Here is a 187545-nt window from a genome sequence, read left to right as displayed (position 1 = left end):
GTGCCTGCACTCGTCAACCGCGCACGGGCGGCGGAGCCGCCTGCTACTTGGCGTAGATGGCCTCGATGTCGTTCGCGAAGCTCTTGTGGATGACGTTCCGCTTGAGCTTGAGCGTCGGCGTGAGCTCGCCGGTCTCCTCGGTGAAGTCCACCGGCAGGATCCGGTATTTCTTGATCGACTCCGCGTGCGAGACCAACTTGTTGGCCTCCGCGATGGCCGCATCGACCTCTGCGATCAGGTCGGCATCGGCGATCAGATCCGCGACGGTGGCCTCGGCCGGCTTGCTGTTGCGCTGCTTCCAGCCCGTCCACGCGTCGGGGTCGACCGTGATCAGGGCGCCGATGAAGGGCTTCTGGTCGCCCACCACGAGCGCCTGGCTGATCAGCGGGTGCGCGCGGAGCTGGTCCTCGAGCTGCGCGGGGGCGACGTTCTTGCCGCCTGCGGTGACGATGATCTCCTTCTTGCGCCCGGTGATCGTGATGTAGCCCTCGGCGTCGACCGAGCCGAGATCGCCGGTGTGGAACCAGCCGTCCTCGAGCGCCTCGGCGCTGGCCGCCTCGTTGCGCCAGTAGCCGCCGAAGACCACCGGGCCGGAGAGCAGGATCTCGCCGTCCTCGGCGATGCGAACCGCGTTGCCCGCCAACGGCCTTCCGACGCTTCCCACCTTCTGGCCACCCGGCGTGTTGACCGCCACGGCCGCGGTCGTCTCGGTCAGGCCGTAGCCCTCGAAGATGGTCACGCCGATGCCACGGAAAAAGTGGCCGAGGCGGGCACCGAGCGGGGCGCCGCCGGAGATCGCGAGCTGGCACTGACCGCCGAGCGCGGCACGCAGCTTCGAGTACACCAGCTTGTCGAACACCGCGTGCTTGACCTTGAGGCCGAAGCCGGCGCCGCCGGTGTCCTGGGCCTCGCTCCACTCGACCGCGACCTCGGCGGCCTTGTCGAAGATCTTGCCCTTGCCCTCGGCGTGTGCCTTCTGGCGGGCGGTGTTGAAGACCTTCTCGAACACCCGGGGCACCGACAGGATGAAGTCGGGCTTGAAGGTGCCGAAGGTGGGGACCAGATTCGGGATGTCGGAGGTGTGGCCGACGGTGGCGCCCGCGTCGAAGGCCGCAAGGGAGACCGCGCGGGCGAGCACGTGCGCCAGCGGCAGGAACATCAGGGTGCGACGGCCCGGGCGCAGCAGCTCGCCGAATCCGGAGGTGCTGATGCCACGCGACTCCGCGATGAGGTTGGAGTGGGTGAGCTGGCAGCCCTTGGGGCGACCGGTGGTGCCGGAGGTGTAGATCAGTGTCGCGGGGTCGCTCGCCTTGAGCGCGTCGGCGCGGGACCGGACCTCGTCGTCGCTGACGTCGGCGCCGAGCGCGACCAGCTCGGCCACCGCTCCGGGAGTGCCCTCGATCTGCAGCACCTTGCGCAGGGCCGGGGACTCGGCCGCGACCTGCTCGAGTGCCTTCGAATGGCCCTCGTTCTCGACGAACAGTGCGACGGCGGCGGAATCCTCGAGGATCCACCGGACCTGCTCGGGGGCGGAGGTCTCGTAGACCGGCACGGTGACGCCGCCCGAGGCCCAGATCGCGAAGTCGATCAGCTGCCACTCGTACCGGGTGGAGGACATCAGGGCGACCCGATCGCCTGGCTGGACGCCGAATGCGATCAGGCCCTTGGCGACGGCGGCGACCTGGTCGGCGAACTCGGCCGCGGACACATCGGTCCACGTGCCGTCGGTCAGGCGAGTGAAGACGGTCAGGCTGGGTGTGTTCGCCGCATGGGTGAACACCGAGTCGACGGCGGACGCGTCCTCAGGGATGGTGAAAGTTGACGGAACGCTGAATTCACGCACGAAGACCTCCGGCACTGCGGTGTACTGACGAGTAGGTTTTGCTGCGGTTCCACTTTAACCCGTGCTGATCGGCCCTGGCCCGCACCCGCCGCGCGGAGTGTGTGAAGCTAATCCGGTGAGCAGCATTCAGGTCTCGGACCAGACCTTCATCGCGGCGCCGCCGGCATCGGTCGCGGAGTCGATCGGCGTGGTGTCGAAATGGCGCCGCTGGTGGCCGGATCTCCAGATCAGCGTGCGGGAGGACCGAGGCGAGAAGGGGATTCGCTGGACGGTCACGGGCGCGTTGACCGGAACCATGGAGGTCTGGCTGGAGCCGGAGCTCGACGGCACGATCGTGCACTACTTTCTGCACGCCGAGCCGACCGGCGCAGGCCCAGCGGAACTGGCCCAGCTCGATCTCGGGGCCCTCACCCGGGCGCGTCGCGTTGCGGGCAAGGTGATGGCCTTCGGCACCAAGCGTGAGCTCGAGGCAGGCCGTCCTGCGGGAGAGTCGCCGACCCCCAGGTGATCGCCCGCCCGACGGGTCGCGCGGTGCGGCCGGTCGTTGTGCGCGCGCATCTGTTTCGTGTGTGATGGGTTCGAGTGCCTTCGTGGCTGTCCTGGAGTGAAAGGAAGCGTTGGTCGCATGGCCGACAAGACCAAGAGGTCGATCAGCATCGCCGCTCCTTCGGGTCGGGTGATGGACGTGATCGCCGATTACGACGCGTACCCCGAGTGGGTGGCCGCGGCGAAGTCAGTCGAGGTGCTCGCCCGCGGGTCGAACGGTCGCGCGCGTCGGGTGCGGTTCGTGCTGGATGCCGGGATGGTCAAGGACACCTACGAACTCGACTTCGACTGGGCGCAGGACGGAAAGTCCGTGCGCTGGTCGCTGGCCTCAGCCGAGATCCAGAAGTCGCAGGACGGCTCGTACACCCTCGAGGACCAGCCGGACGGGACCACCACGGTCACCTACGAGCTGACCGTCGACCTGAACATCCCGATGATCGGGCTGTTCAAGCGCAAGGCCGAGAAGGCGATCACCGACACCGCCCTCAAGGAATTGAAGAAGAGGGTCGAAGGCTGACCGGGCGCGGCTCCGACGCGAACACCCAGATCCGGTTCTTCATCGGAAAGGGCGGCGTCGGGAAGACGACACTGGCGGCGGCGACCGCGATTGCCCTGGCGCGCACCGGAGACCGCGTCCTGCTCATCTCGCTCGACCGGGCGCACTCGCTGACCGAGGTCCTCGCGCTGGAGAATACGGCCGCAGCATCCGGCACCGGCGTCCTCGCCGTGGCCGAGGGGCTCGATGCGCTCGAACTCGACACCCTGGCCCTGCTCGAGGACCGACTGGTCGCGCTGTCGGCGCTGATCCCCAGTGGCGCCGATCACGAGCACGGATCTGCGCTGTCGTTGCCCGACCCGCAGGAACTGACGGGACTGCCCGGTGCCGAGGAGTTGCTCGGGCTGGCCGAGGTCGCCCGGCTCGCGCACGGAGGGGAGTGGGACGCCGTGCTGGTCGACTGCCCGCCGACCGGTGACCTGCTGCGTCTGCTGACGGTTCCGGACATGGTGCACGACTATCTCGAACGGATCTGGCCCCGATACCTCAGGGCCACGGTGCCGGGTGCGCAGCGCTGGCAGGCGATCGCCGCGCTGCTGGTCGACCGTCTCAGTGACTTCACCCTGCCGGTCAGGGCGATGCTCACGGACCGGCAGAACACCTGCGCGCGAATGGTGCTCACCGCGGATGCGGTCGGCGTGGCCGAGGCGCGGCGAACCGCGGCAGCGATGTCCGTGCTCGGCCTACGAGTCGATGGCGTGATCGTGAACAAGATTCTGCCGCAACATGATCCGGTTCCGGACAACGGCGTGGACCATCCGGCGCTTCGCTGGTTTGCGGAGCGTGCCGAGCGCGAGCGTGTGCAGCTGGATTCGCTGGCGGCCGCGCTCGACGGGCTGCCGGTCCGCACGGCCGACGAGAACGTCCTCGAGCCGGTAGGGTTTGACTCTCTCGCCGCGCTCGCCGACGCGCTGTATCCGGCCGGGGTCGATCCGCTGACCGCCGCGGACGACGATTCGACGGTGGCGAGGGTGGAACTGGAGTCAGGGTCGGGGGTGGAATCGGTGTACGCGCTGCGACTGCGCATGCCCCTGGTCGACCCGTCCACGCTGACCCTCGGCCGGGTCGAGGACGACCTGGTGGTCGGCGCGGCAGGGGTCAGGCGCAGGGTCAGGCTGGCGTCCGTGCTCCGTCGCTGCACCACGGTCGGCGCCCAGTTCGAGGACGGCGACCTCGTCGTCCGGTTCCGGCCCGATCCGCAGGTCTGGCCGCTGTGAGCGACGATCACGCGGACCTGGTCGCCGAGCTGCGGGCGCTCACGCACGCGGCATTCGATCGGCTGGAACCGCTGCTGCAGAAGGCGTCCGAGGCCGCCGCTGCCGCCGCGAACCCCGACGGCGGCGAGCCGGGGCCGTACGGGTGCAGTTGGTGCCCGGTGTGTGCGCTTGCGGCGCTGGCCAGGGGTGAGCAGCACGACCTGATCACCCTGCTCGGCTCGCAGGCCGCGGTGCTGCTCGCCCTGCTCCGGCAGATCCTGGAGGAGCACGGGGCGCATCCCGACCCCGACGGCGGGCCGGACGGGCCGGCGGCCGGCCCCGGCGCGGAGGAGCAGGGGGCTCGCCCGAAGTTCGTCCCGATCTCGGTTCAGGTCGAGCACAATCGGTGACCATGGGCACGCGCATCGGCGGTCGGACCGCACTCACGATCGGTATCGACGTCGGCGGAACCAGCATCAGGGCGGCGGTCGTCGATGCCGACGGTCAGGTCCTCGACTCGACGTTCGCGCCGACCCCTCTGTCGGCGCAGGCGCTGGAGGACGGGCTCGACCGCGCGGTCCGGGAGCTCTGCGGGCGGCACGAGATCGTCGGGGTCGGCCTCGCGGTGGCGGGCTTCATCACCCCGGACCGGTCCACGGTGCGTTTCGCGCCGCACCTGCCGTGGGTTGACGCCCCGGTCGCCCACGACCTCAGTGATCGCCTCGGCATGCCGGTGATCCTCGAGCACGACGCCAATGCGGCGGCATGGGCGGAATACCGGTTCGGCGCCGCGGCAGGCGGGCACAACGTGTTGATGATGTCGATCGGGACCGGGATCGGTGCGGGCCTGCTGATCGGCGGCGAGCTCTACCGCGGTAGCCACGGGGTGGCACCCGAGCTCGGGCACGTCCAGGTGATGTCAGGAGGACGCCCCTGCGCCTGCGGCAAGCGCGGCTGTTGGGAGCGGTATTGCAGCGGTACCGCGCTCGTGGACACCGCGATCGAGTTGCTGGCGGCCAATCCCGCCGAGTCGACGATCCTGGCGCGCGAGGTGGCGAGGAACCCGGGCGGCCTCACCGGTCGCCGGGTGGCGGGCGCGGCGCAGGACGGCGACAAGGTGGCGATGGCGACGATGGCGGAGTTCGCGCGCTGGTTGGGTGTCGGGCTCGCGATGGCGAGCGATGTCTACGACCCCGACCTCGTGGTGATCGCGGGCGGTGTCGCCAGTTCGGCTCCGCTCTTCCTCGACGACGCGCGCGATCACTACGCCACGCTCATCACCGGATCCGGGCATCGCCCGTTGGCCCGGATCCGGCGGACCCAGCTCGGCGAGGCAGCGGGCATGATCGGCGTGGCCGAACTCGCTCGCGCGGAACTGGCATCCTGACCCCGCTCGCGCGGGCATCGGTGGCCGGTGTGCCCCTCCGGTGGTCACATCCACCGGCCGTGAGTACAGTCATCACACAAGAAACATAGCGTGAGCACTGATGATCTCGGGAAGGGCGCCATGTGGTACTGGCTGGTCAAATACATTCTTCTCGGACCGATTCTGTTGGTGCTCGGCCGCCCGACTATCGAAGGCGCCGAGCACATTCCGACCAAGGGTCCGGCTATCCTCGCCAGCAACCACCAGGCCGTGATGGACTCGTTCTACCTGCCGCTCAAGTCGCCGCGCCGGATCACCTTCCTGGCCAAGAGCGAGTACTTCACCGGCACCGGTCTGAAGGGCCGATTCCAGCGGTGGTTCTTCTCCGCGGTCGGCCAGGTGCCGATCGACCGGACCGGGGCCGACGCGGCCCAGGACGCACTCAACGCGGGTATGACGGTGCTCGGCGGCGGCAAGCTGCTGGGGATCTACCCCGAGGGCACCCGTTCCCCTGACGGCCGGTTGTACAAGGGCAAGACGGGCATGGCGCGGATGGCGCTGCAGTCCGGCGTGCCGGTCATCCCGGTCGCGATGATCGGCACCGACAAGCTCAACCCGATCGGTTCGCGCTTCCCGCGTTTCGCGAAGATCGTGATCAAGGTCGGCGAGCCGATCGACTTCTCGCGCTTCAACGGCATGGGTGGCAACCGCTTCGTCGAGCGCGCGGTCACCGACGAGGTCATGTACAAGCTGATGGCGCTCTCCGGTCAGGAGTACGTCGACATCTACGCGGCCACGCTCAAGAACAAGCCCGCAGAGACGGCGACGGCCGCACCCGCGCCCGCCGCCGACCGGATCCCCGACACCCGGGCGAGCTAGGCCACCGGGCCGGCTAGGCCACCGGGGCGGGCACCCGCGACCGCTCGTCGTCGGCGTTCCGCTTCGCCCCGCCCGTGACGCCCACCGCGGCGACCAGCACCAGCGTCACCAGGCCCCACCACACGTACGACGACGCCAGGAACTGATCCCACAGCGGCCAGCCGAGGCCGCTGGTCCGGCCGGGGGCCAGTCGCCAGTGCGGGGCCACCACGAACAGCGCCACTCCCGCCGCGACCCACAGCGCCCAGCCGACGCTGCGGCGCGTGTAGGCGAGGTGCCCGAGGATCAGCAGGGTCGGGACCACCCACACCCAATGGTGTGACCACGACACCGGGGAGACCAGGAGTCCGAACAGCGCCGTCATGGTGAGCGCGAGGGCGGGCATGCCCGCCGCCAGCGCCCGGCGTGCGGCAAGCACGGTGACGATCAGAACCGCCGCGCTCGCCAGGATCCACAGCGGGGTCCGCATCGAGGGGTCGAGGCCGAGGCGGGCCAGCATGCCGGTGATCGACTGGTTGGCGGGGTAGGCGGGCCTGCCGATCCGGTTGGAGTCGATGAGGGTGTCGGTCCAGTACTGCTTGGAATCGGTGAACGAGACCGCGAAGCCGATGGCTGTGCCCGCGAGGAAGCTCACCGCGGTGACCGCGGTGGCTCGGAAGTCCTTGCGCAGCAGGAAGTAGAGCACGAACACCGCGGGCGTGAGTTTGACCGCGGCGACGAGCCCGACCAGCGCGCCGCGCGGCCACGGTGTCTTCTTGAGCAGGCAATCGGCGGCGACGAGGGCCATCAGCACGATGTTGATCTGGCCGTAGTCGAGGGTGGAGTACACCGGCTCGAGCGCCAGCGCCCCGGCGAACGCCGCGCCCGCCGTCCACAGCAGGGTGCGTTCCGGCAGCACTCCGATGGAGGTGAGGGTAACGATCGCGGTCGCGAAGAGCAGCACCAGCGAGAGCACTGTCAACGCGGTGCTGGCCTCGCCGAGGCTGATCGCGGACATCGGACTGAACACGATCGCGGCGAGCGGGGGATAGGTGAACGGCAGCGATTTGCCGAGCTCGGTCGGCGGCATCGGACCGTAGAGCGCGACGCCGTTCGCCAGCGCGGTGCCGCCGATGCGGTACACGTCGAGATCGATCCGGTAGTAGCTGCCGAGATGTCGCAGGCCGGGGAAGCCGACGAGGTTGTAGATCACGCCGATCGCCGCGGCGATCAGGATGCAGACGCGGGCCGCGGGCGCGGCGAGGAGGCGCCGGATTCCCGTACCAGCACCTGCCGGCTCTCGATCGGCGTCGTCCGCCGCCGGTGCCGCCGCGGTGTCTGTCGCCGGTGTGTCGGTGCTCACGTGGTCGCTGGGAGCGGTCTGATCCTGGCCAGGCACCAATTGTCCTTCGGTCGGGGGCGGTGGTCGTGGGGCAGTGCCGGGCGGCATAGTCTGCCCGGGTGCGCTACTTCTACGACTGCGAGTTCATCGAGGATGGTCGCACAATCGACCTGGTTTCGATCGGCGTGGCCGCCGAGGACGGCAGAGAGTTCTATGCCGTCTCCACCGAGTTCGACCCCACCAAGGCGGGGAAGTGGGTGCGAGCCAACGTCCTGCCGAAGCTCCCGCAGCCGTCCTCGCCGTTGTGGCGCTCGCGCGCCCAGATCCGCGACGACCTGCTCAAGTTCCTCGTTCCTCGCCCCGGTGTCACGCCGGAGCTGTGGGCCTGGATCGCGGCATACGACCACGTCGCGCTCTGCCAGTTATGGGGGGACATGACCGCGCTGCCGCGCTCGCTGCCGCGGTTCACCCGCGAGTTGCGGCAGTACTGGGAGGACAGCGGGTCGCCCGCGTTGCCGTCGGCTCCGGCCGACGCGCACGACGCGCTGGCCGATGCCAGGCACAACCTGGTCAAGTACGAGGCGATCCGGGCAGCACTCGCGATTCGCTGAATTGATGGCCCCTTTGCGTGTCGCGTTCGACAGAGCGAATATCCTGTATTGGTGAACTGGACTGTCGACGTTCCGATCGACCGCTTGCCCGAACTTCCGCCGCTGCCCGCTGCGATGCGCCAGAAGCTCGATGAGGCGCTGAGCAAGCCCGCCGCCCAGCAGCCGAACTGGCCCGAGGACCGGGCGGCCGCGATGCGCACCGTGCTCGAGAGCGTGCCGCCGATCACGGTCGCGAGCGAGGTGGAGGCGCTGCAGGACAACCTCGCCGAGGTCGCCCGCGGCGAGGCGTTCCTGCTCCAGGGCGGTGACTGCGCTGAGACGTTCGCGGACAACACCGAACCGCACATCAAGGGCAACATCCGCACCCTGCTCCAGATGGCCGTCGTGCTCACCTACGGGGCGAGTCTGCCGGTCGTCAAGGTCGCGCGGATCGCCGGCCAGTACGCCAAGCCGCGCTCGTCGAACATCGACTCGCTCGGGCTGCAGTCGTACCGGGGCGACATGGTGAACTCGCTCGTCGCCGAGGAGTCGGTGCGGGTCCACGATCCGTCCCGCCTGGTCCGCGCGTATGCGAACGCGAGCGCCGCGATGAACCTGGTCCGCGCGCTCACCGGCGCGGGTATGGCCGATCTGCACAAGGTGCACGACTGGAACCGGGAGTTCGTCGCCTCGTCCCCCGCTGGTGCCCGGTACGAGGCGCTCGCCGCCGAGATCGACCGCGGCCTGCAGTTCATGAACGCGTGCCGGGTCACGGACCCGAGCCTGCACCAGGCGCAGATCTTCGCCAGCCACGAGGCGCTCGTCCTCGACTACGAGCGGGCGATGCTGCGGCTCGACAACGACGACGACCACCCGAAGCTGTACGACCTGTCGGCGCACTTCCTGTGGATCGGCGACCGGACTCGGCAGCTCGACGGCGCGCACATCGCGTTCGCCGAGATGCTTGCGAACCCGATCGGTCTCAAGATCGGCCCGAGCACCACCCCGGAGATGGCGGTCGAGTACGTCGAGCGGCTCGACCCGACCAACAAGCCCGGCCGGCTCACCCTGATCTCGCGGATGGGCAACGGCAAGGTACGCGACCTGCTGCCCGCGATCATCGAGAAGGTGCAGGCCACCGGCCACCAGGTGATCTGGCAGTGCGACCCGATGCACGGCAACACCCACGAGGCGTCCACCGGCTACAAGACCCGGCACTTCGACCGGATCGTCGACGAGGTGCAGGGTTTCTTCGAGGTGCACAACGGGCTGGGCACCCACCCGGGCGGCATCCACGTCGAACTGACCGGCGAGAACGTCACCGAGTGCCTCGGCGGCGCGCAGGACATTTCCGACCTGGACCTGTCGGGCCGCTACGAGACCGCGTGTGACCCGCGGCTCAACACCCAGCAGTCCCTCGAACTGGCCTTCCTCGTGGCGGAGATGCTGCGCGGCTGAGCCATCGGATCCCGCACAGCGGCCCGTACCCTGCCCGGGTGCGGGCCGCCTACGTTGACGCGACGGTGTCGGTGGTCGGCGTTACGGTCGGGGCGATCGAATCGCGTACCCAACCATCGCAGTGAGGGACACACCATGAAGATCACCGAACCGACGCTGGGTAGCCCGTGTTGGGCCGAGCTCGGCACGACCGATGTCGCGGCGGCCGGACAGTTCTACGGCGCGCTGCTCGGCTGGAAGCCGGAAACGGATCCGAACCCGGAAGCGGGTGGCTACACGATGATGCTGCTCGACCAGGACCCGGTGGCCGCCGCCAGCCCGCTCTATCAGGAGGGCCAGCCCGTGGCGTGGACGGCCTCGATCGCGGTGGCCGACGTGGATGCGACCGCGCGGGCGGCCGCGGAGGCAGGCGGTTCGGTCATCGCCGAGCCGATGGACGTGTTCGACCTGGGCCGGTTCGCTGTGCTCGCCGACCCGGCGGGGGCGGTCATCTCGATCTGGCAGGGCCGTGAGTTCCACGGCGCAGCCCGGCTGAACGAGACCGGGGCGCTGTGCTGGATCGAGCTGCGTACCCGCGACACCGCGGGGGCGATCGAGTTCTACCGCACCGTGTTCGGCTGGACGGTCACCGCCGGTGACGGCTACACCCAGTGGGGCCTCGGCGGCACCGACTTCGGCGGCATGATGGCGATGGGCGAGGACTTCCCGGAGGGCATTCCGCCGCACTGGGCGCTGTACTTCGGCGTGGACGACGTCGACGCCGCGGTCGAGAATGCGACGGGTCTCGGCGGGACCGTGCACGTGCCGGGCACCGACATCCCCGAGACCGGTCGGTTCGCGGTCCTGACGGACCCGCAGGGCGGCGCGTTCGCGGTCTTCCGCCCGCAGGACTGAGCCGGGCGCCGCAAGCCCGGATGGGCGGGCCTGCGGCGCCTGGCGGCGGCTGGCATCATGTCGGAAGTGACTCGTATTCGAATCGTCGCCACCGATCTCGACGGCACCCTGCTGCGGTCGGACCGCACGATCTCACGCCGGACCGCCGCGGCGATGGCGGCGGCGACGGAGTCCGGGATCGAGATCGTGTGGGCGACCGCGCGAGCGCGCCATTCCGTCCACGAACTCGCGCTCGAGTGCGGCTTTCGCGGCAGGGCGATCTGTGCCAACGGTGCGGTCGTTCTCGATCTCGCAGACGGCAGCGCGCTCGTCACCGCGACGACCTCGATCACGACGGCCGCCGCGACGACGGCGATGGGCCGGGTGCGGACGCTCATGCCGGGGGTGGTGTTCGCGAATGTCGGCCCGACGAGTTTCGTCGCCGAACCCGAGTACGCCGCGCTGTGCGAGTTCGCCGATCACCACAGGCACCCCCACGAGATGGCCCTCTCGGAGCGGCTGCCCGCCCTGGATGAGCCGATGGTGAAGATCGTGGTGCGGCACCCCGAGGTGTCCAGCACGGAGCTGTACCGCGCCGCCGTCGTGGCGGGGGTCGACGGCGTCGAACTGACCCATTCGGGCGCGCCCTACGTCGAGATGGCCCCGTCGGGGGTGTCGAAGGCCAGTGCTCTCGCGGAGCTGTGCGCGGTCGACGGGATCGGGGCGCACGAGGTCGCCGTCGCGGGCGACGGGATCAACGACGTCCCGATGCTGGCGTGGGCGGGGACCGCCCTGTGCCCGTCGAACGCGCTGCCGGAGGTGCGGGCGCTTGCCGACCGCATCCTGGCAGGCAACGACGAAGACGGAGTCGCCTGCTACCTCGAGGAGCTCGTGGGGGCGGCCGTCCGGTGAGTGGTCCCGGTCCCGGTCGCGGGCGGACCGGATCACCGGCATCGTGCCTTCACAGGGCGTTCGACGGGGTGTGGCGTCAGAAGGAGTGCGCACCCGTGCGGGCGGTGCGGCGATTCACTCTCCTCCGCACGGCACCTCACGCGGATTGGCCGGATCGAGGGCATTGAGCACCATGTAGGCCGCCCGTTTGGTGCCGGTGAGCTCGATGTGATTCGACGTGTCCTGTTCGCAGCCGTCCTGGACGACGATGTTGGTGACGTCGTAGCCGGGCAGGCCGGGGACCATACCCTGGGTGTACGGCACCACCTGTTCGTCGTATCGGGTGCCGATGTTGGTGTACGTGATGCCCTTGAGATAGGGGGTCCCGTCGGCATTGACCCTGTTGACCACCTTGGATCCGGCGACGAACTGGCCGCATGCCTGACAGATCGGGAACGCGCTGTCCGGAAGCCCCAATCGTTCGAAGAGCAGGGGTAGCCCGTCGCCGCCGGACACTTTCGTTCCCAGCCAGAGGGGAGCCAGAGACACGTAGTCGGTGATCTTAGAGTGCCCGCCGAGGACCTTCGCGTAGTACGCCGGCACGAGAGTGCCCTGCGAATGACCCACGATGTCCACCGTCGAAGCCCCTGTCGTGGCCAGGATCCGATCGATGAACTCTCCCAGTTGCTGTGCGCTGTTCTCGATCGGCTTCATCGCGCCGATCGCGGAAATCGGCCAAGGTCCGGGAATGGCGCCATAGGTCAGGGCGAATACGCAGTAGCCTGCGTTCTTGAGCATCGGGACATACGCGCCCCAGGTGATCTGTTGTCCGCCGCCCGTTCCGTGCACCAACACCACCGGTCGCGGGTGGGCTTCCGTTGGCTTGCATCCGAAGTCGTTGGATCCGGGCAACGAGCCGCCCGGATTGGTCCGTTCGTTCGCGAAGCCCGCAGAGTAGGTGAAGCTCTCGGGAAGCGGATCGGCATCCGCCACAACGGTTCCGAACCACGACATCAACGCGATCAGCGAGCACGCCAGGACCAAGGCGCGCGGTGTTCGAAACAACTTGCCTCCGACTGTTGTATGAGGCAGGTGACCGTACCGATCGTTCAGTTGTTTGTACGGTCAAGTTTCGAATCGGAGACACGACGGCAGTCGACGAAATGTGGTGGCGTCCGCTGTCGAAGTCGGGCGGAGCCTTCCTCGCTACGGCACCGCGACCAGCGACACGGTGGTGCCCGCTTCGACCCGGGTTCCTGGGCCGGGGCTCTGGGTGAGGACAAGCGACCGGTCGGAGTCGGTGACCTGCCTGACCTGAGGCACCAGGCCGAGGCCGGTGAGCTCGTCGCGCGCCGAGCCCACCGAGCGCCCGAGCATCGACGGCAGCCGGACCGCGGTCGAGACGATCAGGGTGACGCTCGATCCGGCCCCGACCTCCGTGCCGCTCGACGGGTCGGTGCCGATCACGTCGCCGCCGTCGATGCCGCTGTCGAACTCCTCAAAGGTCTCGCCTACGGTGATCCCGACGGCGTCCAGGGCGGCCCGAGCCTCGTCGGCTGACGTGCCGCGGACGTCCGGCATCCGGACCGGTGGCGAACCCTTGCTCCGGATCATCTGGACCTGCGACCCGACATCGAGCAGCGTGCCCGGACCCGGCTTCAGCGCCGCCACACCGCCATTGGGCACCTTGGTGCTGAAGGCCTCACCGCCCTCGACGGGTACAAAGGTGCGCTCGCGCAGCACCCGGTCCACCTGATCCGGGTCGCCGCCCGCGGGGAGCTCGGGGACCGCGGGCCTGCCCAGCGACACCAGCAGGGCCACCACCGACTCCTTCGGCACCCGGGACCCGGCGGCGGGATCGGTGCCGAGCAGGGTGTCGACGGGGGCGCTGTTCGAGTACTCGCCGCGGGTCTCGGTGCTCAGCCCCGCGGCCTCGATCGTCGACGTGGCCGAGGCACGGTCGAGGCCGTCGATGGCGGGCACCGCCGCGTACCGGCCGGACCCCATCCACCAGCCGCCGAATCCGACCGCGACCCCGAGCAGCAGGATCACCAGCAGCCACACCATGATCGTGCGGCGCGAGCGCTGACGCTCGGCCGCGAAATCCGGGAACTCGTACTGGGCCGGGTCACGACGGTGCTGCCGCGTCGCGCCGGGGTCCATCTCCTGCTGCGGGAACTCCGGCGGGCGCGCGGTCAGGTCGGTGACCACCTTGGTCGGCTGCGGGCCCGCGTGCTGGATGCCTGGGTGCACCGCGGTCGGGGCGGCCGATGCCAGTGCCGTCGTCGCGTCGTTCGGTCCGGCCGCGGTCGTCGCGGGCGGCAGCAGCGCGCCCGCGACCTGCATGGCCGCGCTGAGGTGCTGCGCGGATCGTCGCGGTGCGGGTACCCGGTAGGCGGGCAACTGCAGCTGGTGGCTCACCGAACGCAGCGCCGCCGCCATCTCGCCCGCGTTGGTGAACCGCTCCTCGGGGTCGCGGGCGGTCGCCTCGAGCACCAGCTGGTCGAACTCCGGCGGAACCCCGGGGATCTGGGAACCCGGGCTCGGCACGTCGGCGTTGATCCGCTGATAGGCGATCGAGAGCGAGTTGTCGCCGGTGAACGGCGTTCGGCCGGTGAGCATTTCGTACAGCAACACACCGGTCGCGTACACGTCGCTGCGGGCGTCGGCGTTGCCGGTGGTGACCTGCTCGGGGGAGAGGTAGGCGGCGGTCCCGAGGATCACGCTGCTCGAGGTGGCGTTGGATCCCGCGACCGCGCGAACCAGGCCGAAGTCGGCGATCTTGACCTCGCCCGAGTCGGAGATCAGCACGTTCTCCGGCTTGATGTCGCGGTGCACCAGGCCCGCGCGGTGCGCGACCGCGAGCGCATCGAGCACCGGTCCGGTGACGGCGGCAGCGGCGTGCGGCGGCATCGGGCCGCGCTCGCGCAGCAGCTCGCGCAGCGTCCCGCCCGCGACCAGCTCCATCACGAGGAACGCGTGTTCGCCGTCGACGCCCTGGTCGTACACGGCGACCAGCCCCGGATGGGTCAGCCGGGCCACCGCGCGGGCCTCGAACTCGAATCGCGCGACGAACTGGGGGTCGTGCGCGAACTTCGGGTCCATGACCTTGATCGCGACCGGCCGGTCGAGCCGCATGTCCAGGCCGCGGTAGACCATCGACATCCCGCCGCGCGCGATCGGGGAGTCCACCCGATAGCGGCGGTCGAGAAGTGTGCCGATCAGCGCCTGATCTCCTGGCCCCACCCGCGCTTACCCCGTTTCTGTTCTGCTCGGTGATCCACCGCAGCAGTTTCGACAATGTCCGCATCGATGGTAGCCAGCGGGGCGCCCGCCCGGTGCCGACGGCGCGGTGGCCGCGATCGCGCGGACCGCCCATGACGTACCGCGCACCGACCCGATACCGTTACCGGTGTGAGTGCAATCCCTTATAGCGACGACGTCCTCGATCCCTCCGTGGAGCTGCTGCAGCTCGCGGATGTGGCCAAACTGCTCGGAATCGTCGTCACCCGGGTGCACCAGATGCTCCGCGACGGCGAGCTGGTCGCCGTGCGCCGCGATGGCGTCATCGGCGTGCCCGCCTCCTTCTTCACCGCGGACGGCGAGGTGGTCCGGCTGCTGTCCGGTCTGCTCGTGGTCCTGCGCGACGGCGGTTACAGCGAGGAGGAGATCCTGCGCTGGCTGTTCACCGAGGACGAGACCCTGCCGGGCGCCCCGGTGGACGCGCTGCACACCGACCTCGCCCGCGAGGTGGTTCGCCGCGCCCAGGCGATGGCCTTCTAGGCGCGTCGATTCGATGAGCCAGTCGCCGGGGCTTCCGGGACTACGCTTTCCGCCATGACATCGATGAACGGCAAGGTTGTCCTCATCACCGGCGGCGCGCGTGGTGTCGGTGCGGAGGTCGCCCGTCGGCTGCACGCCAAGGGCGCGAGGCTCGTGCTGACCGACCTGGATGCTGAGCCGCTGCGCGCACTGGCCGAGGACCTGGGCGGTCCCGACCGCGCGCTGACCGTCATCGCCGACGTGTGCGACCTCCCGTCGATGGAATCGGCTGTCGCGCAAGGTGTCGAGCATTTCGGTGGCATCGACGTCGTGATGGCCAACGCGGGCATCGCGAGTTATGGATCGATCCTGGCGGTCGATCCGGCCACCTTCAGGCGCGTGATCGACGTGAACCTCGTCGGCGTCTTCAACACGGTGCGCGCGGCCCTGCCCTCGATCATCGAGCGCAGGGGATATGTCCTGGTCGTCTCGTCGCTCGCGGCGTACACCGCGTCTCCCGGGCTGGCGGCATACCACGCGTCCAAGGCCGGGTCCGAGTACTTCGCCAACACCCTGCGGCTCGAGGTCGCTCATCTGGGTGTCGACGTCGGATCCGCCCACATGGCGTGGATCGACACCCCGCTTGTGCAGGACGCCAAGGCCGACCTGCCCGCGTTCACCAAGATGCTGGCCGCGCTGCCGGGTCCGCTGGGGAAGACGACGTCGGTGCAGGCGTGTGGCAGTCGCTTCGTGACGGGGATCGAGAAGCGCGCGAAGCGGATCAACGTGCCGGGCTGGGTCGGTGCGCTGCGCTGGCTGCGGCCGCTGGTGCAGACCCCGCTCGCCGAACGCGACATCCGCAAGGTCGCGCCGGTGCTGCTGCCCCAGATGGACGCCGAGGTCGCGGCCCTCGGCCGCTCGGTGAGCGCCCGCACGCAGGGGCTCGAGAAGCCCTAACCGCGGGCCGCCGCGACCGCGGACTCCAGCAGTCGCGGCGCGACGAGCGTCAGCCGCCGCCGCACTGGCACGACCGCCCGCCGGTCGAGCACCCGGTAACCGCTCGCCTCGATCTCGTCGAGGATCGCGGAGTACAGGTCGAACGCGGCCGTGATCGCGGGCCGGGCCCGCGGCCCGAGCAGTGCAAGTCCCGGCCGCGCATCGCGGTAGCCGGACCGGTTCAGTGCGACGAAATGGGCGAGGGCCCGGGTGACCCGGGGGTCCATTGCGCCGGTGCGTTGGCAGTGGCGCAGGAGGTCGTCGTCCACGCCGAACGGGGACAGCTCTTCCGACGGCAGGTAGATGCGTCCGCGCAGGAGATCCTCGCCGACGTCACGGATGAAATTGGTGAGCTGGAAGGCCTCGCCGAGCGCGGCGGCCGCGGGCTCGGCCTCGGCGAGCGGGGTCACCGTGCCCAGGATCGGCAGCATCTGCCTCCCGATCGCCGCGGCTGAGCCGTGCATGTACTCGCGGAGCTCGTCCATCGAGGTGTAGACGGCCCGGAAACCGGGCGCGCCGGGCAGGTCCATCCGCATGGACCCGAGGAACGCGGTGAAGTGATCGAGCGGGATGGAGTACCGGCCGATGGTGTCAGCCACCGCCAGCACGACCGGCCGGAGGTCGTCGGTCGGGGTGCCCGCGACGGCGGCCGTCAGCTCGGATTCGATTCTGTCGAGTTCGGCCAGGCAATCGGAGGCGGGACGGCCTGCAGGCGCGTCGATGTCGACGAGGTCGTCCACGGTGCGGGCGAATCCGTACAGCGCGTACACGGCAGGCCTGCGTTGTTCGGGTAGCAGCCGGGTGGCGAGTGCATAGCTGCGGCCGTGCTCGGCGGCCAGCCGCTCGCAGTGTCGGTAGGCGGTTCCGAGATCGCTCGCCACCGCACGGTCGTCCAGCGTCGTCATCTCAGTCCCGGCCGGTGGCCGCCCCGGCGCCGAAACGGGTGTCCGCGGCGTCGGCGACGGCAGGCGTGGAGCGCAACCGCAGCGGATCGACGGTCACCAGCGACTTGGCCGCGACGATCGCCGCAAAGGTCGCGAGCAGCACGTGCACGAGGGTGTACAGCCCGATCGAGCCGTCCGGCTGGAAGACCAGCATCAGCCAGGTGGACAGGCCGACCAGGATCATCAGGGTGGTTGTGGACATCGCGAAGCCCGCCGCGATCGCCAGCGGCCACGAGTAATACCAGGGCAGTGCGGCGGGGGAGAGCACGACGATCGCGACCAACGCGACCAGGATGCCGAGCACGGCCTGCCTCGGCGTGCTGCGGAACCGCCACCACACCGTTAGCAGGATCGCCACCAGCGCGATCGCGCACAGCATCCGGGTCACCTCGAGCACCGGGCCCAGCCGCAGGTCGGCGAACAGCGACGTACCGACGGTGACGAAGTGCGCAAGCATCGTGGGCAGCGAGAGCCAGTTGATGATCTTCGCCGAACCCTGCAGCGCGGTCAGCCATCCGATGCCGACGCCCGCGACCGCCGAACAGACGGCGAAAACGGCGACGAAGATCGCGAAACCGGCGCCCGCTGTGCGGGCGAACAGGGCGATCGGAGCGGCCGGCTCACGACCTTCGGCCTTGGCCTTCTCGCGCTCGTGGTACATCCAGATCCACACGATGAACGGCAGCGCGATTCCGGCCATCGCCTTGACCGCGACGCCGAGGGTGACGATGGCGATGCCGGCCACGTGCTTGCGGTCGAGCGCCAGCGTCACGCCGGCGACCATCAGACCGACCATCAGCAGCTCGTTGTGCACGCCGCCGATCAGGTGGATCAGCACCAGCGGGTTGAGCACCGCCAGCCACAACGCGATCGACGGGTTGCCGCCCAGCTGACGGGCCAGCCGCGGCAGCGCCCACACCATCAGCGCCAGGCCGGGCAGCATGGTCAGCCGGAGCATCATGGTCCCGGCGATCACGTTGTCCCCGGTGATCGAGGTGATGCCCTGACCGAGTAGCAGCGACACCGGGCCGTAGGGCGCGGTGGTGGTGGTCCAGACGTTGCTCACGTTGTCGAGCAGGATGCCGGGATTGACCACAGGGCCGACCGCGTACGGGTCGAAGCCGTCCCGCAGCAGCGCGCCCTGCGCCAGGTACGAGTAGGCATCCCGGCTGAACATGGGCACCGACAGCAGCAGCGGGGCCGTCCACACCGGGACCACCCAGCGCAGCTCGTGCAGTGTGGTCGTGCCGCGCAGCGTGCAGCGGCCGAGCCGGACCCACGCCGCGATCATCAACAGCACGCCGACCCAGACGAGGATCGTCGACAGGATCAGGCCGTGCCCGAAGCGCAGCCAGGACAGGTGCAGCGCCTCGAGGAGCGGATCCTCACGCCGAACGCTGCCCGAGCCGAAACCGCCGAAGGTGATCATCGACGCGCCGACCAACCCGAGGATCGCGGCATGCCCCGCCTCGCTGCGCGCGAACCCGGCCACCGCCCGGAGCCGCCCGGCGCTCGGGTCCTGGCCGTTGCTGTCGCCGGTTTGCCTGTCAGCAGCGGAAAGTGGGGACGTCATCGGTGCGGATCTTCCCCCATGGCTGTGCGTTGAGCGCGGTCCGGCCGGGCAGGACCCGTCGGCCGAATGCGTGGACAGGTGGTTAGTTTAGTGGCTCGGTGTTCCACAGCGGGAAACGCCTTGATCGCCGGGGTGTGTCTGTGACCTGGCACGCAGTTCGCCCGCGATCCGCTGGGCGGCGAGCTTCCCGGAGACGAGCACGGTCGGCACCCCGACCCCCGGTGTGGTCCCGGACCCGGCGAGCACCACGTTCTCGGCTCCGGTGTCGAGGTTTCCGCGCCGGAACGGTCCGGTCTGCGCGAAGGTGTGCGCGGCGGCGAACGGGGTGCCCGCGGACATCCCGCGGTCGGCCCAGGTCTGCGGGGTGTCGATCAGGTCCACCCGGAACCGCTCGGCGATCCCGGTGTAGCCGCGCCGCTCCAGCTCGATGAGCAGCTCGCGGACGTACGGCCGCCCGAGAGCGGCCCAGTCCAGCGGGGCGCTGTGCAGGTTCGGGCACGGCGCCAGCACCGACAGTGGTTCGTGCGGCACGCCGTCACGGTCGATCAGCAGTCCCGGGTCGGTGACCGCCGGGCGGGTGATCAGCAGGGACGGGTCGCTCATCAGCCTGCCGCGACCGCGGCGCGCGGTGATCTCGGCGAACGTCTGCTCCCAGGCCGCACCGAAGTCGATGGTGTGGTGGCCCGAGTCGGCCCAGCGCGCGGCGACGGAGGCGGGGATGGTGCCGTGCGCGACGACCGCGGAGGGCGAGTGCCGGACCGGCCGTCGCGGCCACGTCCGCCGCGGGAGCAGGGCACTCCCGCCGCCGAGGTCGGCGGTCAGGACCACGGCGTCGACCTCGAACCCCGATCCGTCGGCGGCGATCACCCGGGTCGCCCGACCGTTCCTGTAGTCGATTCGGCTCACCTCGGTCCCGAGTGCGAGCGTGCCGCCCGCGGCGGTGAAGGCGCCTGCCATGGCCTCGGCGATCGCCCGCATGCCGCCGTCGGGGAAGTACACGCCCATCGAGGTGTCCATGTGGGCGATCGCGCCGTAGATGCCGAGCGCCCGCGCCGGGCTCAACCCCGCGTAGAGCGACTGGAAGGTGAAGATGCGCTGCAGCCGCGGGTCGCGGAGGTACTTCTCGACCCGCGGCCCGAGCCTGCCGAAGCCGCCGATCCGGACCAGCGTCGACAGGTCCGCGAGGGCCGCGCGCGAGCCGACCAGATCGAGCGGCGAGTCGAAGTTCGCGTCGATGAACCGGTCGAACTCGGCCGCGAAGATCCGTTCCAGCCAGGAGCGCAGCCGGAGGTAGCGGCCGGCCTCGTCGGGACCGCACGCCCGGGCGACCTCCGCCGCCATCGCGTCGGGGTCCGAGTGCACGGCGATCGGCCCGCCGTCCGCGAATCGGGCGTGATAGGCCGGGTCCAGCCGGTGCAGACGCAGCGGCGGGGACACCGACCCGAAGTCGGCCCCGACCGCGGCGAGCGCCTCGGCGACCAGCTCCGGCATGGTGAGAACGGTTGCGCCGCTGTCGATCTGGTAGCCCGGGCCGTCGTACACGCCGACCCGGCCGCCCACCGACCGGTCACGTTCGAGAAGGGTGACCGCGCGGCCGGTGCCCAGCAGGTGCAGCGCGGCCGACAGTCCGGACAAACCCGCCCCGACGACCACCACGTGATCGGTGCGCCCCGGGACCGTGCGCAGGCCCACGCCGATCAGGCCGTACGACGGGTGGCGGCCAGCGCCATCGCGCGCAGGCTCTGCTTGGCCGGCTCCGTTGCGGTGCTCGTGTCGAGGGCGCGCAGGCCCCTGGCGGTGAGCTCGTCGATGCGGCGCTCGACCTCGTCCACCGCGCCGAGATCGGTGATGATCGCGCGCAGCCGCTGCACCTGCTCTTCGGTGAGATCGGTGCCGATGCTGCGTCGCAGCACGTCCGCCGTGCCCCGGTCGCCTGCGTCGGCACGAAGGAGGGCCTCGGCGAACAGCACGGTCCGCTTGCCCTCGCGCAGGTCGTCGCCGGAGGGCTTCCCGGTGACCTCCGGGTCCCCGAACACCCCGAGCAGGTCGTCGCGGAGCTGGAAGGCGATCCCGATGTCGGTGCCGAACTCCCGATAGGCGGCGATCAGATCCGGATCGGCCGCGGCGAGGGCGGCGCCCAGGTGCAGCGGTCGCTCGATCGTGTACGCCGCCGTCTTGTAGCGATTGATCCGCAACGCCGCGGCCACCGACTCATCTGCGGTCACCTCGGTGCTGACGTCCAGGTACTGGCCCCCGAGGACCTCGGTGCGCATCGCCGACCACACCGGACCGAGCCGGACCTGGGCGGCGGCGTCGACCCCGGACTCGCGGACCATGTCGTCCGCCCAGGCCAGCGCGAGATCGCCGAGCAGGATGGCCACGGATTCACCGAACTTCGCCGGTTCGCCGGACCATCCGCCCGAGCGGTGCCGGTCGCCGAACTCGACGTGCAGGGTGGGAAAGCCCCTGCGGGTGCGGGAGGAGTCGATGATGTCGTCGTGCACGAGGGCGCACGCCTGGACCAGCTCGAGCGCGGCGCAGGCCCGCAGCACCGCGGCGGCGTCGGGGCCGGTCGGGTCGCCACCGGCGCCCAGCCAGCCCGTCCAGGCGAACGCGGGCCGAACCCGCTTGCCGCCGCGCAGGACGAAGGCCTCCAGCGCGGTGGTGGCGTCGGTGAACGTGCCTCCGACGGCATCGGTGATCGGCCTGCGACTGTCGAAGAACTCGCGCAGCGCCGTCTCGACAGCGGCGGGCAGTGACTCGGTGGCCTCGGGGGAGGCGGCGTGGGCGGACAGGGTGTCCTCCTCGGTGATTGCCCCGGGAATTGCCCTGGGAAGGTGATCGACACCCTCACCCTAGTGGTCCGTCGAAGTCGCCCTCGCTGCCCGCCACTATGATTGTCGGGTGACATTCGATGCCGTCAGGGGACGGTCAAGCGAGGGCTGGGTGACCCAGACCCCGTCGATCGTGGACCGGATCGGTTCGAGCGGCGGGCGGATTCCCTTCTCGGTGGAGTTCTCGCCGCCGCGCGATGCCGATGCGGAGGCGCGTCTGTGGCGCGCTGTCCGTGAGTTCGAGCAGATGCAGCCCGCGTTCGTCTCGATGACCTACGGGGCGGGCGGATCGACACGGGACCGGACCGTACGGGTCACCGGTGCCCTCGCCGAGGAGACCACGCTGCTCCCGGTCGCCCACCTGACCGCCGTCGGCCACAGCGTCGACGAACTGCGTGCGATGGTCGGCGCCTATGCGGACCGCGGCATCAGCAACATCCTGGTGCTGCGCGGCGACCCGCCGGGCGATCCGCTCGGTGAGTGGGTCCGGCATCCCGAGGGTGTCGAGTACGCCGAGGAGTTGGTCCGGCTGGTCCGCGACCTCGGCGACTTCCACGTCGGTGTCGCCTCCTTCCCCGAGGGACATTTCCGGGCGCCCGACCTCGACCACGACACCAAACATCTGGTCTCGAAGCTGCGCGCCGGGGCCGAGTACTCGATCACCCAGATGTTCTTCGACGTCGAGGACTATCTGCGGCTGCGCGACCGGGTGTCCCGGTACGACGCCGAACAGGGCGCCAAGCCGATCATCCCGGAGATCATGCCGATCACCTCGCTGCGCTCGGTGAAGCGGATGGTGGAGCTGTCCGGATCGCAGTTGCCGCGCGAGCTCATGGATCGGCTGGACCGCGCCGCGGGCCACGGCCCCGAGGAGAACCGCGCCGCGGTCCGTGAGATCGGCATCGAGCTCGCCACCGCGATGAGCGAGCGGCTGATCTCCGAGGGCGCGCCCTGCCTGCACTTCATCACGCTGAACTTCGCCCGCGCGACCCGCGAGGTGCTCGCGCGCCTCGGATTGGCCAGTTCGGTCAGATAGCGCTTCGCGCCCGTGCGCGGGTTGCACCCCGATCGGGGTGCAACCCGCGCACAGTGCGTCAGCGCCTCGGGTGCCGGTTGAAGTACGCCATCGCCCCGACCACGAGCGCGACGCCGAGCGTGACACCGCCGACGATCCCTGCCCAGCCGGCGAAGCCGCGGGTGCTCGGATCGGCGTATCGGGTCTCGGCGCGGAGCGTGCTCACCTCACCGGGCGGCAGCTTCCAGGTGACGATGGAGTCGGCGTCGCGGGTTCCGTTGGTGGTGTTCACCCGCGCGGGGAAGGCGACGCTGAACTGGACGTCGCTGCCATCGGGCACCGATTTGAGGTCCGCCTTGCCCTCGAGGACCACGACGTCGCCGTTGCGCCGGAAGTCCAGCTGGATGGAGCTGCCGGTCTGGCTGGACATCGCCCCGAGCTGCTGCACCTCGCCGAAGGTCAGGTCGCTGAAGAAGGCCTGACTGCCGACGTAGCCGTCCTGCTTGTACGCCTGCACCCGGACCTTCGACGTCAACGAATCCGGCGGGATCAGCTCCGGGCCCTTGTCGTTGTCGTCCGCGGGCACCGTCGCGGCGACGATCTGTCCCGACACCCTGTCGTCGGGTGAGACGCCGAGTGACGCCTGGACCCGAAGGCACCCGCTGAGCACAGGGATGCAGATCAGGAGGAGCACGGCCAGGGCGAACCGTCGGACGCTGGATCGACTTCGGACATCGGAGGGGGGCTGCTGCACAGCGTTATCGTGCCAGGCAGCCATGCAGGTGTCAGGCGGTAGGGGTGCGCGGCGTGGCGGATCCGGTTGCTCCCGGCCCGCTCACCGGCGCAGTGCCCGGCGCAAGCCTCCGAACCGGGCGTCGGACAACGCGATCCGCGCGGCGCTGCGCCCGCTCGACCCGGACACTCCGCCGCCCGGGTGGGTGGACGCGCCGGTCAGGTACAGCCCCTTCGCGCCCGGCACCCGGTGTCCCGACAGTTCCGGCAGGGGGCGCCACATGAACATCTGGTCCAGCGCCATCTCGACGTGCATCACGTTGCCGCCGATCAACCCCATCTCCGACTCGAGGTCCGCGGGGGTCTGTACCAGCCGGTGGCGCACCGAGTCCGTGAATCCCGGTGCCAGCCGCTCGATCTCGGCGACGATCCGGTCACCCTCGGATTCGGCGAGGTCCGCCCAGTCGCGTCCGCCGGTGAGGGCATAGGGATGCCACTGCGACCACAGCGTCGCCTGGTGTTCGCCCGCGGGGGTCAGGCTCGGGTCGATCCCGCTGAAGCTCATGGCGAGGACCGCGGGGACGGGCGGGAGCTCGCCCGCCAGCGCCGCGCCGTGCGCGAGCCTCAGCTGGGCGCGATCGGAGACCAGTAGCTGCAGCCCGGAGGTGACGGTGTCGCCCTCAGGGGCGCTGGGATAGGAGGGGAGCGAATCGGTTCCGAGGCGGACCACCATGCCGATCCCCGGCCCGACCCTGATCCGGCGGCGCCACCCGTCCAGTTGCGTCCGGTCGTGGCCGCCGCGCTCGAGCAGATCGAGGGTGGTCAGGATGTGGCAGCCGGCCACCACGGTCCTGGCGTTGACCTCCCGGCCCTCGGCGGTGCGTACCGTCCAGCCCTTCGGCGTGCGACGCAGCTCGGTCACGGCGTCGCCCAGTCGCACCGATCCACCGTCCGCGGCCAGCCGCGACGCCAGTGCCCGGGTGAGGGCGCCGCTGCCGCCGACTGCCCGGCCCGGCGGCAGGGTGTGCATAAGCGCCGCGAACCCGACCATCGGGGCGGTGCCCGGCTCGGACATCGGCGGACCCGACTGCGCGCCGAACCAGGCCAGTGCCGCCTTGAGGGGCTCGTCGTCGAAGTAGTTGTCCAGCAAGCTGTCCCCGGATGCGAGGAACTCTCGCGAGAACGCCGCGGCGCCCGCGCCCCGATCCAGGGTGCCGAACGAGCGGGCCAGCCTCCCGCCGGTCGGCGGCCCGGCGAAGGATCGCATCACGCCCGCGGTGCGCGGACCCCAGGTGTCGACGAACTCTCGGTATGCCCTCGCGTCGGCGGTTCCGCAGGACTCGGCGATAGAGGCGCAGGTCCGTTCGAGACTGCGGTGGAAGACGATGCCCGGCCGGCCGGTCTCGGGCGGTGCGGGCGCGAATGCCCAAGGGTCGCAGTCGAGATAGCGCAGCCCGTGCGAGGCGAGGTCGAGGTCCTCGATGATGCCGGTGTGCCGGATCATGATGTGCGCGGACGAACCGCGGTCCACCTGATGGCCGGGGAACCGTTCGACGGTGGACACCGCGCCGCCCAGTACGGTGTCGCGCTCGAGCACCTCGACCGACCAGCCGGACCGGGCGAGATAGCACGCCGACACCAGCGCATTGTGTCCGGATCCCACCACCACCGCGTCGATCATCTGTCCAGGCTATCGGCTGGGGGAGTGCGCGCTCTCGGTCCCTTCGGCGGTGAGTGGAAGCTGTCGCCCCAACACCGCGAACGGCCTGTTGTCCCCGGTGAAGGTGAAATGCCGCACCACATCGGTGAATCCGAGCCTGCGATAGAGGCGCCAGGCGCGGTTGTCCTCGGCGTCGACCTCGGGGGTGGACAGCAGCACGTGACTCTCCGGTCGGTTCTCGAGGAGCCTGCGGAGCATCGCCTCGCCGGTGCGGTGTCCCTGTGCGGCGCGCGCCACATGGAGTTCGGTCAGCTCGAAGTAGTCGCGCAGGACCTCATGGATCCGCCGTTCGTCGGCACCGGAACGGTGCATCCCCTCGCGGACCTGTTGGTGCCACCACTGGTGCGGGGCGCCTCGGTAGCCGTAGGCGATGCCGACCATGGTGCCCTCGTTCGAGGTGGGATCGTCGCCGTCGCCGGGGAGGATCGCGGCGACCGCGCGCCAGCCGGGTCGATGGGTGTGTTCGGTCCACATCGGGGCCCGGTGGAACTCGGTCCCCTTCGGGTAGTCCATGGCCTCGACGTAGATGGCCAGAGCCTCGGCCATGCGGTGCCGTAGTTCCTGCGCGGACAGCTCGACCAGCAGCGGTGTCGTGTTGATACCGACCGGACTCACCCTCTCTCTTGACGACGTGTCGGTGGGGGCAGCTATATTGAATATGTCGAACGAATGTTCGATGTCGGCAATCCGGCGAAGCGCGAGGGAAGCGGGCTTCGCCGGATTCCGACCCTAAGGCCTGACCGGTTGTCGCGGCGGGTGGGCGTGGTTGCGCAGGAGGTGTTCGGAAGATGGCAAGTCAGGCAGTTCAGGCAGCGGCGGCCCTCCGGGTGGGGGCTCCGGCGTCATCGGCACGGCACGTGGTGTCGCGGGTGGAGGCCCCGGTGTCGCGCCGCGCGCGGGCGCTGCTCGATCGCGCGGACGCGCTGCTGGCCGAGGCGGCGGGGGCGCGGGACGCGTCCGACCGGTTCCGCTCCGCGTACCTCGCCGCGCTCCGCGGTGCCGGGGCCGCGCTCGGGGGTGGGCAACGGCCACGCACCGGCTCGCGTAGCGCCTGGGTGCTGCTCGCGCGCGCCGAACCGTCACTCGCGGGGTGGTCGGAGTTCTTCGCCGGGTACTCGGCCACCCGGGCGGCCATCGAGGCCGGCATCTCGCGCACGATCACGCTGGGCGAGGCCGATGATTTCCATCGCGAGGTCTCTCGATTCCTCACCGCGGTGGAGGATCATCTCGGTGGCGGCAATCACCTCGATGGTGCGCCGCACACGTTGGTGGGGAGGTCTGCCTAGCAGGGGATCTGCGGTGCGAGCGAAATAAGTTGGCATCTCGTCGATGGACTAGGTGGTACGCCGCCACGTGTACTCGTATCATTGACGACAGGTAGCCGCCATCGTCGGAAACCCGCCGCTTCGTCCCAACGGATCGGTCGCCACCTTTAGTGCCGGGGGAGGTACCGTGCCACTCTCCGAGCACGAGCAGCGGATGCTCGATCAGATCGAGAGCGCGCTTTACGCCGAAGATCCGAAATTTGCTTCCTCCGTGAGGGGAGGCCGTATGCGTGCGGCTTCGAGCAAGCGTCGACTTCAAGCCGGAGCGCTCTTCTTTCTCGGACTCGTCCTCTTGGTCGCGGGCGTCGCGCTCCCGTTCAAGCCGGGCGGTTTCCCGATCATCAGCCTGCTCGGTTTCGTAGTGATGTTTGGAGCCGGGGTTCTGTTCCTCATGCGGGGATCGAAGAAGGGCCTCTCGGCAGTGCCTGACGAGGCCGGCAGGCCCACCAAGGGCCCGGTCGCAGGCAAGCGTGCTGACGGCCGCAAGGGCGGCAGTGGCGGGGGGTTCTCCTCGCGCATGGAAGACCGCTTCAAGCGGAGATTCGAACAGGAGTAGCCGAAAACGCCGCCGCGGAGGCAAGAGTCCGCGCGGCAGGCAACAGCGGAGCGGCGTGACACCCCAGGTGTCGCGCCGCTTTTGTGTTGGTCGTGTCGGTGGTGTCGCCTCGGATCCCCACCTTCCCCCCACATTCCCCCCCACTCTTCCCCCACATTCCTCCCCGGGCCGTCTGGGCTCGATGTGAGCGTCTCGACGCGTCCCTCTGACCTGGGATTTCAGTGTGGCTTGGTGGCGCACCTCGCCGTGACGCCCCGGCAGTGGGGAAGATCGCACAGTTTTTCCCCACAACGCACCACCGCTGTGAACTGGTCTTTTGATGCAGATTGCGGCCACGGAACCCTAAATTGGCATTGAAAGTGGAGGAAAGTGGGGTAACGTGGTGCGCAGCGGAACGTGCAGACGGACCGCGAGGGCCTAGGACGTTCGAATCGGACGCAGGGTGGAGGTGTCGAGTGTTTCTCGGTACCTACACGCCGAAGCTCGACGACAAGGGGCGACTGACGTTGCCCGCGAAGTTTCGAGATGCACTGGCGGGAGGGTTGATGGTCACGAAAGGGCAGGACCACAGCCTCGCGGTGTATCCCCGAGAAGAGTTTGCCGCTCTCGCGCGCCGAGCCGCCGCAGCATCACGCAGCAACCCCGAGGCCCGCGCCTTTGTGCGCGGCCTGGCGGCAGGCACCGACGAGCAGCATCCCGACGCCCAGGGACGGATCACCCTCTCCGTCGACCACCGCCGTTACGCGGGGTTGTCGAAGGAGTGCGTGGTGATCGGATCGGTCGATTTCCTCGAGATCTGGGACGCGCAGGCGTGGCAGAGCTACCTCGAGGAGCACGAAGAGAGCTACTCACAAGCCAGAGCCGAGTCACTGGGCGAGATCTTCTAGCCCAGCCAGAGCCGTACGGCGAGTGCCGCGAGGCCTCTGCCCGAACGCCGACCCTGACGCACTTCCCCAGCGCCAGGTTCGGTCAATCGGACAGGGACCTCGAGGCATTCGCCACTCTTCCCCCTTCGCGATCGGAAATTCCCGAAGCACTCAAGACCCGGAGGCAGCAATGGTGGACGATGAGGCAAACGGCCCCGCCTCCACCGGCGAGTTCGGGCATGTCCCGGTCCTGCTCGGTCGCGCGGACGAACTGCTCGGACCGGCGCTGACGGCGGTTGCACCGGACGCCGCGGGCGCGGTGATGATCGACGCGACACTCGGCCTCGGCGGCCACTCCGAGCACTTCCTTCGGACCTACCCGGGTCTGCACCTGATCGGACTCGACCGCGATCCCAACGCACTCGAGATCGCAGGCAAGCGGCTGGCGCCGTTCGGTGACCGAGTCACGCTGGTGCACACCAGGTATGACGGAATCGTCGCGGCGCTGGAGCAGGCGGGGCTGCCGCCGGTGGAGTCGGTGCACGCAATCCTCTTCGACCTCGGTGTCTCGTCGATGCAGCTGGACGAGGCTGAGCGAGGCTTCGCCTACTCGGTGGACGCGCCACTCGACATGCGGATGGACCCCACCAAGGGGTTGACCGCGGCCGACGTGCTCAACACCTACAGCCACGGCGATCTCGCCAGGGTGCTCAGCACGTACGGCGAGGAGCGCTTCGCCGGCCGGATCGCATCAGAGATCTTGCGCCGCAGGCAGATCGAGCCGTTCACCACCAGCGCGCAGTTGGTCGAGGTGCTGTACGCCTCGATTCCCGCGGCGACGCGGCGCACCGGCGGCCACCCCGCGAAGCGGACCTTCCAGGCCCTTCGGGTTGAGGTCAACGGAGAGCTCGATTCGCTACGCGCGGCGATTCCGGCCGCGCTCGACGCACTGGCGGTCGGCGGCCGCGTTGTCTTCATGTCCTACCAGTCGCTGGAGGACCGAATCGTCAAGCAGGAACTGACACCCCGCACCAAGTCCCGCAGTCCGGAGGGGCTCCCGATGGAGCTGCCGGGCATGGGTGCGGAGTTCGCATTGCTCACCCGTGGGGCGGAACGGGCGAGCGAGCAGGAGATAGAGGAAAACCCGCGGTCGGCCCCGGTCCGATTGCGTAGTGCCGAGCGGATTTCCAGGAGGGTGACGGCATGACAGTTCCCGTGAGGCCGGGCGGTTCTCGATCCACTGATGCCGGTGTCGTCAGGCCAAGGGGCCGCGGCCGCGTCGCGGCTGCCGCGGGCAAGCGTTCCACCGCCGCGCAGCGCGCATACGAGCGTCGGCAGCAGCGCGCCGCGATCCAGCCGGCCGGTGAGGTCCAGGAGTCGCGCCGCGGCCACTTCACGGCGCGAATCCCGTTCGTCGCCACCATCATCGGGATGCTGTCCGTAGGACTGGCGCTGACCCTGGTGCTGACCACCCGGGCCGCGGAGGACTCCTACGAGCTCAGTGCGGCCAAGGCGCACAACCAGGACCTGATGGAGCAGCGCTCCGCGCTCGAGCGCGATGTCAGGGAGGGCAACTCCGCGCCGGAGCTGGCCCGCAAGGCGACCGAGCTCGGCATGATCCCCGCGAAGGACGTCGCTCGGCTCGTCGTGAACCCGGACGGGTCGGTGGACATCGTCGGCAAGCCGACCCCGGCGCAGGGCGCTCCCGCGGCGCCGCTGAACCCCCAGTCGCCCGCTCAGAGCGTTGCGCCTCGGACCGGCAACACCGCTGCTCCGGTGCCGACCACCCGGCCGGCGGCCCCGACCACGACGGCGCCCCGTCCCGGCGCGCCGTTGGCGGCCAATCAGCCGCAGCTGCAGGCACAGGGTGAACAATTGGTACCCATGAGCAGGCCCACCCCGGACACCGGACAGGCAGGTAACACGGGCGGTCGCGGGTGACGCGAGGTACCGCGCCCGCACCCGCACCGCGTCGTGCGCCGGTTCGACGCGGTGCCCGCCAGGACGACACCTCCTCGTTCCGGTTCCGGTACCGGACGGGCCGGATCACCATGTTCATCGCGCTCGGGGTCGCCTCGGTACAGCTGCTCTGGATCCAGGGCATCGAGGCGCCCAAGCTCTCGGCCGAGGCCGCGAATCAGCGTTCGGTCACCGTGATCGACCCTGCGACCAGGGGCTCGATCACCGATCGCCGCGGCAACCCCATCTCCTTCACGATGGAGGCGAAGGCGCTGACCTTCCAGCCGACCAAGGTGCGCAAGGAGCTCGAGGCCGCGCGCGCGAAGAGTGAGAAGGCGCCGAAGGTCGACGAGCGGCTCGAGGCCATCGCCAAGGGCGTCAACGCCAAGCTCGGCGACTCCGCGCCGAAGAAGGACCTGCTCGCACAGCTCAAGAGCAACGAGACCTTCGTCTACCTGGCCCGCAGTGTCGACCCGGCCGTGGCCGCGAAGCTCAGCGAGGACTTCCCCGAGATCGGCCTCGAGCGCCAGGACATCCGTGAGTACCCCGGTGGCTCACTGGCCGCCAACCTGGTGGGGGCGACCGGTTGGGACGGTCACGGTCTGCTCGGGCTGGAGGATTCGCTCGACTCCACCCTTGCGGGCACCGACGGTTCCCAGACCTACGACCGGGGATCGGACGGCGCCGTCATCCCGGGCAGCTGGCGCGACAAGCAGCCCGCGGTGGACGGCTCGACCGTCGAGCTCACGATCGACTCGGATCTCCAGTACTACGTGCAGCAGCAGGTGCAGCAGGCCAAGAACCTGTCCGGCGCGAAGAACGCCTCCGCGGTGGTTCTCGATGCGCACACCGGCGAGGTTCTCGCGATGTCGAACGACAACACCTTCAACCCGTCGCTTGGCGTCGGCAACACCGGCAAGGCCGAGCTGGGCAACCTGCCGGTGAGCACCCCGTTCGAACCCGGTTCGGTGAACAAGATCGTCACCGCGGCGGCGGCGATCGAGTACGGGCTCACCAAACCCGATGAGGTGCTTCAGGTTCCGGGCTCGATCCAGATGTCCGGCGTGTCGGTGAAGGACGCCTGGTCGCACGGTGTCGCGCCGTACACCTCGACCGGAGTCTTCGGGAAGTCCTCCAACGTTGGCACGCTGATGCTCGCGCAGCGGGTGGGGGAGGACCGCTTCGCGGACATGCTGAGCCGCTTCGGGCTCGGTCAGCGCACCGACGTCGGTCTGCCGGGCGAGAGCGCGGGCGACGTCCCCAGCCGCGACCAGTGGTCGGGCGGCACCTTCGCCAACCTGCCCATCGGCCAGGGCCTGTCGATGACGCTGCTACAGATGACCGGCATGTACCAGGCGATGGCGAACGACGGGGTCCGGATCCCGCCGCGGGTGGTCCGCGCGACGGTCGACGCGGACGGGAACCGGTCCGAGACCGAGCGCCCGGAGGGTGTCCAGGTGGTCAGCGCGCAGACCGCGACGACGGTGCGCGACATGTTCCGGGCGGTCACCCAGCGTGATCCCATGGGATACCAGCAGGGCACCGGGGCGCCCGCAGCAGTCGACGGCTACCAGATCAGCGGCAAGACCGGCACCGCGCAGCAGGTGGATCCCGCGTGCAAGTGCTACTCGAACTCGAATTACTGGATCACCTTCGCGGGGATCGCTCCGTCGGACAACCCACGCTTTGTGGTCGGCATCATGCTCGACGCCCCCGTCCGCAGCGCCGACGGTTCGGGCGGCCAGTCCGCCGCGCCGCTGTTCCACAGCATCGCCTCCTGGATGCTGCAGCGGGACCGGGTCCCGCTGTCCGCCGATCCCGGACGACAATTGGTGCTCCAGGCCGACTGACCGTCGGCGAGCGGGCCGCGGGGCCGACCACACCGCGTTGTCGACAGCGCAGTCGATGACCGAGTCCAGTCTGTGACAGTTCGCCGGTAACCTGACACGTCGGCCAGCAGCCCAGCCACCGATCCGAACCCGAGAGGAGCCACCTGCCCGTGCAAGGGACGAACACTCCGCAGCACTCGACGGGAGAGGTGGCAGGCTCCGCAGGCTCCGTGCCTGGCGACCTGCGCCCCGAACACCCACCGCAGACGCCGGTGACCGCGTTGGCCGAGCTGATCGGCGCCCGGGTCGAGTGGGTCGCGGGCGCCGCTGACGCCGCGGGCGACGCCCCGGTCTCCGTGACGGGGGTCGAGCTACGCGCCCAGAGCATCGAGCCGGGGGACCTGTTCGCCGCACTGCCCGGTGCCCGTGCGCACGGCGCCGAGTTCGCCGCGTCCGCCCTCGAACGCGGTGCCGTCGCCGTGCTGACCGATCCCGCGGGCCTCGCCACGCTGGCGGAGCTCGCCCCGGCGGCCGCGCTGCCGGTGCTGGTGCACCCGGATCCGAGGTCGGTCCTCGGTGAGGTCTCGGCCACCGTCTACGGGCGGCCCGCGGATCGGTTGCAGGTCATCGGGATCACCGGCACCTCGGGCAAGACGACCACCGCGTACCTGATCGAGGCCGGTCTGACCGCGGCCGGTCGCCGGGCCGGGCTGGTCGGGACCATCGAGACCAGGATCGAGGGGCGCCGCGTGCCGAGCGCGCTCACCACCCCCGAGGCGCCGCAGTTGCACGCGCTCTTCGCGGTGATGCTCGAGCGTGGGCTCGACACCGTTGTGATGGAGGTCTCGAGCCACGCGCTCTCGCTCGGCCGGGTGGACGGAACCGATTTCGCGATCGGCGCGTTCACCAACCTCTCCCAGGATCACCTGGACTTCCACGACGGACTCGACGACTACTTCGCGGCCAAGGCCAGGCTGTTCGCCAGGGATTCCACCGTTCGCGCCCGCCGCGCCGTGGTGTGCGTCGACGACGAGTGGGGTAGCCGGATGGCGGAGGTCGCGGCGGCGGTGCCGCCAGAATCCACCGCGGCCGAGGCGCCACCGACGACGGTCTCTACGACCGGAGGAGCGGACTGGACCGCCTCCGAGGTCGTCGCGGCCGACGACGGTTCGCAGCGGTTCGTCGCGCACGGACCGACCGGGTCGCTGCCGGTCGCGCTGCGTCTGCCCGGCCACTACAACGTGGCAAACGCGTTGCTGGCCCTGGCGACACTGGCCGCGGCGGGCGTCGACCCGGAGCGGGCCGCCGCCGGCATCGGGTCGGTGGACGTGCCGGGGCGGGTGCAGCGGGTCGACCGCGGACAGGATTTCCTGGCGGTCGTCGACTACGCGCACAAGCCGGCCGCGCTCGAGGCGGTCATCGCGACACTGCGCGGGCAGTCGGCAGGCCGGCTGGCCGTGGTGGTCGGCGCGGGCGGCGACCGCGACCAGGGCAAGAGGCCGATGATGGGAGAGGTGAGCGCCAGGGGGGCAGACCTGGTGATCATCACAGATGACAACCCGCGAACCGAGGACCCGGCAGCGATCCGCACGGCGGTCCGCGAGGGCGCGCTCGGCGTGCCCGACGCGGCGCGCGCGGAAGTCCGCGAGTTCGCGGACCGTGCGGAGGCCATCGCCGACGCCGTCCGCTGGGCCGAGCCGGGGGACGTGGTTCTCGTCGCGGGCAAGGGACACGAGATCGGACAGGAGATCAACGGGGTGAAGCACCCATTCGACGACCGCGAGGTCCTCGCCGCTGCGATAGACGCGGTCGGCCGTAGCGACGGAGGGCAGGTCCGATGATCCCGATGAGCCTGGCCCGGATCGCCGAGATCGTCGGCGGCACCCTGCACGACGTGCCCGATCCCGACACCATGGTGACCGGCACGGTCGAGTTCGACTCCCGCAAGGTCACCGCGGGAGGCCTGTTCCTCGCGCTGCCCGGCGCCCGCGTCGACGGGCACGACCACGCGGCCGCGGCCGTCGCCTCGGGGGCCGTGGCGGTGCTCGCCGCCCGCCCGGTCGGCGTCCCCGCGATCGTGGTGGCCCCGTTGCCGCCCGCGCAGACCAACGCGATGGCCCTCGAACACGACACCGACGGCTCCGGGGCAGCGGTGCTCGAGGCACTGGCCGCCCTGGCCAGGGCGAGCACCGATGACCTGGCGGCGCGAGGCCTGACGGTTGTCGGGGTCACCGGGTCGTCGGGCAAGACCTCGACCAAGGACCTGCTGGCGGCGGTGCTCACCCCGCTCGGGTCGGTGGTCGCACCGCCCGGATCGTTCAACAACGAGCTCGGCCATCCCTGGACGGCGCTCCGCGCCGATGCGGACACCGACTTCCTGGTCCTCGAGCTCTCCGCGCGGGGCACCGGACATGTGGCGGCTCTGGCCGAGGCGGTCCCACCGCGGATCGGCGTCATTCTCAACGTCGGCACCGCACACCTCGGCGAGTTCGGCTCCCGGGATGCGATCGCGCAGGCCAAGGGCGAGCTCGCCGAGGCGCTGCCCTCGGCGGAGGACGGCGGGGTCGCGGTGCTCAACGCCGACGACCCGCTCGTCGTGGCGATGGCGGACCGAACCGGGGCGAGGGTGGTGCTGGTCGGGCAGTCCGAGCGTGCGGACGTGCGGGCCGTGGACGTGCGACTCGATGCCGAGGCCCGTCCCGCCTTCACGCTGGAGTGCCGCTACCCGGCGGGTTCCGCCCACGAGGGCGACGTCGCGACGGTGCCGATCCAGCTCGGCGTGCACGGTGAGCACCAGATCGGCAACGCGCTGGCCGCGGCCGCGGTGGCACTGGAATGCGGCGCCACCGTCGCCCAGATCGCCGCCGCACTCGGCGCCGCGACGGCCGCGTCGGTGCGCAGGATGGACGTGCGGCATCGAGCCGACGGCGTCACGGTGATCAACGATTCGTACAACGCCAACCCCGATTCGATGCGCGCGGCGCTCAAGGCCCTGGTGTCGATGGGACGTTCGGGCGAGGGCACGCCGCGCCGTACTTGGGCGGTGCTCGGGGAAATGGCCGAGCTCGGTCCAGAATCAGTGATCGAGCACGACGCGATCGGGCGGCTGGCCGTACGACTGGACGTCAGCCGGCTGATCGTGGTCGGCACCGGCAGGCCGTCCCGCGCGATGCATCAGGGCGCGGTCATGGAGGGTTCCTGGGGCGACGAGTCGATCCTGGTTCCCGACCAGGCGGCCGCGATCTCTGTGCTCGAGGCGGAACTGGCAGGCGATGACATCGTCCTGGTCAAGGCCTCGCAGTCGGTCGGATTGTGGGCGGTGGCGGACACACTGCTGGAGGGCCCGCGTGCCGATCAGCAGGGCGAGCAGCGGACTAACACGGAGGAAGACCAGTGAGACAGATCCTCTTCGCGGGAGGGATCGCGCTCGCCGTGGCGATCCTGCTCACCCCCGTCCTGATCAAGGCGTTTTCGCGCCAGGGCTTCGGTCAGGAGATCCGGGTCGAGGGTCCGGCCAGCCATCAGTCCAAGCGCGGCACCCCCACCATGGGCGGTGTCGCGATCATCGCAGGCCTGTGGGCCGGTTACTGGGGCTCGCACCTGATCGGGATCGGCTACGACGCGGACGGCCCGAGCGCCTCCGCTCTGCTGGTGCTCGGATTGACGACCATGCTCGGTGGCGTCGGCTTCCTCGACGACTTCATCAAGATCCGCAAGCAGCGCAACCTCGGGCTCAACAAGACCGCGAAGCTGGTCGGCCAGCTGATCGCGGCGGTGCTGTTCGGAATCCTGGCGCTGCAGTTCCCCGGTGCGACGGGCCTGACGCCGGGCAGCACCAACCTGTCCTACGTCCGGGACATCGCAACGGTGTCCATGGGCTCGGTTGTGTTCATCCTGTTCTGCTACCTGCTGGTCAGCGCCTGGTCGAACGCCGTGAACCTGACCGACGGTCTCGACGGCCTCGCGGCCGGCTCGATGACCCTGGTGCTCGGCGCGTACACGATCATCACCTTCTGGCAGTACCGCAACTCGTGCGAGCGCGATCCCGTCACGGGCTGCTACGACGTCCGCGACCCGCTGGACCTGGCGCTGATCTGTGCCGCGGCGGCGGGCGCGTGCATCGGCTTCCTGTGGTGGAACGCCGCGCCCGCGAAGATCTTCATGGGCGACACCGGCTCGCTCGCCCTCGGTGGCCTGCTCGCCGGGCTGTCCATCGTCACCCGCACCGAACTGCTGATGGTGGTCGTGGGCGCGCTGTTCGTCGCCGAGGCGGCCTCGGTGGTCGTGCAGGTCGCGGTGTTTCGATCGAGCAGGCGGCGGGTGTTCCGGATGGCACCGTTCCATCATCACTTCGAGCTGGCCGGGTGGGCGGAAACCACGGTGATCATCAGATTCTGGTTGCTCGCCGCGATCGCCTCGGCCATCGGACTCGCGCTGTTCTACAGCGAGTACCTCGCCGACATCGGGGGCTGAGCTTGTCACTCCAAGGCGCTTCCGCCGTTCTCCCGCCCGAGTTCGCACGCCTGCGCGGCAGCCGGGTCCTGGTCGCGGGATCCGGGATCTCCGGCCGGGCCCTGATCGAACCGCTCCGTGAGCTGGGCGCCGACGTCACGGTCACCGACGGCAACCAGGCCTCGCTCGACGCCCTGGCCGCCGCGACCGGGGTCGAGGTCGTGGCGCCGGAACAGGCAGCGGCCGAGATCGGCGGGTTCGCGCTCGTCGTCACGAGCCCCGGCTGGCGCCCCGACGCGCCGGTGCTGTCCGCGGCAGCGGGCGCCGGGGTCGCGATCTGGGGCGATGTGGAGTTCACCTGGCGGCTCGACCAGGCGCAGGTCTACGGACCCACCAGGCGTTGGCTGGTGGTGACCGGCACCAACGGCAAGACGACCACCACCTCGATGCTGGAGTCGATCCTGCGGGCCGCCGGGATCGCGACGGTCGCCTGCGGGAACATCGGCCTGCCCATCGTCGACGCCCTCCGGGTCGACAGCCCCCGCAACGAGGTGCTGGCCGTCGAGCTCTCCTCGTTCCAGCTGCACTGGGCGCCGTCGGTGCGCCCGGCGGCCGGGGTGATCCTCAACATCGCCGAGGACCACCTGGACTGGCACGGCGGCATGAAGGGCTACATCGATGCGAAGGCACAGGTGTTGACCGGGGAGGTCGCGGTGCTCGGTCTCGACGACCCGGTCACGGCCGGACTGTCGCGGGTGTCCAGCGCAGGGCGGACCACCGGGTTCCGGCTGGGTGTACCCGCGCCAGGCGAGCTCGGCGTCGACGGCGATCGTCTCGTCGACCGTGCCTTCGCGGACGACGAGACCCTCGCGCTGGTCGACGAGATCACCCCGCCGGGACCAGCTGGTCAGATGGACGCGCTGGCCGCGGCGGCGTTGGCCAGGTCGATCGGCGTCGGCGCGACCGCGGTCCGGGAGGGTCTGCGCAGCTACCAGGTGGGCCCGCACCGCGCGGCGCTCGTCGCCGAGGCGGACGGCATCACGTACATCGACGACTCGAAGGCGACGAACCCGCACGCCGCACGCTCGTCGCTGCTCGCACACCCACGGGTGGTGTGGGTCGCGGGCGGACTGCTCAAGGGCGCCAGCGTCGACGAACTCGTCACCGAGGTGGCCGATCGGCTCGTCGGCGCCGTCCTGCTCGGCCGCGATGCGATGCAGATCGCACAGGCACTCGCGCGACACGCACCCCAGGTGCCGGTCGTGCGGGTGGATGCGGGAGACGATGCAGGGGTGAGTTCTGCGCCGAGCCCGGAATCGCCCGATGCCGTGATGGCGCGCGCCGTCCGCACCGCCGCGTCGATGGCACGGCCGGGGGATACGGTGCTGCTGGCGCCCGCGGCGGCATCGCTGGACATGTTCACCGACTACGGGCACCGCGGCAGGAGCTTCGCGCAGGCCGTGGCGGAAGTGGCGGGTCGGTCGCGATGAAGCAGGCCGCGGGACCCCGCACCCGCTTCGGCGCCTGGCTGGCGCGCCCGCTGGCCTCCTTCCACCTGATCGTCACGATCACCGGCCTGCTCACCGTGCTCGGGCTCGTGATGGTGCTGTCGTCCTCGAGCGTGGAGGCATACGCCGACACCGGCTCCGCCTACGGCATCTTCACCACGCAGCTCATCTTCGTCGCGCTCGGCGCCGTGCTGTTCTACGTGGCGCTGCTGCTGCCGGTCCGCTTGATGCGAACGCTGGCGTTGCCTGCGTTCGCCGTGTCGGTGGTGCTGTTGGCCCTCGTGCTGATCCCCGGCATCGGCAAGGAGTCCGGTGGCGCCCGGCGCTGGTTCGAGTTCGGCGGGTTGTCCTTCCAGCCGTCCGAGCTGGCGAAGGTGACCCTGGTGGTCTGGGGCGCGCATCTGCTGGCCTCCCGCAGGCAGAACGCCTCCGTCAAGGAGATGGTGGTGCCGCTGGTGCCCGCGGCGCTCCTGGTCTGCGTGCTCATCGTGCTGCAGCCGAACCTGTCGACGACCATCGCGTTCGGCATCATCCTGGCGTCGCTGCTCTGGTTCGCGGGATTGCCCCTGCGCCTGTTCCTCGGCATCGTCGCGGCGGGCGCCGCGGCCGCGATGGTGCTGGCGCTGACCGCCGGCTATCGATCCGACCGCGTCAAGGCCTACCTGAACCCCGGCGTCGACCCGCAGGGCATCGGTTATCAGGGCAGACAAGCCAAATTCTCCCTCGCCGACGGCGGCCTGTTCGGTCGCGGGCTCGGACAGAGTCGGGCCAAGTGGAGCTACCTGCCCAACTCGCACAACGACTTCATCTTCGCGATCATCGGCGAGGAACTGGGCTTTCTCGGCTGCATGCTGGTGATCGGGCTGTTCGCGCTGTTCGTCTACGCGGGGCTCCGGATCGCGATGCGTTCGATCGATCCGTTCCTGCGCCTGCTCACCGCGACCGCGACCACCTGGATCCTGGCCCAGGCGCTGATCAACATCGGCTACGTGATCGGCATGCTCCCGGTCACCGGGCTGCAGTTGCCGCTCGTCTCCGCGGGCGGCAGCTCGATCGCGATCACCCTGTTCATGTTCGGCGTCATCGCCAACGCCGCAAGGCACGAGCCGGAGGCGGTGGCCGCCCTGCACGCCGGGCAGGTCGGACGGTTCGGCAGGATGCTGCGGCTGCCCATGCCGGAGCAGTACTCGCCCGCAAGGGCGGAGGCCGCACGCAAGGCGGCAGCGGCGAAGGCGGCCCAGAAGCGCGCGGCCCAGCAGCGGGCCGCCGCCCAGCAGCGGGCTGCCGCCCCGCCGCCGCGCAGGAGGGCGGTGGCGGGCAGGCCTGCCCCCGACCCGCGGCGCGCGGATCCGCGACGCGGACGGGCACTAGCATCAGACGAGCGGACACGACGGTCGAACGGCCGCGCAGGAGAGCGAGGATTTCGTAGGTGAGCGGCACTTCAGAGACTTCCCCGGTCGCGTCGCGCGCCTCAACAGGTCCGTCCGTCGTCGTCGCGGGCGGGGGTACCGCCGGGCACATCGAACCCGCGATGGCGGTGGCCGACGCGCTGCGCAGGCTCGACCCCTCCGTGACGGTCACCGCGCTCGGCACCGAGCGTGGGCTCGAGACGACCCTCGTTCCCGAGCGTGGCTACCGCCTCGAACTGATCCCGCCGGTGCCGCTGCCGCGCAAGCCGTCCAAGGACCTGCTGCGGCTGCCGGGCCGGGTCGTCCGCTCGGTGCGGCGCACCCGCGAGGTGCTCGAGGAGACGAAGGCCGACGTGGTCGTCGGGTTCGGTGGCTACGTCGCCCTGCCCGCGTACCTGGCGGCAGGCAAGGGGCTCACCCGTCGCAGGCGACGCGTCCCCGTCGTCGTGCACGAGGCCAACGCCAGCGCCGGTATCGCGAACAAGATCGGCGCCAGGGTCGCGGCCCGCGTGCTCGCCGCCGTACCGGGCTCGGGCGTCGCCGCACGAGGCGCCTCGGACGCAGAGGTCGTGGGGATCCCCGTCCGCGCCTCGATCACCGGGCTCGACCGCGCCGCGCTGCGTGCCGAGGCCCGGGCGCATTTCGGTCTGCCCGCGGACGGCCCGGTGCTGCTGGTGTTCGGTGGGTCCCAGGGCGCGCGCTCGCTGAACGAGGCCGTCTCCGGTGCCGCCGAGGCGCTGGCCACGGCCGGGATCTCGGTGCTGCACGCGCACGGCCCGAAGAACACGCTCGAGGTGGACCAGCTGAATCCGGCCGCGCCGTACGTGGCGGTGCCGTATCTGTCCCGGATGGATCTGGCGTACGCGGCCGCCGACGCCGCGATCTGCCGCTCGGGGGCCATGACCGTCGCGGAGGTCTCCGCGGTCGGGATGCCCGCGGTCTACGTGCCGCTGCCGCACGGCAACGGCGAGCAGGAGCTCAACGCCAAGCCGCTGGTGCGGGCGGGCGGTGGCATGATCGTCGCCGACGCCGACCTCACGCCGCAGTTCGTGGCGGATACGGTGGTGCCGTTGCTGGGTGATGCCGCCCGGCTGAGCGAGATGGGCAGGTCCGCCGCCGATGCCGGGCACCGGGATGCGGCGGATGCGGTGGCCCGGATCGTGCTCGACGTGGCGAAGGGACTCGGGGTGTCCAAGCAGTCGGAGAGGTCGGAGGGCGGTCGATGACCGAGGTGCGCGGGGCGCAGTTGCCCCCCGAGTTGCAACGAGTCCACATGGTCGGCATCGGTGGCGCAGGCATGTCGGGCATCGCCCGGATCCTGCTGGCCAGGGGCGGTCAGGTGTCCGGCTCGGATGCCAAGGAGAGCCGCGGAGTGCTCGCGCTGCGGGCTCGCGGCGCCCAGGTCCGGATCGGGCACGACGCGGGCGCGCTCGACCTGCTGCCCGGCGGCCCGACGGTCGTGGTGACCACGCACGCGGCCATTCCGAAGGACAACCCGGAGCTGGTGGCGGCGCGCGAACGCGGCATCCCGGTGCTGCTGCGCCCCGCCGTGCTCGCCTCCCTGATGCACGGCCAGCGCACGTTGCTGGTCGCAGGCACGCACGGCAAGACCTCCACCACCTCCATGCTGGTCGTCTCCCTTCAGCACTGCGGCGTCGACCCGTCGTTCGCGGTCGGCGGCGAGCTCAACGAGGCGGGTACCAACGCCCATCACGGAACCGGCGACGTCTTCGTGGCGGAGGCCGACGAGAGCGACGGCTCGCTGCTGCAGTACGACCCCGATGTGGTCATCGTGACGAATGTCGAGGCCGATCACCTCGACTATTTCGGGACCACCGAGGCCTACGTCCAGGTCTTCGACGATTTCGCGGAGCGGATCGCCCCAGGGGGCCTGCTCGTGGTGTGCCTCGACGACCCGGGCTCGGCCGCACTGGCGCAGCGGGTGGTGGCACGCGGGCTGCCCGGCATCCGGGTCCTCGGCTATGGCAGCGGTGACGTCTCGGTGGAGGGTATCGAGCTCGGCGCCCGCCTACTGAGCTGGCAGGCCCGCGACACCGGTGGCGTCGCAGAGTTCGAACTCTCCGGCGAAAAAGGCGTGCGCACACTTCGATTGGCGGTGCCGGGCAGGCACATGGCGCTCAACGCGATGGGCGCGATCCTCGCGGCCCGCGAGGTGGGTGCGACGGTCGAGGAGGTCATCGAGGGCATCGCCGGGTTCGGCGGCGTGCATCGGCGGTTCCAGTCCACCGGCCGCGAGAATGGCGTGCGGGTGTTCGACGACTACGCCCATCACCCCACCGAGGTCCGCGTCGTGCTCGGGGCGGCCCGCGAATTGGTCCGGCCGGGAACGGAATCGGCGAACGGGCGGGTGATCGTGGTCTTCCAGCCGCACCTGTACTCGCGAACGCTGGCGTTCGCCGAGGAGTTCGGTGCGGCGCTCGACCTCGCGGACGAGGTGGTGGTGCTCGACGTGTACGGCGCGCGGGAGGAGCCCCTGCCAGGGGTCAGCGGCGCGCTTGTCGCGCAGGCGGTCACCAAGCCGGTGCACTACCAGCCGGATCTCTCGCTCGCCCCCCGCCAGATCGCCGCCCTCGCGCGGTCAGGCGACATCGTGATCACCATGGGTGCGGGCGATGTGACGATGCTCGGCAAGGAGATCCTCGGCGCCCTCGGGGCCACACCCGCCGCGGGCCGACCGCGGTGACGACGGACAGCCCGGGTCGCGCCGCGCGCCCCGCTGCCGGAGGCGAGGATCGCGCCGCGGGCCCCGTTGGGACCGAGGGTCGCCCCGCACGCCCCGAGCGCAAGGGGAGCAAGCGAGACCGCCAGGAGAGCAAGCGAGCCGCCAGAAAGTCTCGTCGGGGCAGCCGTCCGCGCAATCGGAAGCGGCCGTTGATCATCGCGCTGTCGGTGATCGCGCTGGTCGGGTTCGTCGCGGCGGCCTGGTTCACCCCGATGCTCTCGGTGCGCAAGGTATCGGTGGTCGGCAACGTCGGCGTTCCCAGCGACGAGGTGCTGACGACCCTTGCCATCCCGACCGGGAAGCCGCTGCTGCAGGTCGACGTCGACGCGGCCGCCAGGAGGGTGGCGGCGATTCCCAAGGTCGATCGTGCGCGGGTCGAACGCCGGTATCCGTCCACGGTGCGGGTCACGGTCGTCGAGCGGGCGCCCGCCGTCTTCTACGACACCCCAGAGGGCACCCACCTGATGGACGCGGGCGCGGTCGCCTACGCGATCGAACCGCCGCCGCCGGGGGTGCCGCGCCTGAAGGTCGAGCGGCCCGGTCTGGAGGACCCGGTGACGGTCGATGCGCTCAAGGTGCTCACCTCGATGCCGCCGCCGCTGCGGGGCCAGGTCGGGGAGATCGCCGCCGGCTCCATCTCCGATATCCGGGTCACCCTGCTCGACGGGCGGCAGCTGGTGTGGGGGAGCGTCGAGAACACCGAACGCAAGTCCGCCATCGCGCTGCCGTTGCTCGGTCAGCCGGGCAAGGTGTACGACATCTCGAGTCCCGATCTGGTCACCGTCAAATGAGCGCGATTGACAAATCGTGTCGCCCGTCGGCGCGCCTGCTGGCGGATCGGACCTGTCGTGCATAGCGTTTCGTTTCAGTCAGCTACTTGACATAACCCTAAGCCTATGGTTGAGGTTGAGGGTTTATCCGAGAAGTACCGCATCACCAGCAACATTGCCCCATCAGCAAGACGCAATTTCAGTAGTTCGAGCATCACCCCGAGCGCGTTCACACACACGGAAGGCGAGAGCCCATGACGCCCCCGCACAACTACCTCGCCGTTATCAAGGTCGTCGGCATCGGCGGCGGCGGCGTAAATGCGGTCAACCGCATGATCGAGCAGGGACTCAAGGGAGTCGAGTTCATCGCCGTCAACACCGACGCGCAGGCGCTGCTGATGAGCGACGCCGACGTCAAGTTGGATGTCGGCCGAGAACTCACCCGCGGTCTCGGCGCAGGCGCCGACCCCGAGGTGGGCCGCAAGGCCGCCGAGGATCACAAGGACGAGATCGAAGAGGTCCTCAAGGGCGCGGACATGGTGTTCGTGACCGCAGGCGAGGGCGGTGGCACCGGTACCGGTGGCGCACCGGTGGTGGCGAGCATCGCCCGCAAGCTGGGCGCGCTGACCGTCGGCGTGGTCACCCGGCCGTTCTCCTTCGAGGGCAAGCGGCGTGGTGGCCAGGCGGACAACGGGATCCAGGCCCTGCGTGAGTCCTGCGACACGCTGATCGTGATCCCCAACGACCGGCTGCTCCAGCTCGGCGACGCCGCCGTGAGCCTGATGGACGCGTTCCGCAGCGCCGACGAGGTCCTCCTCAACGGTGTCCAGGGCATCACCGACCTGATCACCACCCCCGGCCTGATCAACGTGGACTTCGCGGACGTCAAGGGCGTCATGTCCGGAGCTGGCAGCGCACTGATGGGCATCGGATCCTCGCGCGGCGAGGGCCGGGCGATCAAGGCCGCCGAGTCGGCGATCAACTCGCCGCTGCTCGAGGCCTCGATGGAGGGTGCGCGCGGCGTGCTGCTGTCCATCGCGGGCGGCTCCGACCTGGGTCTCTTCGAGATCAACGAGGCGGCCTCGCTGGTGCAGGAAGCCGCCCACATCGACGCGAACATCATCTTCGGCACGGTCATCGACGATTCGCTCGGCGACGAGGTCCGGGTGACGGTCATCGCTGCCGGCTTCGACGGTGGCACGCCGACGCGTCGCCCGGTCGAGCCTGCCGCCGCCGCGACGGGGACGGCAGGCAACGGCGCGATCGGAGCCGGCCGCGCCGGCGAAATCGGTCGGCCGCCGCAGCACCAGGCTCCCGATCCCACTCCCGCACCGAATGCACGCGACGGGCGCGAGCGTCGCGACGGTCGTGAGAACACCGGTTCCGGTCTGCCGCCGGTCGCCGTGAGCGCCCCGAGTCGTGCCGTGCCCGTCACCGATGACGACGTCGACGACGTGGACGTGCCCGACTTCATGCGTCGGTGACGGGCGGCTTCCGGGTTCGTCGGGTAGTCACCTCTCGAACCGGGGGCGTCTCGGCGCCCCCGTACGACTCCTTCAATCTCGGCGATCACGTCGGCGACGACCCGGCCGCGGTGGCGGCGAATCGTCGCAGGCTCGCGGACGGTATCGGATTGCCGTTCGAGCGGTTGGTCTGGATGGAGCAGATCCACAGTCGGAACGTCACCGTGGTGGACGGGCCCGTCGAGGGTGTCGTCGAGGCGACCGACGCGCTGGTCACGGACGTGCCCGACCTGGCATTGGTGACCCTGTCCGCGGACTGCGTGCCGCTGCTGCTCTCCGACGACAAGGCCGGGGTGATCGCCGCGGTGCATGCGGGCCGGGTCGGCGCCCGAATCGGGATCGTGCCGCGGGTGCTGGACGCGATGGTGGCGAAGGGTGCGGCGGTCGAACGGATCGGCGCCTTCCTCGGACCCGCCGCGAGCGGCCGTCAGTACGAGGTGCCCGCGGCGATGCGCGCGGACGTCGAGAAGCACCTGCCGGGCAGCGCGACCACGACGGTGCGGGGCACCCCGGGGATCGACCTGCGGGCGGGACTGCGCCGCCAGTTGCTGCAGGCGGGCGTGTCCGGGGTTGCCGAGGATCCGCGCTGCACGATCGAGGACCGCGCTCTGTTCAGCCATCGTCGGGGCGCGCCGACCGGCCGGCTGGCGGGTGTGATCTGGATGGAGTCGACGCCCGGTGAATGACGCACCGTCGCCGCGCGCAGCCGGGATCGAGGCCGCACTGACCACGGTCGGCGAGCGGCTGACGCGGGCCTGCCTGGATGTGGGCCGCAACCCGGACGACGTCCAGCTGCTGCCGGTGACCAAGTTCTTCCCGGCCTCCGATGTGGCGATCCTGTACGGGCTCGGCTGTCGCGAGTTCGGTGAGTCGCGCGAGCAGGAGGCCTCGTCCAAGGTCGCCGAGCTCGGTGAGCTCGACGCGGCAGGCATCGGCGGTGTCCGGTGGCACATGATCGGCAGCGTGCAGCGGAACAAGGCCCGCTCTATCGCACAGTGGGCGTACGCAATTCACTCCGTGGACAGCCCGAGGCTGGTCGACGCCCTCGCGAAGGCCGCGACCGTCGCGTTGGGGGAGGGCGGCAGGGACCAGCCGCTGCGGGTGCTGCTCCAGGTCAGTCTGGACGGTGACCCGCTCCGAGGCGGCGTTCCGCTCGACGAGCTGCCCGAGCTCGCCGACCGCGCCGAATCGGCGGCCGGGCTTGAGCTTTCGGGGCTGATGGCGGTTCCTCCGTTGGGGGCCGATCCGGAGCAGTCGTTCGCGGCGCTGCAGGCCGCGCACACGGACCTGCTACGCAGCCATCCTGCGGCGACGGCATTGTCGGCTGGGATGACCGGCGACCTGGAGGTCGCCGTACGGTACGGTTCCACCTGCGTGCGTGTCGGAACCGCACTGTTGGGTTCCCGGCCGATAGCCTCGAACTGATCGGCGCACCGCCCGATTGTCCGCCGCGCCAAGGAAGGTCGACGATGAGCACTCTGCACAAGTTCAAGGCTTACTTCGGCATGGTCCCCCTCGAGGATTACGAAGACGACTACCTCGAGGAGCCGCGCCGCGCACCCCGCGGTGGACGCTACGAGGGTGAACTGGACCGCGAGTACGACGATGTCGGCTACGTGCCCCGCGACGAGCTCGACGAGCTCGACCGCCCGGCCGCGCCCCGTCGGATGGAGCCGCTGCCCGCGCGCAGCACCCGTCCCGGTGCTCCCGTCGGTGCCCGCACGCCCGCGACCCGAGGCGCGCTCGCGGTCGACACCCAGCCGCGCGTCGAGAGCCGACGCGCGCCCATCTTCGACGAGGGCGGACCGCTGTCCAAGATCACCACGCTCCGCCCCCGTGACTACGGCGAGGCCCGCATCATCGGCGAGCGCTTCCGCGACGGCACCCCGGTCATCATGGACCTGGTCGAGATGAGCAACGCCGACGCCAAGCGGCTCGTCGACTTCGCGGCCGGCCTGGCGTTCGCGCTGCGCGGCTCCTTCGACAAGGTCGCCACAAAAGTGTTTCTCCTCTCACCTGCCGATATCGATGTCTCCGCCGAGGAGCGGCGTCGGATCGCCGAAACCGGCTTCTACAACCAGAAATAGGCGGTCTGGACGGGCCGGAAGTAGGCTGGCCCGGCCGGATGTCCTGAGGCCGGTGCGGACCGATCTCGTTTTGATTGGTCCGGCCGAGTCAGGCAAAGTGATGGAGTGCCCTTGTTCGCGGTGATCTACTTCCTGCTCTTCGTCTTTTGGTTGTTACTCATCGGACGGATCATCGTCGAGTTCATCCGGACATTTGCTCGCGATTGGCGACCCACCGGCATTGTGGTTGTCATTCTCGAAGCGATATTTACGGTCACAGATCCACCGATCAAGCTGCTCCGGCGGCTAATCCCGTCGATAAATCTCGGCGGGGTTCGGTTGGACCTATCAATCATGGTCTTGCTGTTCATCGTCTTCATCTTGATGTCGGTCGTTCAAGGACTGGCCGCGTGATGTCGATGGTTGAGTCGTGGCGCGACCTACGGGTCTGGTGTGACAGAATGGACGCCAGTTACAGTGGGATTGCTTGGTTCCCCTCTGTATGCGCTATAACTGAATGCTTGCTCGACCGCCAACAGACGCGTGAAGGGATCCTTCCATGCCGCTGACACCAGCTGATGTGCACAATGTCGCGTTCAGCAAGCCGCCTATCGGCAAGCGGGGCTACAACGAAGACGAGGTAGATGCGTTTCTCGACCTCGTCGAGCAGGAGCTCTCGCGACTGATCGAGGAGAACGCGGATCTCCGCCAGCGCGTGGGTGAGCTCGATCAGGAGCTCGCGGATGCGAAGAAGGCTCCTCGGCCGGCAGGTGCCGCGCCGGAGCCCGTTCGGATTGTCGAGCCGCCCAAGCCTGTCGCCCCGGTCGCCCCGGTCGCGGCCCCCGCTCCCGCCGCTCCCGCCGCCCGCCCTGGCAACACCGAAGAGGCGAACTTGCAGGCCGCGAAGATCCTGGGCCTCGCCCAGGAGATGGCGGACCGCCTCACCGGCGATGCGAAGACCGAGTCGGAGCAGCTGGTCACCACGGCGAGGACCAACTCCGAGCAGCTGGTCAGCGATGCGCGGACCCGCTCCGAGGCGATGATCTCCGACGCAAGGCAGAAGTCCGAGGCCCTGCTCTCCGACGCCCAGACGCGCTCCGAGACGCAGCTGCGCCAGGCCAAGGAGAAGGCGGATGCGCTCCAGGCCGACGCCGAGCGCAAGCACACCGAGATCATGGCCACCATCAACCAGCAGCGCAGCGTGCTGGAGGGCCGGATCGAGCAGCTCAAGACGTTCGAGCGTGAGTACCGGGTGCGGCTGAAGTCCTACCTGGAGTCGCAGCTCGAGGAGCTGGAGCAGCGCGGTTCCGCGGTGCCCGTCGACGGCGGCCAGGAGGCCTTCGGTGGCGAGGCTGCCAAGCCGGGCCTGAGCCAGACGTTCGCCAAGGGCAACAACTAACCCGCTATCGCCCGTCGGCCGTCCTGCAAGCTGACCCAGGGGTATGCCGTGCTGGTCCTGACGCTCGTAATGGCAGCGGTTGGGTTCGCGCTGCTGGTGATCGCCCTGATGACCGGATCGGTCGTCTGGGCATGGGGATGCATCGTGGTCTGCGTGATCGGCGCGGTGTTGCTGCTGGTGAGTTCACTACGCGGCAACACCGCGCCGGGCGCGGCCGAACCCGGTGCCCCGCCATCGGGCGGGCAGGCCGACGCGAGCCGGGAGTCGTCGGACAGGCGATTTGACGCCGGCGACTAGAATCGCAGTCAGATTGTGGCGTTGATCCGGCCATCACCGGGGAGCCTTCGGAAGAACGGCACGCGTCCTGACCGGACGGGTCGCCCAGTAGAACCGAACGGGTGGGCCCGTCACAGCCCAGCACGAGAGGTCCGGGCGGCGGCGCCGCCGCGTCCGGGCAAGCGGGGTGGTACCGCGGTCGCAGCGCAGAGGCGCTGCCGTCGTCCCCGTGCCAGACACGGCACGAGGGAGTACTGGGTTGACGAACAACTCGACCGGCAACGGATCCGATCAGACGGGCGCCGGCTATCCGCGAGTTGATCTCGGCGGCGGCAAGGCCAACACGAACGTGCGTTTCCCCGAGCTCGAGCAGCGGGTGCTGGCCGAGTGGGCCTCGGACGACACCTTCCGTGCCTCCATCGCCAACCGGGCCGATGCGCCCGAGTTCGTCTTCTACGACGGCCCGCCCTTCGCAAACGGCCTGCCGCACTACGGTCACCTGCTCACCGGGTACGTCAAGGACCTCATCCCGCGCTTCCAGACGATGCGCGGCAAGAAGGTCGAGCGCCGGTTCGGCTGGGACTGCCACGGGCTGCCCGCCGAGCTCGAGGCCGAGAAGCAGCTCGGCATCAAGGACAAGTCCGAGATCGAGACGATGGGCCTCGCCGAGTTCAACGCCGCCTGCAAGTCCTCGGTGCTGCGCTACACCGACGAGTGGCGTGAGTACGTCACCCGCCAGGCGCGCTGGGTCGACTTCGACAACGACTACAAGACCCTCGACCTGGACTTCATGGAGTCCGTCATGTGGGCGTTCAAGGAGCTCCACGACAAGGGGCTGATCTACCAGGGCTTCCGGGTGCTGCCGTACAGCTGGTACGAGCAGACGCCGCTGTCGAACCAGGAGACCAAGCTCGACGACGCGTACAAGATGCGTCAGGATCCTGCGGTCACGGTCGACATGCCACTGACCGCACCCGGCTCGCCGCTCGACGGCGCGAACGCGCTCATCTGGACCACGACGCCGTGGACGCTGCCGTCCAACCTGGCGATCGCCGTGCATCCCGAGATCGACTACGTCCAGGTCGAGGGCAAGGACGGCAAGCGGTACGTGCTCGCCAAGGATCGGGTGTCCCACTATGCCCGCGAACTCGGCGAGGAGCCCGCCGTGCTCTCCGAGCACAAGGGCGCCGAGCTGGTCGGCCTGTCCTACGAGCCGCCGTTCGACTTCTTCCACGGCCCCGACAAGGGTCACGCCAACGCGCACCGCGCGCTCGCCGCCGACTACGTCACCACGGATTCCGGCACCGGAATCGTCCACCTCGCACCGGCTTTCGGTGAAGAGGATATGGACTGCGCGACGGCCAACGGCATCGAGATCGTGCAGCCGCTCGACGCGGGCGGCAAGTTCACCTCGATGGTGCCGCCGTACGAGGGCCTGCAGGTGTTCGACGCCAACCCCGTCATCGCCAAGGATCTCAAGGCGGCAGGCAAGCTGCTGCGGCACGAGACGATCGAGCACTCGTACCCGCACAGCTGGCGCAGCGGCCAGCCGCTGATCTACATGGCGGTGCCCTCGTGGTTCGTCGCCGTGACCAAGTTCCGTGACCGGATGGTCGAGCTGAACCAGGAGATCACCTGGGTGCCCGAGCACATCCGCGACGGGCAGTTCGGCAAGTGGCTCGAGGGAGCCCGCGACTGGAACATCAGCAGGAACCGGTACTGGGGGAGCCCGATCCCGGTCTGGATCTCGGATGATCCGGCGTACCCGCGGACCGACGTGTACGGCTCGCTCGACCAGCTGGAGGCGGACTTCGGCGTGCGGCCGACCGACCTGCACCGGCCGATGATCGACGACCTGGTCCGTCCGAACCCGGACGACCCGACCGGCAAGTCGATGATGCGCCGCGTCCCCGAGGTGCTGGACTGCTGGTTCGAGTCCGGCTCGATGCCGTACGCGCAGGTGCACTACCCGTTCGAGAACAAGGACTGGTTCGACGGCGGCAACGGGCAAGAAGGCCACAACCCCGGCGACTTCATCGTCGAGTACAACGGCCAGACCCGCGGCTGGTTCTACACGCTGCACGTGCTGGCGACCGCGCTCTTCGACCGCCCGGCGTTCAAGACCGTCGCCGCCCACGGCATCGTGCTCGGCGACGACGGCCTGAAGATGAGCAAGTCCAAGGGCAACTATCCCGATGTCAACGAGGTGTTCGACCGGGACGGCTCGGACGCCATGCGGTGGTTCCTGATGTCCTCGCCGATCCTGCGCGGCGGCAACCTGGTCGTCACCGAGCAGGGCATCCGCGAGGGCTCTCGGCAGGCCCTGATGCCGCTGTGGAACGCGTGGAGCTTCCTGCAGCTGTACGCCGGCAAGCCGGGGCAGTGGCGCACCGATTCGCCGAACGTGCTCGACAAGTACATCCTGGCGAAGCTGGCCGCCACCCGTGACGCGATCACCGAGGCGCTCGAGGTCAACGACATCGCCGGTGCCTGCGACGAGCTGCGGACCTTCTGCGACGCGCTGACCAACTGGTACGTGCGCCGGTCCCGGACGCGGTTCTGGGACGAGGACCGCGATGCCATCGACACCCTGCACACCGTGCTCGAGGTCGTGGCCCGGCTCGCGGCGCCGCTGCTGCCGTTGGTCACCGAGGTCATCTGGCGCGGCCTCACCGGCGGGCGTTCGGTGCACCTGACGGATTGGCCGGAGGCGACGGATCTGCCGTCCGATCCGGAGCTGGTCAGTGCGATGGACGAGGTCCGCTCGGTCTGCTCGACCGTGCTCGGCCTGCGCAAGGCGCAGAACCTGCGGGTGCGGTTGCCGCTGCCCGAGGTGACGGTGGCGGCCGAGGACGCGGAGCGGCTGCGCCCGTTCCTCGGCATCATCGCCGACGAGGTCAACGTCAAGAAGGTGGACCTGACCGAGGACGTCGACGTCCACGGCAAGTTCGAGCTCGTGGTCAACGCGCGGGCCGCTGGCCCCCGTCTCGGCAAGGACGTGCAGACGGTCATCAAGGCGGTCAAGGCCGGGGACTGGTCCGAGGTGGACGGGGTGGTGACGGCAGCGGGCATCGCGCTGCTCCCGTCCGAGTACACCCAGCGCCTGGTCGCCGCCGAGCCCGAGTCCACCGCGGCCCTGCCGGAGAACGCGGGCCTGGTGGTCCTCGATTCGGCGGTCACCGAGGAGCTGGAGGCAGAGGGCTGGGCGAAGGACCGCATCCGCGAGCTGCAGGACGCCCGCCGCGCGGCGGGCCTTGAGGTCTCGGACCGGATCGTCGTCACGCTGCAGGTGCCCGAGGACCGGCTCGACTGGGCGGCCCGGCACCGCGAGCTGATCGCGGGGGAGATCCTCGCGACCAGCCTCGAGCTCGGCGAGGCCAGCGGTCCAGGGGCCGTCGACCTCGGCGAGGGCGCCCGGGTCGTGATCGCCAAGGCGTGAGGCGCGTCGTCGGACGATCTGTCGGTGCTCCGGCGTAGCTTGCCACCCATGAGGCTTGCATCGTGACAACCGGCAAGGAGACGGTCGCGTACGTCCTCGGGCAGCTCGAGCCCCTGGACGTGCGCGCCCGCGCGATGTTCGGCGAGTACGGGTTGTACTGCGACGAGAAGATCGTCGCGCTGATCTGTGACGACACCGTCTTCGTCAAACCGAGCGACGCGGCGCACGAGTACCTCGGTGCGGTGGCGTTGGCCCCGCCGTATCCGGGTGCGAAGGACTACCTGGCGATCCCACAGGAGCGACTGGCCGACACCGACTGGCTGCACGAGTTCATCCAGCGCACCGCCGATGCGCTGCCCCAGCCGAGGAAGAAGAAGCCCCGATCGCGATGACGCTCGCACCACGATGACCGGGCCGACCACCTCGCGCCGCTGGGTGCTGCACCTCGACATGGACGCGTTCTTCGCCTCCGTCGAGCAGCTCACCCGGCCGACGCTGCGTGGCCGGCCGGTGCTCGTCGGCGGGCTGGGCGGGCGCGGGGTGGTCGCGGGTGCCAGCTACGAGGCGCGCGCCTACGGGGCGCGGTCGGCGATGCCGATGCACCAGGCCAGGCGCATGGTCGGCGCGGGCGCGGTGGTGCTGCCGCCGCGCGGCGGCCTCTACTCGATGCTGAGCAAGACGGTCTTCGACGCCCTGCGCACCCGGATGCCGGTGCTCGAGATGATCTCCATGGACGAGGCGTTCGGCGAGCCGCCGGAGCTGGTCGGGGCCGACGCGGAGGCGGTGCGGGTGTTCGCGGAGGAGCTGCGCGCGCTGGTCCGGGACCGGACCGGGCTGGTGGCCTCGATCGGCGCCGGGTCGGGCAAGCAGATCGCCAAGATCGCCTCCGGGCTCGCGAAACCGGACGGGGTCCGGGTGGTCACCCCCGCCGAGCAGCGCGGGCTGTTCGAGGCACTCCCCGTACGGAAGCTGTGGGGGATCGGCCCGGTCGCCGACGAGAAACTGCGCAGGCTCGGGATCGAGACCATCGGTGGGCTGGCCGCCACCTCGTCGACCGAGGTCGTCTCGGTGCTCGGAGCCACGCTGGGGCCGAGCCTGCATCGGCTGGCGCAGGGGATCGACGACCGTCCGGTGGCCGAGCGTGCCGACGCGAAGCAGGTGAGCGCCGAGACCACCTTCGCCGCCGACCTGGTGACACTGGACCAGCTGCGCGCGGCGGTCGAACGCACCGGCGCGGCCGCGCACGCCCGGCTGCTCGGCGACGGCCGGGCGGCCAGGACCGTGGTGTTGAAGCTGAAGAAGTCCGACATGAGCATCGTCACCCGGTCGGCCACCCTGCCGTACGCGACGGCGGACCTGCAGACCCTGGTGGCCACCGCGCAGCGGCAGGTGATCGATCCGCTCGAGCTCGGCCCGGTACGACTGGTCGGGGTCTCGCTCGGGGGGCTCACCTCTGTTCGGCAGGGCTCGCTGTTCCCCGACCTGGACCAGGGCGATGTGATGCTCGTCACAGAAGTGGAGCGACCGGAGGTGGCGCCCGCGCCGGTGGTCGCGGTCGCGGACGCGGCGCGCTGGCGTCCCGGTCAGGATGTCGCGCACCGTGAGTTCGGTCACGGATGGGTGCAGGGCTGCGGACATGGCGTGGTCACGGTTCGTTTCGAGACCCGCTCGACCGGGCCGGGCCTCGCGCGTACCTTTGCCGAAGACGACGACGGACTTGCCCGCGCCGACCCCGAGGCGAGCCTTCATTAAGGATCACCTTATTTTTATGGTGTTGACTACTGTCACAGACAGACTTCGGTGGATGCCATAGTGGACGCAACCGCTGAATCGCTCTGACCACAAACGAGCACCGAGAACATGTTCACCCGAGAAAAGGAAAAGCATTGATGCTCCGCAAGACCCTCATCGCCGGTGTCGCCGTGGCGGCCGCCCTCTCGCTCGCCGCCTGTGGTGACGACACCAAGGAAGCCACGCCCTCCACCACCAAGGCCGCCGCCAGCACCACCGCCGCCACCGGTATCGACTACCCGGCCGCGCCCTCCGCGGTCGAGCTGAACGCGATGCTGGTCAAGGGCCTCGACCCGGCCACCCCGGCCGCCGAGAAGGTCACCCTCGTCCAGGACGGCGAGTCTGACCCGGGCCTGTTCGACGCCGTGGCCGCGGCCGCCAAGCAGTCCAACGCCACCGTCACCGTCGTCGACCCGATCCTCGACAACGGCGACGGCACCCTCACCGCCACCGTCAACATGGACATCGGCGGCCAGGTCAGCGCCGGCACCGCCGGCTTCGTGGTCGAGAACGGCCAGTGGAAGCTGTCGAAGGAGTACGCCTGCAACATCGTCAAGCTGGCGAACCTCACCTCGCCTGCCTGCGTCTGACGCTCAGCTAGAACCGACCGAATGCCGGTGCCCCGCAAGGGGTGCCGGCATTCGGCGTTTACACGGGAGCGGCGGCGACCCGGTCGACGGCGGTACGAGCCAGCCGTGCGAGCAGATCCTGACCGATCGGCTGCTGGCCGGAGGCGACCAGCTGCACGAGGGTCGAGCCGACCTGAGCGATGATCACGTCCGAGGTCATCGTCACCCCGTCGCTGGAGGTCAGCATCCGGATCGCGATCGAGGCGTCGCCAACGGCAGGCTGCTCGAGGCCGCCGACGCGGTACTGCACCTCGAAACCGTCGGCGTCGGTGCCCCGGTACTCGGTACACCCGGAGAGGGTCTCCTGGACGCGGACCAGCGCGCCCGCCGCGCCGCCGTCCGGGTAGCTCGCCGCGTCGATGTCGATGCTGGTGAAGTCGGGACCGCCGAATCGTGCCACCGCGCGCGCCGTCGAACCGGGCGCCTGGTCCGCCACCTCGCGCAGCACGGCCGCGCACGCCTGCGGATCGGTGCTCGACCGGTCGGCGGCGTCGTACTCAGGAGCGGGCGGCAGACCCAGGTCCTGCACGGGATCCGCAAGGGGCGCGAAACCGGCGGGCAGATCGGCGGTGGTGAGCAGGGCCGCCTTGAGCCGGGCCGGGTCGGTGATCGGGCCCGCGCCTGCCGTCGCTGAGGCGGTGACCTGGGCGGGCAGCGGAGGCAACGACGTGGATGCCTCGTCGCCGCCGGACCCCGCGCACCCCGCGAGCAGCGGCAGCGCGGCCGCCGCGCAGGCGAGGGCGCGCGCGGCGCGCATCAACCCGCCCACTGCACGCGGTTGGTGATGGTCTGCCGAAGCGTCGTGGTGCCGTTCGGGTCTCGGTAGCTCTGGTGGCCACCGACGGTGACGTCCCCACCGACGGGCAGCGGCTGATTCAGGTCGACGACCATGGTGCCGGTCCCCGTCATGACGTACGTGTCGATGTTGAGGCTGCTCGACTTGTCCGGCAGGTCCCACACCGGCGACTCGGGCGTCTGCGTCACCGAGACGTCGACGGTGAGCCTGTCCCCGTCCCGCTCGCGCAGGGTCGCGGTCGTCACCTGATCGAGCGCGATCCCGCTCATCACCTGCTGCCGGAGGGTCCAGACCGCCCCGACCCCGATCTCCGCGTCCGGGAACGACACCGTGCGATAGACGGACTGGTAGAAGGCCTGCTCGACGGCGGAGCGGGCGATGTCCCTCGAGTCCGGGTCGGGGGTGATCCGGAGCGAGGTGATGGCCCCGGTCGGCTGAAGGGTGAGGCCCGCGCCCGACCCCTCCGACTCCTTCAGGGCGTCGGACAGCCGGGGGTCCGGGGTGCCGATCGAGCCGAGCGCCAGGTCCACCTGGGCCGCCGGATCGGACTGCTCGCCGCGCACCGTCGCGGTGAGCGGGGTGCGCAGCTCTGGGGTCGAGAAGTCCTGCTGCGGTTGATCGTCGATCTGTTGATAGACCTGCGAACCGGTCGTCAGCGTGGCGTGCTGCTCGGAACCCATCGGCGGGTGCACGGTGACCCGCTGGCGCGGCTCCGCGCCCGGGTCGACGACGGTGGCCGTCACCGCCGAGACCGGGACGGTGACCTCGGTGGCGGACGCGGTGGCGACATCGGTGGGGGCGGCATCACCGCCGGACCCGCACGCGGAGACGAGGGAGGTGAGGGCAAGGGTTGCGGCGACCAGAGCGGTCCGGGCCGTCGCCGTTGCCGGGAGAGCGGACCGAGGAGAGAACACAGGCACCCGACCAGGTTAGCCACGGTTGGGTGTGGTGGGGCCCGACGTGCCGCCGTAAGGGATGATGGCGGGGTGAGTGAAGCGGAAAATGCGGAGAACCCCGACGCCGGGGCCGGCGAGGCAACGGGAGGTGGAACCGCGGTGGTCGCCGCGCAGGCGCCGCTGAGGATGCCGATGCTGGTCGCGATCGCGGCACTGATCCTGGGACTGGACCTCGTCACCAAGATCCTCGCGGTGCGCCACATCAAGCCCGGCGAGCCGATCGAGCTGATCGGTGACGTGGTGACGCTGACCCTGGTCCGCAACCCCGGTGCCGCTTTCTCGATGGCCACCGGGATGACGTGGGTGCTGACCCTGGTCGCCATCGGCGTGGTGATCGGCGTCATCAAGATCGGCCGCACGCTGCGGTCGCCGTGGTGGGCGCTCGGCCTCGGCCTTGTGCTCGGCGGCGCGCTCGGCAACCTGATCGACCGGATCTTCCGGGCCCCCGGCCCGCTGCAGGGCCACGTCGTCGACTTCGTGTCGGTCGGCTGGTGGCCGGTGTTCAACGTCGCCGACTCGGCCATCGTCTGTGGCGCGATCCTGCTGGTCGTGCTCACCCTGTTCGGGTTCGAACCGGACGGCACAAGGGCGGGCGCCGATTCGGACGCCACCGCCGACTCCGACCTCGAGGCCGGCAAGGCGGCGGGCGCATGAGGGAGACACGGTCGATGCCCGTACCGGACGGGCTCGAGGGCATGCGCGTCGATGCGGGCCTGGCCCGGCTGCTCGGACTGTCGCGGACCGCGGTCGCGGCGCTCACCGACGAGGGTGCGGTCCTGCTCGACGGCACCGCGGTCGGCAAGTCGGACCGGCTGCCCGCCGGCGCCTGGCTCGAGGTGGAGCTGCCCGAACCCGCGCGGCCGCTGACGGTGGAGGCGCAGCCGGTCGAGGGCATGGAGATCCTGTACTCCGACGACGACGTCGTGGTGGTGGACAAGCCGGTCGGCGTCGCCGCGCACGCGAGTGTCGGCTGGACCGGACCGACGGTCATCGGCGGGCTCGCCGCGGCGGGCTTCCGCATCTCCACCTCCGGCGCCCACGAGCGGCAGGGCATCGTGCACCGGCTCGACGTCGGTACGTCGGGGGTGATGGTGGTCGCGACGAGTGAGCGCGCGTACACGCTGCTCAAGCGCGCGTTCAAGCAGCGCACCATCGACAAGCGGTACCACGCGCTGGTCCAGGGCCACCCCGACCCGAGCAGCGGCACGATCGACGCGCCGATCGGACGGCACCGCAGCAACGACTGGAAGTTCGCGGTCACCGCGGACGGCAAGCCCAGCGTCACGCATTACGACACGGTGGAGGCGTTCCAGGCCGCCAGCCTGCTCGACATCCACCTGGAGACCGGGCGCACGCACCAGATCCGGGTGCATTTCGCGGCGCTCCGGCACCCGTGCTGCGGCGACCTGACCTACGGCGCCGACCCCCGCCTCGCGGAGCGGCTCGGCCTGGAACGGCAGTGGCTGCACGCCCGCGCGCTCGGGTTCGCGCACCCCGCGGACGGCCGCTGGATGGAGATCACCAGCGACTACCCGAAGGATCTCCAGTACGCCCTCGAGGTCCTCAGGAGTGCGTGACCGGGCCGGGGCGGTCGTGGCGGTCTGCTGCGTTCTCGCCCTGGCGGTGCTGGTCGTGGTGCTCGGCCTCGCCAACCCGCCGCGGCCGACGTCGATCGCGACCGACCGGCTCGGTCCAGACGGCGGCGAGGCGGTCACCGGGTACCTCGATCGAGCGGCCGACTCGGTCGGCGGTTCCGACACCGAGCAGCACTGGGCGTTGGTCTCGCTCGGCCCCGAGGCGACAGTGGATCAGGCGTACCTCCTCGCCGACGGCGTCCGTATCTCCCAGGTCCTGTTCCGGGTGCCGGTCGAACGGGTGCAGACGCCGCTGATCGTCGTTGACGTGCCTGCGGACGAGGCGGCGGTGCGCCGCTCCCCGCTGGTCGCGGCCGGCCGATTGCAGGGTTCGGCGGGGGAGTGGGACCGGCAGGCCCGCATCGATGCCGTGTCGGCCGGGCGCCTCGCGGACGGGTGCGCCTGCGTGGTCGGGATGACCGTGCGCGGCGACCTCGCGCAGCTCCGCGCCCTGGCGGCACGGCCAGCGGTCCGGGCCGTGGAGGCGCTGCCCGCGGACGCCGAGTACGGGCGGTTCGCGGTCACCCCGCTGCTGCCCGAGCACGTCGACGTGGTGCTGCCCGGCCCGGACGACGGTGAGGTCCCGGCGCGGTGAGGTCCTCGCCCAGATCGGACGGCGAACTCGGAGTCGCGGCGGCCGTCGGGGCGCACCTGATGTGGGGGATGTTCCCGATCTTCTTCGGGCTGCTCGCCCCGGCCGGTGCGGTCGAGATCCTCGCGCACCGGATGCTGTGGACGCTGCTGGCGATGTTGATGATCGGCGCGCTGCTGCGGCGGCTGTCGCGGCTGCGCACCCTCACCCCGAAGGCCGCGGTGATCGTGGCGGGGGCCGCGCTGATGATCTCGGTCAACTGGGGCACCTACATCTACGGCGTCCTGTCGGGGAGGGTGGTCGAGACCGCGCTCGGATACTTCGTCAACCCGCTGGTCAGCGTGCTGCTCGGGATGATCGTCTTCCGGGAGCGGGTCAATCGGTGGCAGGCGGCCGCCCTCGCCCTCGCGGCGGTCGCGGTGCTGGTGCTCACCCTCGACTACGGCAGGCCGCCGTGGATCGCCCTCGTCCTGGCCATGAGCTTCGGCGCCTACGGCTTGCTCAAGAAGGTGGTCCCGCTCGACCCGGTGACCAGCCTGACCGCCGAGGGTGTCGTCACGGCGCCGTTCGCGATCGGGTACCTGGTCTTCCTCTCCGTCACCGGCACGGGCACGTTCGTCGGCCACGGCGCGGGCCACACGCTGCTCCTGATGGCCGCGGGCGTGGTGACGGCGGTGCCCCTGCTGCTGTTCGGTGCCGCAGCGAAGCGGGTGCCACTGGTCGCCCTCGGGATCATCCAGTACCTGACCCCGTCGCTGCAGATGCTCTGGGGTGTCGCGGTGCTGCACGAGGACATGCCGGGCTCGCGGTGGGCGGGATTCGCGCTGATCTGGCTGGCACTGTTGATCTTCACCACCGACGCGGTGCGGCGGGTGCGCCGGTCCCGCCGCACGGTCCTGGTCCCGGCGCGCTGATCGTCGGTGCTTCGAGCGCGAGGCACTACGGCGCGGTGTGCGCCTTCAGGAACTCGACGGTCCGCTCCAGCGCCCTCGTGCCGTCCTCGTTGTCCAGATCGAACTGGTACTCGTGCGGCAGCGCGGGCTCGTGGTCCTCGGGATAGAACACCGTGGTGACGTCGACGCCGAGCCCGCCGAGCTCGGCCGCCAACGGCTTGGACTGCTCGTCGGTCAGCGGATCGCCGTTGCCGCCGCTGATGTAGGTGGGCGGGAACCCGTCGGTGACGTGGCGCATCGTCGACATCTGTCCGATCGCCGTCGAATCCTCGAAATCGCGGCTGCCGGTGTACGCCCAGAGCGACTGGTCCGCGCCCCAGCCGACGATGCCGGACCCGCCCGTCATCTTCCCGACGTCGTAGATCCCGCAGTTCAGCACGACACCGCGCAGCTGCTCGGGGCGCAGCGCCGGGGTGATGTCGAGCTCGCGCGCGTACTCGGGGTCGGTGACGAGGGCGGCCAGCTGGCTGGAGAGCTGGGCGCCTGCCGAGTCGCCCGCCAGCACGACGCGGCTCGGATCGATGTGCAGGCGCTCGGCGTTCGCGACGGCGTAAGCGTGCGCGTCGTTGAGCTGGTGCACCGCGGTCGGATAGGTGTGCTCCGGTCCCAGCGAATAGTCGAGGGAGACGACCGTGAACCCCCGCTCCGCGAGCAGTTGGTAGTACGCGGCGTAGTGCGACTTGTCGCCGGAGATCCAGGCGCCGCCGTGGGTCCAGATCACCGTCGGCAGCGGCTCGGTGGTCGTCTCGGGGAAGTAGACGTCGAGCAGGGCGTCGGGGTCGCCGTCCCGGTACTGCTGATCGGTGATCGAGGCGATGCCCTGCGGGGCGTGCTTCTCGAGGGCACTGGTGGTCTTCGCCGCGCCGCGGTCGAACACGAAGCGGACGACCATGCTGCCGGGCCACGGGCTGACCGTGAAGGCGACGACCGCGGCGAGGACGAGCGCGAGCAGCACACCGACGACCCACAGAATCCGCCGTTTCCATCGCGAGCGCGGTCGGGCGCTCGGGGAGGGCGATTCGCTCTGGGTGTCGATGGTCACAGACTCTCCTCGGTGGGTCGGCGCCAGTATCTCCGATCGAGGTGAGGGGCCGTGGCCAACACGCCGCCCGCCGCGCTCCGCCCCGGCGCGGGTGACCGAAGCTGTCGGCCCCAGCGCCTACACTCGGTTCGCTAGTTATGAGGTCGCTGAAATCATCGGGGCACTCCAAGTCCTTCGAGAGCTAGAGAGGCGTTCGTGGCTGACTCGTTCGTTCATCTGCACAACCACACCGAGTACTCGATGCTCGACGGGGCGGCCAAGGTCGGTCCGATGTTCAAAGAGGCTCAGCGGTTGGGCATGACCGCGGTCGGGATGACCGACCACGGCAACATGTTCGGTGCCAGCGAGTTCTACAACGAGGCGAAGAAGCACGACATCACGCCGATCATCGGGATCGAGGCGTACATCGCCCCTGAGTCCCGCTTCAATACCAAGCGCGTCCTCTGGGGCGACCGGAGCCAGAAGTCCGACGACGTGTCCGGTAGCGGCGCGTACACCCACATGACGATGCTCGCGGAGAACGCGACCGGCGTGCGGAACCTGTTCAAGCTGTCCTCGCGGGCCTCGATCGAGGGCCAGCTCGGCAAGTGGGCCCGGATGGACGAGGAGATCATCGCCGAGCATCACGAGGGGATCATCGCGACCACCGGATGCCCTTCCGGTGAGGTGCAGACCCGGCTGCGTCTCGGCCACGACCGCGAGGCCCTCGAGGCCGCCGCGAAGTGGCAGGAGATCTGGGGCAAGGACAACTTCTTCCTCGAGCTGATGGACCACGGCCTGTCCATCGAGCGTCGCGTGCGCGAGGGACTGCTCGACATCGGTCGCCAGCTCGGCATTCCGCCGCTCGCGACCAACGACTGCCACTACGTCACCAAGGACGCGGCCGAGAACCACGAGGCGCTGCTCTGTATCCAGACCGGCAAGACGCTCAGCGACCCCACCCGGTTCAAGTTCGACGGCGACGGCTACTACCTCAAGTCGGCCGAGGAGATGCGCGCGATCTGGGACGACGAGGTGCCAGGCGCCTGCGACTCGACCCTGCTGATCGCCGAGCGCATCCAGCCCTACGACGAGGTCTGGAAGCACCGCGATCGGATGCCGATCTTCCCGGTGCCCGAGGGTGAAACCCAGGCGAGCTGGCTGCGCAAAGAGGTGCTGACCGGACTGGACCGCCGATTCCCGGCCGGCCCGCCGCAGGAGTACCTGGCTCGCGCGGATTATGAGATCGACGTCATCAACGAGATGGGTTTCCCGGCCTACTTCCTGGTGGTCGGCGACCTCATCAACCACGCCAAGGAGGTCGGCATCCGGGTCGGCCCCGGCCGAGGCAGTGCGGCCGGCTCGCTCGTCGCCTACGCGATGGGCATCACCAACATCGACCCGATCCCGTACGGGCTGCTGTTCGAGCGGTTCCTGAACCCCGAGCGCGTCTCGATGCCCGATATCGACATCGACTTCGATGATCGCCGCCGCGGCGAGATGGTCCGCTACGCCACCGAGAAGTGGGGCAGCGACCGGGTCGCCCAGGTGATCACGTTCGGCACCATCAAGACGAAGGCCGCGATCAAGGACTCGGCCCGCGTCCAGTTCGGCCAGCCGGGCTTCGCGATCGCCGACCAGATCACCAAGGCGCTGCCGCCGCCGATCATGGCGAAGGACATCTCGGTCTCGGGAATCACCGACCCGGAACACGAGCGCTACAAGGAGGCCGTCGAGGTCCGGGCGCTGATCGACTCGAACCCGGATGTCGCGAAGATCTATCAGACCGCCAAGGGTCTGGAGGGCCTGATCCGCAACGCGGGCGTGCACGCCTGCGCGGTGATCATGTCGTCCGAGCCGCTCACCGACGCGATCCCGGTGTGGAAACGCGCGCAGGACGGCGCCATCATCACCGGCTGGGACTACCCGTCGTGTGAGGACATCGGTCTGCTCAAGATGGACTTCCTGGGTCTGCGGAACCTGACGGTCATCGGTGACGCGCTCGAGAACATCAAGGCGAACCGGGGCATCGACCTCGACCTCGACACCATCCCGATGGACGATCCGGCGACCTACGAGCTGCTCTCCCGTGGCGACACCCTCGGAGTGTTCCAGCTCGACGGCGGCGGGATGCGCGAGCTGCTGAAGCTGATGCAGCCGACCGGGTTCGGCGACATCGTCGCCGCCCTCGCGCTCTACCGTCCCGGCCCGATGGGCATGAACGCCCACACCTCCTACGCGAAGCGCAAGAATGCGCTGGAGGAGGTCAGCCCGATTCACCCGGAGCTGGAGGAGCCGCTCAAGGACATCCTCTCGGAGACCTACGGGCTGATCATCTACCAGGAGCAGATCATGCACCTGGCGCAGAAGGTGGCGGGGTACTCGCTGGGCCAGGCCGACCTGCTGCGCCGCGCGATGGGCAAGAAGAAGCTCTCGGAACTGGAGAAGGCGTACGCCGGATTCCGTCAGGGCATGCTCGACAACGGTTTCGGTGAGGCCGCCATCAAGGCGCTGTGGGACACGGTGCTGCCGTTCGCAGGCTACGCCTTCAACAAGTCGCACTCCGCCGGCTACGGCCTGGTCTCGTACTGGACGGCGTACCTCAAGGCCAACTATCCGGCCGAGTACATGGCCGGACTGCTCACCTCGGTCGGCGACGACAAGGACAAGTCCGCGATCTATCTGGCGGACTGCCGGAAGATGGGCATCACCGTGCTGCCGCCGGACGTGAACGAATCGGCGGTCAACTTCGCCTCGGTGGGCAGCGACATCCGATTCGGCATGGGCGCCGTGCGCAACGTCGGCGCGAACGTGGTGGCCTCGATCATCAACGCGCGCACCGAGAAGGGGAAGTTCACCGATTTCTCCGACTATCTCAACAAGATCGATGTGATCGCCTGCAACAAGAAGGTCACCGAGTCGCTGATCAAGTCGGGGGCCTTCGATTCGCTCGAGCATCCCCGAAAGGGCCTGTTCCTGATTCACACCGACGCCATCGAGTCGGTGCTCGGCACCAAGAAGGCCGAGGCGGTCGGGCAGTTCGACCTGTTCGGGGACGCGGGCGGTGCCGATGAGTCGCTGTCTTCGGTCTTCGCCATCCGGGTTCCGGAGGAGGAGTGGGAAACCAAGCACCGTCTCGCGCTGGAGCGGGAGATGCTGGGGCTCTATGTCTCCGGGCATCCTCTCAACGGGGTCGAGCACATCCTCCGGCAGCAGTCCGACACGTCGATCGCGTCGATCCTCGAGGGCGAGGTCAAGGACGGCGCCCAGGTGACCCTGGGCGGCATCATCGCCTCCGTGGACCGGCGGGTGAACAAGAACGGTCTGACGTGGGCCATCATCCAGCTCGAGGACCTCGTCGGCGGTATCGAGGTGCTGTTCTTCCCGCAGGCCTACTCGGTCTACGGCATGGACATCTCGGAAGACGCCATCGTGCTGGTGAAGGCGAGGGTCTCGATCCGTGACGACCGGATGTCGCTGATCGGCAACGACCTCGCGGTGCCGGACCTGTCCGCGGTCGGGGTGGCGAAGCCGGTGGCGGTGAGCCTGCCGACGAGGCTGTGCACCGAGGACAAGGTCGGCGCGCTCAAGCAGGTGCTGACCCGGCACCCGGGCACCTCGGACGTGCACCTGCGACTGATCAGCGGCGACCGCATCACCACCCTCAAGCTGGACGACAGCCTGCGAGTGGAGCCGTCCTCCGCGTTGATGGGCGACCTGAAGGCGTTGCTCGGGCCGGGCTGCCTGGCCGGCTGAGCCGGACCGGGGAGCGCCGCATTGCGGCAGATCGACCTGGATACCTTTACGGCGTAAGGCGTTGTTGATCCCGATTGCTTACCCCGTAAGGAGTTGAGTTCGGTGAGTGTAGTTGCAGGTCACGGCGATGCCGCCCGATCGATGGCGCTGCTGTGGCGGGCGCCAGACGTCCCGAGATCCGCGCCGGGTCCGAGGCAGGCACTGACCGTGGACGAGATCGTCGCGGCGGCGATCGAGGTGGCGGACGAGGCCGGGATGGACGGGCTGTCCATGCGCGCGGTCGGCGCGCGGCTCGGGCGCACGGCGATGGCGCTGTACACCTACGTGCCGAGCAAAGCGGAGTTGGTGGACCTTATGTACGACCGGGCGCACGGCGAGCTGCCGACCCACTACGACCTCGCGGATGGGTGGCGTCCGGCAGTCACATCGTGGGCAAGGGACCTGTGGGCCTTCTACATCCGGCATCCGTGGACCCTCACGGTCTCCTATGCGCGCCCGGTGCTCGGGCCCGACGAGCAGGCCGTCCTCGAGGCGCTGGTGCGGATCCTGTTCGAGGCCGGACTGTCCGCCCGGGTCCTGCGCCGCGTCGTCGGCGCGCTGTTCCACTTCGTGCGCGGGGCCGCCGCGGCCGTCGCCGATTCGCGTCGGGCGGCCGTCGCGACCGGAATGTCGGACGATCAGTGGTGGTCGACGCGGTCCGCGCTGCTGCAGCAGGTGGCGCCAGATTTTGCCGAACGCTTTCCGATGCTGGTGCGGCTCGGGGTCGAGGCCGCCGCGGAGGAGCGGGATGCATTCGGGGAAGGCGGTCGGGCGCCGGACCTCGAGGACGAGGCGACGCGAAACTTCGCCGTCGGGCTCGATGTGCTGCTGGACGGCATCGAGCGCAACGGCTCGGCCCAGGTGGCGGTGGTTAGCGGCCGGACCGCGTGACCCGGTCGCCTGCCCCGTACAGGCGGCGCGCCCACCACACGACCACGGTGGCTGCGGCGGCCGCCAGCACGGCGGGCTGCATCGCCTGGGTGATGACGAGCAGGGCGACGAACACCAGCAGGCCCGCGGCCAGCGCCTCGAGCTTGTACAGCGGCCACTCGGTACCCGCCAGATTCACCGAGGCGCCACGGCCGCGCACGCTTCGGTGCGGCGTGGTGGCGAAGTCGGCGGTGGTCATGAGTTCAGGCTACTAGGAGATCGAAGTTCGGTCCAACGAACACTTGAGTTCGCCATGCTGAGTTCGGCCCGTCGGGCTGCACCGCGGTGGCCGGAGGTGTTCACTGGTGGCATGCCGCTGACAGGAGAATACGAGCCCAGTCCGACGAAGTGGTCCGCCGATCAGGCCGCGCTGTACGAGAGCTCCGGTGGGACCAAGGGCACGACCATGCAGGGCAAGCCGGTGGTCTTGCTCACCACCAAGGGCGCCAGATCCGGCAAGCTCCGCAAGGCCCCGCTGATGCGCGTCGAGCACGAGGGGGAGTACGCGATCGTCGCCTCGCTCGGCGGCGCTCCGAAGCATCCGGTCTGGTACCACAACGTCATCGCGGATCCCCACGTCGAACTGCAGGACGGCCCTGACAAGCGGGACATGATCGCCCGCGAGGTGACCGGCGACGAGAAGGCCGTGTGGTGGGAGCGTGCCGTCGCGGTGTGGCCCGACTACGCGGAGTACCAGAAGAAGACCGACCGCCAGATCCCCGTATTCGTGCTCACCCCTCAGTAGCAGGAGGGCCGCCGTGGCCGCGGAGACCGTTGCAGACCAGATCGTGTCCCAGCTCGTCGCCGCGGGTGTCCGCCGGATCTACGGCATCGTGGGTGACAGCCTCAATCCGATCGTCGACGCGGTCCGCCGCACCGGCGGCGCTGGCGCGGGTGGAATCGACTGGATCCACGTCCGGCACGAGGAGGCGGCGGCCTTCGCGGCGTCAGCCGAAGCGCAGATCACGGGCGAGCTGGCCGTCTGCGCGGGATCCTGCGGGCCCGGCAACCTGCACCTGATCAACGGGCTGTACGACGCGAACAGGTCGGGGGCGCCGGTGCTCGCCATCGCCTCGCACATCCCGAGCACTCAGATCGGTACCGGCTACTTCCAGGAGACCCACCCGGACCGGCTCTTCGTCGACTGCTCGCAGTACGCGGAGATGATCAGCACCCCGGCGCAGTCGCCGCGGATCGTGCACACCGCGATGCAGCACGCGCTCGGCCGGTCGGGGGTCGCGGTGATCACGGTGCCCGGCGACATTGCCGACTATCCGGCCGCGGGCATCCCGCCGACGCTGGTCAAGACGCGGCCGCCCGCGGTCGTGCCCGCAGACATCGATGTCCGGGCACTCGCCGACGCGATCAACGACGCCGAGCGGGTCGCGATCTTCGCAGGGGCGGGAGTCCGCGGGGCGAGGGACGAGCTGCTGGCGCTCGCCGACACCGTTGCCGCGCCGATGGGCCACACGCTGCGCGGCAAGGAGTGGATCCAGTACGACAACCCGTTCGACGTCGGCATGACCGGCCTGCTCGGCTACGGCGCCGCGCACGACGGCATGCACGGGGCGGACCTGCTGCTCCTGGTGGGCACCGACTTCCCGTACGACCAGTTCCTGCCCGACGACGTCCGCACCGCGCAGATCGACGTCGCCAGGGAAAGGCTGGGCAGGCGCACGAGCCTCGATCTCGCGGTACACGGCGACACGGTCAGCACGCTGCGGGCGCTGAACCCCCTGGTGCACCGCAAGACCGACCGGGAGTTCCTCGAACGGTCGCTCGATCGGCACCGCACCCTGATGGAAAAGGTGGTCGGGGCGTACACCAGCCCGGTCAAGCAGCGCACGCCGATCCATCCTGAATATGTGGCGTCGATCCTCGACGACCTCGCGGCGGAGGATGCGGTGTTCACCGCCGACACCGGGATGTGCAACGTGTGGACCGCGCGCTACCTGAACCCGAACGGGTCGCGGCGTTTCCTGTCGTCGGCGTTGCACGGCTCGATGGCCAACGCACTCCCGCACGCGATCGGAGCGCAGCTCGCCGCGCCCGACCGGCAGGTGATCTCGGTGTCAGGAGACGGCGGGTTGTCGATGCTGCTCGGCGAGCTCGTCACCGTCGCGTCGTTTCGGATCCCCGTCAAGATCGTGGTGTTCAACAATTCGACCCTTGGGATGGTCAAGCTCGAGATGCTGGTCGACGGGCTGCCCGACTTCGGGGTGGACGTGCCTCCGGTCGACTACGCCGCCGTCGCGAACGCCCTCGGCATCTTCTCCCGGAGGATCGAGGACCCGGAGGAGATCGAGACCGGACTGCGGGAGGCGCTGGCGCACCCGGGGCCCGCGTTGGTCGACCTCGTGACCGATCCGAATGCGCTGTCGCTGCCGCCGACGATCACCGGCGGGCAGGTCAAGGGCTTCGCCCTCGCCATGTCGAAGATGGTGATGAACGGCGGGGTCGGTGAGGCCGTGCAGATGGCGAAATCCAATCTGCGGAACATCCCCAGGCCCTCACAGTTCGACCCCCGGGGCTGAGATGCCGGGTCGGGTCGCCGACCCGCGGGCGCAGGTGGCAGCATATTGAGGTGTCGAAATCCCCGGAACTCGCCGACCTGATGGCCACTCTGCCGCTCGATGCGGATGAGATCGATGCTGCCCAGAGGCGAATTTCCGACGTCGTCGCGGTGACCCCGCTCCAGTTCAGCGAGCGGCTGTCGGCGGCAACGGGCGCCAAGGTGTACCTCAAGCGCGAGGACCTGCAGGTCGTCCGGTCGTTCAAGCTGCGCGGTGCCTACAACCTGATGGTCCAGCTCACGGCGCAGGAGCGGGAGTCGGGCGTGGTGTGTGCCAGCGCAGGCAACCACGCCCAGGGCGTGGCCTACGCGTGCCGGACGATGCAGATCCGCGGTCGGATCTACGTGCCCGCGAACACCCCGCGGCAGAAGCGGGACCGGATCAAGGCGCACGGCGGCTCGTTCGTCGAGTTGATCGCCACCGGCAAGACCTATGACGCGGCCGCGGCAGCGGCCAAGGACGACGTCGCGCGGACCGGCGCGACAATGGTGCCGCCCTTCGACGATCCGCGGACAGCGGCCGGTCAGGGCACCATCGCCGCCGAGATCGTCGAACAGCTCGGCGAGGAGCCGGGCACGGTGATCGTCCCGGTCGGCGGCGGAGGACTGATCGCGGGAATCGCAACGTACCTGCACGAGCGTTCGCCGCACACCGCGATCGTCGGTGTCGAGCCGAGCGGCGCCGCATCGATGACCGCGGCGCTGGTCGCGGGCGGGCCGGTGACGCTGCCCGAGATCGACCCCTTCGTGGACGGAACGGCCGTCCGTCGGATCGGCGACCTGCCGTTCGAGGTGATGGCCGCGCTGGGCGCAGGCATCGTCTCGCACGGTTCGCTGCCGCTGATGGCTCAGCCGCGCTCCGGCATCGCGGGCGAAGGTACCTTCGCGATGATCCACACAGACGAGGGAGCGGTCTGCACTGCGCTGCTTGGCCTCTACCAGAACGAGGGCATCATCGCCGAGCCGTCGGGTGCGCTGTCGGTGGCGGCACTGGAGCTGGTGAAGGTCGAGCCGGGGAGCACGGTGGTCTGCCTGATCTCAGGCGGCAACAACGACGTGTCGCGCTATGGCGAGATCCTCGAGCGTTCGCTGGTCCACCTCGGGCTCAAGCATTATTTTCTTGTTGACTTTCCGCAGGAGCCGGGTTCGCTGCGTCGGTTCCTCGACGAGGTGCTCGGTCCCGAGGACGACATCACCCTCTTCGAATACGTCAAGCGGAACAACCGTGAGACCGGTGAGGCGCTGGTGGGCATCGAGCTCGGCTCGGCCTCGGGCCTGGACTCGCTCCTGGGGCGAATGCACGGCTCCGGCATGCACGTCGAGCAGCTCGAGCCCGGCTCGCCTGCCTACCGCTACCTCACGTAGGCAGGGCGTGAGTCGGGCCGACGGTCGGGTCAGGGGAGGGTTCGCACGAAGTCGAAGAAGGCGGGTGCCAAAGCGGGATTCGCGTTGCTCGACCCGCTGATGGCGCCTGCCGCGCCGCCGATCACGGCCCCGGGGATGCATCCGACGAACAGGAACAGGACGCAGCCGACCACGGCTCCGACGCCGGCCCCGATGTTCGCGTTGATGTTTCCACCACCCATCCAACCGATCTCGAACTGCGTGACCAGGTTGTCGTAGGCCGTCTGGCTGTACACCTCGTGGGGTTCGAGCACCCCGGTCAGCGGATCCGGGCCCTCGGGGGCCTGGTAGGTGATGGTCGTGTCATCCGGGGGTGGCGGTGCGGCGTAGGAAGTACCGGCGCCGATCCCCATCGTCGCGATGACCAATACGGAGAGCGTCGTGCCTTTGTGAAGTTTCACTTGGGGGCTCCTCTCATTCCAAGGAGACGGCCCCGATCTGGTCTAAGACCGTCCGGAACATCGCTTCGAATGATAACCGCCGACCTGCCCGAATGGCCATCCTCCAGATGTCCACGATCGCGATCACGAACGGCGACCAAAGGTGCCGAAACCGCCTCTGAGCAGTGCAATCCCGGCTAATGTGATGGGACGCAGGAGGCGGCATCTGATGCCCGAACGGGCTCCTGTCATAACTGCCGGCGAGGGTGCGCCGCCGGCCCGAAACTCCGCGTGCTGACCGAAGGTGAACTGGCACAGGGCAACCCGCCTCTGCCGACCGGGTGTGCGGGCGTCACCCGGCCTTCCACCGGCTGAACCACGGTTCGACAATCGTTCGGATCGGTCGCGCGATCGTCTGGCCGTAGGTCCCGAACAGCTCGTCCCTGGAGTCGAACGTGCCGAGGTTCGCTGCCACGAACCCGGATAGGTCCAGGCATGACCGCGACGACCGACCGCCCCAGTTGATGGGGGCCCGTGCGAGCGCATCGAACAGTGTCTCCTCACCGCTGTTGGCGAACGGCTCCGCATCGACCGTGCAGTCGCCGCCGTCGAAGACCTCGGATGCGTCGAGCCACCGGCCGTCGACCAGGAACTCCGGCCAGGCGAGCAGGACTCGATCGGGAACGAGGTTGTGCAGGTGTCGGAAACGGGGGTACCAGAACTCGCCGTGCAGGACCAGGCCGCGAACCCTGGTGTGGATCGAATGCCGACGGGCCAGCCCTTCGACGACCGCCAACCGCTGACTGCACGATCCGCGACCACGGCGAATCGTCGTCGACATCGGCTGCTGGTCATCGAGTGCGTAGACGCCACGCACCTCGCGCCGGACGCAGGTGTGCGCGGTTCGGAGAAAGGAAGTCGGCGTCGTCGAAGCCTCCGGCTTGAGGAGGACGCGGCCGTAGAGCAGCTCGGCATCGTGCGAGTGCCAGTTCAGGATCGGGGTCGCGGTCACGGACCCGGATGAGTCGGCGGCCGTGGTGGGCGCCAGAGGCCTACCGCGCCACGTGGTCACCGCGCTGCACGTCATCTCGCGACGATAGCGCTCTGGTCCCCGCCCGCTCGGCCCGGTACGCCTGCGCAGACGCCCTGATGTGGCGCACACTTGTCCCAGATCGTGAACTCGAAGCCGTCCCCGGAGGTGTGGGAATCCATGGCAGTCGAACTACTCGAGAACTACGTCAACGGTCGCTTCGTCGCCTCCACGGCAACGGATTCGATCGAGGTGGTCAATCCGGTGGACGAGACGGTGGTCGCGAGGGCGCCGATCTCCACCAAGGCCGATATCGATGCCGCCGTCGCAGCAGCCAGGACGGCCTTCACGTCGTGGGGGCGGACCACCCCTGGTGTCCGGCAGGCCGCGCTTCTCGCGCTCGCCGATGCGATCGAGGCACACAGCGACGAGCTCGTCGATGCCCAATGCCGCAACACCGGCCAGCCAAGGGCGGTCATCGCCGCCGACGAGGTGAAGGTCGGCGCGGATCAGCTCCGGTTCTTCGCGGGCGCGGCCCGCATGCTCGAGGGCAAGTCCGCGGGCGAGTACATGGACGGGTTCACCTCGTACATCCGGCGCGAGCCGATCGGCGTCGTCGGTCAGGTGACGCCGTGGAACTACCCGTTCCTGATGGCGATCTGGAAGATCGGGCCCGCGGTCGCCGCCGGGAACACGGTGGTGCTCAAGCCGAGCGACACCACCCCCGAGAGCACGCTGGTTCTCGCCCGGCTCTCGAAGGGGATCCTGCCCGACGGCGTGCTGAACGTCGTGCTCGGCAACGGCGGCACCGGCGCGACCCTCGTCGAGCATCCCGACCTCGGTCTGGTCTCGATCACCGGGTCGGTCCGCGCGGGTATCGCGGTGGCGGTGTCGGCGGCGAAGCAGGTCAAGCGCGCGCACCTCGAACTCGGGGGCAAGGCTCCCGCGGTGGTGTTCGCGGACGTCGACGTCGACAAGGCCGCGGGTGGGATCGCGGAGGCGGCGTTCTTCAACGCGGGCCAGGACTGTACGGCCGTGACGAGGGTGCTGGTGCACGAGTCGATCCACGACGAGTTCGTCGATGCGCTGGTGTCCAAGGCGACGGGCATCAAGACCGGGCTGCCCACCGACCCGGACACCTTCTACGGGCCGCTCAACAACGTCAACCACTTCACTGCCGTGACCGGCAAGATCGCCGCGCTGCCCGGCCACGCGAGGATCGTCACCGGGGGAAAGCGGCTGGGGGAGAAGGGTTTCTTCCTCGAGCCGACAGTGGTCACCGGCGTGCGACAGGACGACGACATCGTGCAGGAGGAGACCTTCGGCCCGGTGCTGACCGTGCAGTCCTTCACCGACGAGGAACAGGCCGTCGAACTCGCGAACGATGTCCGGTTCGGTCTCGCCTCGAGCGTGTGGACGAGAGACCACGGGACGGTCCAGCGGATGTCCGCCGCACTCGATTTCGGGGCGGTGTGGATCAACTGCCACATCCAGCTGGTGGCGGAGATGCCGCACGGCGGCTTCAAGTACTCCGGATACGGCAAGGACCTCTCGGCCTACGGGGTCGAGGACTACACGCGCGTCAAGCACGTCATGAGTTCCCACGACTGAGCACGAAGCGACTCCGCTCCGCACACTCGAGGACTGCCACGATGGATGCACTCCGGTACCGATTGCCGCAGGAGCGGACGCTCCGCACGCCACTGCCCGGTCCGAGATCGCAGGCCCTCACCGCGCGCCGCAAGGCCTCCGTGGCGGCGGGGGTCGGGTCGAGCGTTCCCGTCTATGCGGCGGACGCCGACGGCGGCGTGCTCGTCGACGTGGACGGGAACTCGTTCATCGATCTGGGGGCCGGCATCGCGGTCACCAGTGTTGGTGCCTCCAACCCTGCGGTCGCACAGGCGGTCTCCGAGCAGGCAGCGCATTTCGCGCACACCTGTTTCATGGTCACCCCGTACGAGGGATACATCGGGGTCGCGGAGGCATTGGCCGCGCTGACACCCGGCACTCACCAGAAGCGGTCGGTGCTGTTCAATTCCGGCGCGGAAGCGGTGGAGAACGCGGTCAAGGTGGCGAGGCTGGCGACCGGCAGGAACGCCGTCATCGCCTTCGACCATGCCTACCACGGACGCACGAATCTGACGATGGCGTTGACCGCGAAGGCGATGCCCTACAAGGCGAACTTCGGTCCGTTCGCCCCGGAGATCTACCGGATGCCGATGTCGTATCCGTTCCGCGACGAGGCCGGACTCAGTGGCGGCGAGTCGGCGCGCCGGGTCATCAGTCAGATCGAGAAGCAGATCGGTGCCGACACGGTGGCCGCGATCATCATCGAACCGATCCAGGGCGAGGGCGGGTTCATCGTGCCCGCGCCGGGATTCCTACCCGCACTGGTCGAATGGGCACGCTCGAACGGGGTCGTCTTCATCGCCGACGAGGTGCAGACCGGATTCGCCCGCACCGGCGCATGGTTCGCGAGCGAGGACGAGGCCATCGTGCCGGACATCATCACGATGGCCAAGGGCATCGCGGGTGGCTTGCCGCTCGCCGCGATCACCGGCAGGGCCGAGCTGCTCGACGCGGTGCATCCCGGCGGGCTAGGCGGCACCTACGGAGGCAACCCGATCGCATGCGCGGCCGCGCTCGCCTCGATCGAGTCGATGCGCGAGCTGGACCTGGCAGGGCGGGCCCGGCAGATCGGTGAGCTGACGCAGCGCCGGCTGCGGGCGCTTGCGGCCGAGGTCGGGGTGATCGGCGAGGTGCGGGGCCGCGGGGCCATGCAGGCGATGGAGTTGGTCCGGCCGTCCGGCATCGAGCCGGACCCGGATATCACCAAGGCCATTGCGGCACAGGCGCTCGAGCAGGGCGTCATCGTGCTCACCTGCGGCACCTACGGCAACGTGATCCGGCTGCTCCCGCCGCTGGTGATCGGCGAGGAACTGCTCGGCGAGGCCCTTGACGTGCTCGAAACCATCATCCGATCTCTGGCAGGGAGCAACCGTGGCTGACGACACTCATCCGCTCGACCCGCTCGCGTCCCAGGAGTTCGCCGCGGTCGCGGCGGTACTCGCCCGCGAGCACGGGGTCGGACCGGGCTGGCGGTACGCCTCGATCGAGCTCGCCGAGCCGTCGAAGGCCGAGATCGCCGCCTTCGATGCGGATGGGACGGCCCCCGATCGCCGCGCGCACGTGGTGTGTTTCGAGCGGGCCGAGAACAAGACATACAAGGCCCTGGTCTCGCTCACCGCGGACTCGGTGGTGACGTGGCGACATGTTCCCGGGGTGCAGGCGAACTTCACCGTCGATGAGTGGGAAGAGTGCGATGAGGTCCTGCGGAACCACCCGGATGTCGTGGCGGCGCTGGCGAAGCGGGGGATCACGGACATGAGCCTGGTGTTCATGGACACCTGGACCTACGGCGAGGCCGTCATCCCCGACAAGTACAAGGGGCGCAGGCTCGGCTGGTCGGACACCTGGGTCAAGGCCGACGAGGGCGCGAATCCCTATGCGGGGCCGGTCAACGGCTTCCACTGTGTGATCGACGTCAACAGCATGGAGTTGCTGGAGATCGAGGACACATTCTCCGTGGACCGCCCGGAGATCATGGGGGAGTATGTGCCGCGGCACATCCCGGAGCGGATCAGGAACGCCAGTACCCGCGAGCCCCTCCTGCCGCTGGAGATCACCCAGCCGGACGGGCCCTCCTTCACCCTCGAGGGCAACAAACTGACCTGGCAGAACTGGTCGCTGCGGGTGGGTTTCAACTACCGCGAGGGAATGACGCTGCACGCGATCACCTACGACGACAACGGGCGCGAGCGGCCGATCGCAAACCGGCTCTCGTTCGCGGAGATGGTCGTGCCGTATCGCGACCACTGCGATGACCACTACCGCCGCACCGCCTTCGACATCGGTGAGTGGGGAATCGGGTTCATGACAACCTCGCTCGAGCTCGGCTGCGACTGCCTCGGTGAGATCCGGTACCTCGACGCCGTGCTGCACAACAGCAAGGGGGAGCCGTACACGATCAAGAACGCGATCTGTATCCACGAGGAGGACAACGCGGTCCTCTGGAAGCACGTCGACCACGACGGGGCCGAGGTACGCCGGATGCGCAGGCTCACGGTCTCCTTCCACGTCACCGTTGCGAACTACGAGTACCTCACCTACTGGCGCTTCTACCAGGACGGCAACATCGAATGTGAGGTCCGTGCAACGGGGATCATGGTGGTCAGCCACTTCGACCAGGGTGCCGCGCACCCGCACGGCACGCTCGTGGACGAGCGCACGTATGCGCCGTACCACCAGCACTTCCTGGTCGCCCGGATGGACCTCGACGTCGACGGAACCGAGAACACGGTGTACGCCACCGAGACCGAGATGGTCCCGATGGGCCCGGACAATCCGTACGGACTCTCGCTGCGTCAGAAGAACACTCCGCTGCGGACCGAGGACGAGGGCAAACAGGACTTCGACTGGCAGACCCAGCGGGCCTGGAAGGTGGCCAACGACAACACCACCAATGGACTCGGCACCGCACCCTCGTACAAGCTGGTCCCCGGCGGGGCGTTCCCCTCGATGTTCGATCCGGCCTCGCCGATCTTCCAGCGCAGCCAGGTGATCGGGCACACCCTCTGGGTGACCCCCAACGACCCGGACGAGCGTTGGCCCTCGGGTGAATTCGTCAACCAGAGCGGCGTCGACCACGGACTGCCCGAGTGGACCAGGGCGAACCGATCCATCGAGAACACCGATGTCGTGCTCTGGTACGTCTTCGGGATCCACCACATCACCCGGCCCGAGGACTGGCCGGTGATGCCGGTGGACACGGTGAGCTTCTGGCTCAAGCCGGTCGGCTTCTTCGACCGCAACCCGGCGCTGGACGTGGCGCCGACGCCTGCGAAGTCCTGCCACGCCGACGCGGATGATCACTGCGGCCATCTCGAGGGGGAGGCGTGATCGTGCACCGCTGAAGTTCCTGACCGCTCACCGACGATTGGTGGCCGACATGCGATTGGTAGTGGGATATCTCGCGACTCCGAGCGGTGCCGACGGCCTCGCGCTCGGCGTTCTGCTGGCCCGCAGTCTCGGCGCCGAGATCGACATCTGCCTGGTGTTGCCCGACGAGGAGCCGGTGCCCACCAGGATCCCCGTCGACTCGGCCTATGAGGAGCTGCTCTCCGATCAGGCGGTGGACTGGCTGGTAGAGGCACGCGCGACCGTTCCCGATGACATCACCGTTCGGACCCACCTGCGTTCCAACGAGTCCTTCGCCCAGGGCCTGCTCGACATCGCCGACGAGCTCGAGGCGGAGATGATCGTCATCGGGGCCTCAGGGGACGGACTGCTGGGGCGGCACTCGATCGGGTCGGTCACCGGCGAACTGTTGCACTGCGCGCACCTGTCGATGGCGCTCGCGCCGCGGGGCATGAGGCATTCGACCGCGAGGGAGATCCGCAGCGTCACCTGCGCGCTGGGTACCCGCGCGGGGGCCGGGCTGCTGTTGCGGGAGGCGGTGGGGGTGAGCAGGCGGGCGATGGCCCCGCTGCGGCTGGTGTCCCTGGTGCCCCTCGACATGTCCCGTCGCAGGCGCTCGGACACACCGGAATCGGCTCGCCAACGGGCCATCGCGCACGCGGCCGAGGTCCTCGAGTCCGCGAGATCCGTTCTGCCCGAGGACATCGCGGTCGAGTCGGAGATCGCGGACGGTGCGAATGTCGAGTCCGCGGTGAGCAAGCTGGAGTGGAGCGATGGGGACCTGATCATGGTCGGTTCCAGCCGCCTCGCCCGTCCGCGTCACCTGTTCCTCGGGTCGACGGTGTCAAAGATGCTCCGGGTCGTGCCGGTTCCGATGATCGTCGTGCCGAAAGAGGAGGTCTGACGACCATGGCCGATCAAGTGGAGCGGCCCGCGTCGGGTGGTCTGGTCGCCAAGGGTCTGGCGCCGGGGAAGATCGGCACCCTCTCGGGGGCGGTCATCGGGATCTCCTGCGTGGCACCCGGATACACCCTCACCGCGAGCATCGGCCTGATCGTGGCCGCGGTGGGCCTGAAGATGCCCGCCATCTTCATCGCCGGCTTCATCCCGATGTTCCTCACCGCGTACGCGTACCGCGAGCTGAATGCGGAATCGCCCGATTGCGGCGCGTCGTTCACCTGGTCCACCAAGGCATTCGGTCCGTACGTCGGCTGGATGTGCGGGTGGGGCATGGTGATGGCGACCATCATCGTGCTGTCCAACCTGGCCGCGATCGCGGTGGAGTTCTTCTATCTGTTCCTGGCCCGGGTCTTCGACTCACCGGCGATCGGGGACCTGGCGGACCACAAGGCCGTGAACATCGCGACCACCCTCGTGTTCCTCGCGCTGGCGACCTGGATCTCGGGCAGGGGCATCACCACGAGCCAGCGAATCCAGTTCGTGCTGGTCGGCTTTCAGATGGTGGTGCTCCTGGTCTTCGTCGTCGCCGCGTTCGTGCACGTGGCCTCGGGTTCGGCGCCCGCGGGTCTGGCGTTCGACCCGTCCTGGTTCAACCCGTTCAGCGGGCTCGCCCTCGGGGCCTTCGTGGTGGGGGTGACCGGCTCGATCTTCGCCTTCTGGGGCTGGGACACCTGCCTCACCCTCGGCGAGGAGTCGAAGGATCCGAAGAAGACCCCCGGCCGGGCGGGATTGCTGTGCGTCGTCTCGATCCTGGTGACCTACCTGCTGGTCGCCGTCGCGGTGATGATGTACGCCGGGGTGGGCGAGGAGGGGCTCGGCCTCGGCAATCCGGACAATTCCGAGAACGTGTTCGGGGCGCTGGCCGAACCGGTGCTCGGCCACTGGGCGGGCCTGCTGCTGTTCCTGGCCGTGTTCGCGTCCTCGGTCGCGAGCCTGCAGACGACATTCCTGCCTGCCGCGCGGACGATGCTGGCAATGGGCGCGTACAAGGCGTTTCCGCGCAAGCTCGCCGAGGTGAACCCGCGCTTCCTGGTGCCCACCTATGCGACGGTGGTGGCAGGCGTGGTGACCGGGGTGTTCTACACCGTCGTCTCGTTGTTGTCGGAGCGGGCGTTGCTGGACACCATTGCCGCGCTTGGGATCATGATCTGCTGGTACTACGGGATCACGGCGTTCGCGTGCGTCTGGTATTTCCGGCACGAACTCTTCACCAGCGCAAGGAACATCGTGTTCAAGTTCCTGTTCCCGCTCCTCGGCGGCATCATGCTGGCGACCGTGTTCGTGATCTCGGTGGGGGAGAGCATGGACCCGGAGAACGGCAGCGGTGCATCGATCGGCGGCATCGGGCTGGTGTTCTTCATGGGCTTCGGTGTGCTGCTGCTGGGCGCGGTGCTGATGCTGGTCATGCGGCTGCGCCAGCCGGACTACTTCCTCGGCCGAACCCTGACCCGGGACACCCCGGCGCTCTCGGGTGAGGCGGACGTCGCGGCGCGGAGTTGAGCGAGAGTCCCGCTCGCGTCAGCACAGTGAGCCAGAGCAGGTGGGGTTCTCGGGTGGCGCGGTGCTATCGCTGTCCACCGGCGTGAAGCCGCTGCCGGTGATGTTCCGCGAGTTCAGGTCGGCCAGGATGTTCTTGGCCGAGGTGATGACGAACGGGGCATTGTTCAGGTCGGTTCGGGTGATGATCCCGACCCACCTGCCGGTGCCGCGAATGACGGCGGGTCCGCCGGAATCGCCCTTGCGGAAGCCCGCGTAGGACCGGATGAGACCGTCGTCGACCCCCGTGACCATCCCGTAGCTGGGTGCCTGCGCGAAGGTTTCCTCGGGCGGGAAGAGGGTCCCAGGCTTACGGTCGGACATCGCGCCGAAGGTCTCGACGTAGTCGAGAATGGGCGACGGCAGTGCCGGCCTCCCTTCCGGGTCGCGATGGACCGAGTTGATCGTGAACGGCCGCCCGCCGAGGGTGCTGCGAACCCCGTTGCCGAACTTGTCCGTCACCCTGCTGGTGAGCTGGACGTGCGGCGCGAACTCGATGACCATGTAGTCGGCTGTGGTGGTGAGGCTGCAGTCGTTGCTGCCCTTGTTCACCCAGCGGATCCAGCCGATCGGGGCGGCCTCCATGCGGCCAGGAAGCAGTCCGAAGTTGTCTGCGGACGCGTCCCAGGTGGTGTCCAGGATGTCGCGCCAGTCCCAGACCGGGTACTCGTTGCCGAGGACGTGAACGCCCTCGGCGGGTCCCCAGAACTTGGGCTGATACCAGGGTTCCTTTTCGGGGTCGGACTCGATCGCCTTGCAGATGTCCTGCGGGTCGAACTTCTCCTCGATCCGGCAGTGGCCAGCGGTGATGCCCACCTTGCGCCCGGCGGCATCGGTGCCGGCTGCGCCGAGAGTGCATTTCCCTCTGCCGTATTCGTTGACGAAGATCAGGCCCGCCCCCGGCCCGATCGTCTTGGGGCTCGGTGGCGGCTCGGCCGCCGCCGCGATACCCGGCGTCAATCCCGAGATCAGTGCCACCGCTGCGACCAGGCCGGTGAGGTACCGGGTAGTACGCCTCATGCGCGCAATTCTCTTGCCGCGGACGGCTCGCGTCAGCACAGCGAGCTCGCACAGGCGGGGTCCGCGGTCGGTGCGGTGCTCTCGTTGTCCACCGGCGTGAATCCGCTTCCGGTGACGTTGCGGGGATTGAGGTTGTCGAGGATGTTCTTGGCCGAGGTGTTGACCCACTGTCCGAGAGCGAAGTTCAAGTCGGATCCGCTGACGATCCCCACCCACTCACCAGTGCCTCGCATGACCACCGGGCCGCCGGAGTCGCCGATGATGAACTGGGCGGTCGAGCGGATCATGCCGTCCTTGACCTCGGTGACCGTTCCGTTGTTCGGCGCCTTCGTCAGGGCGAAGATGTCGTCCAGGCGGATGGTGCCGCCGTTGCGGTCCGAGCTGGCGCCGAAGTTCTCGATGCTCTCGCCCGTCTCGGGCAGGGCCACCGCACCGCTCGAGTCGCGATGAATCGAGTTGACCTTGAACAGATCCCGTCCGTTCGTGCTGCGGACGGTCTTGCCGTCCTTGTCCAGGGTCGTGCTCCACAGCACGACGTGCGGGGCGAACTCGATGACCATGTAGTCGGTCTTCGTGGTGGTGCTCTCGCTGCCGGGTGCGACGAAGCGGATCCAGCCGATCGGCGGAGCGTCGGCGCGCTCCACCTGGTCGCGGCTCCACACCTCGTATTCGTTGCCGGCGATGTTCTGCCCGTGTAGTGCCTCTGGCACGCCCTGGAACTGGGGCAGGTTGAACGGCTTGTTCTCCTCGCCCGGCTTGATCGGGCCGGGATTGCAGTGCCCGGCTGTGATGCCGACCTTTCGTCCCGCCGAGTCGGTGCCGACCACGCCGAGTGTGCAGGTTTCGCCCGGTGTCTTCTTGCCCTGGGCATCCCGGTGGTTGTCGAAGATGAGATAGGTACCGGGGGTGACGTCCACGGTCGCGGGCTCCGCGGCCGCGACACCGGTCGTCACACCAGCCGCCAGCACCGCCGTCGCGATCAGGCCGACAACGAGCTTGACAGTTCTGCCCATCCGGAATTTCCCCCTCGAAACCCACCTGCGCGACCACCGCGCCGCGTGGAGGGTACCGGAAGGTCTGTTCTGTTCGTCGCGGAATCTGGGAAGCGATTCTGGGTTGGACGCCACACCGGACGTCCTGGCCGAACCTAGTCGGGGGTACCGCTCTCGCCTGCGGTTTCGTGGCCGAGGAGGCGGTCCACGACCTGGCGATACAGCTCGGGGTCGGGCTGCGGCAGGCCGAGGAGCGCCGCGAGGTAGATGCCGTCGCCGACGAGGCGCACGATCTCGGCCTGGATCGGGTCGTCGAACTCGGCGCGCAGGCCCTCGTCCCAGGACCTCATCATGTCGATGACGGCCTGCTGGATCTCGCCCGGCTTGCCGTCCACCGACCGCAGCGCGGCGATCGTGGACTGGAAGAGCGCGAGTTCGTTGGTGGTGTTGGCATCCACCGTCTGCAGGTACCACTCGGAGACCGAGGTGCCCGCCTGCGCGAGCTGCTGGTCGGAGCGCTCGCCGAGGCGACGGACCATGCCCGCGAGCAGGGCGTCCTTACTGCGGAAATGGTAGAGCAGTCCGCCCTTGGAGACGCTTGCCTCGGCGGCGACCGCCTCGAGGGTGATCTGGGAGAGCCCGCTTTCGAGCAGTAGTCGTTCCAGCGCGTCGAGGATGCGGTCGCGGGTTCCTGTTGCCGACTTGTCTGTCACGGGGATCACTGTACCGGCTGGACGGTTGGCTGCTAACCTGAGTGAGCGACTGTACCGGCTGGACGGTTCAGTCGAATTTTCATTTTCAACTCATTGGGAGTCAATCGTGTCTGTCATCGCGGGCAAGGACCTGACGATCGATCCGACCGAGGTGCGGGCGAGCGCCCGTGACTGGGTCGGTCTTGTCGTGCTCGCCCTCTCCGTTCTGCTGATCTCGGTCGACGCGACGGTCCTGGACCTGGCGATGCCGTCCATCAGCGCGCACCTCGAACCGAGCAGCACGCAGCTTCTGTGGATCATCGACGTCTACTCGTTCGTGCTCGCCGGACTGCTCGTCACCATGGGCACCCTCGGCGACCGGATCGGCAGGCGTCGGCTGCTTCTCATCGGCGCCGCCGGCTTCGGTATCGCGTCGATGATCGCCGCCTGGTCGGTGAGCCCGGAGATGCTGATCGCGGCCCGCGTGCTGCAGGGCATCTCGGGTGCCACGCTGATGCCCGCGACGCTTGGCCTGATCCGCACCATCTTCGTCAACCCGCATCAGCGGACCACCGCGATCGGTGTGTGGGGTGCGATGGCAGGTGGTGGCGCCGCGGCAGGCCCGCTGGTGGGCGGCTGGCTGCTCGAACACTTCTGGTGGGGCTCGGTCTTCCTCATCAACATCCCGGTGATGGCGGTGCTCATCATCGTCGGTCCGATGGTGATCGCGGAGGCGAAGGACCCCAACCCGGGCCGCTTCGACCTGGTGAGTGCGGGCCTGTCCATGCTGGCGATGATTCCGCTGGTGTACGCAGTCAAGGAGTCGGTGGTGCACGGTCCGACCGTGGCCCTCGCGGCCATCGGCGCGGTGGGAGCTGCCGCCGGATGGGCCTTCATCCACCGGCAGCGCACCCGCCCGAATCCGATGCTCGACCTGAGCCTGTTCGCGCGGCCCGCGTTCTCGACCGCGGTGATGACGAATCTGCTCTCGGTGTTCGCGCTGTCCGGAGTGCTGTTCTTCGGTTCGCAGTACCTGCAATTGGTGTTGGGCAAGACGCCGCTGCAGGCCGGCCTGCTGATGCTGCCGGGCACGGCCATGAGCGTGCTCTTCTCGCTGACGGCCGCCTGGTTGGTCCGTCGTTGGCAGCCGGGCGTGGTGCTCAGCATCGGCCTGGCGGTCTCGTCGATCGGTGCGGCGGCGATGCTGTGGCTGCACGCCGACGGTGGCGCGGGACTGTTCATCGCCGCGTTCATGTTGATCGGCTCGGGTGTCGGCATCGCGCTCACGCTGACCTCCGACCTGGTGGTCGGCTCGGTGGAGTCGGAGCGCGCGGGTGCGGCTTCGGCGGTGTCCGAGACGGCGTACGAGCTCGGTGTCGCGTTGGGTGTCGCGGTCCTGGGCAGCGTGGTGCTGGCCATCTTCCGCAAGGGGCTCGACGTGTCGGCCCTCGGCGCGGACGACGCTCACTCCGCTCAGGAAACCCTCGGCGGCGCGGTGGGTGTGGCCAAGTCCGCCCCGGACATGGTGGGAGCGCAGCTGCTCGATTCCGCGCACCTGTCCTTCGTCAGCGGCATGCACGTGGCGGCGGCCGCCACCGCGATCATCCTGTTGGCCAACGCGGTGCTGGTGTACCGGATGATGCGCTCGCGCTAGTCGGTGCTGCCAGCGTCGAGGATCGCGAAGGAATGTCCTGGGACGACGGTCGCCGACCCGGTGGCGTCCTGGGTCGGCGGCTCCCACCACAACAGTGGGTGGCCGCCGACCGGGACCGTCACCGGGTCCGGACCGAGGTTGCAGGCAACCCGAATGCTGCCGCGGTGCAGCACGATCCACCGCGCGTCCTCGTCGTAGTCCACGACCAGGTGCTCGAGCCACGGATCGGTCAGGTCGGATCGTGCGGCCCGCAGCGCGATCAGGGCGCGATAGCACTCCAGAAGGCGTCGGTGCCCGGGCGTCGCGATCTCGCCCCAGTTCAGCTTCGACCGCAGGAACGTCTGCGGGTCCTGCGGGTCCGGGATGGCGCCGACCTCCCAGCCGTGCTCGGCGAACTCACGCCTGCGGCCGGACGCGGTGGCCTCGGCGAGCTCCGGTTCCGGGTGCGAGGTGAAGTACTGGAACGGCGTCCCCGCGCCCCATTCCTCGCCCATGAACAGCATCGGCGTGTACGGCGAGCCGAGCACCAGTGCCGCCCTGACGGCCAGCTGGCCCGGGTTCAGGTAGTGCCCCGGACGATCGCCTGTCGCGCGGTTGCCCACCTGGTCGTGCGTGCACGTGTACGCGAGCAGCGAGCTGGCGGGAGTGAGCCGCACGTCGAGCGGCATGCCGTGGGTGCGGCCCCGGAAACTGGAATAGGTCCCCGCGTGGAAGAACCCTTGACGCAGGGTGGTGGCGAGGCACTGGATCGAGCCGAAATCGCCGTAGTACCCCTGCCGTTCGCCGGACACCGCGGCGTGCACGGCGTGGTGGATGTCGTCGTTCCACTGCGCGTCGAGGCCGTGGCCGCCCGCGGACCGCGGCGCGATGAGAGCGGGATCGTTGAGGTCGCTCTCGGCGATCAGGGTCAGCGGCCTGCGTAGATGCGTTGACAGCGTCTCGGTTTCGACGGCCAGGTCTTCGAGCAGATGCGAGGCGGTCAGATCGACCAGCGCGTGCACGGCGTCGAGGCGCAGTCCGTCGATGTGGAACTCGCGCAGCCAGCGCAGTGCGTTGTCGATGATGTAGCGGCGCACCTCGCCCGAGAACGCGCCCGCGATGTTGATCGCTGCGCCCCACGGGTTCTCGGTGTCCGCGAGGTACGGCCCGTATCGGTCGAGGTAGTTGCCGGATGGGCCGAGGTGGTTGTAGACCACGTCGAGGATCACCCCGAGTCCGCGGCGGTGGCAGGCGTCGACGAACCGCTGCAGCCCGTCGGGCCCGCCGTAGGGCTCGTGCGTGGTGTACCAGAGAACGCCGTCATAGCCCCAGTTGTGGTCGCCGTTGAACCCGTTCACCGGCATCAGTTCGACGAACCCGACACCGAGGTCGACGAGGTGGTCGAGGTGGGCGATGGCGGCGTCGAAGGTGCCCTCGGGGGTGAAGGTTCCGACGTGCAGTTCGTAGACCGCGCTGCCCGCGAGCCTGCGTCCGGTCCAGTCGCGATCAGTCCAGGCGTCCGGATTCAGCTCGTGCAGCTGCGAGGGCGCGTGTACGCCCTCGGGCTGGCGCGGCGAGCGCGGGTCGGGCAACACGGTGGGATCGTCGTCCAGGACGAAGCCGTAGCGGCTGTCCGGGCTCGCAGGAATCGTCGCGCGCCACCAGCCGTCTTCGTCCCGCGACATCGGATGCAGCTCCCCGTCGAGATGCAGCTGCACTTTCTGCGGGATCGGTGCCCAGACCTCGAAACGATGCGCGGAAGTCATTGCCCCAGCATGCCGCACGGGGCGGCGTGGTGCAGTCGGTGAGGGCGCGTTTCGGTCTCAGAACGGTGGCGGGTCCGGTGGTGTCGCCGGTAGCGGTGGTGGGGTGTGGCCGCGGCGGCCAGTGATCCGCGGTGCCGGAGTCGCGAGGGTGTGGCTGCCGTGGGCGCCCGCGGGGAGGGTGAGCGCGGTGGTGCCGGTGCGGGAGGTCCAGAGCATGGCATGGCCGGGTAGTGCGGCCACTGTCCAGAGACCGAGGGTTTTGAGTTGATGGTGGAACTGGCAGAGGCATTGCAGGTTGGTGGCGATGGTCCAGCCGCCGGCGATCGGGTCGTGAGCCCGGTATTCGATGATGTGGTCGAGTTGGCATCCGGCGGCCGGTCGGGTGCAGCCGGGGAATCGGCAGTGCCCGTCTCGGGCGTGGACGAGTGCGGTGGTGGCGGCGTCGGGGCGGTAGGTGAGGGCACCGTCGGGTGGGATGGTGAGGCCGCCGTGTCCGTCGGGGTGTTCCGGGCGCGCAAGGGTCGGGCGGCTGGGGGCACCCCCTGCACGAAGTGCTTGGGGGACGATGGCGGCGAGGATCGCTTCGGCGATGGTGCCGATGCTGATCGGAGCCGGTGGGTTGGGAGCGCTTTGTGCGGACGCAGCATCGCCGCCTGGCCGGGGTGGGTGGTGGTCTGGGGTCCGCGGCGGTGATGCGGTGCAGGGTCGCGGGACGGGGAGTGTCCCGAACTCGGGGATGTAGCCGGCTTTTCGGCGACTGCCGCGGGCAAGGTACGACCGCAGGCAGAACCGCAGCGGCAGTGGCTGAGTAACGGCTTCCGGCGGGTCGGCCTCGGTCCGAGCCGGCCGGCCGCTGGCTTCGACTCCGGCGAGATCCCATTGGCTGCTTCTGTTGCGTCAACCGTTTCCGCCGGGTCGTCGACGTGTTGGGCTGTTGGCCGGTCGTGGGTGCCGTCGCCGTCGGCGGCGCCCTCGTTGCCTGTGCTGTGGGTGCCCTCGTCGTCCTCCCGATGCGCGACCAGCCCCAGCTCCTCCGCCAGGTTGAGAGCCTCGGTGAGCAGCGCCTGCCACGTCCCGTCCGCTGCCAGCGTGCGTGCCAGCTCCGGGTCGATCAGCCCGTGGCCATGCAGGTACGCCGGCTCCGACAACAACCCCAACAGCGTCGCGACATCGATGGTGACCTGCGTCAACGGCGCCCGCCGACCCGGCAACGCCGTCCGGCCAGCCTGGGTGCAGTCGGCACGCCCGCAGCTGCACCGCAGATACGGCTCGCCGTGCATGATCGCCATCACCGAATCCACCAGCCGGCACTGCTTGCCGCGCTTGTCGCGGGGGCACACCGTGGCCGCGAACTCGGCGACCAGCTGCATCACCTGCTCGGCCTCCTCAGGCGACACGTTCACCTCGATGGTGGAGGAATTCCCGCGGGAACGCTTGATGATCCGGCGCCCCAACTCCTGCGCGGTGTTTCGCTGCGCGGCCGCCTCCTGCGCCGAGAACTCCGAGACCAGTCGACCGATTTCCCCAGCCAACGGTCCCGGCGTCAGCTGCCGTGCCGCCGCCACGATCCCCGGCTCCAACGCGGCCACCGTCTCCGGCTTCAAGCCCGTCGTCTCGCGGGCAATCGCCCGCGCCCGGGGCAGGTCCAGCTCACCGGACTCGAAAGCCTCCCGCGCCAGCGGGAGCCGCAGCCGCAGGTCCATGCCCAACGCCGCGTACGACTCGGCGACGGTCTTCGAGCAGCCCATCCGCACCGACAGCTCGGCGATCGCACCGTTGCCGCAGTCGACGATGTCACCCGACCCCAACCGCACGTCACGTTCGATCCACGACTCCCAGAACCGGCCCGCCGCCAACACCTTCCGCGCCGCGAACCGATTCTCCGCCTGGCAGGACCATGCGACCTCGTCGAGGGCGGCGACGTCGGCCAGCAGCGAGGCGACCTCCGCCTCGACCGCGGACCTCACCTCACCGATCCCGCCACCGTTCTCGAACATACATTCGATACTACGCCGTGGGTCCGACACGAAACCGGACGTCGTTTCAGCGGCAGCGGCCGCAACGACAAACCGCCGGCCGAGTGATCTCGGCCGGCGGTTGCGTGGAACGGGTCAGCGCGCGGCGTTGCCCAGGTCGATCGGCATGTTGATGCCGGTGATGTGATGCGCTTCGTCGGAGGACAGGAACGCCACCACGTTGGCCACGTCCTCGGCCGTGCTGAACCCGTCCGGGATCGAGGCCATGAAGGCGGGCGCCAGGGTGTCGGCGAAGCGCTCCATCAGCGGCAGGACATCGCTCATCACCATGCCGGTGGCGACGCCGTAGGGGTGCACGCTGTTGACCCGGATCCGGTGCATGCCCAGCTCGTTGGCCATGGTCCGGGTCAGCCCAGCCATGCCGGCCTTGCTGGCGACATAGTGGCCGAAGAACGGTGCGCCCTTGAGGCTCGAGACCGAGCTGGTGAGGATGATGGAGCCGCCCTCGCCCTGCTCGATCAGCTTCGGGATCGCGGCCTTGCACGTGTAGAACGCGCCGGTGAGGTTGACGTCGATGGTCTCCTGCCACTGCTCGGGGGTGATCTCCCAGGACAGCGCCGCCGAACAGATGCCTGCGTTCGCGACCACGGCGTCGAGGCGGCCGAACGCCTCGATGCCCGCGTCGAGCGCCGCGGTGACCGCGGCGAAGTCACGCACGTCGGCCTTGGTGGCGACGATCTTGCGGCCCTGCTCCTCGACGAGGCGGACGGTCTCCGCCAGGTCCTCCTCGGTTGCACCCTCGTACGGGGTGGAGTCGAACTTCTTGCACGCGTCGAGGGCGATGATGTCCGCACCCTCCGAGGCGAACTTCACGGCCTCCGCCCGGCCCTGACCGCGCGCTGCGCCGGTGATGAATGCGACCTTGCCCTCGAACCGATTCGCCATGCTTGTTAGCCTCCCGCGTGCGTGTGAACGTGTTACAGATCACGGTAGGCGAAATTTCGTCATCGTGTGCCGGATCGTCTCGGCCAGTGGACAGAGTGCTGGTCAGGCGCGGGCGAGCAGTGAGACCGGGAGCCGGCCGAGTAGCTCCTCGGCGGGAACCGTGCCGGTGAACACGTGACCGTTCAGTCGGTCGGTCCAGGTGCCGGGCGGCAGCGTCACCGAGGTTCCGCGCCATCCGCGCTCGGACAGTGCGAGGCTGTGCCGGGTGGCCACCGCGATCACGTCGTCGCCGCGCAGGAACCCGACCAGATGGGCGGCCGCCACACCGTCGGCGGTGACCGGCGAGTAGGTGCCACCGACAAAGCTCCACGGTCGTTCGCGCCGCAGTCGCAGCGCCGCCCGGGTCACCGTCAGCTTCGCGACCGCGTCGACGGCCGACACCGGCCGCAGGTCGGCCGCCAGCCGCCGCCGCACGCCGAAGTCCACCGGCCGCCTGTTGTCCGGGTCGACCAGCGAGTCCTCCCACAATTCGGTGCCCTGATACACATCCGGGATGCCCGGCCCGGCCAACTGCAGCAGCTTCTGCCCGAGCGAGTCGATCCGGCCGTGCGGCGCGAGGATGCGGACGAGATCCGACATCGACGCCGAGACCGGACCGTCGATCACCTCGTCGATCCACGCGTGCACCCGCGACTCGAAGTCCGCGTCCACACGTTCCCAGGACGTCCGGAGACCGGACTCCCGCACGGCCTTCGTCGCGTAGGCCCGCAGCCGCTCGCGCACCGTGGCGTCCGGGCTCCCGACGACGGGCCACACCCCGAACATCGACTGCCACAGGAACAGTCCGGTCGCGGGGTCCGGGCTGGGGGCGAGTTCCTCCCACGCGCTCACCGAGCGGGACCACAGGCCTGCGGCCTGCGACAGCACCCCGATCCTGGCCCGTACGTCCTCGCCGCGCTTGGTGTCGTGGGTGGAGAGAGTGGTCATCGCGGCCGGCCAGTCCGTTGCCCGCCGGGCCTGCGCGAGGTGGAACTGCGCGACCGGCACACCGAACCGGCCCGGGTCGCCGCCCACCTCCTGCAGGGAGATCAACCGCGCGGTCCGGTAGAACAGGCGGTCCTCGACGGCCTTGGCCATCGCGGCGCCGCACACCTGATGCAGCCGCGCCGCCGCCTCGCCCTCCGCGCGAACCGCCACGGACAGCGCTGACAACGCCCCGGCTAGCTCCGGATGTTCCTCGGACACGATGCCGATCGCCTCGCCGAGAGCGCCGGACGTCGGGCCGTAGTCGGTGCGGTAGTAGGGGACCAGCGCGAGGGTCTCCACCGCGGCCGAGGTCAGGGACTCGGGATCGACGTCGGTGCCGGAATCACGCAGGACCGCGCCGACCATGCGGCGGACCTCAGGAGTGAGAGCGCCGCGCAGCACCTCGCGCTTGAGTTCGTGCTCGGACCGCCGCAGCGATTCGGCGTCGCCGCGGTCGCCGGTGCGCTGCAGGTGTAGCTCCGTCAGCTCCCGTTCGCCCGCCTGGTCGAGAAACACCCCGGTCAGCTCGCCGAGCGCGTCGTAGCCGGTGGTGCCGTCCACCGGGAGTGCAGGGTCGAGGGGTTCGCCGGGGGCCAGGATCTTCTCGATGACCAGCCAACGGTCCGCTCCGAGCAGCTCCCGTAGGCCGCGCAGGTAGCCGGCCGGGTCCGTGAGCCCGTCGGGGTGATCGATCCTGACCCCGTCGACGAGGTCGTCCGACACCCAGGTCCGGGGCTCGCGGTGGCTCTCCTCGAATACCGCCGGGTCCTCCTGGCGCAACGCGGCCAGCTCGTTGACGGTGAAGAACCGCCGGTAGCCGACACGGCCGCTGCGCCAGTCGACCAGCTCGTACCTCTGGCACGAGTGCACCGCCGTCGCGTCGGCGCCGTCGGTTCCCGGCGAGATCGGGAAGCGGTGGTCGTAGTAGGCGAGCATGGGTTCCGGACCGGTGCGGTCGACGGTGAGTGGTCCGTCGTCACCCAGCGCAGGAACCGCGAATCGTCCCTGGGCCCAGTCGATATCGAAGAACGACGCGTACGAGGACTCGGGGCCTCGCTTCAGTACGTCCCACCACCAGTGGTTCTGCCGGGGATCGGCCACCCCGACGTGGTTGGGCACCAGGTCCACGATCAGCCCCATGCCCCGGCCGCGCAGCTCGGACGCCAACGCCACCAGGGATTCCCGGCCACCGAGCGCGGGCGACACCGAGGTGGGGTCGGTCACGTCGTAGCCGTGGGTCGAGCCCGCGGCCGCGGTCAGGACGGGGGACAGGTACAGGTGGGAGACGCCGAGATCGTCGAGGTAGTCCGCCAACTGCCTGGCGTCGTCGAGGGTGAACGCGTCCCCGCGCAGCTGCAGCCGGTACGTCCCGGTGATCGCCGGCACGGTCACGGAACCGAGCGCAGCACGACCACCGACCGCGGCGCCACCTTCATCGTCCCGCCGCCGCCGACCACCGCGTCCACGAGTCCGGTGCCGGTGGCGGTGTCGAGCGCGACCGCCCAGTGCGCTCCGCCGCTGTCGTCGGGGACGGTGAACTCGAGCACCTCGTCATGGGCGTTGAAACACAACAGGAACGAGTCGTCGACCACGCGCCTGCCGCGCTGATCGGGCTCCTGGATGCCCTCGCCGTCGAGGTACACAGCGAGCGACCGGCCGAAGCCGCTGCCCCAATCCTCCGCGCTCATCTCCTGGCCCGCCGGTGTCAGCCAGGCGATGTCGCGGATCTGCTCGCCGGACCGGATCGGTCCGCCCTCGAGGAACCGCCTGCGGCGGAACACCGGATGCGCGGCCCGCAGGGCGATCACGTTGCGGGTGAACTCGACGAGGTCCGCGTTCGTCTCGGCCAGGGACCAGTCCATCCAGGCGAGCGGTGAATCCTGGCAGTACACATTGTTGTTGCCGTGCTGGGTGCGGCCCATCTCGTCGCCGTGCGCCAGCATCGGGGTGCCCTGGCTGAGCATCAGGGTGGCCAGCAGGTTGCGCTGCTGGCGGGCCCGCAGCGAGCGGATCTCCGGGTCGTCGGTCGGGCCCTCCACCCCGCAGTTCCAGGATCGGTTGTGGCTCTCACCGTCCTTGTTGTCCTCGCCGTTCGCCTGGTTGTGCTTCTCGTTGTAGGACACCAGGTCGGCGAGGGTGAATCCGTCGTGCGCGGTGACGAAGTTGATGCTGGCGCTCGGCCTGCGGCCGGTGGCCTCGTACAGATCCGACGAGCCGGTCAGGCGGGAGGCGAACTCGCCGAGGGTGGACGGTTCGCCCCGCCAGTAGTCGCGGACGGTGTCGCGGTACTTGCCGTTCCACTCGGTCCACAGTCCCGGGAAGTTGCCGACCTGGTAGCCGCCCTCGCCGACGTCCCACGGCTCGGCGATCAGCTTGACCTGGCTGACGATCGGATCCTGTTGCACCAGGTCGAAGAACGCGGACAGCCGGTCCACGTCGTGTAGTTCGCGGGCGAGGGTGGACGCCAAATCGAAGCGGAATCCGTCCACGTGCATCTCGGTCACCCAGTACCGCAACGAATCCATGATCAGCTGCAGGGTGTGCGGGTGCCGGGCATTGAGGCTGTTGCCGGTGCCCGTGTAGTCCATGTAGTGCGCGAGATCGCCCTCGACGAGGCGGTAGTACGCGGCGTTGTCGATACCGCGGAAGTTGATCGTCGGGCCCAGGTGGTTGCCCTCGGCGGTGTGGTTGTAGACCACGTCCAGGATCACCTCGATGCCCGCCTCGTGGTACGCCCGCACCATGGCCTTGAATTCGGTGACCGCGCCGCCCGCCTTGGTTGATGCGGCGTAGTCGGCGTGCGGCGCCAGGAACCCGAAGGTGTTGTAGCCCCAGTAGTTCCGCAGTCCGAGGTCGAGCAGGGTCTGGTCGTGCATGAACTGGTGCACGGGCATCAACTCGATCGCGGTGACCCCGAGGCCGTGCAGGTGGTCGATGATCGCGGGATGCGCGAGGCCGGCGTATGTGCCCCGAAGCTCCTCCGGCACAGCGGGATGGGTGGCCGTCATCCCCTTGACGTGCGCCTCGTAGATCAGCGTGTCGTGGTACGGCCGACGGGGCGCACGATCGGACGCCCAGTCGAAGAAGGGGTTGATCACCACGGTGGTCATGGTGTGTCCGAGCGAGTCCGAGCCGAAGGTGTGGACCGCGGGATCGGCATCGAATCCGCCGTAGAAGGCCTTGCCGTACGGGTCCAGCAGCAACTTGCTCGGGTCGCAGCGCTGCCCGGCGTCGGGGTCGTGCGGGCCGTGTACGCGAAAGCCGTAGCGCTGTCCGGGCGCGATCGCGGGCAGGTAGGCGTGCCAGACGAAGCCGTCGACCTCCTCGAGCTGCACCCGGGTCTCGGTGCCGTCCTTGGCGATCAGGCAGAGCTCGACCGCGTCGGCCACCTCGGAGAACAGCGAGAAGTTGGTCCCCGCGCCGTCGTAGGTCGCGCCGAGCGGATAGGCGCTGCCCGGCCACACCGCGATGGCCGGGCTCTCCATGTCTGCCATTACTCGACCCTAGCCCGCGCCGGGCGACCCCTCCTGTCGACGTCGCGGTCCCATGACAATGGGCCGCCCTCCATCGATATGTGTGATTCGCACAAATCATCCGTGCCTGTTTGGACATTCATGCCATACGGCGTCGCTTGATTGTGCGATCTGCACACAATGTCCTCATGGGGTCGACTATCAGTCCTGGGTCCGCGGCGCGGTGGATGCGGGAGTACGTGAGCTCGACGTTCAGTCGCGCCGATTTCGAGGGGTTCATCGACCGGCTCGACTCGTCGATCTGCGCGGACGTTCCCGAGCTCGCGGCGGACACGGAGTTGCAGCGCGACCTCAAGGTCGCGATCCGGAGCCAGTTCCGGGCGTTCCTCGGCGCGGAGATCCCGGTCGACGGCGCCCGCGCGACGCCGACCGTCTCCGGTGAGTGCCACGCGCTCGCCCGGACCATCGCCCGCCGCGGCCTCGACCTCAGGGTGCTTTCCCAGTTCGACCATGCCTGCCATCGCGCCGTGCTCGGGTTCGCCACCGAGTTCGTCGCCAAGCAGGATCTCCCGAGCGACTTCGCGGTGGCTCTGATGACGATGATGTGGGAGCAGACCAGTGAGCTGATGAACACGATGCTCGAGGAGCTCAACACGACGTACACCCGCGAGCGGGAGAGCCTGCTGCGAGGTGCGTTCTCGCAGCGCATCGGCACGGTCCGGGAGATCCTGGACGGCACCACCGTCGACGTCGCCCAGGCATCCGCGCGGATGGCGTACCCGCTACACAGGTCGCATTCTGCCCTGATCGTGTGGGCAGAGGACGCCGCGCCGGGATTCGACCCCGTCCCCGATCTGGAGCCGATCGTCATGCGGCTGGCCAGGGCGGTGTCCGCCACCGACCTGCTCTGCGTACCGTCTGGCGCCAGGGGGCTGTGGGCCTGGATGGTCGACGGGGATCGGCTCGCCACCGATCCGCAGCACGCCGCGCTGGTCCCGGCAGGGGTCCGGATCGCGGTCGGTGGGCAGGGTGCAGGCATCGACGGGTTCCGGAGCAGTCACCGCGAGGCGCAGGCCGCCCGGTCGATCGCCGAGAACGGCAGGCAACGCCGCACGTTCACCCGCTACCGCGACGTCGAGGTCGTGTCCCTTGTCTCCCAGGATCCCGCCGCCAGGTCCGCGCTCGTCGAACGTGAACTGCGGGGAATGCTGGGCGACGACGCTGCCTCCGAGCGCCTGCGCGACACCGTCCGCGCCGTCTTGTCCTGCTGGGGAAACCACGAGGCCGCGGCGCGACGGCTTGGCGTGCACAAGAACACCGTTCGATACCGGATCCAGCGGGTGGAGGAGGTCCTCGGCCGGGACCTGGCGACGAACCGCCTGCCTCTGGAGCTGGCGTTGGAGTGCTTCGACACCTTCGGTAGGTGATCGGGGCTGTGCGGGTCACACAAATCACGGTGGTGACCTTGGCGAAATCTGCCAAGCACGAGCACTTTTCGCCGTGTGACGCTCGTCATGACACTCACCTGAGGACGAGGAGATTGCAGTGCGCACACCGAACATCCCCGACGGTTTCGACCTCACCGATCCCGCCGTGTACGCAGACCGGCTGCCCGCCGAGGAGTTCGCGGACCTGCGCCGGACCGCGCCGGTCTGGTGGAACCCCCAGTCCCCGGACAAGGGCGGGTTCGGCGACGGCGGCTACTGGGCAGTGACCAAACACGCTGATGTCAAGGAGGTCTCGCGCAACGGCGACGTGTACTCCACCTGGCAGAACACGGCGATCCCCAGGTTCGCCGACGACACCCCGCGCGAGACGATCGACATGCTGCGGCACCTGCTGCTCAACATGGATGCGCCGGAGCACACCAAGCTCAGGAAGCTGATCTCGCGGGCGTTCACCCCACGGTCGATCGCGGACCTGCGCCCGGCGTTGAAGGCGCGCGCCGAGACGATCGTCAAGCAGGCTGCGGCGGGCGGCACCGGCGATTTCGTGACGCAGGTCGCCGCCGAGCTCCCACTGCAGGCGATCGCCGAGCTGATCGGCGTCCCGCAGGACGATCGCGGCAAGATCTTCGACTGGTCGAATCAGATGATGGGTTACGACGATCCGGAGTTCGCTGAGGCCTCGGTCACCGCATCGACGGAGTTGCTGGGCTACTCGTATGAGATGGCGGAGCAGCGCAAGCGGTGCCCGGCCGACGACATTCTGACCACTCTCGTCGAGGCGAACGTGGACGGTGAGGCGCTGACCTCCGAGGAGTTCGGCTTCTTCGTGCTGATCCTCGCCGTCGCGGGCAACGAGACGACCCGCAACGCGATCACGCACGGGATCATGGCCTTCCTCGACCACCCGGATCAGTGGGAGTTGTACAAGCGGGAGCGACCCGCGACCGCGGTCGACGAGATCATCCGCTGGGCGACACCGGTGGTCGGCTTCCAGCGGACCGCGCTCAGCGACACCGTGCTCGGCGGCCAGGAGATCGCCGCGGGGGACCGGGTGGTGATGTTCTACGCATCGGCGAACTTCGACGAGGACGTCTTCGACAACCCGATGGACTTCGACATCACCCGGTCCGAGAACCCGCACCTGAGCTTCGGGGGCACCGGCGCCCACTACTGCATCGGGGCGAACCTCGCTCGGATGGAGGTGGGGCTCATGTTCGATGCGATCGCGGACCACATGCCGGACCTGACCAGGCTCGCCGACCCGCGACGCCTGCGGTCCGGGTGGATCAACGGGATCAAGGAGCTCCAGGTCGACTATCGGGGCGGGTGCCCGGTCCGGCACGGGTAGCTCGCGGCGGCTCGCTAGGGTCCTGTTGTGTCCCGAGCCGCGCTGACCGCAGATCAGATTTCCCGTATCGACGCCGAGCACCTCTGGCATCCGTATGGCGCATTTCCGTCCTCCACCAGCGCGTTGGTGGTCGACAGCGCGAGCGGGGTCCGGCTGACGCTTGCCGACGGCAGGGAGCTGATCGACGGGATGAGCTCGTGGTGGGCGGCCGTGCACGGGTATCGCAACCCGGTGCTCGACGCCGCCGCCACCGCCCAGCTGGGGCGGATGAGTCACGTCATGTTCGGCGGGCTCACCCACGAGCCGGCCGCCCGACTGGCCGAGTTGCTCGTCGAGATCACCCCGGACGGTTTGGACAAGGTGTTCCTCGCCGACTCGGGTTCGGTGTCGGTGGAGGTCGCCGTCAAGATGTGCATCCAATACTGGCGCAGCCTCGGCAGGCCGGACAAGAAGCACCTGCTGACCTGGCGCGGTGGGTACCACGGCGACACGTTCGCACCGATGAGCGTCTGCGACCCGGACGGCGGCATGCACTCGTTGTGGACGGACGTGCTGGCCCGGCAGGTGTTCGCGCCGATCCCGCCGAGCGAGTTCGACCCGGCGTACGTCGCCGAGTTCGAGCGGATCCTGCTCGAGCACCGGGACGAGCTCGCCGCGATCATCGTCGAACCGGTGGTGCAGGGCGCCGGCGGCATGCGTTTCCACGATCCGCGCTACCTGGCCGAGCTGCGTCGCCTCGCGGACGAGCACGAGTTGCTGCTGGTGTTCGACGAGATCGCCACCGGGTTCGGGCGCACAGGGGAGCTGTTCGCGGCCGACCACGCCGGGGTCGCCCCCGACATCATGTGCGTCGGCAAGGCGCTGACCGGTGGGTACATGACGCTCGCCGCCACGCTGTGCAGCACCGCGGTCGCGGCGGCGATCAGCGCTGGGGAGGCCGGCGGGCTGATGCACGGCCCGACGTTCATGGCGAACCCGCTCGCCTGCGCGGTCGCCGTGGCGGCGGTGGAACTGCTGCTCTCGCGGGACTGGCGCGGTGAGGTGGCGGCGCTGGGCGCCGGTCTTGCGGCAGGGCTGGCGCCGGCCCGGGACCTGCCAGGGGTGGCGGACGTGCGGGTGCTCGGCGGGATCGGCGTGATCGAGATGGAGCGGCCGGTGGACATGCGGCTGACCACCGACGCGGCGGTGGCGGCGGGTGTGTGGCTGCGGCCGTTCGGCAAGCTGATCTACGCGATGCCGCCGTACATCTGCACCCCCGAGGAGGTCGCGGCGATCGCGGCGGGGATGGTGGCGGCGGCGCGGGCGACCGCCCAGGCGGCCGCGCCGGGGAATTGAACACCACGGCGGTGCCGAGACTTGAACACCGTTCAAGTCCTCGCGTATGGTGCTTCCCGTGGGAAACGATCGCACCCCTCTGAGCTGGCTGGACGACGTCGCGCAGCAGCGCCGCGACGCCGGGCTGCGGCGTGAGCTGCGGCCGCGCACGCCTGCCCCGGCGACGATCGATCTGGCCTCCAATGACTATCTCGGTCTGGTCCGGCACCAGGAGGTGGTCGACGGCGCGATGGCAGCGCTGCGCCGCTGGGGTACGGGCGCGACCGGATCGCGCCTGGTCACCGGGACCACCACCGAACACGAACTGCTCGAGCGGGAACTGGCCGAGTTCGTCGGCGCCGAGGCTGGGCTGGTGTTCTCCTCGGGGTACACCGCGAACCTCGGTGTCGTCACCGCGCTGGCAGGCAAGGGTTCCGTGGTCATCTCCGACGCGGGCAGCCACGCCTCCCTCGTCGACGCCTGCCGGCTCTCACGGGCCCGGGTCGAGGTGGCCCCGCACGGCGACCTGGACCGGCTGCGCGACGCCCTCGCGACCAGGACCGAGGAGCGCGCGCTTGTGCTCACCGACTCGGTGTTCAGTGCCGACGGCGACCTGGCCCCGCTGCGGGAGATGCACCGGCTGTGCCGCGAGCACGGCGCGGTCCTGATCGTCGACGAGGCGCACGCCATCGGGGTGCGCGGGAACGGCGGCCGCGGCCTGGTCCACGAACTCGGGTTGGCGGGGGAGCCGGACCTGGTGGTCACCGCGACGCTGTCGAAGTCGCTGGCCAGCCAGGGCGGGGTGGTGCTCGGCGCCGAGAAGGTGCGCGCCCATCTCATCGACGCTGCCAGGGCGTTCATCTTCGACACCGGGCTCGCGCCCGCCGCGGTCGGTGCCGCGCGGGCCGCGCTCGGGGTGCTGCGTCGGGAGCCCGAACGGGCGACCGCGGTGCTCGATCGGGCCCGCGACCTGGCCCGGATTGCCGGTGTTGGCGAGCCCGAGTCCGCGGTGGTCTCGGTGGTGCTCGGCGACGCTCAACGAGCCTTCGATGCTGCCCAGGCCTGCCGCGAACGCGGTCTGCACGTGGGCTGCTTCCGCCCGCCGTCGGTGCCGGAGGGCACCTCCCGGCTGCGCCTGACCGCGCGCGCAACCATCACGCCCGACGAGCTCGCCACCATCGAGACCGTTCTCGCCGAGATCCTCGCCGGGGCGCCCGCGTGAGCGTGCTGCTCATCAGCGGGACCTCGACGGACGTCGGCAAGACCGTGGTGACCGCCGCGCTCGCCTCGGTCGCGCTGTCCGCCGGTCGCACGGTTGCCGTCTGCAAGCCGGCGCAGACCGGCGTCGGCGTCGGCGAGCCGGGGGATCTGGCCGAGGTGCAGCGGCTTTCGGGCGTCGGCGAGGTGGTCGAGCTGGCCCGGTACCCGGAGCCGCTCGCCCCCGACACGGCCGCTCGCCGCGCGGGGATGCCCCAGCTCGAGTGTGCCGATGTGGTCGCCGCGACCCGTGCGCTCGACGCCACCCACGACCTGACACTCGTCGAGGGCGCGGGCGGGCTGCTGGTCCGTCTCGGGGCGAACGGCTTCACGCTCGTCGACGTGGCGCGGGAGCTCGGCGCCCCGGTCGTCGTGGTCGCCGCGGCTGGTCTCGGCACCCTGAACCACAGCGCCCTGACGGTGCGCGCGCTCGAATCCGCCGGGGTGCCCTGCGTGGGTCTGGTCATCGGCTCCTGGCCATCGGAGCCGGATCTCGCCGCGCGGTGCAACCTCGAGGAGCTCGCCGAGGTGACCGGCGTGCCGCTGCTCGGGTCCGTCCCGGCCGGCTCGGCCGTGCTCGACCGCGAGGCGTTCGCGGCCGCGGCGCCAGGATGGTTCGATCCGGCACTCGCTCAGTGCTTGACGGGGCAACCGCTGCCGTAATCGACGTCGAACCGCTTGATCCCGTTCAGCCAGCCGGAGCGCAGGTGTTGCGGGTCGCCGAGGCGGGAGATGTCCGGCATGCGGTCGGCCAGTGCGTTGAAGATCAGGTCGATCTCGAGCAGGGCGAGGTTCGCGCCGAGGCAGAAGTGTGCACCCGAGCCGCCGAAACCCAGGTGCGGGTTGGGATCCCGGGAGATGTCGAACCTCGTCGGATCCTCGAACACGTCCTCGTCGAAGTTCGCGGAGGCGTAGAACATCGCAACCCGATCGCCCTTGCGGATCTGCTGCCCGCCGAGCACCGTGTCGGCGGTCGCGGTCCGCTGGAACGCGGTCACCGGGGTCGCCCAGCGGACGATCTCGTCGGCGGTCGTGGTCGGCCGCTCGCGCTTGAACAACTCCCACTGGTCCGGGTTCTCGAGGAAGGCGATCATCCCGTGGGTGATGGCGTTGCGGGTGGTCTCGTTCCCCGCCACCGTCAGCACGATCACGAAGAACCCGAACTCCTCTGGGGTGAGCTCGTCGCCGTCGATGTCGGCCTGGATCAGGGTCGTCACGATGTCCTCGGCCGGGCACGTGCGGCGGGCGTCGGCCAATTGGTAGGCGTACCCGAGGATCTCCGCGGAGGCGGTCATCGGGTCGGTGTCGTAGTCGGGGTCGTCGCCGCCGGTCATCTCGTTGGACCAGTCGAAGAGTTTGCGGCGGTCTTCCTGCGGCACGCCGATGAGCTCGGCGATGGCCTGCAGCGGCAGTTCGCAGGCGACCTGCGAGACGAAGTCGCCGCTGCCCGCCGTCGCGGCCGCCGCGACGATCTTCTCGGCGCGTTCCGCGAGGGTCGCGCGCAGGTTCGCGATCGCTCGCGGCGTGAACCCGCGGGCGACGAGTTTGCGCAGCGTGGTGTGCTCCGGTGCGTCCTTGTTCAGCATGATGAGCCGCTGCATCTCGACGTTCTCCGGCGTGATGTCGTCGTCGACCCGGACCATGGCTGTCTTCTCCCAGCTCGAGTAGAGCTCGGAGTTCCTGGAGATCTCCCGGATGTCGGCGTGCTTGGTCACCACCCAGTAGCCCTCGTCGCTGTAGCCACCGACACCGGGCGGCTGCGGATTCCACCACACCGGGCAGTGCGCGCGGAGCGCCGCCAGCTGCGCGTGCGGCACACCCGTCACATACAGGTCGGGATCGGTGAAATCGAATCCCGCGGGCAGGTCGAGTCCGGGAGTCGAAGGCCGCGGAGCGACTCGATCACCACGATGCGACACCATGCGAACGCCCTTCTCTCGGTGCGGCACGGCGCCCGATTCCGGAGCGGATCCGACGAATTGCCCAGTCGGATGCGGGGGTCGTGGTCATGCGCTTACCGTAGTGTGATAGCAATCACATCATCGGGTCTCGGAGGTTCGAATGTCCACCACCGAAATGATGGAGCTGCAACGCACGATCGGGCACCTGCGGCAGTGCGTCGGCTCGCTACGCACGGTTTACGGCGACGCGGCGGCGGTCCGCAGGCTCGCCAACGATGTGGAGCGACTGGATATCGACGCGGGTGACCTCGACGAGTCGCCTCCACGGATGGCGCACGGCGGGCAGCACGAGCGGGTGGCAGTGCCGGACACCCCATACGACCAGGCGCTGTGGCTGGGCGCCGATGACGAGGGCGTAGGCGGTCATCCCCACGAGCGCCGGTGAGCGCGCCCGCCAGGGAATCCGGTGGCGTCACCGGGCCCTCGCGCGCGCGGATCTCCGCGCGCACCCTGCGGACAGACCGATGGTGGCTTGCCCCCCTGCTGACGACTCTGGGGCTGGCCACCTTTGTCGTGTACGCGAGCATCCGGTCCTGGGTCCGCACCGCCTACTGGGTCGACCAGTACCACTACCTGACGCCGTTCTACTCGCCGTGCCTGAGCGAATCGTGCGTCCCCGGGTCCAGCCATTTCGGCACGCCCATCGGAGAGCTCCCGATGTGGATACCGCTCGGCTTCCTGGTGCTGCCGTTCCTGCTCGGCTTCCGGATCACCTGCTACTACTACCGCAAGGCCTATTACCGCTCCGTCTGGTTGGCCCCCGCGGCGTGCGCGGTCGCCGAGCCACACGCGCGGTACACCGGCGAGACGCGGCTGCCACTGATCCTGCAGAACTCGCACCGCTACTTCTTCTATGCGGCGCTGATCGTCTCGCTGATCAACACCTACGACGCGATCGCCGCCTTCCACGGCGAGAGCGGTGGGTTCGGCTTCGGCCTCGGCAACGTCATCCTGCTCGTGAACGTCATCCTGCTGTGGGCGTACACGCTGTCCTGCCACTCGTGCAGGCACATCACCGGTGGCCGGCTCAAGCACTTCTCGGCGCACCCGGTCCGGTATCGGCTCTGGACCCTGGTCGGCCGGCTCAACACCCGGCACATGCAGCTCGCCTGGACGACGCTCGCGACGCTGATGCTCACGGACTTCTACATCATGCTCGTCGCCAGCGGCACCATCTCCGACCTGCGGTTTATTGATTGAACTCGAGCACTGATCGATCCGAGCACCAACCGAGATCAAAGGGGGAGCGCCCGTGGCCGAGGTCGAACGGCACACCTACGACGTCGTCGTGATCGGCGCGGGAGGCGCAGGGCTGCGCGCGGTCATCGAGGCCCGCGAACGCGGTCATTCGGTCGCGGTGGTCTGCAAGTCGCTGTTCGGCAAGGCGCACACCGTGATGGCGGAGGGCGGCTGCGCGGCCGCCATGGGCAACGCCAACTCCAAGGACTCCTGGCAGGCGCACTACCGGGACACCATGCGCGGCGGCAAGTTCCTCAACAACTGGCGGATGGCCGAGCTGCACGCGCGCGAGGCACCCGACCGGGTGTGGGAGCTGGAAAGCTATGGCGCGCTGTTCGATCGGACCGAGGACGGTCGGATCAGCCAGCGCAATTTCGGCGGCCACACCTATCCGCGGCTGGCGCACGTGGGGGATCGGACCGGCCTGGAGATCATCCGCACCATGCAACAGAAGATCGTCGCCCTGCAGCAGGAGGACTTCGCCGAGACCGGCGACTACGAGGCCAGGATCAAGGTGTTCGCCGAATGCACGATCACCGAGCTTCTACTGGAGGAAGGCCGGATCGCGGGCGCATTCGGCTACTGGCGCGAATCCGGGCGGTTCATCCTGTTCGACGCGCCCGCGATCGTCATGGCGACCGGCGGGATCGGCAAGTCCTTCAAGGTCACCTCGAACTCGTGGGAGTACACCGGCGACGGGCACGCCCTTGCCCTGCGCGCGGGAGCGAACCTGATCAACATGGAGTTCGTGCAGTTCCACCCGACGGGGATGGTGTGGCCGCCGAGCGTGAAGGGGATCCTGGTCACCGAGGGGGTCCGCGGCGACGGCGGGGTGCTCAAGAACTCCGAGGGCGAGCGGTTCATGTTCTCCTACATCCCGCCGGTGTTCAAAGGCCAGTACGCCGAGACCGAGCAGGAGGCGGACGGCTGGCTCACCGATCCCGACAACAACCGCCGCACGCCCGACCTGCTGCCGCGCGACGAGGTCGCCAGGGCGATCAACTCGGAGGTCAAGGCGGGGCGGTCGACGCCGCACGGGGGCGTCTACCTCGACATCGCATCCCGGATGCCCGCCGACGAGATCGTGCGTCGGCTGCCGTCCATGCACCACCAGTTCAAGGAGCTCGCCGACGTCGACATCACCAAGGAGGCGATGGAGGTCGGGCCGACCTGTCACTACGTGATGGGTGGCATCGAGGTGGACCCCGACAGCGGATCGTCCAGCCTCCCCGGCCTGTTCGCGGCGGGGGAGTGCTCGGGCGGCATGCACGGGTCGAACCGGCTCGGCGGGAACTCGCTGTCGGACCTGTTGGTCTTCGGTCGTCGCGCCGGTCTCGGGGCGTCGGACTACCTGGAGTCGCTCGAGCGCAGGCCGATGATCGACGACGCCGACGTGACCGCGGCGGCGGCGATGGCGCTGGCGCCGTTCGATCCGCCGGGTGAGGGCGAGGCCACGGAGAACCCGTACACGTTGCACACCGAGCTCCAGCAGACGATGAACGATCTCGTCGGCATCATCCGGACGGACGGCGAGATCCGTGAGGCGCTGGCGAAGCTGGAGGAGATCAGGCGGCGGATCCCCGGTGTCACGGTGGAGGGACACCGGCAGTTCAACCCCGGATGGCACCTCGCGGTGGACCTGCGGAACATGCTGCTGGTCAGCGAGTGCGTCGCGAAGGCGGCGTTGATGCGGACCGAGAGCAGGGGCGGACACACCAGGGACGACCACCCGGCGATGGACTCCGGGTGGCGGGGCACGTTGTTGGTGTGCAGCGTGGTCGGCGGCGCCGACACCGCGGCAGGCACCGTCGTGCCCGATGTCACGGTCGCGCCGGTGCCCCAGCAGCCGATGCGCGCGGACCTGTTGGCGCTCTTCGATCTCGGCGAACTGGCCAAGTACTACACGGACGCCGAACTCGCCGATCATCCGGACTCGGCCCGAACAGGAAGTGAGGGCCCGTCATGACCTACGACGCGAGCTTCAGGGTGTGGCGCGGAGACGTGGACGGCGGTGACCTGCAGGACTATTCGGTGCCGGTCAACGAGGGTGAGGTGGTCCTCGACATCATCCACCGCTTGCAGGCCACCCAAACGCCGGACCTGGCGGTGCGCTGGAACTGTAAGGCGGGCAAGTGTGGATCGTGCTCGGCCGAGGTCAACGGCAGGCCCCGGCTGTTGTGCATGACCAGGATGTCCACGTTCACCGAGGACGAAATCATCACCGTCACGCCGATGCGGACCTTCCCGGTGATCCGGGACCTCGTCACCGACGTGTCCTTCAACTACCAGAAGGCCAGGGAGATACCGTCTTTCACGCCGCCTCCGGGGCTGAAGCCGGGGGAGTACCGGATGAAACAGGTGGATGTGGAGCGATCGCAGGAGTTCCGCAAGTGCATCGAGTGTTTCCTGTGCCAGAACACCTGTCACGTGGTGCGCGACCACGAGGAGAACAAGCAGGCCTTCGCCGGACCGCGGTTCCTGATGCGGGTCGCCGAGTTGGAGATGCACCCGCTCGATGTCGCCGACCGGCGCGACGCCGCACAGGACGAGCACGGACTGGGCCTGTGCAACATCACCAAGTGCTGTACCGAGGTGTGCCCGGAGAACATCCGCATCACCGACAACGCACTGATCCCGATGAAGGAACGCGTCGTCGACCGGCGCTATGACCCGATCGTCTGGCTGGGCAACAAACTGTTCCGGCGCGGCGACGGCTGAACCCAGCAGGCGGACAACATGTTCGACGAGGGAAGGAAGCTCCGATGCCCAACAAACCGGTTCTCGAGCGCGCCGCCCAGGAGTTCGCCGACGCGACGGCGAAGCCGCCGTTCATCTACGAGCTGCCCGTGGCGGAGGGCCGCGCGACATTCGACGAGGTGCAGGCGGGTGACACGGTGGCCCCGCCGGTCGATGTCGAGGACCGGGTGATCCCTGTCGGGCCGTCGGGGGAGGTGCCGGTCCGCATCGTTCGGCCCAAGGGTGCGAGCGGGACCCTGCCCGTCATCCAGTACAACCACGGCGCGGGATGGGTCTTCGGCAACACGCACATCTACGACCGGCTGGTCCGTGAGCTGTCGGTGGGCGCGAATGCTGCCCTGGTGTTCCCGAGCTACAGCCTCTCACCGGAGGCGAAGTATCCGACGGCCATCGAGGAGATCTACGGCACCGCCAGTTGGATCACCGAACACGGCGCCGACGAGGGTTTCGATACGACCCGCTTCGCGGTGGCCGGCGACAGCGTGGGCGGCAACATGACCATCGCCCTCACCCTGATGGCTAAGGAACGCGGCGGCCCCGACTTCCTCCAGCAGGTGCTCTTCTATCCGGTGACCGACGCGGGCCAGGACACGGAGTCGTATCGGCAGTTCGCGGACGGCTACTTCCTCACCGCGGGCGCGATGGCGTGGTTCTGGGACCAGTACACGACCGATCCGGCCGAGCGCGCGCAGGTGCTGGCCTCGCCGCTTCGCGCCACCGAGGAGATGGTGGCGGGCCTGCCGCCTGCGTTGGTCATCAACGGGGAGGCCGACGTCCTGCGCGACGAGGGCGAGGCCTACGCCAACAAGCTGCGCGCCGCCGGTGTGGCGGTGACCGCGGTGCGGTTCCAGGGCATGATCCACGACTTCGTCATGCTCAACGCGCTGGCCGACACGCACGCCGCCCGCGCCGCGATGCTGCTCGCGACGACGACGCTGCACCGGGCGTTGCACGGGGACTGACGGCCCGGCGCCCGCGGGCTCATGGAGCCAGGAAGGCGTCGCGGACGAAGTCCGTCGCGTCGGGTAGCGACAACCGCATCGTCCCGAGATGTCCTGCCGGGTAGGGCCGGAAGGTGAACTGCTCCCCGTTGCCGGTCAGGTCCGCGACCAGTTTGAGGGTCAGCGGCGCGGGGACGACCTCGTCCAGCATGCCCTGCCCGATGAAGAACGGGCGGTCGTATCCGCGGGTGGGGATCTCCAGCATCTCGCGCAGCGCGGCCAGGATGACCGGGTCGTCCAGTTGCCGGGAGAGCAGCTCGCCGATCGAGATCCCCGCGAACGCCTCCGCTGCCTCGGGGTAGCAGAGCGATTCGGCGCGGTCGAGTACCTCGCGGCCGAGCGGGCTGAGGTAGCCGTCGACGTCGACATCGGGGCGGGTCGCCCGCAGCCCGGCCAGCAAGTACGAGATGAACACGGTGGTGCCGGTCAGCGGGAGCTCGGGAAAGCCCGGGCCGCCGAGGGGGGCGAGGTTCTCGATGTTCGACGGCACCCCGAGGCCGACGGCGCCCCGGTAGTCGAGTTCCGGGGCGTACGAGGTGGCGAGCGAGGCGGCGACCATCGCGGCCTGGCCGCCCTGGGACTGGCCGAGCGCCACCCACTTCCGGGAGAGGGACGGGACGATCGCACGGGCGGCGCGGACCATGTCCACGATGCTGTGCGCCTGCGATCGGCCGTCGAGATACGGATGGATCCCGGGGGTGCCGAGCCCCACGTAGTCGGTGGCGACCACGGCGTACCCCTGCGTTAGCCAGCGCGTCAGGTAGCCGCCGCCGAGCACCCCGGTGGCCGTTGGCGCGCACTCGTCGGCGAGCCCGATCGCGCCGTGCCCCCAGGACACCACCGGCCAGCCGCCGGGCGGGGCCTGGCCCGGCGGGATGAAGACCGCGCCGGTGCTCAGTGCAGGCTCGCCGCCAGGACCGGTGGACCGGTAGGTCACCAGGTGGGCTTCCGCTGCATCGGGAATCCAGTACTCACGCACGAGTGGCCCAGACGTGACGACGGTGCCGGGTGGGCCTGCGGGTTCTGCGTGTGCGGGGACCGTCACGGCTCCCGCTGCAGCGATGAACACCGCGGCAACTGCCGCAACCGCGCGTGAGCCGAACCGGCCGACCATTCACCCATTGTGGGCGCAATGGAAGCCGGGTGGGGGAGAGGCGGGAAACAAGCAGGCGTGCTTGCTTAGTTCGTTAGGTCCGCTTACAGTGACGCAAGCTTGCCGGATGTGATCGCCGTCACGCCACCCGACTCCGGGTGGGCGTGACGGCGGCGGTACCGGCATCCTCCTGGCGACTGATCGGAGTTCTTGATGGACAACGGAATTGGCGACTTTCCGACGATTTCCGCCCTGCTCGCGGCCCGGGTCGCGGCAGCACCAGGGGCGACTTTCGTCCATTTCGGTGGTGAGGCGATCAGCTATGCCGAGATCGACGTGCGGTCGGACAGCGTGGCCACCGGTTGGCTGCGTCTCGGGATCGGCCACGGCGACCGAATCGCCATCGCGGCGACGAACTCGCCCGACTGGATCGTTGCGCACCTCGCCGCGGCGAAAATCGGGGCCGTGCTGGTCACCCTCAACGTCGTCTACCGCGAGCGCGAGTTCACCCACATGCTCACGCAGTCGGGGGCTCGTGCCCTGATCTGCGACGCGGAGTCGAACGGATTCGAGTTCGGACCCTTTCTCGATCAGCTCCGCCCCGACATCCCGACGGTCGAGCACCTGGTGTTCCTCGGTGGTGACGAGATCCCGGGCGGACGACGGTGGGCGGACCTCGCGGCCACCGAGCCCGATCCGGCGCTGCTCGCTCGCGCCGCCGAAGCCGTCCGCCCCGCGGACCCGGCGGTGATCCTCTACACCTCGGGAACGACCGGAACGCCCAAGGGTGCCACCATCACTCACGCCAGCCTGCTCGCTTCGGCCGCCGCGCAGGTGGAGCGGTTCGAGCAGACGGCCGCGGACGTGATTCTCGGCGTCATGCCGTTCAATCACGTCGGCGGGCTGACCTGCACGTTGGGCTCGACCCTTGTTGCAGGCGGCGCCATCGCGCTGTTGCCGAGGTTCCACCCGGACCTGGTTGTCGACGTGATGGCCGGTATCGGGGTGACGATGTTCGTCGGCGTCCCGACCATGTACAAGATGGTGCTCGGTGCGGACTCCGTTGCTGGCGTGGACATGTCGAGCGTGCGGTTGTGTGTGGTCGGCGGGTCGAACCTCGAGCCGGTCCTGGCCGAGCAGGTGGCGACGCGATTCGACGGTGTCCGGATCGCGAACCTGTACGGCATGTCCGAGACATCCGGTGCCTGCGTGATCTCGCCGCCGGGTGACTCGCTGGAAATGGTCGGCCGCAGCATCGGGACCATGACCGGCGACTTCGAGGGTCGCGTCGTCGATGGCCTGAACACCCCGCTCGCCCCGGGCGAGGCCGGTGGGCTGCAGGTCCGGGGCGGGTGCGTGGCGGCGGGCTACTGGCAGTTGCCGGACGAGTCGGCCGCGACGTTCCTTGCCGATGGCTGGTTGGCGACCGGCGATATCGCGTCGATATCGGAGGACGGGCACGTCACCCTGCTCGGCCGACAGAAGGAGATGTACGTGCGGGGCGGATACAACGTCTACCCGGCCGAGGTCGAGAACGTGCTGGCCGCGGACCCAGCGGTGGCGATGTGCGCGGTGATCGGGGTGCCCGACGAGACCTTCGGCGAGAGCGGTTACGCCTTCGTGGTGCCCGCGCCCGGCGCTGAGGTGGACGCCGAGTCGCTGCTCGAGCGGTGCAGGCGCGCACTGGCCAAGTACAAGGTGCCCGACCGGGTCGAGGTGGTCGACGGCCTGCCGATGACGCCCGCCGGCAAGATCCGCAAGGTCGCGCTGACGCCGCGGATCTGACCGGGGGTTGCTGCTCCTATTTCACGCCTGCCTTGATGGCGGCGTCCTGTAGCTTCGCGATTTCGATTGCCACGTCGGCCGGGACACGTTCACCGGTTTTGCTGTTGAATTCGAGGAACGCAAAGGCTCTGCCCTCACCGAAGACTATGACGGTCGTCCCACCAGGGGCATCCAGTATGCCGCCGCCAACGCCGACGTCGATCGGAGAAAAGGTCGCGCCCCCGGCTTCCTGGGAGACGGACTCCTTTGCTGCAGCGACTGCTGCAGCGGCGGTCGCCGAATTCTCGCGCACGATGACAGACGTACTGATCACCTCAGTGTCCTCATCGATGCCGAAACTGCCGGTGATGCCGTCCTGCTCCGGCTTGGTGGTGACCAATTTCCAGTCGGCGTCGATGTCGGTCGGCTCGATGAGCAGCCTCGCGTAGTCGATCGATGCGGGCGACGAGACCGCGACGCTGGTCGACGCGGCCACGGAGGCGGCGGACGCTGATTCCTCGCCGGAACCGCAGCCGGCGATTCCGACGGACGACGCCGCAGCGGCACCGAGCACCGCAACTCTCGAAATCTTCATCCGAGGATGATGGCAGCTGCGAAAACCCCGTGCAAACCGGTTATTCCGTTGGTAGTGAAGGGTGTTCGAGCGCGCACTCGACCTGCGAGACGCAGCCTAGTTCCGGGCCGCGGAGTGCAGCCGGCTGCGCACGCCGTCCACGAACAGGCTCAGCCCGTAGTCGAAACGCGCTGTGCCGCTGGTGCTGTCGTACAGCGGGGACGCGTCCTCGACCAGGGCGCCGTGCGAGTCCATCTGCATGCGGGACTGCTCGTCCATCGTCTGGCCGAGGATGTAGTACAGCAGCGTGTCGGCCGCGAGCTCGGATTCGTCGTCGGGCAGGCCTGCCTCGACGCAGGCGCGGGCGAGGGTGTCCCTGGCGTCGTTGGTGGCCAGCCGCGCCGAGTACGACGCGGCGGCCAGCTCGGCGCCGTCGCGGTGCGCGAGCAGCGCGTCACGCATCCGGTGCGCCACCGTTCGCAGCCGGGTATCCCAGTCCTTGGCCTCGATCGGCGCCGAGACGCGCGCGAGCATCTCGTCGGTGATCGCCGCGAGCAGGGTCTGCTTGTTGGGGAAGTGCCAGTACAGCGCCCCCGGCTGTACGCCGAGCGAGGTGGCCAGCCTGCGCATGGTGAGGTCTCCGAGGCCGTACTCGTCGAGGATGGCGATCGCCCCGTCGAGGACGTCACCGCGTCGCAGCTGCACTGTTCGTCATCCCCCGGGTGGTCGTGTGGCGTTTGACACCATTCCACCACGACCCTAACCTGAACGCCGTTCAACTTGCACGGTGTTCAAGTTGCGGCACCGCCGCAGCGTTCGAGTTGCGGAACGGCCGCAACATTCAGTCTGCGGCACCGTGTCCAGCCCCCGAGGAGTTGCAGTGACCCAGGCCCCCGCCCGCACAGACATTCTCGCCGTCGCCAGGGAACAGGTCCTCGAGCGCGGTGAGGGACTGACCCAGGAGCAGACGCTCGCAGTCTTGCAGCTGCCGGACGAGAGCCTCGAGGACCTGCTCGGCCTCGCCCACGACGTGCGGATGAAGTGGTGCGGCCCCGAGGTCGAGGTCGAGGGCATCATCAGCCTCAAGACCGGCGGCTGCCCCGAGGACTGCCACTTCTGCTCGCAGTCCGGGTTGTTCGCCTCCCCGGTCCGCGCCGCGTGGCTCGACATCCCGAGTTTGGTCGAGGCCGCCAAGCAGACCGCGAAGTCCGGTGCCACCGAGTTCTGCATCGTCGCCGCCGTCCGCGGGCCCGACGAGAAGCTGCTCGCGCAGGTAGCGGCAGGCATCGAGGCCATTCGCAACGAGGTCGACATCCAGATCGCCTGCTCGCTCGGCATGCTCACCCAGGAGCAGGTCGACCAGCTCGCCGCGATGGGTGTGCACCGCTACAACCACAACCTCGAGACCTCCAAGTCGCACTTCCCGAACGTGGTCACCACCCACACCTGGGAGGAGCGCTGGGGCACCCTGAAGATGGTCCGCGAGGCGGGCATGGAGGTCTGCTGCGGTGGCATCCTCGGCATGGGCGAGACCCTCGAACAGCGCGCGGAGTTCGCCGCCAACCTGGCCGAGCTCGACCCCGACGAGGTGCCGCTGAACTTCCTGAACCCGCGCCCCGGCACCCCCTTCGGTGACCTCGAGGTGCTGCCTGCCAGCGACGCGCTGCGTGCCGTCGCCGCCTTCCGGCTGGCGTTGCCGCGCACCATCCTGCGGTTCGCGGGCGGCCGGGAGATCACCCTCGGTGACCTGGGCGCCAAGCAGGGCATCCTGGGCGGAATCAACGCCGTCATCGTCGGCAACTACCTGACCACGCTGGGTCGCCCGGCGGAACAGGACCTCGACCTGCTCGGCGAGTTGCAGATGCCGATCAAGGTTCTCAACGACACCATCTAGGGTTGGATTCGTGACGTTCCCTCAAGAGCTGAGCAATGCCGCGCCCGTCGACGAGATCGTCGAGCGCTATAACCCGTTCACCGGCCGACGGGTGGTGCCGGGCTTCGACGACACCATCCCGGCCGCGGCTCAGCTCGGCCTGGAGCCGCCGCGCTTCTGCGAGGACTGTGGCAGGCGGATGATCGTGCAGATCAGTCCCGACGGTTGGTGGGCCAAGTGCTCCCGGCACGGCGTCCTCGACTCCAGCTACCTGGGCCAGCGCTGACCGTGGCCGTCGACAGGTCGGAGATCCGTGCCGCCGCGCGCATCGTGGTGGCGGTGGTCGCGGCCAGTGCGCTCGCGGGGATTGGGTGGGGGCTGCTCGTGCCCGCACAGCATTTCCTGGTGGTCGCAGGCGGTCGCGCGGCGTCGCTGACCTCCGAGAGCGGGCACCAGTTCGACGCGGTCGCGTTGTTCCTGTGCGCCGGTCTGACCGTGGGCGTGCTGAGCGCGTCGGCGGCCTGGCTGTGGCGTTCGGTGCGCGGTCCCGTCGTGCTCGTCGGCCTGCTGATCGGATCGGCGGTCGGTGCCGCCACCACCGCGGTGGTCGGCCTCGGGATCGCGGGGCTCCGGTTCCCCGATCTGCCCGACGCCGTCGCCGGGCAGATCGTCCCGGTGTCGCCCGGGCTCGGCACCGCGATGGTGCTCATCCTGCAGCCGCTGGTGGCGGCCTTCGTGTATCTGGTGCTCGCCTCGATGAGCCCGCGCGACGACCTCGGTGTCGCCGCGCCTTCCGACGAGAGTGCACCTGCAGGCGACCTTCCGGGGTCGATGCCCCAGCAGGTGCACAGTCGGCTGGAGGCCTAGCTCGGCGGTCGCAGGGCCGCGAACTCGTCCGTGACGCGCAGCCGCGACTCGGCGAACCGGTAGAGCGCGGGTGGACGACCGCCCGCCTTGCCCGACGGAGCGGTGTCACCCGTGGGCGTGAGCACCCCCCGTCGGCCGAGCACCCGCTGCAGGTTGGTGGCATCCACCTGATAGCCGAGTGCGGCGCAATAGATCTCGCGCAGGGTCGACATCGCGAACTCGGCAGGGGCAAGGGCGAAGGCGATGTTGGTGTACGACAGCTTCGCCGCCAACCGCGCCCTGGCGTGCTCGACGACGACGCCGTGGTCGAACGACATCTCGGGCAGGGCGGAGACCGGGTGCCAGGCGGTGTCCGGGGGCAGGTGCGGATCGGAGGGCAGGGGGATGAGCCCGAGGAAGGTCGATGCGATCCGCCGGTCGCCGGGGACCCGGGCGGGATCGCTGAAGACCGAGAGCTGCTCGAGGTGCGCCACCTCGCGCACGTCGACCTTCTCGGCGAGCTGACGCCGGGCGGAGGTGATCAGGTCCTCGTCGTCGCCGAGCTGCCCGCCGGGCAGTGACCAGGTGCCCTTCTGCGGGTCCAGGGCCCGCTGCCACAGCAGAACCGCCAGTTCGGGGCGGCCGTCGAAGTCGCGAACCTGGAAGACCGCGGTGAGCACTTCGTGGACGGTGCTAGGATGGGGCATGTTTTCGATCCTAAGTCGAAAACCCCGAAAATCGAAACCCGCACGTGTGGGGAATCGGATGGCAGATCCGGCGCAGACCGACCGGATCCACGGTGAAGGAGCAAGGCCATGACCTCGACGTTGTGGGCAGGTGCAGGTTCGATCACGGACGCACCCGGCGGTTACACAGGTGTGGAGGCCACTCCGGAGTGGGCGGCCGAGGTCCGGCGCCTCGCCAAGGAGCGCGGCGCGACGCTGCTCGCGCACAACTACCAGCTGCCCGCCATCCAGGACGTGGCCGACCACGTCGGCGACTCGCTGGCGCTGTCCCGGATCGCCGCCGAGGCGCCGGAGGACACCATCGTGTTCTGCGGCGTGCACTTCATGGCCGAGACCGCGAAGATCCTCAGCCCGAGCAAGACCGTGCTCATCCCCGACGAGCGCGCCGGCTGCTCGCTGGCCGACTCGATCACCGCGGACGACCTGCGGGCGTGGAAGGCCGACTACCCCGACGCTGTGGTGGTGTCGTACGTGAACACCACGGCCGAGGTGAAGGGCCTGACCGACATCTGCTGCACCTCGTCCAACGCGGTCGACGTGGTGAACTCGATCGACCCCGACCGCGAGGTGCTGTTCCTGCCGGACCAGTTCCTCGGCGCGCACGTCAAGCGGGTCACCGGCCGGACGAACATGCAGATCTGGGCGGGCGAGTGCCACGTGCACGCGGGCATCAACGGTGACGAGCTGACCGCACAGGCCAAGTCGCACCCCGACGCCGAGCTGTACGTGCACCCGGAGTGCGGCTGCGCCACCTCCGCGCTGTACCTCGCGGGCGAGGGCTTCGTGCCCGAGGACAAGGTCAAGATCCTGTCCACCGGCGGCATGCTGGACGCGGCCCGCGCCAGCCAGGCGAAGCAGGTGCTGGTCGCGACCGAGGTCGGCATGCTGCACCAGCTGCGCAAGGCCGCGCCCGAGATCGACTTCCAGGCCGTCAACGACCGCGCCTCCTGCCCGTACATGAAGATGATCACCCCGGCCGCGCTGCTGCGCTGCCTGATCGAGGGCAAGGACGAGGTGCACGTCGACCTGGCCACCGCCGAGCGGGCGCGCAAGTCCGTGCAGCGGATGATCGAGATCGGCAACCCTGGCGGCGGCGAGTAATGACGCCCGCCGGCCGGACGAGCTGGGAGGCGAACGCCGACCTCGTGGTCGTCGGCGGCGGGGTCGCGGGCCTGACCGCGGCCCGCGCCGCCTCGCTGCGCGGACTGAAGGTGCTCACCGTGAGCAAGGGCGGACCGACCGACACCGCCACGCAGTACGCGCAGGGCGGCATCGCGGTCGTCGGCGACCTGCGCACGGACTCGGTCGACTCCCACGTGGCGGACACCTGTGCAGCGGGCGCCGGGCTGTGCGACGAGGACGCCGTGCGGTCGATCGTGGCCGGCGGCGCCGATGCCGTCGCCGCGCTCACCGACCTCGGGGCGGTGTTCGACCGGGGTCGCGACGGCGACGTCTCCCGCACCCGCGAGGGCGGGCACAGCACCCGCCGGATCATCCACGCGGGCGGCGACGCCACCGGCGCCGAGGTGCAGCGGGCGCTCAACGCCGCGGGCCTGCCCGTGCTGTTCGGGGCGGCGGCCGCGCGGGTCGTCACCGACGACCGCGGTGTGGTGGGCCTGCTGGTGCTCTCCGACAAGGGACTCGGCATCATCCACACGCCGTCCGTGCTGCTGGCCACCGGCGGACTCGGGCAGCTGTACTCGTGCAGCACCAACCCGCCCGGCGCGACCGCCGACGGCATCGCGCTGGCGCTGGACGCAGGCGCGGCCGTCGCGGACGTCGAATTCGTGCAGTTCCACCCGACCGTGCTGTTCACCCCTGGCGGCGTCGGCCGACGGCCACTGATCAGCGAGGCCGTGCGCGGCGAGGGCGCGATCCTGGTGGACGGCAACGGCGACTCGGTGACGGCCGGGGTACACCCGATGGGTGACCTGGCGCCGCGCGATGTGGTCTCGCGCGCCATCGCTGATCGGATCCGCCGCCTCGGCACCGACCACGTGTACCTCGACGCGCGCAGGCTCGCCGGGTTCGCGGAGCGGTTCCCGACGGTGACCGCGTCCTGCCTGGCCGCGGGGATCGACCCCGTGCACCAGCTCATCCCGGTGGCCCCGGCGGCGCACTACGCGTGCGGTGGCGTCGTGACCGACGTGCACGGACGCACCGAGGTGCCAGGGCTCTACGCCGCGGGCGAGGTGGCACGCACCGGCCTGCACGGCGCCAATCGGCTGGCCTCCAACAGCCTGCTCGAGGGCCTCGTGGTCGGGGAACGGGCAGGCATCGCGGCCGTCGAGCGGTCCGGGATGGCGGTGGAGGTCGGCTCCGCGGACCTGACGTCGCGGCCGCACGTCGCCAGGGATCGGGTGCAGTCGCTGATGACCGCGCACGCCTCCGTGGTCCGGGACGGGGACGGATTGTCGACGGCGGCAAGCGAACTCGCCGACTCGGCGGAGCTCGTCCCGGCCGATGCGACGGGCCTCGAGGACGCCGCGCTCACCGTGACGGCCGCCGCCCTTGTGCTGGCGGCCCGCGCGCGGACCGAGAGCAGGGGTTGCCACACCCGCAGCGACTTCCCCGAGGCGTCGGAGTCGCTGCGCCACGGCATCGAGGTGCGGCTGGGGTCCGACGGCGACCTCGAGCTGCCCGAACTCGTGACGGCCCCGAACTAGAGACAGACGACCCTTGTGACGACTTCGACAGGAGCACGATGACCACGCTGGCGGACGGCCTTGACCGCGACGAGATCCTCACCCTGGTGCGGGTGGCACTGGGCGAGGACCTGCGGTACGGCCCCGACATCACCTCGGTCGCGACGGTTCCGGAGGGCGCGGTGGCCAAGGCCTCCGTGGTCTCGAGGGCGGCTGGCACGGTCGCCGGGATCGACGTCGGCCTGCTGGTGCTCGACGAGGTGGTCGGCGCGGGCAACTACGAGGTGCTCGGACGCGTCGAGGACGGCGCCGTCGTGCGGCCGGGGGAGTCGGTGCTGAGCGTGCTGGCCCCGACGAGGGACCTGCTCACCGCGGAGCGCACCATGCTCAACCTCATGTGCCACCTGTCCGGGATCGCGACCGCGACCGCGGCCTGGGTGGAGGAGGTGCGCGGCACCGAGTGCCGGATCCGCGACAGCCGCAAGACCCTCCCCGGGTTGCGCGGGTTGCAGAAGTACGCGGTCCGGATGGGCGGCGGGGTCAACCACCGGATGGGCCTCGGGGACGCGGCGCTGATCAAGGACAACCACGTCGCGGCGGCCGGCTCGGTGGTCGCCGCGCTGAAGGCGGTGCGGTCGGCGGCCCCTGACATCGAGTGCGAGGTCGAGGTGGACAGCCTGGCCCAGCTCGACCAGGTGCTCGCGGAGGATGTCGAGCTGGTGCTGCTGGACAACTTCGCGCTCTGGGAGACGCAGACCGCGGTCCAGCGGCGCAACTCGGTGGCGCCGCAGACCAAGCTCGAGTCCTCCGGCGGGCTCACCATCGACGTCGCGGCCGACTACGCCAGGACCGGCGTGGACTACCTCGCGGTCGGTGCGCTGACGCACTCGGTGACGGTGCTGGATCTGGGCCTGGACATGTGATGCGGCTCCGCCGTCCGTGCGCGAGTCTCACCCGGTTGGGGTGACGAGCGCGCACAGTCGGCGCAGCCGAATCGGGGGCTAGTCTGCAAGAGACCGAACGTGCGACGGATGAAGGAGAACCAGATGAGCTCTCGTCTCAACCCGTACATCAGCTTCGCCGACAACGCGAGGCAGGCCATGGAGTTCTACCAGGGGGTCTTCGGCGGCACCCTGAACCTGAGCACCTTCGGCGAGTTCGGCGCTCCCGACGCCCCCGAGGCCAACCTGATCATGCACGGCATGCTGGAGACCCCCGGCGGATACACGCTGATGGGTGCCGACACGCCGCCCGGGATGGAGCACAAGCCCGGGGCGAACATCGCGGTGAGCCTGAGCGGCGACGACGGCGACGAGCTGCGTGGCTACTGGGCGAAGCTGTCCGACGGAGGCACCGTGTCGGTCCCGCTGGAGAAGCAGATGTGGGGCGATGAGTTCGGCATGTGTACCGACAAGTTCGGCATCGGCTGGATGGTCAACATCGGTTCCCCGCAGGCCTGACGCCCGCCGCCGCGGCTAGGCCGCCGCCGCGCCGCGGCGCACCAGCGACAGGAATGCCGCCGCCGCGAAGAACAGGCCGGAGAACACCCGGCCGGTGACGCGTTGCTGTTTCGGCGAGCGCATCATCCGCAGCACTCGCGCGGCCAGCCCGGTGTAGCCGGTCATCACCATGACGTCGACGGCGATCATCGTCGCGGCGATGATCGCGTACTGCGGCACGAGTGGTGCGGCCGGCTCCAGGAACTGCGGCAGGACGGCCAGCATGAAGACCACCGCCTTCGGGTTGCTGGCGTTGACCAGGAATCCGCGGGCCACCAGGGCGGCCGCGGAGTGACGGCGGGTATCGGTATCCGTGGACACCTCGGTCGGTGCGGCCCGCCACTGCCGGATCCCGAGGTAGACCAGGTAGGCGACGCCGAACCACTTGATGACGGTGAACGCCAGCGCCGAGCTGGCGAGGAGCGCGCCGACCCCGGCCGCGACGATGACCACCTGCAGCAACAGACCGATCTGCAGGCCGAGGATGTTCCAGTAGCCGCGCCGCAGGCCGTGGCTGAGGCCGGTGGACATCGACGCGATCGCGCCCGCGCCGGGGGACAGGCTGATCACCCACGCGGCACCGAAGAACGCGAACCACATCTGCCAGGCCATGAGAACCCCACCTTCACCTACGAGGAGCGGGCGACACGCGACGCGCGTGCCCGCGGTTGGAGCATAGGTCGGGGCGGCCCCGCGTATCTTGTGGCCATGCCCGCACTCGCAGTCGAGCCCGTAGACCTGGGACCCCGCAAGGTGGCCTGCCGCGTCCTGGTCAATGCCCCCGTGAGCGAACTGTTCGGCCTGGTCGCCGATCCGAGACGACATCACGAGTTGGACGGATCGGGGACCGTGCAGGCGTCCGTCTCGGGGCCGGCCCGACTCGAGCGGGGCGACAAGTTCTCGATGTCGATGCGGATGTACGGCTTCCCCTACCGCATCACCAGCACCGTCACCGCGTACGAGGACGGCAGGCTGATCGAGTGGCGGCACCCGTTCGGGCACCGGTGGCGCTGGGAGTTCGCCGAGGTCTTCTCGGCCGACGCGCCGGTGCCGCAGACACAGGTCACCGAGGTCTTCGATTACACCGACTCGAAGCTGGCAAAGTCCTTCGAGCTCATCGGGTTTCCCCAGAAGAACGCGAAGGGGATCTCGGCGACGCTGGAGGGCCTGCAGCGGCGATACGCCTGACGGCGGCGGCTAGGAGCCGGTCGGGCCCAGGCAGCTCTGCGGCGGGCTGACCAGCGAACAGAACGCGGGCGCCATCACCGGCCGATAGTCCGCGGGCACGCCGCCGGCGGCGATCAGGTCCCGGTACGCGGCGACGCCGTCGGTCGGCCTGCGGGTCAGCGTCGGGTCGGTCAACGTGTCGACGGTGTACAGGCCGAACCGCGGCCGGTAGGTGCCCCACTCGTAGTTGTCGGTGATCGACCAGTAGTTGTAGCCGATCACGTCGGCGCCCTCGGCCCGCGCCCTGGTGAGCCAGTAGACGTGGTCGCGCAGGTGATCCGAACGGGTGTACCCGTCGGGCCTCGGCGCGCCGTTGTCGGTGGGCATCCCGTTCTCCACCACGTAGATCGGCAGCTCCGGGTACTTGCGCGCGTAGTACATCGCGGCGTGATAGATCCCGTCCGGCTGCGGCCGGATGTCGTAGAAGGCGTCGGTCACGGCGGCCGCCGCGGTCAGGTTGTCCAGGGAGACGCCGTAGTAGTAGTCGAGGCCGAGGAAGTCCAGCTTGTCGCGGACCCGGTCGGCGAACACCGAGTCCACCGCGCCCATCGCGGCGGGGATGTAGGAGACGTTGCTCGAGACGCGGGCGTCGGGGTCGAGGCGATGGATGGTGTCGTAGATGCTGCGGTGTGCGCCGACCATCCGGTCCAGCATCTGCGGGGCCGCGGGCAGCGAGATGCCGCCGAAGGTCAGCTCCTTCTGCACGAACACCGTCGGCTCGTTGAAGGTGATCCAGTCGGCCCCTGCGCCGGCGTAGCGCTCGACAACGCGCTCGGCGTTGGTCAGCCAGCGGGCCTGCGTGTTCGCGTCGGCCCAGCCGCCGCGGTCGGCGATCCAGCCCGGGTAGACCCAGTGGTCGAGGGTGATCATCGGCTTCATGCCGTGCCCGCGGATCTCCTCGATCACGTCGTCGTAGTAGGCGAACTCGGCCTCGTCCCAGCCGTCAGGGGTTGGCTGCACCCGGGCCCATTCGACGGAGAATCGGAAGACGTCGACGCCGAGGGCCGCCGCGCGGGCGACGTCCTCCCGGTAGCGGTGCCGGAAGTCGGGCCCGGAACCGTACGGGTCGTGGGTCTTGCCCGACGACACGTAGCGCGACCAGTTGCTGTCCGGCGGCGAGCCCTCGGACTGGAAGCCGGAGGTGGCAACGCCCCATTCGAAATCCGCGCCCAGTCCGGTCGGGACGGCCTCGGCGGGTGATCCGGCGGCCAACGGAGCCGCCACCACTGCGAGGAGGAGGGCGAGGATCCGGGCGATTCGCGTCACGCGTCGCACGGTAGGGCAGTGGGGTCCGGTCGCGGGGGCGATTCGCCGATGAATTACGTTCGATGTATCAACGATTCCACATCGTTCGTGGCCCGCGGCCACCCGTGAGGGGAGCCGTACCCGCCGACCGAGAGGTGCCGCTCGTGAACTCTCCGCTCGTGAACTCTCCGCTCGCCTTCTTCGACACGACCCCGGACGGATACGTGGCGTTGCCCTTCGCGGTCAGCCGGTGGTCACCGGACATGGTCAGCGGTGTGGCGCTGTGCGGACTTCTCGCCCGCGCGCTCGAAAACGGCCACGGCGGTGACGGATTCGTGCCCACCCGGCTGACGGTCGACCTGTTCCGTCCGGCGCGGACCAGCCCACTGACCACCACGACCACGGCGGTGCGCGAGGGCAAGCGGATCCGGGTCGCCGACGCCGAGCTGCTCCAGGACGGGGAGCCCGTCGCGCGCGCGTCCGCGGTCTTCCTGCGCCCGTCGGAGCAGCCGCCCGGCGACGTCTGGACCCGCGATCGCCGCCCGTCACCGCCGCCGGCCTCGATCGCCCCGCCGACCGATGCGCTCACGCCGCCGTACTTCGGCAGCGATTCGCACCCCGATGGCTGGTCCACCTCGATGTTCGAGCATCAGGGCGTCAGCCGTAAACGCATGTGGGCCAGGCATCTTCCCGTGGTGGCAGGGGAGGAGCCGTCGCAGTTCGAGCGGGCCGCGATGGCGGGCGAGCCGACCAGCCTGATGACCAACTGGGGCAGCGAGGGTGTCGGCTTCATCAACGTCGACCTGACCCTCGTGCTGGCCAGGCTGCCCGAGGGGCCGGACGTCGGGATCGAGGCGGACGACCACATCAGCTCCGACGGTCTGGCCGTTGGCACCGCGACGATGTTCGACCGGGGCGGCCCGATCGGTACCTGCGTGGTCAGCGCGCTCGCCAACGCGCGGCGGCAGGTGGACTTCGCGGGCCAGGGCGAGTTCGAGATACCCGCGACGACCTAGCTCCTTCTGTCCTCGCCGAGGAACGGCCGGACCAGGTCGAGTGGCAGCGGGAAGATCATCGTCGAGTTGTGCTCGCCGCCGATCTCCCGCAGCGTCTGCAGGTAGCGCAGCTGCAGGGTCGTCGGGTTGCGGCTGATGATGTCGGCCGCGAGCGCGAGCTTCTCCGCCGCCTGGAACTCGCCCTCCGCGTTGATGATCTTTGCTCGCCGTTCGCGCTCCGCCTCGGCCTGCCGCGCGATCGCCCGCTGCATGTTCGCCGGGATCTCGACGTCCTTGATCTCGACAGTGGTGACCTTGACGCCCCACGGCTCGGTCTGCTGATCGATCACCTTCTGCAGATCCTCGTTCAGCCGTTCCCGCTCGGCGAGCAGGGAGTCGAGCTCGGCCTTGCCCAGGATCGAGCGCAGCGTGGTCTGGGCGATCTGCAGAGTCGCGAGCAGGAAGTCCTCCACCTCGACGATCGCCCGGTCGGCGTCGATCACCCGGAAGTACGCGACGGCGGTGACCTTCGCAGGCACGTTGTCGCGGGTGATCACCTCCTGGACGGGGATCTTGAGCGTCACCGTGCGCAGGCTGACGCGCACCATCCGGTCGACCGCCGGGACCAGCAGGACCAGCCCGGGGCCTTTGGAGTCGAGGACCCGACCCAGCCGGAAGACCACACCGCGCTCGTACTCGCGCAGGATCCGCACCGAGGTGCCCGGGAGCACCAACATCAGCAGGACGACGATGACGAGGAGGGCGAAGACGGCGGTCACGGCGACCACTCCCACGGTTCGCGTCGGCGCACCGACAGGGTGAGTCCACGGATCCGCTCGACCACGACGGACTCGCCCTCCGACGGCTCGGGGTCCTGCTCGTACCCGAACTCCACCTTGGCGCGCCAGAGCCCGCCGGCCGTCTCAACCTGGCCGTGCGATCCGGTCCAGTTCCGGACGACGGCATCCGTGCCGATCAGGGACTCGGGCCCGCTGTGCACCGGCAGGCGCCTGGCGACCAGCGCCTTTCGGCCGGCCAGCGCCATCACGCCGAGCCCGACCACCGCGACACCGACCGTCACGGGGACCGCGATCACCGACCCGGCGCCATCGGCGGCGAACAGCATCCACACACCCGCGGCGGACAGGAGCGCGCCCGCGGCGCCGAGGATCCCCGCGGTCGGGGTGTGGGCCTCGACCACGATCAGCAGGATGCCCACCACCAGTGCCAGCAGGCCCAACGCGGTCATTTCCACTCCCACGATCAACGCTCGTAGGGGGCCCGGCCGCTCGCATAGCCACTTCGCGGCCGAACCCTCGACTCCACGGTAATCCGGTGCACGCGCCGCGGCCACCGGTCAGGTCGGCGCGCCCGGCGACCCCGCGTCGACCTGCTGACCTGCGGTCGGGATTGTTACGTCCTCGTAAATGTGTTCTGGATCACGTACCATGATTCAACTGCCTTTGAACTTTCGGCAGTGGTTGTTAGGCGCAATGCCGGGAGCTCACATGACTGCGAACACATCGCCGTCGGGGCGGTCCGTCCGCCGGGCACGATCGACGCGATCCCCACGGATCGCGGTCGCGGCCGAGCCGCGGTTCATCGCCGGTGCCAGCCTTCGGTCCAGGATCCTGGCCGAGTCGATCCGGTTCACCGTCAAGCCCGCCCTCGAGGTGTGGGCCCGTTGGCCGAGTTCCCTGTGGCCCGCAGGCGCACTGGACCTCGCTGCCAGGATCGTTCCGCCAGGCCGGGGAGTGGGCAGGCGCCGGATCCGCCTCGAGCACTGTGACGCCGAATGGCTGCAGGCCCGCGACGCGATGCGCGACGCGGTGGTGCTGTACCTGCACGGCGGCGGCTTCCTGACGTGCGGGCTGAACACCCACCGGAATCTGGTCTCCCGGATCTCCGGTGCGGCAGGAGCGCCGGTGCTCGCCGTCGACTACCGGATGCTGCCCAAGCATCCGATCGACGCTGCCATCGCGGACGGCGTCGCCGGGTACCGGTGGCTGCTGGAGCAGGGATTCGAGGGCAAGCGGATCGTCATCGCAGGCGACTCCGCCGGTGGCTACCTGACCTTCGCGACGGCCATCGCGATCGCCGAACTGGGCCTGCCCACCCCGGCCGGGCTCGTCGCGCTCTCGCCGCTCACCGACATCGACCCCGCGACCAAGCTGGCGCACCCGGGAGCCGACGGCTGCCCGTTGATCCCGCGGTCGGTCCTGCTCGCATTGGCGGACGTGGCGGCCGCGAGGGCGGGCGCGAACTCGCGAACCTCCCCGGTCAACGGGGTGCTGGCGGGGTTGCCGCCGGTGCTGATCCACGTCGGCTCGACCGAGATCCTCTACCCCGACGCGGAGCTGATGGCGCAGCGCCTCGGCGCGGCGGGGGTATCGGTGACGCTGGAGGTCTGGGATCGCCAGGTCCACGTCTTCCACGCGGCGGCCGGTCTGATCCCGGAGGCGGAGCGGGCGATCGCCAGGGTCGGCGAGTTCATCCGCACCTGCACACCCGCCGCCGAGGCGCCCGCCCTCACCGCCGTCTGAGCGGTGCGCTCGCGCTGGCCGGCCCGCGGCGCCGTCCTGATCGCCGGGGCACTGCCGCTGGTCGCCTTCCCCGCGCCGGGCCTCGACCTGCTGGCCTGGGTGGCGCTGGTGCCGGTCCTGCTCCTGCTGCGCGCGGCGGACACCCCCCGCGAGGCGGCGCTGCGCGGATGGCTCGCGGGTGTCGGTTTCCTGGCAGGGACGCAGTACTGGCTGGCGCCGAACCTTGTCTACTTCTTCCCGTTCGCGATCGGTCTGCTCGCGCTGCTGTGGACCGGGTGGGGGATCCTGGCGCGGGCCCTGCTGCGCGGCGCCGAGACACCGGCGCTGGAGGTGTCCGCCGTGGTCGGGGTGCCCGCCGGCTGGGTGCTGATCGAGACCGTGCGGTCCTGGCACTGGCTCGGCGGGCCCTGGTCGCTGTTCGGGTCGACGCAGTGGCGCAGGCCGAGCGTGCTGGCGCTCGCGTCGGTCGGCGGGGTCTGGCTGGTCGGCTTCGCCGTGGTCGCGGCCAACGTCGGGCTCGTGATCCTTCTCGTCGGCCGCGGAACGGCGCGGTATGTCGGCGCGGCGGCCTCCCTCGTGGCGGTCGCCGCCGGTCCGCTCTGGTCCGCGACGCGACCCGAGCTGCCCGCCGGCCCCGACGTGCCGGTGGCGCTGGTGCAACCGGGAATCGGGCACGACGACCTGCTGATCCGCCAGGAGGAGCTGACCCGCGGGCTCGGCCACCCGGTGCATCTCGTGGTGTGGGGCGAGAGCAGCGTCGGCGAGGACCTCACCGCCCGGCCCGACGTCCTGGACCGGCTCACCGCGCTGTCGGGCTCCGTCGGGGCCGAGCTGCTGGTGAACGTCGACGCGCGGGTCGCAGGCAGCGGAGCCATCGCGAAGACCTCGACCCTGATCGGCCGGGACGGGATCGAGGCCGAGTACCGGAAGACCCGGCTGGTGCCGTTCGGCGAGTACGTGCCGTTCCGCGGCCAGCTCGGTTGGCTCACCCGCGTCACCGAGGTGGCGGGCCAGAACCGTGAGGCGGGCGAGAAACTGGTGGTGATGGACGTCGACGGGCTGGCGATCGGGCCGCTGATCTCGTTCGAGCAGACCTTCCCTGATCTGGCCCGCGCACAGGCGAGGAACGGCGCCGCGCTGCTGGTCTACCAGTCGTCGACGGCGACTTTCCAGGGCAGCTGGGCGCCGGCGCAGCTCGCGAGCTTCGGCGCGCTCCGGGCCGCCGAGACCGGACGGCCGGTGGCCGCGGCCGCGCTCACCGGCGTCTCCGCGGCCTTCGACGCCAGGGGCAATCGGCTCGCGTGGATGCCTGCCGCCGAGAGCGGCGCACTGGTCGTCGACATGCCGACTTCGGTGGAGGACACCGTGTTCGACCGCCTCGGGAACTGGGTGCCCGCATCGTGTGCCCTGATCGTCGCGCTGCTGGCTCTCGGTGCGCTCGCTCGACGGAGATCGTCGCCCTAGCTACTCGAAGTAGGCCTCGCCGACGACGAACATCCCGCGCTGGGGGATCCAGAAGTCGCCGAGGTGTGCCTGTTCGGGCAGCGGCCCTGCCGGCCCGAGATCGACTCCGTCGACGGTCGCCCGGCTTTCGTCGATGGTCCACAGCATCCGGGGGTTCGCCCGGAATCGCTGGCCGTTCGAAGCCGTGCCGGCCAGCCGCACATGTCCGACCCCGAGTGCGGGTCCGGCCACGCGTCCCATCAGCGAGAGGACGGCATCGCTTCGCCACAGCGCCGCCGGCATCAGCCGGCCGAGGCCCGTCATCGCGGTCGTCGCCACCGATTTCCCCAGCTCGAGATCCCACACGAGCCTGTCGTCCACGGTGACCGTGAAGGCGGCAGGACCGGTCCACCGCACCGAGATGTCCGCGGTCCGCGTGGCCTCGGTCGCGGAGCCGAAGTACCGGGCACAGCTGACCTCGGGTCGAATGCTGCTGTAGATCGTCCACTCGCCCGAGGGGTCTCGATGCCACACCGAGTCGTAGCCTGCGCCCACGGAGCTGGCCGGGAAGTGCCGCAGTGCCAGGCAGTGTCCGCTGGCGAACGGCGCCCCCATCACCCCGTAGCCCGCGAAGCGTTCCGTGCCGTCTTCCGGGGGCAATGCCGTGTTCTGTTCTGCGATCGATCGCGCGTCGTGAGTCATGGTCGGTCCTCTCCACGAACCGCCTTGTCAGCGTACGCGCAGCGGTGTCAGCGCAGCGCCTGCGACGAACGAAACCCGCGGTCGCGGCGGCCAGCGGTAAATGGCGTGGACCTATCCTGAATAATCAGTACAAACCCATTCCTCTGAAGGGACCCTCATGCCTGCCCGCACCGAGCTCGCCCGCGTGGATCTCCGCGGTCGAACACCCACCACGGCCGAACTCCGGGCCGCGCTGCCCCGAGGTGGAGTGGATGTGGACGCGGTGCTGCATCAGGTGCGTCCGATGGTCGAGGCGGTCCGCGACCGGGGCGCCGAGGCGGCCCTCGAGTTCGGCGAGAAGTTCGACGGGGTCCGCCCCGACCGGGTCAGGGTGCCGCGCGCCGAGCTGACCAAGGCGCTGGCCGAGCTCGATCCGGCGGTGCGCGCCGCCCTCGAGGTCGCGATCGAGCGGACCCGGCTCGTGCACGCCGACCAGCGGCGCACCGACACCACCACGCAGGTGGTGCCCGGCGGCACGGTGACCGAGCGTTGGGTGCCGGTGGACCGGGTCGGGCTCTACGTGCCCGGCGGCAACGCGGTCTACCCGTCGTCCGTCGTGATGAATGTCGTCCCGGCGCAGGCCGCGGGCGTCGAGTCGCTCGTCGTGGCGTCCCCGCCGCAGGCCGCCTTCGGTGGCCTGCCGCACCCGACGATCCTCGCGGCGGCCGAGCTGCTCGGCGTCGACGAGGTGTGGGCGGTAGGCGGCGGCCAGGCCGTCGCGCTGCTCGCCTACGGCGGCACCGACGTGACACAGGACGGCACCGCCGTCGGCGACGGCGGTGAGCTGGCGCCGGTCGACCTGATCACCGGGCCGGGCAACATCTACGTCACCGCGGCCAAGCGGCTGTGCCGCGGGCTGGTCGGGATCGACGCCGAGGCAGGACCGACCGAGATCGCGATCCTCGCCGACCACACCGCCGACCCGGTGCACGTCGCCGCCGACCTCATCAGCCAGGCCGAGCACGACGTGATGGCCGCCAGCGTGCTCGTCACCACCAGCGTGGAACTCGCGGACGCGGTGGACGACGCGCTCACCGCCCAGCTCGAGCTCACCAAGCACAGCGAGCGGGTCGCGACGGCGCTGGCGGGCAGCCAGTCCGGCACGGTGCTGGTCTCGTCCGTCGAGGACGGCCTGCGCGTGGTCAACGCGTACGCGGCCGAGCACCTCGAGATCCAGACCGAGGACGCGTCAGCGGTGGCCGCCCGGGTCCGCTCCGCGGGCGCGATCTTCGTCGGCCCCTGGTCGCCGGTCAGCCTCGGTGACTACTGCGCCGGCTCCAACCACGTGCTGCCGACCGCCGGCTGCGCGCGGCACTCCTCGGGGTTGAGCGTGCAGACCTTCCTGCGTGGCATCCACGTCGTCGACTACTCGGAGGCCGCCCTCAAGGACGTCTCCGGGCACGTGATCGCCCTCGCGAACGCCGAGGACCTGCCCGCGCACGGCGAGGCAGTGCGGCTGCGCTTCGAGGGTTTGACGGACGGCACCGCCGTCGAGGCCCTTCGGTGAGCGGCGGTCCGGTACCCGGCGCGGCGGCGAGCATCGACGAGCTACCCATCCGGGAGAACCTGCGCGGCAAGTCTCCTTACGGCGCACCGCAGTTGACGGTGCCCGTGCAGCTGAACACCAACGAGAACCCGCACCCGCCGACCCGTGCGCTGATCGACGATGTCGCGGAGTCGGTCCGGGAGGCGGCCGCCGAGCTGCACCGCTACCCGGACCGCGACGCGGTCGCGTTGCGGACCGACCTTGCCGCGTACCTCACCCGGCAGACCGGTGTCGCGGTCACCGTCGACAACGTGTGGGCGGCCAACGGCTCCAACGAGATCCTGCAGCAGCTGCTGCAGGCCTTCGGCGGGCCCGGTCGCAGCGCGATGGGCTTCGTGCCGTCGTACTCGATGCACCCGATCATCTCGGACGGCACCGAGACCCGGTGGCTGCCGGTGTTCCGGCGTTCGGACTTCTCGCTCGACCCCGAGGCGGTGATCAAAGCCGTCGCCGAGCAGAAGCCGGACGTCGTCTTCGTCACCAGCCCGAACAATCCCACCGGGCACAGCGTTCCGCTGTCCGACCTGCGCCGCATCCTGACCGCGGCGCCGGGCATCGTGATCGTGGACGAGGCGTACGGCGAGTTCTCCTCGGGCCCGAGTGCGATCACGCTGATCGACGAGTTCCCGACCAAGCTGGTCGTGAGCCGCACGATGAGCAAGGCCTTCGCCTTCGCGGGCGGTCGGCTTGGGTACCTGGCGGCGGCTCCCGCCGTGGTGGAAGCGCTTCTGCTGGTGCGCCTTCCGTACCACCTGTCGGTGATCACCCAGGCCGCGGCCAGGGCTGCGCTGCGGCACGCGGACGAGACCCTTGCCAGCGTCGCGGAGCTCGCGGCACAGCGCGACCGGGTGTCTGGCGAGCTCGCGGCGATGGGCTTCCGGGTGATCGAGTCGGACGCGAACTTCCTGCTGTTCGGACAGTTCTCGAATGCGGCCGCCACCTGGCGGCGTTACCTCGACGAGGGCGTGCTGATCCGGGATGTCGGGATCGAGGGCTATCTGCGTGCGACCATTGGCCTGGCCGCGGAGAACGACGAGCTGTTGCGGGTGAGCAAGAAACTCGTCGCAACGGAGCTCGTCACAACGGAGATCACTGAGGAGACACGATGACCGGGCGGATCGCGAAGGTCGAGCGCACCACCAAGGAATCTTCCATCGCCGTCGAGCTGAACCTCGACGGCACCGGGATCGTCGACATCTCCACCGGCGTGCCGTTCTTCGACCACATGCTGACCGCGCTCGGCAGCCACGCCAGCTTCGACCTGACGGTCAAGGCCGAGGGCGACATCGAGATCGAGGCCCACCACACCGTCGAGGACACCTCGATCGTGCTGGGCCAGGCGCTCGGTCAGGCCCTCGGGGACAAGCGGGGCATCCGGCGCTTCGGCGACGCGTTCATCCCGATGGACGAGACCCTCGCGCATGCCTCCGTTGACGTCTCAGGCCGCCCGTACTGCGTGCACACCGGCGAGCCCGAGCACATGCTGCACGCCGTCATCGGTGGCTACCCTGGCGTTCCCTACGCCACGGTGATCAACCGGCACGTGTTCGAGTCGATCGCCTCCAACGCGCGGATCGCGCTGCACGTGCGGGTGCTCTACGGCCGCGACCAGCACCACATCACCGAGGCCGAGTTCAAGGCCGTCGCCCGCGCGCTGCGCGAGGCCGTCGAGCCGGACCCGCGGGTCTCCGGGGTGCCGTCGACCAAGGGTGCGCTGTAGATGGGTGACGCGCTGATCTACGTCCTGTTCATCGCGGCCGGATTCGCGCTCGGCGGCGCGTACTCGATGTGGACCGTCAACAAGTTCGCCTCCGGCGTGCTGCTCGCACTGGCGATCATCGCGGCCGCGGGCGGGGTCTTGCGGCTGATCTGATGGGTGCGGTCTCCGGGGCGACGGCACCCGGCGGACTCTGGCGTACCCGAGGGCTGCCGGTGGCGTTCCTCATGGCCGCGACCACCTTCGGGGGATGGTCGTTGCTGCTGCCTGTGGTCCCGCTGGCGATCAAGCAGGCGGGCGGCTCCGACGCGCTCGCGGGCGCGAGCACCGCGGTCTTCATGGCCACCACCGTCGCCATCCAGCTCTGCACGCCGACCCTGCTGCGTAGCTGGGGCTACCGGTGGGTGCTCGCCGTCGGCTGCCTGCTGCTCGGTCTGCCCTCGCTCGCCTTCCTGCTGTCCACCGAAGCCGTTCCCGCACTGATCATCTCGGCGGTGCGCGGGATCGGCTTCGGGCTGGTGACGGTGGCGGGCAGCGCCCTGGTCGGGGAGTTGGCGCCCAAAAAGATCCTCGGCCGGGCGACCGGTGCCCAGGGCATCGCCATCTCGTTCGCCCAGATGGTCGCGCTGCCATTGGGTCTGGCGCTGTTCGGCCGCGGCCAGTCCTCGCTGGTGTTCGTGCTCGGGGCGCTGGTGCCGTTGCTGTCCATCGCCTCGATCGCCGCGCTGCCGTCGATCCCGCGCCCCGCGGGGGCAGGCAGGAGGGGACGGCTGCCGCTGCGCCTGCTGCTGGTGCCGTGTCTGGCGATGGTCGTGGTGGCCGCGGCCTACGGCGGGGTCACCAGCCTGCTCCCGATCGCCGTGGAGGACCGGGCGGCGCTCGCGGGCGTGGCGCTCGCGGTGGTCAGCGGGGCGATCCTGGTCGGGCGGTACGGCGCGGGCGCACTGGCCGATCGGATCGGACACGGCCGTTCGATGGTGCCTGCGCTGGCCTGCGCGACGCTCGGTGCCGGGCTGTTCGCGGCCGGGGTGATCGGCGACGGCCAGGTCGGGTTGCTGATGGCGGGCGCGGTGGCGTTCGGTCTCGGGTTCGGCGCCTGCCAGAACGAGGCGCTGGTCTCGCTGTTCACCGAGGCCGGGCCTGCCAGGCTCGGTGCGGCGAGCGCCGCCTGGAACATCAGCTACGACGCCGGGACGGGGATCGGCGCGCTTGCGCTCGGAGTCGTCGCCGGTTTCGCCGGATATACCTGGGTTTTCACGGTCGCGGCGGCGGCCATCGCGCTGGTGATTCCGGTGGCGTGGGCCCGGGCCGATAGAGTTGCCGCATGACCTCCGTCGCCCTCCTCGACTACGGCTCCGGCAACCTGCACTCGGCCCAACGAGCCCTCGCCCGCGTCGGTGCGGACGTCGAGGTGACCTCGGACCCCGCCGTCGCCCTGGCCGCGGACGGACTGGTGGTCCCCGGCGTCGGCGCCTTCGCGGCCTGCATGGAGGGCCTGCGCGCGGTTCGCGGGGAGCGCATCATCGGCCAGCGGCTCGCGGGCGGCAGGCCGGTCCTCGGCATCTGCGTCGGCATGCAGATCATGTTCGAACGCGGCGTCGAGCACGGCGTGGAGGCCGACGGCTGCGGTGAGTGGCCGGGCACCGTCGAGATGCTGCAGGCCGAGGTGCTCCCGCACATGGGCTGGAACACCCTGCAGGCACCGGCGGACAGCGTGCTGTTCGACGGCATCGACGCCGACACCCGGTTCTACTTCGTGCACTCCTACGCGGTCCAGAAGTGGGAGCTCGCCGACTCCGACCTGATCGCGCCCGCGAAGCTGACCTGGGCCGACCACGGCGGGCCCTTCCTCGCCGCGGTGGAGAACGGACCGCTTTCCGCCACCCAGTTCCACCCGGAGAAGTCCGGCGACGCCGGTGCCGCGCTGCTGGAGAACTGGGTACGTAGCCTGTGACCGGGCAGCGGCGCGGCCTGTCGATGGGGCGTCTCGCCCTGTTCTCGCTCGGCTCCGCCGCCGCCGTCCTCGCGCTCGCGACCGTCGTGCTGGCGGTGCTGAAGCCGGGACCGGTGCTCGGATTGGCCATCGTCCTCGCCGGGGTCGTCGGTGCGATCCTCGCGATGGGCCTCGTCTCCACCCGGATGACCCGGCGCGCGCTCGACGGCTCCGCCGACGAGGAACAGGGCGCGGGCGATCGCGGCGGCGACCCGGGAACCGGCTCGCCGCGATGACGGACTAGGGTAGGCGCACGTGAGCCTGGTCCTTTTGCCTGCTGTAGATGTTGCCAACGGTGAAGCTGTTCGCCTCGTTCAGGGAGAGGCAGGCAGCGAGACGAGCTACGGATCCCCCCGCGATGCCGCCCTCGCGTGGCAGAACGATGGTGCCGACTGGGTGCACCTGGTCGACCTGGACGCCGCCTTCGGTCGCGGCTCGAACCGCGACATGATCGCCGGGGTGGTCGGCGAACTCGACGTGAAGGTCGAACTGTCCGGAGGCATCCGCGACGACGAGTCGCTGCGGGCCGCGCTGGCCACCGGCTGCGCGCGCGTCAACCTCGGGACCGCCGCCATCGAGAACCCCGAGTGGTGTGCCCGCGCCATCGGCGAGTACGGCGACCGGATTGCGGTCGGCCTCGACGTCCGCAACGTCGACGGCCGCTACCAGCTGCGTGGGCGCGGCTGGGTCACCGAGGGCGGCGACCTGTTCGAGACCCTCGAGCGTCTCGACCGGGACGGCTGCTCGCGCTACGTCGTCACCGACGTCGGCAAGGACGGCACCCTCACCGGACCCAACCTGGAGCTGCTCAGCCAGGTCTGCGGTGCCACTAAGGCGCCGGTCGTGGCCTCCGGCGGCGTGTCCAGCATCGAGGACCTCGTCGCGATCGCCGGCCTCGTCGACCAGGGCGTCGAGGGCTCCATCGTCGGAAAGGCGTTGTACGCCGGGCGGTTCACGCTTCCCGAGGCGCTCGCCGCGGTCTCGCGATAGCACCGGACATGAGCCTGCCCCGCGATCCGCACGAGCTGCTCTCCATCGCGAGCGGCCTGCTGGACGCGGCGCAGGAGCGCTTTCTCGAGGGTGTCGGCGCGCCGAGCGCGGTGAGCAAGGGCTCCCGTGACTTCGCCACCGAGCTCGACCTCGAGTTGGAACGACGGCTCAGTGCGGAACTGACCGAGCTGACTGGAATCGGCGTCCACGGCGAGGAATTCGGCGGTCCGGACCTGGCCGAGGGGCCGGTGTGGGTGCTGGACCCCATCGACGGCACGCTGAACTACTCGTCCGGTCTGCCGACCGCGGGGATGTTGCTCGCGCTGCTCGACGACGGGGTCCCGGTGCTCGGCCTGACCTGGCTGCCCGGGATGGGCAGGCGCTACGCGGCGGTGGTCGACGGACCGGTGCTGTGCAACGGGGAGGCGCTGCCGCCGTTGGCGAGTGCGTCGCTGTCCGATTCGCTGGTCGGGTTCGGCGCGTTCAACGTCGACGGCAGGGGACCGATCCCCGGGCCCTACCGGGTGCGGGCGCTCGGCGAACTGAGCCGGGTGAGCAGGCGGCTGCGGATGCACGGCAGCACCGGCGCCGACCTGGCCTTCACCGCCGGTGGCGCGCTCGGCGCGTCGGTGGTGTTCGGCCACAACCCCTGGGACAACGCGCCTGGTGTCGCCCTGGTGCGGGCGGCGGGCGGTGTGGTCACCGACCTGGCGGGTGCGCCATGGCACATCGGGTCGACCTCGGTGCTAGCCGCGGCGCCGGGGGTGCACGAAGAGGTGTTGAATATTCTTGTGGCTCTGGGCGATCCGGGTGACTACCTGGACCGGGACCCGGGGCTACCGGCAGGAAGGCTGACGCAATGACGGTGGCGGTTCGGGTCATCCCGTGTCTGGACGTGGACGCGGGCCGCGTCGTGAAGGGCGTGAACTTCGAGAATCTGCGCGACGCGGGCGATCCCGTGGAGTTGGCGGCGCTGTACGACGCGCAGGGCGCCGACGAGCTGACCTTCCTCGACGTCACCGCGTCCACCTCGGACCGCGGCACCATGATCGACGTGGTGACCCGCACGGCCGAGCAGGTCTTCATCCCGCTCACGGTCGGCGGCGGGGTGCGCACCGAGCAGGACGTGGACCGCCTGCTGCGGGCGGGCGCGGACAAGGTCAGCGTCAACACCGCCGCGATCGCCCGCCCGGAGCTGCTGCGCGAGCTCAGCGAGCGGTTCGGGTCGCAGTGCATCGTGCTGTCGGTGGACGCGCGGACCGTGCCCGAGGGGCAGGAGCCGACACCGTCCGGCTGGGAGGTCACCACGCACGGCGGCAGGCGCGGCACCGGGATCGACGCGATCGAGTGGGCCCTGCGCGGCGCCGAGCTCGGGGTGGGGGAGATCCTGCTGAACTCGATGGACGCGGACGGCACCAAGGCCGGGTTCGACCTGCCGATGATCCGGGCCGCAAGGGCCGCGGTGCACGTGCCGGTCATCGCCAGCGGCGGCGCGGGCGCGGTGGACCACTTCGCGCCCGCGGTGCAGGCCGGCGCGGACGCGGTGCTCGCGGCCAGTGTCTTCCACTTCGGCGAGCTGGAGATCCCTCAGGTGAAGGACGCCATGCGGGCCGAAGGTATCGTGGTCCGATGAGTCTCGATCCCGCAATCGCCGCCCGGCTGAAGCGAAACGACGCCGGATTGTTCAGTGCGGTCGCCCAGGAGCGGGCCACCGGCGCGGTGCTGATGGTCGCGTGGATGGACGACGAGGCGCTCGCGCGCACCCTGGAAACCCGCAAGGGCACCTACTATTCGCGGTCCCGCCAGCAGTACTGGGTCAAGGGTGAGACGTCCGGGCACACCCAGTACGTGCACGAGGTGCGGCTCGACTGCGACGGCGACAGCGTGCTGCTGATCGTCGACCAGGAGGGCGCGGCCTGCCACACCGGCACCCACACCTGCTTCGACGCGGACGTTCTGCTCGCCGACTCCTGACCCCGCCGAGTGTGCACCTTCCGCAGCTCGACCTGGGGGTTTGCGCCGGCAGGTGCACACTCGGCGGTGGCGGCGGCGACCCCCGCGGTCCGGGTCCGCGCCAGTAGAATGGGGCGAAACGGACACACGTCGGCGGTGACGCTGGTGAGAACAGGCCGGTAGGCCGCGACGCGCTCGGACCTGGAGCGTGGGAAGTGGGCAATCGGCCGGTCGAAGGTCTACCGCAGCTGTCCCGGCGCGGTCGGGTCCTGCTGCTGTCGGCGGTGGGCCTGCTCGCGGTCCTGATCGTGCTCCCCGTGCTGGTGGGCATGTATACCAGCTGGCTGTGGTTCGGTGAGGTCGGTTACCGGTCCGTCTGGGTGACGATGCTGGTGACGCGGCTGCTGCTGTTCGCCGCGGTTGCCGTGCTCGTCGGAGGGGCCGTGTTCCTCGCGGTGCTGCTGGCGTTTCGCGCCAGACCGGTGTTCCTGCCGGGGCGGGCCGAGGACGATCCGATCCGGATCTATCGGGACTTCGTGCGGCGCAGGCCGCGCCTGTTCGGTCTGGGCATCCCCATCGTCCTCGGGCTGCTGTGCGGGCTGATCGCGCAGTCGAGCTGGGAGACGGTTCAGCTGTTCCTGCACGGCGGAGCGTTCGGGGTCACGGATCCGCAGTTCGGTCTCGACGTCGGCTTCTACGTCTTCGACCTGCCCTTCTACCGGTCGGTCCTGAACTGGCTGTTCGTGGCGACCGTGTTCGCCTTCCTGGCGAGCCTGGTGACGCATTACCTGTTCGGCGGGGTGCGCATCTCCTGGAGCGAGGGCGCGATGAGCCGGGACGCCCGCGTCCAACTCGCGGTGCTCGCGGGGACGTTCATCCTGCTCAAGGCGGTCGCGTACTGGTTCGACCGGTACGCGCTGCTCTCGAGCGGCCGCAAGGAGCCCACGTTCACCGGCGGTGGCTTCACCGACATCAACGCGGTGCTCCCGGCGAGACTGATCCTGCTCGCGATCGCCCTCATCTGCGCCGCCGCCTTCTTCGCCGCGATCGTGCTGCGCGACCTCCGGGTGCCCGCGCTGGCCGCGATCCTCCTGCTGCTGTCCTCGATCCTGGTCGGCGCGGTCTGGCCGCTGGCCGTGGAGCAGTTCTCGGTGCGTCCCAACGCCGCGGACCGTGAGAGTCCGTACATCGAGCGCAACATCGAGGCCACCCGCCAGGCGTACGGGGTGGGTGCGGACAAGGTCGAGTTCCTGCCGTATCCGGGCATCGGCACCCGGTCGCCCAGGGACGTGCCCGCCGACGTGACGACGATCGCGAACGCCCGGCTGCTCGATCCGAACCTGCTCTCGCACACCTTCATCCAGCAGCAACAGCTCAAGAACTTCTATGCGTTCCCCGCAACGCTCGACCTCGACCGGTACGTGATCGACGGCACGCTGCGCGACTACGTCGTCGCGGCCCGCGAGCTGACCCCGAGCAGCCTGAGCGGCAATCAGACCCAGTGGGTCAACCAGCACACGGTGTACACCCACGGCGACGGATTCGTCGCGGCGCCGGCGAACCGGGTGAACGCCGCCGTGCGGGAGGCGGAGGGGGACACCTCGAGCAGTAACAGCGGGTATCCCGTGTACACGGTCAGCGACATCGCCAGCCAGGGCTCCGGCCACCAGGTCATCCGAGTGGACCAGCCGCGCATCTACTTCGGTGAACTGATCGCGAGGACCGACCCCGACTACGCGATCGTCGGCGGTCCGGATGGCTCCGCGCCACGCGAGTACGACACCGACACCTCCACCTACACCTACGACGGGACCGGCGGTGTCTCGATCGGGAACTGGTTCAACCGGATGGCGTTCGCCGTCAAGTACTCCGAGCGCAACATCATCTTCTCCAAGGCGATCGGATCCGGATCGAGGATCATCTTCAACCGGTCCCCGGCCGAGCGCGTGCACCTGGTGGCTCCCTGGCTGACCACCGACCACGACCCCTATCCCGCGGTGGTGGGCGGGCGGATCGTGTGGATCGTCGACGCGTACACGACGGTGAACAACTACCCGTACGCACAGCGCAGTTCGCTCGAGGACCTGGTGGTCGGCGAGCCCGCGCCCGTGCGGCCGGGCGGGGAGGTCTCCTACATCCGCAATTCAGTGAAGGCCACCGTCGACGCCTACGACGGCACGGTCACCCTGTACCAGGTCGACCAACACGACCCGGTGCTCGAGGCGTGGATGGGCGCGTTCCCCGGCACGGTGCAACCCGAGAGTTCCGTTCCCGCCGAGCTGCGGGCCCACTTCCGGTACCCGCAGGACCTGTTCAAGATCCAGCGCGAGATGCTCGCGAAGTATCACGTGGATGATCCGCGAGAGTTCTTCACCACCAACGCATTCTGGTCGGTCCCGAGCGACCCGACCGTCGAGTCCAACCCGTACCAGATGCCGTTCTACGTGCTGGTGGGGGACCAGGCGACGGCGGAGCCGTCGTTCCGGCTGGCCAGCACGATGGTCGGCTTCCGGCGCGAGTTCCTGTCCGCCTACATCTCGGCGCATTCCGATCCCGAGGACTACGGCAAGCTGACCGTGCTCGAACTGCCGACCGACACCCTGACGCAGGGACCGCAGCAGATCCAGAACTCGATGATCTCGGACACCAGGGTGGCGTCGGAGCGGACCCTGCTGGAGCGGTCGAACCGGATCCAGTACGGCAACCTGCTGACACTGCCGATCGCCGACGGCGGGGTGCTCTACGTGGAGCCGCTGTTCACCGAGCGGATCGCGTCGGAGCAGAACACGTCGACCTTCCCACAGCTCGCGCGCCTGCTGGTCAGCTACCGGGAGCCGGGGGCAACGGGCGGGGTCCGGGTGGGATACGCGCCCACCCTGGCCGAGGCGCTGGACCAGGTGTTCGGGGCGGGTACCGGCGGCGCGGCAACGGCGCCGGGAGCGGGCGCGGGGCCCGCGCCGCCGCCGGCTGGGGAGCCGGTGCCGCCGCCGCCCGCGGCCGCGAATCCGGCGACGGCAGACGAACTGAACAGGGCCATCGCGGAGCTCCGTGCGGCGCTCGACCGGCTGCAACGGGCGGTGGACAGCTACCCGACCGAGCAGCCCCGGTAGATCCCTTCGCCGACAACCGATCCTGGGTACTAACGGTCGTAGTAGTGCCTTGTAGTCTTCGCGTGTGAGCTCACCGAAGACGACGATCGCGCGTATGCGCGGCGCCTTCGTTGGCTCGACCTCCGGCGCGGTGAGCGTCGCCGCCCACGCGCTGGGTGGCGGCACGGCTCCGGCGGAGAGTTCGGTGGTCCTGCTGATGCTGGGCTGCGCGGCCGTCGGTGCGGCCGTCGCGTCCGTCCGGGTGGCGCGACATCAGCTGCTGTTCGTGGCCGCCGCGCTGACACTCGGCCAGGCGATCGGGCACGCCGCCCTCGCGATGGGGGCCGTTCACCTTCACGGACCGCAGCTCAGTCCCCAGATGGTGGCCGCGCACGCCGCCGCCGTCGCGGTGACCGCCGTGCTGATCCGGGCCTGTGAACGCGGATGTGTCTGCGCGCTGTCGGCGCTGAGCCGGAGAGTTCCTGCGCCGTTCACCGAGGTGCAGGCCCTGGTGCCTGTCGCAGTCTGCGTCCCGTCGGATTCGCCGACGCCTGCCCGCTGGCTGCTGGTCGGCTCGGGCACAGGAACCCGCGGCCCGCCGCAGTCCGGCTAGTCGGCGTCAACAGACATCCCGGCCCGGGCGCCAGCCCGATCTGGGGTGATGTTCGCGCGCACCCTTCACCTTTCCGCCGTCAGCGTGTTGCTCACAGGGCCCGCGCGGCGGAGCGTCCGCACAGAATCCTCGCACCGCTGTGGTGGTCGGGGCTGTTTCCGTGCGCCTTTCTGGTGGCCGTCCGCCGTCGAGCGCTGTCGGCCGCTTTGTTTCACCCCCCCTGGGCCTATTTCGGCCCCAATGATGAGAAGGATGATATGAGCTTCAACAACTCTGGTCTGCGCCGTGGCGCCCGCGTGGCAGGCGTCGCCGCCACTGCGGCACTGGCGATCGGCCTGATGTCGACCGGTGCGGCGCATGCCGACACGTTCGTGCCGCTGCCGGACGGGCAGAAGGCGGGGCCGGGTGCGGTTGTCGGGCGTACCAGCGAGAGTGTCCTGATCTCCCCGTCGCTGGCCGCCAACGGTGCGGGCCGCACCGCGTGGGTCTCGGGCACGGTCACCGCCGACGTCACCGGCGTCTCGGGTGAGGGCGAGGCCGGTCCGTGGAACGGCGCCACCAACGACAAGGGCACCAACAACTCGTCCACACACGGGGTCTCGCGGATCAGCACCGGCTACATCGTGGGCTGCCAGGTCGACATCACCGGCCTCGGCGGGTCCATCGGGATGGGCGTGAGCATGGACGGCCCGTCGATCTCCGGGTCGCTGACCGTCCCGGTCTCGGCCGGCCAGGTCAAGTTCGTCGGTGTCGCGGGCAAGGACATCAAGAAGAACGGCAAGTACGCCGTCCAGTACCAGGACACCCAGATCGAGATCCAGAACTGCGGCGGCTACGCCCAGGCCCGTTCCTACACGGTCGTCGAGATCGTCGGTAACGACTACTCCAAGACCACCCTGTACGGCCAGCCCTTCAGCATCGGATAGCGGCTCAGCCGCACAGACCATACCTCAACTCGACATCTGAACCCTCAGAGGGGAATTCATGAACACCAGCACGAACGGTCTGCGTCGCGGGCTGCAGATCTCCGCCGTCGGCGCGGCCACAGCCGTTGCGGTCGGTTTCCTGTCCGCGGGTGCGGCGAACGCCGACACCCTCGTGCCGCTGCCCGGCGGCACCATCTCCAAGACGCTCGTCGACGGCACCGTCGTCACCGTCACCATGACCGGTGAGTCCGCGAACATCTCCCCGTCGATGGGCGCGACGCCGCTGCACCGCAACGTGTGGGTGTCGGGTTCGGCGAAGGTCGAGCTGTCCGGCGCCAACGCCGACGGCGGCAGGATCGAGCCCGGCTACGTGGTCGCCTGCCAGCTGACCCTCGGTGGCAAGGGTGGCGCCGACACCGGAATGTCCTCCAACTGGGAGGGCGAGGGCGTCAAGCAGACCGCCAAGAGCGCGGGCAACCTGTCCATCGCTCCCGGCCAGGCCAAGAACGTCAAGCTCCTCGACCTGGAGAAGGCCGACGACTTCGGTGGCGAGTCGCACTCGGGCGCCAACAGCTTCAAGGGCAAGGGTGGCAGCGTCACCTGGGCCGACTCGACCATCGGCGTCGAGGGCTGCGCAGGTTACGCGCAGGCCCGCTCCTACGTGAAGGTCACCGCCAACACCAAGAACGTCAGCAGCACCGTCACCCTGTGGGGCCAGCCGTTCAGCATCGGCTGACCCGATGAGTCGAGGCGGCCCACCATCGCTGGTGGGTCGCCTCGCCCGGTCGATCCAAGGAGGACGTCGTGACCGACGATCTGTCCCACTACCGTGCCGACTTCCGCGAGATCGAGAATCGAGTCACCCGGGAGTTCGTCGCCGGGTGGCGCCGCCCGGCGATCACCGCGGTGGTCCTCGTCCTGACGGTCGGCCTCGCACTACCGCACGCGGGCTCGCTGCCGGGGTGGGTCGTACTCGCGGGAGCGCCGAACCAGGAACATGCCGCGACTCCTGCGCCACTGCGGCTGTTCATCGTGTTCGTCGTGACCTTCGGGATCATCGCCTCGATGCTGGGCACCTGGTCGCGACGGTGGGCCGTCGCCCAGATAGCGGTGATGGGAACCGGTGTGGGAACGGTGCTCGGACTGCTCGGCTACTGGTCACAACAGAGTCTGCCGCCCGGAATCCGCCCGACCGGAATCGAGTACGGGCTGATCCTCACGTGGGCGGGGATGGCTGCGCTGACCGCGCTGTGGGTCCCGGTGGTTCTCAGTCGCGCGAACATCATGCAGGCCGACGTCTCCGCGCCGCGGTGAACGCTTCGGCGGCGGTGATTCGCTGGTTCTGAGGTAGGTCTGTGAGACGTGGCCGACCGGGCGATCTCGCGGCCGGGCGTCGGCGGGAACGTCACGCCGGCAAGGGCATCGGTGACGAACGGTTCGCCTCACATCTCCTTTGAACTGCTACGGGATATGGACTTCCGACGATTGGTGGTGGAAGTGTGGATGTGGCGACCACTCCAGTTGCATCGACGCAGGTGACTGGCATCAACGGGAGGACATGAGGCCGTGGACACGAAGCTTGAGATTGTGGTGTTGCCGGTCTCCGACGTGGACCGGGCCAAGAACTTCTACCAGGCACTGGGGTGGCGGGAGGACGGCGATGTCGCCACCGGCCCGGACTTCCGGGTGGTGCAGCTGACGCCGCCGGGCTCGGCGTGCTCGATCATCTTCGGTACCGGAGTCACCTCGGCCGCCCCTGGTTCGGCGGACGGCCCGCATCTCGTGGTGACCGATATCGAGGCGGCCAGGACCGAGCTGGCGAGTCGCGGTGCGCCGGTCGGCGATGTCTTCCACGACACCGGTGGGGTGTTCCACCACGCCGGGGGCGCCGAGCGGGTCACCGGCCCGGACCCGGACCGCCAGAGTTACGGATCGTGGCTGTCCTTCGCCGAGCCCGACGGCAACAGCTGGTACGTGCAGGAGGTCACCACCCGCGCGCCGGGCCGCGTCACGCCGGGGCCGGTGGCCTACGCCTCCGCCGCCGAGCTGGCCGGGGCGATGCGCCGTGCGGCCGTCGCACACGGCAAGTACGAGGAACAGCTCGGGCGATACGACGAGGACTGGTCGGACTGGTACGCGCAGTACATGGCGGACGAGTCGACCGCTCAAGCGACCGGCGAATAGCCGGCTGCGACTACGGCGCGTTCAGCGTCGACCACGACGTCGGACGGCGACGGCTCGAGCAGTTCCTGCGCCTTCTCGTGCAGTCGGTCTTGGCCGACGACCGTCTCCTCGGGGTCCGCCCAGCGCACGTCGGGGGCATAGTTTCGGCGTACCACCGTGAGGCGCCGCTGCGGGTCACGTTCGTTGAACACCGCAAGGAGGTTCTCCTCCATCAGACGAACGACGTTCTCGCTCTCAGTCATCGTGATCGCCCTCCGGGCCGGCCAGCGGAATGCGGACCACGAACTCGGTACCTCCTGGCCGCGACTCCACGCGGATGTCGCCCCGATGCTTGTCGACGATCCGCCACGAGATGTCGAGGCCGAGCCCGGTGCCTTCCCCGACCGGTTTCGTCGTGAAGAACGGCTCGAAGATGCGGTCACGGACCTCGTCGGGGATGCCCGGTCCGGTGTCCCCGATGGCCACGGCCAGGCAGCCGCCGTCCCGATAGGTGCGAATGGTGAGGGTGCCGCGGCCGTCCATGGCGCCGACCGCGTTGTCGATGAGATTGGTCCAGACCTGATTGAGCTCGGCCGCATGCACGGAAATGCGGGGCAGTGCGCGGTCGTAGTCCTTGACCACGTCGATGTCGCGGCCGATCTTCCGGCTGAGCATCACCAGTGTGCTGTCGAGCAGTTCGTGCACGTCCGAGATCTGGACGGGGGCGCGGTCCATCTGCGAGTACTGCTTGGCGGCGCCGACGAGCGAGGAGATCCTCCTGGTGGAGTCCGAGATCTCGTTCATCAACAGCTCGGTCTCGATGGTGTAGTTCAGCCAGGCGACGGCGCCCATGAGGATGGACGGCGAGGTCGCGGCCGCCACCCGCTCGAGCCAGGCGACGTCGAGACCGGCCTGCACGAAGTTCGGCGCCAGGTTCCACCCGCCGGCGATGCCGTGGTCCTCGAGCCAGTCGCCGATCGCCTCCTCGCGATCAGATTCCTCGAGCGGGCTCAGCGTCGGCGCCTCGGCGACCAGTCCCACGGCCTCCTCCTGGATCTCGATGAGCGCGTGGAGGGTGGCGGGTTCGTAGGCCCCCGAGGCGATCATCCCGAGTTTGTGCCGCATGCCTGCGACCCGGCTCCGCAGCGAGGCCGTGGCCCGGACCGCGGCTGCGGCGGGGTTGTTCAGCTCGTGCGTGAGTCCGGCGGACAGGGATCCGAGCGCGAGCAGCCGCTCCCGTTGGTCGAGGATCTCGCGGGAGTTCTGGTTGCCGAAGAACAGCCCCTCCAGCAGGTGGAGGGCCATCGGGAACCAGTCCGCCATGAAGCGGGCGAAGTCGCCGGCGTCCAGGACGAAGAAGGTGGAGCGCTCGGGCACCGTCATCGATCCGTTGTAGAGCTGCGGCACTCGGTCGCCCATGTATGCCGTCCACGCGCCCGCATAGGACCCCCGGTGAGAGGTGCGCACCAGTTCCACCTCGGTGCCGCCCGAGAGTTTCGTGAGCACCACCGTGCCCTCGATGAGTACGTAGAAGCAGGTGGCCGGGTCGCCCTCGCGGTACACCGGGCCCGGATCGACCGCCTCGATTCGCCCGGCGCTGCTCAGCTGCTCGAGTTGATCGTCGTCGAGCTTCTCGAACAGGAACAGCGTCCGCAGTTCTCTCGGCGTGAGGGTCGGTCCGGGATTCACGGCTTGGCCAGGTATCTGTGCACGAGCATCACGGCCATTGCTCCCTCTCCCACCGCGGACGCGACCCGTTTCGCGGAGTCCGAGCGCACGTCCCCGGCCGCGAACACCCCGGGGACACTGGTCTCCAGATGCTGGGGCATGCGCTCGAGCTCCCAGCCGCGCGGCCGTTTGCCGTCGACCACCAGGTCCGGGCCCGAGACGACGTACCCGTGGTCGTCGCGCACCACGACACCGTCGAGCCAGTCGGTGCGTGGCGCCGCACCGATGAACAGGAAGAGCCAGTGCGCGTCGACGGTCGACGTACGGCCCGTGGTGTTGTCGCGCAACGTGATCCGCTCCAGATGATCGTCCCCCTCGACGCCGACCACCTCGGAGCACGCCAGGACCACGATCTTCGGGTTCTGTCCGATCTGCTGGATCAGGTAGTGCGACATGGAATCGTCCAGCGAGCGGGCCCGCACCACGATCGTCACCAAACGCGCACCCCGCGCGAGATAGACCGCGGCCTGCCCAGCCGAGTTCGCGCCGCCGACGATGTACACGTCCTGGTCGCTGCACCGCGCGGCCTCCGTCACCGCGGATCCGTAATACACTCCGCGGCCTGTGAACTCGTCCAGTCCGGGGGCCGACAGCTGCCGGTAGGAGACACCGGTCGCCAGGATGACGGTGTGAGCGTCGAGCGAGGCGCCGTCGGCGAAGCGGACCGTGCGCGCGGAACCGTTCACCTCCAACGAGACGACGTCCCGCGTGGTGATCACCTCCGCGCCGAACTTGGCCGCCTGCCTGCGGGCCCGGTCGGCCAGTTGAGCGCCGGACAGTCCATCGGGGAATCCCAGGTAGTTCTCGATCCGGGAGCTCTGCCCGGCCTGCCCGCCGGTGGCGGTGCGTTCGACGAGGACGGTGCGCAGCCCTTCGGACGCCCCGTACACGGCCGCACCGAGCCCGGCAGGTCCGCCGCCGATGACGACGAGGTCGTAGAAATCCGATGCGGGGGTGGTGGCCAGTCCGACGTGGTGCGCCAGCTCCGAGTCGTTCGGCTCCACCAGGGCGTGTCCGTCGCAGGTGATCACCACCGGCAGCCGCATGCCGTCGGCCCCCGCGGCCTCGAGCAGGCGCTGACCCTCCGGTTCGTCGGACATGTACCACCGGTACGGGAGCTGGTTGCGCGCCAGGAACTCCCGCACCTCCGAGGACCGCGCCGACCACCGGTGCCCGACCACCTTGGTCTCGGTCACCGGCTTGCGATCGGAAGTCACCCAGGCGTCGAGCAGGGCGTCGAGCACCGGGTACAGCTTCTCCTCGGGCGGATCCCACGGCTTGAGCAGGTAATGATCGAGATCGACGACGTTGATCGCGTCGATCGCGGCATCGGTGTCGGCGTATGCGGTGAGCAGCACCCGCTTCGCCGCGGGATACAGGTCCATGCCCTGTTCGAGGAACTCGATGCCGCTCATACCCGGCATCCGGTAGTCGGCGAGCAGGACCGCGACCGGGTCACCGCGCAGCTTCAGCTCCTTGAGCGCGGCCAGGGCCTCGTCGCCGGACTGTGCCCGGATGATCCGGTGCTTCTCGCCGTAGTTGCGGCGTAGGTCCCTGACGATGGCGCGGGACACGCTCGGATCGTCATCGACGCTGAGGATTGCCGGCTGTACCATCGGTCTCCCATTCGCGGCTGCCGTTCGCCAAACCGCCTTCCAGTATGCCGCCCGAGGCAGGCGACGGGGTTCTACTCCCTGTTCAGGGTTGCCTCCTCGAGGTCGAGTTCGCGCAGCACCTGGCGCAGTACCTCGTCGTCGATTCGTCCGTTGTCACGCTCTGTGATGAAGACGCCTCGCTCGGTGTCCAGCATCTGCAGGCGTAGTGCCCGGAACGCGGCGGACGGGCTCTCGCCCAACTCGGCCTCGCTTCGACCGAGCCGCTCCCATGCCGCGTGGGCGCGGTGCTCGCTCCAGGTACGCAGGATCTCCGCGGCCCGCTGACGGACGGCAGCGGGGTCCCCGTCGGCGTTTGCGACCAGGCTGTCGAGCACCTCCGTTGCGGCCCGCGCGGCTTTGTCCTGCGCGGCAGCGAGCGCGACCGCGTCCTTGCGCCGTTCCTCCTCGTCGCCCACCCCGAGGCGGGTGATCAGCCAGGGCAGGGTCAGTCCGTGCAGGAGGAGCGTGCCGACCACGACGACGAAGGTGATGAACAGGATCATCTCGCGCTCGGGGAAGGGGGCGCCCGAGTTGACGGTGAGCGGAATCGCGAAGGCCGCGGCCAGCGAGACCACACCGCGCATGCCTGACCAGGCGAGGACGAACACCGCTCGAAGGCTCGGCGCAGGCTCCCGCTCGCGGATCCGCTTGGACACCAGACGCGGGAGGAAGGCCGCGGGGTAGACCCACAGGAGCCGGACGGCGATCACGGCGACGAGCACGGCAACCGAGGCGCCGACGACTCCGGCCACGCTGCGCCCGTGGAGCCCCTGCACGACGCCCGGCAGCTGCAGTCCGATCAGCAGGAAGACGAACGACTCCAGGACGACGTCGACGGCCTTCCATACCGCGGTGTCCTGCAGGCGGGTCGCGTATCCGGCGCGAGTCGACCGCTGACCGAGATACAGGCCGGCGACGACGACCGCGATCACCCCGGAACTGTGCACCTCCTCGGCCACCAGGTACGCAACGAAGGGGACGAGGAGCCCGATCCCGCTCTCCATCACCGGATCCGAGAGCCGCGAACGAATCGCGGCGACGACGATCCCCACCCCGATGCCGATCAGCGCGCCGCCGATCGCCGCACCCAAGAAGGTGCGCACCCCCTCTATCAGGGTCACGCCGGTGCCGACCGCTGCGGCGAGTGCGACCCGGTACGCGGTCAGCGCAGTCGCGTCGTTGAGCAGGCTCTCGCCGCCGAGCAGTGTCATGACCCGCCGGGGTAGGCCGAGGCGTCGTCCGATCGCGCTGGCGGACACCGCATCCGGCGGCGCCACGACCGCGCCGAGGACCAGCGCGGCGGCGAGGGGCAGTCCGGGGATGGTGAGGTATGCGACGGCCCCGACGACGGCGGTGGTGGCCAGCGGCAGGCCTACCGCGAGCAGTCCGATCGGGCGCGCGTTGCGGCGCAGCGCCAGCGAGGAACTGTCGAGCGCGGCCGAGTAGAGCAGCGGCGGCAGCACCGCGAACAACACGAGATCCGGATCGAGTGCGGTGTCGGGAACCCCGGGGATCTGCGATCCGGCCAGTCCGACCAGGACCAGCAGCAGTGGGGCCGACCAGTTCAATCGCCGTGCGACGGCGGCGGTGAGCAGCGCCACCACCGCGACGGCGAGCAGGGCCACGTTCACGGCGGTTCTCCGTCCAGCGGTAGGGGGTGTGGATATCGCACCTTGCAGCATGCAGGATGGGAGGCGATGAAGAAGGTTCTCCGACGCGCAGCCGACCGCATTCGAGTCGGATCCCCTGGTCCGGCCACGGCCGAGGCCTGCGACGAGCTCGCGGCCGCCACCGGACCGGACCCCGAGCCGCGCACCCCCGGACTCTGCGAGGAATGCACGGCGCTCGGCGAACAGAACTGGGCGCACCTGCGGATCTGCCTCACCTGCGGGCACGTCGGATGCTGCGACTCGAGCCCGCACCGGCACGCGACCGCGCACTTCGAGCAGACGGGGCACCCCGTCATGCGATCGCACGAGCCCGGCGAGGTGTGGCGTTGGTGCTACCGGCACGCCGAGATGGGCTGACTCTCGGTCGCCCTCTTCCGTGATGTTCGCGCGAGTGGTGTGCTGGATGTGTCAACCCACCCGGCCCACCGAACCGGAGTGGATCATCCAGCGTCGAGGAAGATGCCATGACCACGATCCATCTCCACCAGACGACAACAGCGACGCCCGAGGAGGTCCTTGCCGGCCTCACCGACTTCGGGCCGGGTCGCGAGGAGGTCTTCGGCAACAGCGCAGACAGCTACCTCAAGGTGCATCACGAAGGCCCCCATGACGCCGATGTCACAGAGGGCTCGAGCGGCATCTGGGAAACCCTGCACTACGACTGGACCGACCCCCATCGCATCCAGATGACGACCACCGACTCCAATTTGTGGGGTGGTGCCTCAGGTCACACCTACACGCTCACAGAGGAGCCAACGGGTGTGACCGACGTGGACGTCGTCGTGGTCCGCGATGGCAAGAACCTCAGGGGACGGCTGCTCGCGGGCGTGCTCGGACTCTTCGGCACCCGCGTCCTTGGCAAGCAGTTCAGGAAGTCCATCGAGGCCATCGAGGCTCGCAGCGACGGCGCGAGTGGAGAGAGCACGCAGACGCAAGAGGGGTGAACTGGCGAGTCGCATGAGCATCGTTCGATTCGCCCGAGCCGCACTCGTCACCATCGGCCTCAGCACCGTTCTCGCCGCGGCAGCCAGCCGATCTAGGGAAGGTTCGAACCCATGGATCTGCAACTGAGCGGCAAGACCGCTGTCGTCACCGGTGCGAGCAAGGGTATCGGCCTTGCGATCACCGAGGCGCTCATCGCCGAGGGCGCCCACGTGGTCGCGGGAGCGCGAACCCGCACCGATGAGATCGCCGCACTCGAATCCGACGGCCATGCCACCTTCGCCCCGGTGGACCTGTCCACCGCCGAGGGGCCGCAGACCCTCATCGAGGCGGCGAGCTCCCGGGGCGGCATCGACGTGCTGGTCAACAACGCCGGTGCGGTGACACCACGCCCGAACGGGTTCACCAGCGTCACAGACGATGACTGGCTCGCGTCCCTGACGTTGACGTTCCTGTCCGCGGTCCGCACCACCCGCGCCGCGCTACCCCTGTTCGCCGCGCGGGGCGGAAGCATCGTGACCGTCAGCTCGGTGAATGCATTCCTCCCCGACCCGGCGATCATCGACTACTGCGCCGCCAAGGCGGCGCTGACCAACTTCTGCAAGTCGCTCTCGAAAGCGGTTGCTGCTCAGGGGATCCGGGTGAACACGGTCAGTCCCGGGCCGGTAACGACCGAGCTGTGGACCGGCGCAGAGGGCGTCGCTGCCACGGTGTCCCGCGCAAGCGGGGTCGCCGCCGAGGACGTCATCGTCCAAACGGCCGCGAGGACCGAGACCGGCCGCTTCACCAGTCCCAAGGAGGTCGCCGATCTCGTTGTGTTTCTGGCATCCGCGCGAGCCGCGAACATCACCGGCGCCGATTTCGTCATCGACGGTGGCCTGATCAAGACCCTCTGATCGCGAGGGGGCGGTGACAACGATCGACTTCGACATGCGAATGCCTGTCGCGGCCAGTGTGTAGCGTCTGGCTGCGCTGAATGAGGCTGTGGCACAGTTCTTCCTATGCCACTCATGCTTGTGTATGACCGGTCATTGACCGGTTGCGAGGAATGCCCTCGACTGTCTCTGACTTGCAAACTCGACTTCGAACTGCGGTTCAGCGACGTGCCGGCGTCATCGGCAGGGCGGCCCTGACCGCTGCAGGCAGTTTGGTGTCATCGTCGCACCGGCGTGCAAGGTACACGTGGAACGGCTCTGATGTGGCGACGTGCCCGATCCTCACCAGATCGGCGTGTGCGGTTGCCAGGACCATTGACTCGGCACTGGCGCACAGTGGAATTCGCGCACGTGGTAAGTAGAGGTTGTCCCATATCCGATGTGAAGACTGGATCTCGTGTTCCGCGGACGCGGAGCACCGCGAGCGATGGTGAAGGAAGGCGGGGGTTGCCCACATGGACCAGGTGGATGGCGGCGACCAAACTGAAGCTCTTTTGTGGTCTGCCCCTGTAGGGGTGTTACCCGCGCCGCCGATCGACACAAAGGCCCAGGTGCTGCCGATCGGCGACCTTCACTGGCCTGATGCAGAGCGCTTGTTTCTCAGGTTGCTTCACTCGGCTCGCCCGGTTGAGTACGCCAAACTTTTCGGAACTCCAGGCCAGGCACAGGCGGGTATTGACGCTTACGCGCGACTCCCGGTAGACCTGACGGATGGCGACAGCAGTGGACGTGACTACATCACGCTGCAATCTCGGCGAGTTCAATCGCTAAACGCGACCAAGATCAAGACGGCTGTCGACGACTTTCTGGCGGGCGAATGGGCCAAGAAGACCTCGGCGTTCCATTTCGCGACATCATTCGACCTGCAAGTCACGAAGCTGGACGCCGCGATCCGCGAACAGACTGAGCGGCTGGCTGCCGTTGGTATTACTTTCGTTCCTTGGGGAGTTCAGGAGGTCTCTACTCTCCTGAAGGAGCATCCGCGCATCGTCGATGATTTCTTCGGCCGCCCCTGGGTCGAACGGTTCTGCGGCCTGGACGCAGCCCAAGCTCTCGCCAACAACCTGCCATATCAGGACTGGAAGGTCCTCCGGAAGGGATTACGGGATCTATATAGGGCGGTATTCTACGCTCAAGGCGGAGTCGGTCTGAACGACACGGATGACTCAAGCGATCAGTTCGTGATCCTGGACGTCAACCCAAATCCCCAGGAAAGTACCTTAGGCGAAGAGCGGTCCGAAGTGCTTGACGAGGGTCAATCCAATGATCTGGATCGGGCGCAAGGGCAAACCTACATATCCGCTCGCTATGGCACCCGCCGGCAGTCGTTCAGATCAGCTCGTCAACTGCTTGACGGCACCACTCGGTCAACAATGAATACGGTTGGTGACATTGTGGCGGACGAATGGCTCGCGGGAGGAAGGTACCGACTGCTTGTGGGCCGACCGGGCGCGGGCAAGTCCAGCCTCCTACGATTCGCTGCCACGGACTTGCTAGCTTCCAACCCGCAGTCGATTGCACTGCAACGTGACCACGCAACCGACCTGCCGATTTGGTTGCCATTCGGGTTTCTATGTCGTCACCTCGAAGCATCGACCGAGAATTCGCTCGTTTCTGCCGTCGAAGCCTGGCTGAAATCGCAGAGTGCTACGCACCTGTGGGCACTAGTCCAACGGGCGCTACTGGATGACCGCTTGCTGCTGCTAATCGACGGTGTGGACGAGTGGAGCGAAGTCGGCGCAGCCGAACGGGCTCTTGGAATCGTGGAGGCGTTTCTCGGGCGAACGGATGCATGTGCGATCCTCTCGACGCGTCCCTACGCTGTTGATCGACTCAACTGGCGACTCCCATGGGCACAGGCGGAGATCGCGCTGCTGAGTGACAAACAACGTCGCGCCATCGCGACCAGAGTGCTCTCGCCGGCATCACTGTCAGAGATGCCTCCAGCCGCTTGTTCGCATTGGAGTTCAGGCGTTGAACCATTTCTCGATCAACTTGCAGCGACCCCAGAACTCGACGAACTCTCGAGATCTCCACTCTTCCTGACACTGCTGGCCACGACATGGCAAGGCGAACCACTACCGCGGCAGCGGTTCAAGATTTATACGCGACTCGTCGAGTTGCTTATCGAGAAGCACCCGCAGATGCGACAACGTGCCTCACATGCCGCGAGCGGTCCACTCACCGCCACAGAGATGAGCACACTATTCGCCGCAGTCGCGTATCGTCTGCGCCTCAAGGACTCGACGGGCGCCGTATCAAAGCTGGAGATGCGCAAGCTCATTGTTGAATCGATGACGGACGACGAAGTCCTCGGATATGAGCGAACTGTCGCCCGCCAGATCACTGACGCCGTACTGACAATGGCCGAAGACGAGTTTGGCCTAATAGTGTCACAGGGTGCGGGCGCAGTCGGCTTCCTACACCGGGTTGTGCTTGACCATATGGCCGGTCAGTATCTCGCCACGCTCGACGACGCCGATCAAATCGAAGCTGTTCAGCAACGCGTCCACGATCCGGCTTGGCGTGATGTACTCCTCACCCTGCTGACGGCTCAGGTTAGCCCCCGCGCGACGGAATCGCTGCTCGCTGCCGCGCTCAATTCCGGCTACCAGTCGTGGGAGGATGTCGACGGATTCGAGCTCCTTGCTGAAGCACTCGCAGCAGGCGCCAAGCTCACCCCAAGATCCCAAACAGCGCATATGAACAGCCTCATCGAGCGCGTCGAGCAACATCCCTCGACGCGACATCGAGCGAACCTCATCACGGCGCTTGTCGGGACACTGGCAAGTCAATCCGCCCACACCCGACTACTTCCAACCATGAAGCGGTGGCTCAATGCGCCGCGCCCCGACCCATCGCCGACAATGTGGGCCTTCCGCGATCTCGACATCGCTGATGATGTTGCGGCCGAACACCTTCTCTGGGGCATACGGCATCCCGACGACAATGTGAAAGCAAACGCGGCAGCGGCTATGGCTCACCGGTTCGGCGGCGAGGAACGACTGGTGGACCGACTAGTTGTATTGGCGGAGACCGGCCCATCGTCATCAACGCAAGCCGCTGCCATCTTCGCACTCGGAACCGGGTGGGCCAACCTTGCCGATTCTGTCCGCCTGATCGGTTGGGCACGCTGTCAGCCCTCCATACCCCTCCGGTTGGTTGGCCTGCGGCTCCTTCAACCCCCAACCGAGTCTGGCGACGCTATACGGTTCCGACCGGAAGAACTCGAGTGGCTGCTATCGCTTCTTCGGCATGAGGGCGCAGCACGCGGACCATGGCCCGCAGCAGAACTCGTCGCGATCGCGGCCGCTGGGGACCCGAGAGCATCAAACTTCGCGTTGGAAACTCTGACGACCAATGGAAGTAATGGAGGCGATCGAAGTCTTGCATGGACGCTAGCGTGCAGCACTTTCGCTGATGACAGCCGCTTCAAGGCATGGGTCACGGCACAGCTCGCTGAGCCTGAAGAACGAGGTCTTATCTTGTACAACCTCGCGATGATCCCTCAGCAGTGGCGGGAGGATCCGGCTTTCCTGCGCGCGTTTCACCGGTACCTCGAGGCGGATTCGGGAAAACCTACGGAAACGGTCAGCGGAGTCGGACTCGCAACTGCGCTGCCTGCCGATGACGCGCGGACAGCATTACTGCGCGAGTTGGATGCCTGGCGCCCCTACGCGGCGGCAAGCACCCTGGTCGAGGAATACGCCGATGACGAGACTGTTCGTACAGAGCTCGTCAGCCGACTGCACGGTGCGTACGAGCAGGCGGCCCCGATGGCAGGCGTCGCCATTGACGTGCTCGGTCCGAAAGAAGGATTCGCTCTCCTCGCGTCGTTGCTCCGTCAGCCGGACCAACTAGATCATCGGGAAGAGCGGGTTGTCGTTGCCCAGGCGACAGCCGAGGCCTGGACGCGCCTCCAAGAGATGGCCAACAACCAGGGCACCGAAAGCGATGCCGCCGGAGAAACGCTCGCCGCGTACGATCCCGCTGAGCTGGCCGAACTTTGCACCTCGGTGAATCCACACCATCTGATGTGGCACGTCCCCGGTGTCATCACGGCCTGGCCCGAGGAGCCTTCGGTACAGAGGTTCGCAGATGAGCTCTTGAACGACCCGAAACCCATCATGTCGGGGATTCCGGACACGATTCCGGTTGCGATCCTGAGGGCGTACTGCAGCAGGAATGACGAACCATCGCGCCGAATCCTAGATAAGACCTTGAATCTGTTCCGACACATCGAGCCGGAGTTGCGCGAAGTCTTGGCTTTCGAATTGGCGCGTTGCTCGCTGAGCGTTAACGACCTTCTCGACGTGCTGGAAGGCTGGACAACCGAACCAGATGCGCAGGTTCGCCGCACCGCCTTCATCGGGATCGTTCAAGCAGTCGCGCGCCACCAGCAATCTCACGAGAGCACCGCAGGCGAAGGATCGCTGTCCGCCGAGATGGCATGGCTCCGTGAGATAGTCAGGGCCGACTTATGCGCATACGGACCTGATTACGAGGAACGTCGACAACTGGCTTGGATCGGCATGCTCATGCTCGGAGATCCGACACTTGCTGACGAGCAGACGGAAACCCTCGGCCACAGTGGTCAAGTGCCCGGCGTGGCACTTGACGTCCTCTACGGAAGGGACGTGGACCAGATCTTGATCGACCTTGTCGCCGAGAGCTGGGATCAATTGCGCCTCCACTTCGGAGAGACCCTTTACGAGCGTCTGAACAGCACATCCAGCCGGCAGCGCAAATCCGTGAGGGAACAACGCCGCTATGTCCTTTCTGCCCTAGCGACCGTAGCGTCCCAGTACCCCGCCATAGCCGAGGTGCTTCGCGAGGAGGCCGATGACGACCCGGAGCTCCGACAGGAGTTGTTCTTCCTCCAGTGGGCAAAAGTGGAGAACCGGGGCGACGAAGGAGTGCTCCGCGCCCTTGTCGCCAAGATCGCGAATTCCCGGCAACCGCGGCAGGACCATGCCGTCACCTCACTGCTGGACCGGGAGAGCTGGAATGTGACTGATGGCACGTTCAAGGCGATCCTCGCTGAGAACATGCCAGACGCCCAGACCGCCCACTTCCACTCACCCGCGAAGCTGGCCGTGTACGCCCAGCTGTTCCCGTCGGACAGCCTCTCGGTCGCTGCCCTCCGAGACCTTGAGTCGTGGTTCCAAAGTGATCCGGTGACTCGCGAGCGCCGTGACTGGGACAGCACGCTGGCTATTGCATTCGGTGTCGCTGATCCACTCGACCTACCCGCCATAGTGATGCGCGCTCACACCCGCATTCGCATGGGTATGTCCGATCTGTTTCAACCCGTCTTCATCAATCCGCTCATGCGTAGGCTCCGAAGTGACCCGGATGCGGTCGAGGCGTTGAAAACTGCGCTCGGTGAACCGATGAATCTCCGTGAGGAAAGTCCAATCTTTGCCGGATCGTGGGACCCGATTGCCGACGCATGCAGTGAACCACTCCCGCTGCAACGCAGATACCTCTTCGCGGTTGTACTGCGCCAAGCCGGGCTCCTTTCGCCAAGTGATGGGGGCGATATCTTCCGAGTGTTGGCATCCGCATCGCCGGATACCGTCGTACACAACCCATTTGTCCATCATGAGGGGCCACTCCGCCTCGCTGCACTCGACCTCGCTGTCCGGTGAAGGGACGTGTCCCTGCAGCTACCTGCTCATCAGCGCCGTGACATCTTGCCCTGACTGCACCGACCAACGCAGCCTGCTCATTTCGAGAGAAGCCGGTCGACAGTCGCTGGTGCTCCCCAATGCACCGGAGATGTTGGGCGGCCCGCTTCCTGGCCACCGTGCGCAGCCATTCGGCCGTCGACGATCCGAACCTGCACTATCTCGACGGCCGGGACCTGTACGGGGACAACGACTTCGCCGAGTTCCCGTTGCCCGACGCACTGCACCCCGACCCGGACGGCCATCGCCGAATCGGGGAGAACTTCGTACGGCACGTCTTCGGGGCCGGGCGCCCGTTCGCGGGCTGAGGTCACCTCGGCGCCGAAGCCGTTCGGCATCAGGACCAGGTCAGCGGTGTCGGCGAAGATCCGGCTGGTGGTTGCTCGACCCGATCGTCGGCCTCGACCTTGCTGTGCTCGCGGTCCGCGAAGGCCGGCAGGCGTGGCGCGGCGAAGACAGCTACTGCTCATATACCTGATGACACGATCCTTACCGGTACCCCCATTGAGCGTGCACAGCCGGTTGAAATAGTCGACCGGGTCCATCTCGACGATCTGTTGCGGGGTGGGGTGTTCATATCAATACTCGAGTCGACGGTGCCGCCAGGACGGAGTGTAGGGTGTCTGAGATTGCCAGTAGCTCAACGGAATCAAGCTCATCCCGTCCTGCAAAGCGTGCACATTGTCGAGTTCGGTCTCGTCGTCGACGCTTTTCAGTTCGATCCGCCCGATCAGCCGGCCGGTGTTGGTCGGCAACGGGCACTGCGTGGTCCCCTCGACAGGAACCACCGGCCAGCCGGGACCGTAGAGCAGCAGCGAAACGGGGGTGGCGGTGGCCGGCTCGCCGCCGGTGGCCGCGGTGATCATAGCGGGCAGCGACAGCACCATCGGCTGCTCGGACAGATCCAGCCAGCAGTTGGTATAGAGCGTGTCCTGATTGGTGCGGACCACGGTGCGGTCGTAGGGATCGGGTGGGGTGCGCATATGCCCGAGCTGGTTGATAGGCGCCACCCCCTCCCGGTGCCGCGACATTGGTGTTGATGGCTTCGGTAATGCTCATCATGATCAGCGGATAGCCGAAAACGTAGGCGTCGGTTTCGAGATCATCGGTGGGTGTGGTCGTGGCGGATTGCCTTCTGCGAGCGTCGAATCGAACGATGTGCCAGCAACGCTGCTGAACCCAAATTTGTCACGCGCCATGGCCGGCGCGTCCAGAGGCAGGACGGCTGTTGTTGAACGATCACTTCGGTACGTGATCCGAGGTGCGGCTGGGGTGGTGGCGGCATGCCGACCCAGCCGCAAGACCGGCGAAATTGCAGGTTTCGCCGGAGCACGAGCGGTGCTGCACCGGGCCGGGGCCGCTGGGCGTCGAGAATCTGTAGCCGTTCTCCAAGCTTTACTGTCCGGTTGACGGCCAGACGGGTCCGGTTGTGGACCTACGGCCTCAGGACAGCTTGGCTTCGGGGGCGAAGGCGGGCAGCTTTTCGAGGCTGCTGTGCACGGCTTCGGTGCCGTAGTCGAACATCTGCCGCTCGTAGTCGTCGACTGCGGTGAGCAGATCTCGGCGGCCTTCGTCGGCGTCGATCAGGCAGCGGCGCAACAGGTCGGCATCGCGCAGCGCGGTGTTCGTGCCGTTGCCGCCGGTCGGGGAGGTGGCGTGGATCGCGTCGCCGAGCAGCGTGACCGGGCCGCGGGCCCAGCGCTCACCCGGCTTGACCACCCGAATGGACAACAGGGTGCTGTTGTCCGGGTCGGCCTGCTCGATCAGTGCACGCAACTCCAAGTGCCATTGGCGCGGCCAGGGCATTTGCAACTTTGCGGTCTGCGTGTGTCAAGGAGCCGACCGTGCGAAAATCGAGTGATGACTGGTGGGCATGAAGGCGACGAGTCACAACAGATGAACGACCTTCCCCCGACCGGGTGGGTCCAGTTCCAGAACGCGTACGGCCCATATGAGCGCAGCCCAGCGCCGAGTCCGAAGTTTGGGTCGCCCCGTCGAGGGCAACGGGTTGTGATGATGATCAAGAGGATGTTCAGGCGGAAGTAGCGACAGACTCCAATGGTTGAACAGGGCGCCGGGTGGGCAGCCTTTATCCAGGACCAGCTGAATCGCGAATATGCCCGGCGCGATGCACTTAACACGCGCGCTGCCACTGCCATCACAAGCTCAACTGGGCTGGTCACACTTGTACTTGCGGTGGTGGCTGTCCTGAAGGGAAAAGACTTCACGCTGACCGGAGGACCGCTCACGGCCATCTATGCCGCGATGCTCGGACTCCTCGGCTCTGCCGTCTTGGCTGTTCTAGCTGGTGTGAGTTGGCGCCATCGCGTGACATCGATCGAATCGATGCGGGCAATGCTGACCGAGCATTGGGGCGACCGAGAACTCGATGCCCGGTACATATCGGCGTACTGCAACCTCGAAACGACTGCATCGCTTCGAGCCGGTAACGCACTTAAGGGTCAGCTACTGATAGGTGCCGCAGTAACACAGATCCTCGCCATCTTTGCGATGGCTACCAGCGCGCTCCTGCTCGTCGCCTGAGCGTCGCGCGGGCGGTACCCGCTAGATATCCGACGTGGGAACGGCTCAGCCGAAGGGCGTCCGGTTTGCCGATCGTCTTACAGGGCACCCGCCACGATGGGGGAAGGCGTCTAGCCAGGGGTCCGGCTGGTCCACCCGCCGCCTGATACTGCGGATCCGCCAGACCCCTTCGTCATGGGTTGGTCAACGTCGATGCTTGTGGGCTGTGAGTCCCGCACGAAGTCGGCGACTGTCCTTGGCGGTTCGTTATCCGAGATGAACGGTTCTTCCAGATCGTCGGGGTCCTCGAATTGCTCGTTGAGGGGTTGTCCCTTGTCGGACACGGGCTGCTCCTCCAGTGATTGGCTTCTTTTCTAGCACGTAGCGCGGGCATCGAAGTCGTCCTGCTCAACGATCGCTCAGCGGGACGGCTCGTGAGCGAACTGAGCTGCATCAAGCCAAATGTCGGTTATCTCTATGCCGAACTCCGGGTAGGCGATGGTGAAGATGACCTTGCCTCTCGCTGGTACGGGGCTGAGGAAGTAGGTGGCGCCGAACTCGATCTCTCCATTGCCGACACGTCCACAGTGATCGCCCCCGCCCGCCAGCCAGGGTGCGTCCCGGTCCTCAGGAAAGTCGTATGTGCTCGAGGAATTCGAGAGAATCGCACCACCGTAGGTGCCGTACTGGCCGTGCTTCGGACCGACAGTGACGATCAGCCGAATTCGGTGGGGTTGGCCCGGCTTGACTCTGGAACCGAGGTTCATCGCCCCGGAACCGGTTGGGAGGCCCTGGTCGGGGCGTAGGTCCGGTACACGGGCGATCAGCTGGAACGAGACACCCGTGGCGTACACATTGACTCGGCCCAGTCGAAGGTCGATGCTCTTCTCGGTTTTGAACGGAATCAACAGGTCCGGCGAGAAGATGGCGGGTTCCTGGTGATCCGGATGGCGTCGGAAGTCCGGTATGACTCGGCGTCCGATCGGCCGCCGAGTCAGCAGCTCTCGATCCTCATGGTCGAGGTCTGCCAGCAACTCTTTATCGGGGACCTCCACACCGGCCAACCGCAAGACCCGCGCGCTCCATTTCAGATGCGCTGTCCACTCCTCCGGTTCCGGCCCCACGTATGCGAAGTTGACGCGTCTCCATCCGGTCATGTCTCCGAGTCAACCACCCTCGCCAGACCTGTCCTGTTTGACGATCGTCAAACAGGACAGGCCAGAGGGTGCGCTGCGAACATGAGAAGTAGTCCCCAGCGGCACGGGTCGCCGGCCCGAGCGACACCGGCACAATCGGCACCAGTGCCCACACGCTGCCGGCGCGGCCCAGCGCCAGACGTCGCCGCTCGAGGCGACGACCGCTGACATCCAACCGAACCGCCAGCACCACCACATCACCTGGCGACGACGCATGAAGCTATGGTTCGGCTATGGGTGGGATTCTCTACGAAGACATGACTGTGCGTCTTGACGACCGAGGCGTGACGATTCGGCACTTCTACTTTCCGTTCGTGAGCAGGTTCCTGCCCTACGAGAAGATCGAATCCGTGCACACTGCCGCACTTGCCGACATCGGAGGTCGGTGGAGGATTTGGGGCACAACTGATTTCAGTCACTGGTACAGCGTCGACCTACTGCGACCGAGGAAGCACACCGCGATCGTGTTGGAGATCTGGGGCTACGGGACGCCGGCATTCACGCCCAGAGACCCAGATACGGTTGCGTCGATCGTTTCGGCGGCGCTCGCCAGAACACGGTAGCGACGTTCGCCGTTCTACTGCCGACTCCAACGTATGGGCAACCGGGGAGCGTCCGTCTCGGTGACCGATCGCCAGCCAGGACAGCTTCACTCCCAGGTGATGTCGTCCCGACCTGTCTCTTCGCGGAGCCTGCGTAACAGATCCGCTCCAGCCTCTCGATGATGTCGGGCGTGTGCAGGGTCGTCCCAACCGTCGATTGGGTCGTACTGACGGTCCCACGATCGCTGCCATTCCATGAGGTCGCGAATCAGCTCTCTCGACAGTCCCAGCGGATTTCGGTTCGGGCCGAGTCGAACGAAGTGGCCCGGCGCGCGAGGGTCGGTTCCCCACACTGGAAAGGTCGCGCAGTACTCGACCATCAATCGGATGTGGGAAATCCTTGCCGACGACACGGTGCGAGCGTATCTAGTCCACGGCCGCTGTCGAGATGCAGCGAGAACAGACGGGACACGCCATCGCACCTTGGCAGAAGTTGGGTGTGTCGGAGATGCCGGTCAAAGTAGGTGCTTCGCCCAGAAGCGGATTGCCCACTTGAACAGCCGAGATCGTGGGGCTTCTCTGCACTATCGTCCCCATATGGGCGTCGATTCCCGCGCGGCTTCCGGGTTCAGCGCGGTCGCAGAGGACTACGAGACTGGACGACCGACGTATGCCGCTGTGTCGATCGACCAAATCTTCACGCACCTAGGACTCAGTGGCAGCAGTTGCGTCCTCGACCTCGCCGCCGGAACCGGCCAGCTCTCTCGGTTGTTCCGCAGCCGCGTCGGCAGCGTCATCGCGGTCGAGCCCATGCATGGGATGCGTGAACAGATCAAGACAACTGCACCTGGCGTTACGGTGCTCGCCGGGACCGCTGAGTCAATTCCACTGCCGGACGCGGACGTCGACGCGGTCGTTGTCGGCGAAGCATTCCACTGGTTCGAAACAGCAACTGCTACCAGAGAAATCGCCCGAGTCCTCAAACCCCATGGGGGTCTCGCGCTTCTATGGAACACGCCCACATGGACGGTGCACACCACGCCATGGCTGGAGGACCTCCGGCGCATACTTTCGCACCACAAGGAGTCGGCAGGCGAGTACCCGGCCAGCGGCACTTGGCAGAAGAGACTCGCGAGCACCAACTTGTTCGAGACCCTCCAGCACACCAACGCGACTCACGAATAGTCGCTTGGCTACGATGCTTTCCTCGCCCGGGTGGCGTCGTGGAGCTGGGTTGCCAATCTCCCAGACGCAGCACGAACAACAGCGCTGAACGACGTCGCTGAACTGGTTCGGCCGCTCGGCCGCATCCATATCCCGTACCGCACGGATCTGTATGTCAGACGTCGTCAATCGGTCCCGATAGACCAACCGCAACCCTGAACTGGGCATCTTGGATGGGCGGTCGGTGAGAAATCCCGAACAGCTTCGCTGAACGGATCCGCATCAGACGCGAATCGTCCGCCACCTACCTCGCTAATCTGGCGTCGCATCTCGCTAATCTTCGGTACAAATCGACAGCCGCACGCCCGACCTTCCGCACCGTTTACAGGCGTCCTGTTTGACGATCGTCGAACAGGACTCGCTCAGCCGGGGTCAATTGGGGTTGTCGCCTACGCCCTGCCGGCCACACAGCACACTGCATTGGTGACTGAAGATCATGCTGCGCTGACCGGCGCCGACCTCATCAAGGGCATGCCTGTGATCTACACCGGACCCGACAATCCGAGGTTGATCTCCCCACACGCGGCGTTCACCGCGTTGCGGAAGGGCCACCCCGGGCGAATCTTGGATCCCGATTGGCACCACATCCGGGTCGAGTGGGTCCACTTGGAAGATGAACCCATTAGCTACGGAGCAGGGTTCTGTCTCGAACGGACCGCAGATCAGCCAGATGGCTATGTCCCCGGTCTCGTCCGCATCAGTGAGTCCTCGTACGAAGACCTCGCCAAGCGGTTTCGAACTGCAGCCAACCAGCAACGGAACAGCCAGTAACGCTAAGCACTTGATCTTGGTGCCAGAACACGATCGAGCGCTTCCCGGCCTGCCGGTCCCCATGTTGCCTTGCCGCCAGGAAGGCCCCGTTCTCCGTTCTGGCCCATATGGATGAGGAAAAGGCTTTTCAGAGCAGCCAACCCTCGTGCGCGCCGGATCATCGCCTCGTCCGCATGCGCGTATACCTCGAAGAACTGTGAGGCCGCGCCCGTGGGAAGGAGCAGCCACGCGGCCGCGAGGTCCCACGCCGGATCGCCGGTGAACATGTCACCGAAATCGATCACACCAGAGAGGGTCCCGTCCGAGACGACGACATTCGCGGGATGGAGGTCACCGTGCAGCCATACCGGCGGGCCCTCCCACTCGGGGGCCGCAACAGCATCGTCCCAGACGTCCCGAATGTCCTGGACGTCGGCGGATATGCCTCCGGGGTCGACGGCTTGTAGGAACTTCTCGAAGCTGCCCGTGCTCTCCGGGGGGTGAGCGCCGCGGTCCGAACTGGTCGGCGCCTCGGCGGGCGCCTCTACATGGAGCGCTGTGAGGAAGCCAGCGAGAACCTCAGCCGCGTGGTCACCGCGGCTGATCGAGGTGCAGTCGAGTGGCTCACCGGGAACCCACGTCATGATGGTCCAAGGCTTCGGGAAGCGGGCGGACGGTTCGCCGATCCGCACAGGGGTCGGAATCGGGAGCGGAAGGCGTGGGGCCAGGACGGGCAGCCATCGGCGCTCCTTGCGCTGGAGATCCGGTGCACGTTCCGTGCGCGGCATGCGCACGACCAACTCATCCCCAAGGCGCCAGACTTGGTTGTCCCAGCCGCCCACAATCTCGCGGATGGCCAGTCCGGCAAGATCCGGATGTTGGTCCTCGAGAAGATCGTGGACCAACTCTGCGGTGATCTCGATCTCGGGATCGGTCATACGAAGCCACGGTACGTGAGCCGCTTCCCGATCCTTCCGGTCCTCGTCCTCCAGGTCCGCCCTACGCGATGCCGGTGGGAGGTGTCCTGTTTGGCGATCCCTCACCAGGCCACAAACGATTACAAACAGTGTGTGTCGGTGACTCCTGGAACGATCGGTCGATGCATCCTGCCGTTCGCTCAGTCCACGACCTCGTTTCCAACATCGAGCCACTCGACGACCTTGAACGTGAACACCTCGCAGATACGCTGGCCTGGATCGAGAGCACCGACGACATCTTCCGCCGCGCCAAGCCGGCAACCCCACCACGCCACCTTGTGTCCTACGCGGTCGTGGTGGACCCATCCGATCAGAGCGTATTCCTCGTCGACCACATCAAATCCGGGCTGCAGCTCCCCACCGGCGGGCACGTCGAGCCCGGCGAACACCCCATGGTTGCGGCAAGGCGGGAGACGAGGGAAGAGCTCGGCGTAGAAGCCGACTTCACCATCGCGGGAACTGAGCCGATATTTCTCACGGTCACGGCAACGGTGGGGGCAGACGACAACCATGTCGATGTCAGCCTCTGGTACGTGGTCGCGGCCCGCCGCGACACGCGGTTCACCCTCGATCCCCACGAATTTCGTGGAGGCCGGTGGTGGACAGCTAGCGAAGTGCTGACGAGCGACCCCCGCCAATTCGATCCGCATTTCCGCCGATTCATTGAGAAGTTGGGTTCCGCAGCCCCGGTCTGACGTCCGGGCCTGGGCGCCGCGACCTACAGATCCGGGCATTCCGCGGAGACCAGCTGCGGTGAGTCATCCGGCGATAGCCCTCAGATCGGTGTCCTGTATGACGACCGCACTACAGAACATCTGAGGCTTGATCCAATCTCAGTGCCTAGACCGCGCCCCGTGGAAAGCGGAGATACGGTGCGGTATGCCCGAAATCGCGAGTCGGAGTCGCACCCAGCCGCCACCGGCTCACGTGGTTTTCCAGGCCCTCATCCAACCGGATCGAGACCCGACCCGGCCGTGGCTGGTCCTGCGCGGGAACGAGCAGCGCCCCATCATCGTCGATGCAACCGAGCCACATCAGGTGGTGTGGGGATCGCTGTGGCCAGAACGTCCGGATGCCCGCATCAAATTCGACATCACCGGACCACCTCGCGGCGGTGCCACTCTGCGGTGGACCCTGATAGTCAACGACCCGATCCCGGACGGCGACACGGTCATCCAGATGCGCAAGCGGATCAACGAGCTGATCAACGCCAATCTGCGCTTCACCTTTGGGCAATAGATCGATACGAACCGTTGCCATCTTCGCTTCGGACAGTCAATCCTCGCCGGACCCGTGACATCGTCATTGCGGACAGACAACGGGAACGGCCCGGGGTTATCCGAAGGAGGTCGCCGCGATGATGAGGCACACGCACAACTTCGGCAGCCCGCTGCCGAATGGCTGGACCACGCTGGATGACCAGGATCGATACTGGGATCGGTTCACTGACAGGTTCGGGTTCCGGCCCGGCATCACCGAATCGACCTGGCCGGCGATCGCCGAACCGACACCGTCGATCACCTTCGATCTCACCGCGCCCGCCGACATCTCAGGCGCCTGGCAGAGCCGCTTCGACGCGGTGAACGCCGAGGCATTGCGCTGTTTCGTCAGCGAGTTTCCCGATGACCCGACGTTCGTGGTGCTGGACTGGCAGCACCCCGGATACCGACTCGATGCCGCCCTCCATGCCGCCACTCGTGACACCGAGTGGCGGGTTCCCGTCTACCCCAACGGCGACTACTACATCTTTCTGCGGGACGACCTCAGCGAGGGAACATTCGGGCATCCGTGGGAGAAGACCCTCTGCGTGTTCGGTGAACGACTCCTGGGCTCACTCGCTCTTACCCTCGCGACGTGGCTGCCTGTCAAACGAATCGACGGCCAACCGGACTCCGCGTAGCAACCCGAACACCTCCGACCGTTTCCGATATGAGTCTCGCAGCCATCGGCCATCACGAAGCCGATCGTCACCCACTCGTCCGCACTTCCGGCCTGCGATGGAGGTGTCCTGTTTGACGATCCTTCAGCAGCACGCTCACCGCCTGCGTCTCATTCCGATGCTCCGAATCTGATCCAGGTCACGCCGTCAATCATCGTTGGTTCGCGGAACACCGGCTGGTTGAAGGGCATTGATCCGATGCTGCGTGCCGCAGTGCGTGCCCGGGGATCGTCAAACGCCTGGAGGCGATGGGCGCGGACTCCTGCGAGGTCGATGTCGAACCCGTAGTCCTTGTCTCCTTCGATTAGGTGCCAGGTGTATCGCACGATGACTCTGTCTGCTCCGTGAAGACTGATTTCCTCGAAGGTGAACCAACGGCTCTCGCCCACACGACCGAGCCAGTCGGCGATGGTCGCGGTCAGGTGGGAGATGAACTGTTGCGCCCACACCTTTGGCGGCTCTGCCTGCGGGCGCGGAACCAGCTCCGCGTCGACCAGGTCACCGTTCGTTCTCAGGTATTTGAGCAGGTCTGGGTCCTCGGGAATTAACTTCTCGGGATAGGCACGCCGTCCTCCACTACCGGCGAGACGCCACTCGAAGTCGCTGGGCGCAAGCCGCGGCGAGCCATCGATCCCGACGAGAACCATGAAGAACGCCGGCCGAACACGAAGCATGCCCGTGTCGGTCACGATCCGGTACGCATAGTCCGCTAGATCCCCCAGAACCACTCGTACCCAGGCGATCTGTTCTCGGAGTGGCAGTTCGACCGGTGGCGGTGGCGCACCGTCGTGCGTCTTAACGTCAGGCTGCGCATTGATCGCCACCTGGACCATCGACGTGTCGGCGCCTCTGTCGAAGGTGCCAAGGAAAGAGGGATCACTGCACCACGCCGACACATTGACGGTCACGTCGTCGAGTTCGATGCTGGAAGCCTGGACCGTCTCGGGCCGACCCGGCATCGGTTCCCGGGCGGGCCCGAGAACTTGAGCCAGGTGTTCGTGGATCGGGGTGAGGTCGACGTCGGCATCCGCACGAATCAGCTCGGCAATCTCGGAGGGTGTCCTGTCCGCAGTCACTGTTCTCACGCTCCCGGGTTGCCGTCGTCTGCGGTCGTCCCTTCGAGTTGCGCGATGCGGATCTTCAGGCGGTCGAGCGTCACGCGTATGGCGACGATGAGTTCGGCGGTGCTCGTCCCGATCGGGCCACTGCTACCCATGAGGTTGTGTAGCTCGCCCCAGAGCTTCCGCTGTGCTGCGCGCTCGCCAGTCAACGTTGCTTCGGCCATAACGAGCTGGACTTCGGCGGGGACCTGCTTCTTTACCTCCGGACCGTACGACGGCAGATCCTGGTCCTTCCATGGCGACCACTTCGATTGGATCTCCGCGTCGGTCGTTTTGGCCAGTCTGAGCAGCAACTCGCGACATGCCGCCGGCGAGGAGAAGACGGTCTCCATGCATCGGTGATAGTCCGGGGGCTGCATCTGCTTGTGTTCTGACATCGATCATTGCTCCCGCTGACTCCGTCCGAAGACGAAGAGGGTGACGCTACACCGAAGCCCCGGGATCAGCATCTACCAAAAGAGTCCCGGCCGAAGGGGGCGAAGGGGTGAGACCGAACATGGCGTCCCGTAAGACGACCGATCAAACAGCGCAAGACTCCGGTGCGTGAGGCGCTCGACCCCCTCGGCCGGCGGCCGGCAAACAGTCCTGGATACCCGTCCTGCACGCTGATCCTGCGAGGGTGCCCTATGCAGGACCCATTTCCGCGTGGTCCCGAGCCCACCGCAACGTCCCAACAGAATTGGCCGACAGGGCCTACAAAACACAGATAACGCAGTCGAGTTCGTGACCTCGCCTGCTCATCCGACGACGTGGTCGTCTCATCGGATTACAAAGCCCCAGGTGCTTGTCTCAAAATCTCAGGATGTCCGATTTTTGTCTCATTTTCAGGCGATGGCGGCATTACAAAGCCCCAGGTGCTTGTCTCAAAATCTCACGATGTCCGATTTTTGTCTCCAGCGATCCATCACCTCACCCGCGCCCTTCGCCAAACAGCGCCTACGCCGAGTGCAAGTGGCTGGTGATCGCATCGGCGGCCTGCTCGATGTCCGAGGCAGACCCGGCGATGCCGGTCAGCCACGCCACGATCGACACCGGGCGGCTTTCCACGGTCAGGGACGGCTGCGGCTCGGTGAGCAGCGCCTGTACGGTCAGCGGATGCAGTTCCTTACCCAGCAGCGGCAGCACCTGATCGAGATGCGGGACCCCGCCTGAGGCGGTGAACTGGGCGGGCGGCAGCAGTCGGCTACGGCCCGAGGTGAACGCCCACAGGGTGCCCTCGGTCAGGCGCTGGCGGACGCGGGCGGTGGTGACCCCGAGACGTTCGGCGGCGTCGGCGACCGAGAGGGAGCTGTGGACCAGGTCTTGCATGCGGATGTCCCGGTCAACGCGCGCTGCGGTCGCGGCGGCGGGGTCCGTGACGAACCCGGCATCGGAGAGGAGTTCGGCGTCGTGCCGGGATAGGACAGGGTTGGTGGGACTGTGCTCTGAGGCGAGCCGATGCAGGATCTTTGCGAGTTCGCCGCGCCCGATGTTGGTGCCGGTCGCCTCCCGCAGCGCATCCTCGAAGCTCAGTTCGCCACGCACGTATCGGGATTCGGCGCTTGCGACTACTGCATCGTTCACTACTACCACAGCCCTTCGCCGATTTCGTACCGCGAGTCAATGCTAACCGCGGCAGGCGGGCCACTCGCTGCGGAAGGACCGGTAGACCTTGCATCACGGTTGGTGACTGGGGGCACTGTGACAGCGGTGTTGAGCTGAGAGTCGTGCCCCCGCGGCGGAGGTGTTCGCCGATTGAAGGGCCGGTCACCGTATGCGGACCCACCAGGCCGACCGGTCCGGTAATCACCGCCAGGTGCTCATCACGCGCATTCTTCCAAGGTGGCCCAGACACCGCGGCGTGTAAAAGCCGCTCAGTCTGCGATGCGCTGCACTTCCAGGTCCTTAGTCTCCACAGGACATGCAGGGAAGCACCGACGGTGCCGCGCACACCCGGGTGCGCATCCGGTCACATGCCCCGGCGGGTGGTGTCGAGGATGTTGTCGATCGCGATCTCGGTGAGGTCGCCTGATTGAAAGTCTTCGAGCGGGCTGCGGCCGTCGAGGATGTCGGTGGGAGTGAGCCACCAGCTCGCCGCGCCGTACGGGTCGTTCTCGACGTCGAGTCGCCCGTTCGCGTACCGCACCAACGGATGGATGCGGTGCTGTGCCCGATCAAGCTGGAAAGCCGGATACTTGTAGTCCGGGCGGGTACCAGTAGGAAGGCCGATCAGGTCGCCGGCATTGCGTCGCTTCTGCGCCACACTTCGGGTCCGCGCGCTGGTCGGCTCGAGGATGCCGGCGACGTCCATCGAGTCGTGGAGCTCAAAGGAGTCGAGGATCGACTCCTTTGAGTTCCACCGGGCAGGTGTGCTCATGGCAATCAGTATTCCTTTGGCGGTCGGGATGGACTCTTGAGCCCCATCAACGAGCACGCTATAGCTGCGTCGAACGTTGGTCGGGCCTCCTGACGTCCTCGGAACACCTTCACGTTGGCACGCCGGTCGCCGGCGCCGAATTCATCTTGATGCTGGTCGCACTCACAGTCTGGTACACGTGCTTTGGAGTGGTCTGCTGTACTCATGCACTACTAGTAGTGCTGTGTTGCGATGGCGAATCCACGAGGAGCGAGGGCAGATGGCTGCAAAGGACGTTGCGAGGAAGAGCTTCGAATGGCCTCGCGAATTCAGCGACGAGTTGACTTCCCGTCGTATCGACTGGAATCTCGAAGACCCATTGCGGGTGCATGCCCAACAGGGCCTGACCAGCGAGAACGTGTTCGTCATCGCAATGTTGAAACTCGCCGTGGAGGCGCTCGATCAACCGCGAACTTCCAAGCGGCTGTGGGAGATTGTTCAGGAGTTGGGTCTGCCGGCGGAGTCGCGATCGTGAGAATCTGCGACGAACGCGGGTTGGGTGCGTTGCCGGGCGCCCGTTTACTCGGCGACCCTCAGCAATTCGCTGGCTGGGACGCCGAGCACTTCGGCGATGTCGAACAGCCGCTCGTATAGCAGGCCTCTTCGTCCGTGTTCGACCTGGATGAGGACGTTCCGTGTGACCCCCGACTCGAGTGCGAGGGACTCCTGGGTTAGGCCGCGTTCGATTCGGAGGCTGCGGATAGTTGATCCGACCTGAGTCCTGTGCCTTGCCCACGCTTCCACCCTGATTGGGTCGTTCTGGTTTGGTCGTGTCGGCACTCACCAAGTACCGGCCCAATCGACAGGAAAGTCTGCCCTACTAGTAGTACATTCTGCATTTCGGAACGAATGGGGCACTGTCCGTCCTGTCTGCACCTGCGGTGCAGACCAGCCGGCGGGGTCTGGTGGGAGGGACACTTACGACGAGCCACAGATGGGTTCGGATCGATGCTGATCACTGCGCCTAGCGCTTCGAGGTGCGGACCCTACGTTTTGGGTGATTGCTGCTTCTCACGACGGGGTGGTGGGTACGTTGCTCTGCGTGACGACGAAGCGTTGGCACCTCTTCCGTACAACGCGTGACGCTCCGCCCGCGCTGGCCGGCGTCCTCATGGCCGTTATCGACCAGTTGCCGTCGGCGCCGGATGTGCCGCCCGGAACGCCTTTCCTGCTGAGTCCTGATTTCGAGTACGACGTCGTCCTCAATGAGTACTTCGCATCATCGTCGATGCTGTTGACATCAGTAAACACTCAGATCGGTTACGCGCGGGACGTCGGCCAATTCCTCACCTTCCTATGGTCGGCACGACGAGTGCAGGACTGGAGGAGCTGTCGCGAAGCGGATCACACTGCCTACTACGTTTGGCGATGTAAGGATGAGGATGGGCCGCGTGTATGCGCGAATACTTGGAATCGTGAGGTGGCGGCGGTAAACCGGTTCTACGCCTGGCATCTCAGGAAGGGGAATGTATCCGCCAATCCGGTGCCGCAGCGAACCGTGGTCCAATCGGTGCGGCAGGGTGGTCGCGGGGTGCCACGTGACGTACCAGCAGCACTGAGTCCCGGTGGTCGTCGAACCCGGATGCAGTGGCTTCCGGCCGACTCGTACCGGAGATGGCGCGACGTTGGGATCCGCGGATTCGGACCAGACGGGCTTACATCGACCGAGTTTCGTGGCCGGTGGGCAGCGAGAAACGGGACCTTTTGTGACCTCATGGTTCGCACCGGTATGCGGCTGTCGGAGCAGGCGGCGCTGCTTGTGTCCGAGTTGCCGCGAGATGCTGTGACGGCCGGCTACCAACGATTCTGGTTGCCCGGCGCCGTAGCGAAGAACGGGGCAGCGCGTTGGGTGTATGTACCCACCTCCGTGGCCCGAGATCTGGACGGCTACTACAGATTTGACCGCGCCGATGTCATCGCGGAAGCACGGAACGCACGGCGCTACGAACAACTGGTGGGCGCGATGGTGCTCGTGGGGGACAAACTGACCGTCTATCGGCGGTCCGGGAGGACAACGAGCAAGGTAGACCTCGACGTCATGGGTCCCGAAGAGCGGCGCCGAATACTCATCGAAACGCCCAAGGGACTCGAGCCGGCTGCGTTCTGGCTCTCGGAGCACGGTCTGCCGGTCGCGGTGTCGACCTGGAAGAGCATATTCAGGACGGCCAACAAGCGTTGCGAATCACGGGGCATCCCGCTGCGCTGCAGTGCGCACACCCTGCGCCACACTTTCGCGGTTCTCACCTTGGAACAGCTGCAACGGGGTCACATCAGGAAGCTGTCCGAGTTCAACCCGCAGCAACGCCAGCACTATGTACAGATATTTGGCGACCCACTGGATTGGGTCCGTCGGCGACTCGGCCACCGATCGATCGAGACCACGCAAATCTACCTACACGCCCTCGCTGAGCTGGAGATGGAAACGAGGATGGCGCTGGTCCCTGACGACTGGAGCGATCCACGATTGGTGGAAGCCACTGCCGACGTGCGAGATGAAACCCACGCGTCATGACTGAAACTGGGCGCGGAAGCACCGGTCGCGGTAGGCCTGCCCGCATACCTGACCAGGAGTACGACCCTCCGTCATCGGTCACAGGCCATGGCGCTAGCCTCACCGCCGAGTTCGTGGGCGAGGATGGACGAAGCGTTCTGTTTCCTGTCGGAAAGCTGCCGCTGAAGGGTTGGCATCGACCGGTCGCAGAGGCACTGGTTTCCATGGCTGCACCGACGGGAAATTGGCGAACGGCGGCGACGGCACGACATAACTGGGGTGTATGGCGCGACTTCCTAGTCTTTATGGCCGGACTTCCAAAGAAGCCCACGCGACCGGTCGACCTCACGATTGAGCATATGAGGGCTTACCACGCGCATCGAGAGACTCGATCCAGCGAGGCTTACGCCTGGCGAGATCGACGGTCCGTCGGACTTCTGCTGCGTGCGCGGCCAATGCACGGGCTGGTTTCCGCAGACGTAGTGGCATTCGCGGCAGCGCGCGGAGTTGGGAAGGTGCCGACACCGAAATCCGGCTACTCCGACGGCGAACTACATCGCCTTGTCACGGCCGCGAGGAGCGACGTCGTAGCGATGCGGAATCGCCACGCTCGGGCGAACGAACTAATCGAGAGGTTCCGATTCAATCCGAGTCAGCTCACGGAGGAAGAACTCGCTCAAGCAACTCAACTGGTCAATATCACCGTCACCGGGAAGGCTCCACCTGCCACCGTTAAGGCACGGTGCGAGATCATGTCGCAGCAGTACATTCTCGTCTCGGACCTCACACCCCTCCTGCTACTCATGGTCGCAGTGACCGGATTGAACATCGAAACCGTTAAGGAGTTGCCGGCGGCTCATCGTGTCCTCGAGGACCGGGTAGTCGAGATTGAGATTGTCAAGAGGAGACGGGGATCCGGAAGCTGGCATGAGACGGTGACGTGGGAGATTGGCTCACCAGGGCGTGAGCACCATGCTCCCGGCGGGCTTTACCTACTCCTACACGGCCTCATGAAGGTTGGCCGCGTTCATTCGGGGACGGAATCGCTATGGTCAGTGTGGCGAAGGACCTCAAAGGGACGCACCGGCAGGCGCCTAGCGCCGCACGTGGCGCCGTTCGCAGAGCGACTCGACGCGTGGTTCGGGCTCAACCGCCAATGGACTCAGAGCCACCAGCTCATTGCTGACCGTCACGCGGCGGTATCTCAGGACGAAGGCATGTCCGACGACGTGGCGAAAGAGCTCAACCTCGACTTCAATCGTCTCAAGACCTCAATAGACGTTCGGACCACCAAGAGCCTCGGTGGCCACCTCCCGTCGGCTGCCCGCACGAACACGGTCCCAGTCCTGTACCGCAACTATCTACGCAACGATCCCCATGCGACAGAGTGGGCCCACGGGATCGTTGCGGAAGCACTGGTCGACGCGGAACAAGTTGCGAATCGTGCAGCCAATAACGCTACAGGGGCAGTCCAGGGGACTGAGTTTTCGGGAACTGTGGTCGTTGAACGTGACAGTCCCCAGGATAGGGAAGAGGGGTCTGGGCGCGATCAGTCTGACGTTGAGGGGGCATGGACAGCATGTAGCGATCCGAGCCGCAATCCCAGTTCGCAGCAGCAATGTACAGCGAGTTTCCTCGATTGCTTTTCATGCGCGAACAGCGTTGTCGGCAGCCAGCACCTTCCCCAGTTGATTTCGCTAGTGGACGTGCTTGCAGATCGCCGGACCATGCTTCCGTTGGATACGTGGACTCACAGATACGGAACTGCCTGGGACGCGATCCACCGTGACATCCTGCCAAAGTTCGCGCCGGCCGAAGTCAGCCGTGCACAGGGTCTGACGGCCAAGTCTTCCCTTGATCTGGTCGAAGAACCCTGGGAGGTGCCATGACCCAACCTGATATAGGCCGAAGCTCAAACTGCTCTGGCCCCTCGAGTATTCAAACCGACGAGTATGTACTCCGGAACCGCAAAATCCAAGACAGCTATACCCTCCAGGAAACACCGCGGTACTTAGAGGACGAATGGCGCCTCGATGCAGCGCTGCTTCAACGCCAAGCTAGCGTGCTCACACTGCAGTTCGCTTCTATCCCCGCGCAGTATAGACACGCGTCGAAGGAACTGATGCGAGCATTGCTTCTGGGGGAACTGCCAGTTGGCGAGCGCCTCCGTAAGGTGAATACAATCTACGCCGATTTCTGCAGGTTGAAGTACTTCTTGAACTGGATTCAGCAGCGTGGCGACTCCGGCATTCGGGCACCTATGCTACGTGAAGTCACTTCGTCGGATTTGTGCGAGTATCAGGACTACATTACTGCGGCGGGGATTTCCCTCCCTTCAAGACAATCGCGACGCGCAATAATTCGCCGACTATGGACATACCGTGAATTTATGCCAAGTGACCATCTCCTGATTGATCCAGATCAGATTCAGGAGGGTTGGAGTGAGGCGCCACCTCCACGCCGTATGGAAAATTCCACCCCTAGGATTTCGGAGGAGGTTCTGGGCCCTCTTCTAGCATGGTCACTAAGGTTCGTGGATGATTTTTCCATTGATATCGTCAATTTGATCTCACTCAGGGTGAGTCAGGGTGCGCGAAGTAATGACGGGCGCACTGGGGGTGCTCCGCGGGGAGGTGAACTTGATGACAATTTGAATCGGCTACTGCAAGACCATATTGATGCGAAAATGCCCCTGTCTGGAGAGGAAGGTGAGGTAAACCTCACACACCTTGCGAGGACGGTGGGGTGTGCGCGGCAGAGTTTGGTGCGGCGACGATCTCAAATCGACAAAGCTGTCTCTATTGTTGGACTTTCCGATTCCTACTACAACTACCCTATAGTTGGTCGAGTGGATGGCGCGCCTTGGGTTCAGCGCATTCTTGTCAGTCCTCACAGTTCAGATGGTCTGCCGAAGCTTGCGAGGAATTTGATCGCTGCCTGCTACATTGTGATCGCCTTTCTTTCTGGGATGAGGGACAGTGAGGTGAAGCACCTCAAGCGCGGTTGTGTTCAGGTGATGCGGGATGAGAACGGTCGGGCGTACCGATGGCTTGTGTCAAGCATTGCTTTCAAGGGTGAGCAGGACGCAGCAGGAACGTCTGCAAGTTGGGTGGTCGGCCAACCGGTTGCAAGGGCCATATCAGTTTTGGAGCAGGTTCAACCCCAGGATCAAGAATGGCTATTTGCGCACGTAGATTATATTGATCAATTTCGCGCAGGCAGGGATTCTGTTTATTCAAACATTGCGACACTTCGTCAAATTAATGACTTTGCCTCTTGGGTGGATGGGTATGTTGCACGGAATAGTTCATCTGGTGGGATGCCCGAAAATAGGTTGGCGGACTGGAGATTCACTACGAGGCAGTTTCGTCGGACCCTGGCCTGGTTCATTGCTCGTCGTCCAGGCGGTTCGGTGGCCGGAGCGATTCAGTACCGGCATTTGGGTATTCAGATGTTCGAGGGATATGCGGGGACCTCTGACAGTGGATTTCGTGCAGAGGTCGAGGCGGAGGAGGCTCTTACGCGAGGTGAGCAACTTCTTGAAATGATTAATGATCACCAACATGAGGGATTTGCCGGGCCGGCGAGTGGAGAAGCGAGGTCGCGACTGACGGAATTCTCTGCGCGTGTTGGGTTTGCGGGTCAAGTGGTGAACGATCCCCGTAGGCTGATTAGGATTATGAAGAAGGATGGGCCCGAAATCTACCCTGGTAGGTTTGCGACCTGTGTGTTCAATCCTGATAAGGCGCTTTGCCGGCGCAAGACTGATGTTCACGGGATGGTGCATCCGACAACCGAGGAGTGTAAGCCGTTGAGTTGTCGAAACGTGGCACTAACGTCGGAGAACTTGACAGCGTTGCGGGGGGAAATTTCCAAACTTCGCATCGAGGTGGCTCGAAACGCCCTTCCGCCACTCCTGCTTGATCGTCTGACGCGCCGAGTCGCACAGATCGAAGGGTTTCTTGATCGCTATGCGATGGGGAAGTCGTGAACCTGAGAAACTCAATGCCGGATGTCGAGGTCGTTCGGGCTGTGGTTGCTGAATTGAGTGGTGAAGAGAATCGGCGGATAAGCGTTCTGGCGGTCGCACGGCACTTTGGCCTGTCCAACACCACATTCCGTCGCCACTTCGCCGGCGTTGTCGAGGAGATCAAGTCGGTCAACTGTCATGAGCCTGATGGTCGCAGCGACGGAACTGGGTCGACCAAATTGCGCCGTGACAACGAGCGTCTCCGGCGTGAAAATGCCAGGCTCCGGTCCGACGTCGCGGCTTCCGCGGCCGCTGTGCAGCGTCTGGCTTTCGAGAATCACCGGCTGCGCAGCGAGGTCGAAGCATTGAGTGGGGTAGTCGACATCGCGTCGCGAAATCGAACTTGAGTCCCGAGCCTGAAGCACCGAATAAGGCGGTGGCACAGTTCTTCCTATGCCGATGATTCAGATCAGTCAGACTCCGGGCCTGACCGCCGAGCAGAAGCGTGCGGTGATAGAAGCTGTCACCCGGGCGTACGCCGAGGCCGCCGGGAAGAACCCGGACAAGGTGTGGGTGACCATCACCGAGGTACCCGGTGAAAACTGGGGTGTGGGGGGCGTTCCGTTGAGCTGAGGAGCAGTGGCCTCGAACTCGCGTGGTCAGTGACGGGCGGTGGAGTTGGCGGCCCTGGTGGCCTCAATGTGGTCAGTGGTCAGTGGCAAAGTACCGACACAATCATCCAGATCAGCCAGACGCCCGGACTCACCACCGAACAGAAGAAGGCGACCATCGAGGCCGTCACCAAGGCGTACGCGGAGGCCACCGGGAAGAACCCCGCGCAGGTGTGGGTGACCCTCACCGACGTGCCGCGGGAGAACTGGGGCGTCGGCGGGGTCCCGCTGGGCTGAACTGAGCGGCTCGCCGCTGGGCTGACCCCGCCCTTAGGCCTGGCCGTTGCCCGCGGCGAGGCCGCGGTCGAGCTGCGCGACCATCGCCGTGCCGAGGGTGAGGAGTTCGCGCACCTGCCGCCCGTCCAGGCCGTCGAACAGCAATGCCTGCACCGTCTCGACGTGGCCGGGCGCCGCTTCGACGACCTTCTGGTAGCCGGTGTCGGTGAGTACGGCCAGCGATCCGCGGGCGCCGATGATGCTCTCGCGGCGCACCCAGCCGACCTTCTCGAGCTTGGTCACCACGTGCGAGAGCCGGGAGAGCGAGGCGTTCGCCGCGTTCGCCAGCGCGCTCAGCTGCAGCCGTCGGTTCGGTTCCTCGGAGAGCGCCGAGAGCACGAAGTACTCGAAGTGCGTCAGCCCGGAGTCGCGCTGCAGCTGGGTGTCCAGCGCCGCGGGCATGCGGGTCATCACGTTGACCAGCTCGCGCCAGGCCTGCTGCTGCTCCACGCTCAACCACCGCGTCATCGCGACCTCCGATCGGAATATTCGTTCGACTGCTACGTTGACTCCTTATGATACTTGAAGCTTCAATGTAAGGAGTCGCTATGAGCGATCACGCTATGCCAGCGCTCTACCTCAGCCACGGCGCCCCTCCGCTGGTCGACGACGATCTGTGGGTTTCCCAGCTCGGGGCCTGGTCGAGCGAGCTGCCACGCCCGACCGCGATCCTGGTGATCTCCGCGCACTGGGAGTCGGCTCCGCTCACCATCGGGTCCGTCGCCACCGGGACCCCCCTGACCTACGACTTCGGCGGGTTCCCCCGCAAGTACTACGAGGCGACCTACGGCTCGCCCGGCGCCCCCGAGCTCGCCCGCCAGGTCGCCGCGCTGATGCCGGACAGCGAGCCCGTCGCACACCAGGAGAGCCGCGGTCTCGACCACGGCGCGTACGTGCCGCTCAGCGTCATGTACCCGGACGCCGACATCCCGGTGCTGCAGATCTCGCTGCCCACCCTGGACCCCGAGCGACTGATGCACCTGGGCGAACGACTGCGTCCGCTGCGCGAACAGGGAGTGCTCATCGTCGGGTCCGGATTCACCACCCACGGACTGCCGTTCCTGCGCGATCCGTCGCCCGCCGCGCAGGCACCGGGCTGGTCCGCCGAGTTCGACGCCTGGGCGGGGGAGCGCTTCGCGGCCGCCGACGTCGACGCGCTGATCGACTTCCGCGCGAAGGCGCCCGGGATGCCCTACGCGCACCCGACCATCGAGCACTTCGCCCCGCTGTTCGTCACGCTCGGTGCGTCCAGCGACCCCGAGCAGGTGCCGTCGCAGGTGATCGACGGGTTCTGGATGGGCCTGGCCAAGCGCTCCATCCAGGTCGCGTAGGCGGGCTCAGCTCTCCAGTGCGGTGTTGCGGCTGCGCAGGAATTCCAGGGCCTGGTCGCCGTGGGTGTTCGCGCGCAGCTCGCTCGCGATCACCTTGAGCACCGTCCGGTCCGTGTCGATCACGAAGGTGGTGCGCTTGACCGGCGACAGCTTCGCGAGCAGCCCGCGGCGCACCCCGAACTGCTCGGCCACCACGCCGCCGACGTCGGCGAGCAACGGGTAGTCGAAGGACTGCGCCGCCGCGAACGAGGCCTGCTTGTCGACGGTGTCGGTGCTGATCCCGGCCCGCGCCGCGCCGACCGCGGCGAACTCACCCGCCAGGTCGCGGAAGTGGCAGGCCTCGGCCGTGCACACCGGTGTGGAGGCGGCGGGGTAGAAGAAGAGCACGAGGGGGCCGCCCGAGACCAGTTCGCTCAGGGTGCGGACGGTGCCGTCCTGATCGGGGAGCGAGAAGTCGGGGGCCTGCTGTCCGGTCTGCATTCGGCTGAGGCTACAACGTGCGCAGCCCGGCTTCTCGGGACTAGCCTGCGTGCGGCGGACGACAGGGACATGGGGGAGTGGATGCGGAGGGTGGTGCGGGGCTTCTGGGGTCCCCGGCCCGAGTCGGTCGATGCGGTCGCCGCACGCTGGCTGACAACCCTGGACGAGCTCTCCGTGATGCTCCCTGCGGCAGGTCCGCCGTGCGGGCCGGGCGAGCCGTGGAACTGGCGGCACCTTCACGGGTCCGGCCCCGACACCGACCTCCCGGCGAACAGGGATTCGCTGTTGGCGGCCCTGCGCTCAGCACAATCGGCCGACGACTGGTCGGACGTCATCGGTACCGGACTGCGGCTTGTCATCGCGGGCGAGCCTCGCTGGGCGGTGGAGGTCAGCGCACTGGCCGGAGGCGCCCCGGAGTTCCTGCTGCAGTCGATCGTGATCGCGGTCGATGCGCCCGCCGAGGCCGAGGTGCCCGAGACCGGCCTTCTCGCGGCCATCGCGCGGGCGTGGGAGCCGGACTTCGGCGATGTGACCGACGACGACGTGCTCGACGCGCTGGAGGACTCGGGTTTCACCATCGGCGATCCGGTCGTCGGACGGCTCGGCTACCTCTCCGCCGGCCGCGCGGCCCTGGTGCCGGACGACGTGGAGGCGGGGCACGAGAGCTCGACCGGGGGCGTGCTGATGGGCATCGCGGCACCAGGGGAGGTCGACGACGTGGTCCGGGCATACCGGCGACTGCGCGAGGCGGGTGCACTCGAGCCGCTGCCCCGACCGATGGACCGGGCCGCATTGTAGGCAGGGCCACCACCAGTCCCTGGTCGCTCCGCCTGCGATGATGGACGGCATGTCCGGCGAGTCAACCACCGTCCAGCCCGCAGTCGCCGTCGCCGATGCGGACGATCACACCACCACCAGGGCGCAGTTCCGTGCCCTCGCGGCCGACCATCGCGTGGTCCCGGTGACGCGAAAGGTGCTGGCGGACTCCGAAACCCCGCTGTCCGCGTACCGCAAACTCGCGGGCGACCGGCCCGGCACCTTCCTGCTGGAGTCGGCGGAGAACGGCCGCTCCTGGTCGCGCTGGTCGTTCATCGGGGCGGGCAGCCCCGCCGCGCTGACCGTCGTCGACGGGCAGGCCGGCTGGCTCGGCAACGTCCCGGCGGGCGCGCCGTCGGGCGGCGACCCGATCGCCGCGCTCGGCCAGACCCTGGAACTGCTGCGCACCGAACGGCTGCCCGGGCTGCCCCCGCTCACCGGCGGCATGGTCGGCTTCCTCGGCTACGACATCATCCGCAGGCTCGAGCGGCTGCCCAACCACGCGACGGACGACCTGCAGATCCCCGAGATGGTGATGATGCTGGCCACCGACCTGGCCGCCGTCGACCACCACGAGGGCGCCATCACGCTCATCGCCAACGCCGTCAACTGGAACGGCACCGACGAGCGGGTCGACGAGGCGTACGACGACGCCGTCGCCCGGCTCGACGCGATGACCCACGCGCTCACCGCGCCCGCGCCGTCCACCGTGTCCACCTACGCCAAGACCACCCCCGACTACCGCCGCCAGCGCACCACCGAGGACTTCGGTGCCGACGTCAAGCGCCTGATCTCGGAGATCGAGGCCGGCGAGGCGTTCCAGGTGGTGCTCTCGCAGCGCTTCGAGATGGACACCGACGCCGACCCGTTCGACGTGTACCGGATGCTGCGGGCGTCCAACCCGAGCCCGTACATGTACCTGGTGCACGTCCCGGGCGAGGACGGCGAGACCGCCTTCTCCATCGTCGGCTCGAGCCCGGAGGCGCTGGTCACCGTGAGCGAGGGCGTGGCGACCACCCACCCGATCGCAGGCACCCGCTGGCGGGGTTCCACCGAGGAGGACGACATCCTCCTCGAGAAGGACCTGCTCGCGGACGAGAAGGAGAATTCGGAGCACCTCATGCTCGTGGACCTGGGTCGCAACGACCTCGGCCGGGTGTGCGAGCCGGGCACCGTCAAGGTGCACGACTACCGCCACATCGAGCGCTACAGCCACGTCATGCACCTGGTCTCGACGGTCACCGGCCGGCTGGCCGAGGGCATGCACGCGTTGGACGCCGTCACGGCCTGCTTCCCGGCGGGCACCCTCTCCGGGGCGCCCAAGGTGCGCGCGATGGAGCTGATCGACGAACTCGAGCCGACCCGCCGCGGCATCTACGGCGGCATCGTCGGATATCTCGACTTCGCGGGCGACGCCGACACCGCGATCGCGATCCGCACCGCGCTGATCAAGGACGGCACGGCCTACGTGCAGGCCGGTGCGGGCGTCGTGGCCGACTCCGACCCGGTCTACGAGGACACCGAGGCGAGGAACAAGGCGATGGCGGTGCTCAGCGCGATCGCGGCGGCGGGCACGCTCCGGGCGGTCGGCGGCACCGATGACTGAGCAGGAACCGGACCGGGACCCGGCCGTCGCGCCCGCGAGGGGGCGGGCGTCCGCGGCAGCCGTGCCGGTGCTGCTGCTCGCGGTCGCGGCGCTGTGCCTGTGGGCGTCCTCGCGGATGACCTGGGTCCGGGTGGAGTCGTTCGACGGTCTCGGCGGCGCCCGCACCAGCGAGCTGATCGGCGGCACCTGGGCGGCCGCGACGACCCCGCTGGCCCTGACGCTGGTCGCGGCCATCGCCGCCTCGTTCGCCGTGCGCGGCTGGGCGCTGCGGGTGGTCGGGCTGCTGGTCGCGCTGGTCGCGGTCGCGGCGATCGTGCCCGCCGCCTCCCTGTTGATCGGCGGTGTCGACGACGGCAAGGCCGGGCGGCTCGCCGAGCTGCCCGACCGCGCGGAGGTCACCGCGACCGAGGCCTTCACCCTGCCCGCGGTCCTCGTCCTGCTGGGCGGGGTCACGGCCCTCGTCGCCGCGGTCGCGCTGATCCGCAAGGCAGGCGCGAGCGCCGGGCTGTCGTCGAAGTACGCGGCCCCAGCCGCCCGCAGGGAAGAGGCGGGTAACCGCGCGGCGACCTCGAAGGAACCCCTCAGCGAGCGAATGCTCTGGGACGCACTGGACGCGGGGGAGGACCCGACCGCGGGCGACGTGGCCGGGCCAAACGACCAGGACGGACCCGAGCCTGCCGGAGGCACAGACACCCGCCGTTAGTCAATATGGTGGCGCCCTCTAGGCTTGCCCAATCCGATGAGGTTGCTCACACGGCAAGGGCCCAGAAAGGACTCGGGACACGATGACGGTTCTCGATTCGATTCTCGACGGGGTGCGTGCAGACGTCGCAGCCCGTGAATCCGTTCTGGACTTCGCAGCGGTGAAGGCAGCCGCGGCAGCCGCTCCTGCGGCACTCGATGCCGCCGCCGCGCTGCGGGCCTCCGGCATCGGGGTCATCGCCGAGGTCAAGCGGGCCAGCCCGTCCAAGGGTGCGCTCTCGGACATCGCGGACCCCGCCGAGCTCGCCCTGGCGTACCAGCAGGGCGGCGCGCGGGTGATCAGCGTGCTGACCGAGGAGCGCCGCTTCCATGGCTCGCTCGCGGACCTCGACGCCGTGCGTGCGGCCGTGACGATCCCGGTGCTGCGCAAGGACTTCATCGTCGGCCCGTACCAGATCCACGAGGCAAGGGCCCACGGCGCCGATGTGATCCTGCTGATCGTCGCTGCCCTCGAGCAGGACGCGCTCGCGTCGCTGCTCGACCGCACCGAGTCCCTCGGCATGACCGCCCTCGTGGAGGTACACACCGAGGAGGAGGCCGACCGGGCCCTCGAGGCGGGTGCGAGCGTCATCGGCATCAATGCGCGCAACCTCAAGACCCTCGAGGTGGACCGCGACACGTTCGCCCGTATCGCCCCCGGGCTGCCGACCGAGGTCATCAAGATCGCCGAGTCCGGAGTCCGCGGGACCGCGGACCTGCTGGCGTACGCGGGCGCGGGCGCGGATGCGGTCCTCGTCGGCGAGGGCTTGGTCACCAGCGGCGATCCGCGCACGGCCGTCAAGGATCTGGTGGCCGCGGGGGCGCACCCGTCCTGCCCCAAGCCCGCTCGCTGACCGACCGAGGGCGGTCGGACCCGACGTGAGTTCGGTCGCACCGACTAAGGCAGACTGGACGAGTGAGCACAGACGATCCCGTACTTTCCGCCAAGGGCCGCGGCCTTCCCCGCATGAGTGCCGGTGTGACCGAGCGCAGCGCCCACGAGCCCGATCAGGGCGGCCATTTCGGTGCCTTCGGTGGACGGTACGTCCCTGAGGCACTGATGGCGGTGATCGAGGAGGTCACCGCCGAGTACGACAAGGCCCGAGGGGACGACTCGTTCCTGAACGAGCTGGATCGGCTGCAGCGTGACTACACGGGCCGTCCGTCACCGGTGTACGAGGCCACTCGGCTCAGCGAGCACGCGGGCGGTGCCCGGCTGCTGCTCAAGCGGGAAGACCTGAACCACACCGGTTCTCACAAGATCAACAACGTTCTCGGGCAGGCGCTGCTGGCCAAGCGGATGGGCAAGACGCGCGTCATCGCCGAGACCGGCGCAGGCCAGCACGGCGTCGCCACCGCCACCGCCTGCGCGCTGCTCGGCCTCGAATGCGTTGTGTACATGGGTGAGGTCGACACCAAGCGTCAGGCGCTCAACGTCGCCCGGATGCGTCTGCTGGGCGCCGAGGTGATCCCGGCGATGACCGGGTCGCGGACCCTCAAGGACGCCATCAACGAGGCGCTGCGTGACTGGGTCACCAACGCGCACAACACCTATTACTGCTTCGGCACGGCCGCCGGACCGCACCCGTTCCCGGTGATGGTTCGCGACTTCCAGCGCATCATCGGCCTCGAGGCGCGGGCGCAGGTGCTGGCGCACACCGGTCGGCTGCCCGACGCGGTCGCGGCCTGCGTCGGCGGTGGATCCAACGCCATCGGCGTCTTCCACGCGTTCATCGACGACCCGTCGGTCCGGCTCGTCGGCCTCGAGGCCGCAGGCGACGGCGTCGAGACCGGCAGGCACGCCGCGACCATCACCGGTGGTTCCCCTGGTGCACTGCACGGGGCCTACTCGTACCTGCTGCAGGACGAGGACGGTCAGACCATCGACTCGCACTCGATCTCAGCCGGGCTGGACTACCCGGGCGTCGGACCCGAGCATTCGTTCCTCAACGACATCGGCAGGGCCGAGTACCGCCCGATCACCGACACCGAGGCGATGGACGCGTTCGCGTTGCTCTGCCGCACCGAGGGCATCATCCCCGCCATCGAGTCGGCGCACGCGGTGGCAGGCGCCCTCAATCTCGGCAAGGAGCTCGGCGAGGGCGCGATCGTGCTGGTCAACATCTCCGGCCGCGGCGACAAGGACGTCGACACCGCCGCGAAGTGGTTCGGCCTCATGCCGGACACCGACACCGAACACTCCAACGAGGAAGGCCAGGCGAAGTGACCGCACCGCAGCCGCACGCCGCAGCACCGTCCCGCCTTGGTGAGCTCTTCGCGCAGTGCCGAGCGGAGAAGCGGGCCGCGCTGGTCGGGTACCTGCCCGCCGGCTACCCCGACCTGCCCGGCTCGATCGAGGCGTTCGAGACGCTGGTCTCCTCCGGCTGCGACCTGATCGAGGTCGGCATCCCGTACAGCGACCCCGTGATGGACGGACCCACGATCCAGGCGGCCGCGGACGCGGCCCTCGTCGCCGGGTTCCGGGTACGGGACGTGTTCACCGTCGTCGAGGCGATCAGCAAGGCAGGCGGCAAGGCGGTCGTGATGACCTACTGGAACCTGGTCCTCAAGTACGGCGTCGACGAGTTCGCCCGTGACCTCGCCGCTGCGGGCGGTCTGGGGATCATCACCCCCGACCTCATCCCGGACGAAGCGGACGAGTGGCTGGCGGCGGCCGACCGGCACGGCCTGGACCGGATCTTCCTGGTCGCGCCGTCCTCGACCAACGAGCGGCTGGCGCAGACCGTCGACCGCTGCCGCGGCTTCGTGTACGCGACCTCGACGATGGGTGTCACGGGCGCCCGCGACGCGGTGTCCAACATGGCGCCGGAGCTGGTTGCGCGGGTGCGTGAGCATTCCGACATTCCCGTCGGTGTCGGGCTCGGCGTCCGGTCCGGCGCGCAGGCCGCCGAGATCGCCGCCTACGCGGACGCGGTCATCGTCGGTTCGGCGCTGGTGACGGCGGTGGCCGAGGGACCGGAGGCGTTGCGCGCGATCACCACCGAGCTCGCCGCTGGCGTCCGCTCGGCTACCGTGGCGTCGTGACCTCGACTGTCGACATCCTGGCCTACATTCCGAGCCCGCCCCAGGGCGTGTGGTCGATCGGCCCGCTGCCGCTTCGCGCCTACGCGCTGTTCATCATCCTCGGCATCGTCGTCGCCGCGGTGTGGGGCGACCGGCGCTGGGTCGCCCGCGGTGGCGAGAAGGGCACGGTCCTCGACATCGCGATCTGGGCCGTCCCGTTCGGGCTGATCGGTGGCCGGCTCTACCACGTGGCCACGGACTGGAGCACCTACTTCGGTGAGGGCGGCGACCCGGTCGATGCGCTGAAGATCTGGCAGGGCGGCCTCGGCATCTGGGGCGCCGTGCTGTTCGGCGGTATCGGCGCCTGGATCGGCTGCAGGCAGCGTGGGGTTCCACTGCCTGCGCTCGGTGACGCCGTCGCGCCGGGGATCCTGCTCGCGCAGGCGATCGGACGGATCGGCAACTACTTCAACCAGGAGCTGTACGGGCGGGAGACGACCGTGCCGTGGGGCCTGGAGATCTTCGAGCGGGTCAACGCGGACGGCAGGCTGGACCAGCTGGCAGGCACCTCCACCGGGGTGGTGGAGAAGGTCGTGCACCCCACCTTCCTGTACGAGCTCGTCTGGAACCTGCTGATCGTCGTGCTGCTGGTCTGGGTGGACCGCCGCTATCGGATCGGCCACGGTCGGCTGTTCGCGCTGTACGTCGCCGGGTACTGCATGGGCCGCCTCTTCGTCGAACTCCTGCGCGACGACTACGCGACCCACATCGCCGGGATCCGGATCAACGTGTTCACGTCGATCATCGTGTTCATCGGAGCGGTGATCTACTTCCTCGCGGCGAAGAAGGGCAGGGAGGCCCCGGAAGAGTTGCAGCCGAAGCATCCGCGCGAGCCCGCGGCGACCGCCGTCTCGGCGACCGGTTCTTCGGCGACCGGGGGGTCGGACGCAGAACCCGACGCGAGCCCCGCGGAATCGGGCGGTACCGACGCGGGCAAGACCGACACCTAACTGACGAACAACCAGGGGGGATACATCAACATGTCTGAGGTACCAGAGGGCGGACCGACGCCGGGACCCGTGTACGGACCCGAGGGCACCGGCCCGGGATGGCCCGTGGACGCCGGCGCGGCCGCGCCGCAACCGCAGGCCTACGGGCAGCAGCCCACTCAGCCTCAGCCGCAGGCCTACGGGCAGCAGCCCGCCCAGCCGTTCGGTCAGCAGCCCTTCGGTCAGCAGCCATATGCGCAGCAGCCCTTCGTGCAGCCGGCCTATTTCGGTGGCGCCTCGGAGGCGCCCTTCGGTCGCGACCCGCTGACCGGCGAACCGCAGTCGGACAAGTCGAAGGCGACCGCGGGCCTGCTGCAGATCCTGCTGCCCTTTGTCGGGATCTGCGGCGTCGGCCGCCTCTACGTGGGGAGTACCGGCATCGGTCTGGCGCAGCTGCTGCTCTTCTGGTTGGGCGTCATCACGACCTTCCTGTTGGTCGGATTCGTCATCTTCCCGGTCGTGTGGCTCTGGTCGTTCATCGACGGGATCATGATGTTCTCCGGCAGCGTCAAGGACGGGCAGGGCAGGCCGCTCAGGGGCTGATCGGTCCTGGTTACGACCCGATATTCGGGCGTTCCTGCTGCTAAACTGAGCACGCCCGAGTGTGACGCTCGGAGTTTTCTTTTCGGGCCAGAGTCGTCCCGGAACCCCGAACTGGTGAGATAGCCACCCAACCCGGTGGGACCCGCCAGCCGAGGCTCCGTGCGATGGCCCCGCGCGCCACACCCGGCAGCCTTCCCGGCCGATGTGGAGGTGCCTGTTGCTGTTCTCTCGCTCGCCCGCGCCGCAGGGTCTGTACGACCCGGCCCAGGAGGCCGATTCCTGCGGTGTCGCGATGGTGGCCGACATCCTCGGCAGGCGCTCGCATTCGATCGTTGCGGACGGGCTCCTCGCCCTGGCGAACCTCGAACACCGCGGGGCCGCAGGCGCAGAGCCGAACAGCGGTGACGGCGCGGGCATCCTGCTGCAGCTGCCGACCGCCCTGCTGGCCGAGGTGGCAGGGTTCGAACTGCCCGAGCCGAACCCCGGCGGCGCGAACACCTACGCCGCCGGGTTCTGTTTCCTCCCGCAGGATCCGGATCGACGCGCCGCCGCCGTCGCGCGGATCGCTGCCATCGCCGGGGACGAGGGGCTCGAGGTGCTCGGTTGGCGCGAGGTGCCGGTCGACCCCGACGGCGCGGACATCGGCCGCTCCGCGCGCGACTGCATGCCGCACATGAGCCAGCTGTTCGTCGCGGCACCGGCGGGTCCGGGCGGCCGGCCCGCGGGTCTGGACCTGGACCGCCTGGTCTACGGGCTGCGCAAGCGCGCCGAGCAGGTCAGCCCGCAGGTCGAGGCGGACGGCACGGGGGTGTACTTCCCGTCGTTGTCGAGCCGGACGATCGTCTACAAGGGAATGCTGACCACCGCGCAGCTGCCCGCGTTCTTCCCCGACCTGCGCGACGACCGCTGCCACAGCGCGATCGCGATCGTCCACAGCAGGTTCTCCACCAACACCTTCCCGTCCTGGCCCCTCGCCCATCCGTTCCGATTCGTCGCGCACAACGGCGAGATCAACACCGTGCGCGGGAACCGGAACCGGATGCACGCCAGGGAGGCGTTGCTCGCCAGCGCGATGATCCCCGGTGACCTCACACGGCTCTTCCCGATCTGCACGCCCGAGGCCTCGGACTCCGCGTCCTTCGACGAGGTGCTCGAGCTGCTGCATCTCGGCGGCCGCAGCGTGGCGCACGCGGTGATGATGATGGTCCCGGAGGCGTGGGAGAACGATGCCCAGATGAACGCCGAGCGGCGCGACTTCTACCGCTTCCACGCCTCACTGATGGAGCCGTGGGACGGCCCCGCCTGCGTGACCTTCACCGACGGCACCGAGGTCGGGGCGGTGCTCGACCGCAACGGCCTGCGTCCCGGCCGATGGTGGCAGACGGCGGACGGGCGGGTGATCCTCGCGAGCGAGAGCGGCGTCCTCGACGTGCCGCCGTCCGAGGTGGTGGCCAAGGGCAGGCTCGAACCCGGCCAGATGTTCCTCGTCGACACCGCGGCAGGCCGGATCGTGCCGGACGCGGAGGCCAAGATGCGGCTGGCCGTGGAGCGTCCGTATGCGGAGTGGCTGCACAGCGGGCTGCTCGAGCTCAGGGAGCTGCCGGAACGCGCGCACATGCAGCATCCGCACGAGTCGGTGGTGCTCAGGCAGGTCGTCTTCGGATACACCGAGGAGGACCTCCGGATCCTGCTCGCCCCCATGGCTTCCGCACCCGGTGAGCCGCTGGGCTCGATGGGCACCGACACCCCGGTGGCGGTGATGTCGCAGCGCTCGCGGTTGCTCTACGACTACTTCATCGAACTGTTCGCTCAGGTGACCAACCCGCCGCTGGACGCGATCCGGGAGGAGGTCGTCACGTCCCTCTCACGGGTGATGGGACCGGAGCAGAACCTGCTCGAACCGACCGCAGCCTCGTGCAGACAGATCGTGCTGCCCTGGCCGGTGCTCGACAACGACGAGCTCGGCAAGATCATCCACATCAACGACGACGGCGACAACCAGGGCCTGGCCGCCACCGTGCTGCGCGCGCTCTACGACGTCGAGCGCGGCGGCGCGGGCATGGCCGAGGCGATCGAGGAGTTGCGGTCGGCGGCGAGCGAGGCGATCGCGGCGGGGTACCGGACGCTGATCATCTCGGACCGCGACTCGGACCATGCCCGCGCGCCGATCCCGTCGCTGCTCGCGGTCTCCGCCGTGCACCACCACCTGGTGCGGACGAAGGAGCGCACCAAGGTCGCGCTCGTCGTCGAGACCGGCGATGCGCGCGAGGTGCACCACCTGGCGTTGCTGATCGGTTTCGGCGCCGCCGCGGTCAACCCCTACCTGGCCATGGAGTCCATCGAGGACCTGGTCAGTGAGGGCGAGCTGGTCGGCGTGGAGCCGCAGATCGCGGTCCGCAACTACCTGACCGGGCTCGGCAAGGGTGTGCTGAAGGTGATGTCCAAGATGGGCATCTCGACCGTCGGGTCCTACACGGCGGCACAGGTTTTCGAGGCCATCGGACTCGACCGCGAACTGGTCGACGAGTACTTCACCGGCACCGTCAGCAAACTCGGCGGCGTCGGCCTCGACGTGCTTGCCGAGGAGGTCAGGATCCGGCAGCGGATCGCCTACCCCGACAACCCGACCGACCGGGCGCACCGCCGCCTTGAGGTGGGCGGCGAATACCAGTTCCGCCGCGAGGGCGAGCTGCACCTGTTCACGCCCGAGACGGTGTTCCTGCTCCAGCACGCGACCCGGTCTGGCCAGCACGAGGTGTTCGCCCGGTACAGCGAGGAGGTCAACCGGCTGGCCGCGGCGGGAGGCGCGCTGCGCGGGCTGTTCCGGTTCCGCGAGGGACTGCGCGAGCCCGTCCCACTCGACGAGGTGGAGTCGGTGGAATCCATCGTCACGCGATTCAACACCGGCGCGATGAGCTACGGCTCGATCTCGGCCGAGGCGCACGAGACGATGGCGATCGCGATGAACAACCTCGGCGGACGGTCGAATTCGGGGGAGGGCGGCGAGGACACCGACCGGCTCTACGATCCGCGCAGGCGCAGCGCGGTCAAGCAGGTCGCCAGCGGCCGGTTCGGCGTCACCAGCGACTACCTGGTGAACGGCACCGACATCCAGATCAAGATGGCGCAGGGCGCGAAGCCGGGGGAGGGCGGTCAGTTGCCCGCCTACAAGGTGTACCCGTGGGTGGCCAAGACCAGGCACTCGACGCCCGGCGTCGGACTGATCTCCCCGCCGCCGCACCACGACATCTACTCCATCGAGGATCTGGCCCAGCTGATCCACGACCTGAAGAACGCGAACGAGCAGGCCCGCGTGCACGTGAAGCTGGTCAGCTCGGTCGGCGTCGGCACGGTGGCGGCCGGGGTGTCGAAGGCGCACGCCGACGTCGTGCTGATCTCCGGCCACGACGGCGGCACAGGGGCGTCCCCGCTGACCTCCCTCAAGCACGCGGGCGCGCCATGGGAGATCGGGCTCGCCGACGCGCAGCAGACCTTGGTGCTCAACGGCCTTCGGGACCGGATCACCGTCCAGTGCGACGGTGGCATGCGCACCGCCCGCGACGTCATGGTGGCGGCACTGCTCGGCGCGGAGGAATTCGGGTTCTCCACGGCGCCGCTGATCGTGGCCGGCTGCATCATGATGCGGGTCTGCCACCTCGACACCTGTCCGGTCGGGGTGGCCACCCAGAACCCGGAGCTGCGCAAGCGGTACAACGGCAAGCCGGAATTCGTCGAGGAGTTCTTCCGGTTCATCGCCCAGGACGTCCGGGAGTACCTGGCGCAGCTCGGGTTCCGCAGTGTCGACGAGGCGGTGGGCCGGGCCGACGTGCTCGAGACCGCGGAGGGCATCGCGCACTGGAAGGCCCACGGGCTCGACCTGTCGGCGATCTTCGAGATCCCGACCGACCGCGACGGCACGCCGATGACCCAGCGCCGCAGGCAGCGAGATCAGGACCACGGGCTGGAACTGGCGCTGGACCGCACCCTGATCCAGCTCGCCGAGGGTGCGCTGGAGGACGCGCACCCCGTCCGGCTGGAGCTGCCGGTGCGCAACGTCAACCGCACGGTCGGCACCCTGCTGGGGTCGGAGGTGACCCGTCGCTACGGCGCGGAGGGGTTGCCGGACGACACCATCCGGGTGGAGCTGACCGGCTCGGCGGGACAGTCGCTGGGCGCCTTCCTGCCGCCAGGGGTGACGATCGACATGATCGGCGACGCGAACGACTATGTCGGCAAGGGGCTCTCGGGTGGCCGGATCGTGGTGCGGCCGTCCCCGGACGCGACGTTCGCGGCGCAGGGTCAGGTGATCGCGGGCAACACGATCCTCTACGGCGCCACGTCCGGCGAGGTCTACCTCCGCGGTCTGGTGGGCGAGCGGTTCTCGGTGCGCAACTCCGGTGCCACCGCGGTCGTCGAGGGCGTCGGGGATCACGCATGCGAGTACATGACCGGTGGCCGCGTCGTGGTGCTCGGGCGCACGGGGCGCAACCTCGCGGCCGGCATGTCGGGTGGCATCGCGTACGTGCTGGACCTGGATCCGGAGATGGTCAACCCGGCGATGGTCACGCTGCAGCCCCTCGATGCCGACGACCTCGCGTGGCTGTCCGAGGCGGTAGCGCAGCACCGGCACTGGACCGGGTCGCCGTTGGCGGCCTCGGTGCTGGCGGACTGGCCGCGCCGAAGCGCGTTGTTCACCAAGGTGCTGCCGGTCGACTACCAGCGGGTGCTCGACGCGACCCGGCTCGCTCGCGCAGAGGGTCGGGACGTGGACACTGCGATCATGGAGGCGGCTCGTGGCTGATCCCCAGGGCTTCATGAAGGTGGTCAAGAAGGACGCGCCCAAGCGCCCGGTCACCGAGCGTATCGGCGACTGGGACGAGGTCTATGCGGAGCAGCCCGCGGCGGAGCGGGCCAGGGAGGTGGCCGAGCAGGCGACCCGGTGCATGGACTGCGGGGTTCCGTTCTGCCACTCCGGTTCCGCGGGCTGCCCGCTGGGCAACCTGATACCCGACTGGAACGACCTGGTGCGGCGTGACCGGTGGGGCGCGGCCAGCGAACGGCTGCACGCCACGAACAACTTCCCGGAGTTCACGGGACGGGTCTGTCCGGCGCCGTGCGAGGCGGCGTGCGTGCTGTCGATCGCAGAGAACGACACCGGCGGCTCGGTCACGATCAAGCGGATCGAACAGGCCATCGCGGACGCGGCGTGGGAGGGCGGCACCGTCGTGCCCCAGCACCCGGTGATCAGCACGGGCAAGAGGGTCGCGGTCGTCGGCTCGGGCCCCGGTGGCCTGGCCGCGGCGCAACAGCTCACCAGGGCAGGGCACGACGTGACGGTGTTCGAGCGCGACGACCGCCTCGGTGGACTGCTGCGCTACGGCATCCCGGCGTTCAAGATGGACAAGTCGATCCTGGAGCGGCGCCTGTCCCAGATGCGATCGGAGGGAACCCATTTCGTTACCGACTGTGAGGTGGGCGTCGATTTGACCGTCGATCAGCTGCGCGCCCGGTTCGATGCCGTGGTGCTGGCCGTCGGTGCGCTGCGGGCGCGGGACAACACGACCGTGGAGGGTCGCGAGCTCAAGGGCATCCACCTGGCGATGGACCACCTGGTGCCGTCGAATCGGGAATGCGAGGGCGACGGCGCGAGCCCCATCACCGCGAAGGGCAAGCACGTGGTGATCATCGGGGGCGGCGACACCGGGGCCGACTGCCTCGGGACCGCGCACCGTCAGGGGGCGGCGTCGGTGACCCAGCTCGACTACAACCCGGAGCTGCCGACCGAACGCGACGACGAGCGTTCCCCGTGGCCGTCCTGGCCGATGGTGCTGCGCACCTCACCCGCGCACGCTGAGGGCGGCGTCCGGCGCTACGAGGTGGCGGTGCAGCGGTTCCTCGGCGACGAGCAGGGCAACGTCCGGTCGATGGTGCTGGCCGAGGTGAAGGTCAGCAGGGACGCGGAGGGACGCAGGCACGTCCGGCCGGTCGGCGAGGAGGTCGAACTGCCCTGTGACATGGCGCTGTTCGCGATCGGGTTCGAGGGCGTCGAGTACAGCCGGATGCTCGACGATCTCGGCCTGTCGCTGACGCGGCGCGGCGTGTTGTCGTGCGGCCCGGACTGGCAGACCACGGCGCCCGGTGTCTTCGTGTGCGGCGACGCGCACCGCGGGGCCTCGCTGGTGGTGTGGGCGATCGCCGAGGGGCGCTCGGCGGCCCGCGGCGTCGACGTGTATCTCTCGGGGCACTCGGACCTGCCGTCGCCCGTGCACCCGACGGCGCTGCCGCTCGCCGTCGTGTGAATCGCAGGCAAACGCAAAGGGTCTAATTGTTTGTATGTATGGACAATTCACCGCCTGCGATGGAGATGCGTGAGGGCACCGACTAGGCTCGACGCGTGACCCGACGGACGAAAATTGTGTGCACGCTCGGCCCGGCAACCGCGACCGGGGATCGCATTCGTGAGCTCGTCGAGAGCGGCATGGACGTGGCCCGGCTGAACTTCAGTCACGGCGAACACGCCGACCACGAGGAGAACTATCGCCGGGTCCGCGAGGCCTCGGACGTGACCGGCAAGGCCGTCGGCATCCTCGCCGACCTGCAGGGCCCGAAGATCCGGCTCGGCCGCTTCGCCACCGGGAGCACGGTGTGGGAGAACGGCGAGGAGGTGCGGATCACCGTCGAGGACTGCGACGGCACCCACGACCGCGTCTCCACCACCTACCGGGAGCTGGCCAAGGACGCCAAGCCCGGCGATCGGCTGCTGGTCGACGACGGCAAGGTCGGGCTGACGGTCACCGCCGTCGACGGCAACGACGTCGTCTGCGAGGTGACCGAGGGCGGTCCGGTCAGCAACAACAAGGGCGTCTCGCTGCCCGGCATGGATGTCTCGGTGCCCGCCATGTCCGAAAAGGACATCGAGGACCTCGAGTTCGCGCTGCGTCTCGGTGTTGACTTCATCGCACTGTCCTTCGTGCGGTCGCCCGCGGACATCGAGCTCGTGCACGCGGTCATGGACCGATTGGACCGCCGGGTCCCGGTGATCGCGAAGCTGGAGAAGCCCGAGGCGATCGAGAACCTCGAGGCCGTGGTGCTGGCCTTCGACGCGGTGATGGTGGCCCGCGGCGACCTCGGCGTGGAGCTGCCCCTGGAGCAGGTTCCGCTGGTGCAGAAGCGCGCCATCCAGATCGCGCGTGAGAACGCCAAGCCCGTGATCGTCGCGACGCAGATGCTCGAGTCGATGATCGAGAACTCCCGGCCGACCCGCGCCGAGGCGTCGGACGTCGCGAACGCCGTGCTCGACGGCGCCGACGCGGTGATGCTGTCGGGGGAGACCTCGGTCGGCAAGTTCCCGATGGAGACCGTGCAGACGATGGCCCGGATCGTGGAAGCGGTCGAGGCCGAGTCCACCCGGGTGCCCCCGCTGACCCACGTCCCGAGGACCAAGCGCGGCGTGATCTCCTACGCGGCACGTGACATCGGCGAGCGCCTGGACGCCAAGGCGCTGGTCGCGTTCACCCAGTCCGGCGACACGGTCCGCAGGCTGGCGCGACTGCACACGCACCTGCCACTGCTCGCGTTCACCCCGTTGCCGGAGGTGCGCAGCCAGCTGACCCTGACCTGGGGCACCGAGACCTTCCTGGTGTCGCCGGTCTCGACGACGGACCAGATGATCGGGCAGGTCGACACCGCGCTACTGTCCCTCGGCCGGTACACCAAGGGCGACCTCGTGGTGATCGTGGCCGGGTCGCCTCCCGGCACCGTAGGCTCGACCAACCTGATTCACGTGCACCGCATCGGAGAAGAGGACCACTAGGTGACTGACCTGGGGGCACAGCCCCGTCCCGTTCGGGCGGGGGATCTCGACATCCTTCTCAGCGTGCTCGATCTCGAGCAGCTCGACGAGGACGTGTTCCTCGGGCAGCACCCGCCCCAGGCTCAGCTCGGCAGCCGGACGTTCGGTGGCCAGCTGGTGTCCCAGGCGATCATCGCGGCCGGGCGCACGGTGTCCGGTGACCGG

General features: G+C 68.4%; 174 protein-coding genes and 1 pseudogene (1 of these 175 cut by a window edge). 125 read left to right on the top strand and 50 right to left on the bottom strand.

What is annotated here, in order from left to right:
* Positions 1 to 43: 43 nt before the first annotated feature.
* Complete coding sequence (locus ACWFRB_RS02705; RefSeq protein WP_452638623.1) at positions 44 to 1843, bottom strand: AMP-dependent synthetase/ligase; 1800 nt, start codon at positions 1841 to 1843, stop codon at positions 44 to 46.
* Between the two features lie 115 nt (positions 1844 to 1958).
* Between ACWFRB_RS02705 and ACWFRB_RS02700 the strand changes: the two genes are divergently transcribed.
* The 6 genes from ACWFRB_RS02700 to ACWFRB_RS02675 all read left to right on the top strand — a co-directional run bounded on the left by ACWFRB_RS02700 (position 1959) and on the right by ACWFRB_RS02675 (position 6386).
* The gene (locus ACWFRB_RS02700; protein WP_452638622.1) at positions 1959 to 2351 is read left to right on the top strand and encodes a polyketide cyclase / dehydrase and lipid transport; all 393 of its coding nucleotides are present in this window, start codon (positions 1959 to 1961) and stop codon (positions 2349 to 2351) included.
* Positions 2352 to 2468: 117 nt separating this feature from the next.
* A complete protein-coding gene (locus tag ACWFRB_RS02695; RefSeq protein WP_452638621.1) occupies positions 2469 to 2906 on the top strand; it encodes an SRPBCC family protein in 438 nt (145 codons plus the stop codon).
* Complete coding sequence (locus tag ACWFRB_RS02690) at positions 2882 to 4162, top strand: ArsA family ATPase (protein ID WP_452638646.1); 1281 nt, start codon at positions 2882 to 2884, stop codon at positions 4160 to 4162. Before ACWFRB_RS02695 ends, ACWFRB_RS02690 begins: the two co-directional genes overlap by 25 nt.
* A complete protein-coding gene (locus ACWFRB_RS02685; RefSeq protein ID WP_452638619.1) occupies positions 4159 to 4551 on the top strand; it encodes a hypothetical protein in 393 nt (130 codons plus the stop codon). The genes ACWFRB_RS02690 and ACWFRB_RS02685 overlap by 4 nt, the downstream gene beginning before the upstream one ends.
* Before the next feature lie 2 nt (positions 4552 to 4553).
* On the top strand, positions 4554 to 5528 hold the full coding sequence (locus tag ACWFRB_RS02680; protein ID WP_452638618.1) for an ROK family protein: 975 nt from the start codon (positions 4554 to 4556) through the stop codon (positions 5526 to 5528).
* A gap of 120 nt (positions 5529 to 5648) precedes the next feature.
* Positions 5649 to 6386: a lysophospholipid acyltransferase family protein gene (locus ACWFRB_RS02675; protein WP_452638645.1), complete on the top strand. Its 738-nt coding sequence runs from the start codon at positions 5649 to 5651 to the stop codon at positions 6384 to 6386.
* 13 nt (positions 6387 to 6399) lie between these two features.
* Here ACWFRB_RS02675 and ACWFRB_RS02670 read toward each other — a convergent pair whose 3' ends face one another.
* Complete coding sequence (locus tag ACWFRB_RS02670) at positions 6400 to 7641, bottom strand: glycosyltransferase 87 family protein (RefSeq protein ID WP_452638644.1); 1242 nt, start codon at positions 7639 to 7641, stop codon at positions 6400 to 6402.
* A gap of 185 nt (positions 7642 to 7826) precedes the next feature.
* Here ACWFRB_RS02670 and ACWFRB_RS02665 point away from each other — a divergent pair, with 185 nt between their 5' ends.
* From ACWFRB_RS02665 to ACWFRB_RS02650, 4 genes are all read left to right on the top strand, one after another.
* A complete protein-coding gene (locus tag ACWFRB_RS02665; protein ID WP_097212158.1) occupies positions 7827 to 8318 on the top strand; it encodes a polyadenylate-specific 3'-exoribonuclease AS in 492 nt (163 codons plus the stop codon).
* A 51-nt stretch (positions 8319 to 8369) separates the two neighbouring features.
* Entirely contained in the window at positions 8370 to 9755 is a 1386-nt protein-coding gene (locus ACWFRB_RS02660; protein ID WP_452638615.1) for a class II 3-deoxy-7-phosphoheptulonate synthase, read from the top strand.
* 135 nt (positions 9756 to 9890) lie between these two features.
* Positions 9891 to 10649 (top strand): VOC family protein, encoded by a 759-nt coding sequence (locus tag ACWFRB_RS02655; protein WP_452638613.1) that lies wholly within the window; start codon positions 9891 to 9893, stop codon positions 10647 to 10649.
* Positions 10650 to 10715: 66 nt separating this feature from the next.
* Entirely contained in the window at positions 10716 to 11540 is an 825-nt protein-coding gene (locus ACWFRB_RS02650) for an HAD family hydrolase (protein WP_452638611.1), read from the top strand.
* A 114-nt stretch (positions 11541 to 11654) separates the two neighbouring features.
* On the opposite strand, the gene ACWFRB_RS02645 is transcribed toward ACWFRB_RS02650, so the two are convergent.
* On the bottom strand, positions 11655 to 12533 hold the full coding sequence (locus tag ACWFRB_RS02645; protein WP_452638643.1) for an esterase/lipase family protein: 879 nt from the start codon (positions 12531 to 12533) through the stop codon (positions 11655 to 11657).
* Between the two features lie 192 nt (positions 12534 to 12725).
* The gene (gene pknB / locus ACWFRB_RS02640; RefSeq protein WP_452638609.1) at positions 12726 to 14765 is read right to left on the bottom strand and encodes a Stk1 family PASTA domain-containing Ser/Thr kinase; all 2040 of its coding nucleotides are present in this window, start codon (positions 14763 to 14765) and stop codon (positions 12726 to 12728) included.
* A 168-nt stretch (positions 14766 to 14933) separates the two neighbouring features.
* Here pknB and ACWFRB_RS02635 point away from each other — a divergent pair, with 168 nt between their 5' ends.
* Positions 14934 to 15302 (top strand): Rv2175c family DNA-binding protein, encoded by a 369-nt coding sequence (locus tag ACWFRB_RS02635; protein WP_452638607.1) that lies wholly within the window; start codon positions 14934 to 14936, stop codon positions 15300 to 15302.
* 54 nt (positions 15303 to 15356) lie between these two features.
* Positions 15357 to 16238: an SDR family oxidoreductase gene (locus tag ACWFRB_RS02630; protein ID WP_452638605.1), complete on the top strand. Its 882-nt coding sequence runs from the start codon at positions 15357 to 15359 to the stop codon at positions 16236 to 16238.
* On the opposite strand, the gene ACWFRB_RS02625 is transcribed toward ACWFRB_RS02630, so the two are convergent.
* The 4 genes from ACWFRB_RS02625 to ACWFRB_RS02610 form a co-directional block, all read right to left on the bottom strand.
* Entirely contained in the window at positions 16235 to 17182 is a 948-nt protein-coding gene (locus tag ACWFRB_RS02625) for a phytoene/squalene synthase family protein (RefSeq protein ID WP_452638603.1), read from the bottom strand. The two genes, ACWFRB_RS02630 and ACWFRB_RS02625, sit on opposite strands and share 4 nt — an antisense overlap.
* A 1-nt stretch (position 17183) precedes the next feature.
* Positions 17184 to 18794 carry an alpha-(1->6)-mannopyranosyltransferase A gene (locus ACWFRB_RS02620; RefSeq protein WP_452638601.1) on the bottom strand — a complete coding sequence of 537 codons (1611 nt, stop codon included), beginning with the start codon at positions 18792 to 18794 and terminating at the stop codon, positions 17184 to 17186.
* Between the two features lie 87 nt (positions 18795 to 18881).
* On the bottom strand, positions 18882 to 20492 hold the full coding sequence (gene crtI / locus ACWFRB_RS02615) for a phytoene desaturase family protein (protein WP_452638642.1): 1611 nt from the start codon (positions 20490 to 20492) through the stop codon (positions 18882 to 18884).
* Positions 20492 to 21607: a polyprenyl synthetase family protein gene (locus tag ACWFRB_RS02610; RefSeq protein WP_452638640.1), complete on the bottom strand. Its 1116-nt coding sequence runs from the start codon at positions 21605 to 21607 to the stop codon at positions 20492 to 20494. Before ACWFRB_RS02610 ends, crtI begins: the two co-directional genes overlap by 1 nt.
* Before the next feature lie 133 nt (positions 21608 to 21740).
* On the opposite strand from ACWFRB_RS02610, the gene metF reads away from it, so the two are divergent.
* Positions 21741 to 22664 carry a methylenetetrahydrofolate reductase [NAD(P)H] gene (gene metF, locus ACWFRB_RS02605; RefSeq protein ID WP_452638639.1) on the top strand — a complete coding sequence of 308 codons (924 nt, stop codon included), beginning with the start codon at positions 21741 to 21743 and terminating at the stop codon, positions 22662 to 22664.
* A 58-nt stretch (positions 22665 to 22722) separates the two neighbouring features.
* Here metF and ACWFRB_RS02600 read toward each other — a convergent pair whose 3' ends face one another.
* Genes ACWFRB_RS02600 through ACWFRB_RS02590 form a run of 3 tightly spaced genes read right to left on the bottom strand, consistent with a single transcriptional unit; the run spans position 22723 to position 25710 of the window.
* Positions 22723 to 23421, bottom strand: a complete 699-nt coding sequence (locus ACWFRB_RS02600) for an LppM family (lipo)protein (RefSeq protein ID WP_452638599.1) — start codon at positions 23419 to 23421, stop codon at positions 22723 to 22725.
* A 57-nt stretch (positions 23422 to 23478) separates the two neighbouring features.
* Positions 23479 to 25056 (bottom strand): phytoene desaturase family protein, encoded by a 1578-nt coding sequence (locus ACWFRB_RS02595; RefSeq protein WP_452638597.1) that lies wholly within the window; start codon positions 25054 to 25056, stop codon positions 23479 to 23481.
* Positions 25057 to 25065: 9 nt separating this feature from the next.
* Positions 25066 to 25710 (bottom strand): GNAT family N-acetyltransferase, encoded by a 645-nt coding sequence (locus tag ACWFRB_RS02590; protein ID WP_452638595.1) that lies wholly within the window; start codon positions 25708 to 25710, stop codon positions 25066 to 25068.
* Between the two features lie 173 nt (positions 25711 to 25883).
* On the opposite strand from ACWFRB_RS02590, the gene ACWFRB_RS02585 reads away from it, so the two are divergent.
* From ACWFRB_RS02585 to ACWFRB_RS02465, 25 genes are all read left to right on the top strand, one after another.
* Positions 25884 to 26381 carry an SAV_6107 family HEPN domain-containing protein gene (locus tag ACWFRB_RS02585; RefSeq protein ID WP_452638593.1) on the top strand — a complete coding sequence of 166 codons (498 nt, stop codon included), beginning with the start codon at positions 25884 to 25886 and terminating at the stop codon, positions 26379 to 26381.
* A gap of 166 nt (positions 26382 to 26547) precedes the next feature.
* A complete protein-coding gene (locus tag ACWFRB_RS02580; RefSeq protein WP_452638591.1) occupies positions 26548 to 26976 on the top strand; it encodes a DUF3040 domain-containing protein in 429 nt (142 codons plus the stop codon).
* A gap of 455 nt (positions 26977 to 27431) precedes the next feature.
* Positions 27432 to 27863, top strand: a complete 432-nt coding sequence (mraZ, locus tag ACWFRB_RS02575) for a division/cell wall cluster transcriptional repressor MraZ (protein WP_077041933.1) — start codon at positions 27432 to 27434, stop codon at positions 27861 to 27863.
* 169 nt (positions 27864 to 28032) lie between these two features.
* Positions 28033 to 29049 (top strand): 16S rRNA (cytosine(1402)-N(4))-methyltransferase RsmH, encoded by a 1017-nt coding sequence (gene rsmH / locus ACWFRB_RS02570; protein WP_452638589.1) that lies wholly within the window; start codon positions 28033 to 28035, stop codon positions 29047 to 29049.
* Positions 29046 to 29783 (top strand): hypothetical protein, encoded by a 738-nt coding sequence (locus ACWFRB_RS02565; protein WP_452638587.1) that lies wholly within the window; start codon positions 29046 to 29048, stop codon positions 29781 to 29783. Before rsmH ends, ACWFRB_RS02565 begins: the two co-directional genes overlap by 4 nt.
* Entirely contained in the window at positions 29780 to 31651 is a 1872-nt protein-coding gene (locus ACWFRB_RS02560) for a peptidoglycan D,D-transpeptidase FtsI family protein (RefSeq protein ID WP_452638585.1), read from the top strand. Before ACWFRB_RS02565 ends, ACWFRB_RS02560 begins: the two co-directional genes overlap by 4 nt.
* A 149-nt stretch (positions 31652 to 31800) precedes the next feature.
* Positions 31801 to 33471 carry a UDP-N-acetylmuramoyl-L-alanyl-D-glutamate--2,6-diaminopimelate ligase gene (locus tag ACWFRB_RS02555; RefSeq protein WP_452638583.1) on the top strand — a complete coding sequence of 557 codons (1671 nt, stop codon included), beginning with the start codon at positions 31801 to 31803 and terminating at the stop codon, positions 33469 to 33471.
* Entirely contained in the window at positions 33468 to 35027 is a 1560-nt protein-coding gene (locus tag ACWFRB_RS02550; protein WP_452638581.1) for a UDP-N-acetylmuramoyl-tripeptide--D-alanyl-D-alanine ligase, read from the top strand. The genes ACWFRB_RS02555 and ACWFRB_RS02550 overlap by 4 nt, the downstream gene beginning before the upstream one ends.
* Positions 35024 to 36103, top strand: coding sequence for a phospho-N-acetylmuramoyl-pentapeptide-transferase (mraY, locus tag ACWFRB_RS02545; RefSeq protein ID WP_027502257.1), 1080 nt, complete (start codon positions 35024 to 35026; stop codon positions 36101 to 36103). Before ACWFRB_RS02550 ends, mraY begins: the two co-directional genes overlap by 4 nt.
* 2 nt (positions 36104 to 36105) lie before the next feature.
* Positions 36106 to 37572 (top strand): UDP-N-acetylmuramoyl-L-alanine--D-glutamate ligase, encoded by a 1467-nt coding sequence (gene murD, locus ACWFRB_RS02540; RefSeq protein WP_452638579.1) that lies wholly within the window; start codon positions 36106 to 36108, stop codon positions 37570 to 37572.
* Complete coding sequence (gene ftsW / locus ACWFRB_RS02535) at positions 37569 to 39023, top strand: putative lipid II flippase FtsW (protein ID WP_452638577.1); 1455 nt, start codon at positions 37569 to 37571, stop codon at positions 39021 to 39023. The genes murD and ftsW overlap by 4 nt, the downstream gene beginning before the upstream one ends.
* A complete protein-coding gene (gene murG, locus ACWFRB_RS02530) occupies positions 39020 to 40225 on the top strand; it encodes an undecaprenyldiphospho-muramoylpentapeptide beta-N-acetylglucosaminyltransferase (protein ID WP_452638575.1) in 1206 nt (401 codons plus the stop codon). Before ftsW ends, murG begins: the two co-directional genes overlap by 4 nt.
* Positions 40222 to 41703: a UDP-N-acetylmuramate--L-alanine ligase gene (murC, locus tag ACWFRB_RS02525; RefSeq protein ID WP_452638573.1), complete on the top strand. Its 1482-nt coding sequence runs from the start codon at positions 40222 to 40224 to the stop codon at positions 41701 to 41703. Before murG ends, murC begins: the two co-directional genes overlap by 4 nt.
* A 191-nt stretch (positions 41704 to 41894) precedes the next feature.
* Positions 41895 to 42533 carry a cell division protein FtsQ/DivIB gene (locus tag ACWFRB_RS02520; RefSeq protein WP_452638637.1) on the top strand — a complete coding sequence of 213 codons (639 nt, stop codon included), beginning with the start codon at positions 41895 to 41897 and terminating at the stop codon, positions 42531 to 42533.
* Positions 42534 to 42766: 233 nt separating this feature from the next.
* The gene (gene ftsZ, locus ACWFRB_RS02515; RefSeq protein WP_452638572.1) at positions 42767 to 43996 is read left to right on the top strand and encodes a cell division protein FtsZ; all 1230 of its coding nucleotides are present in this window, start codon (positions 42767 to 42769) and stop codon (positions 43994 to 43996) included.
* Positions 43993 to 44721, top strand: coding sequence for a peptidoglycan editing factor PgeF (gene pgeF, locus ACWFRB_RS02510; RefSeq protein ID WP_452638570.1), 729 nt, complete (start codon positions 43993 to 43995; stop codon positions 44719 to 44721). Before ftsZ ends, pgeF begins: the two co-directional genes overlap by 4 nt.
* Entirely contained in the window at positions 44714 to 45460 is a 747-nt protein-coding gene (locus ACWFRB_RS02505) for a YggS family pyridoxal phosphate-dependent enzyme (RefSeq protein WP_452638568.1), read from the top strand. Before pgeF ends, ACWFRB_RS02505 begins: the two co-directional genes overlap by 8 nt.
* A 44-nt stretch (positions 45461 to 45504) precedes the next feature.
* Positions 45505 to 46122, top strand: coding sequence for a cell division protein SepF (locus ACWFRB_RS02500; RefSeq protein ID WP_136909978.1), 618 nt, complete (start codon positions 45505 to 45507; stop codon positions 46120 to 46122).
* Between the two features lie 105 nt (positions 46123 to 46227).
* Entirely contained in the window at positions 46228 to 46515 is a 288-nt protein-coding gene (locus ACWFRB_RS02495) for a YggT family protein (RefSeq protein ID WP_027502266.1), read from the top strand.
* Between the two features lie 145 nt (positions 46516 to 46660).
* The gene (gene wag31, locus ACWFRB_RS02490; RefSeq protein WP_452638567.1) at positions 46661 to 47500 is read left to right on the top strand and encodes a DivIVA-like cell division protein Wag31; all 840 of its coding nucleotides are present in this window, start codon (positions 46661 to 46663) and stop codon (positions 47498 to 47500) included.
* 48 nt (positions 47501 to 47548) lie between these two features.
* Complete coding sequence (locus tag ACWFRB_RS02485; protein WP_452638565.1) at positions 47549 to 47797, top strand: hypothetical protein; 249 nt, start codon at positions 47549 to 47551, stop codon at positions 47795 to 47797.
* A 238-nt stretch (positions 47798 to 48035) separates the two neighbouring features.
* On the top strand, positions 48036 to 51215 hold the full coding sequence (gene ileS / locus ACWFRB_RS02480) for an isoleucine--tRNA ligase (protein ID WP_452638563.1): 3180 nt from the start codon (positions 48036 to 48038) through the stop codon (positions 51213 to 51215).
* A gap of 62 nt (positions 51216 to 51277) precedes the next feature.
* Complete coding sequence (locus ACWFRB_RS02475; protein WP_452638562.1) at positions 51278 to 51607, top strand: TfoX/Sxy family protein; 330 nt, start codon at positions 51278 to 51280, stop codon at positions 51605 to 51607.
* A gap of 13 nt (positions 51608 to 51620) precedes the next feature.
* Positions 51621 to 52967: a DNA polymerase IV gene (locus tag ACWFRB_RS02470; RefSeq protein WP_452638560.1), complete on the top strand. Its 1347-nt coding sequence runs from the start codon at positions 51621 to 51623 to the stop codon at positions 52965 to 52967.
* A gap of 137 nt (positions 52968 to 53104) precedes the next feature.
* The gene (locus ACWFRB_RS02465) at positions 53105 to 53596 is read left to right on the top strand and encodes a hypothetical protein (RefSeq protein ID WP_452638558.1); all 492 of its coding nucleotides are present in this window, start codon (positions 53105 to 53107) and stop codon (positions 53594 to 53596) included.
* Positions 53597 to 53654: 58 nt separating this feature from the next.
* On the opposite strand, the gene ACWFRB_RS02460 is transcribed toward ACWFRB_RS02465, so the two are convergent.
* Together ACWFRB_RS02460 and ACWFRB_RS02455 are read right to left on the bottom strand one after the other, a co-directional pair.
* The gene (locus ACWFRB_RS02460) at positions 53655 to 54392 is read right to left on the bottom strand and encodes a sensor domain-containing protein (protein ID WP_452638557.1); all 738 of its coding nucleotides are present in this window, start codon (positions 54390 to 54392) and stop codon (positions 53655 to 53657) included.
* Positions 54392 to 55294 carry a hypothetical protein gene (locus tag ACWFRB_RS02455; protein WP_452638636.1) on the bottom strand — a complete coding sequence of 301 codons (903 nt, stop codon included), beginning with the start codon at positions 55292 to 55294 and terminating at the stop codon, positions 54392 to 54394. The genes ACWFRB_RS02460 and ACWFRB_RS02455 overlap by 1 nt, the downstream gene beginning before the upstream one ends.
* 219 nt (positions 55295 to 55513) lie before the next feature.
* Here ACWFRB_RS02455 and lspA point away from each other — a divergent pair, with 219 nt between their 5' ends.
* The 4 genes from lspA to rarD are packed head-to-tail and all read left to right on the top strand — an operon-like array spanning position 55514 to position 58527.
* Positions 55514 to 56041, top strand: coding sequence for a signal peptidase II (gene lspA / locus ACWFRB_RS02450; protein WP_452638634.1), 528 nt, complete (start codon positions 55514 to 55516; stop codon positions 56039 to 56041).
* Positions 56038 to 56964 carry an RluA family pseudouridine synthase gene (locus ACWFRB_RS02445; protein ID WP_077041916.1) on the top strand — a complete coding sequence of 309 codons (927 nt, stop codon included), beginning with the start codon at positions 56038 to 56040 and terminating at the stop codon, positions 56962 to 56964. The genes lspA and ACWFRB_RS02445 overlap by 4 nt, the downstream gene beginning before the upstream one ends.
* Complete coding sequence (locus ACWFRB_RS02440; RefSeq protein ID WP_452638556.1) at positions 56957 to 57616, top strand: hypothetical protein; 660 nt, start codon at positions 56957 to 56959, stop codon at positions 57614 to 57616. The genes ACWFRB_RS02445 and ACWFRB_RS02440 overlap by 8 nt, the downstream gene beginning before the upstream one ends.
* On the top strand, positions 57613 to 58527 hold the full coding sequence (rarD, locus tag ACWFRB_RS02435; protein ID WP_452638554.1) for an EamA family transporter RarD: 915 nt from the start codon (positions 57613 to 57615) through the stop codon (positions 58525 to 58527). The genes ACWFRB_RS02440 and rarD overlap by 4 nt, the downstream gene beginning before the upstream one ends.
* Before the next feature lie 25 nt (positions 58528 to 58552).
* Here the strand turns inward: rarD and ACWFRB_RS02430 are convergent, their stop codons facing one another.
* The gene (locus ACWFRB_RS02430) at positions 58553 to 59608 is read right to left on the bottom strand and encodes an alpha/beta hydrolase (protein WP_452638552.1); all 1056 of its coding nucleotides are present in this window, start codon (positions 59606 to 59608) and stop codon (positions 58553 to 58555) included.
* A gap of 195 nt (positions 59609 to 59803) precedes the next feature.
* Here ACWFRB_RS02430 and dnaE point away from each other — a divergent pair, with 195 nt between their 5' ends.
* Together dnaE and ACWFRB_RS02420 are read left to right on the top strand one after the other, a co-directional pair.
* Entirely contained in the window at positions 59804 to 63343 is a 3540-nt protein-coding gene (gene dnaE, locus ACWFRB_RS02425; protein WP_452638551.1) for a DNA polymerase III subunit alpha, read from the top strand.
* 102 nt (positions 63344 to 63445) lie between these two features.
* Complete coding sequence (locus tag ACWFRB_RS02420; RefSeq protein WP_452638549.1) at positions 63446 to 64273, top strand: TetR/AcrR family transcriptional regulator; 828 nt, start codon at positions 63446 to 63448, stop codon at positions 64271 to 64273.
* Here ACWFRB_RS02420 and ACWFRB_RS02415 read toward each other — a convergent pair.
* Positions 64254 to 64511, bottom strand: coding sequence for a hypothetical protein (locus tag ACWFRB_RS02415; protein WP_452638548.1), 258 nt, complete (start codon positions 64509 to 64511; stop codon positions 64254 to 64256). The genes ACWFRB_RS02420 and ACWFRB_RS02415 overlap by 20 nt on opposite strands.
* A 111-nt stretch (positions 64512 to 64622) precedes the next feature.
* Between ACWFRB_RS02415 and ACWFRB_RS02410 the strand changes: the two genes are divergently transcribed.
* From ACWFRB_RS02410 to ilvA, 3 genes are read left to right on the top strand one after another with little or no spacing between them, the layout of a single operon-like run.
* On the top strand, positions 64623 to 65057 hold the full coding sequence (locus ACWFRB_RS02410) for a nitroreductase family deazaflavin-dependent oxidoreductase (RefSeq protein WP_452638547.1): 435 nt from the start codon (positions 64623 to 64625) through the stop codon (positions 65055 to 65057).
* A 13-nt stretch (positions 65058 to 65070) separates the two neighbouring features.
* Complete coding sequence (locus ACWFRB_RS02405) at positions 65071 to 66846, top strand: pyruvate dehydrogenase (RefSeq protein ID WP_452638545.1); 1776 nt, start codon at positions 65071 to 65073, stop codon at positions 66844 to 66846.
* 50 nt (positions 66847 to 66896) lie between these two features.
* Positions 66897 to 68249, top strand: a complete 1353-nt coding sequence (gene ilvA / locus ACWFRB_RS02400; protein WP_452638544.1) for a threonine ammonia-lyase IlvA — start codon at positions 66897 to 66899, stop codon at positions 68247 to 68249.
* A 29-nt stretch (positions 68250 to 68278) separates the two neighbouring features.
* Here ilvA and ACWFRB_RS02395 read toward each other — a convergent pair whose 3' ends face one another.
* The gene (locus tag ACWFRB_RS02395; RefSeq protein WP_452638542.1) at positions 68279 to 68689 is read right to left on the bottom strand and encodes a hypothetical protein; all 411 of its coding nucleotides are present in this window, start codon (positions 68687 to 68689) and stop codon (positions 68279 to 68281) included.
* 331 nt (positions 68690 to 69020) lie between these two features.
* Positions 69021 to 69755 carry a transglutaminase domain-containing protein gene (locus ACWFRB_RS02390; RefSeq protein ID WP_452638541.1) on the bottom strand — a complete coding sequence of 245 codons (735 nt, stop codon included), beginning with the start codon at positions 69753 to 69755 and terminating at the stop codon, positions 69021 to 69023.
* Between the two features lie 123 nt (positions 69756 to 69878).
* Here ACWFRB_RS02390 and ACWFRB_RS02385 point away from each other — a divergent pair, with 123 nt between their 5' ends.
* Genes ACWFRB_RS02385 through ACWFRB_RS02365 form a run of 5 tightly spaced genes read left to right on the top strand, consistent with a single transcriptional unit; the run spans position 69879 to position 77135 of the window.
* On the top strand, positions 69879 to 71309 hold the full coding sequence (locus ACWFRB_RS02385) for a gamma-aminobutyraldehyde dehydrogenase (protein WP_452638540.1): 1431 nt from the start codon (positions 69879 to 69881) through the stop codon (positions 71307 to 71309).
* 41 nt (positions 71310 to 71350) lie between these two features.
* Positions 71351 to 72706, top strand: coding sequence for a 4-aminobutyrate--2-oxoglutarate transaminase (gene gabT, locus ACWFRB_RS02380; protein ID WP_452638539.1), 1356 nt, complete (start codon positions 71351 to 71353; stop codon positions 72704 to 72706).
* Positions 72699 to 74657, top strand: a complete 1959-nt coding sequence (locus tag ACWFRB_RS02375; protein ID WP_452638537.1) for a primary-amine oxidase — start codon at positions 72699 to 72701, stop codon at positions 74655 to 74657. Before gabT ends, ACWFRB_RS02375 begins: the two co-directional genes overlap by 8 nt.
* 49 nt (positions 74658 to 74706) lie before the next feature.
* A complete protein-coding gene (locus tag ACWFRB_RS02370; RefSeq protein ID WP_452638536.1) occupies positions 74707 to 75579 on the top strand; it encodes a universal stress protein in 873 nt (290 codons plus the stop codon).
* 5 nt (positions 75580 to 75584) lie between these two features.
* The gene (locus ACWFRB_RS02365; RefSeq protein WP_452638534.1) at positions 75585 to 77135 is read left to right on the top strand and encodes an APC family permease; all 1551 of its coding nucleotides are present in this window, start codon (positions 75585 to 75587) and stop codon (positions 77133 to 77135) included.
* A gap of 18 nt (positions 77136 to 77153) precedes the next feature.
* Here ACWFRB_RS02365 and ACWFRB_RS02360 read toward each other — a convergent pair whose 3' ends face one another.
* The 3 genes from ACWFRB_RS02360 to ACWFRB_RS02350 all read right to left on the bottom strand — a co-directional run bounded on the left by ACWFRB_RS02360 (position 77154) and on the right by ACWFRB_RS02350 (position 79896).
* Complete coding sequence (locus tag ACWFRB_RS02360; protein ID WP_452638533.1) at positions 77154 to 78191, bottom strand: hypothetical protein; 1038 nt, start codon at positions 78189 to 78191, stop codon at positions 77154 to 77156.
* Positions 78192 to 78223: 32 nt separating this feature from the next.
* A complete protein-coding gene (locus ACWFRB_RS02355; RefSeq protein WP_452638531.1) occupies positions 78224 to 79204 on the bottom strand; it encodes a hypothetical protein in 981 nt (326 codons plus the stop codon).
* A gap of 134 nt (positions 79205 to 79338) precedes the next feature.
* The gene (locus ACWFRB_RS02350) at positions 79339 to 79896 is read right to left on the bottom strand and encodes a TetR/AcrR family transcriptional regulator (RefSeq protein WP_452638530.1); all 558 of its coding nucleotides are present in this window, start codon (positions 79894 to 79896) and stop codon (positions 79339 to 79341) included.
* A gap of 106 nt (positions 79897 to 80002) precedes the next feature.
* Here ACWFRB_RS02350 and ACWFRB_RS02345 point away from each other — a divergent pair, with 106 nt between their 5' ends.
* A complete protein-coding gene (locus ACWFRB_RS02345; protein WP_452638528.1) occupies positions 80003 to 81529 on the top strand; it encodes an MFS transporter in 1527 nt (508 codons plus the stop codon).
* Here the strand turns inward: ACWFRB_RS02345 and treZ are convergent.
* The 5 genes from treZ to glgX form a co-directional block, all read right to left on the bottom strand.
* Positions 81526 to 83274 (bottom strand): malto-oligosyltrehalose trehalohydrolase, encoded by a 1749-nt coding sequence (gene treZ / locus ACWFRB_RS02340; protein ID WP_452638526.1) that lies wholly within the window; start codon positions 83272 to 83274, stop codon positions 81526 to 81528. The genes ACWFRB_RS02345 and treZ overlap by 4 nt on opposite strands.
* On the bottom strand, positions 83271 to 85271 hold the full coding sequence (locus tag ACWFRB_RS02335) for a DUF222 domain-containing protein (RefSeq protein ID WP_452638524.1): 2001 nt from the start codon (positions 85269 to 85271) through the stop codon (positions 83271 to 83273). The genes treZ and ACWFRB_RS02335 overlap by 4 nt, the downstream gene beginning before the upstream one ends.
* A gap of 114 nt (positions 85272 to 85385) precedes the next feature.
* Positions 85386 to 86195, bottom strand: coding sequence for a mycofactocin-coupled SDR family oxidoreductase (locus ACWFRB_RS02330; RefSeq protein ID WP_452638523.1), 810 nt, complete (start codon positions 86193 to 86195; stop codon positions 85386 to 85388).
* A 102-nt stretch (positions 86196 to 86297) separates the two neighbouring features.
* Positions 86298 to 88613, bottom strand: coding sequence for a malto-oligosyltrehalose synthase (gene treY / locus ACWFRB_RS02325; RefSeq protein WP_452638522.1), 2316 nt, complete (start codon positions 88611 to 88613; stop codon positions 86298 to 86300).
* Complete coding sequence (glgX, locus tag ACWFRB_RS02320) at positions 88610 to 90715, bottom strand: glycogen debranching protein GlgX (protein WP_452638521.1); 2106 nt, start codon at positions 90713 to 90715, stop codon at positions 88610 to 88612. Before glgX ends, treY begins: the two co-directional genes overlap by 4 nt.
* A gap of 167 nt (positions 90716 to 90882) precedes the next feature.
* On the opposite strand from glgX, the gene ACWFRB_RS02315 reads away from it, so the two are divergent.
* The 5 genes from ACWFRB_RS02315 to bioD all read left to right on the top strand — a co-directional run bounded on the left by ACWFRB_RS02315 (position 90883) and on the right by bioD (position 96724).
* Entirely contained in the window at positions 90883 to 92121 is a 1239-nt protein-coding gene (locus ACWFRB_RS02315; RefSeq protein WP_452638520.1) for a PucR family transcriptional regulator, read from the top strand.
* Positions 92122 to 92239: 118 nt separating this feature from the next.
* On the top strand, positions 92240 to 93490 hold the full coding sequence (locus tag ACWFRB_RS02310; protein WP_452638518.1) for a cytochrome P450: 1251 nt from the start codon (positions 92240 to 92242) through the stop codon (positions 93488 to 93490).
* A 27-nt stretch (positions 93491 to 93517) separates the two neighbouring features.
* Complete coding sequence (locus ACWFRB_RS02305; protein WP_452638517.1) at positions 93518 to 94825, top strand: adenosylmethionine--8-amino-7-oxononanoate transaminase; 1308 nt, start codon at positions 93518 to 93520, stop codon at positions 94823 to 94825.
* A 46-nt stretch (positions 94826 to 94871) separates the two neighbouring features.
* The gene (locus tag ACWFRB_RS02300) at positions 94872 to 96026 is read left to right on the top strand and encodes an 8-amino-7-oxononanoate synthase (RefSeq protein WP_452638515.1); all 1155 of its coding nucleotides are present in this window, start codon (positions 94872 to 94874) and stop codon (positions 96024 to 96026) included.
* Complete coding sequence (gene bioD, locus ACWFRB_RS02295; protein ID WP_452638513.1) at positions 96023 to 96724, top strand: dethiobiotin synthase; 702 nt, start codon at positions 96023 to 96025, stop codon at positions 96722 to 96724. Before ACWFRB_RS02300 ends, bioD begins: the two co-directional genes overlap by 4 nt.
* Here bioD and ACWFRB_RS02290 read toward each other — a convergent pair.
* Positions 96694 to 97983, bottom strand: a complete 1290-nt coding sequence (locus ACWFRB_RS02290) for a cytochrome P450 (protein WP_452638511.1) — start codon at positions 97981 to 97983, stop codon at positions 96694 to 96696. The genes bioD and ACWFRB_RS02290 overlap by 31 nt on opposite strands.
* 139 nt (positions 97984 to 98122) lie before the next feature.
* Between ACWFRB_RS02290 and ACWFRB_RS02285 the strand changes: the two genes are divergently transcribed.
* From ACWFRB_RS02285 to ACWFRB_RS02265, 5 genes are read left to right on the top strand one after another with little or no spacing between them, the layout of a single operon-like run.
* Entirely contained in the window at positions 98123 to 98407 is a 285-nt protein-coding gene (locus ACWFRB_RS02285) for a hypothetical protein (protein WP_452638509.1), read from the top strand.
* Positions 98404 to 99222, top strand: coding sequence for a hypothetical protein (locus ACWFRB_RS02280; RefSeq protein ID WP_452638508.1), 819 nt, complete (start codon positions 98404 to 98406; stop codon positions 99220 to 99222). Before ACWFRB_RS02285 ends, ACWFRB_RS02280 begins: the two co-directional genes overlap by 4 nt.
* Before the next feature lie 52 nt (positions 99223 to 99274).
* Positions 99275 to 101227: a fumarate reductase/succinate dehydrogenase flavoprotein subunit gene (locus ACWFRB_RS02275; protein WP_452638506.1), complete on the top strand. Its 1953-nt coding sequence runs from the start codon at positions 99275 to 99277 to the stop codon at positions 101225 to 101227.
* The gene (locus ACWFRB_RS02270) at positions 101224 to 101979 is read left to right on the top strand and encodes a succinate dehydrogenase/fumarate reductase iron-sulfur subunit (RefSeq protein WP_452638505.1); all 756 of its coding nucleotides are present in this window, start codon (positions 101224 to 101226) and stop codon (positions 101977 to 101979) included. The genes ACWFRB_RS02275 and ACWFRB_RS02270 overlap by 4 nt, the downstream gene beginning before the upstream one ends.
* Before the next feature lie 44 nt (positions 101980 to 102023).
* Entirely contained in the window at positions 102024 to 102980 is a 957-nt protein-coding gene (locus ACWFRB_RS02265; protein ID WP_452638503.1) for an alpha/beta hydrolase, read from the top strand.
* Positions 102981 to 102999: 19 nt separating this feature from the next.
* On the opposite strand, the gene ACWFRB_RS02260 is transcribed toward ACWFRB_RS02265, so the two are convergent.
* Positions 103000 to 104133 carry a lipase family protein gene (locus ACWFRB_RS02260; RefSeq protein ID WP_452638502.1) on the bottom strand — a complete coding sequence of 378 codons (1134 nt, stop codon included), beginning with the start codon at positions 104131 to 104133 and terminating at the stop codon, positions 103000 to 103002.
* A gap of 192 nt (positions 104134 to 104325) precedes the next feature.
* Here ACWFRB_RS02260 and ACWFRB_RS02255 point away from each other — a divergent pair, with 192 nt between their 5' ends.
* On the top strand, positions 104326 to 105897 hold the full coding sequence (locus ACWFRB_RS02255; RefSeq protein ID WP_452638500.1) for a class I adenylate-forming enzyme family protein: 1572 nt from the start codon (positions 104326 to 104328) through the stop codon (positions 105895 to 105897).
* A gap of 16 nt (positions 105898 to 105913) precedes the next feature.
* On the opposite strand, the gene ACWFRB_RS02250 is transcribed toward ACWFRB_RS02255, so the two are convergent.
* Together ACWFRB_RS02250 and ACWFRB_RS02245 are read right to left on the bottom strand one after the other, a co-directional pair.
* On the bottom strand, positions 105914 to 106471 hold the full coding sequence (locus tag ACWFRB_RS02250; RefSeq protein WP_452638498.1) for a hypothetical protein: 558 nt from the start codon (positions 106469 to 106471) through the stop codon (positions 105914 to 105916).
* 96 nt (positions 106472 to 106567) lie between these two features.
* On the bottom strand, positions 106568 to 107155 hold the full coding sequence (locus tag ACWFRB_RS02245; protein WP_452638497.1) for a TetR/AcrR family transcriptional regulator C-terminal domain-containing protein: 588 nt from the start codon (positions 107153 to 107155) through the stop codon (positions 106568 to 106570).
* 175 nt (positions 107156 to 107330) lie between these two features.
* Between ACWFRB_RS02245 and bioB the strand changes: the two genes are divergently transcribed.
* The 3 genes from bioB to ACWFRB_RS02230 are packed head-to-tail and all read left to right on the top strand — an operon-like array spanning position 107331 to position 109190.
* Positions 107331 to 108344 carry a biotin synthase BioB gene (bioB, locus tag ACWFRB_RS02240; protein ID WP_097214332.1) on the top strand — a complete coding sequence of 338 codons (1014 nt, stop codon included), beginning with the start codon at positions 107331 to 107333 and terminating at the stop codon, positions 108342 to 108344.
* Positions 108345 to 108354: 10 nt separating this feature from the next.
* Positions 108355 to 108609, top strand: a complete 255-nt coding sequence (gene bsaP / locus ACWFRB_RS02235; protein ID WP_077041885.1) for a biotin synthase auxiliary protein BsaP — start codon at positions 108355 to 108357, stop codon at positions 108607 to 108609.
* A 2-nt stretch (positions 108610 to 108611) separates the two neighbouring features.
* The gene (locus ACWFRB_RS02230) at positions 108612 to 109190 is read left to right on the top strand and encodes a DUF2567 domain-containing protein (RefSeq protein WP_452638495.1); all 579 of its coding nucleotides are present in this window, start codon (positions 108612 to 108614) and stop codon (positions 109188 to 109190) included.
* Here ACWFRB_RS02230 and ACWFRB_RS02225 read toward each other — a convergent pair.
* Positions 109187 to 109876: an NUDIX hydrolase gene (locus tag ACWFRB_RS02225; protein WP_452638494.1), complete on the bottom strand. Its 690-nt coding sequence runs from the start codon at positions 109874 to 109876 to the stop codon at positions 109187 to 109189. The genes ACWFRB_RS02230 and ACWFRB_RS02225 overlap by 4 nt on opposite strands.
* A gap of 108 nt (positions 109877 to 109984) precedes the next feature.
* On the opposite strand from ACWFRB_RS02225, the gene nadA reads away from it, so the two are divergent.
* The 4 genes from nadA (at position 109985) to ACWFRB_RS02205 (ending at position 114020) form a co-directional block, all read left to right on the top strand.
* The gene (nadA, locus tag ACWFRB_RS02220) at positions 109985 to 111016 is read left to right on the top strand and encodes a quinolinate synthase NadA (protein WP_452638493.1); all 1032 of its coding nucleotides are present in this window, start codon (positions 109985 to 109987) and stop codon (positions 111014 to 111016) included.
* The gene (locus ACWFRB_RS02215; protein ID WP_452638492.1) at positions 111016 to 112581 is read left to right on the top strand and encodes an L-aspartate oxidase; all 1566 of its coding nucleotides are present in this window, start codon (positions 111016 to 111018) and stop codon (positions 112579 to 112581) included. Before nadA ends, ACWFRB_RS02215 begins: the two co-directional genes overlap by 1 nt.
* A gap of 38 nt (positions 112582 to 112619) precedes the next feature.
* A complete protein-coding gene (gene nadC, locus ACWFRB_RS02210) occupies positions 112620 to 113483 on the top strand; it encodes a carboxylating nicotinate-nucleotide diphosphorylase (RefSeq protein ID WP_452638490.1) in 864 nt (287 codons plus the stop codon).
* A gap of 123 nt (positions 113484 to 113606) precedes the next feature.
* Positions 113607 to 114020 (top strand): VOC family protein, encoded by a 414-nt coding sequence (locus ACWFRB_RS02205; protein ID WP_452638489.1) that lies wholly within the window; start codon positions 113607 to 113609, stop codon positions 114018 to 114020.
* Between the two features lie 15 nt (positions 114021 to 114035).
* Here ACWFRB_RS02205 and rhtB read toward each other — a convergent pair whose 3' ends face one another.
* Entirely contained in the window at positions 114036 to 114671 is a 636-nt protein-coding gene (gene rhtB, locus ACWFRB_RS02200; protein ID WP_452638487.1) for a homoserine/homoserine lactone efflux protein, read from the bottom strand.
* Between the two features lie 96 nt (positions 114672 to 114767).
* Between rhtB and ACWFRB_RS02195 the strand changes: the two genes are divergently transcribed.
* A complete protein-coding gene (locus tag ACWFRB_RS02195; RefSeq protein ID WP_452638485.1) occupies positions 114768 to 115247 on the top strand; it encodes an SRPBCC family protein in 480 nt (159 codons plus the stop codon).
* Between the two features lie 9 nt (positions 115248 to 115256).
* Here the strand turns inward: ACWFRB_RS02195 and ACWFRB_RS02190 are convergent, their stop codons facing one another.
* Positions 115257 to 116534 carry a glycoside hydrolase family 1 protein gene (locus ACWFRB_RS02190; protein WP_452638632.1) on the bottom strand — a complete coding sequence of 426 codons (1278 nt, stop codon included), beginning with the start codon at positions 116532 to 116534 and terminating at the stop codon, positions 115257 to 115259.
* Between the two features lie 161 nt (positions 116535 to 116695).
* Between ACWFRB_RS02190 and ACWFRB_RS02185 the strand changes: the two genes are divergently transcribed.
* Complete coding sequence (locus ACWFRB_RS02185) at positions 116696 to 117547, top strand: thioesterase family protein (protein ID WP_452638484.1); 852 nt, start codon at positions 116696 to 116698, stop codon at positions 117545 to 117547.
* Here the strand turns inward: ACWFRB_RS02185 and ACWFRB_RS02180 are convergent.
* Positions 117544 to 118263, bottom strand: coding sequence for a slipin family protein (locus ACWFRB_RS02180; protein WP_452638631.1), 720 nt, complete (start codon positions 118261 to 118263; stop codon positions 117544 to 117546). The genes ACWFRB_RS02185 and ACWFRB_RS02180 overlap by 4 nt on opposite strands.
* Positions 118264 to 118301: 38 nt before the next feature.
* Positions 118302 to 118775 (bottom strand): NfeD family protein, encoded by a 474-nt coding sequence (locus ACWFRB_RS02175; RefSeq protein WP_452638482.1) that lies wholly within the window; start codon positions 118773 to 118775, stop codon positions 118302 to 118304.
* Between the two features lie 259 nt (positions 118776 to 119034).
* On the opposite strand from ACWFRB_RS02175, the gene ACWFRB_RS02170 reads away from it, so the two are divergent.
* Both ACWFRB_RS02170 and lnt read left to right on the top strand, forming a co-directional pair.
* Positions 119035 to 120069: an alpha/beta hydrolase gene (locus tag ACWFRB_RS02170; RefSeq protein WP_452638480.1), complete on the top strand. Its 1035-nt coding sequence runs from the start codon at positions 119035 to 119037 to the stop codon at positions 120067 to 120069.
* 3 nt (positions 120070 to 120072) lie between these two features.
* The gene (gene lnt / locus ACWFRB_RS02165; protein ID WP_452638479.1) at positions 120073 to 121533 is read left to right on the top strand and encodes an apolipoprotein N-acyltransferase; all 1461 of its coding nucleotides are present in this window, start codon (positions 120073 to 120075) and stop codon (positions 121531 to 121533) included.
* On the opposite strand, the gene ACWFRB_RS02160 is transcribed toward lnt, so the two are convergent.
* Positions 121534 to 122214 (bottom strand): hypothetical protein, encoded by a 681-nt coding sequence (locus ACWFRB_RS02160; RefSeq protein ID WP_452638477.1) that lies wholly within the window; start codon positions 122212 to 122214, stop codon positions 121534 to 121536.
* A 157-nt stretch (positions 122215 to 122371) separates the two neighbouring features.
* On the opposite strand from ACWFRB_RS02160, the gene hisD reads away from it, so the two are divergent.
* The 17 genes from hisD to ACWFRB_RS02075 all read left to right on the top strand — a co-directional run bounded on the left by hisD (position 122372) and on the right by ACWFRB_RS02075 (position 137264).
* Positions 122372 to 123760, top strand: coding sequence for a histidinol dehydrogenase (hisD, locus tag ACWFRB_RS02155; protein ID WP_452638476.1), 1389 nt, complete (start codon positions 122372 to 122374; stop codon positions 123758 to 123760).
* On the top strand, positions 123757 to 124908 hold the full coding sequence (locus tag ACWFRB_RS02150; protein ID WP_452638474.1) for a histidinol-phosphate transaminase: 1152 nt from the start codon (positions 123757 to 123759) through the stop codon (positions 124906 to 124908). The genes hisD and ACWFRB_RS02150 overlap by 4 nt, the downstream gene beginning before the upstream one ends.
* On the top strand, positions 124905 to 125519 hold the full coding sequence (hisB, locus tag ACWFRB_RS02145) for an imidazoleglycerol-phosphate dehydratase HisB (RefSeq protein WP_072751568.1): 615 nt from the start codon (positions 124905 to 124907) through the stop codon (positions 125517 to 125519). Before ACWFRB_RS02150 ends, hisB begins: the two co-directional genes overlap by 4 nt.
* Positions 125520 to 125672 (top strand): hypothetical protein, encoded by a 153-nt coding sequence (locus ACWFRB_RS02140; RefSeq protein WP_179800722.1) that lies wholly within the window; start codon positions 125520 to 125522, stop codon positions 125670 to 125672.
* A complete protein-coding gene (locus ACWFRB_RS02135) occupies positions 125672 to 126844 on the top strand; it encodes an MFS transporter (protein ID WP_452638472.1) in 1173 nt (390 codons plus the stop codon). The genes ACWFRB_RS02140 and ACWFRB_RS02135 overlap by 1 nt, the downstream gene beginning before the upstream one ends.
* The gene (hisH, locus tag ACWFRB_RS02130) at positions 126841 to 127470 is read left to right on the top strand and encodes an imidazole glycerol phosphate synthase subunit HisH (RefSeq protein WP_136911680.1); all 630 of its coding nucleotides are present in this window, start codon (positions 126841 to 126843) and stop codon (positions 127468 to 127470) included. The genes ACWFRB_RS02135 and hisH overlap by 4 nt, the downstream gene beginning before the upstream one ends.
* Complete coding sequence (locus ACWFRB_RS02125; protein WP_452638470.1) at positions 127467 to 127745, top strand: hypothetical protein; 279 nt, start codon at positions 127467 to 127469, stop codon at positions 127743 to 127745. Before hisH ends, ACWFRB_RS02125 begins: the two co-directional genes overlap by 4 nt.
* A gap of 19 nt (positions 127746 to 127764) precedes the next feature.
* Positions 127765 to 128499, top strand: a complete 735-nt coding sequence (gene priA, locus ACWFRB_RS02120; RefSeq protein ID WP_452638469.1) for a bifunctional 1-(5-phosphoribosyl)-5-((5-phosphoribosylamino)methylideneamino)imidazole-4-carboxamide isomerase/phosphoribosylanthranilate isomerase PriA — start codon at positions 127765 to 127767, stop codon at positions 128497 to 128499.
* A gap of 8 nt (positions 128500 to 128507) precedes the next feature.
* On the top strand, positions 128508 to 129362 hold the full coding sequence (locus tag ACWFRB_RS02115; RefSeq protein ID WP_452638468.1) for an inositol monophosphatase family protein: 855 nt from the start codon (positions 128508 to 128510) through the stop codon (positions 129360 to 129362).
* Positions 129359 to 130132 (top strand): imidazole glycerol phosphate synthase subunit HisF, encoded by a 774-nt coding sequence (gene hisF / locus ACWFRB_RS02110; protein WP_452638467.1) that lies wholly within the window; start codon positions 129359 to 129361, stop codon positions 130130 to 130132. The genes ACWFRB_RS02115 and hisF overlap by 4 nt, the downstream gene beginning before the upstream one ends.
* Positions 130129 to 130473 (top strand): phosphoribosyl-AMP cyclohydrolase, encoded by a 345-nt coding sequence (gene hisI, locus ACWFRB_RS02105; RefSeq protein WP_027503038.1) that lies wholly within the window; start codon positions 130129 to 130131, stop codon positions 130471 to 130473. Before hisF ends, hisI begins: the two co-directional genes overlap by 4 nt.
* Before the next feature lie 194 nt (positions 130474 to 130667).
* On the top strand, positions 130668 to 133562 hold the full coding sequence (locus tag ACWFRB_RS02100; RefSeq protein ID WP_452638466.1) for a UPF0182 family protein: 2895 nt from the start codon (positions 130668 to 130670) through the stop codon (positions 133560 to 133562).
* A 64-nt stretch (positions 133563 to 133626) separates the two neighbouring features.
* Complete coding sequence (locus ACWFRB_RS02095) at positions 133627 to 134154, top strand: hypothetical protein (protein WP_452638465.1); 528 nt, start codon at positions 133627 to 133629, stop codon at positions 134152 to 134154.
* Positions 134155 to 134411: 257 nt separating this feature from the next.
* Positions 134412 to 135080, top strand: a complete 669-nt coding sequence (locus tag ACWFRB_RS02090) for an MspA family porin (RefSeq protein ID WP_452638464.1) — start codon at positions 134412 to 134414, stop codon at positions 135078 to 135080.
* A 58-nt stretch (positions 135081 to 135138) separates the two neighbouring features.
* Entirely contained in the window at positions 135139 to 135816 is a 678-nt protein-coding gene (locus ACWFRB_RS02085) for an MspA family porin (protein ID WP_452638463.1), read from the top strand.
* A gap of 68 nt (positions 135817 to 135884) precedes the next feature.
* Entirely contained in the window at positions 135885 to 136394 is a 510-nt protein-coding gene (locus ACWFRB_RS02080; RefSeq protein WP_452638461.1) for an Rv2732c family membrane protein, read from the top strand.
* Positions 136395 to 136646: 252 nt separating this feature from the next.
* Positions 136647 to 137264, top strand: coding sequence for a VOC family protein (locus ACWFRB_RS02075; protein WP_452638460.1), 618 nt, complete (start codon positions 136647 to 136649; stop codon positions 137262 to 137264).
* Here the strand turns inward: ACWFRB_RS02075 and ACWFRB_RS02070 are convergent.
* From ACWFRB_RS02070 to ACWFRB_RS02055, 4 genes are all read right to left on the bottom strand, one after another.
* Positions 137246 to 137506, bottom strand: coding sequence for a nuclear transport factor 2 family protein (locus ACWFRB_RS02070; protein WP_452638458.1), 261 nt, complete (start codon positions 137504 to 137506; stop codon positions 137246 to 137248). The genes ACWFRB_RS02075 and ACWFRB_RS02070 overlap by 19 nt on opposite strands.
* Positions 137499 to 138932, bottom strand: coding sequence for an ATP-binding protein (locus ACWFRB_RS02065; protein ID WP_452638456.1), 1434 nt, complete (start codon positions 138930 to 138932; stop codon positions 137499 to 137501). The genes ACWFRB_RS02070 and ACWFRB_RS02065 overlap by 8 nt, the downstream gene beginning before the upstream one ends.
* Positions 138929 to 140587: an FAD-dependent oxidoreductase gene (locus tag ACWFRB_RS02060; protein ID WP_452638455.1), complete on the bottom strand. Its 1659-nt coding sequence runs from the start codon at positions 140585 to 140587 to the stop codon at positions 138929 to 138931. Before ACWFRB_RS02060 ends, ACWFRB_RS02065 begins: the two co-directional genes overlap by 4 nt.
* A 71-nt stretch (positions 140588 to 140658) precedes the next feature.
* Complete coding sequence (locus ACWFRB_RS02055; RefSeq protein WP_452638454.1) at positions 140659 to 142257, bottom strand: Na+/H+ antiporter; 1599 nt, start codon at positions 142255 to 142257, stop codon at positions 140659 to 140661.
* Positions 142258 to 142323: 66 nt separating this feature from the next.
* On the opposite strand from ACWFRB_RS02055, the gene ACWFRB_RS02050 reads away from it, so the two are divergent.
* The 5 genes from ACWFRB_RS02050 to ACWFRB_RS02030 all read left to right on the top strand — a co-directional run bounded on the left by ACWFRB_RS02050 (position 142324) and on the right by ACWFRB_RS02030 (position 150171).
* Positions 142324 to 142653, top strand: a complete 330-nt coding sequence (locus ACWFRB_RS02050; RefSeq protein WP_452638452.1) for a UBP-type zinc finger domain-containing protein — start codon at positions 142324 to 142326, stop codon at positions 142651 to 142653.
* A 107-nt stretch (positions 142654 to 142760) separates the two neighbouring features.
* Entirely contained in the window at positions 142761 to 143240 is a 480-nt protein-coding gene (locus ACWFRB_RS02045; protein WP_452638450.1) for a hypothetical protein, read from the top strand.
* Positions 143241 to 143351: 111 nt separating this feature from the next.
* Complete coding sequence (locus tag ACWFRB_RS02040; RefSeq protein ID WP_452638449.1) at positions 143352 to 144134, top strand: oxidoreductase; 783 nt, start codon at positions 143352 to 143354, stop codon at positions 144132 to 144134.
* Positions 144135 to 144628: 494 nt separating this feature from the next.
* On the top strand, positions 144629 to 149824 hold the full coding sequence (locus ACWFRB_RS02035; protein ID WP_452638448.1) for an NACHT domain-containing protein: 5196 nt from the start codon (positions 144629 to 144631) through the stop codon (positions 149822 to 149824).
* Positions 149825 to 149943: 119 nt separating this feature from the next.
* Positions 149944 to 150171 carry a hypothetical protein gene (locus tag ACWFRB_RS02030; RefSeq protein ID WP_452638447.1) on the top strand — a complete coding sequence of 76 codons (228 nt, stop codon included), beginning with the start codon at positions 149944 to 149946 and terminating at the stop codon, positions 150169 to 150171.
* Between the two features lie 270 nt (positions 150172 to 150441).
* On the opposite strand, the gene ACWFRB_RS02025 is transcribed toward ACWFRB_RS02030, so the two are convergent.
* Positions 150442 to 150873, bottom strand: a complete 432-nt coding sequence (locus ACWFRB_RS02025; protein WP_452638446.1) for a DUF1254 domain-containing protein — start codon at positions 150871 to 150873, stop codon at positions 150442 to 150444.
* 433 nt (positions 150874 to 151306) lie between these two features.
* Complete coding sequence (locus tag ACWFRB_RS02020; protein ID WP_452638445.1) at positions 151307 to 151639, bottom strand: FAD-dependent oxidoreductase; 333 nt, start codon at positions 151637 to 151639, stop codon at positions 151307 to 151309.
* A gap of 282 nt (positions 151640 to 151921) precedes the next feature.
* Between ACWFRB_RS02020 and ACWFRB_RS02015 the strand changes: the two genes are divergently transcribed.
* Positions 151922 to 152407, top strand: a complete 486-nt coding sequence (locus tag ACWFRB_RS02015) for a hypothetical protein (protein ID WP_452638444.1) — start codon at positions 151922 to 151924, stop codon at positions 152405 to 152407.
* A gap of 398 nt (positions 152408 to 152805) precedes the next feature.
* Here the strand turns inward: ACWFRB_RS02015 and ACWFRB_RS02010 are convergent, their stop codons facing one another.
* Positions 152806 to 153543, bottom strand: coding sequence for a hypothetical protein (locus ACWFRB_RS02010; protein WP_452638443.1), 738 nt, complete (start codon positions 153541 to 153543; stop codon positions 152806 to 152808).
* Between the two features lie 272 nt (positions 153544 to 153815).
* On the opposite strand from ACWFRB_RS02010, the gene ACWFRB_RS02005 reads away from it, so the two are divergent.
* The 3 genes from ACWFRB_RS02005 to ACWFRB_RS01995 all read left to right on the top strand — a co-directional run bounded on the left by ACWFRB_RS02005 (position 153816) and on the right by ACWFRB_RS01995 (position 156119).
* Positions 153816 to 154145, top strand: coding sequence for a hypothetical protein (locus tag ACWFRB_RS02005; RefSeq protein WP_452638441.1), 330 nt, complete (start codon positions 153816 to 153818; stop codon positions 154143 to 154145).
* 576 nt (positions 154146 to 154721) lie between these two features.
* The gene (locus ACWFRB_RS02000; protein ID WP_452638440.1) at positions 154722 to 155309 is read left to right on the top strand and encodes a class I SAM-dependent methyltransferase; all 588 of its coding nucleotides are present in this window, start codon (positions 154722 to 154724) and stop codon (positions 155307 to 155309) included.
* Between the two features lie 462 nt (positions 155310 to 155771).
* Positions 155772 to 156119 carry a hypothetical protein gene (locus tag ACWFRB_RS01995; protein ID WP_452638438.1) on the top strand — a complete coding sequence of 116 codons (348 nt, stop codon included), beginning with the start codon at positions 155772 to 155774 and terminating at the stop codon, positions 156117 to 156119.
* A 2-nt stretch (positions 156120 to 156121) separates the two neighbouring features.
* Here ACWFRB_RS01995 and ACWFRB_RS01990 read toward each other — a convergent pair whose 3' ends face one another.
* Positions 156122 to 157036 (bottom strand): aminoglycoside phosphotransferase family protein, encoded by a 915-nt coding sequence (locus ACWFRB_RS01990; protein ID WP_452638437.1) that lies wholly within the window; start codon positions 157034 to 157036, stop codon positions 156122 to 156124.
* Positions 157037 to 157197: 161 nt separating this feature from the next.
* Here ACWFRB_RS01990 and ACWFRB_RS01985 point away from each other — a divergent pair, with 161 nt between their 5' ends.
* The 3 genes from ACWFRB_RS01985 (at position 157198) to ACWFRB_RS01975 (ending at position 158975) form a co-directional block, all read left to right on the top strand.
* Positions 157198 to 157770, top strand: a complete 573-nt coding sequence (locus ACWFRB_RS01985; RefSeq protein ID WP_452638435.1) for an NUDIX hydrolase — start codon at positions 157198 to 157200, stop codon at positions 157768 to 157770.
* Positions 157771 to 158002: 232 nt separating this feature from the next.
* Positions 158003 to 158314, top strand: a complete 312-nt coding sequence (locus tag ACWFRB_RS01980) for a hypothetical protein (RefSeq protein ID WP_452638434.1) — start codon at positions 158003 to 158005, stop codon at positions 158312 to 158314.
* Positions 158315 to 158432: 118 nt separating this feature from the next.
* Positions 158433 to 158975 carry a DUF2716 domain-containing protein gene (locus ACWFRB_RS01975; protein WP_452638433.1) on the top strand — a complete coding sequence of 181 codons (543 nt, stop codon included), beginning with the start codon at positions 158433 to 158435 and terminating at the stop codon, positions 158973 to 158975.
* Positions 158976 to 159124: 149 nt separating this feature from the next.
* On the opposite strand, the gene ACWFRB_RS01970 is transcribed toward ACWFRB_RS01975, so the two are convergent.
* From ACWFRB_RS01970 to ACWFRB_RS01955, 4 genes are all read right to left on the bottom strand, one after another.
* Positions 159125 to 160090, bottom strand: a complete 966-nt coding sequence (locus ACWFRB_RS01970; RefSeq protein ID WP_452638432.1) for a hypothetical protein — start codon at positions 160088 to 160090, stop codon at positions 159125 to 159127.
* A gap of 5 nt (positions 160091 to 160095) precedes the next feature.
* On the bottom strand, positions 160096 to 160467 hold the full coding sequence (locus ACWFRB_RS01965; RefSeq protein ID WP_452638431.1) for a hypothetical protein: 372 nt from the start codon (positions 160465 to 160467) through the stop codon (positions 160096 to 160098).
* Positions 160468 to 161071: 604 nt separating this feature from the next.
* Positions 161072 to 161659, bottom strand: a complete 588-nt coding sequence (locus ACWFRB_RS01960) for a hypothetical protein (RefSeq protein WP_452638430.1) — start codon at positions 161657 to 161659, stop codon at positions 161072 to 161074.
* A gap of 424 nt (positions 161660 to 162083) precedes the next feature.
* The gene (locus ACWFRB_RS01955; protein WP_452638429.1) at positions 162084 to 162548 is read right to left on the bottom strand and encodes a hypothetical protein; all 465 of its coding nucleotides are present in this window, start codon (positions 162546 to 162548) and stop codon (positions 162084 to 162086) included.
* A gap of 202 nt (positions 162549 to 162750) precedes the next feature.
* On the opposite strand from ACWFRB_RS01955, the gene ACWFRB_RS01950 reads away from it, so the two are divergent.
* Positions 162751 to 163005 (top strand): hypothetical protein, encoded by a 255-nt coding sequence (locus ACWFRB_RS01950; RefSeq protein WP_452638427.1) that lies wholly within the window; start codon positions 162751 to 162753, stop codon positions 163003 to 163005.
* 44 nt (positions 163006 to 163049) lie between these two features.
* Here ACWFRB_RS01950 and ACWFRB_RS01945 read toward each other — a convergent pair whose 3' ends face one another.
* Positions 163050 to 163310 (bottom strand): helix-turn-helix domain-containing protein, encoded by a 261-nt coding sequence (locus tag ACWFRB_RS01945; RefSeq protein WP_452638426.1) that lies wholly within the window; start codon positions 163308 to 163310, stop codon positions 163050 to 163052.
* 331 nt (positions 163311 to 163641) lie between these two features.
* Here ACWFRB_RS01945 and ACWFRB_RS01940 point away from each other — a divergent pair.
* The 7 genes and pseudogenes from ACWFRB_RS01940 to ACWFRB_RS01910 all read left to right on the top strand — a co-directional run.
* Positions 163642 to 163983, top strand: a pseudogene (locus ACWFRB_RS01940) (site-specific integrase); the annotation flags it as partial.
* A 261-nt stretch (positions 163984 to 164244) separates the two neighbouring features.
* Positions 164245 to 165042 (top strand): hypothetical protein, encoded by a 798-nt coding sequence (locus ACWFRB_RS01935; RefSeq protein WP_452638648.1) that lies wholly within the window; start codon positions 164245 to 164247, stop codon positions 165040 to 165042.
* A gap of 494 nt (positions 165043 to 165536) precedes the next feature.
* On the top strand, positions 165537 to 166910 hold the full coding sequence (locus tag ACWFRB_RS01930) for a hypothetical protein (RefSeq protein ID WP_452638424.1): 1374 nt from the start codon (positions 165537 to 165539) through the stop codon (positions 166908 to 166910).
* Between the two features lie 644 nt (positions 166911 to 167554).
* Positions 167555 to 169012, top strand: coding sequence for a hypothetical protein (locus ACWFRB_RS01925; RefSeq protein ID WP_452638422.1), 1458 nt, complete (start codon positions 167555 to 167557; stop codon positions 169010 to 169012).
* Positions 169009 to 169398 (top strand): hypothetical protein, encoded by a 390-nt coding sequence (locus ACWFRB_RS01920; RefSeq protein ID WP_452638421.1) that lies wholly within the window; start codon positions 169009 to 169011, stop codon positions 169396 to 169398. Before ACWFRB_RS01925 ends, ACWFRB_RS01920 begins: the two co-directional genes overlap by 4 nt.
* A gap of 46 nt (positions 169399 to 169444) precedes the next feature.
* Positions 169445 to 169624, top strand: a complete 180-nt coding sequence (locus ACWFRB_RS01915) for a tautomerase family protein (protein ID WP_452638420.1) — start codon at positions 169445 to 169447, stop codon at positions 169622 to 169624.
* A gap of 68 nt (positions 169625 to 169692) precedes the next feature.
* Positions 169693 to 169899: a tautomerase family protein gene (locus ACWFRB_RS01910; RefSeq protein ID WP_452638419.1), complete on the top strand. Its 207-nt coding sequence runs from the start codon at positions 169693 to 169695 to the stop codon at positions 169897 to 169899.
* A 33-nt stretch (positions 169900 to 169932) separates the two neighbouring features.
* Here ACWFRB_RS01910 and ACWFRB_RS01905 read toward each other — a convergent pair whose 3' ends face one another.
* Positions 169933 to 170406, bottom strand: coding sequence for a MarR family winged helix-turn-helix transcriptional regulator (locus ACWFRB_RS01905; RefSeq protein WP_452638418.1), 474 nt, complete (start codon positions 170404 to 170406; stop codon positions 169933 to 169935).
* A gap of 80 nt (positions 170407 to 170486) precedes the next feature.
* On the opposite strand from ACWFRB_RS01905, the gene ACWFRB_RS01900 reads away from it, so the two are divergent.
* Positions 170487 to 171269, top strand: coding sequence for a dioxygenase family protein (locus tag ACWFRB_RS01900; protein ID WP_452638417.1), 783 nt, complete (start codon positions 170487 to 170489; stop codon positions 171267 to 171269).
* Positions 171270 to 171275: 6 nt separating this feature from the next.
* On the opposite strand, the gene ACWFRB_RS01895 is transcribed toward ACWFRB_RS01900, so the two are convergent.
* Positions 171276 to 171749, bottom strand: a complete 474-nt coding sequence (locus tag ACWFRB_RS01895) for a peroxiredoxin (RefSeq protein ID WP_452638416.1) — start codon at positions 171747 to 171749, stop codon at positions 171276 to 171278.
* A gap of 81 nt (positions 171750 to 171830) precedes the next feature.
* On the opposite strand from ACWFRB_RS01895, the gene ACWFRB_RS01890 reads away from it, so the two are divergent.
* From ACWFRB_RS01890 to ACWFRB_RS01835, 12 genes are all read left to right on the top strand, one after another.
* A complete protein-coding gene (locus ACWFRB_RS01890) occupies positions 171831 to 172547 on the top strand; it encodes a hypothetical protein (protein WP_452638630.1) in 717 nt (238 codons plus the stop codon).
* 49 nt (positions 172548 to 172596) lie between these two features.
* Positions 172597 to 174171: an anthranilate synthase component I gene (locus tag ACWFRB_RS01885; protein WP_452638414.1), complete on the top strand. Its 1575-nt coding sequence runs from the start codon at positions 172597 to 172599 to the stop codon at positions 174169 to 174171.
* Positions 174164 to 174874, top strand: coding sequence for a TIGR02234 family membrane protein (locus ACWFRB_RS01880; RefSeq protein WP_452638412.1), 711 nt, complete (start codon positions 174164 to 174166; stop codon positions 174872 to 174874). The genes ACWFRB_RS01885 and ACWFRB_RS01880 overlap by 8 nt, the downstream gene beginning before the upstream one ends.
* Positions 174875 to 174956: 82 nt before the next feature.
* A complete protein-coding gene (gene trpC / locus ACWFRB_RS01875) occupies positions 174957 to 175766 on the top strand; it encodes an indole-3-glycerol phosphate synthase TrpC (protein WP_452638410.1) in 810 nt (269 codons plus the stop codon).
* Between the two features lie 113 nt (positions 175767 to 175879).
* Positions 175880 to 177139, top strand: a complete 1260-nt coding sequence (gene trpB / locus ACWFRB_RS01870; RefSeq protein ID WP_452638628.1) for a tryptophan synthase subunit beta — start codon at positions 175880 to 175882, stop codon at positions 177137 to 177139.
* Positions 177136 to 177957, top strand: coding sequence for a tryptophan synthase subunit alpha (trpA, locus tag ACWFRB_RS01865; RefSeq protein ID WP_452638408.1), 822 nt, complete (start codon positions 177136 to 177138; stop codon positions 177955 to 177957). The genes trpB and trpA overlap by 4 nt, the downstream gene beginning before the upstream one ends.
* Positions 177954 to 178946, top strand: coding sequence for a prolipoprotein diacylglyceryl transferase (gene lgt / locus ACWFRB_RS01860; protein ID WP_452638406.1), 993 nt, complete (start codon positions 177954 to 177956; stop codon positions 178944 to 178946). The genes trpA and lgt overlap by 4 nt, the downstream gene beginning before the upstream one ends.
* A 30-nt stretch (positions 178947 to 178976) precedes the next feature.
* Positions 178977 to 179528: an NINE protein gene (locus ACWFRB_RS01855; protein ID WP_452638405.1), complete on the top strand. Its 552-nt coding sequence runs from the start codon at positions 178977 to 178979 to the stop codon at positions 179526 to 179528.
* A 217-nt stretch (positions 179529 to 179745) separates the two neighbouring features.
* Entirely contained in the window at positions 179746 to 184329 is a 4584-nt protein-coding gene (gene gltB, locus ACWFRB_RS01850) for a glutamate synthase large subunit (RefSeq protein ID WP_452638404.1), read from the top strand.
* Positions 184322 to 185827 carry a glutamate synthase subunit beta gene (locus tag ACWFRB_RS01845; RefSeq protein WP_452638402.1) on the top strand — a complete coding sequence of 502 codons (1506 nt, stop codon included), beginning with the start codon at positions 184322 to 184324 and terminating at the stop codon, positions 185825 to 185827. Before gltB ends, ACWFRB_RS01845 begins: the two co-directional genes overlap by 8 nt.
* A 95-nt stretch (positions 185828 to 185922) precedes the next feature.
* Positions 185923 to 187341, top strand: coding sequence for a pyruvate kinase (gene pyk / locus ACWFRB_RS01840; RefSeq protein WP_452638401.1), 1419 nt, complete (start codon positions 185923 to 185925; stop codon positions 187339 to 187341).
* A protein-coding gene (locus tag ACWFRB_RS01835; protein WP_452638400.1) for an acyl-CoA thioesterase crosses the window boundary here: on the top strand, positions 187342 to 187545 show its start. 699 nt of this gene lie beyond the right edge of the window; 204 of the gene's 903 nt are visible here — the first part of the coding sequence; its start codon is at positions 187342 to 187344; the stop codon falls past the right edge of the window. It begins immediately after the preceding gene.

Source organism: Rhodococcus sp. NPDC055112, assembly GCF_053607505.1.
The sequence above is the reverse complement of the archived record's forward strand: the minus strand, read 5'-3'. Positions and strand labels throughout refer to the sequence as shown.

What these genes read in the sequence shown, in the direction of transcription:
- ACWFRB_RS02290 (WP_452638511.1), bottom strand. Translation starts at nt 97,983, where the DNA reads ATGGTGTCGCATCGTGGTGATCGAGTCGCTCCGCGGCCTTCGACTCCC.
- nadC (WP_452638490.1), top strand. Translation starts at nt 112,620, where the DNA reads ATGACCACGCTGGCGGACGGCCTTGACCGCGACGAGATCCTCACCCTG.
- ACWFRB_RS02010 (WP_452638443.1), bottom strand. Translation starts at nt 153,543, where the DNA reads ATGACCGGATGGAGACGCGTCAACTTCGCATACGTGGGGCCGGAACCG.
- treZ (WP_452638526.1), bottom strand. Translation starts at nt 83,274, where the DNA reads ATGACTTCCGCGCATCGTTTCGAGGTCTGGGCACCGATCCCGCAGAAA.
- ACWFRB_RS02140 (WP_179800722.1), top strand. Translation starts at nt 125,520, where the DNA reads ATGGGTGACGCGCTGATCTACGTCCTGTTCATCGCGGCCGGATTCGCG.
- ACWFRB_RS02675 (WP_452638645.1), top strand. Translation starts at nt 5,649, where the DNA reads ATGTGGTACTGGCTGGTCAAATACATTCTTCTCGGACCGATTCTGTTG.
- ACWFRB_RS02390 (WP_452638541.1), bottom strand. Translation starts at nt 69,755, where the DNA reads ATGACGTGCAGCGCGGTGACCACGTGGCGCGGTAGGCCTCTGGCGCCC.
- ACWFRB_RS02270 (WP_452638505.1), top strand. Translation starts at nt 101,224, where the DNA reads ATGACCTACGACGCGAGCTTCAGGGTGTGGCGCGGAGACGTGGACGGC.
- ACWFRB_RS02170 (WP_452638480.1), top strand. Translation starts at nt 119,035, where the DNA reads ATGACTGCGAACACATCGCCGTCGGGGCGGTCCGTCCGCCGGGCACGA.
- ACWFRB_RS02385 (WP_452638540.1), top strand. Translation starts at nt 69,879, where the DNA reads ATGGCAGTCGAACTACTCGAGAACTACGTCAACGGTCGCTTCGTCGCC.
- ACWFRB_RS02335 (WP_452638524.1), bottom strand. Translation starts at nt 85,271, where the DNA reads ATGTTCGAGAACGGTGGCGGGATCGGTGAGGTGAGGTCCGCGGTCGAG.
- ACWFRB_RS02370 (WP_452638536.1), top strand. Translation starts at nt 74,707, where the DNA reads ATGCGATTGGTAGTGGGATATCTCGCGACTCCGAGCGGTGCCGACGGC.
- ACWFRB_RS01880 (WP_452638412.1), top strand. Translation starts at nt 174,164, where the DNA reads ATGACTGAGCAGGAACCGGACCGGGACCCGGCCGTCGCGCCCGCGAGG.
- rsmH (WP_452638589.1), top strand. Translation starts at nt 28,033, where the DNA reads ATGGTGGACGATGAGGCAAACGGCCCCGCCTCCACCGGCGAGTTCGGG.
- ACWFRB_RS02070 (WP_452638458.1), bottom strand. Translation starts at nt 137,506, where the DNA reads ATGACTGAGAGCGAGAACGTCGTTCGTCTGATGGAGGAGAACCTCCTT.
- ACWFRB_RS02215 (WP_452638492.1), top strand. Translation starts at nt 111,016, where the DNA reads ATGACGCCCGCCGGCCGGACGAGCTGGGAGGCGAACGCCGACCTCGTG.
- ACWFRB_RS02460 (WP_452638557.1), bottom strand. Translation starts at nt 54,392, where the DNA reads ATGCGCGCCGCGCGCGCCCTCGCCTGCGCGGCGGCCGCGCTGCCGCTG.
- ACWFRB_RS02160 (WP_452638477.1), bottom strand. Translation starts at nt 122,214, where the DNA reads ATGACTCACGACGCGCGATCGATCGCAGAACAGAACACGGCATTGCCC.
- ACWFRB_RS01895 (WP_452638416.1), bottom strand. Translation starts at nt 171,749, where the DNA reads ATGCAGACCGGACAGCAGGCCCCCGACTTCTCGCTCCCCGATCAGGAC.
- ACWFRB_RS02060 (WP_452638455.1), bottom strand. Translation starts at nt 140,587, where the DNA reads ATGGTACAGCCGGCAATCCTCAGCGTCGATGACGATCCGAGCGTGTCC.
- ACWFRB_RS02585 (WP_452638593.1), top strand. Translation starts at nt 25,884, where the DNA reads ATGGCAAGTCAGGCAGTTCAGGCAGCGGCGGCCCTCCGGGTGGGGGCT.
- ACWFRB_RS02045 (WP_452638450.1), top strand. Translation starts at nt 142,761, where the DNA reads ATGACCACGATCCATCTCCACCAGACGACAACAGCGACGCCCGAGGAG.
- ACWFRB_RS02000 (WP_452638440.1), top strand. Translation starts at nt 154,722, where the DNA reads ATGGGCGTCGATTCCCGCGCGGCTTCCGGGTTCAGCGCGGTCGCAGAG.
- ACWFRB_RS02085 (WP_452638463.1), top strand. Translation starts at nt 135,139, where the DNA reads ATGAACACCAGCACGAACGGTCTGCGTCGCGGGCTGCAGATCTCCGCC.
- ACWFRB_RS02565 (WP_452638587.1), top strand. Translation starts at nt 29,046, where the DNA reads ATGACAGTTCCCGTGAGGCCGGGCGGTTCTCGATCCACTGATGCCGGT.
- rhtB (WP_452638487.1), bottom strand. Translation starts at nt 114,671, where the DNA reads ATGGCCTGGCAGATGTGGTTCGCGTTCTTCGGTGCCGCGTGGGTGATC.
- ACWFRB_RS02415 (WP_452638548.1), bottom strand. Translation starts at nt 64,511, where the DNA reads ATGACCACCGCCGACTTCGCCACCACGCCGCACCGAAGCGTGCGCGGC.
- ACWFRB_RS02360 (WP_452638533.1), bottom strand. Translation starts at nt 78,191, where the DNA reads ATGAGGCGTACTACCCGGTACCTCACCGGCCTGGTCGCAGCGGTGGCA.
- ACWFRB_RS01890 (WP_452638630.1), top strand. Translation starts at nt 171,831, where the DNA reads ATGCGGAGGGTGGTGCGGGGCTTCTGGGGTCCCCGGCCCGAGTCGGTC.
- ACWFRB_RS02655 (WP_452638613.1), top strand. Translation starts at nt 9,891, where the DNA reads ATGAAGATCACCGAACCGACGCTGGGTAGCCCGTGTTGGGCCGAGCTC.
- ACWFRB_RS01935 (WP_452638648.1), top strand. Translation starts at nt 164,245, where the DNA reads ATGGTTCGCACCGGTATGCGGCTGTCGGAGCAGGCGGCGCTGCTTGTG.
- ACWFRB_RS02005 (WP_452638441.1), top strand. Translation starts at nt 153,816, where the DNA reads ATGGGTGGGATTCTCTACGAAGACATGACTGTGCGTCTTGACGACCGA.
- ACWFRB_RS01975 (WP_452638433.1), top strand. Translation starts at nt 158,433, where the DNA reads ATGATGAGGCACACGCACAACTTCGGCAGCCCGCTGCCGAATGGCTGG.
- ACWFRB_RS02465 (WP_452638558.1), top strand. Translation starts at nt 53,105, where the DNA reads ATGCTCCGCAAGACCCTCATCGCCGGTGTCGCCGTGGCGGCCGCCCTC.
- ACWFRB_RS01900 (WP_452638417.1), top strand. Translation starts at nt 170,487, where the DNA reads ATGAGCGATCACGCTATGCCAGCGCTCTACCTCAGCCACGGCGCCCCT.
- ACWFRB_RS02195 (WP_452638485.1), top strand. Translation starts at nt 114,768, where the DNA reads ATGCCCGCACTCGCAGTCGAGCCCGTAGACCTGGGACCCCGCAAGGTG.
- ACWFRB_RS02625 (WP_452638603.1), bottom strand. Translation starts at nt 17,182, where the DNA reads ATGACGACGCTGGACGACCGTGCGGTGGCGAGCGATCTCGGAACCGCC.
- ACWFRB_RS02180 (WP_452638631.1), bottom strand. Translation starts at nt 118,263, where the DNA reads ATGTTGGTGCTCCCGGGCACCTCGGTGCGGATCCTGCGCGAGTACGAG.
- ACWFRB_RS02300 (WP_452638515.1), top strand. Translation starts at nt 94,872, where the DNA reads ATGGTGCTTCCCGTGGGAAACGATCGCACCCCTCTGAGCTGGCTGGAC.
- hisF (WP_452638467.1), top strand. Translation starts at nt 129,359, where the DNA reads ATGACGGTGGCGGTTCGGGTCATCCCGTGTCTGGACGTGGACGCGGGC.
- ACWFRB_RS02040 (WP_452638449.1), top strand. Translation starts at nt 143,352, where the DNA reads ATGGATCTGCAACTGAGCGGCAAGACCGCTGTCGTCACCGGTGCGAGC.
- lspA (WP_452638634.1), top strand. Translation starts at nt 55,514, where the DNA reads ATGCCGATGCTGGTCGCGATCGCGGCACTGATCCTGGGACTGGACCTC.
- hisI (WP_027503038.1), top strand. Translation starts at nt 130,129, where the DNA reads ATGAGTCTCGATCCCGCAATCGCCGCCCGGCTGAAGCGAAACGACGCC.
- ftsZ (WP_452638572.1), top strand. Translation starts at nt 42,767, where the DNA reads ATGACGCCCCCGCACAACTACCTCGCCGTTATCAAGGTCGTCGGCATC.
- murC (WP_452638573.1), top strand. Translation starts at nt 40,222, where the DNA reads ATGACCGAGGTGCGCGGGGCGCAGTTGCCCCCCGAGTTGCAACGAGTC.
- ACWFRB_RS01985 (WP_452638435.1), top strand. Translation starts at nt 157,198, where the DNA reads ATGCATCCTGCCGTTCGCTCAGTCCACGACCTCGTTTCCAACATCGAG.
- ACWFRB_RS02250 (WP_452638498.1), bottom strand. Translation starts at nt 106,471, where the DNA reads ATGAAGATTTCGAGAGTTGCGGTGCTCGGTGCCGCTGCGGCGTCGTCC.
- ACWFRB_RS01885 (WP_452638414.1), top strand. Translation starts at nt 172,597, where the DNA reads ATGTCCGGCGAGTCAACCACCGTCCAGCCCGCAGTCGCCGTCGCCGAT.
- ACWFRB_RS02035 (WP_452638448.1), top strand. Translation starts at nt 144,629, where the DNA reads ATGGACCAGGTGGATGGCGGCGACCAAACTGAAGCTCTTTTGTGGTCT.
- ACWFRB_RS02550 (WP_452638581.1), top strand. Translation starts at nt 33,468, where the DNA reads ATGATCCCGATGAGCCTGGCCCGGATCGCCGAGATCGTCGGCGGCACC.
- ACWFRB_RS02470 (WP_452638560.1), top strand. Translation starts at nt 51,621, where the DNA reads ATGACCGGGCCGACCACCTCGCGCCGCTGGGTGCTGCACCTCGACATG.
- trpC (WP_452638410.1), top strand. Translation starts at nt 174,957, where the DNA reads ATGACGGTTCTCGATTCGATTCTCGACGGGGTGCGTGCAGACGTCGCA.
- ACWFRB_RS02445 (WP_077041916.1), top strand. Translation starts at nt 56,038, where the DNA reads ATGAGGGAGACACGGTCGATGCCCGTACCGGACGGGCTCGAGGGCATG.
- ACWFRB_RS02695 (WP_452638621.1), top strand. Translation starts at nt 2,469, where the DNA reads ATGGCCGACAAGACCAAGAGGTCGATCAGCATCGCCGCTCCTTCGGGT.
- ACWFRB_RS02015 (WP_452638444.1), top strand. Translation starts at nt 151,922, where the DNA reads ATGGTTGAACAGGGCGCCGGGTGGGCAGCCTTTATCCAGGACCAGCTG.
- ACWFRB_RS01915 (WP_452638420.1), top strand. Translation starts at nt 169,445, where the DNA reads ATGCCGATGATTCAGATCAGTCAGACTCCGGGCCTGACCGCCGAGCAG.
- ACWFRB_RS02600 (WP_452638599.1), bottom strand. Translation starts at nt 23,421, where the DNA reads ATGGCTGCCTGGCACGATAACGCTGTGCAGCAGCCCCCCTCCGATGTC.
- glgX (WP_452638521.1), bottom strand. Translation starts at nt 90,715, where the DNA reads ATGGCAGACATGGAGAGCCCGGCCATCGCGGTGTGGCCGGGCAGCGCC.
- ACWFRB_RS02285 (WP_452638509.1), top strand. Translation starts at nt 98,123, where the DNA reads ATGTCCACCACCGAAATGATGGAGCTGCAACGCACGATCGGGCACCTG.
- wag31 (WP_452638567.1), top strand. Translation starts at nt 46,661, where the DNA reads ATGCCGCTGACACCAGCTGATGTGCACAATGTCGCGTTCAGCAAGCCG.
- ACWFRB_RS02645 (WP_452638643.1), bottom strand. Translation starts at nt 12,533, where the DNA reads ATGTCGTGGTTCGGAACCGTTGTGGCGGATGCCGATCCGCTTCCCGAG.
- gabT (WP_452638539.1), top strand. Translation starts at nt 71,351, where the DNA reads ATGGATGCACTCCGGTACCGATTGCCGCAGGAGCGGACGCTCCGCACG.
- hisH (WP_136911680.1), top strand. Translation starts at nt 126,841, where the DNA reads ATGACCTCCGTCGCCCTCCTCGACTACGGCTCCGGCAACCTGCACTCG.
- ACWFRB_RS02265 (WP_452638503.1), top strand. Translation starts at nt 102,024, where the DNA reads ATGCCCAACAAACCGGTTCTCGAGCGCGCCGCCCAGGAGTTCGCCGAC.
- ACWFRB_RS02355 (WP_452638531.1), bottom strand. Translation starts at nt 79,204, where the DNA reads ATGGGCAGAACTGTCAAGCTCGTTGTCGGCCTGATCGCGACGGCGGTG.
- ACWFRB_RS01905 (WP_452638418.1), bottom strand. Translation starts at nt 170,406, where the DNA reads ATGACGCGGTGGTTGAGCGTGGAGCAGCAGCAGGCCTGGCGCGAGCTG.
- ACWFRB_RS01950 (WP_452638427.1), top strand. Translation starts at nt 162,751, where the DNA reads ATGGCTGCAAAGGACGTTGCGAGGAAGAGCTTCGAATGGCCTCGCGAA.
- ACWFRB_RS02365 (WP_452638534.1), top strand. Translation starts at nt 75,585, where the DNA reads ATGGCCGATCAAGTGGAGCGGCCCGCGTCGGGTGGTCTGGTCGCCAAG.
- ACWFRB_RS02255 (WP_452638500.1), top strand. Translation starts at nt 104,326, where the DNA reads ATGGACAACGGAATTGGCGACTTTCCGACGATTTCCGCCCTGCTCGCG.
- ACWFRB_RS02410 (WP_452638547.1), top strand. Translation starts at nt 64,623, where the DNA reads ATGCCGCTGACAGGAGAATACGAGCCCAGTCCGACGAAGTGGTCCGCC.
- ACWFRB_RS01965 (WP_452638431.1), bottom strand. Translation starts at nt 160,467, where the DNA reads ATGGAGACCGTCTTCTCCTCGCCGGCGGCATGTCGCGAGTTGCTGCTC.
- ACWFRB_RS02620 (WP_452638601.1), bottom strand. Translation starts at nt 18,794, where the DNA reads ATGACGTCCCCACTTTCCGCTGCTGACAGGCAAACCGGCGACAGCAAC.
- ACWFRB_RS02330 (WP_452638523.1), bottom strand. Translation starts at nt 86,195, where the DNA reads ATGGCGAATCGGTTCGAGGGCAAGGTCGCATTCATCACCGGCGCAGCG.
- ACWFRB_RS02225 (WP_452638494.1), bottom strand. Translation starts at nt 109,876, where the DNA reads ATGCCCCATCCTAGCACCGTCCACGAAGTGCTCACCGCGGTCTTCCAG.
- nadA (WP_452638493.1), top strand. Translation starts at nt 109,985, where the DNA reads ATGACCTCGACGTTGTGGGCAGGTGCAGGTTCGATCACGGACGCACCC.
- ACWFRB_RS02175 (WP_452638482.1), bottom strand. Translation starts at nt 118,775, where the DNA reads ATGACCGCGTTGGGCCTGCTGGCACTGGTGGTGGGCATCCTGCTGATC.
- ACWFRB_RS02315 (WP_452638520.1), top strand. Translation starts at nt 90,883, where the DNA reads ATGGGGTCGACTATCAGTCCTGGGTCCGCGGCGCGGTGGATGCGGGAG.
- ACWFRB_RS02050 (WP_452638452.1), top strand. Translation starts at nt 142,324, where the DNA reads ATGAAGAAGGTTCTCCGACGCGCAGCCGACCGCATTCGAGTCGGATCC.
- ACWFRB_RS01990 (WP_452638437.1), bottom strand. Translation starts at nt 157,036, where the DNA reads ATGACCGATCCCGAGATCGAGATCACCGCAGAGTTGGTCCACGATCTT.
- ACWFRB_RS02630 (WP_452638605.1), top strand. Translation starts at nt 15,357, where the DNA reads ATGACATCGATGAACGGCAAGGTTGTCCTCATCACCGGCGGCGCGCGT.
- hisD (WP_452638476.1), top strand. Translation starts at nt 122,372, where the DNA reads ATGCCTGCCCGCACCGAGCTCGCCCGCGTGGATCTCCGCGGTCGAACA.
- ACWFRB_RS02595 (WP_452638597.1), bottom strand. Translation starts at nt 25,056, where the DNA reads ATGATCGACGCGGTGGTGGTGGGATCCGGACACAATGCGCTGGTGTCG.
- ACWFRB_RS02135 (WP_452638472.1), top strand. Translation starts at nt 125,672, where the DNA reads ATGGGTGCGGTCTCCGGGGCGACGGCACCCGGCGGACTCTGGCGTACC.
- hisB (WP_072751568.1), top strand. Translation starts at nt 124,905, where the DNA reads ATGACCGGGCGGATCGCGAAGGTCGAGCGCACCACCAAGGAATCTTCC.
- ACWFRB_RS02115 (WP_452638468.1), top strand. Translation starts at nt 128,508, where the DNA reads ATGAGCCTGCCCCGCGATCCGCACGAGCTGCTCTCCATCGCGAGCGGC.
- ACWFRB_RS02680 (WP_452638618.1), top strand. Translation starts at nt 4,554, where the DNA reads ATGGGCACGCGCATCGGCGGTCGGACCGCACTCACGATCGGTATCGAC.
- ACWFRB_RS02030 (WP_452638447.1), top strand. Translation starts at nt 149,944, where the DNA reads ATGCACCGGAGATGTTGGGCGGCCCGCTTCCTGGCCACCGTGCGCAGC.
- ACWFRB_RS01855 (WP_452638405.1), top strand. Translation starts at nt 178,977, where the DNA reads ATGTCTGAGGTACCAGAGGGCGGACCGACGCCGGGACCCGTGTACGGA.
- trpB (WP_452638628.1), top strand. Translation starts at nt 175,880, where the DNA reads ATGAGTGCCGGTGTGACCGAGCGCAGCGCCCACGAGCCCGATCAGGGC.
- ACWFRB_RS02205 (WP_452638489.1), top strand. Translation starts at nt 113,607, where the DNA reads ATGAGCTCTCGTCTCAACCCGTACATCAGCTTCGCCGACAACGCGAGG.
- ACWFRB_RS02500 (WP_136909978.1), top strand. Translation starts at nt 45,505, where the DNA reads ATGAGCACTCTGCACAAGTTCAAGGCTTACTTCGGCATGGTCCCCCTC.
- ACWFRB_RS02260 (WP_452638502.1), bottom strand. Translation starts at nt 104,133, where the DNA reads ATGGTCGGCCGGTTCGGCTCACGCGCGGTTGCGGCAGTTGCCGCGGTG.
- ftsW (WP_452638577.1), top strand. Translation starts at nt 37,569, where the DNA reads ATGAAGCAGGCCGCGGGACCCCGCACCCGCTTCGGCGCCTGGCTGGCG.
- ACWFRB_RS02090 (WP_452638464.1), top strand. Translation starts at nt 134,412, where the DNA reads ATGAGCTTCAACAACTCTGGTCTGCGCCGTGGCGCCCGCGTGGCAGGC.